The following is a 174,113-nucleotide window of genomic DNA, read 5'->3' on the forward strand; positions in this document are numbered from 1 at the left end:
GCTCGTTGCCGTACGCGGCGGCGGTGTCGATGTGGCGGTAGCCGGCCTCGAGGGCCGACTGCACGGCGGCGGTCGTCTCCTCGGGCGCGCTCTGGAAGACGCCGAGCCCGAGAGCGGGAAGGGTGACGCCGTTGTTGAGGGTGAGCTGCAGGGTCATGACTCCACGCTAGGACGCGATCGCCGCCGGAGGGAGGGTCCCGCCACCCCCTCGACGGGAGCGCCGGAGTGTGCGCTTGATGGAGGCGGTGCTCGACGACGTCCCTCCGCTTCCGGAGCGGAGCGCGCAGCCCTCATCCGGAAAGGTCGGGTCCGCCGTGCCCCTCAGCGTTCTGTTCATCGGAGGAACGGGCATCATCAGCTCCGAGGGCGTCCGCCGCGCCCTCGCCGTCGGGCACGAGGTGACCGTGCTGAACCGCGGCCGGACCTCCAGCCGCCCGCTGCCCGAGGGCGTCCGGACGCTGACCGCCGATGTCCGAGACCCGGCCTCCGTGCGCGAGGCCCTCGGCGCCGAGCGCTTCGACGCGGTGATCGAGTTCGCGGCGTTCACCCCCGAGCACGTACAGCAGGACATCGACCTGTTCGCCGGCCGCACCGGCCAGTACGTCTTCATCAGCTCGGCCTCGGCCTACCAGAAGCCGCCGGCACGCGTGCCGGTGACGGAGTCGACGCCGCTGCGGAACCCGTACTGGAGCTACTCGCAGGACAAGATCGCCTGCGAGGACCTGCTGGTCGGCGAGTACCGGCGCACCGGCTTCCCGGTGACGATCGTCCGCCCCTCGCACACCTACGACCGCACCGCGCTGCCGGTCGACGGCGGCTGGACCGTCATCGACCGGATGCGGCGCGGACTCGAGGTGGTCGTGCCCGGCGACGGCACCTCGCTCTGGACGATCACCCACAGCCGCGACGTCGCCGTCGGCCTCGTGGGGCTGCTCGGCGCGCCGGCGGCGATCGGCGAGGCGTTCCACATCACCGGCGACGAGACGCCCACCTGGGACCGCATCCACCACGACCTCGCGGCCGCCGCGGGCGCCGAGGCGCGGATCGTGCACGTGACCTCCGACGCGATCGCCGCGGCCGACCCGGAGCTGGGCGCGGGCATCGTCGGCGACAAGGCCCACTCGATGGTCTTCGACAACGCGAAGATCCGGAGCCTGGTGCCGGCGTTCGCGCCCTCGACCCGCTTCAGCGACGGCGCGCGCGAGATCGTCGAGTGGTACGACGCGGACCCGGCGCGGCGGACGGTGGACGAGCGGATGGATCGGCTCTTCGACGCGCTGATCGAGACCTACCGGCCGCGGGCGCTCTGATTGCGCGTCAGACCACCGCGATGTTGAGGTAGTCCTCGATCGGAGCGGCCGAGGTGCTCGTCAGTGAGACGAGGCAGCTGACGATGTAGCCCGACGCATGGACGCTGAACTGCGGCGGGACCGGAGACTCGCCGTCTCGGAGGCCGGTCGCGTCCGACCAGGCGAGGACGACGACGCCCGGCGTGCGGGAGCCGAGCGGCTCCACGACGACCCAGGCGCCCTCCTCGAGGACGAAGTCGGACAGCACGACGTCGCTGTCGCCCGTGTCGAACGTGATCCGGGCGACGATGTCGCGCACGGGCTCGCTGTCCCGAGCGGCGTAGACGACCGGGGTGAACTGGCCCGCGTAGAGGTCCCCGCCGCCGTTCGAGAGCCCGCCGGAGACGATGCCGAGCGAGGCCGAGACCGCCGTCGAGGCGGCGGCGAGCGGAGCAGCGGAGGCGGCGAGGAGGACGGGGGCGCTCCACAGGGCGGCGGTCGTCGCGGTGCGGCGCGAGACGGGGCGGGGGCTGGTCATGGGGTCCTCTCGGGGCGTTCGACGGCGGCGGCGACCACCGAGGGTCACGCTAATGCTCGGCTTCGAGTCCGGTGCCGGATCCGCCCGAGTTGTCCCCCGCACGGGGTCACCGCACGCGCTCGCCACCGGGACCGGCAGGCGGAGAGTTCACTTGGCTATGCATCGCCGTTCACCCACGGGAGCGGGAATCAGGAGTGTGCTGGGTGAGCCCCTTCTCAGGGGCCCTCACCCCAAGGAGTCCCCGACGTGACACGACTGCCCCGCTCCGCGCACCGCGGACGCACCGCACTGGCCCTCACGGCCGTCGCCCTGGTCGGCGCCGCCGCCCTGGCCGCCCCCGGCGCGGCCACCGCCATCGGCGCCGCCGACCTCGCCGCCACCGGTGGCGCCGCCCGCATCTCCCCCGTCGACGCCGACCTCTCCGACTCGCTGCGCGCGGCGGTGAAGGAGCAGGGCGCGAAGAACGTCATCCTCCTGATCGGCGACGGCATGGGCGACTCCGAGATCACGGTCGCCCGCAACTACGCCTACGGCGCCGCCGGCCGCTTCCCCGGTATCGACGCCCTGCCGATCACCGGCCAGTACACGACGTACTCGCTCTACCGCGCCGACGACCCCGCGACCGGTGCCGTCAAGGGCGCCCCGGACTACGTGCCCGACTCCGCCGCGACCGGCAGCGCCTGGGCGACCGGCACCAAGACCTACGACAACGCGATCTCGGTCGACATCGACCAGGAGCGCAAGGACACCCTCCTCGAGATCGCGAAGGCGAACGGCCTGAAGACCGGCAACGTCACCACAGCCGAGATCCAGGACGCGACTCCGGCCGTGCAGGCCGCGCACGTCGACGCGCGCAGCTGCTACGGACCCGATAGCGCCAGCTGCGGGAACGACGCGCTCGAGAACGGCGGACTCGGCTCGATCAGCGAGCAGATCCTCGACACCCGCGCCGACCTCACCCTCGGCGGCGGCTCCGCCACGTTCGCGCAGACCGCGAAGGCGGGCGACTGGGCCGGGCAGACCCTGTTCCAGCAGGCCGACGAGCGCGGCTACCAGGTGCTCGGCGACGCGACGACGGCCGCCACCGCGGACCAGCTCGACGCGCTGACCGTCGCCGACCAGGACGCGCCGGTGCTCGGCCTGTTCAACTCCGGCAACCTGCCCGTGCGCTACGCGCCGACCCCCGCGACCGTCGGCGGCGCCGACGCCGCGCCGCAGACCTGCGTCGCGAACCCCGCGCGTCCCGCCGACCAGCCCACCCTGCGCGCGATGACCGAGAAGGCGATCGACCTGCTCGACACCGGCGACGAGGGATTCTTCCTCCAGGTCGAGGGCGCGAGCATCGACAAGCAGGACCACGCCGCGAACGCCTGCGGTCAGATCGGCGAGACCGTCGACCTCGACGAGGCCGTCCAGGCCGCGCTCGCGTTCGCCGAGGCGGACGGGAACACCCTCGTCATCGTCACCGCCGACCACGCGCACTCCAGCCAGATCGTCGACTCCACCCCGCCGACCTCGCTCAGCACCGCGCTGAAGACGGTCGACGGCAGCACGATGAAGGTGTCCTACGGCACGGCCGCCGAGGGCGGCTCGCAGCAGCACACCGGCACGCAGCTGCGCATCGCGGCCTACGGACCCGGCGCGGCCAACGTCGCCGGCCTCACCGACCAGACCGACACGTTCTTCACCATCTCGAACGCGCTCGGCCTCGACCGCGACATCCGGAACCTGAGCTTCGGCGCCACCGCCGAGCTCTCGGGCAGCACCTTCGCCCCCGGAGCCCGGATCACCCTGACGGCGGAGGGCTTCCAGGGCGACACGCAGCTCATCGGCTCCGCGCCGCTCTTCACCGAGCGCACGGCGACGCGCGACCTCAACGACGGCGCGCTGACCGCCACCGCGAAGGCCCCCACCACCCCCGGGGACTACAGCGTCACGGTCACCGGCGCGCAGTCGGGCAAGGCGATCACCCTCGCCTTCACCGTGAAGCGCTGATCCTCGGGCACTGATCCCCGGGCACTGATCGCAGAAGGGCCGTCCCCGCCGGGGCGGCCCTTCCGCCGTCCCCGGCCCGCCCTCCCCTGTCTCGGAGGCGCGGAGTGCTGGCCCCTCGACCCGCCACCGGCCTAGGTTGGAGGCACCTGCTCCGCCCGCACCGAGTTCCGATGGAGGAACCCCATGGCCACGATCCGCAGTCTCCGACGGGCGGCGCTCGCGCTGGTCGCCGTCGCCTCCCTCGGAGTGGCGGGCGCCGCACCGGCCGCCGCGCTCGACTGGCCCTTCCCCGGCGTCCCGAGCCGCGGTCTCCCCACGGCGCAGGAGCTCCGCGACGCGCTCGGCGGTCCGGTCGTCTCGCCGTCGACGTCGGTCGGCTCCGGCGGCGCGGTCTCCTCGGTCGACGCGCTCGCGAGCCGGGTCGGCCTCGAGGTGCTCAAGCGCGGCGGCAACGCGGCCGACGCCGCCGTCGCGACGGCCTCGGCCCTCGGCGTCACCGAGCCCTACAGCGCCGGGATCGGCGGCGGCGGCTACTTCGTCTACTTCGATGCGAAGACCGGCGAGGTGAGCACCATCGACGGCCGCGAGACGGCGCCGGCCGGCATCACTCCGGACGCCTTCCTCGACCCGGCGACCGGTGCGCCGTACCCGTTCACCCCGCAGCTCGTCTCGTCCGGAGTCGCGGTCGGCGTCCCCGGCACGGTCGCGACCTGGGACGCCGCGGTTGATCGCTTCGGCACCCTCCCGCTCCCGGTCGTGCTGGCCCCGTCGATCGTGCTCGCGGCCAAGGGCTTCCCGGTGGACGAGACCTTCCGCAGCCAGACGCTCGACAACCTCGAGCGCTTCCAGCAGTTCCCCGACACCGCGGAGCTGTTCCTCCCCGGTGGCGACGCCCCGGCGGTCGGCAGCACCTTCCGCAACCCGGACCTCGCGAAGACCCTCGCCCGGATCGCCGCCCGCGGGCCGAGCGCGTTCTACGACGGACCGCTCGCGGCCGAGATCGCCGACACGGTGCAGAACCCGCGCCTCGCGGAGGGCTCGACCCTCCCCGCCCCGGCCGGCTCGATGACCGAGGACGACCTCGCCGGCTACTCGGTGGCCGAGCAGGCGCCGACCCACACCTCCTACCGCGGGCTCGACGTCTACGGCATGGCGCCCTCCTCCTCGGGCGGGATCGCGATCGGCGAGGCGCTGAACATCCTCGAGAACCACGACCTCGCCGCCGCGGACACCGGCAGCGCCCTGCACCTCTACCTCGAGGCGTCGGCCCGCGCCTTCGCCGACCGCGGCGCGTACGTCGGCGATCCGGCCTTCGTCGACGTGCCGACCGAGACGCTGCTCAGCCAGGAGTTCGCGGACTCCCGCGACTGCACCATCGACCCGGCGGCCGCCTCCACACGGCCGGTCTCCCCGGGCGCGCTCGACGGCGTCGGCTGCGCGACCGCGCTCACCGCTGAGCAGCCGGACACCGAGAACGTCTCGACCACGCACCTCTCCGTCGTCGACAAGTGGGGCAACGCGGCGTCCTACACGCTGACGATCGAGCAGACCGGCGGCTCGGCGATGACCGTCCCCGGCCGCGGCTTCCTCCTCAACAACGAGCTGACCGACTTCTCCGCGACGCCCGTGGAGGGCGACCCGAACCGGATCGAGCCCGGCAAGCGCCCGCGCTCCTCGATGTCGCCGACGATCGTGCTCGAGGACGGGGCGGTGAAGTTCGTCGTCGGCTCGCCGGGCGGAGCGACGATCATCACGACCGTGCTGCAGACGCTCGTGAACCGCATCGACCTCGGCATGACGCTGCCGGAGGCGGTGGCCGCGCCCCGGGCATCGCAGCGCAACACCGCGTCCACCTCCGCCGAGCCCGGCTTCATCGAGGCCTACGCCGACGACCTCGCGCCCTTCGGCCAGCAGCTGACGCCCTCGGGCGACACCTTCACCTCGGCCGCGCAGATCGGCGCGGTGGCCGCCATCGAGGTCGACCCCTCCGGCCTGATGACCGCCGTCGCCGAGCCCGTCCGCCGCGGCGGCGGCGTCGGCCTCGTCGTCACCCCGGAGAAGTGATGCGGCGCGGAGCAGACCGCCGTCCTCGGGGCAGCTGGGCTCTCGATGGGCCCCTGCGGGGCTGCTCGACCAGCGTGTGGAGACGCAGGTGTCACTCGCGCGCATCATGCTGATCGAGTAGCCCTCGCAGAGGGCGCATCGAGATCCACCGTCACCCGACGACCGGGTCTCGATACGCGCTGCGCGCTACTCGACCAGCAAGGGGCGGACCGCCCGCGCGTTCCTGCTGGCGTCGCGCCCGAGGTCGCGCACAGGCATGCTGATCGAGTAGCCCTCGCAGAGGGCGTATCGAGATCCACCCACCCCCACGACGTCGGGACTGAAGAGGCCCCGCCCCGCCCCCGCCCTCTGCCGGTGTGGTCGCTCCGCGGATCGATCACCCAGCACCTCGTGCCCTGATCGGACCGGCTCGGGTGTCCGGGTACGGTGCCGTCATGGTCGTGTCGCGAGAGCTGGTGGACCGCTGGGTGGCGGGGTGGTGCGCGTCGCGCGGGATGCTCGTGCGGCGCGACGGGGACGGCCGGCTCGTCGAGGTCGCGGCGGAGACCCGCTCCCGGGAGTACGTGATCGCGGAGCCTTCGCTGCCCGAGCTGCGCCGACTCACCGCCGCCGTCACCGCGCCCGACGTCTGGCTGACGATCGTCGGGGACCTCGACAAGCGCGAGCGCGACGCGGTGGCCGGCCTCGACCCCGTGACCAGCGACGAGCGGATGATGACCACCCGGCTCCGGAGGGCCGCGAGGCCGCCGCAGGTGCGGATCGAGACGAGTGGTCGCGTCGCGCACGCCCGCATCGAGGCGGAGGGCGAGGTCGCGGCCCGCGGTCAGGCGGCGCTGAGCGGCGGCGGCGACGTCGTCTTCGACCGGATCGAGACGACTCCGCGGTTCCGCCGCCGCGGCCTCGGCGGCCTGGTGATGACCGGCCTCAGCGCCTGGGCGGCGGAGAACGGCGCGACCACGGGACTCCTGATGGCGAGCGTCGGCGGGCGCGCGCTCTACTCGAGCCTCGGCTGGACGGAGGTGGCGCCGATCGTCACCCTGCGCGGGCGGGCCGCCGGTGCGGCGGTTGACGCGGACGAATCGCTCCTCCACAGACCCGATCTTGCGGAGTTGTCCGAGGGTTCCTCCCGGCGACCGCTCGGGTGTCGGTGGTCCCTGGTTCAATACGCGTATGGATGAGCACAGCGACCCGGGAGCGGCAGGACAGCCGAGCGCGCTCGCCGCCGTCGACGCGCTGACCGACATCGCCGCGGAGATCGGACGCACCTCCGCACAGCTTCTCCTCTCCCGCGCGCAGACCCTGCACCTCGCCTACCGCGCGGCGGTCACCGTCCCCGACGCGTTCGCCCGCGGCAAGTCACTCTCCCGCAGCGAGGCGCACTCCCTTGTCGAGCGGTCCATCCGGGCCGAGTTCGCGGTCAAGCTGCGCCTGTCCGAGCGGGCCACGGAGACGGTCCTCGAGCACGCCCGGCTGCTCGTCGAGGACCTCCCCCGCACCCGCGCCCTGCTGGCCGAGGGCCGGCTGCTGTGGGACTCGAGCGAGATCGTCTGCGCCACCGCCGCCACCCTGCCCGCCACCTCCCGCGCCCGCTTCGACGAGCGCGCCGCCGAGATCGCACCGGAGGTGACGCCCACGCAGCTGAGAAGAATCGTCACCCGGCTCCGCGACGAACTGCACGAGGAACCCCTCGCCCAGCGGCACGTCCGCGCCCGGCAGGACCGCACCGTCTGGATCTCGCCGGAGGTCGACGGCATGGCGACACTCTGTGCCCTGCTCCCCGCGCCGGACGCGATGGGCATCGCCGAGCGCGTCGACCGCATCGCCCGGTCCCTCCGCGAGGGGGGCGACGAGCGCACCCTGGCGCAGCTGAAGGCCGACGTGCTGACAGATCTGCTGCGCGACGGCGACATCGCCGGCACCACCCCCGCAGGCAACGGCCCTCAGATGCCTTCGTCGTACGTGCCCGGCATCCATGCCGAGGTGCGGCTCACGCTCGCCGCGTCGACGGCCGTCGGTCTCGACGACGCGCCTGCGGACCTCGACGGCTACGGCCTCATCCCCGCCGACCTCGCCCGCGCCCTGGTCGCCACCGGCGCGTCGTTCACCCGCGTGCTCACCGATCCGGACACCCGCGCCGTGAGGTCCGTCGGCCGCACCTACCGAGTCCCGCCCCCGCAGATGCGCCTGCACCTCCAGCTGCGCGACCAGACCTGCCGCTTCCCCGGCTGCACCCGCACCGCGTCCCGGGCGGAGGCCGACCACACCCTCGAATGGAGGAACGGCGGAGAGACATCGCTGGAGAACCTCGTCTCCCTCTGCACGTCCCACCACCACATCCGCCACGGCGACCGCTGGACCTACGTCCCCCGCAAGGACGGCAGCATCGTCTGGACCACCCCCACCGGCCGCCGCATCACGATCCGCCCACCCGCCCTCGCCGGCGCCCCACCGGGCCCCCGCTTCGACGACGCACCACCACCGTTCTGACGAACGCCGGTCTCGATACGCGCCGCCTCATGCTGATCGAGTAGCCCTCCGAGAGGGCGTATCGAGATCCACCCTCACCCGACGGGTGGGTCTCGATACGCGCTGCGCGCTACTCGACCAGCATGAAATGAGCGCGCTCGCGCTCGCCCATGCGCCGCTTCATGGTCCGCCGGCCCGCTCACGCCTGCTCAGCACGCCGATGCCGATCCATGCTGACCGAGTAGCCCTCGGAGAGGGAGTATCGAGCGGAGGGGGCGCCTTCGGCGCCAGCGCAGGGCGGGGAAAGGATCTTGTGGCTGGCTCGTTGTGGTTGGACGATGGAGGGGTTGCGGTCGAGGCCGATGTATCTTGATGCTTCGAGCTTGTTATCGAGCGTGGCCTGGAGGGCGTCCGCGGGAACCGCGGATTGGTGCCTATCCGGTTCTCGTGCCGGTGGAGCCCGACAAGTAGATTCATCACTCTGATCCCTGCTCTCCCCGCGACGCTCGTCGATGCCGGCCGGCGCCGATGAAGTCGATCGGAGGGTGTCATGGATGTCGTTTACGAACGTGCCGCGGGCTTGGATATCTCTAAGAGAGATGCGAAGGTCTGTCTGCGGCTCCCGGCAGGGCGGCGGAATCAGTTCACGAAGACGGTGACGACGTATGGGTCCACGGTCTCCGAGATAGAGCGACTGCGGCAGGACTTGGAAGCGGCCGAGGTCGAGGTCGTCGTGATGGAAGCGACGGGTGATTACTGGAAGCCGTTCTTCTTCACGCTCGCGGAGACATTGAACGTGGAACTCGTGAACGCCCGGCAGGTGAAGAACATGCCGGGCCGGAAAACGGATGTCCTGGATGCGCAATGGCTCGCGGAACTCGCCGCTCACAACATGCTTCGCAGCTCGTTCGTGCCCCCGGAACGGATCCGGGAGCTCTGTGATCTGACCCGCACCCGCCGCCACCTCGGGCAGGAGCAGCACCGCGAGTGGGCTCGACTGGAGAAGAACCTCGAGGACTCCGGCATCAAGATCAGCTCCGTCCTCTCCACGCTGGGCAGCCAAACAGGCCGGCGGATCCTCGACGCCCTGGTCGCCGGGGAACGCGACCCGGAAGCCTTGGCCGCGCTCGCGCACGCTTCCTTAGCGAAGAAGACGCCGGCGTTGATCGAATCCCTGCGAGGCAGATTCCGGGATCATCACGCTTTCATGGTGCGATTACACCTGCGCCGCATCGACGCGATCACCGAAGATATCGCAGCGATCACCGATCAAATCGAGAAGGTGATCGAACCCTTTCGAGGAACCCGGGAACTCCTGATGACGATCCCGGGCATCAAAGAAAACGCAGCAGACACGATCATCGCCGAGATCGGCGCGGATATGAGCGTCTTCCCCACCGCAGGACACCTCGCCTCCTGGGCAGGAGTCGCACCAGGTCTCCATCAATCAGCAGGCCGCACCAAATCAGCGCACATCAATCCCGGCGACGCCTACCTCAAAGCCGCTCTCGGAATCGTCGTCTTCACCATCATCCGCTCCAAGAACGGACGCCTCTACGCGAAATACCGGCGAGTGAGCTACCGAACCGGCGGACTCAAAGCCGTGGTCGCCATCGAACACACACTCCTCACCATCATCTGGAACATGCTCCGCAACGGCGTTCCCTACGACGAACTCGGATCCGACTACTACCGCCCCCGCCACCCTGAACGCACCCGAGACAACGCCCTCCGAACCCTCGCGACCCTCGGCTACGACATCACCCTCACCCCCAGAACCGCGTGAAAGGTCACCATCCCTTTCCAAGTAGATCCACCGTCACCCCGCGGGTGGGTCTCGATACGCACTGCGCGCTACTCGACCAACATGGGTCCGTCACGCCTGCCCAGCACGCCGGTACCGATTCATGCCGATCGAGTAGCCCTCGCAGAGGGCGTATCGAGATCCACCGTCACCCGATGGGTGGGTCTTGAGACGTGCGCCGCCCTGCTCGACCAGCAGACGCCTACAGGCCCGCGGGCTTCGACGGGGTCCGGAGCCAGGTGTCGAAGAAGGCGGTCAGGTCCTGGCCGGAGACCGACTCGGCGAGGTCCTGGAGGTCGGCCGTCGTGACGGTGCCGTAGCGGTTCTCGGCGGCCCAGCGCTGCAGCAGCGTGCCAAAGGCCTCGTCGCCGATGGTGGAGCGCAGCTCGACCAGGGTGAGTCCGCCGCGTGCATAGATCGGGCTGTCGAAGAGGCCGAGCGCGCCGGGATCCGCGACCTTCGTCGCCCAGAACGGGTCGTCGGCGGGGATCGACGCGACCTCCGCGGCCGACTCCTCGACGGTCGGGCCGCCGTCGTGCTCCGCCCACAGCCACTCGGCGTAGGTGGCGAAGCCCTCGTTCAGCCAGATGTCCGACCAGAGCCGCGGGGTGACGCTGTCGCCGAACCACTGGTGCGAGATCTCGTGCGCGACGGTCGAGGTGTCGGCGCTGCCCGAGTAGAACGAGCGTCCCTGCGTCTCGAGCGCGTAGCCGATCTCCTCGTCGTCGACGACGGCCCCGCCCGAGCGGAACGGGTAGGCGCCGAAGACGCCCGTGAAGTAGTCGATGATCTCGCCCTGGCGCGCGAGGGCGGCCTCGGTGCTCGCCCGCGCCTCGCCGGAGATGTCGCGATCGACCGCGTCGATGCTGACGACGCCGCCCGCCCGGGAGCGGACGAGGTCGTAATCGCCGATGTTCACCATCGCGAGGTAGCTCGCCATCGGACTGGTCTCGACCCAGCTCGACGTGGTCCAGCCGTTGCGGGTGACCGGCGAGCCCACCGGCACCCCGTTGGCGACGGCGGTGCGCCCCTCCGGGACCGTGAGGGTGAAGGAGTAGCGGGCCTTGTCGGCCGGCGAGTCGTTCACCGGGTACCAGGTCGAGGCGCCGTCGGGCTCGCTCGCGACCAGCGCGCCGTCGTCGGTCGACCACCAGCCGTACGGGGCGCCGGTGCCGTCGACCGGGTTGCCGGTCGTGCCGGCGTAGCGGATGTCGACCAGGGTCGGCGCGCCCTTCTTCAGCGAGCGGGATGGCGTGATCGTCAGCTCGTCGCCGACCTGCGTGAAGGCGGCGCCCCGGGTGTTCACCGACACCTTCGAGACCGTCAGTCCGCGCAGGTCGAAGGAGAACGAGCTCAGCTCCTGCGTCGGCGCGAGAGTCACGACGGCCCGGCCGGTGAGCGCCCGCGGCGCCGGGTCGTAGGTGAGGAACAGGCTGTAGCTGAGCGCGTCGAAGCCCGAGCTGCCGAGGCCGGGGAAGTACGGGTCGCCGGAGCTGGTGCCTCCGCTCGTCCCCGCTTTCACAGCGGTGTCGGCGAGGGCGGGCGCCGGGAGGGCGAGAGCCCCTGCGACGAGGGCGGAGGCGAGGAGCGCCGGGACGACACGGCGGGAGGAGGCGGGCATGCGGCACACGCTAGCCCCTCGGCCACCCGCCGGGCACTCCCCCTCCGCGCGACGCCGATGCCCTACGAGCGCCGCTCCAGCGCGGCCAGCAGGTACGGCGCCGTCCGGCTGCCCTCCGCCCGCGCGACCTGCTCCGGCGTGCCGGTCGCGACGATCGCGCCGCCGGCGTCTCCGGCGCCGGGCCCGAGGTCGATCACCCAGTCCGCGTCGGCGACGATCCGCATGTCGTGCTCGACGACGATCACCGTGTTGCCCGCGTCGACGAGGTGCTGCAGGTGGCCGAGCAGCCGGTCCGCGTCGGCCGGGTGCAGTCCCGACGTCGGCTCGTCGAGCAGGTAGAGCGTGTCGCCGCGCTGCGCCCGCCGCAGCTCCGACGCGAGCTTCACCCGCTGCGCCTCGCCGCCGGACAGCTCCGGCGCGGGCTGCCCGAGCGCGACGTAGCCGAGGCCCACGTCGAGCAGCGCGTCGAGGTGCCGGCCGATCTCCGTCTCCTCGGCGAAGACCTCGCGGGCCTCGGTCACGCTCAGCGCGAGCACCTCGGCGATCGAGCGCCCGCCCCAGGTCACCTCGAGCGTCTCGGCGTTGTAGCGCGTCCCGCCGCACTCCGTGCACGGCGCCTGCACCGTCGGCAGGAAGAGCAGCTCGACCTCCATGGTCCCCTCGCCCTTGCAGACCGGGCAGCGGCCGCTGGGCATGTTGAAGGAGAAGCGGCCGGCCCCGTAGCGGCGCCGCTTCGCCTCCGGAGTCGCCGCGAACAGCGCGCGGACGCGGTCGAAGAGCCCGGTGTAGGTCGCGACGTTGGAGCGGGAGGTGCGCCCGATCGGCGTCTGGCCGACCTGCACGACCCGGCGCAGCCGCTCCGCCGGACCGGTCGCGCTGCCGGTGGTGACGGCGGTGTCCGCGTCGAGCAGCGGGTCGTCGGAGGAGGACTCGTCCGGCTCCGGGCTCTCCCCCGCCAGATCCGCCTGCAGACTCGCGCGCAGCAGATCGGGCAGTGCCCGATTGACCAGCGTGGACTTCCCCGACCCGGACACCCCCGTCACCGCGGTCAGCGCGCCGAGCGGGAACGACACGTCGAGCCCGCGGAGGTTGTTGCGCGCCACGTCGACCAGCCGGACCTGCGCGTCGGGCGTCCGCCGGGCGGGCAGCGGCGGCGTCGGCTCCGCGGTCTCGGGGAAGAGGTAGCGCCGGGTGATCGAGTGGTCCACCTCGCGCAGCCCGTCGAGCTCGCCCGAGTAGACGACGGTGCCGCCGCCCGAGCCGGCCGCCGGGCCGATGTCGACGATCCAGTCGGCCTCGCGGATCACGTCGAGCGAGTGCTCGACGAAGAAGACCGTGTTGCCGCTGTCCTTCAGCGAGCGCAGGATGCCGAGCAGCGCCTCCGTGTCGGCCGGGTGCAGCCCCGTCGACGGCTCGTCGAGCACGAAGACCACGCCGAACAGCCGCGAGAGCACCTGGGTCGCGAGGCGCATCCGCTGCAGCTCGCCCGAGGACAGCGTCGGCGTCGAGCGGTCCAGCGACAGGTAGCCCAGGCCGAGGTCGACGATCGGCGCCATCCGGCCGAGCAGATCCGAGACGAGGCGCTGGGCGGCGAGCCGGATCTCCGGGGCGAGCGGGCCACCGCCCACCGGCACCCAGTCCCGCTCGAGCACGCGGGCCAGCAGCGCCGCGAGCTCCTCGAGCGGCAGCGCCGAGAGCTCCGTGATGTCGAACCCCTCGAAGCTCACCGCCAGCGCCTCGGGCTTCACCCGCTTGCCGTGGCAGTCCGGGCAGGCGACGCTGACCAGGAACGTGGCCGCGCGCTCGCGCATCCGGGCGCTCTTGGACCCCGCGAAGGTGTCCATCACGTAGCGCTTCACCCCGAGGAACGTGCTCATGTACCGCGGCTCGGCCCCCGCCGCCACGGCCGCCCGCACCTCCGCCGGTCCGCGATCCGTCCAGACCGGCACCTGCGGCGACTCCTGGGTGTGAAGGATCCACTCGCGCTCCTCCGCCGGAAGGGTCCGCCAGGGCACGTCGATGTCGTAGCCGAGCGAGATCAGGCTGTCGCGCAGCTGCTTGCCGTGCCAGGCGGTCGGCCAGGCCGCGAGCGCGCCGTCGCGGATCGAGAGCGAGTCGTCCGGCACCATCAGCTCCTCGGGCACGTCGTAGACGCGGCCGATCCCGTGGCAGGCGGGGCAGGCGCCCTGGACGGTGTTCGCGGAGAAGTCCTCCGCGAGGAGCATCGGCGCGCCCTCGGGGTAGGTGCCGACCCGGGAGAAGACCATCCGCACCACGGACGAGAGCGTGGTCGCGCTGCCCAGGGTCGAGCGCGCCGAGCCACCGGACCGGCGCTGCGGCAGCGCGACGGCGGGCGGGAGTCCGTCGATCGCGTCGACGTCCGGCACCCCGACCTGATCGATCAGCCGCCGCGCGTACGGCGCGACCGACTCGAAGTAGCGGCGCTGCGCCTCCGCGTAGAGCGTGCCGAACGCGAGCGAGCTCTTGCCGGAGCCGGAGACGCCGGTGAAGGCGACCAGCGCGTCGCGCGGGATGTCCACGTCCACGTCGCGCAGATTGTTCTCGCGGGCGCCGCGGACGCGGACCCGGTCGAGGCGGTGGTCGTCGGGAGTGCGCGCAGTCATCCGACCAGCCTGCCCTGTTCCGATGTGCGCTGTCCCGATGTGCGCCTAGTCCAGGGTGGGGCGGTAGGAGCGGACCACCGGCGGCGACTCGAGCGCCTCCCGCTTCACGACATCCAAGCGCTGCAGCAGCGCGGGGAGGGTCGGCGTCATCTCCAGCCGGACCTCGAGTTCGCCGTCCCGGCCGGGCAGCGTGAAGGCGACCTGCGCCGCGGAGGCGCTCCAGAGCAGCCGCTCGCGCAGGGGCCGGGCGGTCGGCTCCTCCGCGAGCCCGCCGACCTCCGCCAGCACCGCGGCGAGGCGGCGGGCGCGCACCTCGGCGGGCACGTCGCTCAGGAGGTTCGGGCTGAACAGCACGCCGCCCGAGAGCTCCTCGGCCCGCGCGGGATCGCCGGAGCCGACGATCGCCGCCTCGACGGCCACGGCGGCCGCCAGCGTCGACGGGTGCACCGCGATGGTGCGGGCCGGCGGCTCCGCGTCCTCGAGCGCCGCGCGCAGCAGGCCCGTGGCCGCCGCGGCGAGCTTGGCGCCGTTCGTGGTCGCGAAGACCACGACGCCCAGGCCCGACTCGAGGTGCCAGCGCATGTTCGAGGACCAGCCGGGCAGCCCGCCGGAGTGGTGCGCGATCGCGCCGAAGCGGACGTCCTGCTCGATCACGAGGCCGAGCCCGTAGGCGGAGCCGTCGAGGGTGCTCTCGCCAGCGCGGGGGCTGAGCGCAGGGACCGGGGTCCAGCCGCGCTGCATCTCGCGGCGGGAGGCGCGGCTGAGCACGGCCTCGTCGGCGTCCCCGTCCTCGATGCCGCCGTCGGCGCCCTCGAACGCCGATGACAGCCAGCCGCTCCAGCGCGCGATGTCGCCGACGGTGCTGTACATGCTCGCAGCGCAGGCGCCCACGCCGGTGCCGGTGTACGGGCGGGCGGTCCAAGTGGCGCCCTCGTCGAAGCTGCTGAAGCCCTGCGCGAGGTCGGTGCCCTCGGGGTAGGCGCCCACGTCGTAGCGCGTGCTCGCGAGGCCGAGCGGCTCCAGGATCGTCCGGCTCGCGAAGGCGACGAAGTCCTCGCCGGAGACGTTCTCGACGATCACCCCGAGCAGCCAGAAGCCGATGTTCGAGTACTGGTAGACCTCGCCCGGCCGCTCGGTGAAGGTCAGCCCGCGCGCGATCAGCGCGAGGAACTCGGCTTGCGGCATCGCCATCACGTGGTCGGCCCAGCCGTTGTCCTCGGGCAGCCCCGAGCAGTTGCTGAGCAGCATCCGGAGCGTCACCGGCAGCTCCCGGCCAGCGGCGTCGACCGGATCCGCGAACTCGGGCACGTGCGCGCTCACCCGGTCGTCGAGGTCGAGCAGCCCGCGGTCGCGGAGGATCAGCACCGCCGCCGCCTCGAAGCTCTTCGACATCGAGGCGATGCGGTGCACGGTGCCGGCGTCCGGCGCGGCGCCGTCGAGCCGGTGCTCCCCGCGACCGTGCCGGGCGATCAGCCCGTCGCGGTCGAACAGCGCCCAGCTCAGCGTCGGCGCGACCGGCGCCCCCTCGTCGAACCAGTGCGCGAATCGGTCGAGGAGCTCCGGAGTCATCCGCTCATCCTTCCGCACGCGATCCCTCCGCACTCGCCGCTGGAGTACGCAGCGGGTCGTCCCGGTGCAGCTCCACGAGGATGCGGCGCAGATGGATCGCGACCAGCACACCCGGGCCCATGCTCGTTCCGGTCGCCGCAGCGCGGGCGTCGACGGCGCGCGCGAGGTCGTCGACCGCCCTCTCCGCCGGCTCCAGGGAGCGGTCCTCGGGCGAGCCGCCCGTCACCACCGCGTCGCCGACCGCGTGGCAGGCCGCGCTCAGCGGCGCCGCGAGCTCGGCGTCGAAGGGCAGCGCGCCCGGGCGGTTCCAGATCGTGTCCGCCAGCGCGGCCGTCATGTCGCGGACGTGGAAGAGCGTCCCGTCCAGGGTCGCCAGCCGGAGGTGGTCGGTCTGCGAGCTGTGCCGGTGCAGCAGCGCGCGCGGATTGCCCTTGCGGCTCTCGTCGCCGTCGACCAGCGCCCGCCGCACCTCGGTCGCGGTCGCCGCGAGCTGCTCGCCGTTGGTCGACCAGGCCTCGTGCTCGGGCGGCCAGGTCTCCTCGAGGGCCGTCGCCATGTCGTGCAGGTGGCGCCCGAGCTGGCGCTCGAACTCGTCGACCCGGGCGGTCGCCGCCTCGGAGGTCAGCCCCGGAGCGACGAGGAGGTTGACCAGCAGCCCGACGACCACGCCGACCGCCATCTGCACGAGGTAGCCGAGCGAGTAGTCCTCCGCCTTCGCGCCGCCGATGATCAGGACGAAGAGCGCCGCCATCGGCACGTACTCGCGGCCCGCGCCGAACCAGCCGGTGCCCGAGAGCACCACGCCGATGCCCACGATCAACGGGATCGTCCACCAGGTCGGGCCGACCGTCACCACGACCAGCACCGCCAGCCCGATGCCGGCCGCGAGCCCGAGGAGCGTCTGCAGCCCGGTCTTCGCCGAGCCCATCAGCGTCGGGTACATGCTGACCAGCGCGCCGAGCGGCGCGTAGTACGGGTACTGCTCGGCGACTCCGGGCACGTGCGGCGCGACGGCCCAGGCGATGCCCACCGCCACCGCGGTCTTCAGCGCGAGCAGCAGCCGCGGGCCGGCCACCGCGTCGCGCCAGGCCCGGCCGGCCCGGGTGAGGCGGGGGCGGATCACGCCCGGTCGTCGGGGTTCAGGACGTCGGGGCGCGGGGCGTCGAGCCGCGCCGCGACGTCGGCCGGGAAGCCGCCGGTCGCGATCGGGCTCCAGCGCGTCGGCGTGATGCGCAGCAGCGACTTGTCCTGCAGCCGCATCGCCGCGCGGTACTCGTCCCAGTCCGGGTGCTCCCCCGAGATGCTGCGGTAGTAGTCGACGAGCGCGTCCTCCGCCTCGGGCATGTGCAGCACCTCGGCGTCGCCGTCGACTTGGATCCACGCGTCGTTCCAGTCGTCGGACAGCACGAGGACCGAGGCCGCGGAACGGCGCTCGGCGTTGCGCGTCTTCGCCCGGCCGGGGTAGGTCGAGATCACCAGGCGGCCCTCGGCGTCGACGCCGCCGGACACCGGCGACATCTGCGGCCGGCCGTCCGCGCGGGTGGTGGCGACGAGCATCCGGTGCCGCGGTCGCACGAAGTCGAGCATGCCGTCGCGGTCGACGGCGGTGGTGGTGGAGACGGTTCTGGCCATGCGGACCAGGCTAACGAGGACCTCTTCCGGACTAGGTGGTTCTACGTGGTCGTGTCAGCCCGAGCCCAGGAACGGCGTGCCTCCTCCCCCTGAGAGGGGCCGTGGCCGGGCGGGCGCTGGCGCGGAAGGACGGGGCGGCTGTCGCTACTTTCTGGACGGAACTCCCCCCTCCCGGCCCCGAAAGGACCCCGTGCCCACCTCCTCCCCGATCTCCCCGCTCTCCCCCTCTCGCCGCTCCGTCGCCGTCGCCGCGGCCTGGTCGCTGCCCGTGATCGCCGTCGCCGCCGCGGCGCCGCTCGCGAGCGCCTCCACCGTGGAGGTCGTCCCCGGCCAGCCGGACACCTACCCGAACCCGACCTTCTCGGCGACGCGCCAGTCGGTCGGCGACCCGAGCCTCAAGGCGACCAACAACACCGGCTACGCGCGCACCGACTTCACCGCCGTCCCCGACGACGGCGACTACGCCTCGTACAAGACCGGTTGGACGTACGTCATCAGCTCCGCGAAGCCGGTATCGACGATCACCTACGACACCACCAGCCTCGCCCCGGGCGTGCAGGGCGTCCTGACCGACGGCCTCTACACCTACTCCTGGACCCTGACCCGCGCGGCGGAGACGACCTGGGTGCGGGTCAAGCCGACCGCCTTCCCGCAGGAGATCCGCTTCGTGCTGACCGACACCACCTCGAACCCGCAGGGCGTCGTCGGCAACGCGACGGCCACCTCGAAGGCGTAGGGCGCGCGCGGGCTCGCCTACTCGGGCGAGCCCGCCTGCTCCGCCGCGCTCACCAGTCTCCGGAGCCGCAGGCACTGCTCGTGGAGCACCACGACCAGCGTGCTGTCTCGCTCCCCGAGCCACTGCTCCAGCGACGCGTCGAAGAGCACGGCCGCCGTACGGGCCGCGAGCGCCGCGTCCTCCGCCGGGACACTCCGCTCGACCAGCGCGTCGCGCATCGCGTCGGTGAGCACCGCCGACTTCAGCAGCTCGCGCTCGCGCAGCGCCGGCTCGGACAGCACGACCGCCCGCCGTGCCGCGATCTCGCCGCGCCAGCCCTCGAGGTCCCCCGCCGCGACCGTCTCGAGCCCGTGCATCAGCAGCCCGAGCGGATCCAGGCCCGCGGGTGCCCCGGCGAGAAGCCGGGCCACCACCTCCGGGAACTCCCGCTCGCGGAGGAACAGCACGTCGCGCTTGTCGGCGAAGTGCCGGAAGAAGGTGCGGGTCGTGAGCCCGGCCCGCTCGGCGATCGACGGCACCGTCGTCGCGGAGTAGCCGTGCTCGGTGAACAGCTCCATCGCGGCGCGCTCGAGGCGCAGTGCGGCGTCGGGGGCCCAGCGTGACATGCAGCCAGGCTAGCCGATGACACGTCGTGCCATCAGGGCTACAGTGATGACACGTCATGCCGTCGAGCACTGGAGAACCCTTGCCCTCGAACACCGCCGCACTCACGAACACCGCCGCGCGACTCCCCTCGCCCCGCGCCGACCTGGTCGTCGGTCCCGCCGCGCTGCACGAGCCCGGGCCCGGCGAGCTGCTGGTGCGCAACCGCGCCGTCGCCGTGAACCCGCTCGACGAGCTGAAGCAGTGGACCGGCGACCTGATGTACCGCTGGCTCCCCTACCCCTCGATCCTCGGCGAGGACGTCGCCGGCGAGGTCGCGGCCGTCGGGCCCGGCGTCGACCGCTTCGCCGTCGGCGACCGCGTCGTCGCCTACGCGGTCGGCATGGAGCGCGGCCGCCGGCACGACGCCGAGGGCGGCTTCCAGGAGTACACCGTCGTCCGCGCGGACCTCGCCGCGCCGATCCCACCGCAGCTGGCGCACGAGCAGGCCGTGGTGCTGCCGCTCGCGGTCTCCACCGCCGCGACCGCGCTCTTCCAGAAGGACCACCTGGCGCTGCCCCACCCCTCGACCGAGCCGGTCCCCACCGGCCGGACGGTCGTGGTCTGGGGCGGCGCCACCAGCGTCGGCAGCAATGCGATCCAGCTCGCCGTCGCCTCCGGCCACCGCGTCGTCGCCACCGCCTCGCCCGGCAACCACGCCCGCCTGCGCGAGCTCGGCGCCGACGTGGTCGTCGACTACCGCGGCCCGAGCGCGGTCGCCGATGTCGTCGCCGCGATCGGCGGCGCGGAGGTGGCCGGCATCCTCGCGGTCGGCACCGGCTCCGCCGAGCCCTGCGTCGCCGTCGCGGCCGCCACCGGAGCCCGCCGGGTCGCCCTCGCCAGCCCCTCGGTCTCCTTCGGCTCCCTGCCGCGCAGGGCGGGGCTCTCGCTCCCGTTCGTGCGGACGATGTCGCGGCTGGTCGGCGCGAACCTCCGCCTCCAGCTCGCCGCCCGCCGTCGCGGCATCCGCGCCCGCTACGTCTGGGGCGCGACGCTGATGAGCAACGAGGTCGGGCCGATGCTCTGGCGCGACCACCTGCCGAGCGCGCTCGCCGACGGCCGCCACCGCTGCGCGCCCGAGCCCGACGTCGTCGGCACCGGTCTCGGCGCCGTGCAGGGCGCGCTCGACCGGCTGCACGGGGGCGTGTCCGCGCGGAAGCTCGTCGTGCGGCTCTGACCGCGAGCCGCTCGGGTGCGCCACTATGGACCGTGCCGCTCCCCTCCCCCGCCGGACCGTCCGCTCCCTCCGCGCGCTCCTGGCTCCTCGTCGCGCCGTCGCTCGTCGTCCTCGGCTGGGGCGGCAACCAGTTCCTGCCGCTGATGCAGCTCTACCGCCAGCTCGAGGGCTACACGCAGACGCAGGTCACGATCCTGCTCGCCGCCTACGTCCTCGGCATCGTGCCCGGCTTCGCGCTCGCGGGCGGCTGGTCCGACCGCTTCGGCCGGCGGCCGGTGCTGCTCGCGGGCCTCGTGCTGGGGATCCTCGGCAGCGTCGTGCTCGCCTGCTCCCCCGCCTCGGTGCTCGGGCTCGGCGTCGGCCGCTTCATCAGCGGGCTGAGCGTCGCGGCGGGGATGGTCGTCGGCACGGCCTGGATCAAGGAGCTCTCGATCGCGACCGGAGCGTCCTCGGCCGGTGCCCGCCGCGCCTCCGCGATGCTCACCATCGGCTTCGGCGGCGGCGCGGGAGTCGGCGGCGCGCTCGCGCAGTTCGGCCCCTGGCCGACCGTGCTCCCCTACATCGTCCAGTCCGCCGCCTGCGTCGCGGCCGTCCTCGTGCTCCTCCGCGCACCGGAGACCCGGGCCTACGACCCCTCCGCCGGACGCCTGACCGGCGAGCTCAGCATTCCGCGACCCGCCCGCGCCCGCTTCGCCGCCGTCGTCCTGCCGCTCGCCCCCTGGGTCTTCGCGGCACCCGCCCTGTCCTTCGCGGTCGGACCGAGCCTGGTCGCCGATCGGCTGCCGGGTCTCACCGTCGGCTTCGCGACCCTCGTCACCGTGATCACCCTCGGCTGCGGCTGGGTCACCCAGCTCTTCTCCGGCCCGCTTCTCGCGCTGCTGCGCGGCCGCGGAGCCCTCGTCGGCGGTGCGCTCACCGCCCTCGGCGCTCTGCTGCTGATCCCCGCCGCCGTCGGCCAGCAGCTCTGGCCGGTCCTCGTCGCCGCACCGGTCTTCGGCTGCGGCTACGGCCTCGCGATGGTCTCCGGACTGACCGCCTCGCAGGCCCTCGTCGAGACGCGCGACCTGGCGAGTGTCACCGCCGTCTACTACTCCGTCACCTACGCCGGCTTCCTCGTGCCGGCGATCCTCGCGGCGCTGGCCGTCGCCCTGCCGATGCCGCTGCTGCTCGCGGCGACCGCGCTCGCGATCCTCGCCTGCGTCGCGCTCGCGGCCCGTGGACTGCGACGCCCGCCCGCGCCTCAGAACCGCGCCGCGACCTCGTAGAGCACGTCCTCGTCGCCGGCGTACAGCCCGTCGGCGCGCGGCCAGTGCGCGATCACGTCGGTGAAGCCCAGCGCCTCGGCGCGGCCCGACGAGTCGGCGTAGCGGTCGACGCTCTCGAGGGAGTAGTCCGGCCCGGAGTCGAGCGAGAGGTGCCGCTCGATCGAGCGCGGATCGCGCCCGGCGGCCTCGAGCGCGTCGTCGAGGCGCTGCGAGAGCTCGGCGACCGCCGCCCACCACTCGTCGGTGCTGCGGCCCTCCGGACCCGTCGTCACCCAGCCCTGCGCCCGCTCGGCCACGAGCGCGAGGCCCTTCGGCCCGTTCGCCGCGAGCACGAACGGCACGCGCGGCGACTGCGCCGGCTCCCCCACCATCCGGGCGCCGCGCGCGGTGAACCACGCGCCGTCGAGATCGATGCCGCCCGAGCCCGGAGCCTCGTGCCGGAGCAGCACGTCGAGCGCCGCGACGAACTCGACGTAGCGCTCGTGCCGCTCCCGCGGCGAGTGCAGCTCCTGCCCCAGCACCGTCGCGTCGAAGCCCGTCCCGCCCGAGCCGACCCCGAGGACGAAGCGGCCGCCCGAGATCTCGTCGACCGTCGCGATCTCCTTCGCGAACGGCACCGGGTGGCGGAAGTTCGGCGAGGCGACGAAGGTGCCCAGCCGCAGCGTCTCGGTGACGATAGCGGCGGCCGTCAACGTCGGAATCGTCGCGTGCCAGACCTGGTCGGCGAGCGAGCGCCAGGAGAGGTGGTCGTAGGTCCAGGCGTGGTCGAAGCCGAGCCCCTCCGCGGACTGCCACTTGCGGCGGGCGGTGGACCAGGGCTCCTGCGGGAGGATGACGATGCCGTGTCGCATCGTCCGAGTGTAGGGAGGGTCCGAGTGCAGGGAGGAACCGCACCGGTACGATGGTCGGCGGTGTGCCGGGAAGTCTGGTCGGCGGACGCGGCCCTCTGCCGCGTTCCCACGCGATCCGACGACCTCCCGAAGGAAGCCCCTCCGTGCCCCACACTCCTGCCTCCGAGCCCACCCACCAGGCGCCGCACGCGATCTGGCGGGGCCTGCGCCAGACGCTGCGCTCCGACGCCGTCGGCGGCGCCCTGCTGCTCGGCGCGACCGTCCTCGCACTGGTCCTCGCCAACTCGCCCGCGGCGGGCTTCTACGAGACCGTCCGCGACTTCGAGTTCGGCCCCGAGGCGCTCCACCTGAACCTCAGCGTCGGCGCCTGGGCGGCCGACGGACTGCTCGCGATCTTCTTCTTCGTCGTGGGCCTCGAGCTCAAGGAGGAGTTCGTCGTCGGCAAGCTCCGCGACCCGCGCACCGCCGCCCTCCCGGTCGCGGCGGCGTTCGGCGGTGTCGCCGTCCCCGCCCTGATCTACGTCGCGATCAACGCGACCGCCGGCCCCGACGCCCTGCAGGGCTGGGCGATCCCGGTCGCCACCGACATCGCCTTCGCGGTCGCCGTGATCGCGGTCGTCGGCAAGAGCCTCCCGGTCGCCCTGCGCACCTTCCTGCTCACCCTCGCCGTCGTCGACGACCTGCTCGCCATCACGATCATCGCCGTCTTCTACACCTCGGCCATCGCCTTCCTGCCGCTGCTGCTCGCGCTCGTCCCGCTCGGGATCTTCGCCGTCCTCGTCCAGCGCGGCGTCCGCACCTGGTGGATCCTGATCCCGCTCGGCGTCGCCACCTGGGCGCTCGTGCACGCCTCCGGCATCCACGCGACCGTCGCCGGCGTGCTGCTCGGCTTCGCGGTCCCGGTCGTCGCGACCGCCCGCGCCCGGGTCCGCACCGGAACCGGCAGCGACGGCGAGCCCGAGTACGACGGACTCGCCGCTCACTTCGCCGACCGCTGGAGCGGCGTCTCGGCCGGCGTCGCCGTCCCGGTCTTCGCCTTCTTCTCGGCCGGAGTGACGATCGGCGGCCTCACCGGCCTCGTCGAGTCGTTCCAGGACAGCATCGCCCTCGGCATCGTCGTCGGCCTGGTGGTCGGCAAGCCGCTCGGCATCCTCGCGACCACCTTCCTGATCACCCGCCTGCCCGGCCTCCGCCTGGACCCCGCGCTGCGCTGGCCGGACCTGGTCGGCATGTCGATGCTCGCCGGCATCGGCTTCACCGTCTCGCTGCTCGTCGGCGAGCTGTCCTTCGGCGTCGGGAGCGAGGCCGACGAGCACGTGAAGGTCGGCGTGCTGGCCGGCTCGGTGATCGCGGCGGTGCTCGGAGCGTCGGTGCTGTCGGCGCGGAGCCGGCGCTACGCGCGCCTGCGCTGATCCCGACCCTCCCGCAGACCGCCGGGCCCGAGACAGCAGAAGCGTCTTTATGTTTCGTGGAGACTCTTTTTGTTACTGCTGTGTAAAAGACCGCTCTTTCGACCGGGATCGGCGCGCATTCCTTCAACGTCGCGGGTAAGAATTGCTGCACTCTCAACAGCAGCACCAATTCCTCCCCCGTGCGCCCTGGAAGGTCACCATGTCCTCTCGCTCCCTGCTCCGCCTGTCCGCCGCCGCTGGAACGGCCGCCCTCCTGCTGACGCTGACGGCGTGCAGCGCGGGTGACGACACGTCCTCCGCCGACTCCGCGTCCGGCGTCGCCTCGGAGGCGGACCCTGCCGTGCAGGCGCTGGTCCCCGACGTCATCGCCGAGGCCGGCGTCATCCGCATGGGCCTCGACGGCGCGTATCCCCCGTTCGGCTCGATCTCCGAGGAGGACGGTGAGACCCTCGTCGGGCTCGACGCCGACCTCGCCCGCGAGATGGCGGCGCTGATGGGCCTCGAGGTCGAGTTCTCGATCACCTCCTTCGACGGTCTCATCCCCTCGCTGCAGTCCGGCACGAACGACATGGCGATGAACTCGATCGGCGACACCAAGGAGCGCGAGGAGGTCGTCGACTTCGTCACCTACTACCACAACGGCACGGTCGCACTCGTGGAGGCGGGGAACCCGATGGACCTCACCGCGACCGCGCTCTGCGGCGCCACCGTCGCCGTGAATCGCGGCTCCCTCCAGCAGTCGACGATGCTCCCGCCGCAGGCCGAGACCTGCGCCGCGGAGGGCGAGGAGGCTCCGACCGAGGCGGTCTTCGCCGGCACCCCGGAGGCCCTGCTCGCCCTCACCGCCGGCCAGGTCGACGCCGTCCTCGCCGACGTGCCGCCGCTCGTGCTCGCGCAGCAGGCGAACGACGCCTTCGAGATCGCCGGCCCCGCGACGAAGAACCCGAACCCCGGCGGCGTCGCGCTGCCCAAGGACGGCGCCTTCACCGAGGCCGTGCACGCCGCGATGACGGAGCTGATGGCGAACGGCACCTACGACGAGCTGATCGCGAAGTACGGCCTCGAGGACATCGCCATCGAGGAGTCCGTCATCAACGGGGCGAACAGCTGATGACCGACGTGCTCGCTCGCACCGAGGAGCGGACGGCACCGCCGACGATGACCGTGGTGCCCGTGCGCCACTGGGGCCGGCGGATCGTCGCGGGGATCCTCCTGCTGCTGCTGGCCGGCTTCGCCTCGACGGTCGTCACGAACGAGAACTACCACTGGGACGTCGTCGGGCAGTACCTCTTCTCGTCCCGCATCCTGACCGGGCTCTGGCACACGCTCGAGCTCACCGCGATCTCGATGATCGTCGGCATCGCGCTGGGTGTGCTCGTCGCGATCATGCGGGAGTCGACCAACCCGGTCTTCTCGAAGATCGCCTGGCTCTACATCTGGTTCTTCCGCGGCACGCCGCTCTTCGTGCAGCTGCTGTTCTGGGGCTACATCGCGGCGCTGTACCCGACCGTCTCGATCGGACTGCCCTTCGCCGACGGCCCGCTCGTCGAGGCCGAGATGCGCGAGCTGATGACGCCGTGGCTCGCGGCCGTGCTCGGTCTCAGCCTGAACGAGGGCGCCTACATGGCCGAGATCGTGCGGGGCGGACTCGCCTCCATCGATCAGGGTCAGCGCGAGGCCGGCCAGGCGATGGGCATGAGCCGCGCGAGGATCCTGCGCCGGATCATCCTGCCGCAGGCGATGCGGGTGATCCTGCCGCCGACGGGCAACAACGTGATCTCCATGCTGAAGACGACCTCGATCGTGAGCGTCGTCGCCTTCCCAGAACTGCTCTACTCCGCGCAGCTGATCTACGCGGTCAACTACCTCACCGTGCCGCTGCTGATCGTGGCGTCGATCTGGTACCTGCTCGTCACCACGGTGCTCACCGCCGGTCAGCACGTGCTCGAGCGCCACTTCGGCCAGGGCCACGGGCCCACCGGCACCGGCCGGACCGGATTCTGGAGCACCGCGCTGCGCCTGCAGCGACGGAGCACCGGAGCCTCCACCCCCGCCGTCGCAGGACCCACGATCACAGGAGGACAGCCGTGAGCACCCAGTCGCTTCCGATGGTGCGCCTCGAGGGCGTGCACAAGTCGTTCGGCTCGCTCGAGGTGCTCAAGGGCATCGACCTGACGATGGAGCGCGAGAAGGTCACCTGCCTGCTCGGCCCGTCGGGTTCGGGCAAGTCCACGCTGCTGCGCTGCATCAACCACATCGAGCGGATCGACAGCGGTCGCGTCTTCGTCGACGACCAGCTGATCGGCTACACCGAGCGCGACGGCCGCTTCTTCGAGATGAAGGAGCGCCTGGTCACTCGGCAGCGCCAGGAGATCGGCATGGTCTTCCAGGGCTTCAACCTCTTCCCGCACCTGACGGTGGAGCAGAACATCATGGAGGGGCGGGTCGGCATCCAGCGCGTCGCCCCCGCACAGGCCCGAGCCGAGGCGCACGCGCTGCTGGAGCGGGTGGGCCTGCGCGAGAAGGCGACGGCGTACCCGAACCAGCTCTCCGGCGGCCAGAAGCAGCGGGTGGCGATCGCCCGGGCGCTGGCCATGCAGCCGAAGGTGATGCTCTTCGACGAGCCGACCTCCGCGCTCGACCCCGAGCTGGTCGGCGAGGTGCTCGAGGTGATGCGCGACCTGGCCGACAGCGGCATGACGATGATCGTGGTCACCCACGAGATCGCCTTCGCCCGCGAGGTCGCCGACCACGTCGTCTTCATGGACGGCGGCGTCGTGGTCGAGCAGGGCCCGCCGGAGCAGGTCCTGGTGCGGCCGAAGCAGGCCCGCACCCGGGCCTTCCTGCGCGGCGTCCTGCTGGAGGAGAACGAGATCGACGAAGGAGCACGCGCATGAGCAGCACCCGCAGCAGGATCGCCGTCATCGGAGCCGGAGTGGTCGGCCTGTCCGTCGCCGCCGAGCTCGGCCGCCGCGGCCACGAGGTGGTCGTGCTCGAGGCCGGCACCGTCGGCTCGGGGACGTCGAGCACCTCCTACGCCTGGATCAACTCGAACGGCAAGTCGCCGCGCGAGTACTACGACCTGAACCTGCGCGGCCTCGCGCTGATGCACGAGCAGGGCCACGGCTCCGACTGGTTCGTCGGCTCGGGGCACCTGGAGTGGCCTGTCGACGCCGCGCACGCCCGCGACCTCGAGACACGTGTGGCGCGGCTGGAGGGCTACGGCTACCCGGTCGAGTGGCTCGACTCCGCCGAGGCCCGCCGTCGGGCACCCGGACTGCGGATGCCTGACGACCAGCGCGTCGCGTTCTTCCCGAGCGAGGGGTACGTGCATCCGGCCCTGCTGCTGGTCGAGCTGTTCCGCCGCTGCGAGCGGGCCGGAGTGGAGGTGCGCGAGCGCACAGCGGTCACCGCTCTCGAGCCCCGCGGCGACGGCGCGACGGTGCGGACGGCGGACGGTGCGTCCCTCGAGGTGGACACCGTGATCAGCTGCGTCGGCCGCTGGACCGAGCAGCTCACCGGAATGCTCGGCACTCCCCTGCCGATGGTCTCGACCGCCGAGGTCGGCGGCGCGGGGGTCGGCTATCTCGCCGTCACCACCCCGGTCCCCGTCGACTTCGCCCCGCTGCTCAGCCACACCGGGCTCAACGTCCGCCCGGCCGGCGGCGGCCGGTTCCTGCTGCAGTCGACCGTGCTGGACGCCGACGCCGACTCCGCCCGCGCCTACGGGCTCGACTCCGTGGTCGCGACCACCCTCCGCGACCGCTTCCGCGCGCTGTTCCGGCACGCCGGCGGCGCCGAGATCGAGTCCTTCGTGGTCGGGCAGCGGGCGATGCCCGCGGACGGCTGGCCCGCTGTCGGCCGCCTCGCACCCGAGTCTCCGCTCTACGTCGTCGCCACCCACAGCGGAGTGACGCTCTCGCTCGCGCTGGGAGACTGGGTGGCGCGGGAGATCGACGGCGAGGAGCAGGACGCCCTCCGCACCTTCCGGCCGTCCCGGCTGCTCGACCCTGCCGCGCAGTTCACCGCCCCGGTGCCGCGCCTGCCCGGCCAGCAGTGACCCGCCGCACCATCCGTTCCACCCCGATCCTGAGGACCCCGTCATGAAGATCTCCCTGCTCGGCGTCGGCCGCATGGGCCACGAGCTCGCCGTCCACCTGCTGGCCGACGGTCACGAGCTCACCGTCTGGAACCGCACACCCGGGGGTGCCGATCGGATCGTCGCCGCCGGCGCAGCGCGGGCCGACGACCTCGTCGGCGCCGTCGAGGGCGCGGACGTCGTGATGACGGTGCTCTTCGGACCCGACACCGTGCGCGAGGTCGTGACCGCGGCGGATCTGCCGATCCCCGCCGAGGCCGTCTGGCTCGACGTCACGACCGTCGCCCCGGCCGACGCCGACGAGTTCCAGGCCTGGGCCGACGCCCGAGGCACCCGCTACGTGCACAGCCCGGTGGTCGGCACCCTCGCCCCCGCTCGCGCGGGCACGCTCGGCGTGCTGGTCGGCGGTGCAGAGGCGGACGTCGAGCGGGTGCTGCCGCTCGTTCGGCTCTGGAGCGATCCCGAGCGGATCCGCGTGACCGGCTCAGCGGCGAAGGCCGCGGTCGGCAAGCTGATCGCCAATCTCGCCATCGCCGTCAGCCTGCAGGGGCTCGTCGAGTCGTTCCGGCTCGGGCGCGCGAACGGGGTCGACGCCGAGGAGGTGCTGGCGATGCTGGACAAGACCGGTCTCGGCTTCATGGCCGGGATGAAAGGGCCGATGATCCTCGCCGACGGCTTCGCCGACACCCAGTTCTCGGCGGACCTGCTCGCCAAGGACTCGCGGCTGATGCTGCACTCGTCGCCCGACCCGCTGCCCGCGGTGACCGCGATGCTGGAGACGCTGACCCGGGTGCAGCGCGACGGCGACGGCGACAGCGACATCGCGGTCGTCGTGCGCGCCGAGCTGTCCTAGGCGGCCCGGATACTCTGATCCCCGCCCGGGCGACCGCCTCCGGCCGCCCGGCGAGGACGACGACGTCGACGAAGGACATCCCGATGACAGCAGCAGCACGATGACCGCCGTCGAACGGCCCGCGAGCACCGAGCCCCCGACGCTCGGAGCAGGGTTCTCCGTGCCGAGGACGGTAGACGGCGAGCGCCTGGTCGCGCTCTTCACCTCGCTGGTCGAGCCGCTCGCGCGAGCGCTGCCTACCTCGACCGAGGTGGTGCTGCACGACCTCAGCCTGGTGCCGAACTCGATCGTCGCGATCCACGGCGACGTCACCGGCCGTCGCATCGGCGATCCGCCGACCGACGTGCTGCTCGAGCAGGCCGCCCGCGGCTTCGACGACTACAACCTGAACTACGAGTCGACGCTGCCCAACGGCAATCGCATGCGCTCCTCGACGCTGATCATCCGCGACATCGCCGGCCACCCGGTCGCCGCGCTGTGCGTGCACACCGACATCTCGGCCTGGCTGTCGATCCAGTCGCTCGTGACGCAGATGGTGGCCGGATCAGGAGCGCCCGCCGCGGCGCCCGACCGCGGCGAGACCTTCGTGAAGGACGTGGACGAGCTGGCCGCGCTGCTGGTCAGCCAGGCGATCGCGGCGGCCGGCGTGCCGGTCTCCGCGATGAAGAAGAAGCACAAGGTCGGCGTCGTGCTCGAGCTGAAGCACCGCGGCTTCTTCATGCTCCGCGACGCGGTCGACATGATCTCCGAGTCGCTCGCGGTGACCCGGTTCACGATCTACAACTACCTCAACGAGATCGCGGCGGAGGAGCCGGTCGTCTCGGACTGACCCTCGGCCAGCCGCATCGTGCCGCCCGCCCGGGCGGCGAACGCGCGCGCCGTCGCCGCGATCGTGCGCTGCATCACCCTGACCGCCGCCGTCGGCGCGAGGTCCGCCGGGCGGGCGAGGCTGATGGTGCGGCTGAGCGTGGGCTCCTCGAGCCGGATCGAGCGCAGGCCCGGGCGACCCTGCAGCACCATCGCCGGCACGATCGCGACGCCGAGACCGCGCTCGGCGAAGCGCAGCACCGCGTCCATCTCGGCGCCCTCGAGCACCACGTCGGGCACGAGACCGGCGGACGAGAAGGCCGCGTCGGTCGTCCGGCGCAGGTCGTAGCTGGAGTTGAAGACGATCTGCGGGAGTCCCGCCACGGCCGCCAGGCCGAGGGCGTCGCCGTCGGCGAGCGCGGGCTCGGCCGCGGAGGAGACCACCACCAGCTCCTCGACGAGCAGCGGCGTCACCGTGAACGCGCCGACGGCCGCCGCCGTCGAGGTCGTCACCAGCGCGAGGTCGAGCTCGCCGCGCGCGAGCCGGTCGAGCAGGCTGCGCGAGCCGTCCTCGGCCAGGTGCAGCTCGATCGCCGGGTGCGCCGCGTGGAAGGCGTGCAGCACCTCCGCCACGAGGCTGATGCAGAGCGTGGGCGTCGCGCCGAAGCGGACCCGCCCGCGCTCGAGCCCGGCGAGCTCGGCCAGCTCGCGGCGCACCGACTCGGCGTCGGCGAGCATGCGCCGCGCGAGCGGCAGCAGCAGCTCACCGGCCGGGGTGAGTGTGCTGCCGGAGCGCGCCCGCTGGAACAGCTCGGAGCCGAGGTCCTGCTCGAGCGCGGAGATCTGGCGGCTCAGCGACGGCTGCGCGAGGTGCAGCTCCTCCGCGGCACGGGTGAAGCTGCCGAGGCGCGCGACTTCGACGAATCCGGACAGCTGCTCGAAGTTCATCGCCATAGCGTAAGCGCATGCCCGGCCCCAGCATTATGCATTGGAGTAATCGAAGCGCCCTGCCTAGCGTGGAGTCATGACCACTTCAGCACCCACTGCCACGGCGGAGCGCCGGATCTCCACCTCCGTCCTCGTCATCGGCACCGGCGGCTCGGGACTCCGCGCCGCGATCGAGCTGGCCGAGGCCGGCGTCGACGTCCTCGCGCTGGGCAAGCGCTCGAAGTCGGACGCCCACACCTCGCTCGCCGCCGGCGGCATCAACGCCGCCCTCGCGACGATGGACCCCGACGACAGCTGGCAGCAGCACGCGGCCGACACCATCACCGAGTCCTACCAGCTCGCCAACCCGCACACGGTCGAGATCGTCACCTCGAACGCCGCCCGCGGCATCCAGGACCTCGAGCGCTACGGCATGCCGTTCGCCCGCGAGGACGACGGCCGCATCTCGCAGCGCTTCTTCGGCGCGCACACCTACCGCCGCACCGCGTTCGCCGGGGACTACACCGGCCTCGAGATCCAGCGCACGCTGGTCAACCGGGCCGCGCAGCTCGACATCCCGATCCTGGACACCGTCTACGTGACGCGGATCCTGGTCAATGAGGACGGCGCCGTCTTCGGCGCGTACGGCTTCGACCTCGTCGACGGCACCCGCTACCTCATCCACGCCGATGCGGTCATCCTCGCCGCCGGCGGTCACAACCGCATCTGGCGCCGGACCTCCTCGCGCCGCGACGAGAACACCGGCGACTCGTTCCGCCTGGCCGTCGAGGCCGGCGGGCGCCTGCGCGACCCCGAGCTGGTGCAGTTCCACCCCTCGGGCATCATCGAGCCCGAGAACGCGGCCGGCACGCTGATCTCCGAGGCGGCGCGCGGCGAGGGCGGCATCCTCCGCAACGGCCTCGGCGAGCGCTTCATGGGCAAGTACGACCCCGAGCGGATGGAGCTCTCGACCCGCGACCGCGTCGCGCTCGCCTGCTACACCGAGATCAAGGAGGGCCGCGGCACGCCGAACGGCGGCGTCTGGCTCGACGTCTCGCATCTCCCGCGCGAGACGATCATGACCCGCCTCCCCCGCGTCTACCAGACGATGCTCGAGCTGCAGATGCTCGACATCACGAAGGACCCGATCGAGATCGCGCCGACGGCGCACTACTCGATGGGCGGCGTCTGGGTCCGCTCGGACGACCACAGCACCGACGTCCCCGGCCTCTACGCCATCGGCGAGGCGTCCAGCGGACTGCACGGCGCGAACCGCCTCGGCGGCAACTCGCTGATCGAGCTGCTCGTCTTCGGCCGCATCGTCGGGCAGGCGGCCGCGGAGTACTCCGCGTCACTGACCGCGCAGACCCGCTCCGCCGAGTCGGTGCAGGTCGCCCGCGACGAGATCGCGGACCTGCTCGCCGCCGACGGCGAGGAGAACGTGCGTGCCCTGCAGCGCGCGATCCGCAACACCATGACCGAGCACGCCGGCGTCGTCCGCGACGAGGCGGGCCTGCTGGCCGGACTCGCCGAGCTGGACGCCATCGAGGCGCGCATCGCCGGCATCGGCATCCACCCGGACATCGCGGGCTTCCAGGACCTGGCGCACGCCTTCGACCTGAAGTCGGCGGCGATGGCCGCGCGGGCCACCCTCGAGGCCGCGCTGGAGCGCCGCGAGAGCCGCGGCTGCCACAACCGCAGCGACTACCCGGACATCGACCCGGCGCTGCAGGTGAACCTGGTGTGGTCGCCCTCCACCGGCATCGCCCGCGAGGAGATCCCCGCGGTCCCGGAGGAGATCCAGGCGCTGATCCGCGAGGTCGCCACCGCGGGCAAGCTGCTCGAGTAGCGGCACCGCGCGCGCTCCGCACGCACGACGACGCCGGCCCGGGAGTGTTCCCGGGCCGGCGTCGTGTCGTTCCGCATCGATCAGGCGCGGCTGCGGGCGCGTCCGCCGAAGCGGGTGTAGAGGAACAGCACGATGATCGCGCCGATGATGGAGCCGATGATCCCGGCCGGCTGGAGGAAGCCCTCCATCGGGTCGTGCTGGAAGATCAGGAAGCCGAGGAAGCCGCCGACGAAGGATCCGACGATCCCCAGCACGATGGTCATCAGGATGCTGATGTTCTGGCGTCCCGGGACGATGAGGCGGGCGAGAGCGCCGGCGATGAGGCCGACGACGATGAGGCTGATGATGAGTCCGAGCACGGGCGTCACCTTCCTGTCGAGCACGGCGGACCGTGCGGTGGGGCTCTGCGGTCGCTGAGCCGATGAGCAACCCAAGCAGTCGCGGAGGGGTGGCCGGTACACCCCTGGGGGTGTAGTCACGGTGCCCGGTCGCGCGGTACGGTCCGTGGATGGACAGAGCATGCCCGCGCCCCTGACCGTCGCCCTGGTCGACGACTACGACGTCGTCCTCAAGGGCCTCGCGCACATGTTCGACCACTACCGCGACCGCGTCGTCGTCGCTGAGATCGACGCGAACGCCGCGCTCTCCGACCGCATCGACATCGTGCTGTACGACTCGTTCGCCCAGCCGGAGTCGGACCTGCAGGAGCTCGCCGACCTCGTCCGCAACCCGCGCGCCGAGCACGTCGTCGTCTACACCTGGAACTTCCACCCCGACCTCGTCGCCGACGCCCTCGACCAGGGCGTGCGCGGCTACCTCTCCAAGACCCTGCCCGCCCGCGAGCTCGTCGCCGCCCTCGAGGCCGTGCGCTCCGGCGAGCTCGTCGTCAGCGAGCCGCCCCGCCGCGCCGGCACCGCCCCCGGCCTCGACTGGCCCGGCCGCCATGAGGGCATCACCGACCGCGAGTCCGAGATCCTCGCCCTGATCACCCAGGGCAAGAGCAACGCCGACGTCGCCGCCCTCACCTACCTCAGCCCCAACACGGTCAAGTCCTACATCCGCAGCGTCTACGGCAAGATCGGCGCCTCCAGCCGCACCCAGGCCGTCCTCTGGGGCGTCGAGCACGGCTTCACCCCCGACCACCACCGCATCGACCACTGGCTCGGCGGCCCGTGAACCGGCGATATCAGCTTCTCGCCGCGGCGGTCGCCACCGCACTGCTCCTGTCCGGGTGCGCGTCCACACCGGCGTCGAGGGCGCCCGAGGGCGATCCGATCACCGCGGCCCGCGCACTCCCCGATGCGGGCGGCATCGTGAGGATCGGCGACGCGACGGGCACGTGCGGCGAGTACGTCCTGGATCAGGGCGAGGAGCTCCCCCGCGAGGCAGGCGCCTGCCTCGTGGACCTGTCCGCCCGCGGGGAGGCCGCCGAGCTCGCCTGGAGCACCCCGACCTCCGAGGGCGATCCGATCGTCTCCTTCGCCTTCGTCGGCGGCACCGCCACTCGTCTGCTCGTCTTCACGACGCACGCCTTCGACCGGCACAGCGGACTCGAGGAGCCGCTCAGTCCCGGCGAGAGCTGGACCGGCCACGCCTGCGACGATCCGTCCGACCTGCTCGGCACCGGCGACTGCGACCCCCTGGTCGAGGGCTGAGCGGCGGCTCTTGCGCGGGAACCGGGCCGTGTGGTCCGGTGGTCGGATGGACTCCACCTCCCCAGCCGCATCCGAGAACGCTGGAGACGGCGACGCCCTGCTGCAGGCGCTCTGCACGACCTCCGAGCTGGACGAGGACGGGGAGGTCGTCGCCGTCGGCGACCGGATCCGGCGGCTCGCCGTCCCCCACCGCGGCGGCTACATCGGCGGCGACCTCGACGAGACGCCGTGGATGCTCGACCGCTACGGCGACGCGACAGGAGCCGCCGACACGGTGTGGATCGAGGGCCTCGTGACATCCGTCGCGGCGATCCGGACCCGCATGACCCGGCGCGACGACGGCGTGTGGACGGTCCTGCCCGGCTCCGCGGTGCTCGAGCCGTTGCGCTCCACCGCGGACACGCGCAGGCCGGTCCCCGAGATCGACTGGGGTCCGCACTCGGAGCCCGACGCCGACGGGCACGCCTACGCGATGGGCTTCGCGCGGCGGAGCGAGGGTGACGAGGAGCTCTCCGGCTGGCTGTTCACCGTGCGGCGCGCCTAGGGTGAGCACACCGGAGCACGAGGGGGACGCGATGCCACGGAACCAGCACAGAGGCGCCACCGCCGCCGCGATCGCGCTGCTCGCCCTGCCGCTGCTCGCGGGGTGCGCGGGACCGACGCCCTACTCGGACTTCGACCGGACGCGGGACGACCGCGACGTGCTGCCGGATCTCGGCGACGTGAGCGAGCAGATCGAACCGGACTCCGTGCGCTTCGTCGGCACGGCCGAGGGCGTCGACGTCTATCTCGGCTCGTCGATCCGCGGCGACGACCACTGCGTGATCATCGACGGTGACGACGGGCCCGTGAGCGGCTGCGGCGGAGGGGGCGACCTGGAGGTGTCGCAGCGCACCTCGGTGGTGGTGCAGGTGCATCCCGACGGCGTCGAGCCGGAAGACGTTCCCGGTCTCGACTGGACGGCCCTCGGCCAGAACGTGTCGGTGCGGTCCTACAACTGACCGCTGTCGCGCCTGCGGTAGGTCGCCAGAGCCACTCCGCCGGGCAGCGCGCGCAGGTCGACGGCCTCGAGCGCCACCGGCTGCGCGAGCCCGCCGAGCAGCGGGATCCCCGCGCCCAGCAGCACCGGCGAGATCTTCACCTGGATCTCGTCGATCTCCTCGATCAGCTGCGCGGCGAGGTCGCCGCCGCCGCAGAGCCAGACATCGCGCCCGGGCTCCCGCTTGAGCGCCGCGACCTGCGCGCGCACGTCGCCCGCCATCGTCTCCACCCGGTCGGAGGCGGGCAGTTCGCCGTGGGTCACCACGATCTGGCGCAGGTGCGGGTACGCACCGTCGACGAGCCCGGCGTCGACCGCGGGGGCGTGGCTGCGGCGGCCGAGCAGCACGGTGTCGAACCGGCGAGGCGACGCCGTGACGCCGAGCGCCGCCCGCAGGTGCGCCGGGCAGGTCTCCGGGTAGCGCTCGAAGAGGTCGGCGAGGGTCTCCGGCGCGGTCGGCAACGCGGAGACGTCCCCCTCAGGATCCGCGAGGAAGCCGTCGAGCGAGGTGGCGATGTAGTAGACGAGGTCGCGCATGCCACCGCACGGTACCCCTCCTCGGCGGGGGTCTTCTAGCCTGGAGGGAGAGGAGGTCCCCATGTCCGAAGCCAGGGATCGCGCCGCTCGCTACGCCGCGGAGCGCGCGACCGGCGGCCGCCCGGAGACCGGCGACGAGCGCACCGGCTCCCTTCCCGAGAACGCCGAGGACCGCGCCGCGTTCATCGAGACGTCGATCCAGCAGGCGATCCGCCGGGGCGAGTTCGACGGCCTGCCGGGCGCGGGCAAGCCGCTCGAGGGACTCGGCGAGCACCACGACCCGGACTGGTGGATCCGCCGCAAGATCGAGCGCGAGAACCTCACCGGCATCGGTCCCGCCGCCTTCCTGCTCCGCGCCGAGGACCGGCGGCTCGACGAGCAGCTCGACCGGCTGATCCGCGAGTCCGAGGTGCGGGCGGTGCTCGCCGACTTCAACAAGCGGGTCGTCGAGGCGCGCCGGCAGCTCTTGGGCGGCCCGCCGGTGGTCACGCCGCTCCGCGACATCGACGCGGAGGTCTCCGCCTGGACCGAGCGCCGGAGCGCGCGGTTCGCAGCCGCCGAGGCGCAGGATCCCGTGCCGCCGCGCCGCCGGTGGTGGCACCGGCGCTGACCGCACCGCGCACGAGCGCGCCGATCCGCATCACTATGCTGGGAAACTCCGCGAGGGAGGGTCGGATGAAGGTTCCGCGCACCGCGACGACCCGCGTCGTCACCGAGATCAACCGGACGGCGATCGTCGACGCCCTCCGCCTGCACGGCCCCTCCTCCCGCAGCGCCATCGCGCGCCACACCGGCCTCAGCCCCGCGACCGTCGAGCGGCTCTGCTCAGCGCTGCTCGGCGAGGGCGTCATCGTCCTCGACGGCCGCGAGCGCTCCTCCGGCGGCCGGCCGTCCTCGCTCTACCGCTACGCCGGCGACGCCCGGGTGGTCGCCGCGATCGAGGTGTCCGAGGCGCAGGCGCACGGCCGCCTCGTCGACTTCGACGGTAAGACCGTGCGCGACGAGGTCCTCGCCTTCGACCTCTCCGGCGACGGCTCCGACGCGGACCGCCGCCTCGCCGGCACCATCGAGACGGTCGACCTGCTGATGGCCGCGTCGAAGCGGATCCGCAAGCCCTGCGCCGGCGTCGGCGTCACCATCCCGGGCATCGTGCACGGTCCGGAGGGCCGGGTCACCAACACGATCGAGCTCGGCTGGAGCGACGTCATGCTCGGCAGCATCCTCAAGGCCCGCGTCGGCGTGCCGGTGCTGGTCGAGAACGACGCGAACGCCATCGGCTTCGGCGAGTGGTCCCGCGGCGCCGGCCGCGGCGCGCAGAGCCTGGCCACCTACGTCCTCGGCGTCGGAGTCGGCGCCGGCATCGTGCACGACGGCGCGCTGCTGCGCGGCTCGCGCTCGGCCGCGGGAGAGATCGGCTACCTGGTCACCGAGCGCTCGCACCTGGAGCGGCCGTACACGACCCAGGGCGACCTGGAGTCGCGGATCGCCGGGATCTCCCGGAGCTACGCGCGCGAGCACGCCGCGGACGCGACGAACCCGCTCGAGGCCCTGCTCGACGCGGCCGCGGCGGGCGACGAGGCGGCCCTCGTGCCGGCGGGCGAGATCTTCGACTACATCGGCCTGTCCTGCATCGCGCTCTGCACGGTGCTCGATCCCGAGCTGATCGTGCTGGCCGGCCACCTCTCGCGCCAGCCCGAGTACGCGGTGCAGGAGGTGACCCGTCGCCTCGTCGGCCGGATCACCATCCCGCCGCGCATCGTCACCGCCGAGCTGGGCGCCGATGCGGCGCTGGTCGGCGTCGCGCAGCTGATCATCGCCCGCTCGCGCACGGCGACCTACCTCAGCTGAGGGCCCGGTTCAGCCGAGCTCCCGCTCCAGCACCGCGGCCGCCTCGCGGTCGAGCAGCACCGTGACGTCCGGATGGCCCTGCAGCGCCGAGGCCGGGCAGTCGACGTCGACCGGGCCGAGCAGCGCGCGCGCGACGGCGTCCGCCTTGGCCGCGCCCGAAGCGAGCAGCACCAGCGAGCGCGTGGCGAGGATCGTCGCGATCCCCTGCGTGATCGCCGACTCCGGGACCAGATCGATCCGCCCGTCGAAGAACCGCGCGTTCGCCTCCCGGGTGCTGCGCTCGAGCCGCACGACGTGCGTGCCGACGTCGTGCGGGGTGCCGGGCTCGTTGAAGCCGATGTGGCCGTTGCCGCCGATGCCGAGGATCTGCAGCTCGACGCCACCGGCCGCCCGGATCGCGGCGTCGTAGTCCCGGCCCGCCTGCTCGCCGTCCGCGCGGGTGCCGTCCGGGACGTGCACGGCGCCCACGCCGAGCGGCACGCGCACCTCGCGGTCGAGGACCGCGCGGTAGCTCTCGGGATGCCCTGGGTCGATCCCCACGTACTCGTCGAGCGCGAAGGCGCTCGCCCCGGTGAAGTCGAGCCTGCCCGCCACGACGCGCTCGGCGAGCTCGCGGTAGAGCAGCGAGGGCGTCGAGCCGGTCGCGACGCCGAGCACCGCGCGCGGGTCGGCGAGGACCCGCGCGGCGACCAGGTCGGCCGCGGCGCGCGAGGCCTCGGCGAAGGAGTCGACGACATGGACCGAGGTCCCCGGGGCGAAGCCCGTCCTGCCCGTCGTCGGACCGATGATGCTCACGAGGCCACCTCCGAGAGCGTGCGCTCGGCGGCCGCCAGGGCGTGGGCGTGCGCCATCGCGCCGACCACCGGCGGGCGCCGCACGACGACGAAGCCGAGCTGCGGGGCCTCCTCGGCCAGCCGTTCGCGGACCCGCCGCTCGTAGGCGGGCTGGTTCACGATCACGCCGCCGCCCGCGACGACGAGCGAGCCGATCGCGCCGCGGCGCACGAGCGAGGCGACGCCCGCCGCGAGCGCACGGGCGGCGTCCTCCAGAATCCGCTCGGCGAGCGACGAGCCGGAGGCCGCCTGCTCGAAGACGAGCGGGGCGAACGCCCCCCAGGCCGCGCCGCCCGCGATGCGCGTCGCCTCGGCGGCGAGGGTGGCCGCGTCGCTCGCGCCGAAGGCGGCGAGGACCGCGCCGATCAGCGGGTCCGGCGCCCCGCCGTCGGAGGCGATGCCCCGGTCGCAGGCCACCAGCGTCTCGCGCAGCGCCGTCGACACCAGGTCGTGCGCGCTGCCGCGGTCGCCGAGCGGCCAGCCGTGGCCGTCGACCGTGATCCGCGTGCCGTCGATGGTCGTTCCGCAGATCACGGCGCCGGTGCCGACGATCATCTGGATGCTCGGCTCCTCCTGCTCCGCGAAGCCGAGCAGCTCGGCGTCGTTGACGACCGTCACCGTGCGGCCGAGGTGGAGCGACAGAGTCGCCGTCGCCTCGCGCATCTGCCCGGGGGTGTCGCAGCCGTGCACGCCGAGGACCACCACGGCGTCCCCGGCGAGCGGGCGCAGGCGCAGCAGCACGCCGGCCAGACGCGGCAGGTTCTCGGGGTCGGCGAAGAGCTCGCCCGAGCGCCAGGCGCTCGAGGGGAGGACCAGGTCCTCCTCCGCGCCGGCCGTGTCGAGCAGGCGGACGTGCGTCTTGGTCCCGCCCACGTCGACACCGACGAGGTGGGCTGCGGCTCGGGGAGGATTATTCGTCACAGTGGCATGAAAGCACCTCTCGGCCCGGGGGACAAGGCGGCTGGCGCGGGATGCGGCCCCTCGCACACCTCCGCGTTACGGCGCTGTTTCCGCGAGTTACGGCCCGATCACGCTTTGAAGCGCCTCGGAGATATCTGTTGACCTATATGTCTCGTATTGATAAGAAAGCACTACCGCCTCGACGACGAAGCGCCTGCGCCTCGTCGACTGACAGACACATGAAAGGTGTTCCGTTGAAGAAGACAGCACGCGCCACCCTGGCGCTCCTCGGCACGGGAGTGCTGATCGCTTCTCTCGCCGGGTGCGCGAACGGCTCCTCCGGAGCCGGCGCCTCCGAGCCCCTCCAGTTCGTCCTCTCCGGCGACGGCACCCAGGGCGGCGGCTACCAGAAGATGGCCGATCTCTACCAGGAGCAGACCGGTGTCGAGGTCGAGATCGTGGACGTCCCGGGCGACGACCTGACGACCCGCCTGCGCAACAGCGCCCAGGCGAACGACCTGCCGGCCCTCGCTGCGGCCGCCAACGTCGACCCGCTGTGGAAGGACCAGATCCTCGACCTCTCGCAGATCGCCGAGGACCAGGACATCCTGCCGCTGCTCGCCGTGCCGGACCCCGAGGACGGCAAGGTCAAGGCGCTGCCCACCAGCCTCACCTCGGTCGGCATGTTCATCAACAAGTCGCTCTTCGACGAGGCGGGCGTCTCGTACCCCACCGACGCGACGCAGAGCTGGACCTGGGACGAGTTCGTCGCCAAGTCCGAGGAGGTCCAGGCGGCCACCGGCGCGCAGTACGGCATGGTGATGGACAACTCCGCGCACCGCCTCCGCTCCTTCCTCTACGAGTTCGGCAGCGAGGGCATCGTCGACGACGGCGGCACCTTCACCGCCAACGACGAGACCAAGACGGCGCTGGAGTACTTCAAGAAGCTCAACGACGACGGCTTCATGCCCAAGTCGGTCTGGACCGCGGGCGAGGACGCCAGCGCGACCTTCAAGAGCGGCCAGGTCGTCTCCTACTACTCCGGCGTCTGGCAGATCGCGGACTTCCAGTCCAACATCACCCAGTTCGAGTGGGCCTCGGTGCCGACCCCGCAGCAGCCCGTCAAGGCGACCAACTACGGCGCCGCCTCGTGGATCGTCGCCTTCGACGGCACCGGCCAGGAGGAGGAGGCCCAGAAGTTCATCGACTGGCTCTACCAGCCCGAGCAGTACTCCGCGTACTGCGAGATCGCCGGCTGCCTGCCCGCCGTCACCGGTCTCGAGATGAACTACCCGGCCAACCAGGACGCGTTCGCGCTCTACAACGCCGAGATCGCGGCCTCGCCCGCCGTCTCCTCGCTGCAGACCGTCGACCAGCTGATCGGCGGCTACGAGGGCAAGTTCCTCCAGTCGGAGCCGCTCAAGGACGAGACGATCAAGTACCTCAACGACCAGCAGAGCGTCGACGAGACCATCGACAACATCCTGTCGACGACCCAGGCCGCCCTCGGCGAGTAGGTCCCCCCACCGGGCGGTGCGGGGTCCTCCCCGCACCGCCCTCCCCCTCGCAGGACCACCCGATCAGGAGAGCACCATGACCGTCCAGCCGCTCGTCACGCCGTCCTCGCCACCGGAGGCGGTCCTCACGGTCCCCGGCGCGGGTCGCGGATCGAAGGGCTCGCGCCAGCGCCCCGTGCGCCGCCCCCGCTACGTCGTCAGCACCGTGCTGCTGACGGTCGGCGTCGCGATCCTCTTCGCCCTCTTCTTCGTCTGGCCGGGCGCGCTCGGCGTGATGTACTCCTTCACCTCCTACCGGGGCTTCGGCGACATCGAGTTCGTCGGGCTCGACAACTACACGGCGCTCGCGCAGGACCCGGTCTTCTACGCCGCGGTCGGCCGCACGCTCGTCTACGCGCTGTTCTCGGTGCCGTTCGCCTGCGGCCTCTCGCTGCTGATGGCCGTGGCGCTGAACAACGCGCGGGCCAAGGGCAAGATCGGCGCCCGCATCATCTTCTTCCTGCCCTGGCTGGTCTCCCCCATCGTCGCGGGCGTCATCTGGCGCTGGATGTTCGGCGAGAGCTTCGGCTTCGTCAACTTCGCCATCACCTCGCTCGGCGGCGGCGCCGTGCCGTGGTCCTCGAACGCCGACCTCTCGCTCTTCGTCGTGATCCTCGCCTCCGCGTGGGGCGGAGCGGCGTTCAACATGCTGCTGTTCATCGCGGCGCTGAACAACGTGCCGACCTCGCACTACGAGGCGGCCGAGCTCGACGGCGCGAACCCCTGGCAGCGCTTCGTCTCGATCACCCTCCCCGGCATCGCGCCGACCACGCTGCTCGTGGTCCTGCTCTCGACGCTCGGGCACATGAAGGAGTTCGCGATGATCCAGGCCCTCAACAACGGCGGCCCGGGGACCGAGAACCAGCTCATCGTCCAGTACATCTTCCAGACCGGATTCGCCCAGTCGAACGTCGGCTACGCCAGCGCCGCCTCGATGGTGCTGCTGGTGATCCTGCTGATCATCGCCGCCGTCCAGCTCGCCATCAGCAAGAGGAGCCAGGCATGGTGACCACGACCCCCGCCCCCGCCCGCACCACCCGCGCGAAGCGCACGCCGGCGGCACCCGCGCCGATGACCCGGAAGAAGACCGGCGAGTTCCGCCGCTCGATCGGCCCGACCGCGATGCTCTGGGCGATCGCGATCCTCACGCTCTTCCCGCTGCTCTGGTTCCTGCTCAGCTCCTTCAAGGGCGGCGGCGACCTCTTCACCTACCCGCTCTCGCTGCTGCCGCGCGAGTGGACCCTGGACGGCTACCAGCGCGCGCTGGAGCGGGTCGACTTCGTCCGCTACTTCTCGAACACCTTCGTGGTCGCGACGCTGACCACGCTGCTCACCGTCTTCTTCAGCGCGACGACCGGCTACGCGCTGGCCAAGTACAAGTCGCCGTGGCTGAGCGTGCTGGCGCTCTGCATCCTCGCGACGACGATGCTGCCCGGCGAGGTCATCCTCAACCCGGTCTTCACCGTGGTCCGCGACCTCGGGATGTACAACACGCTGATGGGCATCATCATGCCGTCGATCCTCACCCCGACCGGCGTCTTCATGTTCCGGCAGTTCTTCATCACCGTGCCGGACGAGCTGCTCGACGCCGCCCGGATCGACGGGGCGCGCGAGCTGTCGATCTTCTTCCGGATCATGCTGCCGCTGTCGAAGCCGATCATCCTGACGCTGTCGATCATCTCGTTCCAGTGGCGCTGGAACGACTACATCTTCCCGCTGATCATCCTCAGCGACCCGAAGAACTTCACCCTGCAGATCGCGCTGCGCCAGCTGATCGGCGCCCAGAACATCGACTGGGCGATCCTGCTCTCGGCCTCGGTGCTCTCGATGCTGCCGCTGGTGGCGATCTACCTGGTGTTCCAGAAGTACATCACCGGGTCCGACATCAACGCGGGGCTGCGCGACTAGAGATGCACCACGACGAGACCAAGGCCGCCGCCCGCGTCGACCGCTTCCTCGCCGAGCGACTCCCCCACGCGGTGACGGCCGAGCGGATCCCGCTCGCCGTCGCCGCGTGGACGGCGGTCGGCGAGCCGGTCGGCTTCGAGACCGCGACCGCCCCGCGGAACGCGTACGAGACGATCGAGCCCGGAGCGCCGTGGGGCGCCGCCTGGGACACCACCTGGTTCCGGGTGACCGGGACGGTGCCCGCCCTGTGGAGCGACGCGGGCGACCGGTTCCGGATCGAGCTCTCGCTGGACCTCGGCTTCGACCGGGCCAAGCCCGGCTTCCAGTGCGAGGGCCTGGCGCGCGCCGCGGACGGCCGGGTGCTCAAGGGCCTCGAGCCGCGCAACCATCACGTGCCGCTCGCCGCGGCCCCCGGCGAGGAGTTCCTCGTCTGGGTGGAGGGCGCGTCCAACCCCGACCTCACCGGCGGGAACGACTTCGCCGGCCCGGGCGGCTTCTCGCCCACCCCGTTCGGCGACCGCGCCACCGCGCCCGTCGAGCCGCTCTACCGGCTGGGCCGCTTCTCGCTCGTGCTCGTCGACACCGTCGCCGAGCGCCTCGGCCTCGAGCTGAGCGTCCTCCGCGGGCTGCACGACGAGCTGCCGTCCACCGAACCGCGCCGGCACGAGATCCTCGCCGGGCTGACCGGGGCTCTCAACGTCCTCGACCCCGACGACCTCGCCGGCACCGTCGCCGACGCGTGCGCGGTGATCGCGCCGCTGCTCGCCGCCCCGGCCGCGCACTCCGCGCACCGGATCTCGGCCACCGGCCACGCGCACATCGACTCCGCCTGGCTCTGGCCCACCCGCGAGACCGTCCGCAAGTGCGCGCGCACCTTCTCCAACGTGCTCGACCTGATGGACCGCGACCCGGACGCCGTCTTCACCTGCTCCTCCGCCCAGCAGTTCGCCTGGATGAAGGAGCACCACCCCGGGATCTTCGCCCGCATCGTCGAGCGGGTCCGCGAGGGCCGCTTCGTCCCGGTCGGCAACATGTGGGTCGAGTCCGACGTCACCATGCCCTCCGGCGAGTCGCTGGTGCGCCAGCTGCAGCAGGGCGCGCGGTTCTTCCAGGAGGAGTTCGGCGCGATCAGCGAGGTCGGCTGGCTCCCGGACTCCTTCGGCTACCCGGCCGCGCTGCCGCAGCTGCTGCGGAAGGCGGGGCTGCGGTGGTTCTTCACGCAGAAGATGTGCTGGAACGAGACCAACGCGATGCCGCACCACTCCTTCGTCTGGGAGGGGCTCGACGGCTCGCGGATCTTCACGCACTTCCCGCCCTCGAACACCTACAGCGGCGACCTCCGGCCGACCGAGCTGGCCCGCATCGTCCGCAACTTCCAGGAGCACGGGCGGGCGACCCGTTCGCTGATGCCGTTCGGCTACGGCGACGGCGGCGGCGGACCCACCCGCGAGATGATGGCGCTCGCCCGGCTGCAGTCCGACCTCGAGGGCTCGCCGCGGATCGAGTTCTCCTCCGCGCACGACTTCTTCGAGGCCGCGGAGGCCGAGTACGCCGACCCGCCGGTCTGGTCCGGCGAGATGTACCTCGAGTTCCACCGCGGCATCCTCACCTCGCAGGCCCGCACCAAGCAGGGCAACCGCCGCAACGAGCGGCTGCTGGCCGAGGCGGAGCACTGGGCGAGCGTCGCGTTCCTGCGCCACGGCGTGCCGTTCCCGTTCGACGAGCTCGACGCGCTCTGGCGGCGGGTGCTGCTCCTGCAGTTCCACGACATCCTCCCCGGCACCGCGATCGCCTGGGTGCACCGCGAGGCCGAGCGCACGCACGCCGAGGTGACGGCGGCCCTGGAGCGGATGATCGACGAGCGGCTCGCGGTGCTCGTCGGGCCGGGCGAGCGGCGGATCGCGCTGAACGCGGCGCCCGTCGTCGTCGGCGGGGTGCCGGCGCGGGGCGGGGCCGCGGCGCAGGCTGTCGTGGCGGCCGCCGAGGGACTCTCCGTGCGCGCCGAGGGCGAGGGCTTCGTCCTCGAGTCGCCGCGCCTCGTCGTCGTGGTCACCGCCACCGGGCAGCTGTCGAGCATCGTCGACCGCGACTCCGGGCGCGAGCTGCTGCCCGCAGGGCGGGTCGGGAACCTGCTGCAGCTGCACCGCGACGAGCCGAACCAGTGGGACGCCTGGGACCTCGACGCCGCCTACCGCGATACCGTCGTCGACCTCGTCGACGGCAGGGTCGAGCTCGGCGAGGACGGCGCGAGCGTCGTCGTCCGCCGGGGCTTCGGTCGCACCGGCAGCACGGCGACCCAGACGATCGCCCTCGATCCGCGCGAGCCCGCGGTCCGGATCCGCACGGTCGTCGACTGGCACGAGCGGCGGAAGCTGCTCAAGCTCGCCTTCCCGCTCGACGTGCACGCCGAGCACTCCTCGGCCGAGACGCAGTTCGGCCACGTCCGCCGCCCCGTGCACACCAACACCAGCTGGGAGGCGGCGAGGTACGAGATCTGCGCGCACCGCTGGCTGCACGTCGGCGAGCCGGGCTTCGGCGTCGCCGTGGCCTCCGACGCGGTCTACGGCTACGACGTGCAGCGCACGATCGACGACGGCCGCGTCAGCACCGTGGTCCGCCAGTCCCTGCTGCGCGCGCCGACCTTCCCCGATCCGGAGGCGGACCAGGGCGAGCACGCGTTCCTCAGCACGATCACCGTCGCGCCCGGCATCGCCGACGCCGTCCGGGCCGGCTTCGCCGCGAGCACCGCGCCGCGCGTCGTCCTCGGCGGGTCGATCCCGGAGGCGCTCGTCGTCGTCGAGGATCCGGCCGTGGTCGTCGACACCGTCACGCTCGCCGCCGACCGCAGCGGCGACGTGATCGTGCGGCTGCACGAGGCGCTCGGCGGCCGCGTCCGCACGGCGCTGGTCGTCGCGCATCCGCTCAGCGGCGTCCGCGAGGTCGATCTGCTCGACCGCGACGCCGAGGGGACGGCGCTGCTGGGCGTCGACTCCGGCCGGATCGCGCTCGAGCTGCGGCCGTTCGAGGTCGTGAGCCTGCGCCTGTCCCCCGCTTCCGTTCCTTCCCCCGCTTCCGATCCTTGCCCCGTGGAGACCCCGTGATCACCGTCGACGACGCCCCCTACGCCGCCCGGCTGCTCGCGGACGCCCGCGTGCGGCGCGACGAGTTCATCGCGCGCGCCCGGCAGCCGCTGACCGGGCTCGGCCCGCGCCCGACCATGCGCGCCATCACCTCCCTGGTCGCCCTGGCGATCGCGGAGGACGACGAGGGGCCGGAGGCGCGGAAGGCGGCCGAGGCGTACCTGCGGCACCTCGCCGCCCAGCAGCTCGACAGCGGCCTGTTCTCGAGCAGCGGCAACCTCGCCTCCCCGCCCGACACGGCGTTCACGATCAACGACCTCTGCGGCTGCGTCGAGCTGCTCGACCGCTGCCGGCCCGCGGGCTTCGCGGCGCTCCGACCAGGACTCGCCGCCATCGCCGTCGCCGCCTCGCCCGCGATGCTGGCGGGCGGCGTGCACACGCCGAACCACCGCTGGGAGCTGGCGAGCGCCCTCGCCGCCCTCGCGGTCCACGTGCACGGCGGGCGCTCGGCGGGCGGCGCGTCCGGCGCACTCGCCGCCGCGCTGCTCGACCGCGCCGACGCCTGGCTGGCCGAGGGCGTCGACATCGACGCCGACGGGCAGTACAGCGAGCGCAGCGCCGTCTACGCCACCGAGGTCACCAACCCGAGCCTGCTGACGCTCGCGCACGACCTCGACCGGCCGTCCCTGCTGGAGCCGGTGCGGCGGAACCTCCGCGCGATCGCCGGCCTGGTCGAGGACGACGGCGAGATCGAGTGCGTGCACTCCCGCCGCCAGGACCAGACCATCCCGTACGACGTCGAGAACCTGCTCTCGCCCTACCGCCTGCTTGCCCTGGAGGACGGCGACCGCGACGCCGCGCGGATCGTCGGGCAGATCCTCGGTCGCACGCTGCGCGAGCCGGAGCGGCACCTCGCCGAGCTGCTGCGCCGCCCGGAGATCGGCGGGCTCCTGCCCGAGCCGGTCGCGACGCCGGCCTCCGTCACCCGCGGCTATCCGGTCAGCCGGCTGCTCCGCCGCCGGGAGGGCGCGCTCTCCGTGTCCGTCTCGGCCGGCAGCGACTTCGCGAGCACCGGCCGGATCGGCTCCGGTCTCGCCAACTCCGCGACCCTGCTCCGGGCGCGCGCGCACGGGCTGGTCCTGCGCTCGCTGCGCGTCTCGCCCGCGTTCTTCTCGCTCGGCTGCGCCCGACCGCAGTCCCTCGAGCCGACCGAGCGCGGCGCGGTGCTCGTCGAGCGGCGGGTCTCGGGCTACTACGGCACGCTGGGTGCCGACGCGCCCGCGGTCACCGCCGTCCCGGACAGCGAGGGCCGCTTCTTCTCGGTGATGGACTTCGCCCGGCGCGAGCGCTTCGACGTCGAGCTGCGGACGGAGGTGGCGGTCGAGGTCGACGAGACGGGCCTCGACGTGCGAGTCTCCTTCACCGGCCTCGAGACGCGCTACGCGCTGGAGCTCGTCGTCGACGGCGACGCACTCGTGTCGGGCGCCGCGGCGCTCGAGGACGGCTGGTGGCTCGACGGAGCCTCCGCGACCGTCGCCACCGACGCCGCCGTGCTGTCGATCGACACCGAGCCCGGGGACGGCGTGCCGCCGGTCCTCGACGACGGCGAGATGTTCACGTACGTCGGCGGCGCCGACCGCATCGCCGGCACCCGGATCCTGCTCGGCGGCTCGACGACCGAGCCGCGCCGCCTGCGACTCGCGATCGCGCCCCGATGAGCACCCAGGTCGACACCGACGACGGGTCCGGAGGCTTCCACGGCAGCACCGAGGCCAGGACCTGGGAGACCGGGCTGATGGTCGGCACCGGGACGACCGGCGCGGCGCTGTACGAGGGCCCCGACGGCGAGGGCGGCGGCGGCGAGGGAGACGGCGGCGGCGGAGGCGCGGTCGTCTCGCTCTCGCACGAGCGGCTCCGCCTGCCGGTCGATCCGCTGGTCGGGCCGCCGCTGCTCGCTCCCCTGCTGCCGGCGATCCGCGCGCTGCTCGACCGGGCGCCCGTGAGCGACGCGGACGCGGAGCGGGTCGAGGAGTGGCACACCCGTGCCTGGGCCGAGGAGGGGCACGACGGCGCGCTCCTCGACGCCGACCCGCTGGTGCCCGCGGGAGTCCTCCGGCTCGAGCTGGCGACCGGGTCGTCCGGCGGCACCCGAGAGCGCTCCGTCGACTACCCGGCGGGCTCTGCCGCCCTGACCCTCCCGACGGGACTCACGGTCAGCGTCCGGGCCGACCGCGCGGCGGACCGGCTCCTCGTCACGGTGCGCGCCGACTCGCCCTTCTCCGGCCTGCTCCGGCTCGCCCCGGCCGACGAGCCGGCCGGGCCTGACCTCGGCCCCGACGCGCCGCGGGACCACCGCGAGCACGCCCTCGTCCGCGCGGTCGACGCCGGCGAGACCCTCGCCCTCGAGACCGTGCCCCGGCACCCCCGCGCGACCGGCTTCCGCTCCGCCCTCGTCAGCGCGCGCCTGCTCCACGGCCACGAGTCCGTCGCGATCGACCGCGACGCGACCTGGCCCGCCTGGCGCGTCTCCGGCGCCCGCGAGCTGGAGCTGGAGCTGCGCGTCTCGGTGACCTCGACCGCGCCCGCGCCCGTCACTCCGCCGGTCCTCGCCCGCTACCCCGCCGCGACCACCCCGCACGAGCACCTCGTCGGCGCCTGCTCCTTCTCCCTCGGCGCCGCGACTCCGCGCAGCATCGAGGACGTGCGGGCCGATCCCGCGGCGACAGACGAGCTCGTCGAGCGCGCCTTCGCCGCCGGCCGGCACGCGATCATCGCCGCCACCGGCGAGCTGCCCGCCAGCCTGCAGGGCGTCTGGGCCGGCTCCTGGGCGCCGGCCTGGTCCTCCGACTACACGCTCAACGGCAACGTGCAGAACGGCGGCGTCGCCTCGCTCGGCACGACCGGCACGCCCGAGCTGCTGCGCTCGTTCTTCACCGCCGTCGCCGAGTTCGAGGACGACTACCGGCTGAACGCCGAGCGGATCCTCGGAGCGCCCGGTTTCCTGCTGCCCACCCGCATCTCCGGGCACGGCCGCGCCAACCACTTCACCGCCGAGTACCCGCTGCAGTACTGGCTCGGCGGCGGCGGCTGGATCCTCCGCCTCGCCTGGGACCACTGGTCGAGCACCGGCGACGAGGAGTTCCTGCGCGACTGGGCCCGGCCCTTCGCCCGCGAGGTCGTCGCCTGCTACCGGCACGCCCTGGTGATCGACCTGGACGGGACGGCGCACGTCTCCCCCGGCTACTCCCCCGAGAACCACCCGGGCGACCAGGAGACGCCGATCACCCGGGACGCCACCTCCGAGGTCGCGATGGTCCGGGACGCGCTGCTGATCGCCGCGCGCATCGAGCGACTGCTCGGCGCCGAGGAGGACACCGCCCCCGAGTGGGAGGCGCTCGCCTCGCGGCTCCCCGGCTACCGCATCAGCGCCGACGGGCAGCTCGCCGAGTGGCAGGACCCGGCGCTCACCGACCGGCCGGAGCACCGGCACGCCTCCCACTTCTACCCGTGGTGGTACGAGGGCGACCCGGCGACCGCCGATCCCGCCCTCGGTGCCGCAGCCCTCGAGGCCGTCCGAGCCCGGCTGCGCTGGCGCGCCGAGGAGCCGACCGCCCCACCCGGCCGGATGGAGATGGCGTTCGGACTCGTGCAGGCCGGCGTCGCCGCCGCCACGCTCGGCGACGCGGAGGCGGCGCTGCAGTGCGTCGACTGGCTCGCCCGCCTGCACTGGCGCCCGAACATGATGCCGACCCACGACGCCGACGCGATCGTCAACGTCGACGCCGCGGGCGGACTGCCCGCCCTCGTCGCGCAGATGCTCGCCCGCTCGGACGGCACGACGCTGCACCTCCTGCCGGCCCTGCCCGACCGCTGGGCGGAGGGACGGATCACCGGCCTGCACCTGCGCGGCGCCCTCCGGGTCGAGTCGCTTTCCTGGAATCGGGAGTCCGTCGAGTGCCTGCTCCGCAGTCCCCTCGACGCGGCGGCGGCACGCCTCGGCGAGCGCGTGCTCGTGCGGCTGCCGGTCGACGTCGAGCTCGAGGAGGGCACGGCCGGAGCGCTCCAGATCGACCCGCGCACCCTCTCGGTCGACCTGCGGGACGGCGCGCCCCTGCACCTCGCCCTGCGGAGGCTCTAGGCCGTCGCGATCGGCCCGCCCGCGCCCCAGACGGCCCGCACCTGCAGCGCGTCGTCCAGAAGCACCACGTCCGCCGCCCGGCCCACCGCGAGCGCGCCGAGCGTGCCCTCGGCTCCCAGCACGCGCGCCGGAGTCGCGGTGACCGCGCCGACCGCTGCCTCGAGCCCCAGGCCGACCGCCCCGGCCGCGCACCGGAGCGCCGCGTCGAGCGTCAGTGTCGAGCCGGCGAGTGTCTCCGTGCCCTCCAGCCGGGCGACGCCGCCCCGCACGTCGACGCGCAGCCGGCCGATCCGGTGCGCCCCGTCGCCCGCTCCCGCCGCCGCCATCGCGTCGGTGACCAGCGCGATCCGTCCGGGCGCCGACGCGAAGGCGATCCGGGCGACGTCAGCGTCCACGTGCTCGCCGTCCAGGATCAGCTCCAGCACCACCCGATGGTCGGCCAGCGCCACCGGGATCGGCCCCGGCGCGCGGTGCCCGATGCCCGGCATCGCGTTGAAGGCGTGGGTGACCAGCCGCGCCCCGCGCTCGATCGCCGCCCGGGTCGTCGCCGCGTCCGCCTCGGTGTGCCCCACAGCGACGACGACCCCCGCGTCGGTGAGCCGCTCGATCGCCGCGAGGCCCCCCGGCAGCTCGGGAGCGATCGTGATCTGCCGGAGACTCCCGCGGGCCGCGTCGAGCAGCCGCTCGACCGCCTCGGCCGTCGGCGCCGTCAGGGCGTCCGGGTCGTGCGCCCCGCAGCGCGACGGCGCGAGGAACGGCCCCTCCAGGTGCGCCCCGAGGACCAGCGGATCCTCCGCCGCCAGCGAGGCGACCGTGTCGAGCGAGGCCTCCAGCTGCGCGAGCGGAGCCGACACCAGGCTCACCAGCGAGCGCGTCGTCCCCTGCGCGCGGTGCAGCGCGAGCCCCGCCCGCATCCCGTCCGCACCCTCGTCGAAGCTGCGGCCCGCCCCGCCGTGCACGTGCAGATCGACGAACCCCGGAGTCGCGGTCAGCCCGCCCGCGTCGTGCACCCGAGCACCCTCCGCCGCCCGCTGCCAGCCCCGCCCGGCCCCGACCTCGACGATCACCCCGTCGACCGCGACCAGCCAGAAGCCCTCGACCGTCCCGCCCGCGTCGACCTTCCGCGCGCCGTGCAGCACCAGCCTCCCGGTCCGCTCCATGTCCGCCTCCTCCTCTCCCGGGGGCACCGCCCCCTCGCTTCCTGCTGATCGAGCAGCCGCCTCATGATGACCGAGCAGCCGCCTCATGCTGATCGAACAGCCGCCTCATGCTGGTCGAGTAGCCGCGCAGCGGCGTATCGAGACCCGCCCCGCCAGCACTCAGGCCCCCCGCCCCCAGCTCGCCTCGATCTCCTCCGCACCCAGCACCCGGTCCGCGAGCAGCAGCTGCCAGCTCCAGCTCGCCTCCGCCCCCGCGTCCAGCGTCCACGTCGCGCCGAAGAACGGCGCCGCGCACAGCATCGGCGTCCCGCTCGTCCGCACGAACCACGTCGACGGATCGACGGGACTGCCCTCGTCCGCCCGCAGCGCGACCGTCGCGCTCCCGTCCGCCACCGCGAGCCAGCGCGACACGACCCCCATCGGCTCCGCGACAGCCCCGTCCGGCCCGCTCACGACACTCCCCTCGAACGACGGGTCCAGCCGCAGGAACAGCCCGCCGTAGCCCGCGTCCGGCCGCCCCGCCGTGGTCGGCGACCCGAAGACCAGCCGCTCCCCGAGCGCGCGCCAGCGGCTCTCGATCCGCAGCACCGTCGCGTCGCCGAGCCGCCGGACGCTCAGCCGCCGCCGCTCGTCGAGGAAGCGCCGCCCGCGCGCATCGAACCACCCGAGCGCGAGGTCCCCCGGGTCCGCGCCCTCCGGCCGCTGCGACCCGTTGTTGTCCACCTGCCGGTAGCCGGTCCCCGTCAGCCAGGTCGGCCCGCCCCAGAGGTTCGTGTCGAGCTCGGCGTCCCCGATCGTGATGTTCGACACCGCGAGCGACAGCCCGAGATGCCAGTCGTGGTCGGCGGGCCGCACATCGCTGACCACCCGACCCGCCGGCGTCCGCAGCGGATGCAGATACGGCCGCGGCGAGTCCCGCGGCGGTGTGTCCGGATCGAGGAGGACGAGGCGCCCGACCCCGTCCGGCAGTTCGACGGAGGTCGGCGAGTCCTGATCCATGCGGCCGACGGTACACGCTTTCCCGGGCTACAGTGCGACGATGCCCCGCACCGGAACTCCGCCCCGATCGCCGCGCCGATGACCGCCGTCCGCTTCGTCTCGATCGGCGACTCCTTCTCGGAGGGCGTCGGCGACGAGCTCCCCGACGGAACCGCCCGCGGCTGGGCCGACCTCACCGCGCAGAGCTGGGCGGATGCGCTCGGCGAGCCGATCGAGTACGCCAACCTCGCCATCCGCGGCCGTCTCATCGACCCGATCGTCGACGAGCAGCTCGAGCCCGCGCTCGCCCTGCGGCCGACCCACCTCTCCTTCAACGGCGGCGGCAACGACATGCTCCGACCACGCGCCGACATCGAGCGCATCGCGGACCGCTACCTCGAGGTCCTCGCCCGCTGCGACGCCGAGGGCGTCGTTCTGATCGCCCTCTCCGCCCCGGACCCGTCCGCGCGGCTTCCGCTCGGCCGGCTGATCAAGCGCCGCGGCGACGCCCTCACCTCGGCCGTCCTGCGCCGCACGCGGCAGCGCCAGGACATCGTCGTCGCCGACAACTGGACCGATCCGGCCTTCGCCGACCCGTCGCTCTGGTCCGAGGACCGCCTGCACCTCGGCCCGCGCGGTCACCACCGCGTCAGCGCCCGCGTGCTCTCCTCCCTCGGCCTCCCCGTCCCGCCCGCCGCCCAGGAGGCGCCCGAGCGGCCCGCCGCCGCGAGCGGAGGCTCCGCGCAGTACTACCGCACCCACGTCGCGCCGTGGCTGCGCCGCCGGCTCACCGGCACGTCCTCCGGCGACGGCCGCACGGCCAAGTACCCGGAGCTCGTGCGCATCGCCCCGACCGCTTAGGCGGGGCCGCCGGAGGTCGACACCGGCTCAGCGCCAGCCGTAGCGTGCCGAGACGACCCGCGCGACCGCGTCGAACCGCGCCCGCTCGAGCGCGGCGCCCTCGCGCCGCATCCCCGCGGGGTGCACGCGGAAGACCCGCTCCGGATCCGCGAAGCTCGGCCGCCCCTCCGGGTCCCAGGGCCCCGCGCCGACCGCGAGGTAGCCGTCGTGCTCCTTCGAGCTCAGCCGGATCGCCAGCGCCGTGCCGACCTTCTCGACCGCGAGGACGAGGACGGGGCGGTCCTTGCCGCGGCCGTCGTCCTCCTCGTAGGGCACCCAGGTCCAGACGACCTCGCCCGGGTCGGGATCGCCGTCCGGCGTCGGCGCGTAGCCGAGGTGGACGCCGCGCAGCCGGGTCGGGTCGACCTCGGAGGTCCGGCCGATGCCGTTCGCGCCCGGCGTGGGCGCCGTGGTGCTCAGGTACGGCCGCTGCGCGGGGGCGCCGGCGTCGGCGCGCGGGGCGCTCGCGCGGCCGAGCAGTCGGAGGAGCAGGGACACGACGGAGCGTGAGGAGGGCACCTGAAAACCCTAGCCCGGAAACGGAAGGAGCCGGCTCCGAAGAGCCGGCTCCACCGGGGTGTCGCGGCGAGCGCGACGAGGCAGCGGGAGGACTAGTCCGCGAGGACGTAGCCCGCCTCGCCGTGGATGGCGGTGTCGATGCCGGCGATCTCGTCCTCGTTCTTCACGCGGAAGCCGATCGTCTTCTGGATGACCCAGCCGATCGCGTAGGTGAGGACGAAGGAGTAGATCAGGACGGTGAAGGCCGCGAGGGCCTGCTTGCCGAGCTGGCTGGCGTCGCCGGTGAGGAAGAGGCCGACATCGGTGCCGAAGAAGCCGATGTAGAGCGTTCCGATCAGACCGCCGACGAGGTGCACGCCGACCACGTCGAGCGAGTCGTCGTAGCCGAGCTTGTACTTGAGGTCGATCGCCAGGGCGCAGACGGCACCGGTGATCAGGCCGAGCACGATCGCCCAGAAGGGCGAGAGCACGGCGCAGGCCGGGGTGATCGCGACGAGGCCCGCGACGGCACCGGAGGCGGCGCCGATCGAGGTGGGCTTGCCGTCCTTGATCTTCTCGATGATCAGCCAGCCGATGATGGCGGCGGCCGGAGCGGCGATGGTGTTGAGGAAGGCGATCGCGGCGATGCCGTCGGCGGCGAGCTCGGAGCCGGCGTTGAAGCCGAACCAGCCGAACCAGAGCAGGCCGGCGCCGAGGAGGACGAACGGCGGGTTGTGCGGCTGGTGCGCGCCCTTGGTGAAGTTGACGCGCTTGCCGAGGACCAGGGCGAGGGCGAGGGCCGCCGCACCGGCGTTGATGTGCACCGCGGTGCCGCCGGCGAAGTCGATCGCACCGACGTTGTAGGCGATCCAGCCGCCGTCCGAGGTGGCGCCGGTCTCGGGGTCGAGGGCGAAGTTGAACACCCACGAGGCGACCGGGAAGTAGACGATGGTCGCCCAGACGCCGGCGAAGACCATCCACGCGCCGAACTTGGCGCGGTCGGCGATCGCACCGGAGATGAGCGCGACGGTGATGATCGCGAAGGTGGCCTGGAAGGCCGCGAAGGCGAGCGTCGGGTACGCGGACTCGATGTCACCGCGGGCCTCGGCGTAGGCACCGGCGAGGCCGAGCTGGCTGAGGTCGATGCCGAGGACGCCGTCCATGCCGACGAAGTCGCCCACACCGGCGTTGGAGAAGGTGATCGCGTAGCCGTAGAGCACCCACAGCACGCCGATCAGGCCCATCGCGCCGAAGCTCAGCATCATCATGCTGATGACGCTCTTCGCTCGGACCAGACCGCCGTAGAAGAAGGCGAGTCCGGGGGTCATGAGCAGGACCAGCGCCGCCGCCAGGAGCAGGAACGCGGTATTGCCTTGATCCATTGTTGAACCTCTCGTGAGTAAGCAGAGTCGTGCAGGAGTCGTGAGTGAGGGCAGTGCAGAGCCCGATGCGGGCCGGCAGTCGCTGCACGACCCCGAAGACACGGCGTCTCGGAGGACGCGGGGTGTCGGGTCACCTCGGGTAGCCGACAGTCTGGCCGCGCGACGTTACGACCCGTGCGGCACGAGGTTTCGCGGATGTTACGAGCACGGCTCCCGTGTGAACAGTGCGTTACAGCGCGCCGCGGATCCCCCGCGCACGAGCCGCGGAGATGCCGCGGAGGACCGACGCCGCGCGCCGGTCCGTCGTCAGGCGCCGGTCCGTCGTCAGGCGAACGGGCGCATCGAGGTCAGCGCGATCAGGCGCGACATCGAGCGGAGGTACTTCTTGCGGTAGCCGCCGCTGAGCATGTCGCCGCCGAAGACCTCGTCGAGCGCGACGCCGGAGGCCAGCACCGGGATCTGAGCGTCGTACACGCGGTCGATGAAGGCGACGAGGCGCAGCGCGTCCGTCTGGTCGGTCAGCGTGGCGACGTCGCGGAGCACGATGGCGTCGACCCCGTCGATCACCTTGATGTAGCGCGAGGGGTGCACCGAGCCGAGGTGGTCGACCGCGGCGCGGAAGGAGTCGTCGGTGACGACGGCGCCGGAGGGGGCCGTGGCGACGAGCTCGTCGATCTCGCTGTCCGAGCGGGTGACCGCGTGGCCCTCGATGTCGCGGCGGCGGTAGTCGGTGCCGTCGATCCGCATCGTCTGGAAGTGCTCGGCCATCGCGTAGATCTCGCGGAGGAAGTCCGCGGCGGCGAAGCGCCCCTCGCCCAGCGCGTTCGGCGGGGTGTTCGAGGTCGCCGCGATGCGGGTGCCGGAGGCGACCAGCTCGCCCAGCAGCCGGGTCATCAGCATCGTGTCGCCCGGGTCGTCCAGCTCGAACTCGTCGATGCAGAGCAGGGCCGAGCCCTTCAGCAGCGAGACCGTCGCCGCGTAGCCGAGGGCGCCCACCAGGGCGGTGTACTCGATGAAGGTGCCGAAGTAGGTGCGGCCCGGCACCGCGTGCCAGATCGCCGCGAGCAGGTGGGTCTTGCCGACGCCGAAGCCGCCGTCGAGGTAGACGCCGGGCTTCACGGCCGGCGCCTTCCTCCGGCCGAAGCCGAGGAACCCGCCGCCGCCGCCCTTGGAGCCGCCACCGGCCGCGAACGCCCGCAGCGCCTCGACGGCCTCCGCCTGCGAGGGGTACTCCGGGTCCGGCCGGTAGCTCTCGAAGGTCGCGCCCTCGAACTGCCGCGGCGGCACCAGGGTCGAGGCGATCTCGTGGCCGCTGATCTGCGGCGAGCGCGCGGACAGGCTGCTCGTCGAACGGACGTCGTCGGGGGTCACGCGGTCTCGCATCCAGGGTCGCAGTACTGTGTCGAGCCGCACGGCGGCGGACGCCGGCGGCACTGTGTCGAACTCTTACGGGGCCGTCCGTGCACCCGCGCACGAGGGCGCGTACTGTCGCTGAGGGCGGTCTCCAGCGTAGCCCGCCCGCACCGCCGCCCATCCGAGAACCACGTCTGCGCCCCGCGCACCATCCTGGAGGTCCCCCTTGCCCGTTGAACTCGATCCGTCGCCGAAGTTCGCCGCCTACGCGCACCCCGAACGACTCGTCAGCGGCGAGTGGCTCGAGCAGCGCCTCGGCACCCCCGGCCTCGTGGTCGTGGAGTCCGACGAGGACGTCCTGCTCTACGAGACCGGCCACATCCCCGGCTCGGTCAAGATCGACTGGCACACCGACCTCAACGACCCGGTGCAGCGCGACTACATCGACGGCGCCGCCTTCGCCGCGCTCGTCGGCGCCAAGGGCATCGCCCGCGACAGCACCGTCGTCATCTACGGCGACAAGAACAACTGGTGGGCCGCCTACGCCCTCTGGGTTTTCACGCTCTTCGGCCACGAGGACGTCCGCCTGCTCGACGGCGGCCGCGACAAGTGGATCGCCGACGGCCGGCCGACCACCACCGACGCCTCGAGCCCGGCCGCGGTCGAGTACCCGGCGGTCGAGCGCCGCGACGAGGACATCCGCGCCTTCAAGGAGGACGTGCTCGCCCACTTCGGCAACCCGCTGATCGACGTCCGCTCCCCCGAGGAGTTCTCCGGCGCCCGCACCACCGCGCCGGCCTACCCGGAGGAGGGCGCCCTGCGCGCCGGCCACATCCCCAGCGCGCAGAACGTGCCGTGGGGCAAGGCCGCGGCGGAGGACGGCACCTTCCGCTCCCTCGACGAGCTGAACGGCATCTACCGCGACGGCGCCGGCCTCGCCGACGGCGACACCGTCATCGCCTACTGCCGGATCGGCGAGCGCTCCTCGCACACCTGGTTCGTGCTCACCCACCTCCTCGGCTTCGAGGGCGTCAAGAACTACGACGGCTCCTGGACCGAGTGGGGCAGCGCCGTCCGCGTCCCCATCGTCCAGGGCGCCGAGCCCGGCGAGGCCCCCGCGCCCCGCTGATCGACCGGCTCCGATCGTGACCCGAGGGCCCCGTGCACACCTGTGCCGGGGCCCTCGGCGTCCGGCCCCGTCGTCCCCGCGTAGGGAAGAATGGAAGCGATGACCACCGACACCCCCGCCACCGACCTGCTCGGCCCCGCGCTCCGCGAGATCCGCGAGGAGTTCCTCGCCCTCGAGAAGCCGGAGCGCCTCCAGCTCCTCCTCGAATTCTCGAACGATCTCCCCGAGCTGCCCGAGCGCTACCGTGATCACCCCGACCTGTTCGAGCGGGTCGAGGAGTGCCAGTCGCCGGTCTTCATCGTCGTCGAGTTCGACGGCGACGTGATCCACCTGCACGCGACCGCCCCGCGCGAGGCGCCGACCACCCGCGGCTTCGCCTCGATCCTCGCCCAGGGCCTGGACGGCCTGACGCCCGAGCAGGTACTCGCGGTTCCTGACGACTTCCCGCAGACCATCGGCCTGTCCGAGGCGGTCTCGCCGCTGCGGCTGCGCGGGATGAGCGCACTGCTCGGCCGCACCAAGCGCCAGATCCGCGCCCACCTGGCCGCCTGAGTCCCGCGCGAGAGCCCGGCACCGTGATCCTGCAGCCGCTCGTCCCCGCCGGCGAGCCGATCCGCCTCGGCGAGGACGGCGCGCGAGCGGCGATCGAGGCGGCCTACCGCCCCGGCGCCGGCGTCCGCGTGCGGCTCAACATGATCGCGAGCGTCAATGGCTCCAGCATCGGCTCCGACGGTACGAGCGAGACGCTGACCAACCGCGTCGACCGGACGATCCTCGGTGTCATCCGCGCGCAGGCCGACGTCGTCCTCGTCGGCGCCGCGAGCGTCCGCGCGGAGGGCTACCGCGTGCCCAAGCGCGCGCCGCTCGCCGTCGTCTCCTCCTCCGGCGACCTGGCCGGCCACCGCCTCGAGGTGCAGGAGGGCGCCCGCGTGCTCTTGCTGCTGCCGGAGGGGCTGGAGGCTCCGGGCGACCTCCCCCGCGGCGTCGAGGTGGTCCCGGTGGCCGCGACCGGCGGGCGGATGAGCGTCGACGCGATCCTCGCGGCCCTGCGCGCCCTCGGGCTGGAGCGCGTGGTCTGCGAGGGCGGCGCCTCGCTGTCGGGCCAGTTCCTCGCCTCCGGCCGCGTCGACGAGCTCTGCCTGACGACCGCGCCCCGCGTCGTGCTGCCGGGCCTCCCCGTCGCGGCGACCGGCCAGCGGATCGACGACGCCTACTCCTTGACGTCGCTCGCCGCGGACGACGCCGGCTTCACCTACGCGCGCTGGACCCGGATCGGCTGAGCGCCCGCTCCGCCAGCCAGCGCTCGACCGACGACTCCCAGAGCTCCGGGTCGTCGTTCCAGAGCCGGGTGTGCCCCGCCCCGTGGAAGAGCACGAGGTCCACCAGATCGGGGCGCGCCGCCGCGAGGGCCTCGGACGGGCCGCTCGGCACGAAGTCGTCGTCGACGCTGTGCAGCAGGAGGACCGGCACGGTCAGCTCGGCGGCCCGCTCGACCAGATCCATCGCGGCCAGCGGGACGTGACTGCTCTGCCCGGTCAGCGCGGCCGACCACGGCCGCTGCATCGCCGTGAGCGCGAGCGCCGCGATCGGCGCCGGGATCCGGTTCAGCCGCGCCTGCTTCCGCAGGGTCACCCGCCAGTCGATCACCGGCGAGTCGAGCACCAGCCCCGCGATCAGCTCGCGGCGGCTCGAGCGCAGCGCGGTCTGCAGCACGATCGCACCGCCCATCGACCAGCCGACGAGCACGACCCGGCGCGCGCCGCGCCGCTCGGCGAACCGGATCGCGGCGTCGACGTCGCGCCACTCCGTCTCCCCCAGCGCGTAGCGCCGGTCCGGGCTCTCCGGAGCGTCGCCGTCGTTGCGGTACGAGACGACCAGCGAGGTGAGCCCCGCCCGGTGGAACGCGGCCATCCCGCGCAGCGTCTCCTCGCGGGTCGTCGCGCGGCCGTGCACGTGGATCGCCCAGACGCCGCCGTCCTCCTCGGCCGGGAAGAGCCAGGCCGGAGCCGCGCCGAACTGCGTCGGCACCTCCTCCGCCGTGAAGGGCAGCCCGGTCTCGCGCGGCGAGAGCAGCAGCCAGCCGTTCAGCCGCCCGCGGGCACCGGGCCGCAGCGTCCCGCGATCGACCTGCCCGAGCTCCCGCACGACCCGGCCGCGCCCGGTCGCGAGCAGCCGCCCGATCCGCGCGTGCCCGCGCCCGTGGTCGAACCAGAGGCTGAAGCCGCCGCGGACCGCGGTGTCGACCGACTCCGACAGCTCGATCTCGTGCACCTCCGGTCGCACGGCGAGGACCCGCACGTCCTGAGCGCGCCGGGAGGGCGGAGTGACCACTCCGCGGAGGAAGGCCGTCCCGAGCGCGGCGCCGCCGAGGGCCGTCAGAGCGGCGAGGGCGGGGGCCGCGAGGACCGCGGCGAGGACGACACCGGTGTGCGCGCTCTCCGCGGCGTGCCTGCGGGCTTCGAGCATGCGGGAACTCTAGTCTGCGAGCGTGCCCGAATTCCCAGCGCCGTCCCAGCTCCCGGAGGAGTTCCGCGCCGCGGTCGACTCCCTGCGCCGGGCGACGACCCGCTCCGAGCTCACCGTCTCCGAGATCGCCTCGCCGGCCGGGCTCGCGCCCTACGCCGTCGCCCTCTCCGGCGACGTCTCGCCGCGCGCCCACGGCCGCGACTCCGAGCTGGGCACCGGGCGCTTCATCCTGCTCTACGACCCCGAGGAGCCGGAGCAGTGGGGCGGCCCGTTCCGCGTCGTCTGCTTCGCCCAGGCCCCGCTCGAGATCGAGATCGGCACCGATCCCTTCCTCGCCGAGGTCGCGTGGTCCTGGCTGATGGACGCGCTCGAGGTCCGCGGCGCCTTCTACACCGCCGCCTCCGGCACCGCGACCAAGGTCCTCTCCACCGGATTCGGCGAGCTGGCCGCCCAGGGCGACGGCGCGCAGATCGAGATCCGGGCCTCCTGGAGCCCCGAGGATGCGCAGCTCGCTCCCCACGTGGAAGGCTGGGGGGAGCTGTTGTGCATGCTCGCGGGCCTCCCGCCCGTATCGGGCGACGGTGTGACCTCGCTCGCCTTCCGACGGAACAACCGTGACTGATTACCGTGTCCTCTCCACCCCCGACGAGTTCCTCGCCGCGGTCGACGCCCTCGCCGCCGGCGAGGGTCCCGTCGCCGTCGACGCCGAGCGCGCCTCCGGCTTCACCTACTCGCAGCGCGCGTACCTGATCCAGGTCTACCGCCGCGGCGCCGGAGCGTTCCTCTTCGACCCGCCCGCGATCGGCCGGATGGACGCCCTCCAGGCCGTGATCGGCGAGGAGGAGTGGATCCTGCACGCCGCCAGCCAGGACCTCGCCTGCCTGCGCGAGGTCGGCCTCGACCCGGTGCGCATCTTCGACACCGAGCTCGCCGCCCGCCTGCTCGGCCTGCCCAAGGTCGGTCTCGGCGCCGTCGTCGAGGACCTGCTCGGCATCCACCTCGCCAAGGAGCACTCGGCCGCCGACTGGTCGACCCGCCCCCTCCCCCAGAGCTGGCTGGTCTACGCCGCGAAGGACGTCGAGCTGCTGCCCGACCTGCGCGACCGGATGGCCGAGATGCTCGTCGAGGCCCGCAAGACCCGGATCGCCCGCGAGGAGTTCGAGGCGACCCTGGCACGGCAGCCCAAGCCGGTCCCGGCCGAGCCGTGGCGCCGCCTCTCCGGCATGCACGCCCTGCGCGGGCCCCGCGCCCTCGCCATCGCCCGCGAGCTCTGGCTGACCCGCGACGCCTTCGCACGCGAGCGCGACATCGCGCCCGGCCGGCTGATCCCCGACTCCTCGATCATCGCCGTGTCGCGCAACGTCCCCACGAGCCTCGGCCAGCTCTCCGGCCGCCGCGACTTCACCGGCCGCGCCAGCCGCGGCGAGGTCGAGCGCTGGTGGGCCGCGATCGAGCGCGGTCAGAGCACCGAGGACCTGCCCGGCCCCGTCCGTCCCGCCGCCGACACCCTGCCGCCGCCGCGCGCCTGGGGCGACCGCAACCCGGCCGCCGACGCCAGGCTGAAGGCCGCCCGCGCCGTCGTCGGCGAGATCGCCGAGCTGCTCTCGCTCCCGGTCGAGAACCTGCTCACGCCCGAGCTGGTCCGCCGCCTCGCCTGGAACCCGCCGGAGCCGCTCGACCGGGACTCCGTCGCCGCCGAGCTGGAGCGCGCCGGTGCCCGCTCCTGGCAGATCGACGCGACCGCCGGCTCGCTCGCCACCGCGTTTGTGGAAGCCGGGCAAGCACCCGTCGAGGGCACGGAACCCGCTTCGTAGGAAGAAGCAAAGGATTCCGGCGCCCGTCGCCGCCTTCCTACGATCGGAACGACGTCCGGTTTCCGAGAGGGCGTCCCGTTTTCAGGAGGCACTGTGGCCGAGAGATCCGAAGTCGTGTTCGTCGACGGAGTCCGTACTCCGTTCGGGCGAGCCGGTGAGAAGGGCATGTACTGGCAGACCCGGGCCGACGACCTCGTCGTCAAGGCCATGATCGGTCTGCTGGAGCGCAACACCGCCCTGCCCAAGGAGCGCGTGGACGAGGTCGCCATCGCCGCGACCACCCAGCAGGGCGACCAGGGCCTGACCCTCGGCCGCACCGCCGCGCTCCTCGCGGGCCTGCCGCGCTCGGTCCCCGGCTACGCGATCGACCGGATGTGCGCGGGAGCGATGACCTCGGTCACCACGACCGCCGGCGGCATCGCCTTCGGCGCCTACGACGTCGTGATCGCCGGCGGCGTCGAGCACATGGGCCGCCACCCGATGGGCTTCAACGCCGACCCCAACCCGCGCTTCCTCTCCGAGCGCCTGGTCGGCGAGGAGGCCCTCAACATGGGCAAGACCGCGGAGAAGATCCACGACCGCTTCCCGCAGCTCACCAAGAGCCGCTCCGACCACTACGCCCTGCGCAGCCAGCAGAAGCTGGCCGAGGCCTACCGCAACGGCGACATCCAGCCCGATCTCGTCCCGGTCGCCACCCGCAGCGCTGCCGGCTGGGGCCTCGCCACCGCCGACGAGGCGCCCCGCCCCGAGACCACGCTCGAGGGGCTGGCGAATCTGCGCACCCCGTTCCGCCCGCACGGCCGGGTCACCGCCGGCAACTCCTCCGGTCTCAACGACGGCGCCGCCGTCTCGCTGCTCGCCAGCGCCGACGCCGCGAAGGAGCTGGGCCTGCCCGAGAAGATGCGCCTGGTCAGCTTCGCCTTCGCCGGCGTCGAGCCCGAGATCATGGGCATCGGTCCGGTGCCCTCGACCGAGAAGGCGCTGAAGAAGGCCGGGCTCGGCATCGAGGACATCGGCCTCTTCGAGCTCAACGAGGCGTTCGCCGTGCAGGTGCTCTCCTTCCTCGACCACTTCGGCATCGACGACGACGACCCGCGGGTCAACGAGTACGGCGGCGCGATCGCGATCGGCCACCCGCTCGCCTCGTCGGGCGTCCGGCTGATGATCCAGCTCGCCCACCAGTTCGAGGCGCACCCCGAGGTCCGCTACGGCCTGACCGCGATGTGCGTCGGTCTCGGCCAGGGCGGCTCGGTCATCTGGGAGAACCCGCACTTCGACGGCAAGCGCGCACGACGGAAGGGACGCTGACCCATGCTCGAAGGATTCGAGGACCTGGTCGAACTCGCCGAGGGCGAGGTCGTCACCCACTCCTACGTCCGCGACGTCCCGCTCCCCAGCGGCCGCGTCCTGGCGCTGATCACGCTCGACAACGACCGCGACCACACCCGGCCGAGCACCTTCGGCCCCGCCGGGCTGTTCGAGCTGGCCGACGTGCTGCTCGCCCAGCAGGCGCGCGCGAAGGCCGGTGAGATCCAGGCGGTCGGAGTGACGGGCAAGCCGTTCATCCTCGCCGCCGGCGCCGACCTCAGCAAGGTCGGCAGCATCCCGAGCCACGAGATCGGCCGCCAGCTGGCGCGCCTGGGCCACACGACCCTCGGCCTGCTGTTCGAGCTCGGCGTTCCCTCGTTCGTCTTCATCAACGGGCTCGCGCTCGGCGGCGGCACCGAGATCGCGCTGAACGCCGACTACCGGACCGTCGACGCCTCGATCCCCGCGCTCGGGCTGCCCGAGGTCTTCCTCGGCATCATCCCCGGCTGGGGCGGCGCCTGGCTGCTGCCGAACCTGATCGGCATCGAGAACGCGCTCAAGGTGATCGTCGAGAACCCGCTGAAGAACAACCGGACCCTCAAGGGCCAGGACGTCTTCGACCTCGGCATCGCCGACGCGATCTTCCCCTCCGCGAGCTTCCTCGAGAACTCGCTGGTCTGGGCCGACGGCGTCCTCGGCGGGACCGTCGAGGTCAAGCGGCCGAACGTGCCCGGGAAGATCGAGCGGCTGGTCAAGTGGGACGCCGCGATCGCGATCGCCCGCAAGCAGCTCGAGTCGAAGATCGGCACCGTCGCCGCGTCGCCCTACCGCGCGCTCGACCTGCTGAAGGCCGCCAAGAGCAGCACCCGCGAGGAGGGCTTCGCCGCCGAGGACGAGGCCCTGGCCGACCTCGTCTCCGGGGATCAGTTCCGCGCGAGCATCTACGCCTTCGACCTGGTGCAGAAGCGGGCCAAGCGCCCCGCCGGCGCGCCGGACAAGAGCCTCGCCAAGCCGGTCACCAAGGTCGGCGTCATCGGCGCGGGTCTCATGGCCACGCAGTTCGCGCTGCTCTTCGTCCGCCGCCTCCAGGTGCCGGTGGTCATCACCGACCTCGACCAGGAGCGGGTGGACCGCGGCGTCGCGAGCATCGTCGGCGAGATCGACACCCTGCTCGCCAAGGGCCGCCTCTCGCCGGACGACGCGAACCGCCTCCGTGGTCTCGTCACCGGCACCACCGACCGCGCCGACTTCGCCGACGCCGACTGGGTCATCGAGGCCGTCTTCGAGGAGCTCTCCGTCAAGCAGGAGGTCTTCGCCGACATCGAGCGCTACGTGTCCCCCACCGCCGTCCTCGCGACGAACACCTCGTCGCTCTCGGTCGAGCGGATCGGCGAGCGGCTGCAGCACCCGGAGCGCCTCGTCGGCTTCCACTTCTTCAACCCGGTCGCGGTGATGCCGCTGATCGAGGTCGTGAACACGCCGCAGACCGACGACGAGACGCTGTCGACCGCGATGGTCACGGCGGCGAAGCTGAAGAAGAACGCCGTCATCACCCGCGACACCCCGGGCTTCGTGGTCAACCGCGTCCTGGCGAAGGTGCTCGGCGAGGCGATGCACGCCGTCGACACCGGCACCCCGTTCGAGGTCGTCGAGGCCTCGCTCGAGCCGTTCGGCCTGCCGATGACGCCGTTCGAGCTGCTCGAGCTCGTCGGACTCAAGGTCGGCGCGCACGTGCTCGACACCCACCACGCCGCCTTCCCGGACCGCTTCTACGACAGCGCGAACCTGCACCGCCTGGCGGAGCTCGGCCACGTCTTCGAGCGCGACGCCAAGGGCCGGGTGAAGGGCGTGGACAAGCGCGCCGTCGCCATCGTCCAGGGCGGCTCCGACCCGATGACCGCCGAGGAGCTGCGGCTGCGCGTCGAGACCGGCCTCGCCGACGAGGTGAAGCGGATGCTGGACGACGACGTCGTGCACGCCGCGGAGGACATCGACCTCTGCCTCATCCTCGGCGCCGGCTACCCGTTCCAGATGGGCGGCCTGACGCCCTACCTCGACCGCGTCGGCGCGAGCGAGCGCGCCTTCGGCGGCACGTTCCACGACCCGGCCATCCGCGGGGTCGAGTAACCGCAGGAACGCTGGAGGGCGCCCACCGGTCCGGTGGGCGCCCTCTCTCGTGCGTGGAGCGTGCTCAGTCCTCGAGCACTCAGTCCTTGCGCGCGTCGTCGTGCGCCGCGACCTCTTCGGGCAGCGGGCGCGCGACCGGGATCTTGCTGCCGAGCACCTGGGCGACGACGTCGCGGGCGATGTGCTGCGGAGTCAGTCCGACGTCCTCGAGGATCTCCTCGCGCTTGGCGTGGTCGAGGAACTGGTCCGGCAGCCCCAGCTCGGTGACGGCCGTGTCGACGCCGGCCTCGCGGAGGTCCTGGCGGATCCGGGTGCCGATGCCGCCGACGCGGACGCCGTCCTCGATCGAGATCACGAGGCGGTGCTCGGCGGCGAGGTCGATGACGCTGCGCGGCACCGGCACGACCCAGCGCGGGTCGACGACGGTGGCGCCGATGCCCTGCGCGGCGAGCCGCTGCGCGACGTCGAGGCCCATCGCGGCCATCGGGCCGACGGTCACGATCAGCACGTCCTGGCGCTCGGAGCGCAGCAGCACGTCGACGCCGTCGTCGAGGCGCTCGAGCGCGTCGATCTCGTCGCCGACGTTGCCCTTGGAGAAGCGCACGACCGTGGGGGCGTCCTTCACGCCGACGGCCTCGCGCAACTCCTCGCGCAGCCTGACGGAGTCGCGGGGCGCGGCGAGGCGGATGTTCGGGACGACCTGGAGGATCGCGAGGTCCCACATGCCGTGGTGGCTCGGACCGTCGGGGCCGGTGACCCCGGCGCGGTCGAGCACGAAGGTGACACCGGCGCGGTGCAGCGCCACGTCCATCAGCACCTGGTCGAAGGCGCGGTTGACGAAGGTCGCGTAGAGCGCGACGACCGGGTGCAGACCGCCGAATGCGAGGCCGGCGGCCGAGGTCACGGCGTGCTGCTCGGCGATGCCGACGTCGAACACGCGGTCCGGGTACTTCTCGGCGAGGCGGTCGAGGCCGACCGGGCGGAGCATGGCGGCGGTGATGCCGACGATCGTCGGGTCCTCGTCCGCGAGGGTGACGATCTCCTCCGCGAAGACCGAGGTCCAGGAGCGGGCGCCGCTCGCGCTCAGCGGCTCGCCGGTCTCGGGATCGATCTGGCCGACCGCGTGGAACTGGTCGGCGAGGTCCTGGACGGCGGGCTCGAAGCCCTTGCCCTTCTGCGTGATCGCGTGCACGATCACGGGCGTGCCGTAGTCCTTCGCCTGCTGGAGCGCCTCCTCCATCGCGGTGAGGTCGTGTCCGTCGATCGGGCCGAGGTACTTGATGTCGAGGTTGGAGTACAGCGCCTCGTTGTTGATGAAGCGGCTGAGGAAGCCGTGCAGGCCACCGCGCACACCGCGGTAGACCGCCGCTGCGGGGCCGCCCAGGCGCTCGGAGACGGCGCGGGAGCCGCGGTGCAGCGTGCGGTAGGTGCGCCGGGTGCGGACGCCGTTGAGGAAGCGCGCCATGCCGCCGATGGTCGGGGCGTAGGAGCGGCCGTTGTCGTTGACGACGATGACGAGCCCGCGGGAGTTGTCGTCGCTGATGTTGTTCAGCGCCTCCCATGTCATCCCGCCGGTGAGCGCGCCGTCGCCGACGACGGCGACCACGTGGCGGTCGGTCTGACCGGTCATCGTGAAGGCGCGGGAGATGCCGTCCGCCCAGGACAGCGAGCTGGACGCGTGCGAGCTCTCGACGATGTCGTGCGGCGACTCGGAGCGCTGCGGGTAGCCGGCGAGACCGCCGCGCTGGCGGAGGCCGGAGAAGTCCTGGCGGCCGGTCAGCAGCTTGTGCACGTAGGACTGGTGCCCCGTGTCGAAGATGATCGCGTCGTGCGGCGAGTCGAAGACCCGGTGGATCGCGATGGTCGTCTCGACGACGCCGAGGTTCGGGCCGAGGTGGCCGCCGGTCTTGGACACCTCGCGCACGAGGAAGTCGCGGATCTCCAGCGCCAGCGTCTCGAGCTCGGTCCGGGTCAGGCGGTCGAGGTCGCGCGGTCCGGAGATGGTCTCGAGAACAGCCATTCGCGCCGCCTTTCCGGGGGATGTCTGAGGGGTGTGGACGTCTCCCGAGTCTACGCACGGGGTCCGGTGGAACAGGTGCGCGCCTCCCCGGCTTGCAGGGAGGCGCGCAGATCTGCTCGGAATCAGACCAGGGAGCGCAGCACGTACTGCAGGATCCCGCCGTTGCGGTAGTAGTCCGCCTCACCGGGGGTGTCGATGCGGACGACCGCGTCGAACTCGATCGGCTGCTTGCCCTCGGGCGAGTCGGACGTCGGCGAGGCGACGACGTGGACCGTCTTCGGGGTCACGCCCTCGTTCAGCGCCTCGATGCCCGAGATGCTGATCGACTCGGTGCCGTCGAGCCCGAGCGAGGCCCAGGTCTCGCCCTGCGGGAACTGCAGCGGGACGACGCCCATGCCGATCAGGTTCGAGCGGTGGATCCGCTCGAAGCTCTCGACGATGACCGCCTTGACGCCCAGGAGGCTGGTGCCCTTCGCCGCCCAGTCGCGCGACGAGCCGGAGCCGTACTCCTTGCCGCCGAGGATCACCAGCGGGGTGCCCTGCGCCTGGTAGTTCTGCGACGCGTCGTAGATGAACGACTGCGGGCCGCCCTCCTGCGTGAAGTCGCGGGTGTAGCCGCCCTCCACGTTGTCCAGGAGCTGGTTGCGCAGGCGGATGTTCGCGAACGTGCCGCGGATCATCACCTCGTGGTTGCCGCGGCGCGAGCCGTAGGAGTTGTAGTCCTTGCGGTCCACGCTGTGCTCGGCGAGGTACTGACCGGCCGGGCTGTCGGCCTTGATCGAGCCGGCGGGGCTGATGTGGTCGGTGGTGACCGAGTCGCCCAGCTTGGCGAGCACGCGGGCGTCGGCGATGTCGGTGACCGGAGTCGTCTCCATCGTCATGCCGTCGAAGTACGGGGGCTTCCGCACGTAGGTGGAGTCCTCGTCCCACTCGAAGATCGAGCCCTCGGGGGTCTGCAGCGAGCGCCAGCGCTCGTCGCCGTCGAACACGCCGGCGTACTGCGTGTCGAACATCGACTTGTCGATCGAGGAGTCGATCGTCGCCTGGACCTCGGCCGCGTCGGGCCAGATGTCCTTGAGGAAGACGTCGTTGCCGTCGGTGTCGGTGCCCAGGGCGTCGACCTCGAAGTCGAAGTTCATCGAGCCGGCGAGGGCGTAGGCGATGACGAGCGGCGGGCTCGCCAGGTAGTTCATCTTCACGTCGGGGTTGATGCGGCCCTCGAAGTTGCGGTTGCCCGAGAGGACGGCCGTGACGGCGAGGTCGTTCTCCTGCACCGCGGTCGAGATCTCCTCGAGCAGCGGGCCGGAGTTGCCGATGCAGGTGGTGCAGCCGTAGCCGACGGTGAAGAAGCCGAGGGCCTCGAGCGACTCGGTGAGCCCGGCCTTCTCGTAGTAGTCGGTGACGACCTTCGAGCCAGGCGCCAGCGTGGTCTTGACCCACGGCTTGGCCTTGAGGCCCTTCTGCGCGGCGTTGCGGGCCAGCAGGCCGGCCGCGAGCATCACCGAGGGGTTCGACGTGTTGGTGCAGGAGGTGATCGCCGCGATCGCGACGGCGCCGTGGTCGATCGTGAAGCTCTCGTGGCCCTCGCCCAGCTCGACGGTCGTCGGCTTCGACGCGGTGGTCGGCGCGTGCGAGCGGTGGGTGTGCGAGTGCGAGCTGTACTCGTCCTGCGGCTGGAGCTCGCCCGGGTCCGACGCGGGGAACGACTCGGCGAGGGTGAGGTCGACGATGTCGTGGGTGACGTCGGTGTAGTTGTTGAGGTCCGACTCGAACTGCGTCTTCGCCGAGGTGAGCTCGATGCGGTCCTGCGGGCGCTTCGGCCCGGCGATCGAGGGGACGACCGTGCTGAGGTCCAGCTCGAGGTACTCGCTGAAGACCGGCTCGACCGCGGGGTCGTGCCAGAGCTTCTGCAGCTTGGAGTACTGCTCGACCAGGGCGATCTGCTCGTCGCTGCGGCCGGTGAGGCGCAGGTAGTCGAGGGTCACGTCGTCGATGGGGAACATCGCGGCGGTGGAGCCGAACTCGGGGCTCATGTTGCCGATGGTGGCGCGGTTGGCGAGGGGCACCTGGGCGACGCCGGCGCCGTAGAACTCGACGAACTTGCCGACGACGCCGTGCTTGCGCAGCATCTCGGTGATCGTCAGGACGACGTCGGTGGCGGTCACGCCGGCCGGGATGGCACCGGAGAGCTTGAAGCCGACGACCTTGGGGATGAGCATCGAGACGGGCTGGCCGAGCATGGCCGCCTCGGCCTCGATGCCGCCGACGCCCCAGCCGAGCACGCCGAGGCCGTTCACCATGGTGGTGTGCGAGTCGGTGCCGACGCAGGTGTCGGGGTAGGCGCGGAGGACGCCGCCGACCTCGCGGGTCATCGTGACGCGGGCCAGGTACTCGATGTTGACCTGGTGGACGATGCCGGTTCCGGGCGGGACGACCTTGAAGTCGTCGAACGCGGTCTGGCCCCAGCGGAGGAACTGGTAGCGCTCGCCGTTCCGCTCGTACTCGAGCTCGACGTTGCGCTCGAGGGCGTCGGGGGTGCCGAAGAGGTCAGCGATGACCGAGTGGTCGATGACCATCTCGGCGGGCGCGAGCGGGTTGATCCTGTTCGCGTCTCCACCGAGGGCCGCGACGGCCTCGCGCATGGTGGCGAGGTCGACGATGCAGGGCACACCGGTGAAGTCCTGCATCACGACGCGCGCGGGCGTGAACTGGATCTCGGTGTCGGGCTCCGACTCCGGGACCCACTCGCCCAGGGCGCGGATGTGATCGGCCGTGATGTTGGCGCCGTCCTCCGTGCGGAGCAGGTTCTCGAGCAGCACCTTCAGGCTGAACGGGAGCTTCTCGTGACCGGGGACCCGGTCGATGCGGAACACCTCGTAGTCGGTCGAGCCGACCTTCAGGTTGTCTTTCGATCCAAAGCTGTCTACCGCGGACACGTCGCCCTCTCCTTCGCTGACGTGGGCTCCGCCGACGGGCGCACCCACATATCCATCTCCATCTTGGCGACCGCGCACAGCGCCCCGCCACCAAGGAGGACCTAACTATTTATCTTGACGTCGAGACAACTCTACGCGCGTTCGGCGGGCGGAGCCGCCTCGTCCCGCTCCGCCGCGCCGCGGTACTCCGCGCGCACGGCCAGGACGGTGAGCACCAGCAGCGGCGCGTAGAGGGGCAGGCCGAGCACGAGCTTCCAGGTGCCCAGGGCCGTGGCGTCGCCGGCGAGGAAGAGCGGGTACTGCACCGCGAGCCGGACGAAGAACAGGGCCGCCCAGGCGAGCGTCAGCAGCGAGAAGAGCCGGCGCTTCCGGCGGTCGTCCCGCCAGGCCGTGCCGTCGCCCATCAGGTAGCCGGCCGCGACGCCGATCAGGGGCCAGCGCGCGAGCACCGAGACCAGGAAGACGAGGCCGTAGATGAGGTTGGTGATCAGACCGGGCACGAAGTTGTCGACCGCGCGGCCGGTGATCAGCGCGAGGGCGGCCGAGATCACGACGCCGAGCAGACCGCCGACCGCCTGGATGACCGGGGTGCGCCCGAGGATCCGCGCGACGGTGAACAGCACGGCCATCCCGACCGAGGCGACCAGCGAGAGCACGAGCTCGCCCGTGATCGTGAAGAGGAGGACGAAGGCGACCCCGGGCACGACGGCCTCGAGGATGCCGCGGACACCGCCCATCGAGCCGAGCAGTGCACGGCCGTCGAACGGCTCGCCGTCGGCGACGACGCCGAGTCCGGAGCGGCGGGCGGCCTTCGCGATCGCCTCGCCGACCTCCGGCTGGACAGCACGCTCGGGCCGCTCGGGCTGATCGGCGCGCTCGGGCTGCGGGTCGCCCTCGGCGCCCATCCCGCTCAGCTCGCGCTCTGCTGGGTCTGGCCGCTGTCCGGCATCTTGAGCGGGATGAGGTCGCGCGGGGGCATCGGACCGGAGCCGCGCACCACGACGACACTGCGGAAGAGGTCCTCGACGGCGGCCGCGGCCTGCTCGTCGGTGGCCCCCGCGCCGGCGATCACGCCGCGGAGGAACCAGCGCGGACCGTCGACGCCGACGAAGCGCGCGACGCGCACGCCGCCGCCGGCCAGCGGGAGCTGCGCGACGATCTCCGGGCCGAAGACGCCCTCGCGCTCCTCGGTGCTGCCGCCCTGGCGACCGATCTGCTCGGCGATCTGCCCGCGGATCTCGTGCCAGAGGCCCGAGGACCGCGGTGCCGCGAACGGCTGCACCTGGAGAGTGGACCCGGCGTAGTCGAGGCCGACGGCGATGACGCGCTTGGTCGCCTCCTCGACCTCGAGGCGGATGTGCATGCCCTCGCGGGGCAGCACCTTCACCCCGCCGAGGTCGATGTAGGGGCGGACCGGGTTGGCCTCGCGCTCGTCGAGCGGGCCGGCCTCCGCGCGGTCGGCGGGCGCGGACTTCTCGAAGTCCTGCGCGGCGGTCTCGACGGCCGCGTCCTCGGTGCCGGCGGGCTGGATGTCGCTCATGCGTTCTCCTCGTTGGTGCGGGCGTCTGCTGGTGCTGCGGTCGCGTAGCCGGTCGAGCCGAAGCCGCCGGTGCCGCGGACGGAGTCCGGCAGCTCCTCGACGGCGGTGAAGCGGGCCCGGACGACGGGCAGGATGACGAGCTGCGCGATCCGGTCGCCCGCGGCGATGCGGTAAGGCTCGCGGGCGTCGGTGTTCAGGAGCGCCACGCGGATCTCGCCGCGGTAGCCGGCGTCGATGGTGCCGGGCGCGTTCACGATCGTGAGGCCGTGCTTGAAGGCCAGCCCGCTGCGCGGCACGACGAAGCCGACGTGACCGTCGGGCAGGGCGATCGAGACCCCGGTGCCGACGCTCGCCCGCTCGCCGGGAGCGAGCACGAGCTCCTCCGTGGAGCGCAGATCGGCTCCGGCGTCACCGGGGTGGGCGTAGAACGGGACCTCGTCCGCGCGGATCGGGACGTCGACGGTTTCGTTCACGTGACGAGGGTAGACCAATCGTCTGATGCAATAGGGACATGCCGTCCTACCGAGAGAGGCTGTGGCCCGCGCCCTGGCTCTTCGTCTCCACCGCCCTCGTGATCCCCGCCAGCATCCTGGTCTTCGCGCCGATCAACCTGTCCGTCGGCTTCCTCGTCGCGCTGGTGCTCTACGGCGGCACCGTCGGCACGCTGCTGGCCACGTCGCCGACCATCGAGGTCGTCGACGGCGAGCTGCGGGCGGGCCGGGCGCACATCCCGCTCGAGCTGGTGGGCGACGCGGTCGCCTTCACCGGCGAGCGGGCGTTCGCTCAGCGCGGACCGCGATTGGACGCCAGGGCGTTCCTCGTCATCCGCGGCTGGGTGCGCGACGTCGTCCGGGTCCCGATCGAGGACCCCGCCGACCCGACGCCGTACTGGCTGCTGTCGAGCAGGCGCCCCAACGACGTCGTCGCCGCGATCCGGGAGGGATCACGGCGACGGGGCGCTGGTCTTTCGGAGCCGGGAGAGGCCTAGGCGGCGCACTCCAGGCAGATCGGGCCGAGCTTCTCCTCGTGGTCGATCTGCGAGCGGTGCTTCACCAGGAAGCAGCTGACGCACGTGAACTCGTCCGCCTGCGGCGGAAGGACCACGACGTCCAGATCGAGGTCGGACAGATCGGCACCGGGCAGTTCGAATCCGCCCGGGTTGTCGGCGTCATCGACGTCGACGACACCGGACATCTTGTCGGGGACTCGCTCCTTCAGGGCCTCGATCGACTCGGAGTCGTCATCGGTCTTGCGGGGGGCGTCGTAGTCCGTAGCCATTCCCATCCACTTCTTAAATTCAGTCGTTCAACAAATCGGCGGGGACAGTGTGCATCAAGAAGTATCGATGCGCAAACCGCTTCGAACGCGTCTTGACAGCCGCTGCCGCGCCCTCCTCCGCACCAACTTTCGACCCGCCCGCGGTATTCCCGGGGAACGGCCCGTCGGCGTGCGATCCTGAGCCGGTTCGCGGCAGGCACGGGCTCGTCCGCGGCCAGAAGGAGGTCCAGCACGATGATGGAACTGAAGGTGATCGGCGTCGAGAGCGGATCGCTCGTCCTCGTCTCGGACGGCGGTGAGCGGTTCTCCGTCCGCATCGACGAGACGCTGCAGAGCCAGCTGCGCCCGCGCGTGCACTCGCTGCCCCCGCGGGAGAAGCGCGTGTCGCCCCGCGAGATCCAGTCGCACATCCGCTCGGGCCTCTCCGCCGAGGAGGTCGCCGAGCTCACCGGCGCCGACCTCGACTACGTCGCCCGCTTCGAGGGCCCGGTCACGGCCGAGCGCGAGCACATCGTCGCCTCCGCCCTGGCGGTCCGCGTCTACACCAGCGCCGACCCCGACCCGCTCGAGGAGGGCACGCCCTTCGGCGACGTCATCCGCGAGCGCCTGGGCGCCCTCGGCGCCGACGGCGAGCAGTGGTCGAGCTGGAAGGAGGAGGAGGGCTGGGTCGTCAAGCTGCTCTTCCGCTCCGACGAGATCGACCACGACGCCCGCTGGCGCTTCGACCCCAAGAAGGCGCTCCTCTCCCCCCTCACCGCCGAGGCGACCACGCTCTCCCAGCAGGGCGAGATCCGGCCGACGCTCATCCCGCGCCTGCGCGCCGTCATCCCCGCCGCGGTCGACGAGCTGGCGACCCGGTTCGACACCGACGCGTTCGCGAAGCCCGCGGAGCCGTCGCGCCCCGAGCGCACGGGCTCCGAGCGTGCGGGCTCCGAGCGCCAGGGGCCCTCGCGCCTCCCGCACTCCCGTCCCGCCGCCTCCCGGCCCTCCGACACCGAGCCGCAGCCGGCCCTGTCGGACACGCCGCGTCCGGTCTCCACGCTCCCCCGCCCGGTGACCAGCACGACCGAGCAGCGCGAGCGCAACCTCAACGACACGGCTGATCTCCTCGACGCGCTCCGGCGCCGTCGCGGGGAGCGCGACCACGCCTCCTCGGCGCGGGTGCGCGAGGAGCCGCAGCCGGAGGCCCCCGCGGTCGTCGCCCCGAAGGCCCCCGAGCCCGAGCGCCCCGCAGCACCCGCCGCCGAGCACCCCGCCGCGAGCGGACGCACCTCGATGCGCCGAGGCCGGGCCGCCATCCCGAGCTGGGACGAGATCGTCTTCGGGGCCCGCAGCGACGACTGACCGGTCGACGCCTGACCGGTCGACGCCTGAGAGGGCGAGCGCGCTCCCGGGACTCAGATCCCGGAGAGCGCGCCGAAGCCGAGCAGCGGCACCTGGGTCTCCTCGGGGGTGAGCGAGCCGTGCTGGCCGATCATCGACCGGCCGGAGGCGTCCTCCGCCGAGTAGTAGGCGATCGCCTTCCGCGCGGCGACGAAGACGTCGCCCATCCGCTCCGCCGCCGGGGCGCCGATCTCGCCGAACCAGCCGCTCGCCGCGACCTCGTCGCGGGTCGCGATCCAGGCGCGGGAGCCCTCCGCGTCGCTCCAGCGCGCCGCGACCGCCGCGGGATCGATCCCGGCCTCGAGGTGCAGCTGCAGGCAGCGCGGCTCGCCGGCCAGGTGGCGGACGCCCTCGAGGAGCGCGGGATCGCGCACGAGGACGTGCGACGAGGCGGGGACGTCGAGCACGCCGTGGTCGGCGGTGACGAGCACGCCCTCGCGGCCGGAGAGTCCGCGGACGAAGCCCGCGACCTCGCCGTCGAGCTGCTCCAGGGCCGTCGTCCACTCCGGCGACTCCCAGCCGCGGGCGTGCGCGGTCATGTCGAGCTCGGGGACGTAGAGGTAGACCAGCTGCCGGCCGCCGCGATCGAGCAGGTCGCGCGCGGCGGCGAAGCGCTCGGCGACTCCCCCGGCGACCCGGTACTCGGCGCCGCGCAGGATCGCGCGGGTGAGCCCCGAGTGCGCGTAGCGGGCGGCGCCGATGACGCTCGCCGCGACACCCGCCTCGACGGCGCGCTCGAAGACGGTGGGGTGCGGCTGCCACTGCTCCGGGACCATCCGCTCGTCCCAGCCGGAGAGCTGGTTCACCAGGCGGTCGTGAGCCCGGTCGAGCACGCGGTAGCCGACCATGCCGTGCTCCCCCGGGCGCCGGCCCGTGGTGAGGCTGGCGAGGGCCGCCGCGGTCGTCGTCGGGAAGCCGGAGGCGAGGGTCGTGGCCTTGGTGAGCGCGGGCGTGAGCGTCCGGGCGTGCCCGGCGCGCTGGCGCAGGTTGGCCGCTCCGAGCCCGTCGACGAGGACGACGACGATCCGCTCGACGCGCGGCGAGCCGAAGGTCCCCGATCGGCCGAGGAGGGCGTCGAGAGCGCCGGGGAGGACGTCGGCGAGGCTCCGCCGCCCGGCGGGGACGGCCGGTAGCATGGGGGTCATCGCGCCCAGTTTCGCACGCTGCGCCCCTCCGCGGAGCGTGCCCCGCCGTGCCCGCGCCCGCTACCGAAGTGAGACATGAACGCTGCACCCCCTCCCTCCGGATCCTCCCTGACCGAGCGCATCGAGGACGTCGACGTCTCGGCCGAGATGGAGGGGTCGTTCCTCGAGTACGCCTACTCGGTGATCTACTCGCGCGCCCTGCCCGACGCCCGCGACGGCCTGAAGCCCGTGCAGCGCCGCATCCTCTACATGATGAGCGAGATGGGCCTGCGCCCCGATCGCGGCCACGTGAAGTCTGCCCGTGTCGTCGGCGAGGTGATGGGCAAGCTGCACCCGCACGGCGACGCCTCGATCTACGACTCGCTCGTGCGCCTCGCGCAGCCGTTCACGCTCCGGGTCCCGCTCGTCGACGGTCACGGCAACTTCGGCTCGCTCGACGACGGCCCCGCCGCCGCCCGCTACACCGAGGCCCGCCTCGCTGCCGCGGCGACGGCGATGACCGAGCACCTCGACGAGGACGTCGTCGACTTCGTCCCCAACTACGACAACTCGCACGACCAGCCCGAGGTGCTCCCCGCGGCGTTCCCGAACCTCCTCGTCAACGGTGCGAGCGGCATCGCGGTCGGCATGGCCACCAACATGGCCCCGCACAACCTGATCGAGGTCATCGGAGCGGCGCGGCACCTGATCGCGCACCCCGACGCCTCGCTGGACGACCTGATGTCGTTCGTCCCCGGCCCCGACTTCCCCAGCGGCGGCACGATCGTCGGGCTCGCCGGCGTCCGCGACGCCTACGCGACCGGCCGCGGCAGCTTCAAGACTCGCGCCCGCGTCTCGGTCGAGAGCATCACCGCCCGGAAGTCCGGCCTCGTCGTCACCGAGCTGCCCTACCTCGTCGGCGCCGAGAAGGTCATCGACAAGATCAAGGACGGCGTCCAGAACAAGAAGCTGAGCGGGATCGCCGATGTCACCGATCTCACCGACCGCGACAACGGCCTCCGCCTCGTGATCGGGATCAAGACCGGCTTCAGCCCGGAGGCGGTGCTCGAGCAGCTGTACCGCTACACCCCGCTCGAGGACGCCTTCTCGATCAACAACGTCGCCCTCGTCGACGGCCAGCCCCGCACGCTCGGCCTCAAGGAGCTGCTGCAGGTCTACGTCGGCCACCGCCTGACCGTGGTGACCCGGCGCTCCCGCTACCGGCTGCGCAAGCGCCAGGAGCGGCTGCACCTGGTCGAGGGACTGCTGATCGCGATCCTCGACATCGACGAGGTCATCCAGCTGATCCGCGCGAGCGACGACACCGCCGCCGCCCGGGCCCGGCTGATCGAGGTCTTCGACCTCAGCACGATCCAGGCCGAGTACATCCTCGAGCTGCAGCTGCGCCGCCTGACGAGGTTCTCCCGCATCGAGCTCGAGACCGAGCGCGACACGCTGCTCGCCGAGATCGCCGAGCTCGAGGAGCTGCTGGCCAGTCGCAGCCGCCTGGAGGCGCTGGTCTCCGACGAGCTCGACGAGGTCGCGCAGCGCCTCGGCACGCCCCGGCGCACCCTGCTCACCGAGGCGCGCCCCTCCGTCGCCACGACCGGCCGGAAGGCCGCCGCCGTGCTCGAGATCGCCGACCTGCCCTGCCGGGTGCTGCTGAGCACCACCGGTCGGATGGTCCGCATCGACCGCGACCCGGACGCGGCGCCGCACCCCGAGCGCGCGACCCGGCGCAGCAAGCACGACGCGGTCCTCAGCACCATCGACACCACCACGCGCGCCGAGATCGGCGCGGTGACGACCGCCGGCCGCCTGCTGCGCTTCTCCCCCGTCGACGTACCCGCCGTCCCGTCCTCCTCCGTGCAGCTCGGCGCGGGTGTCCGGATGAGCGACTACCTCAGCCACCTCGCGAAGGACGAGCGCGTCCTCGCCCTGGTCGCCCTCGACGACCCCCGCCCGATCGCCCTGGGCACCCTGCAGGGCACGGTCAAGCGCGTCGCCCCCGGCGACCTGCCGAACCGGCCGGACATCGAGCTGATCGCGCTGCGGCCGAAGGACGCGGTCGTCGGCGCCGCGCCGTCGGCCGACGAGGACGAGCTCGTCTTCGTCACCGGCGAGGCCCAGCTGCTGCGCTTCTCCGCGTCGGCCGTCCGACCGCAGGGCCGGACCGCGGCGGGCATGGCGGGCGTCAAGATCAGCGAGACCGACGAGGTCGTCTCCTTCGCGGTCGTCCCCGAGTCCGAGCGCGACGAGACGGTCGTCGCGACCGTCGCCGTCGACAGCTGGGCCCTCACCGGCACCGACACCGGCAGCGCCAAGGTGTCGGCGTTCTCGGAGTTCCCGCCCAAGGGCCGCGCGACCGGCGGCGTCCGCGCCCAGCGCTTCCTCAAGGGCGAGACCGCCCTCGGCGTCGCCTGGGTCGGCCCCGGCCCGGCGCACGCGCTCGAGGCCGACGGCAGCGTCGCAGCGCTCCCGGACTCCGGGATGAAGCGCGACGGCTCCGGCGTCGCCCTCGCGGCCCCGGTCGCCAGCATCGGCGCGGCTCCCGAGCAGTTCTAGGCCGTCGTCCCGCGCCACCACGGCGCGGGACGACCCTCAGACGTCGATGCGGTCGCGCGAGAGCGTCTCGGAGCCGCGGACGATGAAGTCCTTGCGCGGCGCCACCTCGTTGCCCATCAGCAGCTCGAAGACCCGGCCGGCGTTCTCGGCGTCCGACACCTTGACCCGGCGCAGCGTCCGCCGCGAGCGGTCCATCGTGGTCAGCGCGAGCTGGTCGGCGTCCATCTCGCCCAGGCCCTTGTAGCGCTGGATCGGGTCCTGGTAGCGCCGGTTCGCCTTCGACAACCCGGCGAGGACGCCCTGCAGCTCCTTCTCGGAGTAGGTGTAGATCGTCTCGTTCGGCTTCTTGCCGGAGTTCATCACCACGACGCGGTGCAGCGGCGGCACCGCGGCGAAGACCCGGCCGGCCTCGACCAGCGGCCGCATGTAGCGGAAGAACAGCGTGAGCAGGAGCGTGCGGATGTGCGCGCCGTCGACGTCGGCGTCGCTCATCAGGATGATCTTCCCGTAGCGCGCGGCCGGCAGCTCGAAGGAGCGACCGGACCCGGCCCCGATCACCTGGATCATCGAGGCGCACTCGGTGTTCGAGAGCATGTCGGCGATGCTCGCCTTCTGCACGTTGAGGATCTTGCCGCGGATCGGCAGCAGCGCCTGGTACTCGCTGTTGCGGGCGAGCTTCGCGGTGCCCAGCGCCGAGTCGCCCTCGACGATGAACAGCTCGCTGTTCTCCACGTCGTTGCTGCGGCAGTCGACGAGCTTGGCCGGCAGCGAGGAGGACTCGAGCGCGTTCTTGCGGCGCTGCGTCTCCTTGTGCGCGCGGGCCGAGATCCGCGACTTCATCTCGGCGACGAGCTTCTCGAGCAGCTGCGACATCTGCGCCTTGTCCTCGCGCTTCGTCGAGGCGAACACGGCGCCGAGGGTCGAGGTGATCGTCTGCGCGACGATCGCGCGCACCGCCGGCGTGCCGAGGACCTCCTTCGTCTGGCCCTCGAACTGCGGCTCGGGCAGGCGCACGGTCAGCACCGCGGTGAGCCCCGCGAGGGCGTCGTCCTTCTCCAGCTTGTCCGAGCCGGCCTTGAGCTTGCGGGCGTTCGCCTCGACCTGCGCGCGGAGCAGCTTCAGCAGCCCCTGCTCGAAGCCGGTCTGGTGGGTGCCGCCCTTGGGCGTCGAGATGATGTTGACGAAGCTGCGCAGCACCGTCTCGTAGCCGGTGCCCCAGCGCAACGCGATGTCGACCTCGCAGATGCGCTCGACCTCGGTCGGCACCATCGCGCCGCCGGGGGTGAGCACCGGGACGGTCTCGGTGAAGGTGCCGCTGCCGGTGAGCCGCAGCACGTCGGTGACGGCCGCGTCCGGAGCGAGGAACTCGACGAACTCCGAGATGCCGCCGTCGTAGCGGAACATCTCGGCGCGGCGCTCCTCCTCGCGGTCGTCGACGATGTCGATCGTGAGCCCCGGCACCAGGAAGGCGGTCTGCCGGGCCCGGGTGACCAGGTCGTCGGTCTGGAAGGCGGCGCCCTTGGTGAAGATCTGCCGGTCCGCCCAGTAGCGGACCCGCGTCCCGGTGACGCCCCTCTTCACCTTGGCGACGATCTCCAGCTCGGAGCCGTTCTCGAACGGCGAGAACGGGGCGTCCGGAGTCGGCTCGCCCGAGTCGGCGAAGCGGCCGGGCTCGCCGCGGTGGAAGGACATCCGGTAGGTGCGGCCGTCGCGGTCGACCTCGACATCCAGCCGCTCCGACAGCGCGTTCACGACCGAGGCGCCCACGCCGTGCAGGCCGCCCGAGGCGGCGTACGAGCCGGAGCCGAACTTGCCGCCCGCGTGCAGCTTGGTGAAGACGACCTCGACGCCGGTGAGCCCGGTCTTGGGCTCGATGTCGACCGGGATGCCGCGGGCGCGGTCGCGGACCTCGACGCTGCCGTCCTCGTGCAGCACCACGCTGATCTCGGTGCCGTGGCCGGCGAGGGCCTCGTCGACGGAGTTGTCGATGACCTCCCAGAGGCAGTGCATCAGCCCGCGGGAGTCCGTCGAGCCGATGTACATGCCGGGACGCTTGCGCACCGCCTCGAGGCCCTCGAGGACGGAGAGGTGCCGTGCGGAGTAGTCGGTGGAGGCCATCCGATCAGTCTAGGTTCGAGGGACGACACCCCGGCCGCGGCGCGGCGGAGCGCGATCACGGTGCTCGCGGGCTGGGAAGTGCGGCGGGGGACCTACGCGCAGAGCGAAATGCCACGGGATCGACTCTGCCGGGAAACATCCGCGTGCTTTGATGGTTGGACCAAGGGAAGGACGGAGCCGAGAGGCCGAGTCCACCGAAGTCGAAGACCCGAGCGCAGGAGGCCACGTCATGTCGACCACAGCAACCCAGAACGGCGTGGACGAGCTCGCTGGATCGCAGCAGCTCTCCGCGGCAGACCGCTGCGACAGCTGCGGAGCCCAGGCCTACATCCGTGTCGTGGTGAACAGCGGCGAGCTGCTGTTCTGCGCGCACCACGGCAAGAAGTACCAGGAGAAGCTCTCCAGCATCGCCCAGAGCTGGCACGACGAGTCGGCGCGCCTCTTCGAGGAGCAGCGCCCCTAGTCAGCCCGCTCTTCGCCGGTGGGGAGCGGGACTCCCTACCGGCCGACTCCGAGCCGCTTCGCGATCACTTCGCGGGCGGCTCGAGCTGTCTCATCCGCCGCACGGATCCGCTCGTCCTGCGTCGAGTAGGCCAGACCGTGCCGCCCGACAACCCGGGTAAGGATCGCGTCCGCGAGGGCGGGGTTCTTCGCGAGCACGGGGCCGTGGAGGTGCGTGCCGAGGAGCCGACCTGCGGCGTAGCCCTCCGCTCCCCCGCCGTCACCGGTGCCGTGCAGCACCCGGCCGAGGACGTGCGCGGGATCGATGCCCTCGAAACGGCGGGCGTGGTTCTCGAAGCCGACGAGGACGCCCGCCGCGGACTCGACGACGAGGTCGTCGGTCGTGCGCTCGGAGGTCACGGCACGACCGGGGAGGACCCCGATGCCCGCGACGACGGCCTCGGGCGTCGCGAACGACTCGGCGAGGAGCTCCCAGCCCGCGCCGACGGCGACGACCTCGGTCTCGTCGCGCACCCAGCCGTGGACCGTGTCGCCGACGGCGCGGAGAAGGTCGAGCACGGCGGGCAGGTCCTCGTCCGCTCCCGTGCCGGCCACGAGCACATCGGGGCGCTCGGCGAAGTCGGCCTTCTCGCGCAGCGGCAGGAGGCGGGCGTCGAGACCGGCCCAGCCGGCGCGTGCCGCGAGGACGCGGGCGTTCGCCGCGTCGCCGTTGCTGTCCAGGACGTCGGGGGCGAGCACGCCGATCAGCAGGGTGGTCACGCGGTCTCCTCGCGGTTGGAGGCGAGCTGGAGGTGGGCGCGGGTGCGCCGCATCGAGTCGGCGGAGAAGACGATCGTCTTCCGCCCGTGGCTCGGCGCGGGCAGCGCGAGGAAGGCGTCGAGCGCACGGCCGAGGTCGTCGTCGACCGCGTCGATCGCGACCCCGTCGTAGCGCAGCTGCAGCGCGGCCTCGTGGGCCTTCGAGCCGGAGACGACCCGGACTCGCCCCAGGCGGGCGGTGTCGACCGGCCAGAAGTAGGAGGGGTCGCGGACGTCCGAGCCGAGGGCGAGCATGATCTGCTCGGTGCCCTCGGGGATCTCCGCGATGTTCAGGCGGTAGCTCGCCGGGTTCTGCACCAGGACGAACTCGACCTCCTGGCCGCGCACCGTCACGATCTCGCCGCGCCCGAACACGGGGTCGATCGACGAGAGCGCGGAGGCGGTCGTCGCCGGGAGGAAGCGGGTGCCGAGGATCGCGCGGGCCGCGGAGACCGCCGAGGCGGCGTCGACCGCGTAGTGCACGCCGCGAGCGGGCAGGCGGACGTCGAGGACGTCGCCGTCGCTCCGAATCGTCGCGGCGGCACCGCCCGTGGTCTCGACGACGGTCGTCGCACGACCCTCCTGGCCCTCGGCGTCGGCCGCGTAGCCGAGCCCCCCGACAGCCGCATCGCGGACGGCGGACGAGGTGCCGTACCAGCGCAGGCGATCGCTGGGCAGGCTCGTCGCGATGTCGGCGACGTGGCGGTCGTCCGCGTTGAGGACGACGGGTCCCGTGGCCCGGGTCGCGATGGTCGCGAGCATCCGGGCGACCATGGCCGGGTCGAAGAAGCGGTCGATCTGGTCGACGACCACGTTGGTGAGCAGCACGACGCGCGGGCTCATCCGCGGCGCGAGCCGGGCGCCGTGGCCCTCGTCCATCTCCAGGACGGCGATGTCTGCATCGATCCGCCCGCGGAGGTCGGTGCGCTCGAGCAGCGCCGAGGTCAGCCCCTGCGCGATGTTCGCGGTCGAGGGGTTGGTGAAGACCCGCAGCCCGTGGGCACGGAGCACCGCCACGAGCATCTTGGTCGTCGTCGACTTCCCGGCCGAGCCGGTGACGACGACGAGGCCGTCGGTGAAGCCGTCGAGCACGGCCGGGAGGAAGCCCGGCGCGAGGCGGTTCAAGACGAGTCCGGGCACGGCGGAGCCTCCGCCGGGCTTGCGGACGCGCGCTGCGAACCGGGCGGCCCTTCCGAGGAGGACCGCCGGCGCGTAGCGGATCACCGGCTTACTCGAGGTAGTCGCGGAGCGACTGCGAGCGGGACGGGTGGCGGAGCTTGGCCATCGTCTTGGACTCGATCTGGCGGATGCGCTCGCGCGTCACGCCGAAGGTGTCGCCGATCTGGTCGAGCGTCTTGGGCATGCCGTCGCCCAGGCCGAAGCGCATGCGGATCACGCCGGCCTCGCGCTCGGAGAGGGAGTCCAGCAGCGACTCGAGCTGCTTCTGCAGCATCGTGAAGCCCACCGCGTCGGCCGGCACGACCGCCTCGGTGTCCTCGATGAGGTCGCCGAACTCGCTGTCGCCGTCCTCACCCAGGGGGGTGTGCAGCGAGATCGGCTCGCGACCGTACTTCTGCACCTCGATGACCTTCTCGGGGGTCATGTCGAGCTCTCGGGACAGCTCCTCGGGCGTGGGCTCGCGGCCCAGGTCCTGCAGCATCTGGCGCTGGACGCGGGCGAGCTTGTTGATGACCTCGACCATGTGCACGGGGATGCGGATGGTGCGGGCCTGGTCGGCCATCGCGCGGGTGATCGCCTGGCGGATCCACCACGTCGCGTAGGTCGAGAACTTGAAGCCCTTGGTGTAGTCGAACTTCTCCACCGCGCGGATCAGACCGAGGTTGCCCTCCTGGATCAGGTCCAGGAACTGCATGCCGCGGCCGGTGTAGCGCTTGGCGAGGCTGACCACGAGGCGGAGGTTCGCGCCGAGCAGGTGGCTCTTGGCCCGCTGCCCGTCCTTCGCGACCCAGCGCAGCTCGCGGACGAGCTCCGGGCTGAGGTCGCTCGAGTTGGCGAGCTTGTCCTCGGCGAAGAGGCCCGCCTCGATGCGCATCGCGAGCTCGACCTCCTCGGCCGCGTTCAGGAGCGCGACCTTGCCGATCTGCTTCAGGTAGTCCTTGACCGGGTCGGCCGTGGCGCCGGTGATCGCCGTCGAGTAGACGGGGACCTCGTCGTCGTCGCCGCCGAAGGAGAGGACGAGCGCGCCGCTGGGCAGCGGCTCGGCCGGAGCGGCGGCCGCGACGACTGGCGTCTCGGTGTCGTCCTTGGTCTCGGTCTCGGTCTCCTCGACCACGACCGCGGTCTCCTCCTCGGCGTCGGCGTCGCCGTCGACGTCCTCGGGCTCGGTGGGCTCCTCCTCCGTCGCGGCGGGGGCCGCGGCCTTGGCGGTGGCGCGGGCGCGCGTGGTCTTGGCCGCCGGCTTGCGCGCGGCGGGCTTCTTGGTCGTCGTCACGTCGTCGTCGACGGCGTCGAGCGTTGCGGTCTTGGTAGCTCTGGTGGCCATGGCGGCACCTCTCCATCCGTTGCGTCCCGGCTGCGGGCGAGGCCGGGAGGCGTCGTCCGTCGGTGGGCATTACGAGGACCCATGTCAAGTCGAGGGGATCGCACGCCCGACGTGGGCGCCGTGCTCCTCGACCCGAACGGGTCCTATTGACAATTATTGCACGCCTGAGTAGTGCGGCCGTGCGCTCAGGGCTTCGGCACTCCGGGAGGAGTCCGACGCGAGACCATGCGGGGCCTCGCGGAAGGACGGGGAAGGGCGGGTCCGACGGTCAGCGTCCTGCGCGGCCACGACGGAGACGGTCGTTCAATGCAACCCACAGAGGGGCCACCGTTATTCCCTCGTCCTCGGCGAGCCGCCGCCGCGTCCTGCGGCGAGCGGTGACCAGTCCGATCACTCCGAGGCCGACGACGACGTACTGGATGCACCAGGCGAGCCGGAAGTGGTCCATCGAGTAGAGCCGGGCGGAGTCCGCGCCCGGCCCTGCCAGCGAGTCGAGCAGCAGCCCCATCAGGAACATCATCGTGAAGCTCGCGAGGAAGCCGCCGACGTTCACCACGCCGTTCGCGGCGCCGAGGCTCCGGGACGGGTTGAAGGTGCGGGCGAAGTCGAAGCCGATCATCGATCCCGGCCCGCCCGCGCCGATCACGATCAGCAGCAGGACGATCAGCCAGTACGGCGGGACCCCCGGCCAGAGCAGCACGACCGTCCAGGCCACCGCCATCGCCGAGACGATGCCGAGCACGAGGTTGCTCCGCCGCATCGGGTGCCGGGCGGTGAGGACGCCGAGGATCGGGCCGACGACGATGCCGGCGACCACGACGATCGTCAGCGTCGGAGCGGCGACGCCCGGCTCCAGTCCGATCGCGTAGACGAGGAAGGGGTACCCCCAGAGCAGCGTGAACACGGTGCCGGAGGACTGCGTCACGAAGTGCGACCAGAAGCCGAGCTGCGTGCCCGGGCGGCGCAGGCTGACACCCAGCTGGGCGATCGTGGCGCGGAGCGTCGGCGGCACCAGGACAATCGGCTCGGTCCGCGGCGGGACGTCGGTGATCAGCAGGAGCACGCCGAGGAAGGCGACGGCGCCGATCCCGGCGACGGAGAGGAAGGCGGGAGTCCAGCCCGCCGCGTGCAGGATCGCGGCGAACGGCAGGGCGGAGAGGATCTGGCCGACCTGGCCGATGTTGCCGATCCATTGCGAGAGCTGGGGGACGATCGGTCCGCTGAACCAGGTCACGGTCAGTCGGATCACCGAGGTGAAGATCGCGGCGTCGCCCGCACCCACCAGGATCCGTCCGACGATCGCGACGCCGAGGGACGGCGCGAAGGCCAGGACGATCTGGCCGACCATCATCAGCGCGGTCCCGCTGAGGATCAGCGTCTTCGGGCCGAAGCGGTCGATGAGGATGCCGACCGGGATCTGCATCCCGGCGTAGACGATCAGCTGGACGACGGCGAGCGAGGAGAGCATCGCGGCGGAGATGCCGAACCGCTCCGCCGCGTCGACGCCCGCCACTCCGAGCGTCGTGCGGTCGAGGACGGCGACCAGGTACGCGAAGGCACCGGCACCGAAGACGAACCAGGCTCGACGAGATCGCACTCGGCAGAGACTACCAAGCGCGGCTCGCCTGCTACTGGGCCGTGGGCTCCTCGCCGGGCCGCTTGATCGCCAGGAACTTCTCCAGCTCGGCCGCGAGCGCGTCGGCGGTCGGGACGAAGCCGTCCTCGTCGGTGAGCGGCGAGCGCAGGCTCGTCCCCTCCATGTAGGTGTCGTGCCGGGACTCGAGCGCCGCGACGAGCTTCTGCAGCTCCTCGTTCGAGCCGACCTGCTCGTCGACCTTCGAGAGGAACTCGCGGCCGCTCTCGCGGAGGCTGTCGGTCGGGAAGATCAGCCCGGTCGACGCCGAGATGCTCTCGAGCGCGGCGACGGCCGCCTGGGGGTAGGCGGTGTCGGAGAGGTAGTGCGGGATCAGCAGGGCGAAGCCGACGGCCGGGAGAGCCCGGTCGTAGAGGCGGAGCTCGAGCAGGTGCAGGACGTTCGCGGGCACCTGGGTGACCGGCTTCCAGACCGACATGGCCTCGATCAGGTCCTCGCGGTTGCCGCTGACCGTCACGCCGACCGGCCGGGTGTGCGGGACGGGCATCGGGATCGCGTGCACCCAGGTGGTGCTCGCGACCTCGAGCCGATCGATGAGCTCGAGCACCGCCCGGGTGAAGCGCTCCCACTGGTAGTCCGGCTCGAACCCGGTGAGCAGGAGGAACGGCTGGTGCAGCTCGTCGTGCGCGAGCGAGAGGCGGAGGCTCGCCGGGGTGTAGTCGGTGAGGTGGTCCTGATCGAAGGTGATGATCGGCCGGCGTGCGCGGTAGTCGAGCAGCTGGTCGGGGTCGAACTCGACGACGGTCCGGTGCTCGAGCGTCCCGTGCAGGTGCTCGGCGAGCTGGCCGACCGCACCTCCGGCATCGGCGAACCCGGTGAGGCCGGCCACGAGGTGGAGGCCCCGCGGGACGTCGGCGAGGTCGCCCTCGATCGCGAAGAGGTCTGCAGGATCCGGCATGCGATCCAGCCTAGACGGCCCGCCGGGGCGGCTCCCCGGCGGCGCTGAGCCCTGAGCGAACAGCCGCGACGGGGCGGCCGAGCGCCGTCCCGGCCGCGCCTAGCATTGCGCTCATGCCCCTCTCCTCTCTCGAGTACACGACCGTCCCCGCCTCCGATCTCGACACCGGCGCTCTCGTCCTCGGCGTCGCGCCCGGACCGGACGGCCCCCGTCTCGTCGGCGTCGACGGCTTCGACGACCTCGTCGCCGCGCTCCCCGCGCTCGGGGTGACCGGCTCCGTCGAGTCGCTGACGCGGGTCCCCTCCTCCGTCCGCGCCGGCGTGGTCGTCCTCGTCGGCCTGGGCTCCGCGGAGCCGAGCGCCACCGTGCTGCGCACCGCCGCCGGACTCGCGGTCCGCAGCCTCGCCGGCACCGCCTCGGTCGCCCTCGCCCTGCCCACCGGAGACGACGACGCGCTCGCGGCCGTCGCCGAGGGAGCCGCGCTCGGCTCCTACAGCTACACCGCCTTCCGGCACAGCACCCTCGACGCCGCGAAGGCTCCCGTCGAGCGCGTGCTCCTCGTGACCTCCGACGAGTCCGCCGACGCGGCCGTCCTCGAGCGCGCGCAGGTCGTCGGTCGCGCCGTGTCCGCCGTGAAGGACCTGGTCAACGCCCCGCCGTCGCACCTCTACCCGCAGACCCTGGCCGAGGCCGTGCAGGAGGGCGTCGAAGGGCTCCCCCTCGAGGTCACGGTCTGGGACGAGTCGGCGCTCGAGCGCGACGGCTTCGGCGGCATCCTCGGTGTCGGCAGCGGCTCGTCCCGCCCGCCGCGCCTCGTCAAGATCGCCTACACGCCCGACGGCGCCTCCTCCCCCGGGGGGACGGCCGAGCGGACGGCGCCCAAGCACCTCGCGCTGGTCGGCAAGGGCATCACCTTCGACAGCGGCGGACTCTCCCTCAAGCCGCCGGCCTCGATGATCGGCATGAAGGACGACATGACCGGCGCGGCGACGGTCTACGCGGTCGTGCGCGCGGTCGCCGAGCTCCGCCTGCCGGTGCGGGTCACCGCCTGGCTCTGCATCGCCGAGAACATGCCCTCCGGCACGGCCATCCGCCCGAACGACGTGCTCACGATCCGCGGCGGGAAGACCGTCGAGGTCCTCAACACGGACGCCGAGGGCCGCCTCGTGCTCGCCGACGGCCTCGTCGCCGCGAGCGAGGAGCAGCCCGACGCGATCGTCGACGTCGCGACGCTGACCGGCGCCGCCGTCGTCGCGCTCGGCAACCGCTACACCGGCGTGTTCGGCGACGACGAGCTGGTCGCCTCCGTGCTGGAGTCGGCGCGCAGCACGGGCGAGCTCTTCTGGCACATGCCGCTCCCCGCGGAGCTGCGCCCGCTGCTCAACTCCGAGATCGCCGACATCGCCAACATCAAGCCGGGCAACACCGCCGGCGGCATGCTGATCGCCGCGCACTTCCTCCAGGAGTTCGTCGGCACCCGTGGCGAGGGCCCGGACGCGGCGCGCATCCCCTGGGTGCACCTCGACATCGCCGGCCCGGCGAACAACGGCGGCGGCGGGTACGGCTTCACCGGCACCGGCCCCACCGGGGTCTCGGTCCGCGCCCTCCTCGCCCTGGCCGAGGGCCTGGCGAGCGCGTAGTAGGGTCGACGGGGCGGGATCTCCCGCCTCGTCCCCCCCTCCGACCGGCCCGCGCACAGGCGCGGAGATCCGCGGAGGCGAGGGGAACCGCACGTCGCAAGGGAGTCACTGGGTGTCGGAAGAGCGCTACGACCTGGTCGTGCTCGGAGGTGGCAGCGGCGGGTACGCGGCGGCTCTGCGCGCGACCCAGCTCGGGATGAGCGTGGCGATCGTCGAGCGCGACAAGCTCGGCGGCACCTGCCTGCACCGCGGCTGCGTCCCGACCAAAGCCCTCCTGCACGCCGCCGAGCTCGCCGACGGCGCCCGGGACGCGCAGAAGTACGGCGTCCTCGCCGGCTTCCAGGGCATCGACGTCCCCGGCGTCACGCGCTACCGCGAGGGCGTCGTCGCCGGCAAGTACAAGGGCCTGCAGAGCCTCGTCTCCGCCCGCGGCATCACCGTCGTCTCCGGCGAGGGCCGGCTGACCGGGCCGAGGACCGTCACGGTCGGCGAGCACGTGCTGCACGGCGGCTCGATCGTCGTCGCGACCGGCTCCGCCTCGCGCACCCTCCCGGGCATCGAGATCGGCGGCCGAGTGATCACCAGCGACCAGGCCCTCGAGCTCGACCACGTCCCCGAGCGGGTCGTCGTGCTCGGCGGCGGTGTCATCGGCGTGGAGTTCGCCAGCGTCTGGCGCTCCTTCGGTGCCGAGGTGTCGATCGTCGAGGCGCTCCCCCACCTCGTGCCGAACGAGGACGAGAGCGTCAGCAAGCAGTTCGAGCGCGCCTTCCGCAAGCGCGGGATCTCCTTCACCCTCGGCTCGCGCGTCACCGGCGTCGTCCAGACCGACGACGGCGTCTCGGTCTCGCTCGAGAGCGGGGCGAGCGTCGAGGGCGACCTCCTCCTCGTCGCGGTCGGCCGCGGCCCGGTCACCGCGGGGCTCGGCCTCGAGGAGATCGGCGTCACGCTCGACCGCGGCTACGTGATCACCGACGAGCGCCTGCAGACCTCGGTTCCCGGCGTCTACGCCGTCGGCGACATCGTGCCCGGCCTGCAGCTCGCGCACCGCAGCTTCCAGCAGGGGATCTTCGTCGCCGAGGAGCTCGCCGGCCTGAAGCCGCAGACGGTGGCCGACCTCAACATCCCGAAGGTCACCTACAGCGACCCCGAGGTGGCGTCCGTCGGCCTGACCGAGGCGCGCGCCGTCGCCGAGTACGGTGCCGAGCGCGTCGCGAGCTACGACTACGGTCTCGGCGGCAACGCGAAGAGCACGATCATCGGCACCGCGGGCTCCGTCAAGGTCGTGCGCGTCGTCGACGGGCCCGTCGTCGGCGTGCACATGATCGGCGCCCGCGTCGGCGAGCTGATCGGCGAGGCGCAGCTCATCGTGAACTGGGAGGCGCACCCCGAGGACGTCGCCCCCTTCGTGCACGCGCACCCGACCCAGAACGAGGCGCTCGGCGAGGCGCACCTCGCGCTGGCGGGGAAGCCGCTGCACGCCCTCTAGGACCATCGCGGGACGGCGACCGGCCGTTCCCGCCTCACTAAACTGAAACCACGTACACAAGCGTCTTAAGGAGACAGGCTCATGAGCGAATCCGTCAGCCTCCCGGCACTCGGAGAGAGTGTCACGGAAGGAACGGTCACCCGCTGGCTGAAGAACGTCGGCGACCGCGTCGAGGTCGACGAGCCGCTGCTCGAGGTCTCGACCGACAAGGTCGACACCGAGATCCCTTCGCCCGTCGCCGGTGTCATCGAGGAGATCCTCGTCGAGGAGGACGAGACCGTCGAGGTCGGCGCCGAGCTGGTGCGCATCGGCGACGGCTCCGGAGCCGCGTCCGCGCCCGAGGCCCCCGCCGAGGAGCCGGCCGCCGAGGAGTCGCCCGAGGCCGAGGCCGCCGAGACCGAGCCGACCGACGAGGCCACCCCGTCCGTCGACGCGGAGACCGAGGAGGAGGCTCCGGCCCCCGCCGAGCCCGAGCCGGCCCCCGCGGCCGAGAAGCCCGCCGCTCCGGAGGCGTCCGCCCCCGCTCCGTCGGTCCCGGCTCCCGCCGCCGCCGCTCCGGCCCCCGCCGCCTCCGCCCCCGCGCCGGCCGCGACCCCCGAGCCCACCGACTCGAACCCCGGCTACGTCACCCCTCTGGTGCGCAAGCTCGCCGGCGAGAACGGCATCGACCTCTCCACCCTCACCGGCACCGGTGTCGGCGGGCGCATCCGCAAGCAGGACGTGCTCGACGCCGTCGAGGCCGCCAAGTCGGCTCCCGCCCCGGTCTCGGCTCCGGCCGCCGCCGCCGCGAAGGCCGCTCGCACGCCGCTCGAGACCTCGCCCCTGCGCGGCACGACGCAGCCGATGACCCGCCTGCGCAAGGTGCTCGCGCAGCGTGCCGTCGAGTCGATGCAGTCGACCGCCCAGCTCACCTCGGTCGTCGAGGTCGACGTCACCGCCGTCGCGCGCTTCCGCGACTCGGTCAAGAAGACCTTCAACGAGAAGACCGGCGCCAAGCTGTCCTTCCTGCCGTTCTTCGCCCTCGCGGCCGCCGAGGCCCTCAAGGCCTACCCGGTGATCAACTCGACGCTCGACGGCGACTCGATCGTCTACCCGGACCACGAGAACATCAGCATCGCGGTCGACACCGAGCGCGGACTGCTCACCCCGGTCCTGAAGAACGCGTCGGAGCTCACGCTCGCGCAGATCGCCAGCACCATCGGCGACCTCGCGGAGCGCACCCGAAACAACAAGCTCAAGCCCGACGAGCTGGCCGGCGGCACCTTCACCCTGACGAACACCGGCTCGCGCGGTGCGCTGTTCGACACGCCCGTCGTGTTCCTGCCGCAGACCGCGATCCTCGGCACCGGCATCGTCACGAAGAAGCCGGCCGTCGTGCAGGTCGACGGCAGCGACGCGATCGCGATCCGCTCGACCGTGTTCCTCGCCCTCTCCTACGACCACCGCACGGTCGACGGCGCCGACGCGGCCCGCTTCCTGGTGGCCATCAAGGAGCGCCTCGAGGAGGGCTCGTTCGAGAACGACCTCGGCATCTGACGCCGCCACGCTGACGCGCCGCACTAGCGGCCCCCGTCGGTGAAGACGTCGCGGAGAAGCCATGCGGCCTCCGTCCTGATCATCAGGACGGAGGCCGTCGTCGTTCCCGGATCCGGACCGACGGCGACCACGGCGGAGGCGCCGTTCACGTCCACACGCACAGCGATGACGGCGGAGGCCGGTGCGCGGAGCGTCGCGAAGGCGGAGCCCCCGTCGACGCGGATCGGCGAGTCGGGGGTGGTCAGCGCCTCCGCGCAGGCGCTCTCCGAGCCGCCGCAGTGGCGGGCCGCCGCGAGAAGGGCCGTCGCCGCCTCCTCCGCCCCGAGCTCAGCGCGCGGCGGCCGGACCGTCGGCTCGGCGCTCGGCGTCGCCGGAGCCGGTGCCCGTGTCGGCGTCGCCACGGCTCTCACCGGAGGTGTCGGTGTCGCTCCCGCGGTCGCTGGCGCGGTCGCGGTCGCCGTCGCCGGTACCGGCCCCGTCGGAGCGCCAGGACTCGGTGCCGGCGTCCACGTCGACGGCACCGGCGCCGGCGTCCGCGTCGACGCGGCCGTCTCCGCTCCCGTGCTCCGGTCGGGGCCGAGGCCCGTCATCACCAGCGCGCCGACGAGGACGACGGCCGCGGTCACGAGGGGGCCGCGGCGGCGGACCACCAGCGCGCGCACCCGATCGCGCCAGCCGTCCAGCGGATGCGTGCGGCGGTGTCGCGCAGGCGGGCTCTCGACGACCCCGCTCGACCGCTCCCGGTCGGCCGCCGTCCCGGGCCGGTGAACCACGCGGAGGGGCAACGGCGCCGCGGAGCGGTAGAGGAGCGCCTCCAGCGCCGCGAGGTCGTCGTCGTCCCGCGGGCTCCCCCGCCAGGCAGGGCAGCTCCGACGGCAGCGTCCGAGGAGCCCGATCACCGCGGCCACGACGTCGGCCTCGGTCGATCCCGTCGGCGCCTCGGTGAGCAGCAGCACCGGACGTCCCTCCTCCGTCACTCCGATCGCCTCGGCACCGGGGAGCGGGTGGACTCCCGACGCCGCCGCGTCACGCAGGGCGCCGACGACCGGCGCGAGGAGGGTGACGACGACCCCCGGCGGCAGCACCGCACCGGACTCGAGCACCTGCTCGAGGGTCGAGACGACGGCCGGGGTGGTGAGGAGGACGGCTCCATCGGCGTGCACCCCGACGTCGACGAGGCGCTGCCGATGCTCGTGCGGCGCGAGCCGCTCGATCCCCGACCCCAGCGCGCCCTCCGCCCGCTCCTGCGAGAGCAGGAGAGCGTTCAGGAGCCGGCCGTCGCCGTCGCGGACGACCGGCCCGAGCGCTCCGGAGCCCACCACGGCGTGACCGGCGACCCACTCGAGCGGCTGTCCGCCGCTCCGTTCGCTCTCACCGCTCGCTGCCATGCTCCGAGGGTGCCGCGCGAGCCGGCTCGCCGGGGCGGCGGAGGCCCGGTCGGTGGACGGATCCGGTGTGCCGTCGCTGGGGAGGAGGGGAGGTCCGGCGGATCCGCTCGGATCGGTCTCCCCCACCGGGTCCGCTCGGTATCCTGGAGGAATGGCACGCAGCACGGAACCGTCGACGAAGGCGGTCAAGGAACCAGGACGTCTCAAGCAGATGTGGCAGGTGTTCCAGATGACCCGCCGCTACGACAGCAGCGCGGTCTGGATCATCCTGCTGGCGCTGCTGGTCCCGATCCTGATCGGGATCCTCCTCGGCGTCCTCCTCGGCGACGGCAACGGCTTCGTCATCGCGCTCTGGATCGTCGTCGGCGTGATGGCCGGACTCGTCGCCGGCCTCGCGGTCCTCTCCCGCCGCGCCGAGCGCGCCGCCTACGGGCAGATCGCCGGGCAGCCGGGCGCCGTGGGCGCCGTCCTGCGCAGCGGACTCCGCGGCACCTGGACCGGCGGCGAGATGCCGGTCGCCGTCAACGGCAAGACGCAGGACGCGGTCTACCGCGCCGTCGGCCGCGGCGGTGTCGTGCTGATCGCGGAGGGCCCGACCGGCCGCACCAAGCGCATGCTCGAGGATGAGCGCCGCAAGGTGACCCGCATCCTCCCCAACGTCCCCGTCACCTTCGTGAACGTCGGCCCCGACGAGGGCGCCGTCCCGCTGCACAAGGTGCCGCGCGCCCTCGCGAAGACGAAGAAGGTGCTGACCAAGGCGGAGGTGCTGGCCGTCAAGAACCGCCTCGCCTCGCTGAACACCTCGCTGCCGATCCCCAAGGGCGTCGACCCCTTCAAGGTGCGGCCGCAGCGCTCCCGCTGACGCACGGGACGAGCACACGAACGGGCCGGTCGGGATCACTCCCGCCGGCCCGTTCGTCGTTCCCGGACGACTGCCCGATCAGTAGCGGACGAGCACCGTGCCGGCGACCTTGTCGTGGAAGCCGCGCTGGTCCGAGTCCCAGACGAGGGCCGGGACGAGCACGGCGAGGAGCACCGAGCGCACCAGCGGACGCCAGACGCCGACCCAGCCGCCGCCGAGGCGGACGACGCGCAGACCGAGCAGCCGGTGGCCGATGCTCCCGCCGATGGTCGGGATGAACACCGCCTGCAGCACCACGAAGAGGACGATGCTCGCCCAGCGGTCGTAGCCGAAGAAGACGAAGGACAGCAGCGCGACGATCGCGAAGTCGACGGCGAGGGCGGCGAAGCGGCGACCGGGCCGGGCGATCGACATCCGGCCGGTCTCGGGGAGCCCGAGCCGCTCCCCCGGTCGCGTGCTCGGGGCGACGTCGGCGAAGGTCCTGCGCTCGGGTGCTGGCATCCTCCGATGCTACCCGCGCAGGCCGCGCGCCCGCCGGGAGCGGAGGCCGGCCGCGACACGCTCGGCGGGACCCCGTGTAACACGCCCGAAACACGAGGGACACGGCGGGGTAACCGCCGGTGACTACTGTGGAACGGCTGCGTCTGCAGCCACCCGTTACGCCATTGGAGACCTTTGCATGTTTAAAGATTCTTCCGAGGTGCTCAAGTTCATCAAGGACACGGACGTCAAGTTCCTCGACATCCGGTTCACCGATCTCCCCGGTGTCCAGCAGCACTTCAACATCCCCGCCTCGACGGTCGACGAGGAGTTCTTCTCCGTCGGCCAGCTCTTCGACGGGTCCTCGATCCGCGGATTCGCGAACATCCACGAATCGGACATGCAGCTGATCCCTGACGTGACCACCGCCTACGTGGACCCGTTCCGCGTCGAGCGCACGCTGATCATCGTCTTCGACATCTACAACCCGCGCAACGGCGAGATCTACTCGAAGGACCCGCGCCAGGTCGCCAAGAAGGCCGAGAAGTACCTCGCGTCGACCGGCATCGCCGACACCGCGTTCTTCGCCCCCGAGGCCGAGTTCTACATCTTCGACGACGTGCGCTACGAGGTCACCCAGAACTCCGCGTTCCACTCCGTCGACTCCGTCGAGGGCGCCTGGAACTCGGGCCGCGTCGAAGAGGGCGGCAACCTCGGCAACAAGACCCCCTACAAGGGCGGCTACTTCCCGGTCAGCCCGGTCGACAAGCAGGCCGACCTCCGCGACGACATCTGCCTCAAGCTGATCGACGCCGGCCTCATCCTCGAGCGCTCGCACCACGAGGTGGGCACCGGCGGCCAGGCGGAGATCAACTACCGATTCGACACGATGGTCCACTCCGCGGACGACATCCTGAAGTTCAAGTACATCGTCAAGAACACGGCCGAGCAGTGGGGCAAGACCGCCACGTTCATGCCGAAGCCCCTCTTCGGCGACAACGGCTCGGGCATGCACACCCACCAGTCGCTCTGGAACGACGGCAAGCCCCTGTTCTACGACGAGAACGGCTACGGCGGACTCTCGGACGTCGCACGCTGGTACATCGGCGGCCTGCTCAAGCACGCCCCCGCTGTCCTCGCGTTCACGAACCCGACGGTCAACTCGTACCACCGCCTGATCCCGGGCTTCGAGGCGCCGGTCAACCTGGTCTACTCGGCCGGCAACCGCTCCGCGTCGATCCGCATCCCGATCACGGGCACGAACCCGAAGGCCAAGCGCATCGAGTTCCGCGCGCCGGACGCCTCGGGCAACCCGTACCTCGCGTTCGCCGCGCAGCTGATGGCGGGCCTCGACGGCATCAAGAACCGCATCGAGCCGCACGAGCCGGTCGACAAGGACCTGTACGAGCTGCCCCCGGAGGAGGCCAAGCTCATCCCGCAGGTCCCCGCCTCGCTCGAGGAGGCCCTGGCCGCCCTCGAGGCCGACCACGACTTCCTGCTCCAGGGCGGCGTGTTCACCCAGGAGCTCATCGAGACCTGGATCGACTACAAGCGCGAGAAGGAGATCAAGCCCCTCGCGCAGCGCCCGCACCCCTTCGAGTTCGAGCTGTACTACGGCGTCTGATCCGACGCACCGCAGGGCTCGCGCACTGCACGAAGGGCCGTTCCTCCCCGGAGGAGCGGCCCTTCCGCGTTCCCGGACGGACCCGCGGGCGTCAGCGGTAGGTCGGCGCGTCGACCTCGACAGGGCCGTAGAAGCGGCGCTCGAAGACGGCGCGGGCCCGGCGGGTGACGCCGAGGTAGTCGTCCTCGAGCTGCGTCGCCGAATCGGCGGGGTACTCCAGGAGGCGTGCCACGCCGTCCAGCTGGCGGCGGTCGGCCGGCAGCACGTCGGCCGTGCGGTCGGTGAACAGGGTCATCGCCGAGCGCACCCGCGACGCGAGGAGCCAGGCCGCGCGCAGGCGCTCGGCGTCGGGCGGCGAGATCAGGTCCGCCTCCTCCGCCACGCTCAGCGCGGTCAGCGTCGAGGTGGTCCGCAGCGCGGGGATCGTGCGCGCGTGCTGGAGCTGCAGCAGCTGCACCAGCCACTCGACGTCGCTGAGCGAGCCGCGGCCGAGCTTGAGGTGGCGCTTCGGGTCGGCGCCCTGCGGCAGCCGCTCGCTCTCGACGCGGGCCTTGATCCGCTTCACCTCGCGGATGTCGCGGTCCGAGATCGCGGCCGGGTAGCGGACGCCGTCGGCCAGCTCCTCGAAGGCGGCGATCAGCGCCGCATCGCCGGCCACCCCTCGAGCGCGCAGCAGTGCCTGAGCCTCCCACGTCAGCGACCAGCGGGCGTAGTAGGCGCGGTAGGAGTCGAGGGAGCGCACCAGCGGGCCGTTCTTGCCCTCGGGGCGCAGATCGGCGTCGAGGTCGAGCGGGAGGCGCGAGTCCTCGGTGAGGCGCACGAGCTCGGCGACCAGGAACTGCGCGTAGAGCTGCGCCTCGTGCGGATCCGCCTCGCCCGGTCGCTGCACGTACATCACGTCGGCGTCCGAGCCGAAGCCCAGCTCCGCTCCCCCGTAGCGCCCCATGCCGATCACGGCGAACTCAGCGGCGGATCCGCGGCGACCGGTGCTCGAGCGGCGGACGGCCGCGAGCACGCCGCCCAGGAGCGCGGAGATGATGTCGGAGAGGCTCGTCGCGATCTCCTCGATGGTGCTGAGGCCGAGGACGCCGCCCATCGCGGTGCGGAGCACCTCCCGGCGGCGCATCCCCCGCAGCGCCGTGGCGACGGCCTCCGGAGTCTCGTGCCGCGCCAGCACGGCGCGCACCTCCTCGGCCAGCCCCTCGGCGCTGCGCGGCCGCAGCGCGTCGTCGTCCTCGAGCCAGGCCGCCGACTCCGGAATGCGGTCGAGCAGTTCGCCGACGAAGCGCGAGCCGGACAGGACCGTCGTCAGGCGCTTCGCGGCCCCGGAGGAGTCGCGCAGCATCCGGAGGAACCAGGGCGTGCCGCCGAGGGTGTCGCTGAGGCGCCGGAAGGCGAGGAGCCCGTAGTCGGGGTCCGCCCCGTCGGCGAACCACTGCAGCATGACGGGGACGAGGTGGCGCTGGATGCTCGCGCGCCGAGAGACGCCCGAGGTCATCGCGGCGATGTGGCCGAGGGCGCCGCGGGCGTCCGCGAAGCCGATCGCCGCCAGTCGCGCCTCCGCCTGACCGGTCGACAGCTCGATCCCGCCGTCGGGCAGCGCCGCCACCGCGGAGAGCAACGGGCGGTAGAACAGCCGCTCGTGCAGCCCGCGCACCCGGTGCTTGATGGAGTTCCAGACGACGAGGAGCTCCTCGGCGCTGCGGGCGAGTCCGCTCGCCCGTGCCAGGGTGCGCAGCTCGTGCTCGTCCCGCGGCATCAGGTGGGTGCGCCGGAGCCTGCGCAGCTGGAGCCGGTGCTCGAGCAGGCGCAGTGCGCGGTAGTCCTGCGCGAACTCCTCCGCCGCCGCGCGGCCGATGTAGCCGCGGTCGGCGAGAGCACCGAGGGCCAGCAGGGTGCCCGGCATGTGGATCTCGTCGTCGGTCTGGCCGTGCACGAGCTGGAGCAGCTGGACCGTGAACTCGATGTCGCGCAGCCCGCCCGGGCCGAGCTTGATCTGGTAGTGGACGTCGTTCTGCGGGATGTTCTCGGTGACGCGCTCGCGCATCCGCTGCACCGACTCGACGAAGTTCTCCCGCGACGCGCTCGACCAGACCTTCGGCGCAACGGCGGCGACGTAGGCGCGGCCGAGCTCGAGGTCGCCCGCGAGCGGGCGGGCCTTCAGCAGGGCCTGGAACTCCCAGCTCTTCGCCCAGCGGTCGTAGTAGGTGATGTGCGACTCCAGGGTCCGCACGAGCGCGCCCTGCTTCCCCTCCGGCCGCAGGTTGGGGTCGACCTCCCAGAGCTCCGGCTCGAGCGCGAGCGCGGAGGTGCCGCGCATCAACAGGACGGCGAGCCGAGTCGCGATGTCGATCGCGCGGGCGTTCGAGAGGCCGCGCTCGGGGTCGCCCTCGGCTACGAAGATGACGTCGACGTCGCTGACGTAGTTGAGCTCGGAGGCGCCGGCCTTGCCCATCCCGATGACGGCGAAGCGGGTCGCCACGACCTCCTCGCGAGAGAAGCGACCGGGTCCGGAGCCCGCGATCAGGTCGGCGCGCGCCACGGCGAGCGACGCCTCCAGGGCCGCCCCCGCCAGATCGGCGAGGGTCCGGGCGACCCTGTCGATCGCCGCGACGGGATCCGCCTGGCCGAGATCGTGCACGACGACGCGAGTGAGCAGTCGGCGGTAGCGGACCCGCAGGGCCGTCCAGCCGTCCTCCTCGTGCAGCGCCGCGACACCGTCGACGGCGCCGACCGAGTCGAGCAGCTCCTGCTTGAGCTCACCGCGACCCGGAAGGACCCGGACGGGGTCGAGGAAGCCGATGAGCTCGTCCGGCCGGCGCTGCAGGAAGTCCGCGAGACCGGAGGACGCCCCCAGGACGAGCAGTAGCCGCGTGATCGCGGCGTCGTCCGCGAGCACCGCGTCCATCCGGTCGCGGTGACTGCGCAGCAGATCGAGCAGCGCGCCGAGCGCCGCGTCGGGATCGGCCACCGTCGCGAAGGCCGGCACCACCGACTCGAGCGAGCGGCCCGCGAGCTCCTCCGCCTCGGCGAGCCGAGCCCCGGTCTCGCCGAGTGCGGCGAAACCGAGGCGTGCGACCTCGCTCAGCGTGCGTTCGCGGGGCATGGCGGGAGGGGTCAGAGCATCTCGAGGTTGCTGCGCAGCTCGTACGGGGTGACCTGGGCGCGGTACTCGGCCCAGTCCTTCCGCTTGTTGAGCAGCACGAAGTTGAACACCTGCTCGCCGAGCGTCTCGGCGACGAGCTCCGACTCCTCCATCAGCGAGATCGCGCGGTCGAGGCTCGCCGGCAGCGGGCTGTAGCCCAGGGCGCGGCGCTCGGCGTCCGACAGCGTCCAGACGTTGTCCTCGGCCTCGGCGGGGAGCTCGTAGCCCTCCTCGATGCCCTTGAGTCCCGCGGCCAGCAGCAGCGAGTACGCGAGGTAGGGGTTCGCGGCCGAGTCGAGCGCGCGGTACTCGATGCGCGAGGACTGGCCCTTGTTGGGCTTGTACAGCGGCACGCGGACGAGCGCGGAGCGGTTGTTGTGGCCCCAGGACACGTAGCTCGGCGCCTCGTCGCCGCCCCAGAGGCGCTTGTAGGAGTTGACGAACTGGTTCGTCACCGCGGTGATCTCGGGGGCGTGCTTGAGCAGCCCGGCGATGAACTGGCGGCCGAGCTTGGACAGCTGGTACTGCGCGCCCTGCTCGTAGAACACGTTCATGTCGCCCTCGAAGAGCGAGAGGTGCGTGTGCATGCCCGAGCCGGGGTGGCCGGAGAGCGGCTTGGGCATGAAGGTCGCGTAGACGCCCTGCTCGATCGCCACCTCCTTGATGACCGTGCGGAAGGTCATGATGTTGTCGGCCGTGGTCAGCGCGTCCGCGTAGCGGAGGTCGATCTCGTTCTGGCCGGGGCCCGCCTCGTGGTGGCTGAACTCGACCGAGATGCCGAGGTCCTCGAGCATCCGGACCGAGCGGCGGCGGAAGTCGTGCGCCGTGCCGCCGGGGACGTTGTCGAAGTAGCCGGCGGAGTCGACGGGCTCGGGCCCCTCCGCGCCGAAGGTCGACGACTTCAGCAGGTAGAACTCGATCTCGGGGTGCGTGTAGAACGTGAAGCCGCGCTCGGCCGCCTTCGCGAGCGTGCGCTTGAGCACGTTCCGCGGGTCGGCGACGGCGGGCTGGCCGTCCGGCGTGGTGATGTCGCAGAACATCCGCGCCGTCGGATCGATCTCGCCGCGCCACGGCAGGATCTGGAAGGTCGACGGATCCGGGTGCGCCAGCACGTCGGCCTCGTAGGAGCGGGTCAGTCCCTCGATCGCGGAGCCGTCGAAGCCGAGACCCTCGGCGAACGCCCCCTCGACCTCGGCCGGCGCGATCGCGACCGACTTGAGCGTGCCGACGACGTCCGTGAACCAGAGGCGAACGAATTTGATCCCTCGCTCTTCAATGGTGCGAAGAACGAAGTCCCGTTGCTTGTCCATCAAGGCCCTTCCTGTTTCGCTCCCAGGCTAGTGGCTCCGCCCCTCCCCTGCTGGGCGCCCGGCCGTTCCCCGCGGAGCCCTGACGGGGCGCGGATAGACTCGACCGCATGTCAGCGCAGCCCGTGAAACGCGTGAGAACCCGCCACTTCCAGACCGCGAAGGACTCGGGGGTGCGGATCACCGGGCTCACCAGCTACGACGTGCTCACGGCCCGCATCTTCGACCAGGCGGGCATCGACTTCCTGCTCGTGGGCGACTCCGCCGGCAACACCGTGCTCGGCTACGACACGACCCTGCCGGTCACGGTGGACGAGCTGATCCCGCTGGCCCGCGCCGTCGCGGGTGCCGTCGAGCGCGCGTTCGTCGTCGCCGACCTGCCCTTCGGCTCCTACGAGTCGGGCCCGGACGACGCGCTGCACACCGCCTTCCGCTTCATGAAGGAGACGCACGCGCACGCCGTGAAGCTCGAGGGCGGCGTCCGCTCCGCGGAGCAGATCCGGCGGATCGTCGAGGCCGGCATCCCGGTGATGGCGCACATCGGCTTCACCCCGCAGAGCGAGCACGGCCTCGGCGGGCACATGATCCAGGGCCGCGGCGAGGGGATCGAGCAGCTGCTCGCCGACGCCCGTGCCGTCCAGGACGCCGGCGCGTTCGCCGTCGTGCTCGAGATGGTGCCGAGCGAGGCCGCCCGCCGGGTCACCGAGGAGCTCAGCATCCCGACGATCGGCGTCGGTGCCGGCCCGCACGTGGACGGTCAGCTGCTCGTGTGGACGGACTTCGCCGGGCTGACCACCGGCCGCGTGCCGCGCTTCGTCAAGCAGTACGCCGACCTGCGCGGTGTCCTCACCGGCGCGGTGACCGCGTTCCGCGAGGACGTCGAGGCCGGCGCGTACCCCGGAGCCGAGCACAGCTACGAGTAGCGGGGCGCGACCCGGCTCAGCGTGGGATCAGCGATCCTCCGCGTCCTCCTCGTCCCAGCGGCGGGTGTTCTCGCGCATCTTCTCGAGGGCGTGCGACGCCTCCTCGCGGGACGAGTAGGGGCCCGCGCGGTCGACGGACGGGGACTGGAAGCCCTGCTCCACCGCGCCGGACTTGAGGTTGTACCACCAGGAGTTCGCATCACCGTCAGACATGTCGCGATCCTACGCCGGGGCCGGTCGCCGGTCGCTCCCCCTCGCGCCTCGCTAGCATGGCCGGTATGACTGCTGCTGCGACCGCGATCGGAATCGACATCGGAGGGACCGGCATCAAGGGGGCGTACGTCGACCTCGGCGAGGGCGCCCTCCTCAGCGACCGGATGAAGGTCGCCACCCCCGAGGGCGGACGCCCGAAGGACATCGTCGCCACGGTGCAGCAGATCCTGGGCATGCTCCCGGACGCACCGGCCGACACCCCCGTCGGGATCTGCTTCCCGGCCGCCGTGGTGCACGGGCGCACCATGTCCGCCGCGAACGTCTCGGATGAGTGGATCGGCCTCGAGGCCGAGAAGCTGTTCGAGGACGCCATCGGCCGCGACATCTTCTTCGTGAACGACGCCGACGCCGCCGGGTACGCCGAGTCGCGCTTCGGCGCGGCGAAGGACAAGAAGGGCCTGGTCCTGATGACCACGCTCGGCACCGGCATCGGCACCGCGCAGATCTACGACGGCGTCCTCATCCCCAACGCCGAGCTCGGCCACCTCGAGATCCACGGCGGCGACTACGAGAAGAAGGCGTCCTTCGCCGCGAAGGAGCGGGACGACCTCGACTACAAGCACTGGGCCAAGCGCCTGCAGCGCTACTACTCCCACCTCGAGGCGCTTCTCTGGCCGGACCTGATCATCGTCGGCGGCGGCATCTCGAAGCACCACGAGGAGTTCCTGCCCCTGCTCGACCTGCGCACCCCGATCGTGCCGGCCGCCCTGCGCAACAACGCGGGCATCCTCGGGGCAGCGGCCCTGGCAGGCGGCGGCGTCCGCCGCTGAGGCGGCGCCTCCTTCCGCGGCGGTCCCCGCCCGCCGCGGCGCCGTCGGCCCCGACAGGTGGCCGCGTTCCGCAGGGCGTCTCGCCCTCGGCTACGACGAAACGCTGGCACGCGTTTCGCCGGTGAGCCTCGCTCCGCGAGAGCGGCCGGCAGGGTCGGCGCCTCTGACGTCCGCCCCTCCATGCTGGTCGAGTAGCCGCAGAGCGGCGTATCGAGACCCACGTCACCGAACGGCGGTCCCAGGCACTCGTGCAGCAGGGCGGGATCTCGATATGCACTCTCCGAGGGCTACTCGATCGGCATGCGCGCGAGGACGGCGCTCTTCAGGAGCATGCGGAAGCAGGGCCGAGGCGAGCCGGAGAAACGCGTGCCAGCGTCTCTCCGGAGCCGAACGCGAGACGCTCCGCGAAACGCGACCACGCACCCAGACCGACCGCGGCGCGGCGGGCAGGGACCGCCGCGCAAAGGGGCGCAGCCGGCCACGAGACGCGAAAGGCCCCGCTGTGCGGGGCCTTTCGTGGCGAAGGGGTCGGCTATTACGCCGGGTTCTGTTCACGCCGCGCCTCTCGGCGGGCGCTGGACGGCCATCTCTCTCGGGGGCACGTCGCCGTGACCCTCCAGCGGTCTACCCGAGGACCCGACGAGCAGCCGCATCGTCCTCTGTCTGACCTTGCTCCGGGCGAGGTTTACCGAGCGGACCGGATCACTCCGGCCCCTGGTGGTCTCTTACACCACCGTTTCACCCTTACCGCGGGCCGGGGCCCGTGGCGGTCTGTTCTCTGTGGCACTGTCTCGCGGGTCACCCCGGGTGGGTGTTACCCACCGCCCTGCTCTGCGGAGCCCGGACGTTCCTCGGCGCCGGGGCTCTCACCCCGGCGACGCGACCGTCTTGCCGGCCCGTTCGCGGAACCAGTGTACGGGCCGGGTCAGGCGAGCGTCGACTCGTCGCCGCGGACGAGGATGCAGCCGCTGTCGGGGCAGAGCACGACCTGGTCGGGCGCGGTGGTGCGGATCCAGGCGAGGTCGGACTCGGTGAGGGCGACGCCGCTCCCCTCCGACACCTTGCCACGCAGGAGCGCCGCGCCGACGCCGTAGCGGGCGCGCTGCTTCTCGTAGAGCTCCACCAGGTCGGCCGGGATCTTCTCGACGAGCGAGGCGCGGTCGCGGGCGAGCGCCTCCTGCTTGCCGGCGAGCTTCTCCGCCTGGGCGTCGCGCTCCTCGGCGAGGGTCGCGATGCCCGCGACGACCTCGTCGCGCTCGGCCTGGGCGGCGGCGACCTCGGCCTCGATGCCCTCGATCCGCTCCATCAGCGTCAGCTCGATGTCCTCGAGGTCGCCGCGGCGCTTGACCAGCGAGGTGATCTCTCCCTCGAGTGCGGCGATGTCCTTCGCGGACGAGGCGGTCTGCAGGCGGTCGCGGTCGCGGGCGAGGCGCTTGTCGACGACCTCGACGTCGGACTCGATGCGGCCGAGCTCGGTGCGGGCGTCCTCCAGCCGGCCGTTGCGCTCCGCGAGGGTGCGGCGGGTCTCGTTGTCGCGGGTCTGCATCGCCTTGATCGCCGCGATCTGCGGCAGGGTGGCGACGGCGTGACGGAGCTGGTTGCCCCTCGTGTCGAGACTCTGCAGAGTCAGGAGCTCTCGCTGGTCGGCGGGGCTGGCAATCACGTCGCGGTCCTCGTTCCCGGCACGGAGGGTGGGCGTGCCGGCTCCATTCTCGCGCGCTCGCGGAGCGTCAGTGGACGATCGCGAAATCCCAGGGGTCGGTGCGGGTCTCGCTGACGTCGACGACGACCCCGGGAAGCGCGGTGCGCAGAGCGGTCGCGGCGACGTCGAGCCAGAGCCACTCGCTCGCCCAGTGCGAGACGTCGAGGAGCGCCGGACCGGTGCCGTGGCGGGCCTTCTCGCGCGCCTCGGAGGCCGGGTGGTGCCGGAGGTCGGCTGTGATGTAAACGTCGCTCGTGCGGACGGCGGGGCTGTCGAGGAGGGAGTCCCCGGCTCCGCCGCAGAGCGAGACCCGGCGGACGGGCGCCTCGTAGTCGCCGGCGGCACGGACTCCTCCGGCGGTCGCGGGCAGCAGCTCGGCCACGGCGCGGGCGAGACGGCCGAGCGTGACCTCCTCGGCGAGGTCGCCGACGCGGCCGAGGCCGACCGACGGATCCTCGCCGGGGACCAGCGGCGTCGTGCCGGTGAGCCCGAGCCGGGTCGCAATGACGTCGGAGACGCCGTCCGCGACGATGTCCGCGTTGGTGTGCGCGGAGACGAGCGCACAGCCGTGCCGGATGAGCTCGGCGAGCAGGCGGCCCTTGTAGCCGTCCTCCGCGATCGAGGTGACCCCGCGGAGCAGGAGCGGGTGGTGGGCCAGGAGGAGCTGGTAGCCGCCGTCGACGGCCTCGGAGACGGTGTCGGCGACGACGTCGACCGTGAGGAGTATCCGCTCGACCTGCGCAGCCGGGTCACCGGTGACCAGACCGGGAGCGTCCCAGTCCTCAGCGGCCCCCTCGGGCCAGAGACGGTCGATGACGGCGTGGACGTCGCGCAGCGTGGGCATGCGTCCAGGGTAGGGCCGCCGCTCCCCCGCCGGAGTGCACCTCAGTGCGCGTGGTCGGTCTCGACGGCGCGGATGGCGGCGTCGGAGCTGCCGACCTCGTCGTCGAGGTCCGCGGCGAGGAAGTCCTCCGACTCCGGAAGGCGCACGGTGAGCCCGGCGTACTGCTCGACCGCCAGCTCGCCGCTCAGCCCGGACGCTGCGAGGACGTGGCCGCCGACGGAGCCGCTCGAGTCGACGAAGTGGGTGTGCAGCCCGGCGACGCTGATCCCCTGGAACGGCTTCGGGCCGTAGAAGCCGACGATCGTGCCCTCGACGTCGCTCAGGTGCACCTCGCGCTGGTCGCGCATCGCGTCCGCCAGGCGGAGGTACGGCTTCACCTGGGCGATCGGCTGCCGCAGCGTCAGGTACTCCACGCGGCCTCGGAGACGGACGCCGACGAACACGTTCAGGCTCGGCACGGTCCGCCGCACCGCCGTCAGCAGGGCGTCGAGCGACGGCACCGCCTCGACCGACTCCGTGCTGTCCGGAGCGAACCGGGCCAGCTCGGCGAACGCGATCGTGTCCTCCGGCTCGAGGACGACGACCGAGCCGTCGCCGCGGAACAGCCGGTGCACGCCGTCGAGCACGACGAGCTCGCCCTCCATGTGGTCGCCGCAGCCCAGCCCGAAGTCGCCGGCCTCGTCGGCCTCGGCGCGCGTGACGACGCCGTCGAACAGACCGGCCAGCAGCGCGTCGACGATCGAGAACTGGGTGATGAGGCCGCGCGGCGCGGTCGGAGTCGGCATCCCGCCATTCTGGCGGAGCGCTCAGCTCTCCAGCGCCAGCCGGTACCGCTCGCGCGCCGTCCGGAGACGAGAGAAGCCCCGCACTTCCGGAGAAGTGCGGGGCTTTCTTTCTTGCGGTGGATCCGAGGGGATTCGAACCCCTGACCCCCTGCATGCCATGCAGGTGCGCTACCAGCTGCGCCACGGACCCTTGGTGCGCTTCTCGGACTCGAGGTACCGGCCTTGCGGCCCGCTCCTCCGCCCGGCGGAAGCAACTCGAATAAACTACAACACGAAGCGCGTGGAGTGAAATCGAGCGGCGACGCCGGGCGTGTTCCTCAGTTCGAGGAGGCCGCGGAGTCGGCGGGAACGGCGTTCGCCAGCGTGATCGGGACCACGGGGCAGTCCTTCCAGAGGCGCTCCAGCGAGTAGTACATCCGGTCCTCCTCGTGGAAGACGTGGACGACGAGGTCGCCGAAGTCGAGCAGGATCCAGCGTCCCTCGGCGCGGCCCTCGCGGCGCAGGAGCTTGGCGCCGGACTCGTTGAGGCGGTCCTCCACCTCGTTGGCGATGGCGACGACGTTGCGCTCGGAGCGCCCCGTCACCAGGAAGAAGATGTCGACGAGCGGCAGCGGTCCCGAGACGTCCAGCGCGACGAGGTCCTCCCCGCCCTTGGAGTCGGCGGCTGTGGCCGCGAGGTCGAGCAGGGCGCGGGCGGAAGCGGTCGCAGTCATGAAGCCTTCAGTGTCGGTGGTGGATCAGAAGATGTTGAGGACGAAGCCGCCGATGAACAGCGCGATCGAGGCGACCAGCAGCACGGCGGCGGTGATGGCCAGCACGACGGGGACGCTGACGGCGCGGCGCTTCTGCGGGGCGATCATCGCGGTGCCCGCGGCGTGCGTGGAGACGGCGCTCGACGCCCGGACGGGCTCCGAGTCGGAGGCGGGCTGCTCGCGGTCGATGCGGTCGACGTAGCGGTCGACATCGGGCGAGTCGTAGAGGTTGGGGTGCTGACCGGTGGAGCCGAGGCTCCGCGGCAGGTCGAAGGAGCCCGTGACGAGCACCTCCCCCGTGTCCGTGCGGACCGGAGACGCGTCGCCCGCGGTCGGCAGGATCAGGGCGTTCGTCGTGGTGACGGCGCCCGTCGCGGCGACTCCGCTCGCGATGAGGGAGTCGAAGGAGGCGTCGACCTCCTCCTTGGACTTGCTGTCGAGCTCGTCGGTGATGGCCAGGTGCTCGATCGGCGGGTGGAAGCTGCCGGTGATCTCTGTGGCCTTCTCGTCCGCGATGTCGAGCGTGCCGACGGTGGCGAAGAGGGCGGTGTTGAGCTTGGGCTGCTCGGGCTCGTCGTCCGACTGCTCGGACTCGTCGGCCGGCTGCTCGACGTCGGACACCTCGGGAGCGGTCTCCTCGGCAGCGGTCTCCTCGGCGGCGGCGTCGGGCTCGGTCTTCGCCGACTCCTGCGCGGCGTCGGCAGGCGCGGCCTCGGGGGTCGCGGCGACCTGCTCGGCCTGCTGCTGGGCGAGCAGCGCGCGGAGCTCGCGGCGGGTGAGCGTGCTGCGATCGACGCCCTCGGGCAGCACGACCTCGATGGCGGAGGTACTGAGCTCGGGCTCGGGGGCGGGGGTCGGCGCGACGACGGGGACGCGCAGGGCCTGGGTCGCGGTGAGGACGGGCATCTCGCCCGCGGCAGTGACGGACGCGGTCGCGGCGCGGCGGGAGGTCGTCGGTGCGGCGGCGGGCGCTGCGCCGGCCGCGGCTCGCTCGCGCTCGCGGATCTCGCGCCGGGTGAGCGGCGCGCCCTCGTGCTGAACTGTCATGTCGTGCTCCGATACAGGTGGTGCTTCGAGATGTACTGGACGACACCGTCGGGAACCAGATACCAGACCGGATCACCCCGGTTCACGCGGCTCCGACAGTCCGTCGAGGAAATCGCTAGCGCCGGAATTTCCAACAACGATACGTCCTGAGCCGGCAATCCCGAAACGGACAGGGCGTGACCCGGCCGGCTGACGGCGACGAAGTGCGCCAGCTCCCAGAGCTCGTCGTAGTCCTTCCAGCTCAGGATCTGCTCGACGGCGTCGGCTCCCGTGATGAAGAACAGCTCGGCGTCGGGGTGGGCGAGGTGGATGTCGCGGAGCGTGTCGATCGTGTACGTCGTGCCGATGCGGTCGATGTCGACGCGGCTGACGGTGAAGCGCGGGTTGGACGCGGTCGCGATGACCGTCATCAGATAGCGGTGCTCCGGCGGCGTGACCGTCTTCTTGTGCCACGGCCGGCCGGTCGGCACGAAGACGACCTCGTCGAGGTCGAAGGACTGCGCCACCTCGGAGGCGGCGACGAGGTGCCCGTGGTGGATCGGGTCGAAGGTGCCACCCATCACGCCGATGCGCGGACGCCGCGGGTCTCCGCTCGCGGCGGACGTCACGATCGCAGGGCCGCCGGACTAGTGGCCGTGGCCGTGGGAGTCGTGGGAGCCGGCACCGGTCTTGTGCGAGTGGCGGTTGGCTACGTCGCGGTAGCTCCACGTGACGAAGCCGAGCGCGGTGAAGGCGACGACGGCGATCAGCCCGTAGACGATGGTCGGCATCGGCAGCTCGGTGTGCGCTGCTTCAGCGAGGACGGTCGTCACGAGGGACATGCGGTGCTCCTTGGAATCGGGATCGCCCACTCAGGGCGTCGTCGAGTCTACCCGGACACCGCCGCGAGCCGGGTGCGGCGCTAGGAGCGGACCTGACCGGACCCGCGCAGCAGCCACTTCGTGCTCGTCAGCTCGGGCAGTCCCATCGGGCCGCGGGCGTGCAGCTTCTGCGTCGAGATGCCGACCTCGGCGCCGAAGCCGAACTCGCCGCCGTCGGTGAAGCGGGTGGAGGCGTTCACCATCACCACCGCGGAGTCGACCTCGGCGAGGAAGCGCTCGGCGCTGCGCAGGTCGTTGGTGACGATCGACTCGGTGTGGTGGGTGGAGTAGCGGGCGATGTGGTCCATCGCCGCGTCGAGATCGTCGACGACGGCGACTGCGATGTCGAGAGAGTAGTACTCGGCCGTCCAGTCCTCCGCGGTGGCGGGCACCGCATCGGCGACGATCGCGCGGACCCGCTCGTCGCCGTGCACGGTCACTCCGGCGGCGGCGAGGCGGCCGAGGACGGGCGGCAGGAGGCGCTCGGCGGCGTCGCGGTGCACGAGCAGCGTCTCGAGCGCGTTGCAGGTGCTCGGGCGCTGGGTCTTGGCGTTGTGCACGATGTCGACGGCCCACTGCTCGTCCGCGCTCGCGTCGAGGAAGACGTGCACCACTCCGGCGCCCGTCTCGATCACCGGCACGGTCGACTCGGTCACGACCGACTCGATCAGGCCGGCGCTGCCGCGGGGCACGAGCACGTCGACGTAGCCGCGGGCGCGCATCAGAGCCTTGGCGCCCTCGCGGCCGAAGTCGTCGACCGTCTGGATCAGCTCGGCGGGCAGGCCGACGGAGGCGACCGCCTCCTGCAGCAGCTCGACGAGGACGCGGTTGGTGTTCTCGGCCGCGCTGCCGCCGCGGAGGATCACGGCGTTGCCGCTCTTGAGCGCGAGGGCGGCGATGTCGATCGTGACGTTGGGGCGCGCCTCGTAGATGGCGCCGACGACGCCGAAGGGCACGCGCACCTGGGTGAGCGAGGCGCCGTTGGGCAGGTTCGAGCCTCGGACCGTCTGGCCGACCGGGTCGACGAGACCGGCGACCGCGACCACGGCGTCGGCGAGCGAGCCGAGACGCGCCTCGTCGAGACGGAGGCGGTCCTGCAGCCCGGCGCTCATGCCGTTCTCCCGGCCGTTCGCGAGGTCGAGCCCGTTCGCCGGGACGACCCGCTCGACGGATCCGCGGACGGCGTCGGCGATCGCGAGCAGGGCGCGGTTCTTGAGGTCGGTCGTCGCGCTGCGCAGGGACCGCGAGGCCGTGCGGGAGGCGGCGAACCGCTCGGTCAGGACGGAGCTGTCGAGGGTCGTCTGCGGCATCCGGCCAGTGTATTCGCCGACGGCGCCTCGCCGAGGGCGGTGCCGAGGAGTCAGACCTCCTCGGCGTCGCCCACCAGGTCGTCCTCGTCGGAGACGCGCCAGACGCCGCCCTGGCGCTCGCGGTCGAGCTCGGCGCGGGCGGCCGCCTTGGCGTCCATCCGCTCGAGGTAGTTGTCGCGACGCTCGGCGCGGGTCTTGCGGTTGTTCTCCTCGAGGCGGAGGTCGGTGCCGCGCGGGGCGGTGATCAGCTCCGCCGTCGAGGTGAGCGTGGGCTCCCAGTCGAAGACGACGCCGTCGCCCGGGCCGATGACGACGGTCGAGCCGGCGACGGCCCCGGCCGAGAAGAGGCCGTTCTCGACGCCGAGCTTCGCGAGCCGGTCGGCGAGGAAGCCGACGGCCTCGTCGTTCGTGAAGTCGGTCTGCGCGACCCAGCGCTGCGGCTTGGTGCCGAGCACGCGGTAGACGTTGCCGTAGGAGCCGCCCTCGACGCGGATCTCGTAGTCCTTCTCGTCGACGGCGCGCGGGCGGATGGTGATCCGCTCGACCTTGGGCTCGGCCGCGAGGGCGAGACGGTGCTGCTCGACGATCTCGCCGAGGGCGAAGGTCAGCTGGCGCAGTCCCGAGTGGGAGACGGTCGAGATCTCGAAGACGCGGTAGCCGCGGGCCTCGAGGTCGGCGCGGACGAAGTCGGCGAGCTCCTGGGCCTCCGGCACGTCGACCTTGTTCAGGGCGATCAGCTGCGGGCGCTCGAGGAGCGGCACCTGGCCGTCGCCGACCGGGTACGCGGCCAGCTCGCCGAGGATGATGTCGAGGTCGGTCAGCGGGTCGCGGCCCGGCTCGAGCGTGGCGCAGTCGAGCACGTGCACGAGAGCGGTGCAGCGCTCGACGTGGCGGAGGAACTCCAGGCCCAGGCCCTTGCCCTCGCTCGCGCCCTCGATCAGGCCGGGGACGTCGGCGACGGTGTAGCGCGACTCCCCCGCCTGGACGACGCCGAGGTTGGGGGCGAGGGTGGTGAACGGGTAGTCGGCGATCTTCGGCTTCGCCGCGGAGATGGCCGCGACGAGGCTGGACTTGCCGGCCGAGGGGAAGCCCACGAGCGCGACGTCGGCGACGGTCTTCAGCTCGAGGACGACGTCGCCCTCCCAGCCGGGAGTGCCGAGCAGCGCGAAGCCGGGGGCCTTGCGCTTGGTGGTCGCGAGCGAGGCGTTGCCGAGGCCGCCCTGGCCGCCGGGGGCGATGACGAAGCGGAGCCCCGGCTCGTCCATGTCGAGCAGCTCCTCGCCCGTGGGCGACTTGACGACGGTCCCGACCGGGACCATCAGCTCGAGGAGGTCGCCGTTGCCGCCGGCGCGGTGGTCGCCCATCCCGGGGCCGCCGTTCGCCGAGGAGCGGTGCGGGTGGCGGTGGAAGGCGAGCAGCGTCGTGGTCTGCGCGTCGGCGACGAGGACGATGTCGCCGCCGTGACCGCCGTTGCCGCCGTCGGGGCCGGCCAGCGGCTTGAACTTCTCGCGGCGGACGGAGACGCAGCCGTTGCCGCCGTGCCCGGCGCGCAGGTGCAGCGTGACGTTGTCGACGAAGGTGACCATGGTGTGTTCCGTCCGATGGGGAGGTGGCGGCGTCGGAGTGTCCGACGCCGGGTGCCGAGGTGCGCGGCGCCCACGAGCCCGGGGCTCGCAGTGAGGGTGCCGCAGCAACGCGCAAGGGGCGAGCCGAAGCCCGCCCCTTGCGTCCTGTGCCTGCTCGGCCGAGGAGAGCTGCCTAAGCGGCGGCCACCACGATGTTGACGACCTTGCGGCCGCCCTTCTGGCCGAACTCGACCGCACCGGCCGAGAGGGCGAACAGGGTGTCGTCGCCGCCACGACCGACGTTGACGCCGGGGTGGAAGTGGGTGCCGCGCTGGCGGACGATGATCTCGCCCGCGCTGACGACCTGACCGCCGAAGCGCTTCACGCCGAGACGCTGCGCGTTCGAGTCGCGACCGTTGCGGGTGGAGCTTGCGCCCTTCTTGTGTGCCATTTCTCATCTCCTCGAGACCGGGGGGCCGCAGCCCCGTGCTGATGCTCTGCGGAGCGATGGCTCCCGCCGCAGATCAGCGAAGTGTGGGTGTTACTTGATGCCCGTGACCTTGACGCGCGTGAGGTCCTGACGGTGCCCCTGGCGCTTCTTGTACCCGGTCTTGTTCTTGAACTTCTGGATGATGATCTTCGGACCGCGGAGCTCCTCGAGCACCTCGGCCGTGACCGACACCTTCTCGAGCGCCGCGGCGTCCGAGGTGATGGAGTCCCCGTCGACGAGGAGCACGGCAGCCAGCTGCACGGTGCCGTTCTCGTCGGCCTTGATGCGGTCCATCGTCACGATGGTGCCGACCTCGACCTTCTCCTGCCGGCCACCGGCGCGCACAACTGCGTAAACCACTTCTCGTACCTGTTTTCTCATCTGGACGGCGCGTGAGCGCTGTCCGGGGCTTGTAAGGACGGGGTCGGACCCCGGTCTTCCCGGTCGTACCCGTCTCTCGTACGGGACGAGCGGACCGGCACCGCGGCTCGCATCCCGTGAGGGACCGAGCGGCAACGGAAATCTGCGTGAGCACATGGATCGCGCCACACCAACGGTCAAGAGTACGGGATCCGTGCTCCCCGGTCAAACGCGCACCGCCCCGGAGGGGGTACCGCTCGACCGACGACCCCGTCACGATAGTGCAGGCCGTGCCGCGGATCGGGCAGGCGCGCCGCCTACGATCGACGGATGGCGATCCTCCTCGATGCGGCGCGCTGGCCCGCCCACGACACGCTCTGGGCCCACCTCGTCAGCGACTCCTCCCTGGAGGAGCTGCACGACTTCGCGCGCCGCGTCGGGCTGCCGGAGCGCGGCTTCGACCTCGACCACTACGACGTGCCCGCCGCGCGTCGCGAGGAGCTGCTGGCGGCGGGTGCCGTGCCCGTGGGCAGCCGGGAGCTGGTCGAGCGGCTCCGCGACAGCGGCCTGCGGGTGAAGGGCCGGGACCGGGACGCGGAGAGGGCCCGGCGCCGGCTCTCGCCGGGCACCGGGCCCCACTGATCGTCGCTGGTCGCGCTACTGCGCGCGGCGCGGCGTCTGCTCGGGCACGACCGCGATCCCGGTGAGCGCCGCCGTGGTGACGCGACGGCTCTTGGCGCGGCCCTGGCCGGGCTGCTTGGGTGCGGGCAGCGCGTCCAGGACGGAGTCGAGCAGATGCTCGGCGACCGCGCTGGGCACCCGGCGCTCGGTCACGACCGGAGCGGGCGGGATCGGGATGTCGAGGATCGGGACCACCGGGGCCTGGGCCGCAGGAGCCTCGGCCGCGACGGGCTGAGCTGCGGGCTCCTGCGCTGCGGGCTCCTGGGCCGCCTCGCGGGCGGCGGGAGCGGACTCCTGCTGCTCGCCGGACTCCGGCGTCTCCTGGCGCGGCTCGCGGTCGCGGCCTCGGCGACGGCGCTCGCCCCGGGCGGGACGCTCGCGGCGGCCGGACGACTCGCCCTGACGCTCCGCGGACTGCTCGCCCGACTGCTCGGCGGAAGGATCGGCGGGCTGCTCGGCCGGCTGCGTCTCCGCGGTGGTCGTGGCCTCGTCGACGAGGGCGACGGCCTCCTCCGCGGCGTGCCGGACGGCGGCCGGGTGGATCGTGCTCGCCGCGATCTGCGCGAGCGCGTTCTTGGCGTCGTCGGTGATGGCGTGGGTGCTGACCGGCTTGGAGCCGTTCTGCGCGCCGGCGCCGCTCTGGGCGCTGTAGCCGTTCTGGCCGGCCGAGCCGCTGCGGCCGTTCGAGGGCTGCTCGCCGGCGGGCTTGCCGCCGCGGCGGCGCTCCTGCTGCGGAGCGGCGGTCGATCGGTGCTTGACCACCGGGTCGTGCTGGACGATGACGCCGCGGCCCGCGCAGACCTCGCAGTTCTCGCTGAAGGTCTCCAGGAGGCCGAGGCCGAGCTTCTTGCGGGTCATCTGCACGAGGCCGAGCGAGGTGACCTCGGCGACCTGGTGCTTCGTCCGGTCGCGGCTCAGGCACTCGACCAGGCGCCGGAGCACGAGATCGCGGTTTGACTCGAGCACCATGTCGATGAAGTCGACGACGATGATGCCGCCGATGTCGCGAAGGCGGAGCTGGCGGACGATCTCCTCCGCGGCCTCGAGGTTGTTCTTGGTGACCGTCTCCTCGAGGTTGCCGCCGGAGCCGACGAACTTGCCGGTGTTCACGTCGACGACCGTCATGGCCTCGGTGCGGTCGATCACGAGCGAGCCGCCGCTGGGCAGCCAGACCTTGCGCTCGAGGGCCTTCTCGATCTGCTCGGTGATGCGGAACTCGTCGAACGCGTCCTGCTCGCCGGAGTAGACCTGCACCCGCTCGAGCAGGTCGGGAGCGACCTGGCTCAGGTAGAGCTCGATGGTCTCGCGGGCGTCGTCGCCGGCGATCACCATCTTCTCGAAGTCCTCGTTGAAGACGTCGCGGACGATCTTGATCAGCAGGTCGGGCTCGCTGTGCAGCAGCGCCGGCGCCTGGCCGGTCGCGGCCTTGGTGCTGAGCGCGGTCCACTGCGCGGTGAGGCGCTCGACGTCGACCGTGAGCTGCTCCTCCGTGGCGCCCTCGGCGGCCGTGCGGACGATGACGCCCACGTTCTCGGGGAGGACCTCCTTGAGGATCTTCTTGAGGCGCGCGCGCTCGGTGTCCGGGAGCTTGCGCGAGATGCCGTTCATCGAGCCGTTGGGCACGTAGACGAGGTAGCGGCCCGGGAGCGAGATCTGGCTGGTGAGGCGGGCGCCCTTGTGGCCGACCGGGTCCTTGGTGACCTGGACGAGTACGCGGTCGCCGGGCTTGAGCGCGAGCTCGATGCGGCGGGGGCCGCCGGCGTTGTTCGCGGCGTCCCAGTCGACCTCGCCGGAGTAGAGCACGGCGTTGCGGCCGCGTCCGATGTCGACGAAGGCCGCCTCCATGCTGGGGAGGACGTTCTGCACGCGTCCGAGGTAGACGTTGCCGATCAGCGACGCCTCCTGCGAGCGGGCGACGTAGTGCTCGGCGAGGACGCCGTCCTCGAGCACGCCGATGCGGATGCTGTCCTCCTTGGAGCGGACGACCATGACGCGGTCGACGGCCTCCCGGCGGGCGAGGAACTCGGACTCGGTGACGACCGTGCGGCGGCGGCCGGCGTCGCGGCCGTCGCGGCGGCGCTGCTTCTTCGCCTCGAGGCGGGTCGAGCCCTTGATGCGCTGCGGCTCGGTGATGAGCTCCGGCTCGCGCGCCTCGCGGGGCTCGCGCTGCTCGCGCGGCTGGCGGACCCGGACGACGGTGTTCTCGGGGTCGTCGGAGCCGCCGCGGTCGCTCTCGCCGCTGCGGCGGCGCGAGCGGCGGCGGACGGAGCCCTGCTCCTCCTCCGGCTCGTCGCGCTCCTCGCGGACGCCGAGCGGGGCGCCCCGGGGCGGGAGCGGGGTCAGCTGGACGTAGTCGGGCAGGATCGGCGCCTGGAAGAGCAGCGACGTGCTCGGCAGCGGCGGGCGGCGGGGAGCGGACTCCTCCGTCGCGGCCTGCTCGCCGTCGGACGCCGACTCCGGGCCGGCGGTGAAGAAGGCGGCGCCGGTCGAGGCCGGCCCTTCCGTCTCGCCGGGCTCGGCGCGCGCGTCCGGCGCGGTGGTCTGCTCGGTGTCCTGGGCTGCCGTGTCCGGGGCGGCGGTGTCCGACCCGTTCTGCTCGGCGTCGTTCGTGTCGATGATCGTTTCCCCTGTCGCTGATGCGCTCGATCCGGCCCGTCGGTTCGTCCGACGGCCACCGAAGAGGCGACTGATCTTCCTGGCCCCGCTGCGGGGCTCGTCGCGGTCCGGTTCGGATCCGCCCGTGCTGTTGTCTTCCACCATTCCTGGTGCACTCCTCGGCCGGGTCGTGCGCCGCGCCGTCGACCCGGATGCTGTTCTCGAGCGACGGGCCTCGGCCCGCCGCGAATCCTTCCGCTCCCCCGGTCCCGTCGCTCACGTGGCGCAGGACTCCGGTTGCAGCTTCTCCTCGGAACTGACTATCCGACACGTGGAGATGCGTCGCGCTCATTCGCGGAACGCTGTCGATCTCCTGTGGCCCGGTGCTCGCCCGGTAAACCTTCTTCGCGTCGGTGCGGGATCTTCCGGGCCGACGGCTCCGATTATCGCACGCATTCCCAGAGCCGCCGATTCGCCGCGTGCCATAATCCCCCGGTGTCCAGCGATCCCGAGGTGCCGAGCGCCCCCACCCAGCAGCGTCCGGTCCTCTTCGCGGTGCTCCTGATCGTGCTCGGCGTGGTGGGCTGGATCGCCGCGTTCACGCTGACCCTCGACAAGTTCACCTCGCTGAGCGGGTCGTCGGAGGCCCTCGGCTGCGACTTCAGCCTGCTCGTGCAGTGCAGTGCCAACCTGAAGTCGGCGCAGGGCGCGATCTTCGGCTTCCCGAATCCGCTGATCGGCGTCGCCGCGTGGATCGCGCCGATCGTCGTGGGTGCCGGGCTGCTCGCGGGGGCGCGCTTCGACCGCTGGTTCTGGGCGCTGTTCAACCTCGGCTTCGTCTTCGCGCTCGCCTTCGTCGGCTGGCTGATCGCGACGAGCATCTTCGCTCTCGGGACGCTCTGCCCCTGGTGCATGCTCACCTGGGCCGTCGTCATCCCCGGCTTCTGGCTGGTGACCCTCCGCAACCTCCGCGAGGGCGTGTTCCCGGTCCCCGCCGCGGTCCGCCGCTTCGCGGGGGCCGCGTACGGCTGGGTGCCGTTCATCACCATCGTCTGCTACCTGGCGATCGCCGTGATGGCCCAGGTGCGACTCGACGTGCTGTCCTACATCTGACACTGCCGGGCTGACGCCCGACGCCGCCCCCGGGAGGCGGAGGTGCTCGACACGCCCTCTCCGCGGGCTGCTCGATCAGCATGCACGGGGGCCAGCCCACTGCCGACCGCATGCACGGGGTCCCAGGCCGCGGGGCGCGCTGTTCTTTGCTGGTCGAGTAGCCGCGCAGCGGCGTATCGAGACCCACCGTCGTCAGGACAGGAGTTTGCAGACTCGGCTGCCGACCCCGGTGGATCTCGATACGCCCGCTCCGCGGGCTACTCGATCAGCAAGTACCGCCTCGGAGGCGCATTCGGGAAAGCGCGTGTCAGCGCTTTCCCGTCGCCGAACGCAGGACGCTCTGCGGAACGCGCCCGCCTCCGAGAGCCGACCGCGGCGTCGCGGATTACCGCGGCGCAAGACGGCACCGCGGCGGTTCGCTACGCGAACCAGAGCGCGAGCTCGCGCTCCGCGGATTCAGCCGAGTCGGAGCCGTGCACCAGGTTCTGCTGGACCTTGAGGCCCCAGTCGCGGCCGAGGTCGCCGCGGATGGTGCCGGGGGCGGCGGTGGTGGGGTCGGTCGTGCCGGCGAGGGAGCGGAAGCCCTCGATGACGCGGTCGCCGGCGATGCGGAGGGCGACGATGGGGCCGCTCTCCATGAACTCGACGAGGGGCTCGTAGAACGGCTTGCCCTCGTGCTCGGCGTAGTGGGCGGCGAGCAGCTCGCGGTCGGCCTCGACGAGCTTGATGTCGACGAGCGAGTAGCCCTTCGCCTCGATGCGGCGGAGGATCTCGCCGGTGAGGTTGCGGGCGACGCCGTCGGGCTTGACGAGGACGAGGGTCTCCTGGATGGCCATGATTCGGCGGTCTCCTTAGGTCGGGGTGGGGTCGGTGGGCCCGTCCGCCGCGCGGCGGCTCTGGGTGTCGAGCTTGGTGCCGGTGACCATGCAGTACGTCCACAGGGCGACGAACGCCGCGCCGATGACGAACATGATCGGGACCAGGGCACCGGTGGCCACGATAACGAACTGGAGGACCCAGCCGATCCGGAAGCCGGCCGGCCGGTTGAGCAGGCCGAGCGTCGCGACGAGGGCGAGGCAGACCACCGCTCCCCCGACGAGGACGATCACCGGGTCGGCGGCCTTCAGCCCGAAGGCGACGAGTGTCGCGAGGAAGACGATGACGGCCTCGAAGCCGAGGACGATCGAGCCGAGGCTCTCGCGGACGGTCCGGGTGCGGCGCGGCCGGCCGGCCCTCACGCGCCGAGCCAGTTCTCGTCGCGGGCGACGGTCATCGTCCGTCCGACGAGGGTGATCGACCCGGTGACGAGCAGGGCGCCCCTGTCGGTCTGGGCGGCGAGGAGGCGGCCGGCGGTGAGCGCGCCGTCCGGGTCCTCGGCGACGCGGACCGACTCCGCGGGGAACACGGTGCGGGCCAGCTCGGCGAGCTCCTCGGCCGGGACTCCGCGCTCGCTCGGGGCGGTCGTGACGATGAGCTCGTCGACGACCGGCAGGAGCGCGCGCAGGATGCCCTCCGCGTCCTTCTCGGCGAGGACGCCGAGGACCGCGGTGACGCGGTCGAAGTCGAAGTAGCGCTCGATCGCGGAGGCGAGGGAGGCCGCGCCGTGCGGGTTGTGCGCCGCATCGACGACCGTGCGCGGCGACTGGCCGACGATCTGGAGGCGGCCCGGCGAGGTCGCCGCGGCGAAGCCCTCGTCGAGGACGTTCCCGGTCAGCTCCTGCGTGCCGCCGCCGAGGAACGTCTCGACCGCGGCGATCGCGACCGCCGCGTTCTCGGCCTGGTGGTCGCCGAAGAACGGCAGCAGAAGCTGCTCGTAGCGGGTGACGAGACCGCGGACGGAGACGAGCTGGCCGCCCACGGCGACCGTGGTCGACTCGACGTCGAAGTCGGCGCCCTCGAACACGATCGTCGACTCGGTCAGCTCGGCCGCCTGCCGCAGTACCGCCTCCGCCTCAGGGGTCTGCTTCGCCGACACCACGGCGGCCGCGGGCTTCACGATGCCGGACTTGGTGCGGGCGATCTCCTCGATCGTCGCTCCGAGCTGCCGGGTGTGGTCGAGCGCGATCGGCGTGAAGACCGCGACCTGCGCGTCCGCGACGTTCGTCGAGTCCCACTCGCCGCCCATGCCGACCTCGATCACCGCGACGTCGACCGGAGCGTCCGCGAAGGCCGCGTAGGCCAGCACGGTGAGAGCCTCGAAGAACGAGAGCGTGCTCTCGCCCCGGCCGACGAGCTCGGCGTCGGTCATGGTGAGGTAGGGCTCGACGTCGATCCAGTTCGTGGCGAGGCCGAGGTCGGAGATCGGCGCGCCGTCGATGACGATGCGCTCGTTGAAGCGCTCGAGGTGCGGGCTGGTGAAGAGGCCGACCCGCAGCCCGTGGGCGCGGAGCAGGCTCTCGATCATCCGGCTGGTCGAGGTCTTGCCGTTGGTGCCGGCGACCTGGATGACGGGGTAGGCCTGCTGCGGGTCGCCCATGTAGTCGACGGCGCGGCGCGTCGGTGCGAGCCGCGGGCGGGGGCTCGCCTCGCCGAGCCGCTTCAGCAGGCTCGCGTAGACGGCGTCGGCCGCCTCACGCGCGAGCCGGGCGTCCTCCTCGGAGTAGCGGTCCTTGTCAGACATCGGAGGCCTCCACCTTCTCGACGCGGATGATGGCGGTCCCGGCGGGCCCGAAGGCGATCGCACCCTCGCCGCCCTCCAGCGCGGTGGTGAGCGCGGCGAAGGCGAAGCCGGTCGCGAGGGTCTCCTCGGCGATCCAGAGCGCGTGCGGCTCGAGGGCCGCCATGCTCATCTCGTCGAGGACGATCTCGAGCTCGATGCGGTCGCTGACCTCGAAGCCGGCGGCCTTGCGGGCGTCCTGCACGGCGCGGATCAGGTCGCGGGCCAGGCCCTCGGCCTCCAGCTCCGGCGTGGTCGCCGTGTCGAGCAGCACGAAGCCGCCGCGCGGCAGCAGCGCGATCGCGCGGTCGTCGGCACCCGAGCCGCCGACCTCCAGGGTCAGCTCGTACTCGCCCTCGACCAGCTCGACGCCGCCGGCGGTGACGACGCCGTCGGTCTCGCTCCAGTCGCCGGCCTTCGCGGCCTTGATGACGGTCTGCACGCCCCTGCCGAGGCGGGGGCCCGCGGCGCGCGCGTTGACGGAGAGGCGGGAGGTGACGCCGTAGTCGGCCGCGCTGGACTCGACCAGCGGGACCAGCGACACCTCCTTGACGTTCAGCTCGTCGCGCAGGATCGCCTCGAACGGCGCCAGCTCGGCGGCGGCGTCGACGACGACCGTGAGCCGCGCGAGCGGCAGGCGGACCCGGAGGCCGGCCTGCTTGCGCAGCGACAGCGCCGTGGACGAGATGCCGCGGACCGCGTCCATCGCGTGCACCAGCGTCTCGTCGACCGGGAACTCGGCGGCATCGGGCCAGTCGGCCAGGTGCACGCTCCGCCCGCCGGTCAGGCCCTGCCAGATCTCCTCGGTCATCAGCGGGAGCAGCGGGGCGGCGACCCGGCAGACGGTCTCGAGCACGGTGAAGAGCGTGTCGAACGCCTCCGTGCCGCGGCCCTCGGCGTCGACGCCCTGCCAGAAGCGGTCGCGTGAGCGGCGGACGTACCAGTTGGTCAGCACGTCGGCGAAGTCGCGCAGCGCGGCCGCCGCGAGGGTCGAGTCGAGCGCCTCGAGGTGGCCGGTGACGGTCTCGATGAGATCGTGCGTCTTGGCCAGCAGGTAGCGGTCGAGCACGTCCTCGGAGTCGGTGCGGCGGCTCGCGCTGTAGCCCTCGCCCGCGGCGTCGACCGAGGCGTTGGCGTAGAGCGAGAAGAAGTACCAGGTGTTCCAGAGCGGCAGCAGCACCTGGCGCACGCCCTCGCGGATGCCCTCCTCGGTGACGACGAGGTTGCCGCCGCGCAGCACCGGGCTCGACATCAGGAACCAGCGCATCGCGTCGGAGCCGTCGCGGTCGAAGACCTCGGCGACGTCCGGGTAGTTGCGCAGCGACTTCGACATCTTCTGCCCGTCGTTGCCGAGCACGATGCCGTGGCTGACCACGTTGCGGAAGGCCGGCCGGTCGAAGAGCGCGGTCGAGAGCACGTGCAGCGTGTAGAACCAGCCGCGGGTCTGCCCGATGTACTCGACGATGAAGTCGGCCGGGTTGTGCGAGTCGAACCAGTCGGAGTTCTCGAACGGGTAGTGCACCTGCGCGAACGGCATCGAGCCGGAGTCGAACCAGACGTCGAGCACGTCGCTGATGCGGCGCATCGTCGAGCGGCCGGTCGGGTCGTCGGGGTTCGGACGGGTGAGCTCGTCGATGTACGGGCGGTGCAGGTCCTCCGGGCGCACGCCGAAGTCGCGCTCGAGCTCGTCGAGCGAGCCGTAGACGTCGATGCGCGGGTAGTCCGGATCGTCGCTCTTCCACACCGGGATCGGCGAGCCGAAGTAGCGGTTGCGGCTGATCGACCAGTCGCGCGCGCCGGAGAGCCACTTGCCGAACTGGCCGTCCTTGACGTTCTCGGGGACCCAGGTGATCTCCTGGTTCAGCTCCTCCATCCGGTCGCGGATCGCGGTGACGCGGACGAACCAGCTGGAGACGGCCTTGTAGATCAGCGGGTTGCGGCAGCGCCAGCAGTGCGGGTAGCTGTGCTCGTAGCTGGCCTGGCGGAGCAGGCGGTGCTGCGCCTTGAGGAGCTGCGTCAGCGGCTTGTTGGCCTCGAAGACCTGCAGGCCGGCGACCTCGCTGATCTGCGGCAGGAAGCGGCCGCCGTCGTCGACGGAGATGATGACGGGGATCCCCGCCGCCTCGCAGACCTTCTGGTCGTCCTCGCCGTAGGCGGGCGCCTGATGCACGACGCCGGTGCCCTCGCTGGTGGTCACGTAGTCGGCGACGAGGATGCGCCACGCGTTCTGCGTGCCCCACTGCTCGGTGTCGGCGTAGTGGTCCCAGAGGCGGTCGTAGCTGATGCCCTCGAGCTCGCTGCCGCGGTGCGTGCGCGAGACGGCGGCCAGCGCCGACTCCGCGTCCTCGTAGCCGAGGTCCTTGGCGTAGGCGCCGACCTGGTCGATGGCGAGGAGGTACTCGGCCGAGAGCTCGCGCTCCTCCGGCTCGCCCTTGCCGTCGGCGGCGCCGTTCGGGCCGGCCGCCAGCACGGCGTACTCGATGTCGGGGCCGACGGCGAGCGCGGCGTTGGTGGGCAGCGTCCACGGGGTCGTCGTCCAGGCGAGGGCGCGGACGGCGGTGAGGTTCAGCGCCTCGGCGGTCTCGCCGACGAGGGGGAAGGTGACCGTGACCGTCTGGTCCTGGCGCATCTTGTAGACGTCGTCGTCCATCCGCAGCTCGTGGTTCGAGAGCGGGGTCTGGTCGCGCCAGCAGTAGGGCAGCACGCGGTGGCCCTCGTAGGCGAGGCCCTTGTCGTAGAGCCGCTTGAAGGCCCAGATCACGGACTCCATGAAGGTGGGGTCGAGGGTCTTGTAGTCGTCGTCGAAGTCGACCCAGCGCGCCTGGCGGGTGACGTAGTCCTGCCACTCCCCCGTGTAGCGCAGCACCGACTCCTTGGCGGCCGCGTTGAAGGCGGCGACGCCCATCTCCTCGATCTGCGACTTGTCGGTGATGCCGAGCTGCCGCTCCGCCTCGAGCTCGGCGGGCAGGCCGTGCGTGTCCCAGCCGAAGCGGCGGTGCACCTGCTTGCCGCGCATCGTCTGGAAGCGGGGGAAGACGTCCTTGGCGTAGCCGGTCAGCAGGTGCCCGTAGTGCGGCAGGCCGTTGGCGAAGGGCGGGCCGTCGTAGAACACCCACTCCTGGGCGCCCTCGCGGGAGCGGATCGACTCCTGGAAGGTGTCGTCGGCCTTCCAGTAGGCGAGGACCTTCTCCTCGATCTGCGGGAACCGCGGCGACGCGGGGACGCCGCGGCCGAAGGCGGAGCCGGTGCTCGCGGGGACGCCGGTGCTCGCGTCGTCTCCGGCGCTCTCGGCATCGCGGGGGGTGGGCGGGGTCAGGGGGTAGGTCACGTGCGGTCTCCTGGCAGTGCTGCTGGTCTGCACGAGGACGGCCCGCCCGGATCTCAGACCCCGGGCCGGGTCGCGGTACCACCTCGCTTGAACCGCCCAGGACCGGCCCTCACGGGCTGTCCCTGGTCGCTCCCACTCGATCGGCTGTCACGGGCCGTACCCGTCCGGGTCTACTGGGCCGCGGCCGGGGCCGGGCTGTTCTTCCGGAGACTCACCGGTGATGGCCGGGTCGAAGTCGTCCAGCCGTTATCCTAGCGCGTCGGCGGTCGCCGGACAGGGGCGGAGGCGGTCATGGCGCGGACAGCGGGAGCGGGTCGCGGACGGCCGCGGGCGTCGTCGCGCTCCATGCTCGAGGACGCGGCTCTCGATCTCTTCGTCGAGCAGAGCTACGCGGGCACGACGGTCGAGCAGATCGCCCAGCGCGCCGGCGTCTCGCGCAACACCTTCTTCAACTACTTCGCCTCGAAGAGCGACGTCTTCTGGGTGCTCGTCGACGACCGGCTGGCCGAGCTGCCGGCGGCGCTCGAGGCCGCGTCGCCGGACGTGTCGACGATGGACGCTCTGCGCGGCGCGCTGCTCGCGGTCGGCGCGGGCTTCGGTCCGTCGAGCGTGCCGTGGGCGCTGACCCAGACCGAGCTGATCGGCAGCGTGCACGAGCTGCAGGCGTCGGCGCTCTCGCGGCTCGCTCGGCAGGCGGCGATCGTCGCGGAGTTCGTGCGCGCACGCGCCGGACGTCCGCTGCCCGCGCACGTGGCGCACGCCGTCGCCTACGCGAGCGTCGGGGCGGCGGTCGCCGCGGTGCAGGCCTGGGCGGCCGCGGGGCCGACCCGCGGCGAGCTGGTGCCCTACCTCGACGAGGCGCTGACGCCGGTCTGCCGCGGTTTCGCGCCCGTCGTCGGCTGACCGCGCCCGCCCGTCGCGGCTTCCCGGCCCCGCGGTAGGATCGTCGCGGCCGGTGAGCGACACGCTCCGAGAGCCCCCACCCAGGCATCATCACCACCGACGCGGTGCCGCCCATATCGAACCGGAGAACCATGACCGTCGCCGACCGCCTCCCCGCCAAGCCCGCCCTCGAGGGCCTCGAGAGCAAGTGGGGCCTCGTCTGGCAGACGGACGGCACCTACCGGTTCGATCGCACCGGGCTCTCCCGCGCGGACGTCTACTCGATCGACACCCCGCCGCCGACCGCCTCCGGCTCGCTGCACATCGGGCACGTCTTCTCCTACACGCACACCGACGTCGTCGCGCGCTTCCAGCGCATGCGCGGCAAGAGCGTCTTCTACCCGATGGGCTGGGACGACAACGGCCTGCCCACCGAGCGCCGGGTGCAGAACTACTACGGCGTCCGCTGCGACCCGACCCTGCCCTACACGCCGGACTTCGTGCCGCCGTTCGAGGGCGGCGACAACAAGAGCAGCAAGGCGGCCGACCAGAAGCCGATCTCCCGCCGCAACTTCATCGAGCTGTGCGAGCGCCTCACCGTCGAGGACGAGAAGCAGTTCGAGGACCTCTGGCGCACCCTCGGCCTCTCGGTCGACTGGACGCAGAGCTACCGCACCATCGGCGAGGAGTCGCAGGCCGCGTCGCAGCGCGCCTTCCTGCGGAACCTCGCCCGCGGCGAGGCCTACCAGGCGCAGGCGCCGACCCTCTGGGACATCACCTTCCGGACCGCGGTCGCGCAGGCCGAGCTCGAGGACAAGGACCAGCCCGGCGCGTACCACCGCATCGGCTTCCACCGCGACGGTGCGGAGGACGTCTTCATCGAGACGACCCGCCCCGAGCTGCTGCCCGCGTGCGTCGCCCTCGTGGCGCACCCGGACGACGAGCGCTACCAGGCGCTCTTCGGAACGACCGTGCGCACTCCGCTCTTCGACGTCGAGGTGCCGGTGCTCGCGCACCACCTCGCGCAGAAGGACAAGGGCTCGGGCATCGCGATGATCTGCACCTTCGGCGACCTGACCGACGTGGTCTGGTGGCGCGAGCTCGATCTGCCCAACCGCGCGGTCATCGGCTTCGACGGCCGCCTGATCTCCGAGGCGCCCGCCGCGATCGAGAGCGAGGCCGGCCGTGCCGCGTACGCGCAACTCGCCGGCAAGACCGTGTTCTCCGCGAAGCAGACCGTGGTCGCGCTGCTCACCGAGTCGGGCGAGATGGTCGGCGAGCCCCGCCCGATCGTGCACCCGGTGAAGTTCTTCGAGAAGGGCGACAAGCCGCTCGAGATCGTCTCGACCCGCCAGTGGTACATCGTCAACGGCGCCCGCGACGCGGCGCTCAAGGAGCGCCTGCTCGAGCTCGGCCGCGACGTGCGGTTCGTGCCCGAGTTCATGCGCGTCCGCTACGAGAACTGGGTGAACGGCCTCGCCGGCGACTGGCTGATCTCGCGCCAGCGCTTCTTCGGCGTGCCGATCCCGGTCTGGTACCCGCTCGACGGCGACGGCAACCCGGTGTTCGACGCGCCGATCGTCCCCGAGGAGTCGGCGCTGCCCGTCGACCCGTCCTCGGACGCCGCCCCCGGCTACTCGGAGGACCAGCGCGGCGTGGCCGGCGGCTTCCAAGGCGAGCTCGACGTGATGGACACCTGGGCGACCTCCTCGCTCACCCCGCAGCTCGCCGGCGGCTGGGAGCGCGACGACGAGCTCTGGCAGCTGGTCGCGCCCTACGACCTGCGCCCCCAGGGGCAGGACATCATCCGCACCTGGCTCTTCTCGACCCTGCTGCGCTCGCAGCTCGAGGACGGCCGCGCGCCGTGGAGCACCGCGACGGTCTCGGGCTTCATCGTCGACCCCGACCGCAAGAAGATGTCGAAGTCGAAGGGCAACGTCGTGACGCCGGCCGGCATGCTCGAGCAGCACGGCTCGGACGCGGTGCGCTACTGGGCCGCCTCCTCGCGCCTGGGCACGGACGCGGCCTTCGACCCGCAGAACCCGACGCAGATCAAGATCGGCCGCCGCCTGGCGATCAAGGTGCTCAACGCGGCGAAGTTCATCCACGGCTTCCCGCTGCCGGAGGGCGCGACGGTCAGCGACCCGCTCGACCTGAGCATGCTCGCCGCGCTCGACGGCGTGGTCGCCGACGCGACGACGGCGCTGGAGAACTACGACCACGCCCGTGCGCTCGAGACCACCGAGGCGTTCTTCTGGACGTTCTGCGACGACTACCTGGAGCTGGTGAAGGAGCGCGCGTACGGCGAGGACGGCGCGTCCGCGGCCGCCGCCCTGCACCGTGCGCTGGACGTGCTGCAGCGGCTGTTCGCGCCGTTCATCCCGTTCGCGGTCGAGGAGACCTGGTCCTGGTCGCACGACGGCTCGGTGCACGTGCAGCCGTGGCCGGAGCAGGCCGCTCTCGGCGGCGACCCGGCCGTGCTGACCGCCGCCAGCACCGTGCTGACCGCGATCCGCCGGGCGAAGACCGATGCGAAGGCCTCGCAGAAGACGCCGGCCCGGTCGGCCGTCGTCACCGCTCCGGCCGAGCTGGTGGCGTCGCTGCGACTCGCCGCGGGCGACCTCGCGGCCGTCGGCCGGATCGCGGAGCTCGACTTCGCCGAGGGTGACGCGCTGGCCGTGCAGATCGAGCTCGAGACCGAGCCGACCGCCTGATCACCCGGGGAGCGGGCTCCGGCCCGCTCCCCCTCTTCTCGAGAGGAACACCCCATGCAGCTCGGAACGCGCTGGCCGGTCGGCGGAGACACGCCGTCCACCCTGCCCGAGATCGTCGTCACCGCCGTCCGCGACGTGGAGGGCGAGCTCGCCGCCGCCGGCACGGACAGCTCCGCCTGGCGCTGGACGCTGACCTGGCTCGAGGGCAAGCCCGTGCTCGAACTCGACGACGGCACCACCATCACCTACCGCCCGGACGAGGACGCCGCCTACATCACCCAGCCGCAGGGCCGCGTCGAGGGCGAGGACGACGACTGGGGCTGAGCGGCTGACGGCGTGGATCTCGATACGCGCGCTGCGCGCGCTACTCGATCAGCATGGGTGGGCCGCTGCGCGGGCTGCTCGATCAGCATGACGTTCCATGCTGGTCGAGTAGCCGCGCAGCGGCGTATCGAGACCCACCGTCTCCAGCAGGGCGGGACCGCGGACCCCGCCCGCGGACGCGGCGCCCCTAGGCTCGCTGGATGAGCACTTCCGCCGCCGTCGCCGTCCTCCTCGAGCCGAGCGCGCTGCCGCACGGGCTGCCCGACTTCGCGGCGGTCGAGCCGGAGGCGTACCGCCCGGCGTTCGACGAGGCGCTGCGGCGGCACCGCGCGGAGATCGAGGCGATCGCTTCCTCCCCCGACGAGCCGACGGTCGAGAACACGCTGGTGGCGCTCGAGCGCTCCGGCCGGGAGCTGCGCCGGGTCAGCGCGGTCTTCTTCACGGTGGGCGCCTCCGATCGCACGCCGCTGACCGACGCTGTGGAGGAGGAACTCGCTCCCCTGCTCTCCGCGCACGACGACGCGATCACCCTGGACCCGCGCCTCTACGCCCGGGTCCGCTCGCTCGCCGACCGCGAGGCGACACTCGACCTGGACGCGGAAACCGCCTACCTGCTCGAGCGCGTCCTCCTGCGCTTCGAGCGCGCGGGCGCCCTCCTCGACGACGCCGGCAAGACCCGGCTCAGCGCGCTGAACGAGCGGCTGTCGAGCCTGACCACCCGGTTCGACAAGAACCTGCTCGCCGACACCAACGAGCGGGCCGTGCTGCTGGAGCGCGCCGAGAAGCTCGACGGACTCGACGCCTCCGAGATCTCCGCCGCCGCCCGCGCCGCCGCGGATCGCGGTGCCGACGGCTACCTCGTGACGCTGCCGCTCTACTCCGGGCACCCGTGGCTCGCCCGCCTGCGCGATCGCTCCGTCCGCGAGCGGATCCTGCGCGCCTCCCTCGGCCGCGCCGGGGAGAGCGGAGCGCACGACAACCGGGAGGTCCTGCTCGACATCGTCGCCCTGCGCGCCGAGCGCGCCGCACTCCTGGGCCACTCCTCGCACGCCGCGTTCGTGATCTCGGGCCAGACGGCCGGCACACCCGAGCGCGTCCGCGCCCTCCTCGAGGAGCTCGCGATCCCCGCCGCCCGGAACGCCCGCGCCGAGCTCGAGCAGATGCAGCAGCAGGCCGACACCGAGCAGGACGCCGCAGGACGGCCGCGCTTCATGCTCGAGGCCTGGGACCGCGCCTTCTACGAGGAGCGCGTCCGCACCGCCCGCTACGCCGTCGACTCCAGCGCGCTCCGCCCCTACTTCGAGCTCGAGCGCGTCCTGCGCGAGGGCGTCTTCGCCGCCGCCACCGGGCTCTACGGCGTCCGGTTCGCGGAGCGGCCCGACCTGGTCGGGCACAGCGCGCACGTCCGCGTCTTCGAGGTCGCGGAGGAGGACGGCACCCCGCTCGGTCTGTTCCTCTTCGACCCGTTCACGCGCGACTCGAAGCGCGGCGGCGCCTGGATGAACTCGCTCAGGACCCGGACGACGCTGCTCGGCGACTCCGCCGTCGTCGTGAACACGCTGAACATCTCGGCGCCCGGCGACGGGGAGGCGGCGCTGCTCAGCCTCGACGAGGTCGAGACCCTCTTCCACGAGTTCGGGCACGCGCTGCACGGCCTCTTCGCGACCACGCGTTACCCCCGCTTCGGCGGCACGAGCGTCTTCCGCGACTTCGTCGAGTTCCCGAGCCAGGTCAACGAGATGTGGATCCGCCACCCGGAGCTGCTGCCCGTCTACGCCCGGCACGTCGAGACCGGTGAGCCGCTGCCGGCCGCCGTCGTCGAGCAGCTCGAGGCGGCGGCGCTCTGGGGCGAAGGCTTCGCGACCACGGAGTACCTGGCCGCCGCCCTGCTCGACCTCGCCTGGCACGAGACGCCCGCCTCCGCCGACCGCGCCGACGTCGTGGAGTTCGAGACGCGCGCGCTGGAGGCCGCCGGGCTGCTGAACGCCGCGATCCCGCCGCGGTACCGCAGCACCTACTTCAAGCACGTCTTCTCGGGCGGCTACTCCGCGGGCTACTACTCCTACATCTGGAGCGAGATCCTGGACGCCGACACCGTCGAGTGGTTCGAGGACAACGGCGGACTCGACCGCGCGGCCGGCGAGCGGTTCCGGCGGCGGATCCTCGAGATCGGCGGCTCGCGCGACCCGCTCGTCGCCTACCGGGAGTTCCGCGGGCGCGACGCGCGCACCGAGCCCCTGCTGCGGCGCCGCGGACTCGCCTGATCCAAGGGCGCGTCCCAGGGGTCAGGAGTGGCGGGCCACCCGACGCGGGTGCAGCCAGGCCAGCACGACCAGCCCCACCACCAGGCCCCAGAACGCGGAGCCGATCCCCGCGACCGCGATGCCGGACGCGGTGACGAGCAGGGTCGCCGCGGCGGGCAGACGCAGTCGCGCGTCCTCGACCGCGGCCTGCACCGACGAGACGAACACGCCGAGCAGCGCCAGCCCGGCCACCGCCTCGATCAGCAGCGGACTGGCGGAGGAGACGAGTGCCGCGGCCGCTCCCGCGACCGCGCCGAGCACCAGATAGGACGCTCCCGCCGAGACCGAGGCGATCCACCGCCGCTCCGGCTGCGGCGAGGCCTCCGGACCCGCGGTCAGAGCAGCACTCAGCGCCGCGTAGTTGACCGGCACTCCCCCGAACACCGCCGAGACGCCGGAGGCGAGGCCGCTCGACACGATCGCCGGACGGGAGTGCGCCTCGAAGCCGAAGCTCGACAGCACCGCGATGCCGGGGATGTTCTGCCCCGCCATCGTGACGACGTAGAGCGGCAGCCCGATGCCGACGATCGCGCCGATCTCGAAGACCGGGGCGACGAACTCCGGGACCGGCAGCAGCGGCGCCCCGGCGAGGGCGGCGCCGTCCGTGACGAGCAGCAGCACGATCGCGAGCGCGATCGCCGCCGGCACCGCCCAGCGCGGCAGCAGGCGGAGCAGGATCAGCCAGAGCGCGATCACCGGCAGCGCGAGCAGCGGGATCTCGACCGCCGCCCGCACGGGCGCCAGCACGAGCGGGAACAGGATGCCGGCGAGCATCGCGTTGGCGAGCGGCCGCGGGATGCGCGCCACGAGCCTCCCGAGCGCCGGCCAGAGCCCCGTCACGACGATCAGCGCGGACGCGACGAGGAAGGCGCCGACGGCGCGGTCGAAGCCCCCGGGCAGGGTCGCGGTGGCGGCGAGCAGGGCGGCGCCCGGGGTGCTCCAGGCGAAGGTCATCGGCACCCGGTAGCGCACGCTCAGCGCGATGCAGAGCACGCCCTGCAGGACGCAGACCGCGAGCAGACCCGACGCGGCCTGAGCATCGGTGGCGCCGACGGCGACGACGCCCGCGAGGACGATCGCGAACGAGCTGGAGAAGCCGGTGAGGGCGGCGACGATCCCGGCGAGGAGCGGCTGGACGATGACGGTGCCTCCGGTCGCTGACCCGGCCGAGCGCTGAGCCGGCGGACGCATCGGCGATGCGCTCCGCCAGAGTAGGGAACCGCGTCGCGCCCGGGCGCACGAACGCCGGGCCAATCAGCGCGAACTGGTCACGCGACGGCCCGGCGGAGGCGGCTCAGGCGCTCTTCTCCTGGCGGCGCGGAGCGTGCGGCACGATGGTCGGCGCGGCATTGTCGAGAACCGCGGCGCGAGTGACGACCACGCGGGCGACCTCGTCGGAGGACGGCACCTCGAACATGATCGGGCCGAGCACCTCCTCGAGGATGGCGCGGAGACCGCGGGCGCCGGTCTGCCGCAGCACGGCGAGATCGGCGATCGCCTCGAGGGCGCCGCGGTCGAACTCGAGCTCGACCCCGTCGATCTCGAACATCCGCTGGTATTGCTTGACCAGCGCGTTGCGCGGCTCGGTCAGGATCTGCATCAGCGCGACCTGGTCGAGCTGCGTGACGGTGGTGACCACAGGGAGGCGGCCGATGAACTCGGGGATGAGCCCGAACTTGTGCAGGTCCTCTGGGAGCACCTCGCTGAAGATGTTGATCTCGTCCTGCTTGTTGTGCAGCGGGGCGCCGAAGCCGATGCCGCGCTTGCCCGCGCGCGAGGAGATGATGTCCTCCAGCCCGGCGAAGGCGCCGGCCACGATGAACAGTACGTTCGTCGTGTCGATCTGGATGAACTCCTGGTGCGGGTGCTTCCGACCGCCCTGCGGCGGCACGGAGGCGACGGTGCCCTCGAGGATCTTCAGCAGCGCCTGCTGCACGCCCTCGCCAGAGACGTCGCGCGTGATCGACGGGTTCTCGGCCTTGCGGGCGATCTTGTCGACCTCGTCGATGTAGATGATGCCGGTCTCGGCCCGCTTGACGTCGTAGTCCGCGGCCTGGATCAGCTTGAGCAGGATGTTCTCGACATCCTCGCCGACGTAGCCCGCCTCGGTCAGCGCCGTCGCGTCGGCCACGGCGAACGGGACGTTCAACCGCTTGGCCAGCGTCTGCGCGAGGTAGGTCTTGCCGCAGCCGGTGGGGCCGATCAGCAGGATGTTGCTCTTGGCGATCTCGATCTCGTCGTGGATCGCGTCCGCGGCGGTGATGGTGTTGCGCACCCGCACGCGCTTGTAGTGGTTGTAGACCGCGACGGCGAGGGCGCGCTTGGCCTGCTCCTGGCCGATCACGTACTCCTCGAGGAAGCCGTAGATCTCCTTCGGCTTCGGGAGGTCGAACTCGTGGCTCGTCTCCTCGCTCGACTCGGAGAGGCGCTCCTCGATGATCTCGTTGCACAGCTCGACGCACTCGTCGCAGATGTAGACGCCGGGACCGGCGATGAGCTGCTGGACCTGCTTCTGGCTCTTGCCGCAGAACGAGCACTTCAGCAGGTCGGCGCTTTCGCCAATACGTGCCACGGGGATGCCCCACTTCCTTGTCGTGCGTCGGTGCTCTCGGGCGGCGGTGCCGTCGAGCGTCTCGCAGAGGGCGGTCATGCGGAACCGCCGAACTCAGGACCGAGCCTAGCCGCTGAGCCGAGAGGGCTCGGCAGGCGGGCCGGATCGGCGGACCATTGCCCCGTCCGTGTCGGTTTGCTACGGTCCGGCGGCGCGCATCCGTCCGCCGGCACGCGGAAGGGCCGGGCGGCGGATCGCTCCGCCTCCCGGCCCCTCGACGATCGGTCGCTCTCCCGAGGTCAGACCGTGAGGGCGGGAACGCCCTTGCGGCTGGTCAGGATCTGGTCGATCAGTCCGTACTCGAGCGCGTCGTCGGCGCCGAGGATCTTGTCGCGGTCGATGTCCTTCTTGACCTGCTCCGGGGAGCGGTTGGAGTGGAAGGACAGCGTCTTCTCGAGCCACTCGCGCATGCGCATGATCTCCGCGGCCTGGATCTCGATGTCCGAGGCCTGGCCACCGCCCTGCTGCACGGCCGGCTGGTGGATCAGGATGCGCGCGTTCGGCAGCGCCAGGCGCTTGCCGGGCGTGCCCGCCGCGGTGAGCACCGCTGCGGCCGACGCGGCCTGACCGAGGACGACGGTCTGGATGTGCGGGCGGATGTACTGCATGGTGTCGTAGATCGCCGTCATCGCGGTGAAGGAGCCACCGGGCGAGTTGATGTACATCACGATGTCGCGGTCCGGGTCCTGGCTCTCGAGCACGAGGAGCTGGGCCATGATGTCGTCCGCGGACGCGTCGTCGACCTGCACGCCGAGGAAGATGATGCGGTCCTCGAAGAGCTTCGCGTAGGGGTCCTGGCGCTTGTAGCCGTAGGCCGTGCGCTCCTCGAACGTGGGGAGGATGTAGCGGGAGGAGGGCGCGGCTCCGGAGCCGAAGGCCGTCCCGCCGAAGGTGGGTGTGTTCATTGTCTCTTCCTGATCTCTCGGCGCGTCGGGGTGCTCAGCTGTCGGTGGCGGTTCCGCCGCCGCCGGCGACGTCGGTCGCCGAGGAGCGGATGTGGTCGACGAAGCCGTAGGCCAGGGCCTCCTCGGCGCTGAACCAGCGGTCGCGGTCGCCGTCCTCGTTGACCTGCTCGACGGTCTTGCCGGTCGCCTTCGCGGTGATCTCGGCGAGGCGCTTCTTCATGTCGAGGATCAGCTGCGCCTGGGTCTGGATGTCGGACGCGGTGCCGCCGAACCCGCCGTGCGGCTGGTGCAGCAGGACGCGCGCGTTCGGCGTGATGTAACGCTTGCCCTGGGTCCCCGCGGTGAGCAGGAGCTGACCCATGGACGCCGCCATGCCGATGCCGACCGTCACGATGTCGTTCGGCACGAACTGCATCGTGTCGTAGATCGCCATTCCCGCGGTGATCGAGCCGCCGGGCGAGTTGATGTACAGGAAGATGTCCTTCTCGGCGTCCTCGGCCGCGAGGAGCAGGAGCTTCGCTGCGATCTCGTTCGCATTCTCGTCGCGCACCTCAGAACCGAGCCAGATGATCCGGTCCTTGAGAAGGCGGTCGAAAACACTGTTGGGCATCGCCATATCGGCCATGTGTCGCTCCGTTTCAGTTGTCGCTTCGGAGGCGAATCTATCGGACGGCACCCGGGCGACCCGGCCGTGTTCGCCGGGGGCGGAGCCGGAGCGGCCGGTGTTCGCCCGGGGCGGACTGCGGACGGGACCCGGGCCGGGGCTCGACCCCGGACTCGGGCCGAGACGACGAGAGCCGCCCCCGGTGATCCGGGAGCGGCTCGTGTCGTTCTGCGTCGAGGACTACTCGGCGGCCGGGATCTCCTCGGCGGCCGGAGCCTTCTTCTTCGCGGGGGCGCGCTTCTTCTTGGGGGCCGGAGCGGCCTCCTCCTCGGCGGGCGCCTCGGCGGCGGCGGGGGCCTCCTCGACGACGGCCTCCTCGACGACCTCGGCGGCGGGCGCGTCGACCTCATCGGTCGCGGCGTCGGCGTCCGTCTCGTCCGCGTCGTCCCCGGGGACGGCGGTGAACGCGGTCAGGTCGACGGCGTTGCCCTCGGTGTCGGTGACCTTCGCCTTGCCCAGGACGATCGCGAGCGCCTTGTTGCGGGCGACCTCGCCGACCATCTGGCCGATCTGGTTGTTCTCGGAGAGGATCTTGATGAACTCGTTCGGCTCCATGCCGTACTGCGCCGCACCCTGGATCAGGTACTGCGTGAGCTCGTCCTGGCTGACCTGGACCTTCTCCTGCTCGACGACGTGGTCGAGGAGGATCTGGGTCTTGAAGGTCTTCTCGCTCGCCTCGGTCACCTCGGCGCGGTGCTCGGCGTCCTCGAGGCGGTTCTCGCCCTCGAGGTGGCGGTGCACCTCGTCCTCGACGAGCGCGGCGGGGACGGGGACCTCGACGAGGCCGAGGAGGGCCTCGACGAGCTTCTCGCGCGCCTGGCCGCCCTGACCGAAGGTCTTCTGCTGGGCGGCCTGCTCCTTGAGCGAGTCGCGCAGCTCGGCGATGGTGTCGAACTCGCTGGCGATCTGCGCGAAGTCGTCGTCGGCGTCGGGGAGCTCGCGCTCCTTGACGGCGGTGAGCGTGACGGCGATCTCGGCCTGCTGGCCGGCGTGGTCGCCACCGAGCAGCGGAGCGGTGAACGTGGTGCTCTCCCCCGCGGTGAGCGAGTCGAGCGCCTCGTCGATGCCCTCGATCAGCTCGCCCGAGCCGAGCTCGTAGGAGATGGCGTTGGCCGTGTCGACCTCGACGCCGTCGATGGTCGCGATGAGGTCGATCTGCGCGAAGTCGCCGGTCGTCGCGGGGCGATCGACGGTGACGAGCGTGCCGAATCGGCTGCGGAGCTTGTCGAGCTCGGCGTCGACGTCGGCGTCGGTCACCTCGGCCGCATCGACCGTGAGCTCGAGGCCGTCGTAGGCCGGGACGGTGATCTCGGGGCGGACGTCGACCTCGATGGCGAGCTCGAGGTCGCCGGTGAAGTCCTTGTCGCTCGGCCAGGCGACGATGTCGGCCTGCGGGCGGCCCAGGGGGCGCACCTCGGTCTCGCGGACGGCCTCGCGGTAGAAGCCGTCGAGCCCCTCGTTGACGGCGTGCTCGAGGACGGCGGCCTTGCCGACCCGCTGGTCGACGATCGCCGGCGGGACCTTGCCCTTGCGGAAGCCGGGGACGTTGATCTGCTCGGCGATGTGGCCGTAGGCGTGGGTGATGCTGGGGCCGAGCTCGTCCGGGGTGACCGAAATCGCGAGCTTGACGCGGGTCGGGCTCAGCTTTTCTACCGTGGTCTTCACGTGAGGGGATCTCCTGTGCTGGTTGGTGTCGGCGCCGTGTGACCGGTCGTCACGGGTCGATGTCGTCACGATGAGTACTCGTGGTCGGGGCGACAGGATTCGAACCTGCGACCTCCCGCTCCCAAAGCGGGCGCTCTAGCCAAGCTGAGCTACGCCCCGGTTGCGCGGGCCGGTGCACCGTGCCGATGAGGACTCTCGTCGAGCCCTTCCTGCACGGTCACTGGCGCGACACGCCGAAATGGCCTTCGCAAGTGTACTGCACCGCACTCCTGCGGCCGGAACAGGCGCGCGGGGGCGGCTTCGCGGGTCGGCGTCGCCGCCGCTTCGCCTCGTGTACTACAGTGTCCTGGTGCCCGGTCGAGACGACGGGCCCCGCCCGAGAGGGCGGCCCGCGGCGGGTTCTCCGGACTGCCGATTCCGGGGCTGTAGCTTAGTGGTAAAGCCTCTGTCTTCCAAACAGATGATGCGAGTTCGATTCTCGTCAGCCCCTCCGATTCTTTCTTCCTTCTTGCTGGTCGAGTAGCCGCGCAGCGGCGTATCGAGACCCACGGTCCTCAGAAGGGATGAATCTCGACACGCCCTCTGCGAGGGCTACTCGATCAGCTGGGCTTCCGCGCGCTTCCGCATGCTGGTCGAGTAGCCGCTTAGCTGCGTATCGAGACCCACCGTGCTCAGCAGGGATGGATCTCGATACGCCCCCTGCGAGAACTACTCGATCAGCATGGCGGCGGAGCTCAGCGGACGGTGACGGCGACCGGGGCACTCGACGCGGTGTTGCCCGCGGCGTCCGACGCCTTCGCCACGACTAGGTGCTCGCCCTTGGGGAAGCCCTTGGTGGAGACGGTCAGCTTCCAGGTGCCGTCGGCCGCCTTCTTCGCCGTCCCGATCCGCGTGCTGCCCGTCCAGAAGACCAGGGACGTGGTGTCGGCGTCCGCGACCGCGACGAGGGTGACCGTTCCGACGACGGTGCTGCCCGCGGTCGGGCTGGTGACGCGCGAGGACGGTGCGGCCGTGTCTCGGGCCGGAGTCGGCGTCGGCGTCGGCGTACGCGTCGGGGTCGGAGAGGCAGTCGGAGTCGGAGTCGGAGTCGCGGTCGCGGTCGGAGTCGGCGATGCAGTCGCAGTAGCAGTCGGAGTCGCGGTTGCAGTCGGAGTCGCGGTTGCAGTCGGAGTCGCCGTTGCAGTCGGACTCGGGGTGGCGATCGGAGTCGCAGTCGGCGTAGCGGTCGGAGTCGCGGTCGGCGTGGCAGTCGCGGTCGGCGTAGCAGTCGCGGCCGGAGACGGAGTCGGGGTGGTGGTCGGGGAGGCCGTCGCGGTGGGGGACGCGGTCGGGGTCTCGGCAGGATCGGTCGGCTCGGGGACGGCTGTCGGTGCCGGGGAGGCGCTGGGCGTCGGCACGCTCGTCGGCTCAGCGGTCGGCGGAGCGGACGGCACGGGCGTCGACGTCGGCTCGGACGCCGCCCAGTCGGGCACGGCCTCGGGTCCCCAGAGGATGTCGGCGATCAGGGCCTGGCCGCGGGCGTTGGGGTGGAAGTAGTCGACGGTGGACACGATGTCGGGCGAGACGGCGGCGGCGGTGAAGGCGCCGTCGTCCCAGACGCAGCGGGAGCCGACGGCGGAGCAGGCCGCGGCGAGGGCGTCGTTGAACTGACGGGTGCGCTGCGCCGCTGCGGCGACCGCCGCGGTGTACGCGTCACCGGTCTGGACGACGTTGTCGGCCGTCGCCCCGCGGGTCGTGCGGCAGAGCCGGTTCGCGGGCCAGCCCGCCTCGGCCGGTCCCCCGCGCAGGCCCGCCCACTCGGACGCGATGTCCGGCATCGAGCCGACGAGGACCGTCGCCTCCGGCCAGGTCGAGCCGATCTGACGCAGCAGGCTCGACGCCGACGCGCTGAAGGACGCGGCGGGAGTCATCGCGTACCCGTCGGCGGCGCCCGTGAGGTCGGGGTGGCAGAGGTCGTTCCCGCCCACCAGGAGGGTGACGACGTCGGGGTCCGCGCCGGCCGAGGCGGCAGCGGTCACGGTCGAGGCGACGGCGTTGATCCGGCTCCCCGACTTGGCGTAGTTCGCCGTGGTGACGACGCTGCCCGGGTTCACCTCCTGGAGGCGGGTGGCGATCGAGCGGACCGCACTCGCGGTTCCCGTCGACCAGGAGTTGACCGGGCAGTCGGCGCGGGTGCCGCAGCTCGAGGCGCCACGGGTGATCGAGTCGCCGAAGGAGACGACCGACAGGGTCGGGGCCGGTTCGGCGGCCGCGGCGGGCACCGCGGCCGCGCCGACGAGGAGGAGGGCGATGAGGAGGAGGACGGACAGGGGGGAACGGCGGGCCGGGCGCGGGGGCATGACTCTGCTCTCGTGGGGCGACGTGGTGCCGCGGCAGCGGAGCGAGGCGGGGGCGCGGGCTCCGTCGACCGGGCGACCGGGGGACGGGGAGGGGAACCGCCGGATCCGCCCGGAGAAGTGCCGCTCAGGGAGCCCGGCCACTCCGGCGGTGCCGGCTGCTCAGAGCCTGGCCGACGGCGCGGCAGCACGGCACCGCCTCAGGACCGGCCTGCTCCCCCCATAGGTGAGGCGCGGCACGGGTCGAATCCTTCGGTGCGTCCTGCACCGCTCCGACGAGGACCGCCGCGGTCCCGTGGGGCGCCTGACGGCGGCCCCTGCTGGTCAGCGGACCGTGACGGTGACGGGGGCACTCGTCCCCGTGTTGCCCGAGCGGTCGGTCGCGGTGGCGACGAGATCGTGCTCGCCCTTCGGGAAGCCCCTGGTCGACACGGTCAGCGTCCAGCCGCCGTTCGCCGCGTGCTTCGCCGAACCGAGGCGGCGACCCTCGCTCGAGAAGACGAGCGAGGCGGTGTCGTCGTCGGAGACGGCGGCCAGGGCGACGTTCCCCGAGACCGAGTCGCCGGCGAGCGGGCCGGTGATGCGCACCGTCGGCGCGGTCGTGTCCTTCGTGCCGGCGAGGCCTCGGCTCGGGGTCGTGCTCGGAGTGGAGCCGGGCGCCGGAGCGCGGGTCGCTGCGCGTGCCGGGGTCGTGGGCCGAGCAGGAGTCACGGTCTTCGTCGCTCGGCGCGCGCCGGCCGGGGTCGGAGTGGCCTTCGGCGCGGGGGTGGTCTTCGACGACGGGGTGGTCGTCGGGGCGGGAGTCGTCGTCGGAGTGGGCGTCGTCGGGACCGGTGCGTCGGTGACCGCCGGCACCGGCGGGGAGACCGGAGCGCCCTGGGTGAGGCGCGCGGCCCAGGCGGGGACCGCCTCGGGACCCCAGAGCACCCGCGCGATCAGGGCCTGGCCCTGGACGTTCGGGTGGAAGGAGTCGACGCTCGAGACGATCTCGGGGCTGATCTCCGTGCGGCTGAGGGCGCCGCCGTCCCAGACGCAGTGCGGGCCCTCGGCCGCGCACGCCGAGGCGAGCGCGTCGTCGTACTGCCGCGTGCGCTCGGCCGCGGCCATCACCGTCGAGGTGAAGGCGTCACCGGTCTGGACGACGTTGTCGGCGAGGGCCCCGCGCGTCGTCCGGCACAGCTTGGCCGACGGCCAGGTCCTCGCGCCCGCGCCGGTCTGCACCGCGGCCCACTCGGACGCCACGTCCGGGACCGACCCGACGAGGACGGTCGCCTCCGGCCAGGCGGACCTGATCCGCTGCAGCGCACTCGTCGCGGACGCGGCGAACGCGTCGGCGGGCGTCATCGCGTAGCCGTCGGCGGCGGCCCGGAGATCGGGGTGGCAGAGGTCGTTGCCGCCGATGAGCAGCGTCACGACGTCGGGTCGGGCCCCGGCGGCCGCCGCGGCGGACACCGCCGAGGCGACTCCCGCGATCCGGCTGCCCGACTTGGCGTAGTTCGTCGACGTGACGGTGCGACCCGGGTTCAGCTCCTGGAGGCGGGTGGCGACGGAGTGGACCGCGGGTGCGGAACCGGTGGCCCAGGAGTTGACGGGGCAGTCGCCCCGGCCTCCGCAGGTGGTGGCGGCGCGGGTGATCGAGTCGCCGAACGAGGCGACCGAGAGCGCGGGGGCCTCGGCGGCGGTGGCGGACGGGGCGGCTGCTCCTCCGGCGAGGAGCAGTGCCGTGAGAGCGACGGTGGACAGGCGGGAACGGAGGGACATGGCTCTTCTCAAGGACGGTGATCAAGGAGGGCGGAGCACGGTCGTTCGACCGTCGGCTCCAGCGGTCGACCGACCGCGGTGAGGTCCGCGGACGACGGCGGCGGAACCTCGTGGGGAAAGGTATTTCCGCTCCTCCGCAGGCCGCCAACTTGTGGCACGGGTCGACTCGACTGGCGTTCATCGAGCAGTTGTCGGCATTTGACCACGTGGCGCACTCTGACGATCGGTGCGCCTCCCTCGAGCTAGCGGCCGACGGCGGCGGTCTGCTGGAGGTCCGCCGGAGACGGGCTCCCCTCGGACGGCTGCGCTCCGGCCGGACGGCCGAGCGTCACGCGCTCGGTCACGTTCTCGGGCATGCCGACCCGCGTCCTCGACTCGTCCGGGGCGCCGCTCGTCGAATCGGCGATGCCGATCTCGTCGAGCGTCGGGAGGTCCGCCGGAGCCGGAGCCGGAGCGCCTGCGGAGTGCGGGACCGCCCACGCGGGAACCGCCTCCGGGCCCCACAGGACGCTGGCGACCAGCGCCTGGCCGGCGACGTTCGGGTGGAAGTAGTCGACCGTCGAGAGGACGTCCTTCGTGACGGGCGTCCTGGTGAGAGCACCGCCGTCCCAGACGCACTGGGGGCCCGCTGCGGAGCAGGCCGCGGCCAGGGCCTCGTTGTACCGATCCGTGCGCTCCTCGGCTGCGGCGACCGTCGCCTCGAAGGCGGCCCCCCTCTGGACGTGGTTGTCGGCCTTGGCTCCGCGCGTGGTCCGGCAGATGCTGAAGAGTCCCCAGATCAACTCGCCCGGTGTGCCCTGGACGACCTCCCACTCGGACCCGATGTCCGGCACCGACCCGAGCAGCACGGTCGCCCGGGGCCAGGCCGAGCTGATCTGCCGGAGCAGACCCGACGCCGAGGCGGAGAAGTCCGCGGCGGGCGTCATCGCGTAGCCGTCCGGCCCGGCCGGGACGTCGGGGCTGCAGAGGTCGTTGCCTCCGATGAGGAGCGTGACCACGTCCGGAGCGGCCCCGGCCGCCTGTGCCGCCGTGACCGCCGCGGAGACCTCGGCGATGCGGCTGCCGGACTTCGCGCGGTTGTCGGTCGTGACCGTGCGCTGCGGAGCCACCTCCTGGAGGCGGGTCGCGATAGAGCGGACCTCGGGGGCGGAACCGGTCGACCAGGAGTTGACCGGGCAGTCGTCCTCCGTGCCGCAGGTCGCGGCGGCTCGGGTGATCGAATCGCCGAAGGCGACGACGGACAGCTCGGACGGTGTCGCGGCGGCGGCCGCGGGGGCGATCGCCCCTCCCGCGAGCACGGCCGCGGCGAGGCCGAGGACGATCAGGGGGGAACGGCGGGGACGATGCGGGGACACGATTCTCCTCGGGAAGAGTGGGACGGAGACAGAGGTGTCCGATCGATCGGCGAGCCGTCGATCCGAGGGCGGCGACCGCACACCGGAGTGCCACGGCGGAACCTGTTCCCGAACGATAGAGACGCTCACCGCAGAGGCGGGAACTTCTGGCGCCGATCGGGCTCCTGGCGCTCCCTGACCGCCTCAGTCGGTCCCGGCGCCGGCCGCTCCCCGATGCAGCTCGGCCAGGTCGAGGTACGACGCGGCGTTGCGGCGGATCCCGTCCCGCTCCTGCTCGGACAGCTCGCGGCGCACCTTCGCCGGAACGCCCGCGACGAGGGAGCCCGGCGGCACGACGGTGCCCTCGAGCACCACTGCGCCGGCGGCGACGAGCGACCCGGAGCCGATCACCGCCCCGTTCAGGACGGTCGCGTTCATCCCGACGAGCACGTCGGACTCGAGGGTGCAGCCGTGCAGCACGGCGTTGTGCCCGACCGAGACACCCGAGCCGAGTGTCGCGTCGAAGCCCTCGTCCACGTGCACGATCACGCCGTCCTGCAGGTTGCTGCCGCGGCCGATCCGGATGCGCGCCTTCTCCGCGCGGAGGACGGCGCCGTACCAGACGCTCGACTCCTCCTCCAGCTCCACCGCCCCGACGAGGGTCGCGCCCGGGGCCACCCAGGCCGAGTCGGCGACGACCGGGGATCCGCTCGGCAGAGCGATCAAGCGGGCGTCCGGGTGCGCTCCTGGTGCCATGCGATCGGTCCTCCTCCTCGGCGGACTTCGCGGTCGCCGGATCCCAGTGTCGCAGGGGCGTCGGGCACCGCCCGGGCGGCGATCCTGGCCGGTCGTCGGACCCTGACCACGATCTGTCCCCGTCCGGGGCACGCGCGGAGGAGGCGGCACGACTTAGGCTGACCCCGGTCCGGGGGGATTTCCGTGACCGACGGAACAAGGGGACGGCAATGCGACGACGTACCGCACGGGCGACGATCATGGGAGCGCTCGCAGCCCTCCTCCTGGTGCCGATGGTGGCCACCGCGCCGGGCAGCTCGGCGAGCGCCGCCGCCGACACGGTGAAGCCGGTTGTGAGCATCACCGCTCCGACGAGCGGATCGACGGTCTCGGGGACGATCTCCCTGAAGGCGACGGCGACGGACGCGGTCGGGACCACTCAGCTCTCGTTCTGGGAGGGCACCCGCCGTCTGGGCTACGCCACCGTGCAGGCGGGCGTCTGGTCTCTGCCGCTCGACACCCGGACGCTGACCGAGGGCTCGCACGTCTTCGTGGCCAAGGGCAAGGACGCGGCGGGGAACATCGGCAACAGTGCCGCCACGCGCGTCACCGTGCAGAACACCGGCTCGACCCCCGTTCCGACGACGAGTCCCTCCCCCACGCAGACCCCGGTCCCGTCGGCGACGCCCACCGCGACGACCACTCCCTCGCCGACCGCGAGCCCGACGACCGCGCCGAGCCCCAGCGCCACGCCGACCGCCACGGGCTCGCCGAAGCCCGACACGACGAAGCCGACCGCGCGCATCACCTCGCCCGCCACGGGGAGCACCGTCCCGCGGACCGTGACGCTCGTCGCCACCGCGTCGGACGACGTCGGAGTCACCGCTCTCTCCTTCTGGTCCGGCTCCACCCGGGTCGGGAACGCCGTGCAGCAGGCCTCCGGCGACTGGTCGCTCACCACCTCGAGCCTCGCCGTGACCTCGCACGTGATCATCGCCAAGGCCCGCGACGCCGCCGGCAACATCGGCAGCAGCGGCTCGATCGCGCTGACCGTCTCGGCCACGGCACCGACGACGCCGCCGACCGCGACTCCGACGCCCACCGCGACCCCGACGAGGACTCCGACGCCCACGGCGACGCCGACCGCCACCGCGACACCGACCGCGACCCCTACGGCCACCCCGACCGCGACGCCGACCCCCACGGCGACGCCCACCACTCCCCCCACCGTGCCCGGCGTTCCGGCGCCGCTCGCGCAGTGGGACTTCACCCAGTCGGCCGCGCCGTACTACTCCACGGCGAACGACCTGCCGCTGCTCCAGGCGGGCAAGACCAAGGCCACGGCCACGTCGACGCCCTGGGGCTCCGGGATCTCGATGACCGGGTCGAGCTTCCTCCGGGTGCCGCAGGAGTCGGCGGGTCGCCTGACGATCGGCGCCACGGGCAACGCGGTCACCGTCGCGAGCTGGGTCTACATGACCGACGACAGCACCGGCTACGTCGCCGGCGCCTGGAACGAGCACGGTGAGCGCGCGGGCCGCTCCTACGGCCTCTTCTACGACCTCGGCCTCTACGGCGGTGACGAGCGATCGGCCTTCCACGTCTCGCGGACCGGCGGCCCGACCCCCGGCTATCCGTACTCCCGCGACTACTCGGCCTCGGGGAACACGTTCACTCGGAACACCTGGCAGCTGCACGTCGGCACCTACGACGGCACCTACGCGGTCTCCTACCTGGACGGCACCTCGGTCGCCTACCCGCGCTTCGTCGACAACAAGGGCGCGACCTACGCGAAGAACCCGTACCTCTTCACCGAGGGCCTGAACCCGAACGCCGGCGACTTCACGGTCGGCGCGGTCGAGCTCACCTCGGGCCCCGGCAACTACGCGAAGGGCACCTTCGCGAAGATCCGGGTCTGGGACAAGGCCCTCACCGCCGACCAGGTCAAGGCGCTCTACGACACGGAGCGGACGGCGCTGAAGTAGGCGTCGGGACTGTCTCTTCCGCGTCGGAGGCCGATGCTGATCGAGCAGCCCGCGCAGCGGGCGTATCGAGATCCACCAGCGTCAGGACCGGAGTCTGCAGACCCGACCTGCTGACGACGGTGGGTCTCGATACGCCCCTTCGGGGCTACTCGACCAGCATGATTGCGGGCGCATCTCGGCAGATCGCATCGCCGTGACGGCAGGCATGCTGATCGAGTAACCCGCGGAGCGGGCGTATCGAGATCCACCAGCGTCAGAGCAAGGGTCTGCAGAGCCGCCCAGCTGACGGCGGTGGGTCTTGATACGCCCCTGCGGGGCTACTCGACCAGCATGGAGGGGCCTCACCGGCGAGACGCGGTGCGACTACTCGGCCGGCTCAGCGCGCGGCGCGGAGCCAGGCCAGCACCGCGAGCACGCGGCGGTGGTCCGAGCCGGAGTCCTCGAGTCCGAGCTTCTGGAAGATCGAGGTGACGTTCTTCTCGACCGCGCCGACGCCGATGAAGAGCGCGGCGGCGATGCCGGCGTTCGTGCGCCCCTCGGCCATCGCCTCGAGCACCTCGCGCTCGCGCGGGGTCAGGAGCGCCAGCGGGTCGCGGTTGCGCTGGAGCAGCGAGGCGACGACCTGCGGATCGAGCACAGTCCCGCCCGCCGCGACGCGCTCGACGGCGTCGCGCAGCTCCTCCACCGAGGCGACGCGGTCCTTGAGCAGATAGCCCATGCCGCCCTCGCCCGAGCCGAGCAGCTCGTGCGCGTAGGTCACCTCGACGTACTGGCTGAGCAGGAGCACGGCGATCCGCGGGTGCAGGCGCCGGAGGTCGAGGGCCGCGCGGACGCCCTCGTCGCGGAAGGTGGGCGGCATGCGGACGTCGAGCACGGCCACGTCCACCGAGGACGGCTCCGCGGCGACGGCCGCGAGCAGCCCCTCGGCGTCGCCGTGGGCTCCGACGACGGAGAAGCCGGCGTCCTCGAACAGTCGGACCAGGCCCTCGCGCAGGAGGACGGAGTCCTCGGCGAGGGCGACACGGATCGGTGAGGCGGGCGGCACGCCCTCAGGATAGGGCGGGCGGCGGTGCGGGCAGGAACGGCACGTGCACGCCCACCGTGGTCGGGCCGCCCGGGGGCGAATCGACGGTGAACAGCCCGCGCAGCCCGCTGACGCGCCCGGCGACCCCCTCGAGACCGTGACCGGGCAGGGGCGAGGCGCCGCCGACGCCGTCGTCGACGACCCAGACGTCCAACCAGCGCTCCGGTCCGCCCGTCCCCCGCACGTCGAGGTGCACGCGGATCGAGCGGGCCGACGCGTGCTTCGACGCGTTCGCGAGCAGCTCGGCGACGACGAAGTAGACGCTGCGCTCGACCTCGGGCGGCACCTCCGTCACCGGATGCTCGACCAGCACCTCGACGGGCACCGGGCTCATGACCGCCAGCGAATGCACCGCAGCGGTGAAGCCCCGGTCCTGCAAGATCGGCGGCGCGACTCCCCGGGAGAGCGCGCGCAGCTCGTCGAGCGCCGAGCGGACGTGCTCGCGCGCCTCGTCGATCAGCGCCGCCGCCGAGTCGGGATCGGAGCGCACCCGGTTGAGAGCCGATCCGAGGTCCATCTGCACCCGGATCAGCCGCTGCTGCGGACCGTCGTGGATGTCGCGCTCGAGCCGGCGCAGCGCCCGGTCCTCGGCGGCGACCGCCGCACCGCGGGAGACGCTGAGCTCCGCGACCTCGCGCTGCAGCGCCTCCGAGCCCCAGGGCCCGAGCAGCAGCCGATCGACCAGGAATCGCGCGAGGGTGAGCCCGCGGGTGACGAACGGCAGCGTCGCGAGGAACAGGACGACGAGCGCGACATCGGCCAGCACCAGGAAGGCCGTGGGCGGCCCGGCAACGCCGAGGACTGCGCTCGACTGCCCGGAGACGAGCCGGACGATCACCGAGGAGTCGCCGGCGAGCAGCGCCGTCAGCGAGCCGAGGCCGGCCCAGCTCCAGAGCCCGAGGACCGCGGCGAAGACGAGCGCGAGCAGCGGCGCCACGACGAGCGTGTGCAGCAGCGCGAGCCAGTAGTGCCCGTCGACGACCGGGCCGTAGAGGGCGAAGGTGGCGGGCGCGACCGAGGCGGGCGGACGCCGCCACTGTGGTTCCTCGATCCGCGGGCGGCCGGCGAGCCGGTCGAGCGCTCGGGTCGCCCGAGCGAAGCCCCGGGCGGTGTGCAGTGCCAGCGGGAGGAAGACCGCGCCGATCAGCACGCCGATCAGGCCGAGGCCCAGGGCGAGGGCGACTCCGGTCGCGAACGCACCCGCCAGCGCCAGTGGGACGGCGAGCAGGAGCGACAGGGCCTCGCGGGGCAGCTCGCGCCAGAGCCGGAGGTACGCCGCGGAGGCCTCACCGAGGGCGGTCGGCGCTGCGGGCACGCGAGCCTCCTCCACCGGTCCTCGCGAACGCGCGGACATCCTCTCGAGGGTACCGGCGACCCTTCGCGGCGATGCGGGGGCTGACCCCCGGTTCCGTCTCGGAAGCCCACCGCACGTGCCTGGCCGGCACAGGCCAGGCTCCCCTTCTCCCGCCTTAGCCGAGCCTGCACTTCCTTGCGAACACTGGGCTGCGGCGTAGTGTTGACGATCAGTCACCCCCTCTCGAAAGGAACAGACGATGTCCACTGCATCCGTCGCGTCGCTCACCTCGTCGAACCCGGATGTCGCATCCGGAGTCGCCCAGTTCCTCAGCCCGGTCGTCGTCGAGATGACCGCCCTGGCCGTCAACAGCAAGCAGGCGCACTGGCACGTGCGCGGCGCCAACTTCATCGGCGTGCACGAGCTGCTCGACGTCGTCGTCGGCCACGCGATCGAGTGGGCCGACGTGGCCGCCGAGCGCGTCGTCGCCCTCGGCCTCCCCGTCGACGCCCGCATCCAGACCGTCGCGTCGGCCACGCAGACCGCGCCGCTCACTCCGGGCTTCCAGCGCTCCGAGAACGCCATCGTCGAGGTCATCGGCCTGATGGACGTCGCGATCACCACGGTCAACACCGCGATCGCCGAGCTCGCCGACATCGACGCGAGCAGCCAGGACGTCGCGATCGAGATCGGCCGCGGCCTCGAGAAGGACCGCTGGTTCCTGTTCGCGCACGTCAGCGAGAGCTGAGCACGCGCCTCCCACGCCGCGACGGCCCGTCGGATCCTCGGATCCGGCGGGCCGTCCGTCGTTCACGATCCGGTCAGACCTCGTGCGTGACGCGTCCGGCGAGCAGTGTCGCGGCGACCGGCATCGAGCGCAGCTGCTCGCCGTCGGAGGCGAGCGGGTCGCGCTCGACGACGACCAGGTCGGCGACGTCTCCCCCCTGCGGAGCGAGCCGCCGGGTGCGGGTCGACGCGACGAGCGCCTCCGCGACCGTGACCCGCTGCTCGGGGTGCCACGGCTCGTCGCCGTCCCGGGCGCGGGAGACGGCGGCGGCGATCGCCACCCAGGGGTCGAGCGGCGCCACCGGGGCGTCCGAGCCGAGCACGACCGTCGCTCCGGAGTCGATCAGCGAGCGCAGCGCGAAGGCCCGGCCGGTCCGGCCCTCCCAGTAGCGGTCGGCGACCTCCCGGTCGTCCAGCGCATGTGCCGGCTGCACTCCCGCGACGACGCCGAGCCCGGCGAAGCGCGGGAGGTCGGCGTCGGAGAGCAGCTGCGCGTGCTCGATGCGGCCGCCGCCGACCTTGGCCAGGGCGTCGAGCGCGACCGTCGCGGCCGCGTCGCCGATCGCGTGGACCGTCGGCCGGATACCCGCCGCGGCCGCCCGCGCGAGCAGCTCGTCGAGCTCCGCGGGGTCCACGGTGAGGACGCCGCTGCCCTCGTGCCCGGCGTACGGGTGCACGCAGTACGCGGTCCGGGTGTTCAGCGAGCCGTCGATCAGCACCTTGAGCGGACCCATCCGGAGCAGGCCCTCACCGCCCTCGACCTCGTCCCCGGTGCGCAGGCCCTCCGCGATCGCCCGGTCGAGGTGGTCGCGGTAGACGCCGATGTCGACGCGCAGGGAGCGGGTGCCGCGGGCGATCCGCCGCGTCCAGTCCCCCGCGTTCCAGCGCATCTCGAGGTCGACGACGCCGACCACGCCGCGGGCTGCCGCGCGGCGCGCCGCCTCGTCGGCCAGCTCGTCGAGCTCGTCGTCGCTCAGCGCACCGAGCGCCGTGACGAGGCGGAAGCAGGGCTCCTCCCGAAGGATGTCGTCCTGCGCGGGGAAGCCGTAGCGGCGCAGCGCCGCGGAGTTCACCCAGGCGCAGTGCAGATCGCCACTGACCAGGACCACCGGTCGCTCCGGCGCCACCGCGTCGAGCAGCGCCGTCGTCGGCAGGTCGGGCCAGAGCCCGTCGCGGAAGCCGAAGCCGACGAGGGTCGCCGGCGAGTCCGGCGCCTGGGCCAGCCGCGCACGGACCGCCTCCACCGCCTCCGCCGCCGACCGCGCCGTCGAGACGTCCAGGCGGGGCGCGGTCATCGACCACTGGGAGAAGTGCACGTGCTCGTCCCAGAGCCCGGGCAGCAGCCAGCGGCCGTCGAGGTCGCGCACCTCGGCGTCGCCCGTCCTGGTGCCGTCGAGAGCGCCGTCCGGAGCGATCGCCTCGATCCGGCCGTCGCGGAGCAGCACGGACACCGGCTCGTCGCGGCCGAGGAGCCGCGCGGTGCGCAGGAGCAGGCTCGGGGTCACGGGGTCCTCTCGGTCGTCGCTCATCACGAGCGGTTCAGGCGGTCACGACTGGCACACCGGGCACCAGTAGAGCTTGCGTGCACCGATCTCCTCGAGGAGGACGTTCGTGCCGCAGACCCGGCAGGGCAGTCCCTCGCGCTTGTAGACGTAGTTGCGCTCGGCCCGGCTGCGCACGGCGGCGGAGCGCTGCGTCTTCGTCAGGCCGCGGCGGGTGATCATCATCCCGGTCCGGATGCCGTCCTCGAGCAGGAGCGCCCAGTCGGCCCAGAGCTCGCGCGCGAGCTCGAGCGGCACCAGCTTGCCCGGCGTATGCGGGTCGAGTCCGGCGCGGTAGAGCAGCTCGGCTCGGTAGATGTTGCCGATCCCGCTGACGACCGACTGGTCCATCAGCACGAGCCCCACCGGCGTGGCCGTCTTGCGCAGGCGGTTCACGAAGCGATCGCGGGCCTCGTCGGAGTCGTCCGCCGCGGGGTCCGGACCGAGCCGGGCGAGCAGCGCCTCCACCTGCGCGTCGTCCATCACCTCGCAGGCGGTCGGGCCGCGCAGGTCGGCGACCGTCTCCTCCGTCTGGATGCGCACGCGCACGGCGCCGATCGGCGGCGGCGGGAACTCCTCGAGATCGCTGTCGGTCTCGTGCTCGGTCTCGGAGAGCCGGACGGCCCGGCGGCGGCGCGGGGCGCCGATGCTGCTGCCCGCCTTGCCGTCGTCGAACAGCGGCGAGACGTGGCCGAGGAAGTCCCAGGCGCCGTAGAGGCCGAGGTGCACGTGCAGCGTCGCGTCGCCCTCGAAGCGCAGCAGCAGGTGCTTGCCGACCGCGGTCGACTCGAGCACGGTGCGGCCGTCCAGCAGCGCGGCGCCCTCGACGAAGCGTCCCTGCGGGCTGCTCGTCGCGACGGAGTGGCCGACGATGTCGCGCTCGAACTGCAGCGCGATGCGGTGGACGGAGTGGCCCTCGGGCACCTAGCGACCGCTCGCGGCGGAGTCGACCGTGCGGCCGGCGATGTCGCCCGTGGCCTCGTACTCCGCGAGCTGCGCGATGCGGCGCACATGGCGCTCCTCGAAGGAGAACGGCTCGGCGACGAAGGCGTCGATGAAGTCCGTCGCCTCCTCGACCGAGTGCTGGCGCGCTCCGATCGAGATCACGTTGGCGTCGTTGTGCTGCCGGGCGAGCACCGCGGTGCTGAGGCTCCAGACCAGCGCGGCGCGGACGCCCGCGACCTTGTTGGCCGCGATCTGCTCGCCGTTGCCCGAGCCGCCGAAGACGATGCCGAGCGCCTCGACGCCGGCCTCCTGGTCGCGCACGACCGCGGCGGCCGCGTTGATGCAGAACGAGGGGTAGTCGTCGAGCGGGTCGTACGAGGTGGGGCCGTGGTCGACCACGTCGTGGCCGGCGGCACCGAGGTGCTCGATCAGGTGCCGGCTGAAGTCCAGCCCGGCGTGGTCCGTTGCGATGTGGATGCGCACGCGCTCGTCCTCCGGAAAGCCGTTCGTGGCCCGTGGATCTGGGGCCGGGAGTCAGGGTACCGCTCGCGCGGCGGCCCGGTCCTCAGCCGAGGACCGGGTCGCCGACGCGGATCGCGGCTCAGTCGAAGATCGGGTCGCGGGTGCGCGAGCGCTTGAGCTCGAAGAAGCCGTCGTACGAGGCCACGGCGACGAGGCCGTCCCAGAGCGAGAGCGCCTGCTCGCCACGCGGGATCGGCGAGATGACCGGTCCGAAGAAGGCGATGTCGCCGATCGCGATGACCGGCGTGCCGACGTCCTGGCCGACCCGGCCGATGCCGTCGAAGTGCGAGGCGCGCATCGGCTCGTCGTACTCGTCGGTGTCGGCGAAGGCGGCGAGGCTCGCGTCGAGGCCGACCTCGGCGAGCGACTCGGCGATGATCGCGTCGACGTCCGTGCGGCCGCCGTTGTGGATCCGCGTGCCCAGTGCGTCGTAGAGCGGCTTGACCTTCTCCTGGCCCTCGCGCTCGCCGACGGCGGCGACGAGGCGGGTGTAGCGCAGGGCGCGCGGGAAGAACGCGCGGTAGTCGTCGCTCACGTCCTGGTCCTCGTTGAGCACGGCGAGGCTCATGATGTGCCAGGTGACGTCGAGGTCGCGCCCCTCCGTCACCTCGTCCACGAAGCGGGAGGTCATCCAGGCCCAGGGGCAGGAGGGATCGAACCAGAAGTCAACGGCGGTCATGAGGCAACGCTACGCCTCTCGGCGCCTCTCGGGTGCGCGGGTGCGGCGCGGCCCTAGGGTGGATCGGTGGCGCCCGCACCCCGGCGCCGAAGCGGCAGCGCCGAGACGAACGGATGGAGCACCCTGTGCCTGGAGACAACCTCACCCGGAGCGAAGCGCAGGAGCGCGCCTCGCTGATCCAGGTCGACGCCTACGACGTCGCCCTCGACCTGACGCGGGGGGCCGAGACCTTCCGCAGCACCACGACCGTGCGCTTCACCGCGACGGAGGGGTCCTCCTCCTTCATCGACGCGATCACGAAGACCGTGCACTCGGTCACGCTGAACGGCGTCGAGCTGGACCCGGCCGACGTCGCCGACGGCGTGCGGATCCGCCTCGACTCGCTGGCCGCCGAGAACGTACTGCGCGTGGACGCCGACGCGCTCTACACGAACACGGGCGAGGGCCTGCACCGCTTCGTCGACCCGGTCGACGGCGAGGTCTACCTCTACTCGCAGTTCGAGGTCCCGGACTCGCGCCGCGTCTTCGCGGTGTTCGAGCAGCCCGACCTCAAGGCCGCCTTCTCCTTCACGGTGACCGCGCCCGCCGCCTGGCAGGTCGTCTCGAACCAGCCGACCCCCGAGCCGGTCCCGGCCGGTGACGGCGTCGCGACCTGGAGCTTCGAGCCCACCCCGCGGATCTCCTCCTACATCACCGCGCTCATCGCGGGCCCCTACGTCGTCGAGACCGACTCGCTGGTCTCCTCCGACGGCCGCACCGTGCCGCTCGGCGTCTTCGCCCGCGCCTCGCTCGCGCCGTTCCTCGACGCGGACTACGTCTTCGAGAAGACCAAGCAGGGCTTCGCCTTCTACGAGGAGAAGTTCGGGGTGCCGTACCCGTTCGCGAAGTACGACCAGCTCTTCGTGCCGGAGTTCAACGCCGGCGCGATGGAGAACGCGGGAGCGGTCACCTTCACCGAGACCTACGTCTTCCGCTCGAAGGTGACCGACGCGGTCAAGGAGCGCCGGGTCGTCACGATCCTGCACGAGCTCGCGCACATGTGGTTCGGCGACCTGGTGACCATGAAGTGGTGGAACGACCTCTGGCTGAACGAGTCGTTCGCCGAGTACGCCTCCACCCTCGCGACGGCCGAGGCGACCGAGTGGACCGAGGCCTGGACCACCTTCGCCGCGATGGAGAAGAGCTGGGCCTACCGCCAGGACCAGCTGCCCTCGACGCACCCGATCGTCGCGACGATCAACGACCTCGAGGACGTCCAGGTCAACTTCGACGGCATCACCTACGCCAAGGGCGCCTCGGTGCTCAAGCAGCTGGTGGCCTGGGTCGGCGAGAAGGAGTTCCTCGCCGGCGTGCACGAGTACTTCCTGAAGCACGCGTTCTCGAACACCGAGCTGCGCGACCTGCTGGTCGAGCTCGAGGCGACCAGCGGCCGCGACCTGACCGAGTGGTCGGCGCAGTGGCTCGAGACGGCCGGCGTGAACACGCTCCGCCCCGAGATCGTGGTCGACGAGGAGGGCGCCATCGCCTCGTTCGCGATCCTGCAGAGCGCGGTCGCCGACTACCCGACGATCCGCCCGCACCGCCTCGCGATCGGCCTCTACGACTTCGAGGGCGACCGCCTCGTGCGCATCGACCGCCTCGAGCTCGACGTGGACGGCGAGCGCACCGAGGTGCCCGAGCTGATCGGCCGCACCCGCCCCGCGCTGGTGCTGCTCAACGACGACGACCTCGCCTACGCGAAGATCCGGCTGGACGACGCCTCGCTCGCCGTCGCGATCGAGCACCTCGCGAGCATCAGCAGCCCGCTCGCGCGCTCGCTGGTCTGGGGCTCGGTCTGGGACGCGACCCGCGACGCCGAGTCGGCGCCGCGCGACTTCGTCCGCCTCGTGCTCGGCAACATCGCGACCGAGACCGAGTCGACGACGCTGCGCACGGTCCTCGGCCAGCTCGTGAGCACCGCCTCGCAGTACGTCGCGCCGGAGCACCGCGACGAGGTCCTCGCGGAGGTGGGCGACCGGCTGTGGACGCTGGCGCAGGGCGCCGAGGCCGGCAGCGACGCGCAGTTCCAGTTCGTGAAGGTGCTCGCCGCCGTCGCCACGACGCCCGCGCACCTGGACGCGGTGCAGGCGCTGCGCGACGGGACCACGACGCTGTCGGGGCTCGAGATCGACACCGACCTCTCCTGGGAGCTGCTGATCGCGCTCGTGGCCGGCGGACGGGCGGACGCCTCGGACATCGACGCGGCCCTCGCGGCCGACAACACCGCGACGGGAGCGCAGTCCGCGGCGAACGCCCGCGCGGCGATCCCGACGGCGGAGGCGAAGCGCGCGGCCTGGGACTCGGTGACGCTCGACGACTCGGCGCCGAACACCATCGTGCGTGCGACGGGTCTCGGCTTCCAGCACACCAGCGACCCCGCCGTCCTCGAGGCGATGGTGCCGGTGTACTTCGACGCCCTCCGCTCGCTGTGGGACGCGAAGAGCTACAAGATCGCGGAGTACCTCGTCGTCGGCTTCTACCCGGCGGCGACGCCGACGCCGGCGATCGTCGACGCCACCCGCGCGTGGCTCGACGCGAACCCCGACGTGCCGGCGCTGCGCCGCCTCGTGATCGAGAACCTGGCCGGCGTCGAGCGCGCCCTGCGCGCGCAGGAGCGCGACGCGGCGCTCTGAGCGCGCCGGCCCTGCTGATCGAGTAGCGCGCGCAGCGCGCGTATCGAGATCCACCGCCACCAGGAGGGCGGGTCTCGATACGCCGCTGCGCGGCTACTCGACCAGCATGCGAGGCGCGCGCAGCGCGCACTGGGAACCGCGTCGGCCGCGCCGGCTCCGCAGGACAGCGAGATGCGGGGGGGTCAGCGCTCCGGAACCGCGCGGCGGGCCGGGCCGTCGTACGCGGACAGCGGGCGGATGAGCGCGTTCGAGGCGCGCTGCTCGAGGACGTGCGCGGTCCAGCCGACGACGCGGGCCGCGACGAAGAGCGGCGTGAAGAGCTCGGTGTCGAAGCCCATCAGGCGGTAGGCCGGACCGGACGGGTAGTCGAGGTTCGGCAGGATGCCCGTGCGCTCGGCCATCTCGGCGGCCAGCGCGTCGTAGAGCTCGAGCATGTCGTCCGCCCCGGCCTGGTCGGCGACCCGGCGGAGCGCCGCCTCCATCGTCGGCACGCGCGAGTCGCCCGACTTGTACACGCGGTGGCCGAAGCCCATCACCTTGCGCTTCGCCCCGAGCGCCTCCGCCAGCCAGGCCCGCGCGCGGGGACCCGCCTCCGGCCCGAGGCCGATCTCGTCGAAGACGTGCAGAACGGCCTCGTTCGCGCCGCCGTGCAGCGGCCCCTTCAGCGCGCCGACCGCCGCCGTCACGGCGGAGTGCACGTCCGAGAGCGTCGATGTGACCACGCGAGCCGTGAACGTCGAGGCGTTGAACGAGTGCTCGGCGTACAGCACGAGCGACACCCGGAAGGCATCGACGACCACCGGGTCGGGCAGCTCGCCGAAGGTCATCCAGAGGAAGTTCTCCGAGTAGTCGAGATCGTCGCGCGCGGCGATCGACTCCTGCCCGTGCCGGCGGCGCTGGATCGCGGCGACGACGGCGGGCAGCACCGCCCAGAGCCGCATTGAGCGCTCCAGGACCGCCTCCGGCGACTCGTCCTCGGGGTCCGTCTCGAGCGCGCCCAGCACGCTGACCGCGGTGCGGACGACGTCCATCGGATGCGCCGTCACCGGCAGCAGCTCGACCACCGCGCGCACCTCCGGCGCCGGCTCCCGGTGCGCGCGCTCGAAGGCGCGGAGCTCCTCGGTCTCGGCCGGAGTCGGCAGCTCGCCCTTCCACAGCAGCCAGGACACCTCCTCGAAGGAGCAGGACGCCGCCAGCTCCTGCACCGGATAGCCGCGGTACAGCAGCGAGTTCGACTCCGGGTCGACCTTCGAGATCGCCGTGGTGTCGACGACGACCCCCACGAGTCCCTTGCGGATGTCCTGCTCGGTGGTGCTCATCGCTCGCTCCTTCGCGATCGGATCGGCGGCCGGAGCCGCCGGGGTGGGTCGTGGCTCAGGCGCCGTGGTGGCCGGCGAGGCTGAAGTCGAAGACGCCCTCGTCGAAGCGGCTGTAGGACGAGTAGTCGAGCAGCTCGTAGAGCTCGGCCCGGGTCTGCATCCCCGCGACCTCGGACTGCAGCGAGCCCTCCGCCTTCAGCGCGTCGAGCGCGCGCATCGCCGCGCCCATCGCGATGCGGAGCAGCGACACCGGGTAGATCACTATGTTCACCCCGACGTCGGCGAGCTGCTGCGTCGTGAAGAGCTCGCTCTTGCCGAACTCGGTCATGTTCGCCAGCACCGGGACGTCGATCGCGGCGCGGACGGCCTCGAACTCGCTGAGGTCGCGCATCGCCTCGGGGAAGATCGCGTCGGCGCCGGCGTCGACGAGGCGCTTCGCCCGGTCGATCGCGGCCTGCAGCCCGTCGAGGGCGCGGATGTCGGTGCGGGCCATGATCACGAGACCCGGATCGCGGCGGGCGTCGACCGCGGCGGCGATGCGCCGCACGGAGGTGCTCTCATCGACGACGGACTTCCCGTCGAGGTGTCCGCAGCGCTTGGGGTTCACCTGGTCCTCGATGTGCAGGGCCGTCACTCCGGCGTCCTCGAGCATCTGCACGGTGCGCGCGACGTTGAGGGGCTCGCCGAAGCCGGTGTCGGCGTCGATCAGGACGGGCAGATCGGTCATCCGCGCGATCTGCTGGCCGCGGCCCGCGACCTCGCTCAGCGTGGTCAGGCCGATGTCCGGCAGACCGAGCTCGGCCGACAGCACCGCGCCCGAGACGTAGACGCCGTCGAAGCCCTTCTCCTCGATCAGCCGCGCCGACAGCGGGGTGAACGCCCCGGGCAGCTGCAGCAGCTCGCCGGTCGCGAGCCGCTCGCGGAAGAGGCGGCGCTTCTCGGCGGGAGTCCGGGTGGAGTGGAGCATCGGGCGTCCTTCCCCTGGGGCGGAGTTCGGGTGCGGAGTTCGGGGGCCCGGCAGGCCCTCGTCGAATCTATCCCCCGGACGCCGCTCGGCGTCGTTCCGGCGTCACCGGAGCTCGTCAGCACGCGTCCCCTAACCTGGACGGGATGCTGCTCTTCGAGACCTCCACCCCAGACCCCGTCGCCGCGACCATCTCCTTCTTCGACTCCGAGCTCTTCTGGAAGAGCGTCGCCGTCCTCGCGATCGTGCTCGGCGCCCTGCTCGCCCGCGTCATCGCGCACTTCGTCGTCGGGCGGGTCGTCGACCAGATCGTCTCGGGGGTGAAGAAGCGCCAGCGGGTCGAGGACACGCAGGCGATCGCCGCCTCCCCGCTCGCGGCCGTCCGGGTCGTGCAGCGCACGAGGACCCTCGGCTCGATCCTCAACAACATCAGCTCGATCCTCATCGTGGTCATCGCCGTCGTGATGATCGTGAACACCATCGACAACACTCTGATCGGCTCCTTCGCGCTGCTGACCGCCGCGCTCGGCGCCGGCCTCGGCTTCGGCGCGCAGAACATCGTCAAGGACGTCCTCAACGGCCTGTTCATGGTCGCGGAGGACCAGCTCGGCGTCGGGGACGTCGTCGACACCGGCCAGGCCACGGGAGTGGTCGAGAACGTCGGCGTGCGGATCACCCAGATCCGCGACGTCAACGGCACACTCTGGTTCGTCCGCAACGGCGAGATCGTCCGCGTCGGCAACATGTCGCAGGGCTGGTCGCGGGTCATCATCGACCTCGCCGTGCCCTACGAGACCGACCTGGAGTCGGTGCAGAGCACGATCCTCAGCACCGCGAACGAGCTCGCCTCGAGCAGCCGCTGGCGGGCCCGGATCATCGACAAGCCCGAGCTGTGGGGCCTCGAGTCGATCGCCGACGACGCGCTGGTCATCCGCGTGGTGCTGAAGACCCGCACCACCGCGAAGGACGACGTCGCGCGCGAGCTCCGCATCCGTCTCAAGCGCGCCCTCGACACGCTCGACGTCAAGCTGCCCTCGCTCAGCGCGGTGGTGCTCAGCGGCTTCGAGGGCGCGACGAGCGTCGGCGGCGTGAAGGGACCGCGCACGACGCCGACCGCCACGGTCACGACCGAGCACGGGAAGCCGGTGCGCCTGCCGCGTGCTCTGCGGCGTCCGAAGGCGACCGAGTCCACCGAGCGTCCCCAGGACGGCGGCTCCGTGCCGCCCCAGACGGGACCGCGCCCGTGAGCGGGCTGCAGATCGGCGGCACTCCCCCGATGCGCTCCTTCTGGGAGCACCTCGGCGGGCGACCGACCTTCGAGCGCCTCGTCCGCCGCTTCTACGAGGGCGTCCGCGAGGACGAGGTCCTCTGGCCGATGTACCCCGAGCACGACCTCGAGGGCGCGATCCAGCGGCTCACCGGCTTCCTCGAGCAGTACTGGGGCGGACCGGGCACCTACAGCGAGGAGCGCGGGCACCCGCGCCTGCGGATGCGGCACCAGCCCTTCAAGGTGAACCCGGAGGCGCGCGACCACTGGCTCGCGCACATGCGGGTCGCGGTCGATGAGCTCAAGCTGGCTCCGGCCGACGACGCGATGCTCTGGGACTACCTGGAGCGCGCGGCGCACGCGATGGTCAACACCTTCGAGGAGTAGCCATCGGCGCTTCCCGCCGGCGTCGGGTCAGGCGGGGGTGCGGACGAGCACGTGCCCGCGCCGCGAGGTGAGCCGCCGCCACTGGCCGCTCTCGAGCAGCGCGACGGGGTCGTCGGCGCCGAGGAAGCCGAGCGCAAACAGCGCGAAGGCGGCGCCGGCGGGCACGTCCTCGAGACCGTCGAGCGGACGGCCCCAGACGGTGGAGCGCACGCGGCCGACGATCTGCTCGCCGGTCTCGGAGCCGACCGCTGCGGCGATCTCGTCGATGCCGTCGCGGGCGACCTTCTCGAGGAACGCCGGGTCGACCGGCTCGCGCCGCTGCCAGCCGCCGCGCGGCGGCGAGATGCCGGCCCAGGCGCCCGCCGTGGCGTCGTCGCCGTCGGGCAGCACGACCGGCTTGCCGTCCGCTCCCCCGGGCTCCCACTGCAGGCGGGCGAGCCGGTCGGAGAGCGCGCGGATCGGCACCACGCGGTCGAAGGCGGTGGGCTCGTCGAGTGCGAAGACCCGCAGGCCGAGCACGGTGGAGGACCGGTCGAGCAGGCCGCGCGGCTGGAGGATCGCGGTGTACGCGGCCAGGATGCGATCCTGCGCGAGGAGGCGCACGGCGCCGTCCTCGACACGCGCGGACCGGCCGAGGAACACGCGCAGATCGGAGAGGCTGGGCGGATCCGCCAGGGAGAAGGACGACATCATCGCGTCGATAAACTTACCCGAGGCCGCTCTCCTGATCGGCAGACACCCCGGAGGTCCCGTGTCCGATCCGCTCTCCTCGTTCCTCACCGCCCTCGATCTCGTCGACACGGGCGCGCGCACCAGCGAGGACATCTCCACCGGGCCCTCGCAGTGGATGCCGGAGGGCCGCGTCTTCGGCGGCCAGGTGCTGGCGCAGTCGCTGATCGCCGCCGGCCGCACCGTCGAGGAGCGCAGCGTGCACTCGATGCACGGCTACTTCCTCCGCCCGGGCGACATCTCGCAGCCGATCACCTTCTCGGTCGACCGGATCCACGACGGCCGCTCGTTCGCCACCCGGCGGACGCAGGCCTATCAGAACGGGGCGCCGATCCTCTCGATGATCGCGTCGTTCCAGACCGAGGACGAGGGCCTGGACCACCAGACGCCGATGCCGGAGGGCGTGCCCGATCCGGAGTCGCTGCCGAGCACCGCCGAGGTGCTGAAGGGCGTCGACCACCCGGTCGGCAGCTTCTGGGCCACTCAGCGGCCGTTCGACGTCCGCCACGTCGAGCAGCCGGTGTATCTCCGCGCCGATCCGAGCCGCACGGCGCACCAGTGCGTCTGGATGCGCGCGCTCGGCCCGCTGCCGGACGACGCGCTGCTGCACCGCGCCGCGCTCGCCTATGCGAGCGACTACACGATCCTCGAGTCGACGCTGCGGCGGCACGGCGCGGCCTGGATCACCCCGGGGCTGCGCATCGCGAGCCTCGACCACGCGATGTGGTGGCACCGCCCCGCGCGCGTCGACGAGTGGCTGCTCTACGTGCAGGAGTCGCCGAGCGCCTCCGGCGGCCGCGGGCTCTCGCTCGGCCGGATCTACTCCCGGGACGGCCGCCTGGTGGCGAGCGTCGCCCAGGAGGGCATGGTCCGCGTCCCGCTCGGCTGAGCGGTCCGGCTCGCGCCGGGACCGCCCGCCGGAGGGGACGGCGTCAGCTCCGCTTGGAGAAGGCGACGGGCTCCTCGACGTACGGCGCCCAGACCTCCCGGAGCTCCTCCGGGATGCGCTCCGGGCGACCCGTGGCAGCGGTCACCATGACGAGCGTCGTCGCGGCCTTCGTGTAGAGCACGCGCGGCTCGACTCCGATCGGCGAGTACAGCTCGTAGCAGACCTCGAGGCTCGCGCCGCCGATCCGCCCGATCCACAGCTCGATGTCGAGCGGGGCGCGCATGTACGGGATCGGTGCGAGGTACTCGATCTCCTGCCGCGCGATCAGGCTGATCGTGCGCGCGCCGGGCCGGGCGTCGAGCACCGCCGTCGCCCTCCCGCCCGGCTCCGGGGAGTCGGGGCGCCAGAACGCCTGGATGCGCGCCTCCTCGAGCAGGCGCAGCATCTCGGCGTTGTTGACGTGCGCGTAGGCGTCGAAGTCCGACCAGCGCAGCGGGATGGCGACGTGCAGGCGCATCAGTCGCGGGTGAGCTTGCGGTAGGCGGAGCGGTGCGGCTTCGCCGCGTCCGGACCGAGGCGCTCGATCTTGTTCTGCTCGTACGACTCGAAGTTGCCCTCGAACCAGTACCAGTTGGCCGGGTCCTCCTCGGTGCCCTCATAGGAGAGGATGTGCGTCGCGATCCGGTCGAGGAACCAGCGATCGTGGGTGATCACCACGGCACAGCCGGGGAACTCGAGCAGCGCGTTCTCGAGGCTGCCGAGCGTCTCGATGTCCAGGTCGTTGGTGGGCTCGTCGAGCAGGAGCAGGTTGCCGCCCTGCTTGAGCGTCAGCGCCAGGTTGAGGCGGTTGCGCTCACCACCGGAGAGGATGCCGGCGCGCTTCTGCTGGTCCGGGCCCTTGAAGCCGAACTGCGAGACGTAGGCCCGCGAGGGGATCTCGGTCTTGCCGACCTGGATGTAGTCGTGCCCGTCGGAGACGACCTCCCACAGGTTCTTGTTCGGGTCGATGCCGCCGCGGGTCTGGTCGACGTAGGAGATGTCGACGGTGTCGCCGATCTTCAGGTCGCCCGAGTCGAGCGGCTCGAAGCCGACGATCGTCTTGAAGAGCGTGGTCTTGCCCACGCCGTTCGGGCCGATGACGCCGACGATGCCGTTGCGCGGCAGGGTGAAGCTGAGGTCGTCGATCAGGACGCGGTCGCCGAACGACTTGTGCAGCTTCTTCGCGTCGATGACCTGCGAGCCCAGTCGCGGGCCGACCGGGATGACGATCTCCTCGAAGTCGAGGACGCGCGTCTTCTCCGCCTCCGCCGCCATCTCCTCGTAGCGCGCGAGGCGCGACTTCGACTTGGTCTGGCGGCCCTTCGCGTTGCTGCGGACCCACTCGAGCTCGGTGGTCAGGCGCTTGGCGAGCTTCGCGTCCTTCTTGCCCTGCACCTCGAGGCGGGCGCTCTTCTTCTCGAGGTAGGTCGAGTAGTTACCCTCGTAGGGGTAGAGGTGACCGCGGTCGACCTCGGCGATCCACTCCGCGACGTTGTCGAGGAAGTACCGGTCGTGGGTCACGGCGAGGACGGCGCCGGGGTACTTGGAGAGGAACTGCTCGAGCCAGAGCACGCTCTCGGCGTCCAGGTGGTTGGTGGGCTCGTCGAGCAGCAGCAGGTCGGGCTTCTGCAGCAGGAGCTTGGTCAGCGCGACGCGGCGCTTCTCACCACCGGAGAGGCTGGTGACGGGCGAGTCCCCCGGCGGGGTGCGCAGCGCGTCCATCGCCTGCTCGAGCTGGGAGTCGAGGTCCCAGGCGTCGGCGGCGTCGATGGCCTCCTGCAGGGTGCCCATCTCGGCGAGGAGCGTGTCGAAGTCGGCGTCCGGGTCGGCCATCGCCAGCGAGATCTCGTTGAAGCGGTCGATCTTGCCCTTGATCTCGCCGACGCCCTCCTGGACGTTCTCGAGCACCGTCTTGGTCTCGTCGAGCTCCGGCTCCTGCATCAGGATGCCGACGGTGTAGCCCGGGCTCAGCCGCGCCTCGCCGTTGCTCGGGGTGTCGAGCCCCGCCATGATCTTCAGGATCGTCGATTTGCCGGCGCCGTTCGGGCCGACCACGCCGATCTTCGCCCCGGGCAGGAACGACATCGTGACGTCGTCCAGGATCAGCTTGTCGCCGACCGCCTTGCGGGCGCGCACCATCGAGTAAATGTATTCAGCCACTTCAGTCCCTCAACCGCTCGTACGTTCTCGGAGCCCCGCTCTCCGCCGCGGGCGTCCCGTTCGTCGGGTGCCCCTCGGCCGGAATGTCGCCGGTGATCGACCACCGCACGCGGGAGCGCGGGCGGGAAGGTCGGAGGCCGGGCCGGTACCGAGGATACCGGCTGGACGCGCGGAGCGTTCGGCTCGCTGCTCCGGCTCCGGCCGTCGGCTCAGCCGTCGAGCGGGACGGTGCTGCCGATGAGGCAGGCGCCGGTCGCGATCGGCGCGGCGACGACCGCGCGGACGCCGTCCACCTTCGGCCCGTACTGCCCGATGAGGCAGGCATCGCTCGCCTTCACCGAGACCTGCACGGAGTCGGCCTCGAGGCCGACCGAGGTCTCGTCGGCGGTGAGCTGCATCGACTCCTTCGCGAAGCCGGCGGCCACGAGGGCGTCGACGACGCTCCGGCCGGGCGTCTCCGGGTCGGAGCCGGCGGCGGCGGTGACGGTCTCCCGGAAGAAGGGGAGGTTCTCCTCTGCGGTGCCGCCGGGCACCAGCGCGACCGGGGCGGCGGGCTCCTCGGTGGACGGGGCGGCCGACGCCGACGGACTCTCGGCGGCCGGCGGCGCGGTGGGCGCCGTGCAGCCGGCGATCCCGGTCAGCAGCGCGAGCACCGCTCCCGCTCGCAGGCCGGCGCGGACGACGGTCCGTGTGCTCACTCGAATCCCTCCCGCGGCGGCCGGACGCGCGCCGAACGCCGCGTCAGAACGGGGCGTCGGCCGAGTCTAACGAGGCCTCGGACGGCTCCGACACGGAGGCGCGCGCTGCGCCCCAGTCGCCGCCGGAGGACGCGGAGGTCGCGCCCTCGACGGCGGCCGGCGCCTCCGGGCTCCAGCCGCTCGCGCCGCTCGTGGCCGCCTCCGGCGCGGCCGACTCGGGCGCTGCCGCCTTCGCCCGCCCGACCGTCCGGGTGCAGCGGGTCGTGCCCCAGGCCAGGTCGTGGCCGAGGCCCTCGGCGATCACGCTGACGTCCGTCCCCGTCTTGCCGCCGGACTCCCAGGAGCGGACGGAGAGGCGCCCGGTGACGAGGACGCGGTCGCCGCGCGCGAGCGAGGCCAGGGCGTTGCCGGCCAGCCCGTTGAAGGCGTTCACGGTGTACCAGTTGGTCGAGCCGTCCACCCAGCGCTGGGTGGAGCGGTCGTAGCGCCGCTGGGCGGACGCCAGGCGGAAGGTCGTCATCGCGGTGCCGCTCGCCGTGTCGACGCTGCGCGGCTCGGTGCCGATGACTCCGATGACGGTCAGGGTGTCGGTCATGCTGCTGTCCTCTCCTCGGTCGCCGCCACGGGCGGCGCTCCTCTGCTCCCGACGCGACTGCGACGGGGACGCCGCCCGGGCGGAGGGGGCCGGAACCACCCGGGCGACGCAGGGACAGTGTCGCGACGAAGGGCCCGCCTCCGTGGTGGAGGCGGGCCCTTCGGTGGAGACCGGGCGACATCGTCGCCTGGGGAGGAGAGCTAGGAGGCGAGGATGTACTTCGAGTACGACTTGCGGATCTTGTTCACCTTCGGCAGCGCCACCGCGAGGCAGTAGCCCTGGCCGGGGTTCTTGGCGAAGAAGTCCTGGTGGTAGTCCTCGGCCTCGTGGTACACACCCAGCGGCGCGATCTCGGTGACGATGGGGCCGTCCCACCACTCGGACGCGCGGTCGCGGGCGGCCTCGAACAGCTCCTTCTCCTCGTCGGAGGAGTAGTACATCGCCGAGCGGTACTGGGTGCCGACGTCGTTGCCCTGGCGGTTGAGCTGCCGCGGGTCGTGCAGCGTGAAGAACACGTCGAGGATCACCTGCTCCGGAATCACCTCGGGGTCGAAGGTGACGGCGACAGCCTCCGCGTGCCCGGTGCGGCCCGTGCAGACGGACTCGTAGTCGGGGTTCGGGGTCGATCCGCCGGTGTACCCGGAGACGACGTCGGTCACGCCGTCGAGGACGCGGTAGACGGCGTCCAGACACCAGAAGCATCCTCCGGCGAGTACGAATGTGCGCATTGCGTGTGACTCACTTCCTGTCTCATCGACGCGTCCGGGGCGCCGGGCACGTCTCTCGATCCAACACCTCCGGGGCTGTGCGCATTCCGCACGGCTCGGGCGCTGGAATAGAGTCGGCGCGTGAGCTACGACGCCGCCCCCGCCCGCTACGACGCCATGGACTACCGACGCGCAGGACGGAGCGGGCTGAAGCTGCCCGCCCTCTCGCTCGGCCTCTGGCACAACTTCGGATCCGACCGTCCCCTCGACATCCAGCGCGCGATCCTGCGCCGCGCGTTCGACCTGGGGATCACCCACTTCGACCTCGCGAACAACTACGGCCCGCCGTACGGCGCCGCCGAGACCGCGTTCGGCCGCCTGTTCGCCGAGGACTTCCGCCCCTACCGCGACGAGATGATCATCTCCTGCAAGGCCGGCTACGACATGTGGCCGGGTCCCTACGGCGACGGCGGCTCGCGGAAGTACCTGCTCTCCTCGCTCGATCAGAGCCTGACCCGGCTCGGACTCGACTACGTCGACGTCTTCTACTCGCACCGCCCCGACGCCGAGACGCCGATCGAGGAGACGATGGGCGCGCTGGTCTCGGCCGTCGAGCAGGGCAAGGCGCTCTACGTCGGCATCTCGAACTACAGCCCGGAGCAGACCCGCGCCGCCGAGGCCGCCCTGGCCGGCAGCGGCGTGCACCTGCTGCTGCACCAGCCGCGCTACTCCCTCTTCGACCGCCACATCGAGGACGGCCTCTTCCCGGTCCTCGACGAGATCGGCACGGGCTGCATCGTCTTCTCGCCGCTCGCGCAGGGCCTGCTGACCGACCGCTACCTCGACGGCACGGTGCCCGCGGGCTCCCGCGCGGCGACCTCGCGCTTCCTCTCCTCCGATCGGATCGATGAGAAGTACCTCGAGCGCGCCCGCGGTCTGAACGCGATCGCCGAGGGCCGCGGCCAGACCCTCGCGCAGCTCGCCCTGAGCTGGGTCCTGCGCGTGCCGACGGTCACCAGCGCCATCATCGGCGCCTCGAGCGTCGCCCAGCTGGAGCAGAACGTCGCGGCCCTCGAGGCCGGACCGCTGACCGAGTCGGAGACCGCCGCGATCGAGGAGTTCGCGGTGCACGGGACGTCGCTGAACTGACGCTCCCGGCCGACGTCTCCGAACCGGCCGCCGCGGGCCGGCGGCGATGTCGGTGGTCGCTCGTAGTCTGCGAGAGCACTCGGCCGGAGGGTGCTCCCGCATTCGACGACCAGCAGGAGGAAGCAGTGTCCCTCACCACCCTTCACGCCACCCGCGTCCCGCCCACCCTCACCCGCGTGAACGCCCGCCTCTGGCGCGTGAGCACCGGAGCCGGCTCGATCGTCGGCCACGTCGAGCTCGTCGAGGGCCCGCAGGGCGAGAAGTACCGCGCCCGGCTGCTGCGCGCGGGCATGCCGGCCGGCGCCGAGATCGGCGAGTTCTGGAGCGTCGAGGACGCCGTCGAGGTCTTCCGGGTCGCCTGAGCCCCGGCTCGGCGCGCCGATCCCCCGGGGGTCGGCGCGCCTGACCGGTGTGCCGCCGGGCCCCGGGCTAACGTTCGGCTCATGCAGTGGTGGAACGAATTCGTGACCTGGGTCCAGACGGCCGAAGGGCGCCAGTCGGTGTTCGTCGGCGCACTCGTCCTCCTCGCCGTGATCATCGGGGTGATCGTGGCCGCGCTCGTCCTCCGCTCGGCGATCGGGCGCCTCATCCGGCAGCAGGAGCACGAGCGCAAGAACGCGGTCATCGCGACGCTGATCGATGCCGCGGTCGACGCCTCCGCCTGGAACGTGCTCAGCCAGTCCGAGCGCATCCTGAGCGACCGCGCCGCCGCGCAGGCCGAGACGCACCTCCGCCTGCTCCCCGTCAAGGGCTCGGGAGTCGCCGCCAACTGGGCCGCGCACGAGCTCGCCGACCTCAAGCACACCTCGTCGACCGGCGGATACCAGACGCAGGCGAGCGTCGGCGAGTTCCGCGACCGCCTCGTGCTCTGGCGCGACAAGCCGAACCGCGCCCGGAAGGCGTTCCTCGCTGACCTCGAGCGCTGGCGCTTCTCGGAGACCTCGCGCCCCGAGGCCGCGAAGACCACCGGGTCGACGTCGGGCTCGACGGAGGGCTCGGCCGACCGCGCTCCGGAGCCCGTCCGTCCGACAGCCCCCGCCGCGGCGACCCCGGTGGTCGTCGGCGCCGGTTCGAGCGAGCCGACGACCGCCTTCGAGCGGCCGTCGACGCCGACCATCGTCCTGCCGCCCGTCTCCGACGGACCGCACAACGACGAAACGCGCCGACTCATGGCCGACGTCGACCGCCTCGACGTCCCGTCGCGCGAGCGGCCCGTCGAGGAGCTGCCGCCCGTCGAACAGCGCGCCACGAGCACGGAGGCGGACTCCGCGGAGGAGCAGGACGAGCCCTCGGCCGAGCGCGATCAGAGCGCCGCGACCACCCGTCCGGCCGAGTAGCCGTCCCAGGAAAGAAGAGAAGGCCCCGATCGCGAGTGCGATCGGGGCCTTCTCCGTGGTGCAGTTCGTACGCCTCAGACGTGCGCATCTCGAGCACGAGCGACTCGACCGACCAGCACAGCGAGGGGCGCCGCGATGATCGTCCACGCGACGGCGATTCCGCCGAGGATGGCGAGGAGCAACATGGTCGTACCTCCGTTTCTTACGTCGTTGTAATTCCGGTGCTCGATCAGCCTAGGGGCGGGTGGAGGGGCGGAACGGCCGATGCGGCGAAACACGCCGGTATTGCTCAGATATCTGCACTGTGCTAGCGCCGCCCGGACCGCGAGCCCGCGTCCGGGGGACCTGCCGACCCGCGTCCGGGTGGCAGGAGCGGACGGGGCTCGACGGAGAGGATCCGACGGGCGGGCGGAGCGATCGCCGCGGTCGTCGTGACGCGGAAGTGCCCCCGGCAGGACTCGAACCTGCGACCGTCAGATTAGAAGGCTGCTGCTCTATCCGCTGAGCTACGGGGGCGTCTCGCCAGGCTACTACGGCGCCTTCACGAGGCGGCGTCGCCACGGCGCCGGCAGCGGGGCCGGGTCAGGCGCCCTGCACGAGACCCAGCACGCCGACGACCAGAGACACCGCCGCGAGCAGCAGCGAGACGCCGATCAGGATCGAGTGCACGCGGAGGAAGGTCGTTGCGCGGCCCGAGGCGTCGCGGGCGCGCGGGTCCTTCCGCACCCGGCGGAGGAACGGCGGCCAGACGACGGCGTTCCATACGGCGTTGGCGATCAGCAGCACGCAGACGAGGATCATCACGGAGATCGATTCTAGGAGGCGCTCCCCGCCGCCCCGGCCGTGTCGGTGGCCGCGGATAGACTTCGGCGCATGAGTAGCGCCCCCGACCGTCTTGTCTGGATCGACTGCGAGATGACGGGACTCGACCTCGCCGTCGACGAGCTCGTCGAGATCGCCGTGATCGTCACCGACTTCGATCTCGAACCCCTCGACGAGGGGCTGTCGATCGTCATCCGCCCCGACGCGTCGGCGCTGGAGAACATGGGCGACTTCGTCCGGAACATGCACGAGACCTCGGGCCTCCTGAAGGAGATCCCGGACGGCGTGAGTGTCGCCGAGGCCGAGTACGAGGTGCTCGAGTACGTGCTCAAGCACGTCCCCGCCGAGCAGCAGGCGCCGCTCGCCGGCAACTCCATCGGCACCGACCGGGCGTTCCTGGTCAAGTTCATGCCGCGTCTCGACGCGCACCTGCACTACCGCAACGTCGACGTCTCGACCGTGAAGGAGCTGGCCCGCCGCTGGTTCCCGCGCATCTACTTCAACGCCCCGGCCAAGCACGGCGGCCACCGCGCCCTCGCCGACATCCTCGAGAGCATCCGCGAGCTCCGCTTCTACCGCCGGGCCGTCTTCGTCCCCGAGCCGGGCCCCACCTCCGCCGAGGTGCAGGCCGTCTCGGCCGCCGTCGTGGACGAGTTCGCCTCGCGGATGTAGTACTCTCGTACAGTTGCTTCGCGGGTTCACCCCGCGGAACACCGTCCTGGTGGGTATAGCTCAGTTGGCAGAGCGCCTGGTTGTGGTCTAGGAGGTCGCGGGTTCGAGCCCCGTTACTCACCCCAGTTGTATGAGAACCAGTTCGGAAGGCCCGGAGTCGATGGCTCCGGGCCTTCCGTCTTTCCGCCGCCGGAGATCCGACCGCTCCCCTACCCGATCGATGACGAGAGGCCAGGCGATGCTCACCCTCGACGAGGCCGAGTTCGAGACGCTGGTCGTCGCCGAGCTCGACGCCCTCCCGGACGACATGGTCGACGGGCTCGAGAACGTGGTCTTCGTCGTCGAGGACCGCCCCGAGGACGGCTCGCTCGACCTGCTCGGGCTCTACGACGGCGTCGCCCTGACCGAGCGCGAGCGCTACGGCTTCGGCGAGATGCCCGACCGGATCATCCTCTACCGCGAGCCGCACCTCGCCGCCTGCGAGACCCTCGACGAGCTGCGCGACGAGATCCACGTCACCCTCGTGCACGAGATCGCGCACTTCTACGGCATCGACGACGACCGCCTGCACGAGCTCGGCTGGGCCTGACCCCTCAGCCTGGAGCGATGGCCTCCGGGTCGCTCGAGTCCAGCACCAGATCGGCGCCCTCGCGGGGACGCTCCCGCGCGCAGTAGCGCCGGAACTGCTCGTCCCAGGAGTCCCAGTGCGGTTCGAAGAGCGCGCCGTCGCGGGCGAGCGCGCGCTGCTTCCGCTGCGCCTCGTCTGCCTCGATCCAGACGGTGAGGTCGGCGAAGCGCCGGCTCCGCTCCCCCGCGGCGCCGCAGCCCTCGAGCAGGAGGAGCGGTGCCTCGGCGGTGCGCGGGCCGGCGGTCGTGGCGGCGGCCCAGTTCCAGGCCTGCCAGCGCGCGCCGAGCCCGAGCGCGTGCGGCCGGACGATCCGGTCAGCCGCGATCGCGACCGAGCGGTCGAGCCCCGACCAGCCGGGGTAGACGTCGTCCATCCGCACGAGCGCGGCCGCGGGAGCACGGGCGGACCGCCGCAGCTCCGCCAGCAGCGCCAGCGCGAACGTCGACTTCCCCGAGCCGCTCGGGCCGTCGAGCAGCACCGTGCGCGCGCGGCGGGCGACGAGGCCGACGGCGAGTGTCCGCGCGGTCGACCCGGTGAGCTGCCGCGGGTCAGCCATTCAGCACGAAGCTCCAGGCGCCGGTCAGCACGGCCGCGGTGACCGCGACCGCCGCGATCGCCGCTCCGCCCAGCACCAGCAGCACGTCGAACGCGCCCAGGCGCGACTCGCGTGCCCAGGTGCGCGGGATGTCCGAGCCGAAGCCCTTCGCCTCCATCGCCGTGGCGAGGCGGCTACCGCGCCGGATCGCCAGCACCAGCAGCGAGAAGCTGCGGGCACCGAGGCTCTTCACCGCGGCGACAGGTCCGCGCCCGTCGGCCACGCCCCGCGCCCGGCGCGCCATCGCGAGGGTGCGCCAGTCGTCGGTGAGCAGGCCGACGAGTCGCATCCCGGCGAGGCCGCCGAGGATGAAGCGCGCCGGGAGCCGGAGGATCTGCGCGAGCCCGTCCGCGAGATCCGTCGGATCGGTCGTCGCGATCAGCACGACGCTCGGCAGGCCGATGGCGAGCACGCGCAGGGCGATCGCTGCGCCGAGGGCGACGGAGCCCTCCGTGACGGAGACGAAGAGGAACTGCCCCAGCACGGCGCCGCTGTCGCGGCCGTAGAGCACGGTCGTCACGCCGGCCAGCGGGGCCGCGATCCAGATCGGCGCGGTGCGGCGCACCAGGTCGCCGGGACGCAGACCGACGAAGGGCAGCACGAGCAGCTCGAGGACGAGAGCGGTGGCCGCCGAGACGACGTCGACGGTCAGGACGAGGACCACGGCGATGAGGAGGCTCGCGAGGAGCTTCGCGACCGGGTTCGCACCGGCGATGCGTCCGCGGGCGGGCACCGCGTCGAGCAGCGTCATCCGGTCACCACCGTGGGCTCGCCCAGGCGGACCACGGCATCGGCGAGGGCCGACACCAGGTGCTCGTCGTGGGTGACCGCGAGGACGGCACGGCCCTCGCCGCGCAGCTCGGCCAGGAGGTCGACGACCACGTCCCAGGTCCGCCGGTCCTGCCCGAAGGTCGGCTCGTCGAGCACGACGACGGCGGGACGCCGGACCAGCGCCGACGCGACGGTGAGCCGCCGCTTCTCGCCGCCGGAGAGGGTGAACGGGTTCGCCTCGGCGAGGTTCGCGAGACCGAGGCGCTCGAGCAGCTCGTCGGCGCGGCGCCGCTCCACCTGGTCGCGAGCGCCGAGGTGCAGCTCCTGGCGGACCCGCGCCGTGAGGAACTGGTGCTCCGGCTCCTGGAAGACCATCGCGACCCGGTCGGCGAGCTGCCGCGAGCTCCAGCGGTGCGGGTGCGGCGACGCTCCGTCGCGCACCGCCGGCGAGGCCACGACCTCTCCCCCGGCCGGCGGGAGGAGACCGGCGAGCGTCAGGGCGAGCGTGGACTTGCCCGCGCCGTTCGGGCCGAGGACGGCGGTCACCCGTCCGGCGTCGATCGTCAGGTCGAGGCCCGTCGCGATGAGGGGCGGCGTGCGGCGTCCGAACACGGGGCGGGCGAGATCGAGCGCGGCGGCGGTGAGGGCGGTCGATGCGGGCGCCGGCGACTCGACGCGCCGCTCCGGGTGCTCGCCGGGGAGCCAGACACCCGCTGCCACGAGGACACTGCGGGCGCGCTCGATCACGGGACGCGGCTCGCCGTCGGCGACGACCGTCCCGTCGGCGCCTAGCACGACGATCCGGTCGACGAGGTCGATCCAGACGTCGACGCGGTGCTCGACGACGATCAGGGTGGCGCCGGTGCGCGCCGTGGTCCGCTCGACCGCGGAGCGCACCTCCTCGACCCCGCGCGGATCGAGGTTCGCGGTCGGCTCGTCGAGCAGCAGGAGGCGGGGCTGCATCGCGAGGACGCCGGCGAGAGCGAGCCGCTGCTTCTGCCCGCCCGAGAGCGCGGACGTCGAGCGGTCGAGGGCGACGTCGAGACCGACGTCGTCGAGCGCGCGACGGACTCGCGCCGGGATCTCCGCGCGCGGCACCCCGAGGTTCTCGCAGGCGAAGCCGACGTCGTCGCCGACGCGGGCCAGCACGGCCTGGGTGTCCGGGTCCTGGAGGACGAGTCCGGCCACTCCGCGGCGCTCCGCCGGAGAGGCACCGTCGATGCTCAGCTCGCCCTCGTCGGCGCCGTCCTCCTCGCCGCCGAGCACCCCGGCCAGCGCGTGCAGGAGCGTGCTCTTGCCCGCGCCGGACGGACCGAGGAGCAGGACGCGCTCGCCCGGCTGCACCTCGAGGTCGAGCCCGGTCACGGCCGCGGTCGACCGGCCCGCATGGCGCCAGCTCCAGCCGCGGGCCAGGATCGACGCGCCGCTCATCGAGCGCCCGCGCCCGCCCCCTCGACCACGCGGCCCTCCCGGCCGGAGACGAAGCGGTCCAGCGCCCCGGAGGCGGCGAGGCCGCGCACCGCGAACCAGGGCAGGAGCCCGGCCAGCACGGCGCCGGAGACGAGAGACGAGACCACGTAGACCGTCCGGAAGAGGTCGTCGACGGCGGGGTAGTAGACCAGCAGGTCGTTGACGGCGAGGGCGAGGCCCGCGCCCGCTCCGGCGAGCATCGCGACGAGCGGACGGCCGCTGCGGTAGAGGAAGAGGGCGAGCACGATCTCGGCGCCGAGACCCTGGACGAGTCCGGAGAGCAGGACGAGGAAGCCCCACTGCGTTCCGATCAGGGCCGAGACGACCGCGGCGAGCAGCTCGGTGTAGAGCGCCGCACCCGGCTTGCGGATGATGAGGCCGCCGAGGACGCCGGCGAAGAGCCAGCCGCCGCCGAGGAGGCCGCCCAGGCCGGGGAGGAACTCGAAAGCCACGCCGAGGACGTTGGTCGCGAGACCCCACGCCCAGAAGACGATGCCGGCGGCGACGGCCACGACGCTGGCCACGACGATGTCGACGACCCGCCAGCGGAGGTCCCGGGGACGGCCGGCTGAGGAGGCCTTCGTTGGACCGGAGGTGGTCTGCGCTGCTGAGTTCTCCGCGGAGGTGTTCTGCGCTGCTGAGTTCTGCGCTGCGTTGTTCTGCGCTGGTGTGTTCTGCACTGACGTGCCCTTTCGTGGAAGCGAAACGGGGCACGGGTCGAAGAAGAGGAGATCGAAACGTTCCTTCGCTGGCATGACCCAGATCAGGTTCGACGGTCGAAGGCTGCTGCCTTCCTCTCAGCCCGGTGCACCGGACTCCCGTGTTCGTCAGCAATCATAGACAGCATGTCGTGGTCGGTGGTGCTCGTCCTCGCCGCGGTCCTCGTGGTGCTCCTGCAGGTGCTGCTCTGGCGGCGCCGCTTCCGGATCCGCCGCGAGCTGCTCAGCTACGGCACGCGGGTGTCCGGTCGGGTGGTCGCGCAGGATCCGGCCCGCGGAGACGATGCGGCGGCTCGCGATCTCGGTCGACTGCTCGTCGCCTACCGCCTCGTCGACGGCGAGGAGCGGCACCTGGTGAAGACCCCGCAGCGCCGGGGCGACGCCTGGATGGCGGGCGAGCCGGTCGCGGTCATCTACGACCCGCGCCGGCCGAACGATGCCGAGCGGCTGATCGTCGGCTTCGGCCGGACGAAGAAGACCTGGTTCGCTGCAAGGCCCCAGCGCTGAGACCGCGCCCGGGCCGCTACTTCTTGAGCGCGCGGATGATCCGCGCGAGCGCCTTGCCGGAGACCCAGACCAGCGGGACGCCGACGGCGAGGACCGAGACGATGTTCGGCTGGAAGCGCAGTCCCAGGTCGTCCTTGATGTAGGCGCCGATCGGCACCACGGCACCGCCGCCGCCGCCTCCGCCGCCCTCCTGGCCGTCCTCGGAGCCGCTGCCGCCGCCGAAGCCGAACCAGCGGAGCGAGACGGGGACGAGCGAGACGCCGTCGACCTCGATCGGGTCTCCGTAGCTCGTCGCGGCACCCGCGGAGGTCACTTTGTCGGCCAGGGAGACAGCGATGTTGGGCATGGCCCGACGCTACTCCGCGGGCCGAACGGGCGACAAGCGGCGCACCGGCGCGCACAGGACTCCCCCACCTCCTCCCCGAGGTCTGCTGCGATGATCGTCGGATGCCGTCCCGCCCGCGCCGCCGCCGTCCAGGTCGCGCCGCGACCGTCGCGGTCGCGAGCCTGCTGCTGGCGGCGCTCCTCGCCTTCCACCGCGTGCTGTGGGACGCGGCCGGCTGGCTGTCGGTGGTCGAGACCGCGATCCCGTGGTCCGGACTCGCGGTGCTCGTCCTCGTGGCCGCCGCGGTCGCTCTGCGCTCGCGCGGCGCCGGAGCAGCGGTGACCGTGCTCGTGATGGTCTACGGCGTGCTCGTGCTCCCGGTGGCGCTCCCCGCACCGGCGGTCCGCTCCGGATCGTTCACCGTGATCAGCCAGAACCTCGGCACCGGCGACGACGCCGGAGCGCTGGCGACGGAGCTGGCGACGAGGGAGCCGGACGTGCTCGCCTTCCAGGAGCTGGCCGGCGAGGATCGCGAGGCGGTCGACGCGGAGCTCTCGGACACGTACCCGCACTCGTACGTGGTCGGCACGGTCGGGCTGTGGAGCCGCACGGAGCTCTCGAACGGCGAGCCGCTCGACCTCGGCCTGGACTGGAACCGCGCCCTCGCGGTCGACGTCGACACCCCGCTCGGCGCGACGCGGCTCTTCGTGGTGCACCTCGCCTCGTTCCGCCTCGGCGATCACGCCGAGCGCGACACGATGCTGGGCGGCCTCGCCTCGACGCTCGCGGACGACGCGTCGGACCGCACGCTCGTGGTCGGCGACTTCAACACCGCGACGGACGACCACCTGCTCGCGCCGGTCCTCGACCAGGCGGCGCTGGTCCGCACGTCCGGCATCGGCTTCCCGGCGACCTGGCCGGCTCTGCTGCCGCTGGTCTCGCTCGATCACGCTCTGGCGGACGGAGTGCCCGCCGCGACCCTCGAAGTCCTGCCGCCGAACGGCTCGGACCACCGGCCGATCAGTCTGACGATCGGTTCCGCGTAGCGAGGGTGTCGCTGATGTCGATGCCCTTCGCCGACTCCGGAGCGGAGCGCGAGAGCAGCGACGCCGGCCGGACGGCACCGGTGCCGAAGCGCGCCGAGACGCCGTCGACCGCGAGCTCGGCGTCGCGCCAGTCGTCGGAGTCGCTCCAGAGCGAGAAGGCGACGTCGTCGCCCTCGACGAGCTGCTCGCCGCGCACGCCGATCAGGCGCACGGGCCGGCGCAGCGGATTGGCCGCCTCGAGGAGCGCGGACGACGCGTCGTAGAGCACGCGCGCCACGTCCGTCGCCTCGGGCAGCGTGCGCGAGCGGGTCAGGGTGCTGAAGTCGCCGAAGCGGACCTTGACGGCGACGGTGCGGCAGCGCACGCCGGAGCGGCGCATCCGCACGGCGACCTTGTCGCAGAGGCGCAGCAGCTCGCGGCGGACCAGCTCGGGGTCGGCGACGTCGTCCGCGAAGGTGATCTCGTGGCCGGCGCTCTTCTCGATCTGCCGGGTGTCGACCGGGCGGGGATCGACGCCGTTGGACAGCGCGTGCAGGCGGCGCCCCGTGGCCTCGCCGAGGGCCGAGACGAGGGAGGCGAGCGGCGTGGTCGCCACGTCGGCGACCGTCCGCAGGCCCCGGCGCACCAGCGCCTCCTCCGTGCTGGCGCCGACGCCCCAGAGCGCGCTCACCGGCAGCGGATCGAGGAAGGCCTGCACCCCGTCGGACGGCACGACGAGCAGGCCGTCGGGCTTGGAGCGGCCGGAGGCGAGCTTGGCGACGAACTTGGTGCTGGCGATGCCGACGGAGCAGGTGAGACCGAGCTCGTCGTGCACCCTCCGGCGGATCTCGGTGCCGATGGCCCAGGGCGAACCGGAGATCCGCCGCGCGCCGGCGACGTCGAGGAACGCCTCGTCGATGCTGAGCCGCTCGACGAGCGGGGTGAAGGAGTCGAAGATGGCCATCACCCGGCGCGAGGCCTCGCGGTAGCGGTCCATGTGCGGCTCGAGGATGATCGCGTGCGGGCAGCGGCGGAGGGCGACGGCCATCGGCATGGCCGAGTTGATGCCGTACTTGCGCGCCTCGTAGGTGGCGGCGGTGACCACCGAGCGCGAGCCGATGTGCCCGACGACGACCGGCTTGCCGCGCAGATCCGGGTGCTCGAGCAGCTCGACGGAGGCGAAGAACGCGTCCATGTCGACGTGCAGGATGCTCGCGCGCGGGTCGTCGAAGGGCTCGATGGTGACCTGCCGCCCGCTGCCGTCCTGCTTGCTCACGTTCCGCCCTGCTCGAGTGGCGCACCGCTCCCCGGACGGCAGTGCTTCCGAGGATCATGGTCGCACGCACCACCGACACCGGGCCGCCCTCGCGCGGACCCGCCCCGGTGGGAATGGCGGCGCCGCTCAGGCGGTTGACCCGAGCACCCACGATCACTCCATCGGAGAAGACATGACGCACGAGCACGAGCCCGCCTCCCCCGACTCCGACCTGAGCCTCTGGCTCGACCTGCAGGCCCGTGCGCACGCCGCGTTCGAGATCCGCCTCGACGCGGTGGTCGACTGGACGGCGCCGACCCCCGACACCGAGTGGGACACGCGCGCGCTCGTTCTGCACGTCGTCCGCGAGCAGCAGCGGGCGCACACGCTCCTCTCCGGCGGCGACGAGTCGCCGATCCGCCTCGAGCCCGTCGCCGCCGATCTGCGGAGCGAGTGGACCCGGGTCACGACCCTGCTGCGCGCGGTGTCCCGCGAGATCGACCCCGAGGCGGAGATGCGCCTCGGCCGCGACACCGTCACCGCCCTGGAGCTGCTGCAGGAGCAGGTCGCCGACATCACCGTGCACACCTGGGACCTCGCGCGAGCCACCGGCAGCGAGGAGGCGATGGAGGAGGGCCTCGTCGCCGCCGTCTGGGAGCTCTTCGCCCCGCAGGAGGAGACGCTGCGCGCGAGCGGGCTGTTCGCGGCGCCCGTGCCGATCGACGCCTCCGCGCCGCTGCAGAGCCGGCTGCTGGCCGTCACCGGGCGCGACGACCGCCTCGCCGCGTGAGCCGCGGCACCTGAGCAGCGCCGCACGAGCCGCACCACCTGAGAACGACCCCAGGCTGCCGACGGCAGGATGGGGAGGTCCGCGCCCACACCGCGGACGGCACCAGGGGCCCAGCGCCCCGACGAGGAAGGGACACCCATGACACGCGTCGCCGTCATCGGAGCACACGGCAAGGTCGGCCAGCAGATCCTCCATCTGCTCTACGACGCCGGACACGAAGCGGTCGGAGTCGTCCGCAACCCCGACCACTCGGAGGACATCGTCCGCCTCGGCGGCGAGCCGCTCGTCCACGACCTCGAGCACTCGACCGCCGAGGACTTCGCCGGGCGGCTGGAGGGCGTGGACGCCCTCGTCTTCACCGCCGGCGCCGGACCCGACTCGGGTCCCGAGCGCAAGCGCACCGTCGACCTGGGCGCCTCCGTCCTCAGCCAGGAGGCGGCCGCGATCGCCGGCATCCGCCGCTTCGTGCAGATCAGCGCGATCGGCGTGGACGCCCCGCTCGACGACGACACCGAGGAGGGCTGGCGCGCCTACGTCGAGGCCAAGCGCGACGCCGACACGGCGCTGCGCGGCACCGACCTCGACTGGACGATCCTCCGCCCGGGTGGTCTGACCAACGACGAGGGCACCGGCCGGATCGAGCTCGGCGAGAGCGTCGAGAGGGGCAGCATCCCGCGCGAGGACGTCGCCGCCACCGTGATCGCGGTGCTCGCCGATCCGTCCTCGATCGGAAAGACCTGGGAGATCGTCTCGGGCGACGTCGCCATCGAGGACGCGGTCGCGAAGGGCGCCTGAGCGCTCACCGGCCCGTCGGGCGCCGGGAGCCCTGCACCTAGAGTGGGGCGGGGGTGCACTCACCCCCCCCGCCCCCGGCTCCGCCGCGACGCCGAGGGCGTGCCGGCGGGGCCGGGGCTCCCCCCCGG

At 72.3% G+C, this 174,113-nt stretch carries 153 protein-coding genes, 5 tRNA genes, 1 other RNA gene and 1 riboswitch (1 of these 160 cut by a window edge); of the genes, 71 read left to right on the forward strand and 88 right to left on the reverse strand.

All coding sequences use genetic code 11. The features are described 5' to 3' along the window. Positions 1-157, reverse strand: partial view of an aldo/keto reductase gene (locus MT350_RS06810; protein ID WP_123736984.1) — the 5' end (the start) only. Its footprint begins 731 nt before the window's first position; only the first 157 of its 888 coding nucleotides appear in the window; it begins with the start codon at positions 155-157; its stop codon lies off the left edge, out of view. A gap of 157 nt (positions 158-314) precedes the next feature. Here MT350_RS06810 and MT350_RS06815 point away from each other — a divergent pair, with 157 nt between their 5' ends. Beyond that, entirely contained in the window at positions 315-1,310 is a 996-nt protein-coding gene (locus MT350_RS06815) for an NAD-dependent epimerase/dehydratase family protein (protein ID WP_243615593.1), read from the forward strand. A gap of 7 nt (positions 1,311-1,317) precedes the next feature. On the opposite strand, the gene MT350_RS06820 is transcribed toward MT350_RS06815, so the two are convergent. After that, a complete protein-coding gene (locus MT350_RS06820) occupies positions 1,318-1,827 on the reverse strand; it encodes a hypothetical protein (protein ID WP_243599237.1) in 510 nt (169 codons plus the stop codon). A gap of 246 nt (positions 1,828-2,073) precedes the next feature. Here MT350_RS06820 and phoA point away from each other — a divergent pair, with 246 nt between their 5' ends. The 5 genes from phoA (at position 2,074) to MT350_RS06845 (ending at position 10,138) form a co-directional block, all read left to right on the forward strand. Beyond that, entirely contained in the window at positions 2,074-3,822 is a 1,749-nt protein-coding gene (gene phoA, locus MT350_RS06825; RefSeq protein ID WP_243599236.1) for an alkaline phosphatase, read from the forward strand. A gap of 183 nt (positions 3,823-4,005) precedes the next feature. Next, positions 4,006-5,886: a gamma-glutamyltransferase gene (gene ggt, locus MT350_RS06830; protein WP_243599235.1), complete on the forward strand. Its 1,881-nt coding sequence runs from the start codon at positions 4,006-4,008 to the stop codon at positions 5,884-5,886. A gap of 434 nt (positions 5,887-6,320) precedes the next feature. Next, a complete protein-coding gene (locus MT350_RS06835) occupies positions 6,321-7,064 on the forward strand; it encodes a GNAT family N-acetyltransferase (RefSeq protein ID WP_243615594.1) in 744 nt (247 codons plus the stop codon). Next, positions 7,057-8,373 carry an HNH endonuclease signature motif containing protein gene (locus tag MT350_RS06840; RefSeq protein ID WP_243615595.1) on the forward strand — a complete coding sequence of 439 codons (1,317 nt, stop codon included), beginning with the start codon at positions 7,057-7,059 and terminating at the stop codon, positions 8,371-8,373. The genes MT350_RS06835 and MT350_RS06840 overlap by 8 nt, the downstream gene beginning before the upstream one ends. A 529-nt stretch (positions 8,374-8,902) precedes the next feature. Further along, positions 8,903-10,138 (forward strand): IS110 family transposase, encoded by a 1,236-nt coding sequence (locus tag MT350_RS06845; protein ID WP_243599232.1) that lies wholly within the window; start codon positions 8,903-8,905, stop codon positions 10,136-10,138. A 220-nt stretch (positions 10,139-10,358) separates the two neighbouring features. Here MT350_RS06845 and MT350_RS06850 read toward each other — a convergent pair whose 3' ends face one another. The 5 genes from MT350_RS06850 to MT350_RS06870 all read right to left on the reverse strand — a co-directional run bounded on the left by MT350_RS06850 (position 10,359) and on the right by MT350_RS06870 (position 17,602). After that, a complete protein-coding gene (locus tag MT350_RS06850) occupies positions 10,359-11,777 on the reverse strand; it encodes a M1 family metallopeptidase (protein ID WP_243599231.1) in 1,419 nt (472 codons plus the stop codon). A 62-nt stretch (positions 11,778-11,839) separates the two neighbouring features. Then, on the reverse strand, positions 11,840-14,401 hold the full coding sequence (locus MT350_RS06855; RefSeq protein ID WP_243599230.1) for an excinuclease ABC subunit UvrA: 2,562 nt from the start codon (positions 14,399-14,401) through the stop codon (positions 11,840-11,842). 45 nt (positions 14,402-14,446) lie between these two features. Next, positions 14,447-15,970 carry a serine hydrolase gene (locus tag MT350_RS06860; RefSeq protein ID WP_243599229.1) on the reverse strand — a complete coding sequence of 508 codons (1,524 nt, stop codon included), beginning with the start codon at positions 15,968-15,970 and terminating at the stop codon, positions 14,447-14,449. 4 nt (positions 15,971-15,974) lie between these two features. Further along, a complete protein-coding gene (locus MT350_RS06865; protein ID WP_243599228.1) occupies positions 15,975-17,093 on the reverse strand; it encodes an aromatic acid exporter family protein in 1,119 nt (372 codons plus the stop codon). Then, positions 17,090-17,602: a PPOX class F420-dependent oxidoreductase gene (locus MT350_RS06870; protein ID WP_243599227.1), complete on the reverse strand. Its 513-nt coding sequence runs from the start codon at positions 17,600-17,602 to the stop codon at positions 17,090-17,092. Before MT350_RS06870 ends, MT350_RS06865 begins: the two co-directional genes overlap by 4 nt. Before the next feature lie 190 nt (positions 17,603-17,792). Here MT350_RS06870 and MT350_RS06875 point away from each other — a divergent pair, with 190 nt between their 5' ends. Continuing rightward, on the forward strand, positions 17,793-18,338 hold the full coding sequence (locus MT350_RS06875) for a hypothetical protein (protein ID WP_243599226.1): 546 nt from the start codon (positions 17,793-17,795) through the stop codon (positions 18,336-18,338). A 17-nt stretch (positions 18,339-18,355) separates the two neighbouring features. Here the strand turns inward: MT350_RS06875 and MT350_RS06880 are convergent, their stop codons facing one another. Beyond that, entirely contained in the window at positions 18,356-18,943 is a 588-nt protein-coding gene (locus MT350_RS06880) for a TetR/AcrR family transcriptional regulator (protein ID WP_243599225.1), read from the reverse strand. Between the two features lie 80 nt (positions 18,944-19,023). On the opposite strand from MT350_RS06880, the gene MT350_RS06885 reads away from it, so the two are divergent. Both MT350_RS06885 and MT350_RS06890 read left to right on the forward strand, forming a co-directional pair. After that, positions 19,024-20,157 carry a zinc-binding alcohol dehydrogenase family protein gene (locus tag MT350_RS06885; protein ID WP_243599224.1) on the forward strand — a complete coding sequence of 378 codons (1,134 nt, stop codon included), beginning with the start codon at positions 19,024-19,026 and terminating at the stop codon, positions 20,155-20,157. Between the two features lie 32 nt (positions 20,158-20,189). Further along, positions 20,190-21,422, forward strand: a complete 1,233-nt coding sequence (locus MT350_RS06890; protein ID WP_243615596.1) for an MFS transporter — start codon at positions 20,190-20,192, stop codon at positions 21,420-21,422. Here the strand turns inward: MT350_RS06890 and MT350_RS06895 are convergent. After that, on the reverse strand, positions 21,398-22,273 hold the full coding sequence (locus MT350_RS06895) for an LLM class flavin-dependent oxidoreductase (RefSeq protein ID WP_243599222.1): 876 nt from the start codon (positions 22,271-22,273) through the stop codon (positions 21,398-21,400). The two genes, MT350_RS06890 and MT350_RS06895, sit on opposite strands and share 25 nt — an antisense overlap. 143 nt (positions 22,274-22,416) lie before the next feature. On the opposite strand from MT350_RS06895, the gene nhaA reads away from it, so the two are divergent. The 7 genes from nhaA (at position 22,417) to MT350_RS06930 (ending at position 29,466) form a co-directional block, all read left to right on the forward strand. Continuing rightward, positions 22,417-23,685, forward strand: a complete 1,269-nt coding sequence (gene nhaA / locus MT350_RS06900; protein ID WP_374204649.1) for a Na+/H+ antiporter NhaA — start codon at positions 22,417-22,419, stop codon at positions 23,683-23,685. A 199-nt stretch (positions 23,686-23,884) separates the two neighbouring features. Further along, complete coding sequence (locus tag MT350_RS06905; RefSeq protein ID WP_243599221.1) at positions 23,885-24,796, forward strand: ABC transporter substrate-binding protein; 912 nt, start codon at positions 23,885-23,887, stop codon at positions 24,794-24,796. Continuing rightward, positions 24,796-25,776, forward strand: a complete 981-nt coding sequence (locus tag MT350_RS06910; RefSeq protein ID WP_243599220.1) for an amino acid ABC transporter permease — start codon at positions 24,796-24,798, stop codon at positions 25,774-25,776. The genes MT350_RS06905 and MT350_RS06910 overlap by 1 nt, the downstream gene beginning before the upstream one ends. A gap of 17 nt (positions 25,777-25,793) precedes the next feature. Next, complete coding sequence (locus MT350_RS06915; protein WP_243599301.1) at positions 25,794-26,582, forward strand: amino acid ABC transporter ATP-binding protein; 789 nt, start codon at positions 25,794-25,796, stop codon at positions 26,580-26,582. Further along, positions 26,579-27,745 (forward strand): FAD-binding oxidoreductase, encoded by a 1,167-nt coding sequence (locus MT350_RS06920; RefSeq protein ID WP_243599219.1) that lies wholly within the window; start codon positions 26,579-26,581, stop codon positions 27,743-27,745. The genes MT350_RS06915 and MT350_RS06920 overlap by 4 nt, the downstream gene beginning before the upstream one ends. A gap of 43 nt (positions 27,746-27,788) precedes the next feature. Then, positions 27,789-28,637 carry an NAD(P)-dependent oxidoreductase gene (locus tag MT350_RS06925; protein ID WP_243615597.1) on the forward strand — a complete coding sequence of 283 codons (849 nt, stop codon included), beginning with the start codon at positions 27,789-27,791 and terminating at the stop codon, positions 28,635-28,637. 160 nt (positions 28,638-28,797) lie between these two features. Beyond that, complete coding sequence (locus tag MT350_RS06930; RefSeq protein ID WP_243599217.1) at positions 28,798-29,466, forward strand: transcriptional regulator; 669 nt, start codon at positions 28,798-28,800, stop codon at positions 29,464-29,466. Here the strand turns inward: MT350_RS06930 and MT350_RS06935 are convergent. Next, positions 29,421-30,392, reverse strand: coding sequence for a LysR family transcriptional regulator (locus MT350_RS06935; protein WP_243599216.1), 972 nt, complete (start codon positions 30,390-30,392; stop codon positions 29,421-29,423). The genes MT350_RS06930 and MT350_RS06935 overlap by 46 nt on opposite strands. Positions 30,393-30,468: 76 nt before the next feature. On the opposite strand from MT350_RS06935, the gene MT350_RS06940 reads away from it, so the two are divergent. After that, on the forward strand, positions 30,469-32,220 hold the full coding sequence (locus tag MT350_RS06940) for an L-aspartate oxidase (protein WP_243599215.1): 1,752 nt from the start codon (positions 30,469-30,471) through the stop codon (positions 32,218-32,220). An 80-nt stretch (positions 32,221-32,300) separates the two neighbouring features. Here MT350_RS06940 and MT350_RS06945 read toward each other — a convergent pair whose 3' ends face one another. Further along, the gene (locus MT350_RS06945) at positions 32,301-32,579 is read right to left on the reverse strand and encodes a GlsB/YeaQ/YmgE family stress response membrane protein (protein ID WP_123445883.1); all 279 of its coding nucleotides are present in this window, start codon (positions 32,577-32,579) and stop codon (positions 32,301-32,303) included. 160 nt (positions 32,580-32,739) lie between these two features. On the opposite strand from MT350_RS06945, the gene MT350_RS06950 reads away from it, so the two are divergent. Genes MT350_RS06950 through MT350_RS06965 form a run of 4 tightly spaced genes read left to right on the forward strand, consistent with a single transcriptional unit; the run spans position 32,740 to position 34,876 of the window. Then, the gene (locus MT350_RS06950) at positions 32,740-33,396 is read left to right on the forward strand and encodes a response regulator transcription factor (RefSeq protein ID WP_123445882.1); all 657 of its coding nucleotides are present in this window, start codon (positions 32,740-32,742) and stop codon (positions 33,394-33,396) included. After that, a complete protein-coding gene (locus tag MT350_RS06955; protein ID WP_243599214.1) occupies positions 33,393-33,875 on the forward strand; it encodes a hypothetical protein in 483 nt (160 codons plus the stop codon). The genes MT350_RS06950 and MT350_RS06955 overlap by 4 nt, the downstream gene beginning before the upstream one ends. Before the next feature lie 46 nt (positions 33,876-33,921). Next, positions 33,922-34,419 carry a hypothetical protein gene (locus tag MT350_RS06960; protein WP_243599213.1) on the forward strand — a complete coding sequence of 166 codons (498 nt, stop codon included), beginning with the start codon at positions 33,922-33,924 and terminating at the stop codon, positions 34,417-34,419. Between the two features lie 31 nt (positions 34,420-34,450). Continuing rightward, positions 34,451-34,876, forward strand: coding sequence for a hypothetical protein (locus tag MT350_RS06965; RefSeq protein ID WP_243599212.1), 426 nt, complete (start codon positions 34,451-34,453; stop codon positions 34,874-34,876). Here MT350_RS06965 and MT350_RS06970 read toward each other — a convergent pair. Next, complete coding sequence (locus MT350_RS06970) at positions 34,867-35,451, reverse strand: dihydrofolate reductase family protein (RefSeq protein ID WP_243599211.1); 585 nt, start codon at positions 35,449-35,451, stop codon at positions 34,867-34,869. The two genes, MT350_RS06965 and MT350_RS06970, sit on opposite strands and share 10 nt — an antisense overlap. Positions 35,452-35,512: 61 nt before the next feature. On the opposite strand from MT350_RS06970, the gene MT350_RS06975 reads away from it, so the two are divergent. Both MT350_RS06975 and MT350_RS06980 read left to right on the forward strand, forming a co-directional pair. Continuing rightward, positions 35,513-36,061 (forward strand): DUF1992 domain-containing protein, encoded by a 549-nt coding sequence (locus MT350_RS06975; protein WP_243599210.1) that lies wholly within the window; start codon positions 35,513-35,515, stop codon positions 36,059-36,061. Positions 36,062-36,126: 65 nt separating this feature from the next. Next, positions 36,127-37,299, forward strand: coding sequence for an ROK family transcriptional regulator (locus MT350_RS06980; RefSeq protein ID WP_243599209.1), 1,173 nt, complete (start codon positions 36,127-36,129; stop codon positions 37,297-37,299). A gap of 9 nt (positions 37,300-37,308) precedes the next feature. On the opposite strand, the gene MT350_RS06985 is transcribed toward MT350_RS06980, so the two are convergent. Together MT350_RS06985 and MT350_RS06990 are read right to left on the reverse strand one after the other, a co-directional pair. Continuing rightward, positions 37,309-38,094 carry a glucosamine-6-phosphate deaminase gene (locus MT350_RS06985; RefSeq protein WP_243615598.1) on the reverse strand — a complete coding sequence of 262 codons (786 nt, stop codon included), beginning with the start codon at positions 38,092-38,094 and terminating at the stop codon, positions 37,309-37,311. Next, the gene (locus tag MT350_RS06990) at positions 38,091-39,053 is read right to left on the reverse strand and encodes a BadF/BadG/BcrA/BcrD ATPase family protein (RefSeq protein ID WP_243599207.1); all 963 of its coding nucleotides are present in this window, start codon (positions 39,051-39,053) and stop codon (positions 38,091-38,093) included. Before MT350_RS06990 ends, MT350_RS06985 begins: the two co-directional genes overlap by 4 nt. A gap of 233 nt (positions 39,054-39,286) precedes the next feature. Here MT350_RS06990 and MT350_RS06995 point away from each other — a divergent pair, with 233 nt between their 5' ends. From MT350_RS06995 to MT350_RS07020, 6 genes are all read left to right on the forward strand, one after another. After that, a complete protein-coding gene (locus MT350_RS06995) occupies positions 39,287-40,549 on the forward strand; it encodes an ABC transporter substrate-binding protein (protein WP_243582014.1) in 1,263 nt (420 codons plus the stop codon). A 76-nt stretch (positions 40,550-40,625) separates the two neighbouring features. Then, on the forward strand, positions 40,626-41,597 hold the full coding sequence (locus MT350_RS07000; protein WP_132437069.1) for a carbohydrate ABC transporter permease: 972 nt from the start codon (positions 40,626-40,628) through the stop codon (positions 41,595-41,597). Continuing rightward, a complete protein-coding gene (locus MT350_RS07005) occupies positions 41,591-42,496 on the forward strand; it encodes a carbohydrate ABC transporter permease (protein WP_243599206.1) in 906 nt (301 codons plus the stop codon). Before MT350_RS07000 ends, MT350_RS07005 begins: the two co-directional genes overlap by 7 nt. A gap of 2 nt (positions 42,497-42,498) precedes the next feature. Continuing rightward, complete coding sequence (locus MT350_RS07010; RefSeq protein ID WP_243615599.1) at positions 42,499-45,597, forward strand: glycoside hydrolase family 38 C-terminal domain-containing protein; 3,099 nt, start codon at positions 42,499-42,501, stop codon at positions 45,595-45,597. Further along, positions 45,594-47,294 (forward strand): hypothetical protein, encoded by a 1,701-nt coding sequence (locus MT350_RS07015; RefSeq protein ID WP_243615600.1) that lies wholly within the window; start codon positions 45,594-45,596, stop codon positions 47,292-47,294. Before MT350_RS07010 ends, MT350_RS07015 begins: the two co-directional genes overlap by 4 nt. Continuing rightward, a complete protein-coding gene (locus MT350_RS07020) occupies positions 47,291-49,714 on the forward strand; it encodes a glycoside hydrolase family 95-like protein (protein WP_243615601.1) in 2,424 nt (807 codons plus the stop codon). Before MT350_RS07015 ends, MT350_RS07020 begins: the two co-directional genes overlap by 4 nt. Here MT350_RS07020 and MT350_RS07025 read toward each other — a convergent pair. Continuing rightward, entirely contained in the window at positions 49,711-50,874 is a 1,164-nt protein-coding gene (locus tag MT350_RS07025) for an N-acetylglucosamine-6-phosphate deacetylase (protein ID WP_243615602.1), read from the reverse strand. The two genes, MT350_RS07020 and MT350_RS07025, sit on opposite strands and share 4 nt — an antisense overlap. Positions 50,875-51,033: 159 nt before the next feature. Next, complete coding sequence (locus tag MT350_RS07030; protein ID WP_243615603.1) at positions 51,034-51,873, reverse strand: DUF6807 family protein; 840 nt, start codon at positions 51,871-51,873, stop codon at positions 51,034-51,036. Positions 51,874-51,951: 78 nt separating this feature from the next. On the opposite strand from MT350_RS07030, the gene MT350_RS07035 reads away from it, so the two are divergent. After that, positions 51,952-52,713 carry an SGNH/GDSL hydrolase family protein gene (locus MT350_RS07035; protein WP_243615604.1) on the forward strand — a complete coding sequence of 254 codons (762 nt, stop codon included), beginning with the start codon at positions 51,952-51,954 and terminating at the stop codon, positions 52,711-52,713. A 27-nt stretch (positions 52,714-52,740) separates the two neighbouring features. Here MT350_RS07035 and MT350_RS07040 read toward each other — a convergent pair whose 3' ends face one another. The 3 genes from MT350_RS07040 to zapE all read right to left on the reverse strand — a co-directional run bounded on the left by MT350_RS07040 (position 52,741) and on the right by zapE (position 56,003). Further along, complete coding sequence (locus tag MT350_RS07040; RefSeq protein ID WP_243615605.1) at positions 52,741-53,271, reverse strand: type II toxin-antitoxin system PemK/MazF family toxin; 531 nt, start codon at positions 53,269-53,271, stop codon at positions 52,741-52,743. Positions 53,272-53,363: 92 nt separating this feature from the next. Next, positions 53,364-54,632 (reverse strand): ammonium transporter, encoded by a 1,269-nt coding sequence (locus MT350_RS07045; protein WP_243615606.1) that lies wholly within the window; start codon positions 54,630-54,632, stop codon positions 53,364-53,366. Positions 54,633-54,956: 324 nt separating this feature from the next. Next, complete coding sequence (zapE, locus tag MT350_RS07050; RefSeq protein ID WP_243615607.1) at positions 54,957-56,003, reverse strand: cell division protein ZapE; 1,047 nt, start codon at positions 56,001-56,003, stop codon at positions 54,957-54,959. A gap of 208 nt (positions 56,004-56,211) precedes the next feature. Between zapE and MT350_RS07055 the strand changes: the two genes are divergently transcribed. The 3 genes from MT350_RS07055 (at position 56,212) to MT350_RS07065 (ending at position 58,394) form a co-directional block, all read left to right on the forward strand. After that, on the forward strand, positions 56,212-57,114 hold the full coding sequence (locus tag MT350_RS07055) for a sulfurtransferase (RefSeq protein WP_243586755.1): 903 nt from the start codon (positions 56,212-56,214) through the stop codon (positions 57,112-57,114). 99 nt (positions 57,115-57,213) lie between these two features. Next, positions 57,214-57,666 (forward strand): SufE family protein, encoded by a 453-nt coding sequence (locus MT350_RS07060; RefSeq protein WP_123732307.1) that lies wholly within the window; start codon positions 57,214-57,216, stop codon positions 57,664-57,666. A 23-nt stretch (positions 57,667-57,689) separates the two neighbouring features. Further along, positions 57,690-58,394, forward strand: coding sequence for a dihydrofolate reductase family protein (locus MT350_RS07065; RefSeq protein WP_243615608.1), 705 nt, complete (start codon positions 57,690-57,692; stop codon positions 58,392-58,394). Here MT350_RS07065 and MT350_RS07070 read toward each other — a convergent pair. After that, on the reverse strand, positions 58,363-59,580 hold the full coding sequence (locus MT350_RS07070; protein WP_243615609.1) for a S9 family peptidase: 1,218 nt from the start codon (positions 59,578-59,580) through the stop codon (positions 58,363-58,365). The genes MT350_RS07065 and MT350_RS07070 overlap by 32 nt on opposite strands. A gap of 22 nt (positions 59,581-59,602) precedes the next feature. Here MT350_RS07070 and MT350_RS07075 point away from each other — a divergent pair, with 22 nt between their 5' ends. From MT350_RS07075 to MT350_RS07090, 4 genes are all read left to right on the forward strand, one after another. Beyond that, a complete protein-coding gene (locus MT350_RS07075; protein ID WP_123445865.1) occupies positions 59,603-60,202 on the forward strand; it encodes a DUF3000 domain-containing protein in 600 nt (199 codons plus the stop codon). Next, positions 60,195-61,394, forward strand: coding sequence for a ribonuclease D (locus MT350_RS07080; protein ID WP_123445864.1), 1,200 nt, complete (start codon positions 60,195-60,197; stop codon positions 61,392-61,394). Before MT350_RS07075 ends, MT350_RS07080 begins: the two co-directional genes overlap by 8 nt. Positions 61,395-61,487: 93 nt before the next feature. Then, complete coding sequence (locus MT350_RS07085; protein ID WP_243599195.1) at positions 61,488-62,702, forward strand: thiolase family protein; 1,215 nt, start codon at positions 61,488-61,490, stop codon at positions 62,700-62,702. 3 nt (positions 62,703-62,705) lie between these two features. Further along, positions 62,706-64,829, forward strand: coding sequence for a 3-hydroxyacyl-CoA dehydrogenase NAD-binding domain-containing protein (locus MT350_RS07090; protein ID WP_243615610.1), 2,124 nt, complete (start codon positions 62,706-62,708; stop codon positions 64,827-64,829). 79 nt (positions 64,830-64,908) lie between these two features. Here MT350_RS07090 and dxs read toward each other — a convergent pair whose 3' ends face one another. The 5 genes from dxs to dut all read right to left on the reverse strand — a co-directional run bounded on the left by dxs (position 64,909) and on the right by dut (position 71,798). Next, positions 64,909-66,849, reverse strand: a complete 1,941-nt coding sequence (dxs, locus tag MT350_RS07095) for a 1-deoxy-D-xylulose-5-phosphate synthase (protein WP_123703583.1) — start codon at positions 66,847-66,849, stop codon at positions 64,909-64,911. Between the two features lie 122 nt (positions 66,850-66,971). Next, the gene (gene acnA, locus MT350_RS07100; RefSeq protein WP_123445860.1) at positions 66,972-69,785 is read right to left on the reverse strand and encodes an aconitate hydratase AcnA; all 2,814 of its coding nucleotides are present in this window, start codon (positions 69,783-69,785) and stop codon (positions 66,972-66,974) included. A gap of 131 nt (positions 69,786-69,916) precedes the next feature. Beyond that, positions 69,917-70,690, reverse strand: coding sequence for a DUF3159 domain-containing protein (locus MT350_RS07105; protein WP_243599193.1), 774 nt, complete (start codon positions 70,688-70,690; stop codon positions 69,917-69,919). A gap of 5 nt (positions 70,691-70,695) precedes the next feature. After that, entirely contained in the window at positions 70,696-71,325 is a 630-nt protein-coding gene (locus tag MT350_RS07110) for a DUF3710 domain-containing protein (RefSeq protein WP_123445858.1), read from the reverse strand. Next, on the reverse strand, positions 71,322-71,798 hold the full coding sequence (gene dut / locus MT350_RS07115; protein ID WP_123445857.1) for a dUTP diphosphatase: 477 nt from the start codon (positions 71,796-71,798) through the stop codon (positions 71,322-71,324). Before dut ends, MT350_RS07110 begins: the two co-directional genes overlap by 4 nt. Positions 71,799-71,836: 38 nt before the next feature. Between dut and MT350_RS07120 the strand changes: the two genes are divergently transcribed. Then, positions 71,837-72,313: a DUF3093 domain-containing protein gene (locus MT350_RS07120; protein ID WP_123445856.1), complete on the forward strand. Its 477-nt coding sequence runs from the start codon at positions 71,837-71,839 to the stop codon at positions 72,311-72,313. Here MT350_RS07120 and MT350_RS07125 read toward each other — a convergent pair. Then, positions 72,310-72,603 (reverse strand): DUF4193 domain-containing protein, encoded by a 294-nt coding sequence (locus MT350_RS07125; protein WP_055792269.1) that lies wholly within the window; start codon positions 72,601-72,603, stop codon positions 72,310-72,312. The two genes, MT350_RS07120 and MT350_RS07125, sit on opposite strands and share 4 nt — an antisense overlap. A 234-nt stretch (positions 72,604-72,837) precedes the next feature. On the opposite strand from MT350_RS07125, the gene sepH reads away from it, so the two are divergent. Continuing rightward, positions 72,838-73,947 carry a septation protein SepH gene (sepH, locus tag MT350_RS07130; RefSeq protein WP_243599192.1) on the forward strand — a complete coding sequence of 370 codons (1,110 nt, stop codon included), beginning with the start codon at positions 72,838-72,840 and terminating at the stop codon, positions 73,945-73,947. A 53-nt stretch (positions 73,948-74,000) separates the two neighbouring features. Here the strand turns inward: sepH and MT350_RS07135 are convergent, their stop codons facing one another. After that, complete coding sequence (locus MT350_RS07135) at positions 74,001-75,131, reverse strand: alkaline phosphatase family protein (RefSeq protein ID WP_243599191.1); 1,131 nt, start codon at positions 75,129-75,131, stop codon at positions 74,001-74,003. A gap of 75 nt (positions 75,132-75,206) precedes the next feature. Between MT350_RS07135 and MT350_RS07140 the strand changes: the two genes are divergently transcribed. Further along, on the forward strand, positions 75,207-77,675 hold the full coding sequence (locus tag MT350_RS07140) for a DNA topoisomerase (ATP-hydrolyzing) subunit A (RefSeq protein WP_160089153.1): 2,469 nt from the start codon (positions 75,207-75,209) through the stop codon (positions 77,673-77,675). A 36-nt stretch (positions 77,676-77,711) separates the two neighbouring features. Here the strand turns inward: MT350_RS07140 and MT350_RS07145 are convergent, their stop codons facing one another. Beyond that, complete coding sequence (locus MT350_RS07145) at positions 77,712-79,793, reverse strand: type IIA DNA topoisomerase subunit B (RefSeq protein ID WP_243599189.1); 2,082 nt, start codon at positions 79,791-79,793, stop codon at positions 77,712-77,714. A gap of 229 nt (positions 79,794-80,022) precedes the next feature. Here MT350_RS07145 and MT350_RS07150 point away from each other — a divergent pair, with 229 nt between their 5' ends. After that, on the forward strand, positions 80,023-80,256 hold the full coding sequence (locus MT350_RS07150) for a hypothetical protein (RefSeq protein ID WP_123445851.1): 234 nt from the start codon (positions 80,023-80,025) through the stop codon (positions 80,254-80,256). A gap of 35 nt (positions 80,257-80,291) precedes the next feature. Here the strand turns inward: MT350_RS07150 and MT350_RS07155 are convergent, their stop codons facing one another. From MT350_RS07155 to MT350_RS07175, 5 genes are all read right to left on the reverse strand, one after another. Further along, positions 80,292-81,014 carry a hypothetical protein gene (locus MT350_RS07155; RefSeq protein ID WP_243599188.1) on the reverse strand — a complete coding sequence of 241 codons (723 nt, stop codon included), beginning with the start codon at positions 81,012-81,014 and terminating at the stop codon, positions 80,292-80,294. Beyond that, positions 81,011-82,192, reverse strand: coding sequence for a Mur ligase family protein (locus tag MT350_RS07160; RefSeq protein WP_243599187.1), 1,182 nt, complete (start codon positions 82,190-82,192; stop codon positions 81,011-81,013). Before MT350_RS07160 ends, MT350_RS07155 begins: the two co-directional genes overlap by 4 nt. A gap of 88 nt (positions 82,193-82,280) precedes the next feature. After that, positions 82,281-83,555, reverse strand: coding sequence for an RNA polymerase sigma factor (locus MT350_RS07165; RefSeq protein WP_243599186.1), 1,275 nt, complete (start codon positions 83,553-83,555; stop codon positions 82,281-82,283). 268 nt (positions 83,556-83,823) lie between these two features. After that, positions 83,824-85,152 carry a nitrate/nitrite transporter gene (locus tag MT350_RS07170; protein ID WP_123736936.1) on the reverse strand — a complete coding sequence of 443 codons (1,329 nt, stop codon included), beginning with the start codon at positions 85,150-85,152 and terminating at the stop codon, positions 83,824-83,826. A gap of 31 nt (positions 85,153-85,183) precedes the next feature. Beyond that, positions 85,184-86,107: a proteasome assembly chaperone family protein gene (locus MT350_RS07175; protein WP_123736935.1), complete on the reverse strand. Its 924-nt coding sequence runs from the start codon at positions 86,105-86,107 to the stop codon at positions 85,184-85,186. A 113-nt stretch (positions 86,108-86,220) separates the two neighbouring features. Here MT350_RS07175 and MT350_RS07180 point away from each other — a divergent pair, with 113 nt between their 5' ends. The 3 genes from MT350_RS07180 (at position 86,221) to sucB (ending at position 90,769) form a co-directional block, all read left to right on the forward strand. After that, positions 86,221-87,747: a leucyl aminopeptidase gene (locus MT350_RS07180; RefSeq protein WP_243599185.1), complete on the forward strand. Its 1,527-nt coding sequence runs from the start codon at positions 86,221-86,223 to the stop codon at positions 87,745-87,747. A gap of 112 nt (positions 87,748-87,859) precedes the next feature. Then, complete coding sequence (gene lpdA / locus MT350_RS07185) at positions 87,860-89,233, forward strand: dihydrolipoyl dehydrogenase (RefSeq protein WP_243599184.1); 1,374 nt, start codon at positions 87,860-87,862, stop codon at positions 89,231-89,233. Between the two features lie 81 nt (positions 89,234-89,314). Continuing rightward, positions 89,315-90,769, forward strand: coding sequence for a 2-oxoglutarate dehydrogenase, E2 component, dihydrolipoamide succinyltransferase (gene sucB, locus MT350_RS07190; RefSeq protein ID WP_243615611.1), 1,455 nt, complete (start codon positions 89,315-89,317; stop codon positions 90,767-90,769). A 23-nt stretch (positions 90,770-90,792) separates the two neighbouring features. On the opposite strand, the gene MT350_RS07195 is transcribed toward sucB, so the two are convergent. Then, on the reverse strand, positions 90,793-92,157 hold the full coding sequence (locus tag MT350_RS07195) for a hypothetical protein (protein ID WP_243599182.1): 1,365 nt from the start codon (positions 92,155-92,157) through the stop codon (positions 90,793-90,795). 151 nt (positions 92,158-92,308) lie between these two features. Between MT350_RS07195 and MT350_RS07200 the strand changes: the two genes are divergently transcribed. Further along, on the forward strand, positions 92,309-93,019 hold the full coding sequence (locus tag MT350_RS07200; protein ID WP_123445841.1) for a DUF4191 domain-containing protein: 711 nt from the start codon (positions 92,309-92,311) through the stop codon (positions 93,017-93,019). Positions 93,020-93,097: 78 nt separating this feature from the next. Here MT350_RS07200 and MT350_RS07205 read toward each other — a convergent pair whose 3' ends face one another. Next, positions 93,098-93,520, reverse strand: a complete 423-nt coding sequence (locus tag MT350_RS07205) for an RDD family protein (protein WP_123703545.1) — start codon at positions 93,518-93,520, stop codon at positions 93,098-93,100. A gap of 178 nt (positions 93,521-93,698) precedes the next feature. On the opposite strand from MT350_RS07205, the gene glnA reads away from it, so the two are divergent. Beyond that, the gene (glnA, locus tag MT350_RS07210; RefSeq protein ID WP_123445839.1) at positions 93,699-95,123 is read left to right on the forward strand and encodes a type I glutamate--ammonia ligase; all 1,425 of its coding nucleotides are present in this window, start codon (positions 93,699-93,701) and stop codon (positions 95,121-95,123) included. Between the two features lie 91 nt (positions 95,124-95,214). Here the strand turns inward: glnA and MT350_RS07215 are convergent, their stop codons facing one another. After that, positions 95,215-98,229, reverse strand: a complete 3,015-nt coding sequence (locus MT350_RS07215; protein ID WP_243599181.1) for a bifunctional [glutamine synthetase] adenylyltransferase/[glutamine synthetase]-adenylyl-L-tyrosine phosphorylase — start codon at positions 98,227-98,229, stop codon at positions 95,215-95,217. 11 nt (positions 98,230-98,240) lie between these two features. Beyond that, positions 98,241-99,578, reverse strand: a complete 1,338-nt coding sequence (locus tag MT350_RS07220) for a glutamine synthetase family protein (RefSeq protein ID WP_123736929.1) — start codon at positions 99,576-99,578, stop codon at positions 98,241-98,243. Positions 99,579-99,685: 107 nt separating this feature from the next. On the opposite strand from MT350_RS07220, the gene panB reads away from it, so the two are divergent. Beyond that, positions 99,686-100,498 carry a 3-methyl-2-oxobutanoate hydroxymethyltransferase gene (gene panB / locus MT350_RS07225; protein WP_132437044.1) on the forward strand — a complete coding sequence of 271 codons (813 nt, stop codon included), beginning with the start codon at positions 99,686-99,688 and terminating at the stop codon, positions 100,496-100,498. A 27-nt stretch (positions 100,499-100,525) separates the two neighbouring features. Here the strand turns inward: panB and MT350_RS07230 are convergent, their stop codons facing one another. Beyond that, the gene (locus MT350_RS07230) at positions 100,526-100,711 is read right to left on the reverse strand and encodes an SPOR domain-containing protein (protein WP_123445835.1); all 186 of its coding nucleotides are present in this window, start codon (positions 100,709-100,711) and stop codon (positions 100,526-100,528) included. A 65-nt stretch (positions 100,712-100,776) separates the two neighbouring features. Here MT350_RS07230 and ppgK point away from each other — a divergent pair, with 65 nt between their 5' ends. Then, positions 100,777-101,541 (forward strand): polyphosphate--glucose phosphotransferase, encoded by a 765-nt coding sequence (gene ppgK, locus MT350_RS07235; protein WP_132437043.1) that lies wholly within the window; start codon positions 100,777-100,779, stop codon positions 101,539-101,541. A 520-nt stretch (positions 101,542-102,061) separates the two neighbouring features. Here the strand turns inward: ppgK and rnpB are convergent. The 13 genes from rnpB to rplU form a co-directional block, all read right to left on the reverse strand. Then, positions 102,062-102,440, reverse strand: an RNA gene (gene rnpB / locus MT350_RS07240) — RNase P RNA component class A. Positions 102,441-102,466: 26 nt separating this feature from the next. Then, positions 102,467-103,204 (reverse strand): zinc ribbon domain-containing protein, encoded by a 738-nt coding sequence (locus tag MT350_RS07245; RefSeq protein ID WP_123445833.1) that lies wholly within the window; start codon positions 103,202-103,204, stop codon positions 102,467-102,469. 67 nt (positions 103,205-103,271) lie between these two features. After that, positions 103,272-104,087, reverse strand: a complete 816-nt coding sequence (locus MT350_RS07250; protein ID WP_243586734.1) for a Nif3-like dinuclear metal center hexameric protein — start codon at positions 104,085-104,087, stop codon at positions 103,272-103,274. Positions 104,088-104,128: 41 nt separating this feature from the next. After that, entirely contained in the window at positions 104,129-104,872 is a 744-nt protein-coding gene (locus MT350_RS07255; protein ID WP_243599180.1) for an acetolactate decarboxylase, read from the reverse strand. Positions 104,873-104,989: 117 nt separating this feature from the next. Continuing rightward, a tRNA-Ala gene (locus MT350_RS07260) sits at positions 104,990-105,062 on the reverse strand. Between the two features lie 127 nt (positions 105,063-105,189). Continuing rightward, positions 105,190-105,585, reverse strand: a complete 396-nt coding sequence (rsfS, locus tag MT350_RS07265; RefSeq protein ID WP_132437037.1) for a ribosome silencing factor — start codon at positions 105,583-105,585, stop codon at positions 105,190-105,192. A 24-nt stretch (positions 105,586-105,609) separates the two neighbouring features. Next, complete coding sequence (locus MT350_RS07270; protein ID WP_243599179.1) at positions 105,610-106,671, reverse strand: hypothetical protein; 1,062 nt, start codon at positions 106,669-106,671, stop codon at positions 105,610-105,612. Beyond that, positions 106,668-107,279 (reverse strand): nicotinate-nucleotide adenylyltransferase, encoded by a 612-nt coding sequence (nadD, locus tag MT350_RS07275; protein WP_308197317.1) that lies wholly within the window; start codon positions 107,277-107,279, stop codon positions 106,668-106,670. The genes MT350_RS07270 and nadD overlap by 4 nt, the downstream gene beginning before the upstream one ends. Before the next feature lie 18 nt (positions 107,280-107,297). Further along, on the reverse strand, positions 107,298-107,492 hold the full coding sequence (locus MT350_RS07280; protein ID WP_123445826.1) for a hypothetical protein: 195 nt from the start codon (positions 107,490-107,492) through the stop codon (positions 107,298-107,300). 80 nt (positions 107,493-107,572) lie between these two features. Beyond that, positions 107,573-108,841 carry a glutamate-5-semialdehyde dehydrogenase gene (locus MT350_RS07285; RefSeq protein ID WP_243599178.1) on the reverse strand — a complete coding sequence of 423 codons (1,269 nt, stop codon included), beginning with the start codon at positions 108,839-108,841 and terminating at the stop codon, positions 107,573-107,575. Positions 108,842-108,891: 50 nt separating this feature from the next. Then, positions 108,892-110,427, reverse strand: a complete 1,536-nt coding sequence (gene obgE / locus MT350_RS07290) for a GTPase ObgE (RefSeq protein WP_123703517.1) — start codon at positions 110,425-110,427, stop codon at positions 108,892-108,894. A gap of 172 nt (positions 110,428-110,599) precedes the next feature. After that, complete coding sequence (gene rpmA / locus MT350_RS07295; protein ID WP_123445823.1) at positions 110,600-110,857, reverse strand: 50S ribosomal protein L27; 258 nt, start codon at positions 110,855-110,857, stop codon at positions 110,600-110,602. Positions 110,858-110,947: 90 nt separating this feature from the next. Further along, entirely contained in the window at positions 110,948-111,256 is a 309-nt protein-coding gene (rplU, locus tag MT350_RS07300; protein WP_123445822.1) for a 50S ribosomal protein L21, read from the reverse strand. 330 nt (positions 111,257-111,586) lie between these two features. Here rplU and MT350_RS07305 point away from each other — a divergent pair, with 330 nt between their 5' ends. Further along, on the forward strand, positions 111,587-111,898 hold the full coding sequence (locus tag MT350_RS07305) for a DUF4031 domain-containing protein (RefSeq protein WP_243599177.1): 312 nt from the start codon (positions 111,587-111,589) through the stop codon (positions 111,896-111,898). A 15-nt stretch (positions 111,899-111,913) separates the two neighbouring features. On the opposite strand, the gene MT350_RS07310 is transcribed toward MT350_RS07305, so the two are convergent. Beyond that, a complete protein-coding gene (locus tag MT350_RS07310; protein ID WP_243599176.1) occupies positions 111,914-114,697 on the reverse strand; it encodes an Rne/Rng family ribonuclease in 2,784 nt (927 codons plus the stop codon). Between the two features lie 330 nt (positions 114,698-115,027). Between MT350_RS07310 and MT350_RS07315 the strand changes: the two genes are divergently transcribed. After that, positions 115,028-115,645, forward strand: a complete 618-nt coding sequence (locus tag MT350_RS07315; RefSeq protein WP_243599175.1) for a vitamin K epoxide reductase family protein — start codon at positions 115,028-115,030, stop codon at positions 115,643-115,645. A 419-nt stretch (positions 115,646-116,064) separates the two neighbouring features. On the opposite strand, the gene ndk is transcribed toward MT350_RS07315, so the two are convergent. The 4 genes from ndk to ileS are packed head-to-tail and all read right to left on the reverse strand — an operon-like array spanning position 116,065 to position 121,629. Beyond that, a complete protein-coding gene (gene ndk, locus MT350_RS07320; protein ID WP_123732274.1) occupies positions 116,065-116,481 on the reverse strand; it encodes a nucleoside-diphosphate kinase in 417 nt (138 codons plus the stop codon). A 15-nt stretch (positions 116,482-116,496) separates the two neighbouring features. After that, a complete protein-coding gene (locus MT350_RS07325; RefSeq protein ID WP_243599174.1) occupies positions 116,497-116,883 on the reverse strand; it encodes a DUF4233 domain-containing protein in 387 nt (128 codons plus the stop codon). Next, positions 116,880-118,265 carry a folylpolyglutamate synthase/dihydrofolate synthase family protein gene (locus MT350_RS07330; RefSeq protein ID WP_243615612.1) on the reverse strand — a complete coding sequence of 462 codons (1,386 nt, stop codon included), beginning with the start codon at positions 118,263-118,265 and terminating at the stop codon, positions 116,880-116,882. Before MT350_RS07330 ends, MT350_RS07325 begins: the two co-directional genes overlap by 4 nt. Beyond that, on the reverse strand, positions 118,258-121,629 hold the full coding sequence (ileS, locus tag MT350_RS07335; RefSeq protein ID WP_374206632.1) for an isoleucine--tRNA ligase: 3,372 nt from the start codon (positions 121,627-121,629) through the stop codon (positions 118,258-118,260). Before ileS ends, MT350_RS07330 begins: the two co-directional genes overlap by 8 nt. Before the next feature lie 345 nt (positions 121,630-121,974). Here ileS and MT350_RS07340 point away from each other — a divergent pair, with 345 nt between their 5' ends. The 4 genes from MT350_RS07340 to MT350_RS07355 all read left to right on the forward strand — a co-directional run bounded on the left by MT350_RS07340 (position 121,975) and on the right by MT350_RS07355 (position 127,813). After that, on the forward strand, positions 121,975-122,532 hold the full coding sequence (locus MT350_RS07340; RefSeq protein ID WP_243615613.1) for a TetR/AcrR family transcriptional regulator: 558 nt from the start codon (positions 121,975-121,977) through the stop codon (positions 122,530-122,532). Positions 122,533-122,663: 131 nt separating this feature from the next. Further along, positions 122,664-125,225 carry a valine--tRNA ligase gene (gene valS / locus MT350_RS07345; protein ID WP_243599172.1) on the forward strand — a complete coding sequence of 854 codons (2,562 nt, stop codon included), beginning with the start codon at positions 122,664-122,666 and terminating at the stop codon, positions 125,223-125,225. 54 nt (positions 125,226-125,279) lie between these two features. Continuing rightward, a complete protein-coding gene (locus MT350_RS07350) occupies positions 125,280-125,549 on the forward strand; it encodes a hypothetical protein (protein WP_123736916.1) in 270 nt (89 codons plus the stop codon). A 200-nt stretch (positions 125,550-125,749) separates the two neighbouring features. Further along, positions 125,750-127,813: a M3 family metallopeptidase gene (locus tag MT350_RS07355; protein WP_243599171.1), complete on the forward strand. Its 2,064-nt coding sequence runs from the start codon at positions 125,750-125,752 to the stop codon at positions 127,811-127,813. A 21-nt stretch (positions 127,814-127,834) separates the two neighbouring features. On the opposite strand, the gene MT350_RS07360 is transcribed toward MT350_RS07355, so the two are convergent. The 6 genes from MT350_RS07360 to MT350_RS07385 all read right to left on the reverse strand — a co-directional run bounded on the left by MT350_RS07360 (position 127,835) and on the right by MT350_RS07385 (position 133,856). Next, entirely contained in the window at positions 127,835-129,043 is a 1,209-nt protein-coding gene (locus MT350_RS07360) for a benzoate/H(+) symporter BenE family transporter (protein ID WP_243599170.1), read from the reverse strand. 103 nt (positions 129,044-129,146) lie between these two features. After that, a complete protein-coding gene (clpX, locus tag MT350_RS07365) occupies positions 129,147-130,424 on the reverse strand; it encodes an ATP-dependent Clp protease ATP-binding subunit ClpX (protein WP_123445812.1) in 1,278 nt (425 codons plus the stop codon). 278 nt (positions 130,425-130,702) lie between these two features. Then, on the reverse strand, positions 130,703-131,368 hold the full coding sequence (locus MT350_RS07370) for an ATP-dependent Clp protease proteolytic subunit (RefSeq protein WP_123445811.1): 666 nt from the start codon (positions 131,366-131,368) through the stop codon (positions 130,703-130,705). Positions 131,369-131,402: 34 nt separating this feature from the next. Continuing rightward, entirely contained in the window at positions 131,403-132,044 is a 642-nt protein-coding gene (locus tag MT350_RS07375; protein WP_260300538.1) for an ATP-dependent Clp protease proteolytic subunit, read from the reverse strand. Between the two features lie 168 nt (positions 132,045-132,212). Further along, complete coding sequence (gene tig, locus MT350_RS07380; RefSeq protein WP_243599169.1) at positions 132,213-133,697, reverse strand: trigger factor; 1,485 nt, start codon at positions 133,695-133,697, stop codon at positions 132,213-132,215. A gap of 81 nt (positions 133,698-133,778) precedes the next feature. Continuing rightward, a tRNA-Pro gene (locus MT350_RS07385) sits at positions 133,779-133,856 on the reverse strand. Between the two features lie 260 nt (positions 133,857-134,116). Between MT350_RS07385 and MT350_RS07390 the strand changes: the two genes are divergently transcribed. Then, a tRNA-Gly gene (locus MT350_RS07390) sits at positions 134,117-134,187 on the forward strand. 244 nt (positions 134,188-134,431) lie between these two features. Here MT350_RS07390 and MT350_RS07395 read toward each other — a convergent pair. The 4 genes from MT350_RS07395 to MT350_RS07410 all read right to left on the reverse strand — a co-directional run bounded on the left by MT350_RS07395 (position 134,432) and on the right by MT350_RS07410 (position 139,884). Continuing rightward, complete coding sequence (locus MT350_RS07395; protein WP_243599168.1) at positions 134,432-136,036, reverse strand: GDSL-type esterase/lipase family protein; 1,605 nt, start codon at positions 136,034-136,036, stop codon at positions 134,432-134,434. 321 nt (positions 136,037-136,357) lie between these two features. Continuing rightward, positions 136,358-137,794, reverse strand: coding sequence for a GDSL-type esterase/lipase family protein (locus tag MT350_RS07400; protein WP_243599167.1), 1,437 nt, complete (start codon positions 137,792-137,794; stop codon positions 136,358-136,360). A gap of 242 nt (positions 137,795-138,036) precedes the next feature. After that, the gene (locus MT350_RS07405; RefSeq protein WP_243599166.1) at positions 138,037-139,149 is read right to left on the reverse strand and encodes a GDSL-type esterase/lipase family protein; all 1,113 of its coding nucleotides are present in this window, start codon (positions 139,147-139,149) and stop codon (positions 138,037-138,039) included. Positions 139,150-139,332: 183 nt separating this feature from the next. Next, the gene (locus MT350_RS07410) at positions 139,333-139,884 is read right to left on the reverse strand and encodes a gamma carbonic anhydrase family protein (protein ID WP_243599165.1); all 552 of its coding nucleotides are present in this window, start codon (positions 139,882-139,884) and stop codon (positions 139,333-139,335) included. A gap of 209 nt (positions 139,885-140,093) precedes the next feature. On the opposite strand from MT350_RS07410, the gene MT350_RS07415 reads away from it, so the two are divergent. Next, positions 140,094-141,848 carry an Ig-like domain-containing protein gene (locus MT350_RS07415; protein ID WP_243599164.1) on the forward strand — a complete coding sequence of 585 codons (1,755 nt, stop codon included), beginning with the start codon at positions 140,094-140,096 and terminating at the stop codon, positions 141,846-141,848. Positions 141,849-142,224: 376 nt separating this feature from the next. On the opposite strand, the gene MT350_RS07420 is transcribed toward MT350_RS07415, so the two are convergent. Both MT350_RS07420 and MT350_RS07425 read right to left on the reverse strand, forming a co-directional pair. Further along, positions 142,225-142,893 carry a response regulator transcription factor gene (locus MT350_RS07420; protein ID WP_123703482.1) on the reverse strand — a complete coding sequence of 223 codons (669 nt, stop codon included), beginning with the start codon at positions 142,891-142,893 and terminating at the stop codon, positions 142,225-142,227. Positions 142,894-142,897: 4 nt separating this feature from the next. Beyond that, positions 142,898-144,247 carry a sensor domain-containing protein gene (locus MT350_RS07425; RefSeq protein WP_243599163.1) on the reverse strand — a complete coding sequence of 450 codons (1,350 nt, stop codon included), beginning with the start codon at positions 144,245-144,247 and terminating at the stop codon, positions 142,898-142,900. A 238-nt stretch (positions 144,248-144,485) separates the two neighbouring features. Between MT350_RS07425 and MT350_RS07430 the strand changes: the two genes are divergently transcribed. Continuing rightward, a complete protein-coding gene (locus tag MT350_RS07430) occupies positions 144,486-144,974 on the forward strand; it encodes a Dps family protein (protein ID WP_243615614.1) in 489 nt (162 codons plus the stop codon). A 73-nt stretch (positions 144,975-145,047) separates the two neighbouring features. Here MT350_RS07430 and MT350_RS07435 read toward each other — a convergent pair whose 3' ends face one another. The 4 genes from MT350_RS07435 to MT350_RS07450 form a co-directional block, all read right to left on the reverse strand. Continuing rightward, positions 145,048-146,541: an amidohydrolase gene (locus tag MT350_RS07435; RefSeq protein ID WP_243599161.1), complete on the reverse strand. Its 1,494-nt coding sequence runs from the start codon at positions 146,539-146,541 to the stop codon at positions 145,048-145,050. Between the two features lie 18 nt (positions 146,542-146,559). Next, a complete protein-coding gene (locus MT350_RS07440) occupies positions 146,560-147,477 on the reverse strand; it encodes an Fpg/Nei family DNA glycosylase (protein ID WP_243599160.1) in 918 nt (305 codons plus the stop codon). Beyond that, positions 147,478-147,981: a ribose-5-phosphate isomerase gene (locus MT350_RS07445; protein ID WP_127886453.1), complete on the reverse strand. Its 504-nt coding sequence runs from the start codon at positions 147,979-147,981 to the stop codon at positions 147,478-147,480. It abuts the gene before it with no gap. 118 nt (positions 147,982-148,099) lie between these two features. Beyond that, positions 148,100-148,699 (reverse strand): DsbA family protein, encoded by a 600-nt coding sequence (locus tag MT350_RS07450; protein ID WP_243599159.1) that lies wholly within the window; start codon positions 148,697-148,699, stop codon positions 148,100-148,102. Between the two features lie 125 nt (positions 148,700-148,824). Between MT350_RS07450 and pepN the strand changes: the two genes are divergently transcribed. Continuing rightward, positions 148,825-151,371 (forward strand): aminopeptidase N, encoded by a 2,547-nt coding sequence (pepN, locus tag MT350_RS07455; RefSeq protein WP_243599158.1) that lies wholly within the window; start codon positions 148,825-148,827, stop codon positions 151,369-151,371. A 182-nt stretch (positions 151,372-151,553) separates the two neighbouring features. On the opposite strand, the gene MT350_RS07460 is transcribed toward pepN, so the two are convergent. Both MT350_RS07460 and prpB read right to left on the reverse strand, forming a co-directional pair. Next, entirely contained in the window at positions 151,554-152,690 is a 1,137-nt protein-coding gene (locus MT350_RS07460; RefSeq protein ID WP_243599157.1) for a bifunctional 2-methylcitrate synthase/citrate synthase, read from the reverse strand. Between the two features lie 55 nt (positions 152,691-152,745). Continuing rightward, positions 152,746-153,657, reverse strand: a complete 912-nt coding sequence (gene prpB, locus MT350_RS07465; protein WP_243599156.1) for a methylisocitrate lyase — start codon at positions 153,655-153,657, stop codon at positions 152,746-152,748. A 143-nt stretch (positions 153,658-153,800) separates the two neighbouring features. Here prpB and MT350_RS07470 point away from each other — a divergent pair, with 143 nt between their 5' ends. Both MT350_RS07470 and MT350_RS07475 read left to right on the forward strand, forming a co-directional pair. Then, complete coding sequence (locus MT350_RS07470; RefSeq protein WP_243599155.1) at positions 153,801-154,901, forward strand: mechanosensitive ion channel family protein; 1,101 nt, start codon at positions 153,801-153,803, stop codon at positions 154,899-154,901. A gap of 29 nt (positions 154,902-154,930) precedes the next feature. Then, on the forward strand, positions 154,931-155,308 hold the full coding sequence (locus MT350_RS07475) for a globin (RefSeq protein ID WP_243599298.1): 378 nt from the start codon (positions 154,931-154,933) through the stop codon (positions 155,306-155,308). Positions 155,309-155,335: 27 nt separating this feature from the next. On the opposite strand, the gene MT350_RS07480 is transcribed toward MT350_RS07475, so the two are convergent. Further along, positions 155,336-155,998, reverse strand: a complete 663-nt coding sequence (locus MT350_RS07480) for a hypothetical protein (protein WP_308197316.1) — start codon at positions 155,996-155,998, stop codon at positions 155,336-155,338. A 61-nt stretch (positions 155,999-156,059) separates the two neighbouring features. On the opposite strand from MT350_RS07480, the gene MT350_RS07485 reads away from it, so the two are divergent. After that, a complete protein-coding gene (locus tag MT350_RS07485) occupies positions 156,060-156,926 on the forward strand; it encodes an acyl-CoA thioesterase II (RefSeq protein ID WP_243599154.1) in 867 nt (288 codons plus the stop codon). A gap of 43 nt (positions 156,927-156,969) precedes the next feature. On the opposite strand, the gene MT350_RS07490 is transcribed toward MT350_RS07485, so the two are convergent. From MT350_RS07490 to msrA, 5 genes are all read right to left on the reverse strand, one after another. Next, positions 156,970-157,443 carry a thioesterase family protein gene (locus MT350_RS07490; protein ID WP_243599153.1) on the reverse strand — a complete coding sequence of 158 codons (474 nt, stop codon included), beginning with the start codon at positions 157,441-157,443 and terminating at the stop codon, positions 156,970-156,972. Further along, positions 157,443-159,125, reverse strand: a complete 1,683-nt coding sequence (gene ettA / locus MT350_RS07495) for an energy-dependent translational throttle protein EttA (RefSeq protein WP_123445782.1) — start codon at positions 159,123-159,125, stop codon at positions 157,443-157,445. Before ettA ends, MT350_RS07490 begins: the two co-directional genes overlap by 1 nt. A 209-nt stretch (positions 159,126-159,334) precedes the next feature. Next, complete coding sequence (locus MT350_RS07500) at positions 159,335-159,823, reverse strand: hypothetical protein (protein ID WP_127886448.1); 489 nt, start codon at positions 159,821-159,823, stop codon at positions 159,335-159,337. 43 nt (positions 159,824-159,866) lie between these two features. After that, positions 159,867-160,418, reverse strand: coding sequence for a single-stranded DNA-binding protein (locus tag MT350_RS07505; protein ID WP_243599152.1), 552 nt, complete (start codon positions 160,416-160,418; stop codon positions 159,867-159,869). A 200-nt stretch (positions 160,419-160,618) separates the two neighbouring features. Beyond that, positions 160,619-161,146, reverse strand: coding sequence for a peptide-methionine (S)-S-oxide reductase MsrA (msrA, locus tag MT350_RS07510; RefSeq protein WP_243599151.1), 528 nt, complete (start codon positions 161,144-161,146; stop codon positions 160,619-160,621). A gap of 120 nt (positions 161,147-161,266) precedes the next feature. On the opposite strand from msrA, the gene MT350_RS07515 reads away from it, so the two are divergent. The 3 genes from MT350_RS07515 to MT350_RS07525 all read left to right on the forward strand — a co-directional run bounded on the left by MT350_RS07515 (position 161,267) and on the right by MT350_RS07525 (position 163,611). After that, complete coding sequence (locus MT350_RS07515) at positions 161,267-162,274, forward strand: aldo/keto reductase (protein ID WP_243615615.1); 1,008 nt, start codon at positions 161,267-161,269, stop codon at positions 162,272-162,274. A gap of 125 nt (positions 162,275-162,399) precedes the next feature. After that, positions 162,400-162,636, forward strand: coding sequence for a hypothetical protein (locus tag MT350_RS07520; protein ID WP_123445777.1), 237 nt, complete (start codon positions 162,400-162,402; stop codon positions 162,634-162,636). A gap of 102 nt (positions 162,637-162,738) precedes the next feature. Further along, a complete protein-coding gene (locus MT350_RS07525) occupies positions 162,739-163,611 on the forward strand; it encodes a hypothetical protein (protein WP_243599149.1) in 873 nt (290 codons plus the stop codon). A gap of 443 nt (positions 163,612-164,054) precedes the next feature. Here the strand turns inward: MT350_RS07525 and MT350_RS07530 are convergent. Both MT350_RS07530 and MT350_RS07535 read right to left on the reverse strand, forming a co-directional pair. Next, positions 164,055-164,127: transfer RNA gene (locus MT350_RS07530), tRNA-Arg, on the reverse strand. A gap of 66 nt (positions 164,128-164,193) precedes the next feature. Further along, positions 164,194-164,412, reverse strand: coding sequence for an SCO4848 family membrane protein (locus MT350_RS07535; RefSeq protein WP_243599297.1), 219 nt, complete (start codon positions 164,410-164,412; stop codon positions 164,194-164,196). Between the two features lie 72 nt (positions 164,413-164,484). Here MT350_RS07535 and orn point away from each other — a divergent pair, with 72 nt between their 5' ends. From orn to MT350_RS07550, 3 genes are all read left to right on the forward strand, one after another. After that, a complete protein-coding gene (gene orn, locus MT350_RS07540) occupies positions 164,485-165,105 on the forward strand; it encodes an oligoribonuclease (RefSeq protein WP_123445774.1) in 621 nt (206 codons plus the stop codon). A 49-nt stretch (positions 165,106-165,154) separates the two neighbouring features. Next, positions 165,155-165,230 (forward strand) — tRNA-His (locus MT350_RS07545). 113 nt (positions 165,231-165,343) lie between these two features. Continuing rightward, positions 165,344-165,694, forward strand: a complete 351-nt coding sequence (locus MT350_RS07550) for a metallopeptidase family protein (protein WP_123445773.1) — start codon at positions 165,344-165,346, stop codon at positions 165,692-165,694. Between the two features lie 4 nt (positions 165,695-165,698). Here MT350_RS07550 and MT350_RS07555 read toward each other — a convergent pair whose 3' ends face one another. Genes MT350_RS07555 through MT350_RS07570 form a run of 4 tightly spaced genes read right to left on the reverse strand, consistent with a single transcriptional unit; the run spans position 165,699 to position 169,249 of the window. Beyond that, positions 165,699-166,289: an ATP-binding protein gene (locus tag MT350_RS07555; protein WP_243599148.1), complete on the reverse strand. Its 591-nt coding sequence runs from the start codon at positions 166,287-166,289 to the stop codon at positions 165,699-165,701. Beyond that, entirely contained in the window at positions 166,282-167,079 is a 798-nt protein-coding gene (locus tag MT350_RS07560; RefSeq protein WP_243599147.1) for an energy-coupling factor transporter transmembrane protein EcfT, read from the reverse strand. Before MT350_RS07560 ends, MT350_RS07555 begins: the two co-directional genes overlap by 8 nt. After that, positions 167,076-168,530, reverse strand: a complete 1,455-nt coding sequence (locus MT350_RS07565; protein ID WP_243599146.1) for an ABC transporter ATP-binding protein — start codon at positions 168,528-168,530, stop codon at positions 167,076-167,078. Before MT350_RS07565 ends, MT350_RS07560 begins: the two co-directional genes overlap by 4 nt. Then, positions 168,527-169,249, reverse strand: coding sequence for an ECF transporter S component (locus tag MT350_RS07570; protein WP_243599145.1), 723 nt, complete (start codon positions 169,247-169,249; stop codon positions 168,527-168,529). The genes MT350_RS07565 and MT350_RS07570 overlap by 4 nt, the downstream gene beginning before the upstream one ends. Positions 169,250-169,292: 43 nt before the next feature. Further along, positions 169,293-169,400, reverse strand: a riboswitch (TPP riboswitch). 14 nt (positions 169,401-169,414) lie between these two features. On the opposite strand from MT350_RS07570, the gene MT350_RS07575 reads away from it, so the two are divergent. Further along, positions 169,415-169,795 (forward strand): DUF3592 domain-containing protein, encoded by a 381-nt coding sequence (locus tag MT350_RS07575; RefSeq protein ID WP_243599144.1) that lies wholly within the window; start codon positions 169,415-169,417, stop codon positions 169,793-169,795. Between the two features lie 16 nt (positions 169,796-169,811). On the opposite strand, the gene MT350_RS07580 is transcribed toward MT350_RS07575, so the two are convergent. After that, a complete protein-coding gene (locus tag MT350_RS07580; protein ID WP_123445768.1) occupies positions 169,812-170,141 on the reverse strand; it encodes a hypothetical protein in 330 nt (109 codons plus the stop codon). Positions 170,142-170,242: 101 nt separating this feature from the next. On the opposite strand from MT350_RS07580, the gene MT350_RS07585 reads away from it, so the two are divergent. Beyond that, a complete protein-coding gene (locus MT350_RS07585; protein ID WP_243599143.1) occupies positions 170,243-171,166 on the forward strand; it encodes an endonuclease/exonuclease/phosphatase family protein in 924 nt (307 codons plus the stop codon). Here MT350_RS07585 and dinB read toward each other — a convergent pair. Beyond that, a complete protein-coding gene (gene dinB / locus MT350_RS07590) occupies positions 171,141-172,421 on the reverse strand; it encodes a DNA polymerase IV (RefSeq protein WP_243599142.1) in 1,281 nt (426 codons plus the stop codon). The two genes, MT350_RS07585 and dinB, sit on opposite strands and share 26 nt — an antisense overlap. A gap of 172 nt (positions 172,422-172,593) precedes the next feature. Here dinB and MT350_RS07595 point away from each other — a divergent pair, with 172 nt between their 5' ends. Beyond that, positions 172,594-173,190 carry a TIGR03086 family metal-binding protein gene (locus MT350_RS07595; protein ID WP_243599141.1) on the forward strand — a complete coding sequence of 199 codons (597 nt, stop codon included), beginning with the start codon at positions 172,594-172,596 and terminating at the stop codon, positions 173,188-173,190. 138 nt (positions 173,191-173,328) lie between these two features. Next, the gene (locus tag MT350_RS07600) at positions 173,329-173,985 is read left to right on the forward strand and encodes an SDR family oxidoreductase (RefSeq protein ID WP_123732238.1); all 657 of its coding nucleotides are present in this window, start codon (positions 173,329-173,331) and stop codon (positions 173,983-173,985) included. Positions 173,986-174,113: the final 128 nt, after the last annotated feature.

Source organism: Rathayibacter sp. VKM Ac-2928, assembly GCF_022815545.1.
Classification (GTDB): domain Bacteria; phylum Actinomycetota; class Actinomycetes; order Actinomycetales; family Microbacteriaceae; genus Rathayibacter; species Rathayibacter festucae.

What these genes read in the sequence shown, in the direction of transcription:
- MT350_RS06820 (WP_243599237.1), bottom strand. Translation starts at nt 1,827, where the DNA reads ATGACCAGCCCCCGCCCCGTCTCGCGCCGCACCGCGACGACCGCCGCC.
- ggt (WP_243599235.1), top strand. Translation starts at nt 4,006, where the DNA reads ATGGCCACGATCCGCAGTCTCCGACGGGCGGCGCTCGCGCTGGTCGCC.
- MT350_RS06835 (WP_243615594.1), top strand. Translation starts at nt 6,321, where the DNA reads ATGGTCGTGTCGCGAGAGCTGGTGGACCGCTGGGTGGCGGGGTGGTGC.
- MT350_RS06840 (WP_243615595.1), top strand. Translation starts at nt 7,057, where the DNA reads ATGGATGAGCACAGCGACCCGGGAGCGGCAGGACAGCCGAGCGCGCTC.
- MT350_RS06845 (WP_243599232.1), top strand. Translation starts at nt 8,903, where the DNA reads ATGGATGTCGTTTACGAACGTGCCGCGGGCTTGGATATCTCTAAGAGA.
- MT350_RS06850 (WP_243599231.1), bottom strand. Translation starts at nt 11,777, where the DNA reads ATGCCCGCCTCCTCCCGCCGTGTCGTCCCGGCGCTCCTCGCCTCCGCC.
- MT350_RS06855 (WP_243599230.1), bottom strand. Translation starts at nt 14,401, where the DNA reads ATGACTGCGCGCACTCCCGACGACCACCGCCTCGACCGGGTCCGCGTC.
- MT350_RS06860 (WP_243599229.1), bottom strand. Translation starts at nt 15,970, where the DNA reads ATGACTCCGGAGCTCCTCGACCGATTCGCGCACTGGTTCGACGAGGGG.
- MT350_RS06870 (WP_243599227.1), bottom strand. Translation starts at nt 17,602, where the DNA reads ATGGCCAGAACCGTCTCCACCACCACCGCCGTCGACCGCGACGGCATG.
- MT350_RS06880 (WP_243599225.1), bottom strand. Translation starts at nt 18,943, where the DNA reads ATGTCACGCTGGGCCCCCGACGCCGCACTGCGCCTCGAGCGCGCCGCG.
- MT350_RS06895 (WP_243599222.1), bottom strand. Translation starts at nt 22,273, where the DNA reads ATGCGACACGGCATCGTCATCCTCCCGCAGGAGCCCTGGTCCACCGCC.
- MT350_RS06905 (WP_243599221.1), top strand. Translation starts at nt 23,885, where the DNA reads ATGTCCTCTCGCTCCCTGCTCCGCCTGTCCGCCGCCGCTGGAACGGCC.
- MT350_RS06910 (WP_243599220.1), top strand. Translation starts at nt 24,796, where the DNA reads ATGACCGACGTGCTCGCTCGCACCGAGGAGCGGACGGCACCGCCGACG.
- MT350_RS06915 (WP_243599301.1), top strand. Translation starts at nt 25,794, where the DNA reads ATGGTGCGCCTCGAGGGCGTGCACAAGTCGTTCGGCTCGCTCGAGGTG.
- MT350_RS06920 (WP_243599219.1), top strand. Translation starts at nt 26,579, where the DNA reads ATGAGCAGCACCCGCAGCAGGATCGCCGTCATCGGAGCCGGAGTGGTC.
- MT350_RS06925 (WP_243615597.1), top strand. Translation starts at nt 27,789, where the DNA reads ATGAAGATCTCCCTGCTCGGCGTCGGCCGCATGGGCCACGAGCTCGCC.
- MT350_RS06935 (WP_243599216.1), bottom strand. Translation starts at nt 30,392, where the DNA reads ATGAACTTCGAGCAGCTGTCCGGATTCGTCGAAGTCGCGCGCCTCGGC.
- MT350_RS06940 (WP_243599215.1), top strand. Translation starts at nt 30,469, where the DNA reads ATGACCACTTCAGCACCCACTGCCACGGCGGAGCGCCGGATCTCCACC.
- MT350_RS06950 (WP_123445882.1), top strand. Translation starts at nt 32,740, where the DNA reads ATGCCCGCGCCCCTGACCGTCGCCCTGGTCGACGACTACGACGTCGTC.
- MT350_RS06960 (WP_243599213.1), top strand. Translation starts at nt 33,922, where the DNA reads ATGGACTCCACCTCCCCAGCCGCATCCGAGAACGCTGGAGACGGCGAC.
- MT350_RS06965 (WP_243599212.1), top strand. Translation starts at nt 34,451, where the DNA reads ATGCCACGGAACCAGCACAGAGGCGCCACCGCCGCCGCGATCGCGCTG.
- MT350_RS06970 (WP_243599211.1), bottom strand. Translation starts at nt 35,451, where the DNA reads ATGCGCGACCTCGTCTACTACATCGCCACCTCGCTCGACGGCTTCCTC.
- MT350_RS06975 (WP_243599210.1), top strand. Translation starts at nt 35,513, where the DNA reads ATGTCCGAAGCCAGGGATCGCGCCGCTCGCTACGCCGCGGAGCGCGCG.
- MT350_RS06980 (WP_243599209.1), top strand. Translation starts at nt 36,127, where the DNA reads ATGAAGGTTCCGCGCACCGCGACGACCCGCGTCGTCACCGAGATCAAC.
- MT350_RS07000 (WP_132437069.1), top strand. Translation starts at nt 40,626, where the DNA reads ATGACCGTCCAGCCGCTCGTCACGCCGTCCTCGCCACCGGAGGCGGTC.
- MT350_RS07005 (WP_243599206.1), top strand. Translation starts at nt 41,591, where the DNA reads ATGGTGACCACGACCCCCGCCCCCGCCCGCACCACCCGCGCGAAGCGC.
- MT350_RS07010 (WP_243615599.1), top strand. Translation starts at nt 42,499, where the DNA reads ATGCACCACGACGAGACCAAGGCCGCCGCCCGCGTCGACCGCTTCCTC.
- MT350_RS07020 (WP_243615601.1), top strand. Translation starts at nt 47,291, where the DNA reads ATGAGCACCCAGGTCGACACCGACGACGGGTCCGGAGGCTTCCACGGC.
- MT350_RS07025 (WP_243615602.1), bottom strand. Translation starts at nt 50,874, where the DNA reads ATGGAGCGGACCGGGAGGCTGGTGCTGCACGGCGCGCGGAAGGTCGAC.
- MT350_RS07030 (WP_243615603.1), bottom strand. Translation starts at nt 51,873, where the DNA reads ATGGATCAGGACTCGCCGACCTCCGTCGAACTGCCGGACGGGGTCGGG.
- MT350_RS07035 (WP_243615604.1), top strand. Translation starts at nt 51,952, where the DNA reads ATGACCGCCGTCCGCTTCGTCTCGATCGGCGACTCCTTCTCGGAGGGC.
- MT350_RS07045 (WP_243615606.1), bottom strand. Translation starts at nt 54,632, where the DNA reads ATGGATCAAGGCAATACCGCGTTCCTGCTCCTGGCGGCGGCGCTGGTC.
- MT350_RS07060 (WP_123732307.1), top strand. Translation starts at nt 57,214, where the DNA reads ATGACCACCGACACCCCCGCCACCGACCTGCTCGGCCCCGCGCTCCGC.
- MT350_RS07070 (WP_243615609.1), bottom strand. Translation starts at nt 59,580, where the DNA reads ATGCTCGAAGCCCGCAGGCACGCCGCGGAGAGCGCGCACACCGGTGTC.
- MT350_RS07090 (WP_243615610.1), top strand. Translation starts at nt 62,706, where the DNA reads ATGCTCGAAGGATTCGAGGACCTGGTCGAACTCGCCGAGGGCGAGGTC.
- dxs (WP_123703583.1), bottom strand. Translation starts at nt 66,849, where the DNA reads ATGGCTGTTCTCGAGACCATCTCCGGACCGCGCGACCTCGACCGCCTG.
- MT350_RS07105 (WP_243599193.1), bottom strand. Translation starts at nt 70,690, where the DNA reads ATGGGCGCCGAGGGCGACCCGCAGCCCGAGCGCGCCGATCAGCCCGAG.
- MT350_RS07110 (WP_123445858.1), bottom strand. Translation starts at nt 71,325, where the DNA reads ATGAGCGACATCCAGCCCGCCGGCACCGAGGACGCGGCCGTCGAGACC.
- MT350_RS07120 (WP_123445856.1), top strand. Translation starts at nt 71,837, where the DNA reads ATGCCGTCCTACCGAGAGAGGCTGTGGCCCGCGCCCTGGCTCTTCGTC.
- MT350_RS07125 (WP_055792269.1), bottom strand. Translation starts at nt 72,603, where the DNA reads ATGGCTACGGACTACGACGCCCCCCGCAAGACCGATGACGACTCCGAG.
- sepH (WP_243599192.1), top strand. Translation starts at nt 72,838, where the DNA reads ATGATGGAACTGAAGGTGATCGGCGTCGAGAGCGGATCGCTCGTCCTC.
- MT350_RS07135 (WP_243599191.1), bottom strand. Translation starts at nt 75,131, where the DNA reads ATGACCCCCATGCTACCGGCCGTCCCCGCCGGGCGGCGGAGCCTCGCC.
- MT350_RS07140 (WP_160089153.1), top strand. Translation starts at nt 75,207, where the DNA reads ATGAACGCTGCACCCCCTCCCTCCGGATCCTCCCTGACCGAGCGCATC.
- MT350_RS07145 (WP_243599189.1), bottom strand. Translation starts at nt 79,793, where the DNA reads ATGGCCTCCACCGACTACTCCGCACGGCACCTCTCCGTCCTCGAGGGC.
- MT350_RS07150 (WP_123445851.1), top strand. Translation starts at nt 80,023, where the DNA reads ATGTCGACCACAGCAACCCAGAACGGCGTGGACGAGCTCGCTGGATCG.
- MT350_RS07165 (WP_243599186.1), bottom strand. Translation starts at nt 83,555, where the DNA reads ATGGCCACCAGAGCTACCAAGACCGCAACGCTCGACGCCGTCGACGAC.
- MT350_RS07175 (WP_123736935.1), bottom strand. Translation starts at nt 86,107, where the DNA reads ATGCCGGATCCTGCAGACCTCTTCGCGATCGAGGGCGACCTCGCCGAC.
- MT350_RS07180 (WP_243599185.1), top strand. Translation starts at nt 86,221, where the DNA reads ATGCCCCTCTCCTCTCTCGAGTACACGACCGTCCCCGCCTCCGATCTC.
- sucB (WP_243615611.1), top strand. Translation starts at nt 89,315, where the DNA reads ATGAGCGAATCCGTCAGCCTCCCGGCACTCGGAGAGAGTGTCACGGAA.
- MT350_RS07195 (WP_243599182.1), bottom strand. Translation starts at nt 92,157, where the DNA reads ATGGCAGCGAGCGGTGAGAGCGAACGGAGCGGCGGACAGCCGCTCGAG.
- MT350_RS07200 (WP_123445841.1), top strand. Translation starts at nt 92,309, where the DNA reads ATGGCACGCAGCACGGAACCGTCGACGAAGGCGGTCAAGGAACCAGGA.
- MT350_RS07205 (WP_123703545.1), bottom strand. Translation starts at nt 93,520, where the DNA reads ATGCCAGCACCCGAGCGCAGGACCTTCGCCGACGTCGCCCCGAGCACG.
- glnA (WP_123445839.1), top strand. Translation starts at nt 93,699, where the DNA reads ATGTTTAAAGATTCTTCCGAGGTGCTCAAGTTCATCAAGGACACGGAC.
- MT350_RS07215 (WP_243599181.1), bottom strand. Translation starts at nt 98,229, where the DNA reads ATGCCCCGCGAACGCACGCTGAGCGAGGTCGCACGCCTCGGTTTCGCC.
- MT350_RS07220 (WP_123736929.1), bottom strand. Translation starts at nt 99,578, where the DNA reads ATGGACAAGCAACGGGACTTCGTTCTTCGCACCATTGAAGAGCGAGGG.
- panB (WP_132437044.1), top strand. Translation starts at nt 99,686, where the DNA reads ATGTCAGCGCAGCCCGTGAAACGCGTGAGAACCCGCCACTTCCAGACC.
- MT350_RS07230 (WP_123445835.1), bottom strand. Translation starts at nt 100,711, where the DNA reads ATGTCTGACGGTGATGCGAACTCCTGGTGGTACAACCTCAAGTCCGGC.
- ppgK (WP_132437043.1), top strand. Translation starts at nt 100,777, where the DNA reads ATGACTGCTGCTGCGACCGCGATCGGAATCGACATCGGAGGGACCGGC.
- MT350_RS07250 (WP_243586734.1), bottom strand. Translation starts at nt 104,087, where the DNA reads ATGCCCACGCTGCGCGACGTCCACGCCGTCATCGACCGTCTCTGGCCC.
- MT350_RS07255 (WP_243599180.1), bottom strand. Translation starts at nt 104,872, where the DNA reads ATGCCGACTCCGACCGCGCCGCGCGGCCTCATCACCCAGTTCTCGATC.
- rsfS (WP_132437037.1), bottom strand. Translation starts at nt 105,585, where the DNA reads ATGACTGCGACCGCTTCCGCCCGCGCCCTGCTCGACCTCGCGGCCACA.
- MT350_RS07270 (WP_243599179.1), bottom strand. Translation starts at nt 106,671, where the DNA reads ATGACAGTTCAGCACGAGGGCGCGCCGCTCACCCGGCGCGAGATCCGC.
- MT350_RS07280 (WP_123445826.1), bottom strand. Translation starts at nt 107,492, where the DNA reads ATGTCCCTCGTGACGACCGTCCTCGCTGAAGCAGCGCACACCGAGCTG.
- MT350_RS07285 (WP_243599178.1), bottom strand. Translation starts at nt 108,841, where the DNA reads ATGCCGCAGACGACCCTCGACAGCTCCGTCCTGACCGAGCGGTTCGCC.
- obgE (WP_123703517.1), bottom strand. Translation starts at nt 110,427, where the DNA reads ATGGTCACCTTCGTCGACAACGTCACGCTGCACCTGCGCGCCGGGCAC.
- rpmA (WP_123445823.1), bottom strand. Translation starts at nt 110,857, where the DNA reads ATGGCACACAAGAAGGGCGCAAGCTCCACCCGCAACGGTCGCGACTCG.
- MT350_RS07305 (WP_243599177.1), top strand. Translation starts at nt 111,587, where the DNA reads ATGGCGATCCTCCTCGATGCGGCGCGCTGGCCCGCCCACGACACGCTC.
- MT350_RS07310 (WP_243599176.1), bottom strand. Translation starts at nt 114,697, where the DNA reads ATGGTGGAAGACAACAGCACGGGCGGATCCGAACCGGACCGCGACGAG.
- ndk (WP_123732274.1), bottom strand. Translation starts at nt 116,481, where the DNA reads ATGGCCATCCAGGAGACCCTCGTCCTCGTCAAGCCCGACGGCGTCGCC.
- MT350_RS07330 (WP_243615612.1), bottom strand. Translation starts at nt 118,265, where the DNA reads ATGTCTGACAAGGACCGCTACTCCGAGGAGGACGCCCGGCTCGCGCGT.
- MT350_RS07340 (WP_243615613.1), top strand. Translation starts at nt 121,975, where the DNA reads ATGCTCGAGGACGCGGCTCTCGATCTCTTCGTCGAGCAGAGCTACGCG.
- valS (WP_243599172.1), top strand. Translation starts at nt 122,664, where the DNA reads ATGACCGTCGCCGACCGCCTCCCCGCCAAGCCCGCCCTCGAGGGCCTC.
- MT350_RS07350 (WP_123736916.1), top strand. Translation starts at nt 125,280, where the DNA reads ATGCAGCTCGGAACGCGCTGGCCGGTCGGCGGAGACACGCCGTCCACC.
- MT350_RS07355 (WP_243599171.1), top strand. Translation starts at nt 125,750, where the DNA reads ATGAGCACTTCCGCCGCCGTCGCCGTCCTCCTCGAGCCGAGCGCGCTG.
- MT350_RS07360 (WP_243599170.1), bottom strand. Translation starts at nt 129,043, where the DNA reads ATGCGTCCGCCGGCTCAGCGCTCGGCCGGGTCAGCGACCGGAGGCACC.
- MT350_RS07370 (WP_123445811.1), bottom strand. Translation starts at nt 131,368, where the DNA reads ATGAACACACCCACCTTCGGCGGGACGGCCTTCGGCTCCGGAGCCGCG.
- MT350_RS07395 (WP_243599168.1), bottom strand. Translation starts at nt 136,036, where the DNA reads ATGCCCCCGCGCCCGGCCCGCCGTTCCCCCCTGTCCGTCCTCCTCCTC.
- MT350_RS07400 (WP_243599167.1), bottom strand. Translation starts at nt 137,794, where the DNA reads ATGTCCCTCCGTTCCCGCCTGTCCACCGTCGCTCTCACGGCACTGCTC.
- MT350_RS07410 (WP_243599165.1), bottom strand. Translation starts at nt 139,884, where the DNA reads ATGGCACCAGGAGCGCACCCGGACGCCCGCTTGATCGCTCTGCCGAGC.
- MT350_RS07415 (WP_243599164.1), top strand. Translation starts at nt 140,094, where the DNA reads ATGCGACGACGTACCGCACGGGCGACGATCATGGGAGCGCTCGCAGCC.
- MT350_RS07430 (WP_243615614.1), top strand. Translation starts at nt 144,486, where the DNA reads ATGTCCACTGCATCCGTCGCGTCGCTCACCTCGTCGAACCCGGATGTC.
- MT350_RS07435 (WP_243599161.1), bottom strand. Translation starts at nt 146,541, where the DNA reads ATGAGCGACGACCGAGAGGACCCCGTGACCCCGAGCCTGCTCCTGCGC.
- MT350_RS07450 (WP_243599159.1), bottom strand. Translation starts at nt 148,699, where the DNA reads ATGACCGCCGTTGACTTCTGGTTCGATCCCTCCTGCCCCTGGGCCTGG.
- MT350_RS07460 (WP_243599157.1), bottom strand. Translation starts at nt 152,690, where the DNA reads ATGAGCACCACCGAGCAGGACATCCGCAAGGGACTCGTGGGGGTCGTC.
- prpB (WP_243599156.1), bottom strand. Translation starts at nt 153,657, where the DNA reads ATGCTCCACTCCACCCGGACTCCCGCCGAGAAGCGCCGCCTCTTCCGC.
- MT350_RS07470 (WP_243599155.1), top strand. Translation starts at nt 153,801, where the DNA reads ATGCTGCTCTTCGAGACCTCCACCCCAGACCCCGTCGCCGCGACCATC.
- MT350_RS07475 (WP_243599298.1), top strand. Translation starts at nt 154,931, where the DNA reads ATGCGCTCCTTCTGGGAGCACCTCGGCGGGCGACCGACCTTCGAGCGC.
- MT350_RS07480 (WP_308197316.1), bottom strand. Translation starts at nt 155,998, where the DNA reads ATGTCGTCCTTCTCCCTGGCGGATCCGCCCAGCCTCTCCGATCTGCGC.
- MT350_RS07490 (WP_243599153.1), bottom strand. Translation starts at nt 157,443, where the DNA reads ATGCGCCTGCACGTCGCCATCCCGCTGCGCTGGTCGGACTTCGACGCC.
- MT350_RS07505 (WP_243599152.1), bottom strand. Translation starts at nt 160,418, where the DNA reads ATGACCGACACCCTGACCGTCATCGGAGTCATCGGCACCGAGCCGCGC.
- msrA (WP_243599151.1), bottom strand. Translation starts at nt 161,146, where the DNA reads ATGCGCACATTCGTACTCGCCGGAGGATGCTTCTGGTGTCTGGACGCC.
- MT350_RS07535 (WP_243599297.1), bottom strand. Translation starts at nt 164,412, where the DNA reads ATGATCCTCGTCTGCGTGCTGCTGATCGCCAACGCCGTATGGAACGCC.
- orn (WP_123445774.1), top strand. Translation starts at nt 164,485, where the DNA reads ATGAGTAGCGCCCCCGACCGTCTTGTCTGGATCGACTGCGAGATGACG.
- MT350_RS07550 (WP_123445773.1), top strand. Translation starts at nt 165,344, where the DNA reads ATGCTCACCCTCGACGAGGCCGAGTTCGAGACGCTGGTCGTCGCCGAG.
- MT350_RS07555 (WP_243599148.1), bottom strand. Translation starts at nt 166,289, where the DNA reads ATGGCTGACCCGCGGCAGCTCACCGGGTCGACCGCGCGGACACTCGCC.
- MT350_RS07560 (WP_243599147.1), bottom strand. Translation starts at nt 167,079, where the DNA reads ATGACGCTGCTCGACGCGGTGCCCGCCCGCGGACGCATCGCCGGTGCG.
- MT350_RS07565 (WP_243599146.1), bottom strand. Translation starts at nt 168,530, where the DNA reads ATGAGCGGCGCGTCGATCCTGGCCCGCGGCTGGAGCTGGCGCCATGCG.
- MT350_RS07575 (WP_243599144.1), top strand. Translation starts at nt 169,415, where the DNA reads ATGTCGTGGTCGGTGGTGCTCGTCCTCGCCGCGGTCCTCGTGGTGCTC.
- MT350_RS07580 (WP_123445768.1), bottom strand. Translation starts at nt 170,141, where the DNA reads ATGCCCAACATCGCTGTCTCCCTGGCCGACAAAGTGACCTCCGCGGGT.
- MT350_RS07585 (WP_243599143.1), top strand. Translation starts at nt 170,243, where the DNA reads ATGCCGTCCCGCCCGCGCCGCCGCCGTCCAGGTCGCGCCGCGACCGTC.
- MT350_RS07595 (WP_243599141.1), top strand. Translation starts at nt 172,594, where the DNA reads ATGACGCACGAGCACGAGCCCGCCTCCCCCGACTCCGACCTGAGCCTC.
- MT350_RS07600 (WP_123732238.1), top strand. Translation starts at nt 173,329, where the DNA reads ATGACACGCGTCGCCGTCATCGGAGCACACGGCAAGGTCGGCCAGCAG.